Source organism: Oxalobacteraceae bacterium OTU3CAMAD1, assembly GCA_024123915.1.
In the GTDB taxonomy this organism is placed as follows: Bacteria; Pseudomonadota; Gammaproteobacteria; order Burkholderiales; family Burkholderiaceae_D; genus Rugamonas.
Window position 1 is genome coordinate 6504537 of sequence record CP099650.1, and the last position, 230686, is coordinate 6735222.

Below are 230686 nucleotides of genomic sequence, written 5' to 3' on the forward strand. Positions count from 1 at the left end.
GCGCCTCGGCCAGCGGCTTGCCCTGCTCCAGGGTCAGCATGGCCGCGAGGTCGTCCAGATTGGCGCGCACCGTGGCGGCCATTTTCTGAAGCACATCGGCCCGTTCATTGGCGGTGGTCATCGACCACGACACGAAAGCCGAGTGCGCGGCGTCGATGGCGCGGCGGGTGTCGGCCGCGCCGGACCAGGCGATCGTTCCGAGCGCGGCACCGGTGGCCGGATCGTCGACGCCGTTGACGGCGCCGTCGTCGGCGGCGACCCAGACGCCGCCGATGAAGTTGGTCTCACGCAGCCAACCCGAGGACTTGATATGTTCCAGCATCGCATAACCTTTCTGTGTTCAAGAGAATTAGTAGACTAGTCGTCTAGAAATCCGTCAAAAAAAAGCAAACTTCAAACCCACCGCGCGTTTGCGATACGCTAGCGCCGCCGCTTGGGGGTCGTACCCTGCGGGTACGACCCCGCCTGGCCTTGCGGGTTCAAAGCCGATTACCCAACAGGTAAATGCAAAATCTGCTTTGTGGTCCGCAGCGCGGACTCGAACGGGGTGGTGTCCCGCACGATCTTCACCATCACGCTGGCGCCCAGCCACAGCTGATACAGGCTGTGCGCCGTTTCCTCGACATCGCCGTCGATGGACAACGATCCCTCGGCCACGCCGGCCTCGATCGCGCCGGCCAACCTGCCGACGATGCCGGCCGTGCCGCGCTTCAACGACAACCGCATCGCCTCGGACAAGTCCGCCACTTCGGCACCCAGCTTGACGGCCAGGCACTTGCCCTGGCAATCGTAGAACGACTGCGAGTTCTGCCACGCCTGCCAGTAGTTCATCAGGCGCTGCGCCATCGTCAAACCGGACTGGCCGAGCGTCGCGTCCATGTCGGCCAAATAGTCCTCGAAATACGCTTCGAGCATCGCCTCGCCGAACGCGTCCTTCGAACCGAAGTAATGGTAGAAGGAACCCTTGGGCACCCCGGCCGTGGCGAGGATCTCGTTCAGGCCGACGGCCGAAAATCCCTTGCCCGCCATGATGCGCTGGCCGGTGGCTAGGATGTTCCCGCGAACATCGACGTTGTCGGAGGTGTTAGTTGTGCCCATGGACGCCACTATAGCACAACTAGACCAGTCGTCTACGGTTTTCTTGAGCGGTAACGTACGCAGGGATGAAAAGAACCATGATTCAATCGCCGAACACTCAAACAGGGCGGCGATATGACAAACGAATTGAAGGCAGGCGACAAAGTACAGTGGAACTCGCCCCAGGGCGTGGTGCACGGCAAGGTCAAAAAGAAGCTGACCTCCCCCACCCACATCAAGGGGCATGAGGTGGCGGCGTCGAAGGATCATCCCGAGTATCTGGTGGTCAGCGACAAGACCGGCGCCGAGGCGGCGCACAAGGCCGACGCGTTGAAAAAAATCTGAGCGCCGTGAACGGCGTGGAAGTCAGATACCGACCTGGTCGCGCAGCGCGCGCACGTCGCGCATCGGCGACAGGCCGAACACCCGGCTGTATTCGCGATTGAACTGGCTGGCGCTTTCATAGCCAACCTCGAAGGCGGCGCTGGCGGCGTCCAGGCCATCGGTCAGCATGCGGCGGCGCGCTTCCTGCAAGCGCAGCTGTTTCTGGTATTGCAGTGGACTCATCGACGTCAACCGGCGGAAATGGTAATGCAACGTCGACACCCCCATGCCGGCCACCGCCGCCAGGTTCTCCACCCGCAAAGCCTTGGTGAAGTTGGCGCGCACCCAGGCCACCGCCTTGGCGGTCCGGTGGCTGTGGTCGCCACTGGTGGCGATCGCGCGCAGCCGGCTTCCCGCCTGGCTTTGCAACACCCGGTAGATGATTTCCCGCTGTAGTAGTTCACCAAGAAAACGCGCGTCGCCGGGCGTGTGGAGCGCGTCGATCAGCCGGCCGAAGGCGCCAATGATGTCGGCGGTCGCCTCGCCTGTTTCCATACCGAACGAATCCGCTCCCGCACCGGCGACGGCGGGCTCGGTGTCGGCGATCACCTCGGCCACCAAGCGCATGTCCAGTCCCAGCCGCAGGCACATGTACGGCACCGCCTCGCTCGCCTCCATCACCTGGCTGGTGACCGGCAGCTCGATCGAGGTCAGCAAAAACCGCGAGCGGTCGTAAATGAAGGTGTTGGTCCCCAGGTGCACATGCTTGCTCCCCTGCACCACCAGCGCGATGCTGGGCGTGTAGGTGATCGGCAGCGGCTGCGTCGCGGCCGTGTGGCGGTACAGGGTCAGCTGGGGAATGATGGTGGGATTTTCCTTGGCCAATGCGAATGGCGCGCATTTGCGCGCGAGCGCGTCGCACAGCGTGTCGACCGATTTCTCCACTGATGAGCCAGATGACAAAGTGATCCTCCCTGTTTTCGTTTCGATGATACCGAGTGCGGGTGGCAACTGGCTAGCGGAACATGCTGGAACAGAGTATCAGGCAATTAATCTAGAGGAACGGGATACCGTTCAGCTTGGTGAACCGGTCACACTGGTCTGCGCGATCAGGCAATCACGCCCGAACGCGTTTCCGCCACCGACCACGGAGTTTGCGAATGAAAAGCCTTATCGGCCCCGACGTAACACGACGCACCTTTCTGGTCTCCAGTTCGACGGCCGTGGCCGCGACCATGGTGCCGGGCGCCGCGCACGGCGCGCCCGCCGCCGCTGCCGCAGCGCCGTCGATGACCACAACCTCGATCGAAGTGAACGGCAAAACGCACCGGCTGGAGCTCGACACGCGCGTCACCCTGCTCGACGCCCTGCGCGAGCATCTGCACCTGACCGGCACCAAGAAAGGCTGCGACCACGGCCAGTGCGGCGCCTGCACGGTGCTGGTCAACGGCCGCCGCGTCAATGCCTGCCTGACCCTGGCCGTGATGCACGACGGCGACCGGATCACCACCATCGAGGGCCTGGGGACGCCGGCCGAGCTGCACCCGATGCAGGCCGCCTTCGTCAAGCACGACGGCTTCCAGTGCGGCTACTGTACGCCCGGACAGATCTGCTCGGCCGTCGGCGCCCTGGATGAAATCAAACGCGGCGTGCCCAGCCATGCCAGCGCCAGCCTGACCAGCATCCCCGTCGTGACGGCGGACGAACTGCGCGAGCGCATGAGCGGCAATATCTGCCGCTGCGGCGCCTACTCCAACATCATCGAGGCGATCACCGAGGTCGCGGAGGGCAAGGCATGAGAGCGTTCACCTATCAGCGCGTGCGCACCCCCGCCGAGGCGGCCGAGGCGGCGGCACGCAACCCCGGCGCCCGCTTCATCGCCGGCGGCACCAACCTGCTCGACCTGATGAAGCTGGAAATCGAAACGCCGGCCCATCTGATAGACGTCAACGGCATCGGCCTGGACAAGATCGAGCCGACGCCCGAAGGCGGCCTGCGCGTCGGCGCGCTGGTGCGCAACACCGACCTGGCCGCCGACGCGACCGTGCGGCGCGACTACGCGGTGCTGTCGCGCGCATTGCTGGCCGGGGCCTCGGCGCAGCTGCGCAACAAGGCCACGACGGCCGGCAACCTGCTGCAGCGCACCCGCTGCCCCTACTTCTACGACACCAACCAGGCGTGCAACAAGCGCCAGCCGGGCAGCGGCTGCTCCGCCATCGGCGGCTATAGCCGGCAACTGGCCGTGGTCGGCGCCAGCGACGCTTGCATCGCCACCCATCCCAGCGACATGGCGGTCGGCATGCGCGCGCTCGACGCCGTCGTCGAGACGGTGCGGGCCGACGGCGCCGGCCGCCGGATTCCCATCGCCGACTTCTATCGGCCGCCGGGCGCCACACCCCACCTGGAGAACACGCTGCAACCAGGCGAATTGATTACGGCGGTGGTGCTGCCGGCCCCTGTCGGCGGACGCCACCACTATCAAAAGGTGCGCGACCGCGCCTCCTATGCGTTCGCGCTGGTGTCGGTGGCGGCGATCGTCCAACCCGACGGTAGCGGCCGCGTGGCGCTGGGCGGCGTGGCGCACCAGCCCTGGCGCAGCGCGGCCGGCGACGCCGCCCTGCCCCAGGGCGCGCGCGCCGTCATCGCGAGCCTGCTCGGCAAGGCCGCCCCCACCAAGGAGAACGCGTTCAAGGTCGCCCTGGCCGAACGCACGCTGCAATCGATCATCGCCGATGGCGGAAAGGCCAAGTCATGAAATTCGATAAACCCGCCACCACCAATCCCATCGACCAGTTGCGCGTGGTCGGCAAACCGGTCGACCGCGTCGAAGGCCTGCTCAAGGTCACCGGCACCGCCACCTACGCCTACGAGCAGCACGCGGCGGCGCCCGGCGCGGCCTACGGCTATGTGCTGGGCGCGGCCATCGCCAAAGGCCGCATCGACAGCATCGACACCGCCCGCGCCCAAGCCGCGCCAGGCGTGCTGGCGGTGGTCACCGCCGACAACGCCGGCAAGCTCGACAAGGGTGAGTTCTATGCCGACCGCGCACTGGCCGGTCCCGCCGTCGACCACTATCACCAGGCGGTCGCGCTGGTGGTGGCCGAGACCTTCGAACAGGCGCGGGCGGCGGCCAGCCTGATTAACGTGCGCTACACCCGCAGCGCCGGCGCCTTCGACCTGGAGGCCGCAAGGGACGGGGCACAGCCGCCGAAGCCGGGCAAGTTCCGGCCGCCGGCGCAAACGGGCATCGGCGATTTCGCCGGCGCCTACGCCGGCGCGGCCGTCAAGCTCGACGCCACCTACACCACGCCGGACCAGGCCCACGCGATGATGGAGCCGCACGCCACCATCGCCGCCTGGAGCGGCGACCAGCTGACGCTGTGGACCGCGATCCAGCAAGTCAACTGGGGCAGGCGCGACCTGGCCAAGACGCTGGGCATCGAGGTTGAAAACATCCGCCTGGTGTCGCCGTACATCGGCGGCGGCTTCGGCGGCAAGGGCACGATCTTGTGCGACGCCGTGCTGGCGTCGCTGGGCGCCCGCGCCGCCAAACGTCCGGTCAAGGTGGCACTGCAGCGTCCCCTCATGTTCAACAACGCCACCCACCGGCCGGCGACGATACAGCGCATCCGCATCGGCGCCACGGCGGCGGGCGACATCGTCGCCATCGGCCACGAGAGCTGGTCGGGCAACATCGCCGGCGGTCGCCCGGAGGCGGCCACCGCCCCCACCCGATTGCTGTACGCGGGCGCCAACCGCATGACGCAACTGAAACTGGCGCAGCTCGATCTGGCCGAAGGCAGCGCCATGCGCGCGCCGGGCGAGGCGCCGGGCATGATGGCGCTGGAAATCGCCATGGACGAACTGGCCGAAAAGCTGAAGCTCGACCCGATCGCATTCAGGGTCCGCAATGATACGCAGGTCGACCCGGAAGACCCGAAACGTCCGTTCTCGCAGCGCCAGCTGATCGCCTGCCTGAACACCGGCGCGGAGCGTTTCGGCTGGAGCCGGCGCCCTGAACGTCCGGCCAGCCGGCGCGACGGGCGCTGGCTGATCGGCTACGGCGTGGCCGCCGCCATCCGTGGCGCGCCGGTCATGACCTCGGGCGCGCGCGTGCGACTGGACAAGCGCGGCGTGGTGACGGTGGAAACCGACATGACCGATATCGGCACCGGCAGCTACACCATCATCGCGCAGACCGCCGCCGAGATGATGGGCGTGGCGCTGGACCAGGTGGTGGTGCGCCTGGGCGACTCGCGCTTTCCGGAGTCGGCCGGTTCCGGCGGCCAGTGGGGCGCGGCGTCGTCGACGGCCGGCGTTTACGCCGCCTGCGTCCAGCTGCGGGAGGCGGTGGCAAAGCAGCTCGGCTTCAACGTGGCCGACGCCACCTTCGCCCAGGGCCAGGTCAAATGGGGCGGGCGCAGCGTGGCCTTGCAGTCCGCCGCGCGCGAGCGCGAGCTGGTTGGGGAGGACAAGATGGAGTACGGCGACCTGGCCCAGCGCTTCGCGCAGCAGACCTTCGGCGCGCACTTCGCCGAAGTGGCGGTGGACGCGTACACCGGCGAGATCCGCATCCGGCGCATGCTGGCCGTATGCGCGGCGGGGCGCATCATCAATCCGAAGACGGCGCGCAGCCAGATCATCGGCGGCATGACGATGGGCGCCGGCGCCGCGCTGATGGAAGACATGGTGATCGACAAGCGTGTCGGCTACTTCGTCAACCATGATCTGGCCGGATACGAGGTGCCGGTGCACGCCGACATTCCGCACCTGGACGCCATCTTCCTCGACGAGGCCGACGCCACCGCCGGGCCGTTGAAGGCGAAGGGCGTGGGCGAACTGGGGATCAGCGGCGTGGCTGCGGCCATCGCCAACGCGGTGTACAACGCCACCGGAATACGGGTGCGGGAGTATCCGATCACACTGGATAAGTTGATCGGCAAGTTACCCAAGGTGGCGTAAAGCGACGGCGTGTAGCGTGACCACCGCCAGGGTTACACTCCGTCGGCGGCCCGGCCGCGCATCACCATGATGTCGCGCTTGGGCGACATTCCGTACAGGCGGCTGTACTCGCGGCTGAACTGGGACGGGCTTTCGTAGCCCACCTTGTAGGCCGCGCTGGCGGCATCCAGGTCCTCGTTCAGCATCAGGCGCTTCGCTTCGTTCAATCTGAGCCACTTCTGGTACTGCAAGGGACTCATGGCGGTCAACTGGCGAAAATGCTGGTGGAACGTGGTCGCGCTCATCTGCACCCGCGCCGCCAGATCCTCGACCCGCAGCGACTGCGTGAAATTCGTTTTCAGCCAGTCGATGGCCTTGGTGATGCGGTGCCCCTGGCTGTCCACCGCCGTGATCCGCCGCAGGCGCCCCGCCTGATCTCCCCGCAGCAACCGGTAGTAAATCTCGCGCTGTATCAACGGCGCGATCACCGGAATCGCGGCAGGGTCGTCCAGCAATGCCAGCAGCCGCTCGAGAGGCGCCAGGATATCCGCGGTCGCCATGCCAAGCCCCATGCCGGCGCCGGCGGCCGCCCCGTCCGGTGCCGGCAGCCCGCCCTGGGCGATCAGTTCCGCGAGCACCCGCATATCGAGCTTCAACGCCAGCCCCACGCATGGCTGCTCCGCGCTGGCCGTCAGCACCTCCGAGCCGGCCGGCAAGTCCAGCGACGTCACCAGCAGCCGCGAGCTGTCATACATGTATCCCTCGCCGCCGACCCACAGGCGCTTGGCCCCCTGCGCGACGAACACGATGCTCGGCTCGACCATGCACACGGTCGGCGGCGCGGCCTCGTCGCGCCTGAAAAAGCGCAGGTGCGGAATCGCCGTCTCGTAGTCGCCGCTGCCGCACAGCCGACCTTCAATGATGCGGGCCAGCGCCCGCTGATGCGCGCCGCGCGGCGCCGCCATGTCGTCTGTCGATCTCATTCCACTCACATCCTCCCTGCACGATTCTAGCTTCCCGGGCAGGCCGCTGACTACCAAAAGACCGCGCCGCCGCCGAATCAGGCAAGAAATCCGGCGGAACGGGCTACCGATCGAACGCCCAGACACGGAAAATGTCCATCTGTTCAAACGCACCAAGGAGTCTTCCCATGCAAGTACACGCCTACGGCGCCCACGCCGCCGACAAGCCGCTCGAAACGCTGGCCATCACCCGCCGCGCCCCGGGCGCCCACGATGTCCTGATCGACATCGCCTTTTGCGGCATCTGCCACTCCGACCTGCACCAGGTGCGCGCCGAATGGGCCGGCACGCAGTACCCGTGCGTACCGGGCCACGAGATCGTCGGCCGCGTGTCGGCCGTCGGCGCGCACGTCACCGGCCACCAGGTCGGCGACCTGGTCGGCGTCGGCTGCCTGGTCGACAGCTGCCAGCATTGCGCCGATTGCGACGACGGACTTGAAAATTATTGCGACGGCATGATCGGCACCTACAACTTTCCCACGCCGGACGCGCCGGGTTGGACCCTGGGCGGCTATTCGGAGAAAATCGTCGTGCACGAGCGCTTCGTGCTGAAGGTGCGCCATCCGGAGGAACAGCTGGCCGCCGTCGCGCCGCTGCTGTGCGCCGGCATCACCACCTACTCGCCGCTGCGCCACTGGAACGCCGGTCCCGGCAAGAAAATCGGCGTGGTCGGCATCGGTGGCCTGGGCCACATGGGCATCAAGCTGGCCCACGCGATGGGCGCCCACGTGGTGGCCTTCACCACCTCCGATTCGAAACGCGAAGCGGCGATCCAGCTGGGCGCCGACGAGGTGGTCGTCTCGAAAAACGCCGACGAGATGGCGGCCCACGCCAAGAGCTTCGACTTCATCCTCAACACGGTGGCGGCGCCGCACGACCTCGACGCCCTGCTGGTGCTGCTCAAGCGCGACGGCACCATGGCCCTGGTGGGCGCGCCGGCGACGCCACATCCATCGCCCAACGTCTTCAATCTGCTCATGAAGCGGCGCTCGATCGCCGGCTCGATGATCGGCGGCATCCCGGAAACCCAGGAGATGCTGGACTTCTGCGCCGAGCACGGCATCGTCGCCGACATCGAACTGGTGCGGGCCGACCAGATCAACGAATCCTACGAGCGCATGCTCAAGGGCGACGTGCGCTACCGTTTCGTGATCGACACCGCCACCTTGACGGTCTGACCCTTAAATCCCTCCCGAACGGGAGGTTGTCCCGCCAATATTTCAATCTTTCAAGCAATCTCGTGCGAACCGGAATATGATGGCGTGGCCTTCCCCCAACCGATGAGGAGTCCCCGCATGAGCACCGAGAATCACGCAGCCAAATGTCCGTTCAGCCAGGCCACCGGCGCCGGCACCGCCAACGCCGACTGGTGGCCCGACCAGCTGCGGCTGGACCTGCTGCTGCAGCACTCGACCAAGTCCGACCCGATGGGCGCGAACTTCGACTACGCCAGGGAGTTCAACAGTCTCGACCTCGCAGCCGTGAAGAAAGACCTGGCCGCGCTGATGACCGATTCGCAGGACTGGTGGCCGGCCGATTTCGGCCACTACGGCGGCCTGTTCATCCGCATGGCCTGGCACAGCGCCGGCACCTACCGCACCGGCGACGGCCGCGGCGGCGCGCGCCGGGGCCAGCAACGTTTCGCTCCACTCAACAGCTGGCCGGACAACGTCAGCCTGGACAAGGCGCGCCGCCTGATCTGGCCGATCAAGCAAAAATACGGCCGCAAGATCTCGTGGGCCGACCTGATGATTTTGACAGGCAACGTCGCGCTCGAAACGATGGGTTTCAAGACACTCGGTTTCGGCGGCGGCCGGGTCGACACGTGGGAACCGGACCAGGACGTCTACTGGGGCCGTGAGACCACCTGGCTGGCCGGCGACGTGCGCTACGCCCATGGCAGCGACGGCGTGGCCAAGGCCGGCGGCGTGCTGGTGACCGACGACGACGCCGACGGCGACGTCCACACCCGCAACCTGGAGAATCCGCTGGCCGCGGTGCAGATGGGCCTGATCTACGTGAACCCGGAAGGCCCGGACGGCAATCCCGATCCGGTGCTGGCGGCGCGCGACATCCGCGACACCTTCGCCCGCATGGCGATGAACGACGAGGAAACCGTGGCCCTGATCGCCGGCGGCCACAGCTTCGGCAAAACGCACGGCGCGGCCCCGGCCGACAACGTCGGCGCCGAACCGGAAGGCGCCGACATCGCCGCCCAGGGCTTCGGCTGGCACAACAAATTCGGCACCGGCAACGCCGGCGACACCATCACCAGCGGCCTGGAAGTGACCTGGACCAAGACGCCGGCGCAGTGGAGCAACGACTTCTTCGAGCACCTGTTCGGCTTTGAATGGGAACTGACCAAGAGCCCGGCCGGCGCCCACCAATGGGTCGCCAAGGGCGCCGAGGCGACCATTCCGCACGCGCACGACCCGTCGAAAAAACTGCTGCCGACGATGCTGACGACCGACCTGTCGCTGCGCTTCGATCCGGCCTACGAAAAAATCTCGCGCCGCTACCTGGCCAACCCGGCCGAATTCGCCGACGCCTTCGCGCGCGCGTGGTTCAAACTGACCCACCGCGACATGGGACCGAAGGCGCGCTACCTCGGCCCGGAAGTGCCGGCCGAAGACTTCATCTGGCAAGACCCGGTGCCGGCGGTCGACCATCCGCTGGTCGACGCGCAGGACATCGCCGCGCTCAAGGCGCAGATCCTGGCCTCGGGCCTGACGGTGTCGGAACTGGTTTCGACGGCGTGGGCGTCCGCCTCGACCTATCGCGGCTCGGACCTGCGCGGCGGCTCGAATGGCGCACGCGTGCGCCTGGCGCCGCAAAAGGATTGGCCGGTGAATCAGCCGGAGCAACTGGGCAAGGTGTTGGCGAAGCTGGAAGGCATCCAGGGCGCGTTCAACGCCGGCGGCAAGCGCGTATCGCTGGCCGATCTGATCGTGCTGGCCGGCGCGGCCGGTATCGAGCAAGCGGCCAAGCAGGCCGGCGCCTCGGTGTCGGTGCCGTTCACGCCGGGCCGCACCGACGCGACGCAGGAGCAGACCGACGCCGAATCGTTCGAAGCGATGGAGCCGTTCGCCGATGGTTTCCGTAGCTTCCAGAAGGAGCGCTATGCCGTGCCGGCCGAGGCGATGCTGGTCGACCGTGCGCAGTTGCTGACCTTGACCGTGCCGGAGCTGACCGCGTTGGTCGGCGGCCTGCGCGCGCTGGGCGCGAACGTGGCGTCGTCCAAACAGGGCGAGTTCACCACGCGCATCGGAACTTTGAGCAACGACTTCTTCGTCAACCTGCTCGACATGTCCACGGTGTGGGCGCCGACCTCGCGCGCGGCGGACGCTTTCGAAGGCCGCGACCGTAAAACCGGCGCCGTCAAATGGACCGCCAGCCGCGCCGACCTGGTGTTCGGCTCGAACGCGCAGTTGCGCGCCGTCGCCGAGGTATACGGCAGCGCCGACGGCCAGCAGCAGTTCATTGGCGACTTCGTGGCAGCATGGGCGAAGGTGATGAACCTGGGCACCGGCCTGGGCTAAGTTGAGGAGACACGTAGGGCGGATTAGGCGGAACGCCGTAATCCGCCATGCATGCGCCGTCGGCGGCTCATGGCGGATTACGCGCTGCGCGCTAATCCGCCCTGCGTAAATACGTAATCAACTTCCCGACAACTGACTCGCCAACGCCTCGCGCTCAAACGCCTCCACGACGAAATCGACAAAAGCCCGCGTCTTGGCCGGCAACTGCGTGCGGCTCGGATAGTACAGCGAGATCATCCCCGCATCGACATACCACTCCGGCAGCAAGCGCACCAGCGTACCCTGCCGCAGGGCCTCCAGCACGTCCGACATCGCCAGCACCGCCACGCCGACACCCATCACCGCCGCCGCGCACACGGCCTGCGGATCGCTCAGCACCGCCAGCGGGCGCAGTTCCAGCCCCGCCTCCTCCCCCGCCACATTACGCATGGTCCAGTCGCGCAAACGGCCGCTTTGCAAAAAGCGCATGCCGACCGCCTCGGCGCCGGCCAGCTCACTCGGGTGCGACGGCACGGCGCGTCCGGCCAACCACGACGGCGCGGCCACGGCCACCAGATGGGCAGGCGCCAGCGCGCGCGCCACCACGCCGGGATTGAGGTGAAAGCCGCCACCGATGGCGGCATCATAGCCCTCGCCGATCAGGTCGACCTGGCGGTTCTCCAGATGCCATTCCGGCCGTATGCCGGGATAGCGCGCCAGAAATGCCGGAAGCTGCGGCAGCACATAGCCGATGCCGAAGTTAGGCGCCAGGCTCACCTTCAGAATGCCGGTCGGCCGTTGCTGTTCGGTCGAGACGTCCGCCAGCGCCGCTTGCAAGCCGTCGAGATTGGCGCCTATGCCGGCGAGCAGCCGTTCGCCGGCCTCGGTCAGGTGCAAGCGCCGGGTGGAGCGCTGGAACAGGCGCGCGCCGAGGTTCTTTTCCAGCATGGCGACATTGCGGCTGACCGCCGCCGGCGTCAAGCCAAGCCGCCGCGCGGCCTCCGAAAAGCTGGCCGCTTCGGCCGCCCGCACAAAACATTCGAGATTGCTGAGAGTTTCCATGCATCGATCTTATACCAATACTTGAAAATATTTAAAGCTATTCCGCACTAATCAAAGGGTAATAAAAGGCGGATAGTAGATCCATCGACAAACCACTTCAAGGAAAACATCATGAACACCACCACCAACACCATCATCGCCAACCTGCCGTTGCAAGGCAAAGTCGCCATCGTCACCGGCGGTTCGCGCGGCATCGGCGCGGCCATCGTCAAACGCCTGGCCCGCGATGGCGCCAGGGTCGCCTTCAGCTACGCCGCCTCGCCGGACCGCGCAAGCCAGGTGGTCGCTGAAATCGAGGCGCTCGGCGGCCAGGCGCTGGCCATCCGCGCCGACCAGGCCAAGGCCGACGAGGTGTCGGCGATGGTCAAACAGGCGCACGCCCATTTCGGCCGTCTCGACATCCTGGTCAATTCGGCCGGGGTGTTCGTCACCGGCAAGGTGGACGATCCTGAGGCCGACCTGGCCGGCTTCGCGCGCCAGATCGACGTCAACGTCAAAGGTGTGGCCGCCGCCGTGCGCGCCGCCGTCCCGTTGATGGCCGATGGCGGCCGCGTGGTATCGATCGGCACCACGGGCGCCGACCGCATCGCCTTCCCCGGCGTGGCCGACTATGTCGCCTCGAAGGCGGCGGTGGCGGCCTACACCCGTGGCTGGGCGCGCGACCTCGGTGCGCGTAATATCACCGTCAACGTGATCCAGCCCGGCGCCATCGACACCGAGATGAATCCGGATAACGGCGACTTCGCCGAGACGCTGAAAAACATGGCCGCGCTGGGCCGCTATGGCCGGCCGGAGGAAATCGCCGCCGCCGTCGCCTTCCTGGCAGGCCCGGACGCCAGCTACATCACCGGCGCCACCCTGAACGTCGACGGCGGCCAGATCGCTTAAGGAGAGAACGTGAACACCAGCCTAACCAACGACCCGGTGCAAATCGCCGAAACCTTCTTCGCGCACTGGAGCGCCAACCGTATCGACGAGGCGCTGGCGATGTTGTCCGAGGACGTCCTGTACGACAACGTGCCCTTCCCCGACATCGTCGGCCGCGCCGGGGTCGAAGCGTTCCATCGCGGCTTCGGCATCGGCACCGACTTCCTGGTCGACTGGCAGGTGACGCATATCGCGGCGGCCGGCAACGTCGTCCTGAACGAGCGGATCGACATCTTCCGCCACAAGAACGGCGGCACCATTACCTTGCCGGTCATGGGCACGGTCACCGTTGAAAACGGCGAGATCACCGTTTGGCGCGATTACTTCGATCCGGCCGATTTCGATCGCCAGCTCAAACACGCCAAGGGGAGTAAGAACTGACGTTTATACAGGTGGCAGGCCTGGAAGAAGCTTGTCCAGCGTGACCGGATAATCCCTTACCCGCACGCCGGTGGCGTTGTAGACGGCGTTGGCGATCGCCGCGCCGACGCCGCACAGACCCAGTTCGCCGATCCCCTTGGCCTTCATCGGCGACGACAGCGGGTCGGTCTCGTCGAGGAAGATCACCTCCTGCTTCGGGATGTCGGCATGCACCGGCACCTCGTAGCCAGCCAGGTCGTGGTTGACGAAGAAGCCGGCGCGCTTGTCGACCACCAGCTCCTCCATCAGCGCCGAACCCACGCCCATCGTCATCGCGCCGATCACCTGGCTGCGCGCGGTCTTCGGATTGAGAATGCGGCCCGCCGCGCACACGGCCAACATGCGCCGCACGCGCACCTCGCCGGTGGCGGCGTCGACGCCCACCTCGACGAAATGCGCGCCGAACGTCGATTGCTGGAATTTCTTATCCAGGTCGCCGAACTCCATGCTGTCCTCCACGACGATCTCGCCGCTTTCCGCCGCCCGCCCCAAGGGTGCGGTGCGCGCGCCGACCCGCACCTGGCCGTCGGCGAACAGCGCCTCGCCGGCGCCCAGGCCCAGGCGCTGGACCACCGCCTCGCGCAGCTTGACGCAGGCCGCGTAGACGCCGGCCGTCGAGCAGTTGGCGCCGAACTGGCCGCCGGAACCCGACGACACCGGGAACGCCGAGTCGCCCAGGCGCACGCTCACCTTGTCCATGCCCACGCCCAGCATCTCCGCCGCCGTCTGGGCGATGATGGTGTAGCTGCCGGTGCCGATATCGGTCATGTCGGTTTCCACCGTCACGCGGCCGTCGCGGTCGAGCCGCACGCGCGCGCCGGACTTCAGCAACAGGTTGTTGCGGAAGGCGGCAGCCACGCCCACGCCGACCAGCCAGCGGCCGTCGCGCGTCTTGCCCGGCTGCGCCTGGCGATTCTTCCAGCCGAAGCGCTCGGCGCCGGTGCGCAGGCATTCGATCAGGCTGCGCTGCGAAAAGTGCCGGTCCTTCTTTTCCGGATCGACCTTGGTGTCGTTGATGATGCGGAAGCGCACCGGGTCGATCTTCAGCTTCTCGGCCATTTCATCCATCGCGATCTCCAGCGCCATCAGGCCGGGCGCCTCGCCCGGCGCGCGCATGGCGTTGGCTTCGGGCAGATCGAGCAACGCCATACGCGTGGCCATCAAGCGGTTGGCGCCGGCGTAAAGCAGGCGGGTTTGCTGGACCGCGTCCTCCGGACTGCCGCCGGGCAGGTTGCCGGTCCACGTCTCGTGGGCGATCGCGGTGATGGCGCCGTCGCGCGTGGCGCCGATGCGGATGCGCTGGATCGTCGAGGCCCGGTGCGTGGTGTTGTTGGCGATGAACGGGCGGCTCAACGCCACCTTGACCGGCCGCTTGGCGGCCCGCGCCCCCAGCGCGGCCAGCACGGCGTCCGAACGCAGGAACAACTTGCCGCCGAAGCCTCCGCCGATGAACGGCGACACCAGGCGCACCTTCTCCTTGGGTATGCCCAAGGTGGTGGCCAGGTCGGTGCGGGTCCAGTCGATCATCTGGTTCGAGGTCCACACGGTGAGCTGGTCGCCCTTCCACGCCGCGATCGACGCGTACGGCTCCATCATCGCGTGCGTGTTGCCGGGCGTGGTGTACTCGGCATCCAGCCGCACCGGCGCGTCGGCGTAAACGCCGGCGAAGTCGCCGATGGCCGGCGGGGCGTCCTTGGGCAAGGTGGCGGAGCCCCTGACGGCGGCCAGGTCGTATTTCCCCTTTTGCTCGGCATATTTGACCTTGACCAGCTGCGCGGCCGAGCGGGCCTGCTCGAAGCTCTCGGCCACCACCAGCCCGATGGCCTGGTGATAGTGCTCGATATTCGGCCCGCCCAGCAGCTTGGCGGTGTTGAAATTGCCCTTGCCTAGCTTGCCCGCCGATTCGGCGGTGACGATGGCGATCACGCCGGGCGCGCGGCGTGCCTCGGTCAGGTCCATCGACTCGATGCGGCCCTTGGCGATGGCCGCGCCGATGACGCAGCCGTAGGCGGCGTTGGGCGCGGCCTTGTGCTGCTCGTACGCGTAGGTGGCCGCGCCGGTGGTCTTGAGCGCGCCGTCGATGCGGTTGTGCGGGCGGCCGACGACCTTGAGCTGGTCGATCGGATTGGTAGTGGCGGCTTTATCGAATTTCATGGCATTACCCTTTCTTCGCGTCGGCCAGCATGGCGGCGAGCGTGCGTTGCACCAGCGGGATCTTGAAGGCGTTTTCCTCGGTCGTGCGCGCCCCTTGCAGCAGGCGTTCGGCGACAGCGCCGGCGCCGCGCGGCAGCAAGCGGTCGGCCTCCTCCACCCGCCACGGCTTGTGGGCGACGCCGCCGACTGCCACCCGCCCGCTGCCGTCGCGCTGGACCACCAGCGCCACCGACACCAGCGCGAACGCGTACGAGGCGCGGTCGCGCACCTTGTGGTACAGGTGCTGGCCACCGAGCGGTTTGGACAAGGTGACGGCGGTGATCAATTCACCCGGCAGCAGCGCCGTTTCGATGTGCGGCGTGGCGCCGGGCAGGCGATGGAAGTCGGCGATCGGAATCGTGCGCACGGCGCCGTCGGGCCGCACCGTCTCGACCTGCGCGTCGAGCAGGCGCATGGCGATGGCCATGTCGCTTGGATGGGTGGCGATGCAGGCGTCGCTGGCGCCGATGACGGCGTGCGCGCGGCTAAAGCCGCCGATGGCGGAACAGCCGCTGCCCGGCCGGCGCTTATTGCATGCCTGGTTGGTGTCGTAAAAGTAAGGGCAGCGGGTGCGCTGCAGCAGGTTGCCGGCGGTGGTGGCCTTGTTGCGCAGCTGCGCCGAGGCGCCCGCCAGCAAGGCGCGCGACAGCACGCCGTAGTCGCGCCGCACCGTCGCATCGGCCGCCAGTTCGGTGTTGCGCACCAGCGCGCCGATGCGCAGGCCGCCTTCGGCGGTCGGCTCGATCTTGTCCAGACCCAGGCCGTTGACATCGACCAGATGTGCCGGCGTTTCGATCTCGAGCTTCATCAGGTCCAGCAGATTGGTGCCGCCGGCGATGAAGCGGGCGCCTGGAACCGTGGCCGCCGCGACGGCTGCCTCCACCGGCGTTCCGGCGCGCTGATAGGTGAAGACCTTCATGCCGCACCTCCCACTTCGACGATGGCGTCGAGGATGTTGGCGTAGGCGCCGCAGCGGCAGATATTGCCGCTCATGCGTTCGCGGATTTCGTCGGCGCTGAACAGCGGACGCACGGTCAGCGACGGGCTGACATGGCTCGGGATGCCCTGCTTGATTTCATCGAGCACCGCGATGGCCGAACAGATTTGTCCCGGCGTGCAGTAGCCGCATTGGTAGCCATCATGCTTGATGAACGCCGCCTGCATCGGATGCAGCTTGTCCTGCTGGCCCACGCCTTCGATGGTGGTGACCTGCGCACCCTCGTGCATCACCGCCAGAGTGAGACAGGAGTTGATGCGGCGGCCGTCGACCATCACCGTGCAGGCGCCGCACTGACCGTGGTCGCAGCCCTTCTTGGTGCCGGTCAGGTGCAGGTGTTCGCGCAAGGCGTCGAGCAAGGTGGTGCGCGTATCCAGGTGCAGCGTGTGCGGCTTGTCGTTGACGCGCAACGATACCTTGGTAATGAAGGGGGCGTTGCTGAAATCCGTGGCCACGCGCTCCTGGGCATGCGCCAGTGGCACTGCCACCGCCGTCGCCGACACCGCGCCGGCGATCAGCAGCTCGCGCCGGGTTATCTTGATCTCGCTGGAATTGTCCATGGGGTTCCGATCTGTGTTCAGGTGAAAAAGCGTGGGGAAATACGGGCAGCGCTATTCGGCCAGCTCGATCTTTACTTTGATGTCGCCTGCGCGCTTGAACACGGCCAGACCGGTGTCGACGCGCCCCAGCGGGATCAGTCCCGGCGAGTAGGCGAAATCCTTGTAGTAGAAGGCCAGGTTGCCCCACGGCGCGTAATAGGCGATGGTTCCCACCGTCGGCGTGGCGCCGGCAGGCGCGCCGGCGGTGGACAGCTTGCGATCGAGGTAGACGATTTTCTCGGTGCCGGCATAGTCGCCAAGCGTCAGCGTGAGCGGCAACCTGGAGATGAAGTCGCGCGTGGTCGGGTTGTCCGCCAAGGTCGCGGCGATGACCTGCCCGTCCACGGTGATACGGATTTGTTGGGCGTGCGCGGGAGCGGCCGCCATAAGAGCCATCGCCATAGTCGTCAATGAAAAAAATAGTGTGTGCGGTCGCATCTGGGTCCTTGGATGGATTCTAGTGCCGAGGTGGCCGGCCGCCTATCAAAAGGACCGGCCGGCGCAGGATCGGGCAACAAAAGCGGCGGAACGAGCTATGTGGGCCGGCGCATCAGGCGGTCCCGCGTGGTTTGAGCCGGCCGCCGCCGCCAACGACGATCGAAGAAATCCCGAGCATGAGCGCGCCGCCGATCAAGGTGGCCGTGATCGACAGGTGGTCCAGCAGCACGCCGCCAAGCGCGGCGCCGAGCATGATGGCCAGCTGGATCGCCGCCACCAGCAGGCCGCCTCCGCTCTCCGGCTCGTCGGCGATGCCTTTGCTCAGCCAGGTCGACCACGCCACCGGAATCGCCGCGTTCAGCGCGCCCCAGGCGACCAGCGCGAGCGCCACCGCCCAGAACACATGGCCGACGGCCAGCAACGCCAGGGTGACGGCGCCCAGCGCCAGCGGCAGCCAGCGCAACAAGCCATACAGATGGCTGCCCAGCATGACCGTCGCGGCGTAGGTGCCGAGAAAACCGGCCGCGCCCAGCCCCAGCAACAGCATCGACAGCTGCGGCACCGTCACCCCGGTGTAGGTCTCCAGGAAAGGCCGCAGGTAGGTGAACGTGGCGAACGCCCCGGCGAACGACAGCATCACCCCGGCCATGCCGAACGCCACATTCGGGCGCTTCAGCAACCCGAGTACGTTGCCGACCGGATTGGCCGCCTGCGGCGGCATGGACGGCAAGCTGATCCACTGCCACACCAGGTTGGCGACGACGAACGGCGCCAACGCCCAGAACGTACCGCGCCAGCCGATGATGGCGCCGAAGTAGCTGCCGATGGGCGCGGCGAACGCCGCCGCGACGGCATTACCCGTGTACATCAAGCCGAGTGCCTTGGGAATTGACTCGGCTGGAACCAGACGCATCACCGTGGCCGTGGCCAGGGCCCAGAATCCGCCCACGGTGATGCCCAGCAGGGAGCGCGCCACCATCAGCACGGCGAAATTGGGCGCGCAGGCGATCAGCACCAGCGACGCGAGCATCACGCCGGTCAACGCCATGAGCACGTGGCGGCGGTCGAAGTGGCTGGCGACGGCCGGAATCAGCAGGCTGGTCACCACCGCGAACAGGCCCGAGATGGAGATCGCCTGCCCGGCCATGCCCTGCGTGGCGCCCAGGTCGCTGGCGATGGGCGTCAGCAGGCTGACGGGCATGAACTCGGATGCGATCAGCAGCGCCACGCACATGGCCATCGCGCCGACCGCGCTCCAGGCGGGTTGGCCGGTGAAAGACTGCTTGGGCAGGGAGTTGCTGGCGATATCCATAGTTCTTGTCTTTCGAATCCAATCGGGCATGGTAGCGGCATTGACGGGCCCGCACGCCATGCGGATTTGCTAGGGTTTATGCAGGAAAATCATCAATCGCAGCCATCCGGGCGGCGCGGTCCAACTGCTAGAATGCAAGATCACTCCACCCGGAAGCGACCCCATGGCCCGCGAAAACATCAACGACATTCTTGTGTTCCTCGAGGTGGCGCGCGAGCGCAGTTTCACGCGAGCGGCCGCCAAACTGGGCATGTCGCAGTCGGGGCTGAGCCATATCGTGCGCGGGCTGGAAGCGCGCATGGGCGTGCAACTTCTGGCGCGCACCACCCGCAGCGTCGCCCCGACCGAGGCCGGCGAGCGGCTGATGGAGACCGTGGCGCCGCGCTTCGCCGAGATCGAGGCGGAGATCGCCGCCATCAGCGACCTTGGCGGCAGCCCGGCGGGCTTGATCCGCATTACCGCCATCGATCACATCATCGACAGCGTGCTGTGGCCGCGCGTGGCCCACCTGCTGCCGCAATACCCCGACCTGCGCATCGAGATCAACTCCGACTACCGGATGCACGACATCGTGGCCGAGCGCTTCGACATCGGCGTGCGCTGGGGCGACCAGGTCGAGCAGGACATGATCGCCGTGCGCCTGACGGCCGACGCGCCGATGGCGATCGTGGGATCGCCGGACTACTTCAAGCGGCGCGCCATACCGACCTCCCCCCAGGAGCTGTTGCAGCACAACTGCATCACCTTGCGCCTGTCATCCAACGGCGGCGTGTACGCGTGGGAGCTGTGCGACGGCGACCGGCCCATCGAAGTGAAGGTCAGCGGCCAGGCCACCTTCAACAGCGTGTATCAAATGCTGAACGCGGCGGTGAGCGGTGTCGGCTTGGCGTTTGTGACGGCGGAATTCGCCGAACCATACGTTCGGGACGGGCGGCTGGTCAGCGTGATGAAGGAGTGGTGCCGCCCGTTCCCGGGTTTGCACGCCTACTATCTGTCGAGGCGCCATCCATCGCGCGCCTTCACCTTGGTCATCGACGCGCTGCGCTACCAAGGTTAAGTGAGCGACGGATCACGCATTGGCGGATTACGCTGCGCTAATCCGCCCTACGTGGATCCTCCTCTATTCAGCTACCAAGGATCAGCCACGGAGACACGTAGGGCGGATTAGGCGGAACGCCGTAATCGGCCATGTTCGCGCCGTCGGCGGCGCCCTATCTCAAATGCAGCGTGAAGAAGTTGCTCAGCTTATTAAAAGGAATCAGCTTGGTGCGGTCGTACAGATCCACGTGTCCCGCCCCCGGAATCATGACAATCTCCTTAGGCTCGGCCGCCAGCTTGTACGCCTCCTCGCTGAACTCACGCGAATGCGCCTGGTCGCCGGTGATGAACAACATCGGACGCGGCGAGATCGTCTCGATGTCGTTAAACGGATAGAAGTTCATGAACTTGACGTTGCTGCTCAACGTCGGATGCGTCGTCAACAGCGGCGACGAACCTTTAGGCGTAAACTCGCCACGCTTGGTGCGATAGAAGTCATAGAACTCGCGCTGGATCGGATGCGTATCGCTGTTGAGCACATGGGTGGTGCCGCCGGTGTAGCGCATCTCGCCGCCCTTGAATTCCACATAGCGCTGTTGCGCCGCCTCGGCGATGATCTGCTTCCTTTGCTCGACGCTCTGCGCGTGCCGCAGGCCGTTGCGGTTGACCGCGCCCATGTCATACATGCTGACGGTGGCAATCGCTTTCATGCGCGGATCGATCTTGGCCGCGCTGATGACGAAACTGCCGCTGCCGCACACACCCAGCACGCCGATCCGGTTGCTGTCGATGAACGGCTGCGTGCCGAGGAAATCGACGGCGGCGCTGAACGCCTCCGCGTACATCTCCGGCGACACCATGTTGCGCGGTTTGCCTTCGCTGTCGCCCCAGAAAGGTAAATCGACCGACAGCGTCACGAAGCCCAGCTCCGCCATCTTGGTCGCATACAGATTCGCGCTTTGCTCCTTGACCGCGCCCATGGGATGGCCAACGATAATGGCCGCGCTTTTGGCGTTGCGATGCAGGGTGCGCGGGATGAACAGATTGCCGCCGACCTTCATCTGATACTGGTCCCTGAAGGAGACCTTCTGCACGGTCACCTTGTCGCTGGTGTAGAAGTTATCGGCGCCGTTGGACATGTCCTGCGCCAGCGCCGCGCCGCCGATCACCGACGTCATCGCCAGCGCGGCCGCGCCGGCGCCGGTCAGCTTCACCATGTTGCGGCGGCTCAGATCGAGGCCTTCGTTTTCTTCGGTGCCGTGGTCGGTCGGGATGTCGATATCGTTCATGCCGTGCTCCTGTTTGAGTAATCGTCGATGAGATGACTTTAGTCTCAACCAGGGCCGGGATATAGACCGCGAACCCGAATGCCTTTATGCATGGCGCGCATGAATCGAGCGGAGGCTAATCCAGCGGCAGGTTCGCTTTCAAGTAAATCACTTCCCGGTCGCGAACAAATTCTTGTACGCCGAGGGTTGCGAACGCCAGTACTGTTTGGGCGCTTTGACCTGCGCGCCCAACGTGGCGGCGGCGTGCCATGGCCAGCGCGGGTCGTACAGGATGCCGCGCGCCAGCGCCACCAGGTCGGCGCTGCCGTCGCGGATCGCCGTCTCGGCCTGTTCCGGCGTGGTGATCATGCCAACGCCGATGACCGGCACCTCGACCTGGCGCTTGATCTCCTGCGCGAACGGCAACTGGTAGCCCGGCCCCACGTCGATCTTCTGCAGCGCCGACAAGCCGCCGCTCGACACGTGCACATAGGCGCTGCCGCGCGCGGCGAGCGCTTTGGAGAACGCAACGCTTTGCGCCAGGTCCCAGCCGCCTTCGACCCAGTCGGTGGCGGAGATGCGCACGCCGACCGGTTTATCCGCCGGGAAGGCGGCGCGCACGGCGTCGAACACCTCCAGCGGGAAGCGCATGCGGTTCTCCAGCGAGCCGCCGTATTGGTCGGTGCGCTGGTTGGACAGCGGGGACAGGAACTGGTGCAGCAGATAGCCGTGCGCGGCGTGCACCTCGACCATGTCCAGCCCCAGCCGGGCGGCGCGGCGCGCGGTCTGCGCGAACGCTTCGCGCACGCGCGCCAGGCCGGCGTCGTCCAGCGCCACGGGCGGGCGGTCCATGTCCGCATACGGCACTGCGGACGGCGCCTCGGTGGTCCAGCCGCCCGCGTCCGCCGCCAGTTGCCCGCCGCCGTCCCATGGCGCGGCGCAGGAAGCCTTTCGTCCCGCGTGGCCCAACTGGATGCCGACCGGCATGTCCGAATGCTTGCGGACCGCCTCGAGCACGCGGGCCAGTGCCTGCTCGTTGTCGTCGGTGTACAGGCCCAGGTCGGCGGGCGAGATGCGCGCCTCGGGCGAGACGGCGGTGGCTTCGAGAATCAGCAGACCGGCGCCGGACAGCGCCAGATTTCCTAAATGAATCAGATGCCAGTCGGTGGCGCTGCCCTGCTCCGCCGAATACTGGCACATCGGCGCGATGACGATGCGGTTGGGCAGCTCCAGCGGCCCGATTTTAAAGGAGGAAAAGAGTTTGCTCACGCCGTGCCCTTCGGTAGTGGAGAATCCAGCGATTATGTCATGGCTGAAAATTTCATCTCTCACGTTTCATCTCTTACTAAAGACCAGGGCGTGAGCGTTCACACGGAACGCATTAGAAACGATACCTCGCCGTTACGTTGTAGCTCAGCGGATCGCCAAAAGCGTTGCCGCTGTCCAAGGCGGAGATGCTTTGGTAGTAGCTGCGGTCGAACAGGTTGGTCACGCTCAAGCTCACATCGAGCTGTTTGGTGGCCTGCCAGCCGGCGTTCAGATCGACGATCGCGTAGCCGCTTTGCCGGATCGGCACATTGGTCCGGAAAATCCGGTTCTGCGCGCGCACGGCGGCGCCCACGCGCCAGGCGTTCAGATTGCCCGGCAGGCGGTAGCTGGTCGCTAAACGCAGCAACCTCGTCGGGCGCTCGGCGGCGAAGCGCGCGCCGACCTTGTTGCTGCCCTGGGCCTTGGAGTACCTGGCCGAGTTGAGGGTAACGCCGGCGCTGGCTTGCCAGTCCGGCGCCAGCTCGCCGGCCAGGGTCAACTCGACGCCCTCGCTTTGCACTTCCCCCGTCGATTCCGAGCAGGACAGCACGCCCGGCGAGCATTGCCCGACAGGCAAGGCGTTGGCCAGGTTCTTTTGCTTGATGCGGAACACGGCCGCCGAGGCATTGAGCGCGCCACCGAAGTATTCGCCCTTGACGCCGGCCTCCATGTTGATGCCGGTGACCGGGTCGAGCAGCACGCCGTCGCGGTCCACCGCGCTTTGTGGATTAAAGATGCTGGTCCAGCTGCCATACAGCGAATAGGTGCCGTTGACGTCGTAGACCAAGCCCACGTACGGCGTCTTTTCATTGTCGATCTTGTAGCCCGAGCGCGCGCCTGTGAAGGTGTTGTGCAAGGCGTAGTCGTACCAGTCCACGCGCGCGCCCAGCAGCAGCGACAAGGGATCGGCCAGGCTGAAGCGGGCGGTGGCGTAGACGGCCTGCTGCTTCAGCTTGACGGCCTGGCCGTAGTAGAAATCGTCCATCACGGGACGCTGCGGCGCACTGCTGTCCCAGTTGACCGGGTCGAACACATAGTCGTACGCCGGAACCGACTGCAAACCCTTGTCGGACGTGTGGCGGTTGCGGTAGTTGGCGCCGAAGACGATTTCGTGTCGGCGGCCCAGCAAGCTGAATGGGCCGGAGGCTTGCACGTCGTAGCTGCGCTGCTCGCGGTCGTAGATGAAGTTGTCGGCGGCGATGAAGCGGAACAGCTCGGTGCCACGGACACGGCCGATGCCGACCACCTCCGAATCCATATCGTCGGTCAGCGCCTGGCCGGCTAGCCTGGCCTTCCATCCGCCGCCCAGCTTGTGCTCGATCTCGGCGAAGACGCGGGTGTTGGTCTTGTCCCATGAGGTCCAGTCCGGCGCGTTGCTGGCCGAGCGGTCCAGCGGCAGGAAGGCGCCGGTTTGCGACGTCGGCAAGCCGTACCAGGTGGAGCCGTTGTTCTTTTCCTGGTTGTAGTGGAAACCGACGCTGAGCGTGGTGTCGCGTGACAGGTCGGCGTCGGCTGTGACGTAGGCCAGCTTGCGCTTGTGGCCGTAGTTGGAGATGAAGGTGTCGGTGTCCTGGTAGGCCAGCACGGCGCGGGCGCGCAAGGTGGCGGCGGCGTTCAGGGCGCCGCTGACGTCGGCCTCGCCGCGATAATCGTTGTAGCGGCCGACGCTGCCGGTGAGCGCGACGCGGGTGTCGGCGGTCGGACGCTTGCGCACGAAGTTGAGCGTGCCGGCCGGCGTGCCCGCGCCGATCGCCATGCCGGCCGAGCCGCGCAGCACTTCGATGCGGTCGTATATCGCCAGGGTGGCGAAGCCGAGCGTGTCGCTCTCGCTGGCCATGGTCAGGCCGTCCTCGGTGAAGTTGGAGATGGCGAAGCCGCGCGAATAAATGCTGGTGCGGTCGGTGCCGTTACGGTTGAGCGACAGACCGGGAGTGATATTGACGATCTGCTCGACCGATTGCAGGTTCAGGTCGTCCATCTGCTGGCGCGTAACGACGCTGATCGACTGGGGCGTCTCGCGCACCGACATGTCCAGGCGGGTGGCCGTGTTCATACTGCGGGTGGTATAGGAACCGGTGCCTTCGGTGGTGTCGCCCGGCCCGGCCTGCCCCGTGATCTGCACGGTCGGGATCGGCGCGGAATCGGCCGCGGCCGCGTCGGCGGCCTTGTCTTCCGCCAGTGCGTCATTGACGCCGAACACCGCTAGCGCCCCGGCAACCGCCATCGACATCATGCGTGGACGCCACACGGCGTCGACAGGCTGGGTCGACAGACTATCCGGAACACCAGCCTCTAACTTCTTTGATCGCATTACCACTCCCTTTGTATAACGGCGGATTGTTATCTGGCTGGGAGAGTGGTGCGCCTGGCTGATAGTTCTGATTGATATGTTTGATGCCTGCTCAATAAATGAGAATCATTCGCATTTTAGTGACTGATTGTCAGTAGCGCAAGCGGGAACCGTATCGGACGCCATGGGAAGGGGCAACAGGTTTGTAGAATCGTGCAATCGGAAAGCGGGGCCCCACTCTCCGATTCAATCGACGGCTTTCAGCCGACAGCGACGACGCTTAGGCCGCCTTAGCCGACGAGGCCGCGCGTGACTTGCGACGCTTCATCCAGCCGACCATGCCAAGACCGCCAAGCATCATGGCGTAGGTCGATGGCTCCGGCACCGCACTGACAGAGATATTGTCGACGGCTACATCAAAGTCCGTGAAGCCGTACATATAGCCGGGCATATACGTGGTGAAGACCAGCTCATCGACGCTCGACAGCACGTCGGCGAAGCTGCGGCCTGGCGGCAAGCCGGGACCGGCGGCATCGTCGGACGAGCCGTAGCCACCCCAGCCGGTCGGCAAAGCGGTCGACGTTGTATCACCGATAGTTACAGACAGGTGTTGCCAACCCTTGGTGTAGTCGATGGTGCCCAGATCGTACCAAACGCTAGTGTACGGCATGCCCTGCGGGGTGTTGCCGTAGTCGCGCAGTTCGACAACCATGTGACGCGACACTTCCTGGCCGAAGTAACGGATCGAGTTGGCGATCACGTCGAGGCCGATGGTGACGCTACCAAGTTTGCCGTAGTCGCCCAGGTAGGATTGGTTGGTGTTGTTGCTGAAGCCGATACCGAAGTTTTCCATCACGGTATGCAAAGCCGGCGCCCCGTTGCCCAGGTTGGGGTTGATGCCGGAACCGCCCGCGCCATTCAGCGGCTGCATGCCTTCCCACCCTTGCGCACCGTTGGAAAAATCGACGAACGAGGAGCTTGGCGCGGCCATCGCCAAGCCACCGGCCAGCGATAACGTCAATGCCATCATTGCTTTATTCAAAGTCATGAGTCTTCCTTTTATCAGACAGTTAGAGAGATAGCGCTAACACCACACCCGCTTTTCCGGCGGCTGGCGGTTGGCCGGACGCCGGGTTCGGAACACATCAGAATTAATGTTTTCTTAAGTGGGTGTGAGACCGATTCTGTGTTTGGCGACCTCCACTGTCAAAGCTTGCATGAAACTATTTTGTAAGGGAAATGTAACCAAGTTTCTGTGGAAATATGTGACATTCCGACAAGAAACTGTAACAAAAAGTTTCAGAAGACGATTAAAAGTAGCCAATTCCCTATGAGGAAGTATTTGCCGTGAAGGGCAAATTTGTCCGTTTGGAAAAACTAAAACCCGCGCGTTTAGTCGCCGCAAGTATGTCGTTGGAATGTTTCTATTTCGCTACAAACTGGTACGAGGCCACCGCTCAGCTGTTTTGGAGGATCAGGCAAGGGAGATGGACGATCCGATATTTTCGCGGCACGTCTATTTCCGCATACTGGCTCCATCGCACTTCAACCACAAGGAGCTCAAAATGAACAACGCAATCCACAACGCATCGAAAAAAGTCGTCCTCATCACCGGCGCCAGCAGCGGCATCGGCGAAGCCACCGCCAAGCATCTGGCGGCCCAGGGCATGCACGTGGTGCTGGGCGCGCGCCGCACCGAACGGCTGGAGGCGCTGGCCGTCGAGATCGCCGCGGCGGGCGGCTCGGCCAGCGTCTACACGCTCGATGTGACCAGCCAGGAAAGCATGCAGCGCTTCGTCGACGCCGCCGTCGACCGTCACGGCCGTGTCGATGTGATCATCAACAACGCGGGCGTGATGCCGCTGTCGAAACTGGAGGCGCTCAAGGTCGACGAGTGGAACCGGATGATCGACGTGAATATTCGCGGCGTGTTGCACGGCATCGCGGCAACCTTGCCGCTGATGCAGAAACAGCGCAGCGGCCAGATCATCAACCTGGCGTCGATCGGCGCCTACACGGTGAGCCCGACTGCGGCCGTGTACTGCGCCACCAAGTTCGCGGTGGCGGCGATTTCCGAGGGATTGCGGCAGGAGGTGGGCGGCGACATTCGCGTGACGGTGGTGTCGCCGGGCGTAGTGGAGTCCGAACTGGCCGATTCGATTTCCGACGCCGGCGGCCGCGAGGAAATGCGCGCCTTCCGCCAGATCTCGATCAAGCCGGAGGCGATCGCCCGCGCGATCCAGTTCGCCATCGACCAGCCGGCCGACGTCGACGTGAGCGAGATCATCGTCCGGCCTACGGCTAGCATGTTCTAAAGGCGGCTGCTACAGCTTCAGCTGGTTGACGAACCATCTGCCGGCGGGACCGGGCGGGAACTCCTTCATGTGCAGCGCGTGCATGGAGAAGCCCGACCCGATGGCGGGCTGGCCCTCAAGGCGGATCTCGACCAGCTTGCCGTCGCGCAGTTCCTCCTCCACCATGTGCAGCGGCATATAGCCCCAGCCCAGTCCCGCCCGCAGGAAGGCGTGCTTGGCGCCCAGGTCGCCGAGACGCCAGGTCTTGGCCGACATGACGCCGAAGTTACGTCCCGCCGTCAGACTGGAGCGGTCCGTCAGCACCAGCTGCACGTGTTCCGCAGCGGCGGCGCGGGGTATCGGCGTCGGCAACGCCGCCAGCGGATGACTGGGCGCGACCACGCCCACCGCCGCCACGCTGAGCAAAAATTCCGATGCGCAGCCGTCCGGGATATCCGGCAAGCTGCCAATGACCGCCACCTTGCAATTGCCGTCCAGCAGAGGCTGCAGCACGGCGCCCAAGGCTTCCACGTACAAGCGCAGCGGCGTGCCGGGAAAGGCCCGGTGAAACGCCTGCACGGCGGCCGTCAGCGTCGCTATCGGAAACATCACATCCACCGCCACCACCAGTTCCGGCTCCAGCCCCTCGGCCAGGGTGCGCGCCCGGGCCTTGAACGCATCCATGCTGTCGACCGCCTGCCGCGCCTGCGACAGCAGCGCCCTGCCCGCCTCCGTCAGTTGCGGATAGCGCCCGGTACGCTCGAACAGCGGGAAGCCGATCTGCTGCTCCAGATTGGCCAGGGTGGTGCTCACTACCGACTGCGCGCGGCGCAGCTTGCGGCCGGCGGCCGAAAAACTCCCCTCCTCCGCTGCGGCGATAAAGGTGCGCAACTGGTCCAGCGACATCGCATCAAGCATATATCTGTTCCTTGGATACTATACATCTAATTATATAGGCTTCTCAGATGGATCAGCGCTATCTATGATTCATTCCATGCACTGACAAACGTGTGCCGCAAACAAAACAAGGAGTCGTATATGAACCAGCCAACTCAACGCAATCTGATTCACCGCACTGCGGGCCACAGCCGTGGCGGCATCACGCGCCTGGTGAGCCCTGGCGACGTCGGCCAGCTGATCAAGCCTTTCGTCTTCCTCGACCTGTTCCATATGGAGGCTACGAGCGGCCACATGATGGGGATGCACCCGCACTCGGGCATCGCCACCGTCACCGTCGTCATGGACGGCGCCATCCAGTACCGCGAAACCACCGGCAGCGAAGGCCAGCTGGCGGCCGGCGGTGTCGAATGGATGAACGCCGGCGGCGGCGTGTGGCACGACGGCGGCCCGGTGGCCGGCGGCAGCGTGACCGGTTTCCAGCTGTGGCTCGCACTGCCGGCCGAAGATGAAAACGGTCCGGCACACAGCCAGTACCTGGCGCCTGAACAAGTGCAAAGCGTGGGTCCGGCGCGCGTGATCATCGGCAGTTACGGCGGCGCCGTCAGCGCCATCCGGCCACGCGCCTCGATCAATTATCTGCATGTGAAATTGAGCGACGGCGAGCGCTGGACCTACACGCCGCCCGCAGGCCATGACGTGGCCTGGGTGTCGGCCGCCAGCGGCGCGCTGCGCACCGGCCGCACCACGATCGGCAAGGAGGTCGCGGTGTTCGCCGAGGGGAACGAGGCGATTGATTTCGTCGCCGAAGGCGCCACCGAATTCGTCCTCGGTTCGGCCGTGAAGCACCCGTACGACCTGGTGACCGGCCACTACTCGGTGCACACCAGCGAGGCCGCGCTGGTCAAGGGCGAAAGCGAAATCCAACGTATCGGCGCGCAGCTGCGCTCCGCGAAACTGATGTAAGCAGTGCTGCAAAAACTAACTCACTTAAATTGAACCTCGAAAGGACATACCATGAACACCATCAATCCAAATACTTCCGTCATCCCTGTCATCGGCCGCGTACTGCTGGCGGCGATCTTCATCCTTAGCGGCATCGGCAAGCTGGCCGCGCCTGCCGCGACGATGGGTTACATCGCCTCGACCGGTTTGCCTTTCGCGCCACTGGCATTGGCGATCGCCATCGGCGTTGAACTGGGCGGCGGCTTATTGTTGGTCCTGGGTGTCAAGACGCGCCTTGTGGCGGCCGGGCTGGCGGTGTTTTCGATCGTCACCGGCCTGGCCTTCCACAACGCGGTGGGCGACCAGAATCAAATGATCCATCTGTTGAAGAACTTCGCGATGGCCGGTGGTTTGCTGCAAGTGGTGGCCTTCGGCGCCGGTGCGTACAGCTTCGATAACCGGGCGAAGGCGCTGGTCCCGGCGACTCGCTAAGCTTTGATAAACAACGCCTGCAACTCGCCATACGGCATCGCCTTGTCCACCAACGGACCGGCGCTGCCGGTGGCCAGAAAACCCTTCGCCATATCGGCGGCAACGGCCCACAAAGCCTGCGGTATGCCGGAACCGGCGCTCAAGCGGCGCACGCCCAGCTTATGCAATTCATCGGCGGACGGCACGCCCGGCCAATCCATCGCATTCACCGGCAAGCCTGCAGCGGCAACGACGGCCTTGATCTCGTCGACCTTACAAATACCCGGCACGAACAGACCATCCGCTCCAGCCGCCTTGTAGAGCGCGGCGCGCTTCAACACCTCCGCCACCCGCTCTCCTTCCGGCGCCAAACCTTTCAGATACACGTCGGTACGGGTGTTGATGAAGATATCCTTGCCCGATGCGGCAAGCAGCTTCTTGATCGCGACAATCTTCGCGGCAAGCGCCTCGGGCGTTCCGTGGCCATCTTCCAGATTGATGCCCGCCACACCGGCGTCGGCCAGCTTCATTACATTTTGCGCCACCACGTCGGCATCGTCGGAGTAGCCGTTTTCCAGATCGACCGACAACGGCACCGTGAGTACGCGCGCGATGTTGACGGCGACGGCGATGGCCACATCGGCGGGCATGTTGTCGCCGTCGGCGTAACCGGCGGCCCAGGCCACACCGGCGCTGGTGGTTGCGATGGCCGGCGCGCCAAGGCTCTCGAACAAACGCGCGCTGCCCGCATCCCAGGCGTTAGGCAGGTGCAGCAGCTTGCTACCGTCGTGCAGCTTCTTGAAATCGTCCATGGTCGCTCCCTTTAAAAAAGACTGGCTTGTAAGGTGGTCAGGCTGGAAAAACTGTCCTTCATCGGCAGCAGGATCGAGTCGGCGATCGGCTGCAATTGCTTGGTCAGATAATGATCGTAATCGATATTCGAGCGCATCGCCTCCAGCGGCTCCGGACCGCCGGTGGTCATCACGTAGCTGATCCAGCCGCCGTTCTGATACCGCAGCGGACGGCGGTGCGACTGATTGTATTCATCGGCCAGGCGCGCGGCGCGCACCTGCGGCGGCACGTTGACCTTGTACTCATCCAGCCGGTGGCGCAACCGCTTACGGTACACCAGCAGCTCGTCGAAATCGCCAGCCACCGTCTTGCGCGCGTAGTCGCGCACGAAGTCCTGGTACGGCTCGTCCTTGAAGATACGCAAGAACAGCCCTTTCTGGAACTGCTGCGCCAACGGCGTCCAGTCGCTGCGCGCTACTTCCAGGCCGCGATAGATCACCTCTTCCTCGCCCTTGGCGTTGACGGTCAGGCCGGCGTAGCGCTTCTTGCTGCCCATTTCCGTGCCGCGTATCGTCGGCATGAAAAACTTCTGAAAGTGCGTGTCGAACTCGATCTCCAGATGGCATTCCAGGCCATGCTTGTCCTTCAACATGGCGCGCCACCACGCGTTGATCTTGTTGGCCAACTGTTGGCCGATTTCCAGCGCGTCGGCGTTCTTGTACTCTTTTTTGAGCCAGATGAAGATCGAATCGGTGTCGCCGTAGATGACGTCATAGCCCTCCGCCTCGACCAGCTCGCGGGTCTGCTTCATCATCTGGTGTCCGCGCAGGGTGACCGAGGAGACCAGGCGCGGATTGAAGAAGCGGCATTCGGTCGCGCCCAGCACGCCGCAGAAGGAATTCATCAGCAGCTTGAGCGCCTGCGACAGCGGCTCGTTTTTGGCGCGCTTGGCGGCGTCGCGTTGCTTCCAGATTTGCGTGGTGATCTCGGGCAGGCAGTGCTTCTCGCGCGAGAAAACGGTGCCGTTGACGCCCTCCACAATCGTCGCCGGATCTTCGGCGATCTCGCCCTCGATCAGGCCGACCGGATCGACCAGGAAGGTGCGGATGATCGACGGGTACAGGCTTTTGTAGTCCAGCACCACCACCGAGTCGTATAGGCCGGGTTTGGAATCCATGACGAAGCCGCCGGGCGACGCGCCGCCCGAGATGTCGCCCACGTTCGGCGCCACATAGCCTTCGCGGTGCATGCGCGGCAAATAGTGGTGGCCGAAGGCGGCGATCGAGCCGCCCAGATGATCGGCCTGCAAACCCGTCACCGTCGCGCGCTCGATCATGAAGGCCAGCAGGTTGGCCTTGTCGAAAATGCGCGTGACCAGTTCGCAGTCCTTCAGGTTGTAGTGGGCCAGCGCCGGCTTGTCCTCCTGGAAGCGGCGCTCGATCTCCGCCATCTTGTCATAGACATCGCCGATGTCCTTGCCCTCGCCCAGCATCGCCTGCGAGACGTTCTCCAGACTAAAGGACGGGAACATCCACGACGCCGCTTTGAGCGCGTCGATGCCATCGAGGACGACGCGGCCGACCACCGGCGCGAACATGTATCCCTGCTTGCCGGGATGCTCGCGCCATTCGATGGTCTTGCCCTCCCGGCCCAGGGTCAGCGCGATTTTGTGCTTGTCGGCGTTCTTCTGCAGCACGCGCAGGTCGAACTGCACCACGTTCCAGCCCACCAGCACATCGGGGTCATGGAGCGCCATCCAGGCGTTGAGCCTTTCGATTAGCTGGCGCGGCGTGGCGCAGTATTCCAGATCGAAGTCGATCCCGTCCGGCGCCTCTGCGGGCGGCGCGCCTAGCATGTACACCTGGCGCTGGCCGCAGCCTTCGAGCGCGATCGAATACAGGTCCTCGTAGGCGCTGGTTTCTATATCGAGCGACACCATCTTGAGCTTGGGACGGTAGTCTGGGGCGGGTTTGAGTTTGCAGTCGCGGATGGTGGCGCCATCGGTGCGGCCTCCTTCGACCTGCACGCCGGCGGTGATGAAGCGCTCCATCAGATAGCGCTCGGGCGGGCGGATATCCGCCTCGTACATCTTGATGCCGTGGTCGCGCAAGGTGCGCTCCAGCGCCGTCAGTTGCTTGTAGCGGGACGAATAGACGCCGATGACCGGCTCCTGCTCGAAGGTCTTGAGCTTCAGCTCACGCAACTCGATGCCGTCCGCCTTGTCCAGCAGCGCCTCGATGGCCGAGCGCTCCCGCGCCTCGGCGAAGGCCACCGAGGTCTGCATCGTCAGCCGGATTTTCCTGGGGCCGTCGTCGGTCGCCAGCCAAAACTCGATCTCCGTCCCATTGGGCGCGTCGCGCCAATGGCGGGTCAGGATAAATCCTTGCTGTGAAGGTGGATCTGGGGGGGTAAGCATACTTAATTATACTGTATGCTCATACAGTCAACATTCGTTATTAGCGGCCTGAAACGGCGGATAAATTCTAGATCCACGTAGGGCGGATTAGGCGGAACGCCGTAATCGGCCATCGATGAGCCATCGGCGGCTCACCAATGGCCGATTACGCTGCGCTAATCCGCCCTACGTGTTTCCTCTGTTCGCAGATTCCGTAGTCCGTTTTAGCGGTAGGTTACGGCGCTGGGCCGCCCCGGTTCTTCAAGGTGCGAATAATTGTTCAGATAACTAAGACCGAATTCGCCCGGACGGTGCAGCAGCCGGGTGACGGCGCAATTGGCCACCTTCCACGTCATCTCCATCACCTGAAAATCCTGGAACCCCAGCACATGCTGCATCACCGTCGCGATCACGCCGCTGGAGGTGAAAACGATGGTGGTGCGCTTACTGTCCGGCTGATCGAGCCGCTCCAGCGCCGACACCACGCGCCGGCGGAAATCCGGCCAGGCTTCGGCGTATTGGTCATCGTGCCAGCCCGTCATCCAGCGCTGCATAGCGCCTCGGAACAGCTGTTCCGCCGCCCGCTGCGGATCGGCTGAACGGGACAGCAACTCCTGGAAGGTGGCGGGATCGGCAAACTCGGGGCAATGCCGCAGCATCACTTCATGATGATCCAGTTCGGCGAAGCCCGCGTCGGTGAGACACTCGGCACCTTCCACCTGCTGTCCGGTGAGCTGCGCCAGGCAGGCGTCGGCGGTCTGGTGGTGCCGCGCCATGCCGCCGGTGATCATCCGGTGAAACGGCTGCCCGCCTTGGGCGAACCACCTTCCCAGCAGGCGCGCCTGCTCGTAGCCCGTCTCCGACAGTTGATCGTAATTGGCGCTGCCGAAGGACGCTTGTCCGCTGCGCACCAGGTAAATTTGTCCCATATATTTTCAGATTCCTAGTTCAGGAGTACGTTCAACACCCCGCGTTGCCGCCGGCGGCGAGCGCGCGCACGGCCTTGGAGATATCGGCGCCGATGCGCACGACGGCACGGCGGTGGCCCGCCACCAGCGCGTCGTTGCCGGCGCCTACCTCCTCGTTGGCGACGCTGCGGCAGGTGAGCACCTTGGTGCCGCCCACCAGCCGCACGCTCCATACCGCGTCGATCAGCGCGTACTTGCCGGGCGCAGACTCGAAGCGCTGCACGTTGGTGCTGATGCGGTAGACCGGTGTACCGTCCGGTGACGGTGTGCGGAACACGTCAATGGTTCCCAGCTCGCCGGAAATCGCCAGCGACAGCGCCTGGCCGATCTCCGCGGCCGGCGGCGACGCCCAGCGGTCGTACTCCAGCAGATCGATACTGCCCGCGCCCGTCGTGACCACCATCTGGTTGCGCGCGACCTGCTGCGGCACCGTCACCGCCGGCACTTCGATGTAGTAGCCGGGGGCTGGCGTATCGGCCTTCTGCGCCACACCCATGCCATTACTGAGGCTGTAGAAATGCTCGGGCGGCGTGCTGGCGCAGCCGGCCAAGGAAAGCGCGAGCGCAAGCGCCGCCGCCGATATCGCCAGGGCCGAACGAGTAAGGCGGGTGCGTCGATTGATCATCTGCGTCATTTCTTCTCTCCCAATTTATCCTGCTTGCTGCCTTTGCCGCGCAATAGCGATTCCGGATGGCGTTCCAGATAATCGGACAAGGCGTTCAGCGATTGCATCGTCTGCGTCAGCTGCTGCAAGGCCTCGCGCAAATCGGACTGCACCGGCGAATCCTTCTGCAATATCTGGTCGGCGGTGGCGAAGGTCTTGCGCGCCGCGCCCAGCGTGTCCTTCATCTCCGGCACCACTTGCGCATCGAGTTGCTTGAGCAGGATATTGGCGCTCTTCAGCGTATCGCGCAGATTCACGCCGATCTCGTCGAACGGCACCTTATCCAGCTTGCGCGCGATGCTGGCGAGCTGCGTTTGCAGTTCGTCCAGGCTGTTCGGGACCGTCGGCAGCTCCACCGTCTCCTTGCTCAGGTCCAGTTTGACCGCCGCCGCGTTGGGGAAGAAGTCCAGCGCCACATACAACTGGCCGGTCAGCAGATTGCCGGTACGTAGCTGGCCGCGCAGGCCGCGCGCCACCATCCGCTCCAGCACCTGCGAGCCGGCGCTGTTGCGCTGATCCTCGTCGACGGTCTTCTGGAAGGCGCGGCCCAGGCGGGCCGGATACATATCCACCGTGACCGGCATGCGGAACGACTTCTTGACCGGATCGAACTCCACGCCCACCGAGCGCACCTCGCCCAGCACGATGCCGCGGAAATCGACGGTGGCGCCCTGCGACAGCCCGCGCAGCGACTGGTCGAAATACAGCACCGTGGTAATCGGCGCGCCATCGGGTTCGCGCAGGGCGCTGGCCTGGTCAGCCGCCAGCAGGAATTCGCTGCCGGTCGGCGCGGCGGTAACGGGCTTTTGCCCGTTCATGCTTTCGAAGGCGATGCCGCCGACCAGCAAGGCCGCCAGCGACTGCGTGTTGACCTTGAAACCGTTGGAATCGAGCCGTACGTCGACGCCGCTGGCATGCCACCAGCGCGTGCCCTTGCCGACGTACTGGTCGTAGGGCGACTTGACGAACACCTTCATGTTGATGCCGCGCCCCTTCGTCTCCAGATCGTAGGCGGCCACCTGCCCGACAGGGATGCGGCGATAGAAGATCGGCGAGCCGACGTCGATCGAACCGAGGGTTTCGCCGTGCAGCGTGAAATAGCTGCCCTTCTCGTCGAACGCCACTTGCGGCGCCTGTTCAAGGCCGGTGAATTCGCTCTTGGTCTCCTCCGACTTGCCGGCGTCGACGCCGATGTAGGAGCCTGACAGCAGGGTATTGAGTCCGGACACGCCGCTGGCACCGATGCGCGGGCGTACCACCCAGTAGCGGGTATCGATGGCGGTGAAGCGCGACGCCTCCTTGCTCATGTCGATGGTGACCAGCACCTTGGACAGATCGCGCGCCAGCGAGATCGATTTAACCAAGCCGATGTCCACGTCCTTGAACTTGACCTTGGTCTTGCCGGGTTCCAGGCCGTCGCCGCTACGGAAGCTCACCGTCACGGTGGGGCCGCGGTCGATGAACGATTTGACCACCAGGCCGGCGCCGATCAACGCCGCCAGCAGGGGAATCAGCCACACCAGCGAAGGCAGCCAGCGGCTGGCCTTCTCCACATGTGGCTCGTGCAGGGGCGGCTGGCCGCCTTCGTTTTCAGGCATGTTGTTCTCCATTTGAATCGGTTGCATCCCAAATCAGGCGCGGGTCGAACTGCATCGACGCCAGCATCGTCAGCACCACCACCGCGCAAAACGCCAGCGCGCCGGGTCCGGCGGTGATCACGGCCAACGTCTGGAAGCGCACCAGCGCCACCGTCAGCGTGATGACAAAAATATCGAGCATCGACCAGCGGCCGACGAACTCCACGATCCGGTACAGCACTGTGCGTTGCTGCGGTCGCCAGCGCGAGCGGGTCTGCGCCGTCAGCGCCAGCAACGACAGCGCGGCCAGTTTCAACACCGGCACCACGATACTGGCGACAAAAATGATGATCGCCAGCGCCTGCGAGCCGCTGTTCCAGAACAGCATGACGCCGCTGATGATCGTATCGTCCTCTTTGCCGAACAGCGAATCGGTGTACATCACCGGCAGCAGCATGGCCGGGATATACAGGATGGTGGCCGCCAGCAGAAAAGCCCAGGTGCGACCGACGCTGTCGGGGCGACGCCGATGCAGCGCCGCGCCGCAACGCTCGCAGCGTTGATGGCGCGCGCTGCGCGGCACCGACGCCACCAGGCCGCAGCTATGGCAGGCCTCGAGATGGGCGCCACCTGGCACCGCCTTGTATTGAAACTGACGTTGCGATGGCCGCGGACCGCCGGGACCCGGCAGATGCTCGCCGATATTCCACAGGTGTTTGGGATCGAAGGAGACCACGATGGCCAGCATCAAGGTCAGCACGCCGAAAGCGAACAAGCCCGGTTGCAGCAAAACCTGCGCGAGACTGGTCATCTTGACGATAGTGATCAGGATACCGATCATCAGCACCTCGGTCATGCCCCAGCGCCGCGCCGCGCCGATGGCGCGCAGCAGATGATCGAAGCCGGGAGGACGGCGGCCGGCGCGCAGCGCCATCGTCACGTAAAACAGCGCCCCCAGCTCCACCGCCGGCAGCAGCATCGTAAACAGGAACACCACCGCCGCGACCAGCTGCATCTGCTCGTGCCAAAGCACGCGGATGGAGCCCAACAAGGTCGCGCTGGTGCTATAGCCGCCGATTTGCAGTTCGACGATGGGAAAAAACTGCGCGATCAGGAAGGTGACGATGGCGCCGAGGGTGATGGCGGCCATGCGGTTCGGATCCGAATGGATGCCGCGATAGAGAACGGAGCCACAGCGCACGCAGCGCGCCTTTTCGCGCGGCCGTACGGGGCGGAACTGGTGCAGCACCCCGCAGTCATGGCAACTGATCAACTCGTATCGAAGCACAGGCTAGCCGTATGGACAATAATTTCCATATCATACGGCAATCTTGATTGCAGCAGCCGTGCGCTACACCACTTCCGGCTCCGGGGCCTTTATCGCTATGATTTGATGCTGGAATTAAGTTCCTGGAAGTCTTCCGTGCGGGCCAGTATCTGCCAGGTCGCCAGCAAGGCGGCCGGCGGCGCGATCAGCTTGCGGGCGTTCAGGTCGAGCCAGCCGCCGGTGCTGGTGATGCGCGCGGCCAGCTTGCCGTCCGGGCGTATCACGTCGCTGCGCAACTGCCAGCGGCTGCCGTCCGGCGCCAGTCCGGCCACGCCCAGGGTCACGGTGATCTCGTCGAGCAGCATGACCTCCTTGAAGTACGCGATTTCGTCCTTCATCACCACCGGGCCGATTTTAAGGCGCATCAACTCACTCATCGAAAAGCCATGCTCCGACAGGAACATCATGCGGACATCGCCCGCCTTGTCCATGAACGCCGTATTGCGCATATGGCTGTTGAAGTCCATATCGCCCCAACCCGCCATCAACTTCTTTTCAAACATGACAAATCTCCCTGTATCAACCCAGGAAGTCTAACAGGGTTGCCGCGACCACCTTGGTGGCCTTGCGCAGGTCCTCGAGGTTGAGGCGTTCGTCGGCCTTCTTGGCGTTCGACTCCGGCACGGTGCGCGGACCGGCGCCGTACAGCACCGCCGGGATACCGTGCTCGCCGTACAGGCGCGCGTCCGCGTACAAGGGCGTGCCCTGCGCCGGAATCAGCTCGCCGATGTAGGTCTGGGCGTTTTGCTGCAGGCTGGCGACCAGCTTTTCCGTTCCCGGCTGCTCGCGCAGCGCGTGCGACAGCAGCAGGCGCTTGATCTCCAGGCTGATGCCGGGAATGCCGCGCACGGCGTTTTCGATCATCGCGCGCACCTGCGCCTCGACCTGCTCCGGCTCCTCTTCCGGAATCATGCGGCGGTCCATCTTCAGCACCACCTTGCCCGGAACGACGTTGGTGTTGGTGCCGCCGTCAATGCGGCCCACCAGCATGGTGGGCGAGTCGATGCCGGCGATCTTGGACTTGATCTTCTTCAGCTCCGGCAGCTGGTCGTAAATGGCGTTGAGGATTTTCGTCGCCGCCTGCAGCGCATCGTGCCCGGTTTCCGGCATTGCGCCGTGGCCCGATTTGCCGTTGACGGTGATCTCCAGTTGCAGGCAGGCGTTGTGCGCGGTGACGATGTTGTAGCTGAAGCCCGCCGCGATGACGTAATCGGGCTTGGTCAGCTTTTGCTCCAGCAGCCATCCGGGGCCGAGCAGGCCGCCGAATTCCTCGTCATAAGTGAAATGCAGTTCCAGGCCGCCCTTGAGCGGAACGCCCAGCGCTTCCAGCGCGCGAGTGGCGAAGATGTAGGTGGCGAAGTCGCACTTGGAGACGGCGGCGGCGCGCCCGTAAATAAAGCCGTTTTCCACCACGCCGCCGTAGGGTGGATAGTTCCAGTTGTCGCCCGGCGGGACCACGTCGCCGTGGGCGTTGAGCGCCACGGTCGGACCGCCCGCTTGGTAAGGACGGCGCACGATCAGGTTGGTGATCGTCTCCATGCCGTAGTCGCGCACCACCTGCTGCGGCACCGCGTGCTTCTCGGCGCTCCAGCCGTAGGCCTTGACCAGATCGGCCACCATGTCCGCGTGCGGCGCGTTGTTGCCGGGCGGGGTGTCGGTCGGCACGCGCAACAACTGCTGCAAAACGCCGACCTCCTCGTCGAAATGGTCATCGATCCATTTGGCCAGTTGTTCCTTGGTGCCGCTCATAGTCGCTTCCTTTATTTTGCGCCGGCTTCGTACCAGGCGGCGATTTGCGCCCGTTCGGCATCGGTCATTTGGGTCAGGTTCGCCAACGGCATGGCTTTGAGCTGGACCGTCTGCTTATAGATTTTCTCGGCATTTTGATGGATTTCGGCCTCGTTCTCAAGCATTACCCCCAAAGGCGCTGCCGCGAAGCCGGGTTGCGTCGGCCGTTCGGCGTGGCAGGACGCGCAGCGATGCTCGATGATGGCCTTCACTTTGGCGAATTCCGCCGCCGGATCGGCCGCCGGCGCCACCGCCACAGGACGAGGCGGCGCGATCGCCACGGCCACGGCGGCCAGCAGCGCGACGCCGATCGCGGGATAGCGCCACTCGACGCGGCCCTTGTGGCGCAGATTGAAGAAATGGCGGATGAAAACGCCGGCCGCCATGATAAAGGCCAGCACCAGCCACGCGTGATCGTGACGATAAGTCATCGCGTAGTGGTTACTGATCATGATAAACAGCACCGGCAACGTGAAGTAGTTATTGTGGACGCTGCGCTGCTTGGCCTTCTGCCCGTGGACGGGATCGGGCATGCGGCCGGCCGACATGGCCTCGACCATCTTGCGCTGGCCAGGGATAATCAGCATCAGCACATTGCCGACCATGATGGTGCCTATCAGCGCGCCGACATGGATATAGGCGGCGCGCCCGCTCAGCACATGTGTGAGCCCAAACGCCGCCGCCACGATCAGCACAAACACCACGATGCCGAACCACAGGTCATGCTTGCCCAGCGGGGAGCGGCACAGCAAATCGTAGACCGTCCAGCCGACGACCAGAGTGCCGACGCCGATGCCGATCGCCTGCAGGCTGCTGATGTCGGCGACCGATTTATCGATCATCATCGCCTGGGCGTTGAAGTAGTAGGCGATGGTCAGCAACGCAATGCCGGACAGCCAGGTGGAATAGGCTTCCCATTTAAACCAGTGCAGTTCCTTCGGCAGTTCCGCCGGGGCGACCAGGTATTTTTGCGGGTTATAGAAGCCGCCGCCGTGCACCGCCCACAGTTCGCCCGAGACGCCCTTCTTTGCCAGTTCCGATCCCGGCGCGGGCGGGCGGATCGAGTTATCCAGCCAGACAAAGTAGAACGAGGCGCCGATCCAGGCGATGCCGGTGATGACGTGCAGCCAGCGGACGATCAGGTTCAGCCACTCAAGGCCGTACGGGATCAGATAGGCGAATAATTCCATGGATTCTTTCCGGTCAAGGATGTGGCTAATTTACAGAAGATAAACGGATTTGATACCGGCCACATGAAGATTGGAGTATATTAAACATATCGATTTCCGTATAACCCTCTCAATCAAGCATAGTTCATGGCCGCCCTGCCGCAACATCTGGACCTCCACCTGATCCGCATCCTCTACCTGCTGCTGGTGGAGAAAAACGTCTCCCGCGTCGCGCTCAAACTGAATCAACCGCAGCCGTCGATCTCCGCCTCGCTGCGCAAGCTGCGCGAGTTGACCGGCGATCCGCTGCTGGTACGCGGCGCACGCGGCATGGTACCCACCCAGCACGGCGAAAGCCTGCTGATCCCGGCCAAGCGCATCCTCGACGAGACCGAAAACCTGTTCCTCAAGAAGTCCCCCTTCGTCCCGCAGGAGGAGGCACGCACCTTCCACATCGCGGCGCCGGACTATCTGGACAGCCAGTTCCTGCCCAACCTGGTGGCGCTGCTGCGACGCGGTTCGCCCAATAGCCGGGTGAAAATCCATAGCCTGGGACCGGGCGTCGACTACGTGCGCCTGCTGTCGGACGGCGACATGGACCTGGTCATCGCCAACTGGGACGAGCCGCCCGAGCACCTGCACATGTCCAAACTGTTCGAGGACCCGATCATCTGCGTGATGCGCGCCGACTGCCCCTACGCCCTGCGCACCGCCAGCGACGCCATGACGCTCAGCGAGTACCTGGCCCTGCCCCACGTCGCGCCGACCCAGATCCTGCCCGGCTACCATGGGGTCATCGATGATTATCTCGAGCGCCAGGACCTGCAGCGCAACGTCGTCGTCGAATCGGCCTATTTCGGCCTGATCCCCTACATGCTGACCCAGACGGACCTGGTGCTGACCACCGGCCGCCAGTTCGTCCGCTACTACGAAAAACAGATGGCGCTGAAAACCTACACGGTGCCGGTTAAATTCCCGTCGATGCGCTTCTACCAGCTGTGGCACGAACGCGTGCACCAGGCGCCCGAGCACAAATGGCTGCGCGAGCAGGTCTCCGCCGCTGCCAAGGCGCTGATCCAGAAGTAAGCCGCGCGAGGTACGCCGTACGATATACATCTTACGGCATACCGCGTATATCGCGCGACCGCCGACGAGGTTATGATAAGGGTTCGATACCGGATACCACGCCATGACCACACTCTCCGATTTAAACAGCTGCGACGCCGCCACCTTCGTCGAGCATTTGCGCGGCATCTACGAGCACTCCCCCTGGATACCGCAGCGGGCGGCGGCGCTGCGGCCGTTCGCTAACGCCACGGCGCTCAAGCTTGCGTTACAGGACGTGGTCAGCGCCGCCACCCTGGACGAGCAACTGGGTTTGATCCGCGAACACCCGGAGCTGGCCGGCAAAGCGGCCGTCGCCGGCCAGCTGACCGCCGAATCGACCAGCGAACAGGCCAAATCCGGGCTGCACCTGTGCAGCGCCGAGGAATTCGCCACGCTGCACCGCCTCAACGCCGACTACAACGCCAAATTCGGCTTCCCGTTCATCCTGGCGGTCAAAGGCCCGGACGGACAGGGACTGACGCGGCGCCACATCATCGCCACCTTCACGCGTCGCTTGAAGAACCAGCGCGCCGACGAAATCGCCGAGTGCCTGCGCCAGATTAAACGCATCGCGGAAATCCGCCTGAACGACCTGCTGGGAGTGACCTTGGACTTCGGCCCGGCCATCATGCAGTGGTCGGAAGTCATCGGCGCCTGGAGCGACGCGGACGACAGCGGCGACGCCGACTTCGACCTGACCTGCGCCTACATGACGCCGGCCCACCGCCGCACCGCCGCGCAACTGGCGGAGTGGATGCGCGAAGGCGGCATGGAGGCGCATATCGACGATGTCGGCAATGTCGTCGGCGTCTACCGCTCCGACGTTCCGGGCGCGAAGACGCTGATGACCGGGTCGCACTACGACACCGTGCGCAATGGCGGCAAATACGACGGCCGGCTCGGCATCCTGCTGCCGATCGCCATTGTGCGCCATCTGCACCAGCGCGGCGAGAAGCTGCCGTATCACTTCGAGATCGTCGGTTTCGCCGAGGAGGAAGGGGTGCGCTTCAAGAGCACTTTCCTGGGCAGTAACGCGGTGACGGGCCGCTTCGACCTGTCGCTGCTGGATCAGACCGACGCCGATGGCATCGCCATGCGCGACGCGCTGCTGGCCGCCGGTCATGACGTGTCGCGCATTCCCGCGATCGCGCGCGATCCGGCGCAGTTGCTTGGTTTTGTTGAAGTGCATATCGAGCAGGGGCCGGTGCTGCTGGAGCGCGACCTGGCGCTGGGCGTGGTGACTGCCATCGCCGGCAGCTCGCGTTACCTGGTCGAGTTGACAGGACTCGCTAGCCACGCGGGCACCACGCCGATGACGATGCGTAAGGACGCGGCGGCAGCGGCGGCGGAGATCGTGCTGCTGGTGGAGCGGCGTTGCGGCCAGGGAGTGGCGCTGGTTGGAACGGTCGGGCAGTTGCAGGTGCCGGGTGGTTCGGTCAACGTGGTGCCAGGCGCGTGCAAGCTGTCGCTGGACATCCGCGCGGCCGACGATGCGGTGCGGCAGGCAGCCGTGAAGGATGTGCTGGATGGTATCGCGGAGATCTGCGCGCGGCGGCAAGTGGAATTCAGCTTGCAGCGGATAGTCGATGCGGCGGCGGCGCCGTGTGCGCCGCGTTTGATGGACCAGTTGGGGGCGGCGATCGAGCGGGCAGGTTTGCCGCGTTTTGATTTGCTGTCCGGTGCCGGGCACGATGCGATGGCGATGGCGGCGATCACGGATGTGGCCATGCTGTTCACGCGCTGCGGTAACGGTGGCATCAGCCATAATCCGCTGGAGACGATGACGGCAGATGATGCCGATATCGCGGCGCAGGTATTGTTGGATTTTTTGCGGAGCTACGGTTCCACGTAGGGCGGATTAGGCGGAACGCCGTAATCGGCCATGCATGCTTTGTCGGCGGCTCATGGATGGCCGATTACGCGCTTCGCGCTAATCCGCCCTACGTGTATCCGAGGTGGACCTGAGCCGCAGTTCCGACGCCACTTCCGCGATCACCGTGGCCCAGGCGCCGCCTAACGGTTGGCGGAACAACCGCATCGACGGATACCATGGCGTGTCGCTGCGTTCCGTCAGCCAGCGCCAGTCGCAGCGGTGATCCGGCAGCAGCAGCCAGCACGGCTTGCCCAGCGCGCCCGCCAGATGCGCCACGGCCGTATCGACACTGATCACCAGATCCAGATTGGCGATGACGCCGGCCGTATCGGCAAAATCCTGCAGGCGCGGCGCGATCGCTTGCAGCACCATCCCCGCCGGCGGCGTCAACGCCTCCGCCTCGCTATCCCCCTTTTGCAGGCTGACGAAATGCAGGGTTCCTTCGTGAGAGATATCGGCCAGCGGCGCTAGCGTGTGCAATGAAGGCAGCGAACGTTCGCCATCGTTCTCGAACTGCGGATTGCCTTTCCACGCCAGACCTACCCGCAATCCTTTTTGAGGCAGCATGCCGGCCCAGTAACGCACCGACTCCGGGTCGGGACTTATATACGGCGCAGAAGGGATGCTGGAGAAGTCAGTGCCGAACAACGCCGGCAGCCGCATTGGATGCGTCCAGAAATCCCAACCGCTGCCGGGCATCGCGCCCTGCTGGACGTAAACTTCATCGACACCCTCCAGCCCCGCCATCAGGCGTCGCAACGCCGGAGGGCATGCCACCGCGACGCGCACGGCCCCCGCACTCTTCAACATAGCGGCATAGCGGCTGAAATGGATCATGTCACCCTGCCCGGCCTCGGACACAATCACCACCGATTTGCCTGACAGCGCCTCGCCTTCCCATGGCGGACAATTGAACGGCTGCGCAAGGCTATCGAAGTGCCAGCGCGACTCCAGCAGCGGCCAGCCCTCGGCAAACCGACCTTGCCGCAGCAGGAGGTATGCGAGATTGAACTGCGCCTTCGGATAGTCCTCGTCCAGCTCCAGCGCGTGCCGGTAGCACGCCTCGGCCTCCTGTTCGCGCTTCACGCACGCCAGCAACACGCCCAGCTGATTCCACGCCGATGGCGATTCAGGCGAGATATCGAGCGCCATGCGCGCTGCAGCCTCCGACTCATCGAAGCGTTTGGCCTTCTGAAGAAGCACCCCGAGATTTTGATAAAGCTGGGCGTTATCAGGCAGCAGCGCGATGGCATGCAGATAGTGGAACTCGGCCTCCAGTAGCTCCCCGCGCAGCTCTTTGAGGTAGCCGAGATTGGCGCGCGCGCCCGCATGCTCCCGCTGCAGCGCTATCGCCTGCCAAAAGCACTCTTCGGCGCCGAGGGCGTCGCCGACGGCCATGCGCCGGTTGCCATCGAGGTAGGCTTGCTGTGGGTCTGTGTACATCGGGGAGGAAGCCTGTGCAAAAACAAAAGCATACCATCCCCGTGTTTGCGACCGCCTAGACGATCCGGGCGCGCTCCAGCATGGCGTGCAGCAGCACGTTGCAGCCAGCTTCCAGATGTTCGGACTTGGCGTCCTCGATCTCGTTGTGGCTGATGCCGTCCTTGCATGGCACGAAGATCATGCCCGACGGCGCCAGGCGCGCCGCATAGATCGCATCGTGGCCGGCGCCCGAGACGACGTCCATCGTCGAATATCCCAGTTTGGCGGTGGCGTTGCGCACCGCGTCCACGCAGTCCGGATGGAACGGGCATGGCGGATAGTAGGACACGCGCTCGATCGAAATCCCCAAGCCGCTTCCGGCGCGGGTCTTGTCGATAAAGGCCAGCATCTCCTCGTGCATGGTGTTGAGCAGTTCGTCGTTCACGTTGCGGAGGTCGATACTGAATTTGACTTCGCCCGGAATCACGTTGCGGCTGTTCGGGAACACCTGCACCATACCGACGGTGCCGCGACCGTACGGTGGATAGCGGTTGGCGATGGCCACCACTTCCTGCATGATGCGGGTCGACACCTGTAGGGCGTCCTTGCGCAGTCCCATCGGCGTAGGGCCCGCGTGCGCCTCCATGCCGCTGACCACGCAGTCGTACCACGAAAGGCCCATCACGGCCGGCACCACGCCGATCACCTTGTCGGCATCCTCCAGCACCGGACCTTGTTCTATATGAGTCTCGAAGTAGGCGCCGATCGGATGCTGGCCCGGCACCTGCTCGCCCTTGTAACCGATGCGCGCCAGTTCCTCGCCCACCGTCTTGCCCTCCGTGTCCTTGGCGGCGTAGGCCGTCTCCAGGCTGAAGGCGCCGCAGAACACGCCGGAGCCCATCATCACCGGAACGAAGCGCGAGCCTTCTTCGTTGGTCCAGAAGGCGACCTCGACCGGCGCCTCTGTCTTGATCTTCAAATCGTTCAAGGTGCGCACAACCTCGAGGCCGGCCAGCACGCCGTAATTGCCGTCGAACTTGCCGCCGGTGGGCTGGGTGTCGATATGGCTGCCGGTCATAATCGGCGGCAGCGCGTTGTTGGTGCCGTCGCGGCGCATGAAGACGTTGCCGATCTGGTCGATCGTGATCGACATGCCGGCATCCTTTGCCCAGCCGACCACCAGGTCGCGCCCCTGTTTGTCCAGGTCCGTCAACGCCAGGCGTTTGACGCCGCCCTTGGGCGTGGCGCCAATCTGGGCCAATTCCATCAGCGCCGCCCACAGACGGTCGCCATTGATGCGCATTTCACTCATAACCCTGCTCCTGTTTGATTAACGCGCCGACGTGGCTTTGAACGCGGGACGATCGATGTGGCGGCCGGCCCCCTCCACCGCCATCAGCACGCCGCGATGGAACACGACGTTACCTGCGGCCAGCGTGGTGCTGGGGATGCCACGCACGGTGCGGCCCTCGAAGACATTGAAGCCGCCCTTGGCGAACTGGGTCAGCGACGAAATCGTGCGGGTGCCTTCCGGGTCCCAGACGACGATGTCGGCGTCGGAGCCCACCGCGATCAGCCCTTTGCGCGGGTAGATATTGAAAATCTGCGCGGCGTTGGTCGACGTGACCTTGACGAATTCCGATGGCGTCAGCATCCCGCTGTTCACACCCGCGTCCCAGATCACCGACATGCGGTCCTCGACGCCGCCGCAGCCGTTCGGAATCTTGGTGAAGTCGTCCTTGCCGGCGGCCTTCTGCTCCGCGCAGAAGGTGCAGTGGTCGGTGGCGGTGGTGTGCAGGTTGCCGCCTTGCAGACCATGCCACAACGCGGCCTGGTGCTGCTTGCTGCGAAACGGTGGACTCATGACGTGGGCCGCCGCGTATTCCAGATCGTCGCTTTGATAGACGCTGTCGTCGATGATCAGATGGCCGGCCAGCGCCTCGCCATACACCCGCTGGCCGTTGGCGCGGGCGCGCGTGATCGCCTCCAGCGATTCGGCGCAGGACACGTGCACGATGTAGACCGGCGTGTTGAGCACATTGGCGATGGCGATGGCGCGGTTGGCCGCTTCCGCCTCCACCGCCGGAGGGCGCGACAACGGATGTGAACTCGGTCCGGTCAGGCCCTTCTTCAGCAAATCCTGCTGCAACTGATAAACCAGTTCGCCGTTCTCCGCGTGCACGGTCGGAATGGCGCCCAGCTCCAGCGAGCGGCGGAAGCTCTTCACCAGCGTTTCGTCGTCGGCCATGATGGCGTTCTTGTACGCCATGAAGTGCTTGAAGCTGTTGACGCCATGGTCGCGCACCAGGATTTCCATATCGCGGTGCACCGTCTCGTCCCACCAAGTGATCGCCACGTGGAAGGTGTAATCGCCGGCGGACTTCTGCGCCCAGCCGCGCCACTGGTGATAGGCTTCGATCAGGTTCTGCCCGGGCGCCGGGATCACGAAGTCGATGATGGTGGTGGTGCCACCGGCCAGGCCGGCGGCGGTGCCTGTATAAAAGTCATCCTGGGTGACGGTGCCCATGAAGGGCAGGTTCATATGGGTGTGCGGATCTATCCCGCCCGGCATCACATACTGCCCGGTGGCGTCGATCACGCGCGCCGATGCCGGCGCTTCCAGATTTTCGCCGACGGCGACGATTTTGTCGCCATAGCACAGCACATCGGCACGAAAGGCGCGGTCGGCGTTGACGACGGTACCGCCGCGGATGATAGTAGTCATTTACATCTCCTGAATCCTGTGAGTCTTATGAATCTTAGGGGTGGGCGGGCGCCCTCACCGCAGGCACCGTCTTCCCCTTCATCATAACCCCATACACGATTGCGGAGATCACGATTCCGACGAACCATGCGTAGGTATAAATGGTTTTGAAACCCACACCCACGTCGGGGAACGACGCCGGGAAGGCGGCGTTGAGGAAGCCCGGGATATTCGGCGCCACGCCCACCGCGAAGGCCACCAGCGCGGCCATGTTCCAGCCGTTGCCATACGAGTAGACGCCGTCCTCCCGATACAGCTCCGCCACATGCAGTTCGGTCTTGCGCACCATGTAGTAATCGATGATCAGGATGCCGGCGATGGGGCCGAGCAGCGCCGAATAGCCGATCAACCAGGTGAAGACGTAGCCCTGCGTCGATTCGAGTATCTTCCACGGCATCATGAGGATCGCGATGCCGGCGGTGATGTAGCCGCCGGTCTTGTAGGAGATCTGTTTGGGCGAGAGCGCCGAGAAATCATACGCCGGCCCGACCAGATTGGCCGCCAGGTTGACCGAGACGGTATCGATCAACAGGATCAGCAAAGCAACCAGCACCGCGATGCCGGTCATGCGGCTCGCCAGATCGACCGGGTCCCAGATCGCTTTACCATACAGGACGACGGTGGCCGAAGTGACGATCACCGCCATCGCCGCCAGCAGCCCCATAGGCACCGGCAGGCCGACCGATTGACCGATGACCTGGTCGCGTTGGGATTTGGCGAAGCGGGTGAAGTCGGGAATGTTCAACGCCAAAGTGGCCCAGAAGCCCACCATCGCCGTCAGCGAAGGCCAGAACACGGACCAGAACTGACCTTCCTTCTTGCCGCCGGCGACAAATTGCGAAGGCGCCGACAGCAGGTCGCCGAAGCCGCCGGCCTTGTTGTGCACCCATGCCAGCAGCACGAAGCAGATGGCGATCTTCAGCGGCGCGGTGTAGGTCTCAAGCTTGCGGATCGCGTCCATGCCGTGCACGATGTACCAGAACTGGATGGCCCAGAAAGCCATGAAGCAAAGCAGCTGCGCGCCATTGATGCCGAGGAAGCCGAGTTTGGCGCCGCCGATTTCGCCGCCCATCATCACGCCGAGCAGCGTGTAGATCATCGAGCCGCCGAACCAGGTCTGGATGCCGTACCAGCCGCAGGCGACGATGGCGCGCATCAGGGCCGGCAGACGTGCGCCGGAAGTGCCGAACGAGGCGCGTGCCAGCACCGCGTACGGGATGCCGTACTTGGTGCCGGCGTGGCCGATCAACAGCATCGGCAGTAAAACGATGGCGTTGGCGATGAACACCGTCAGCACGGCCTGGTAACCGGACATGCCTCCTTCGATCAAACTCGCCGACAGCGTGTACGCCGGAATGCACATCACCATGCCGACCCACAGCGCCGCAAAGTGATACCAGCGCCAGGTGCGCTGCGCTTCGGTGGTCGGCGCGAGGTCTTCGTTCCAGAGTTGCGTGCTGCCAGAGAGTTCTTTGCTCACGGGGCGTTCTCCAAGGGTTGATCGTATGCTCTTACCACTGCAAGTTCCGTACCTTGATGCCGGCACCTACCCGCACTGCGCTCCGCCGGGGTCGTACCCCTTGGGGTACGACCCCTTTTTGCCTGGGGGTGGGTGCCGCGTCCACTCACACCGTCTCGGCGACCTTCTCGGCGCGCGGGTTGCGCGGGTCCTGCGTCCAGTTCATGTAAGGCTTGCCGGTCTCCTGCGGCACCATCGTGATGCAGCCCTGCACCGGGCAGGTGATCTCGCACAGGTTGCAGCCGACGCACTCCTCCTTGATCACCTCATAGGTGCGCACGCCGGCGGCGTCGATCAGCTGCGCGATCGACTGGTGCGACGTATCCTCGCACGCCACGTAACAGCGGCCGCACTTGATGCAGTCGTCCTGGTTGATCTGCGCGATGACCTGATAGTTCATGTCCAGGTACTTCCAGTCGGTGGTGTTCGGCACCGCCTTGCCGACGAACTGGCTGACGCTCGTGTAGCCCTTCTCGTCCATCCAGCGCGACAGGCCGTCCTTCATCTCCTCGACGATGCGGAAGCCATGCAGCATGGCCGCAGTGCAGACTTGCACGCAGCCGGAACCGAGCGCCATGAATTCCGCCGCGTCGCGCCAGTTGCCGATGCCGCCGATGCCGGAGATCGGCAAGCCCTTGGTGGCCGGATCGCGCGCGATTTCGGCCACCATGTTCAGCGCGATCGGCTTGACGGCCGAGCCGCAGTAGCCGCCGTGCGTGCTGGCGCCACCGACGACGGGGAACGCCACCATCTGGTCCAGATCGAGGTGCGTGATCGAGTTGATGGTGTTGATCAGCGAGACAGCGTCGGCGCCGCCGGCCTTGGCGGCGCGTGCCGGCGCGCGCACGTCGGTGATGTTCGGCGTGAGCTTGACGATCACCGGCAGCTTGCTGTGCGTCTTGCACCAACGCGTGACCATCTCGACGTACTCGGGAACCTGGCCCACCGCCGCGCCCATGCCGCGCTCCGGCATGCCGTGTGGGCAGCCGAAATTCAGTTCAATGCCGTCGGCGCCGGTCGCTTCCACCAGCGGAAGGATATCTGCCCACAGCTTCTCCTCGCACGGCAGCATCAGCGAGACGATGATCACGCGGTCGGGCCAATCCTTTTTCACCTGCGTGATCTCGCGCAGGTTGATGTCCAGAGAGCGGTCAGTGATCAACTCGATGTTGTTGAAGCCGAGGACTTCGCGGTTCTTGCCGTAGTGCGCAGAGTAGCGCGACGAGACGTTGACGGCGGCAGGATCTTCGCCGAGCGTCTTCCACACCACGCCGCCCCATCCCGCCTCGAAGGCGCGCACCACGTTGTAGGCTTTGTCGGTCGGCGGCGCGGAGGCAAGCCAGAATGGATTGATCGACTTGATGCCGCAGAATTCTATGCTCAGGTCAGCCATTATGCAGCCTCCACTTTCGGTGCAGCGGTTATTGATGCCGTCATTGATTTCAGGTCCTCATGGATCGCGTGCGCCGCCAGCTTGCCATGCTGGACCGCCTGCACGGTCAGATCCTGGCCCGGCGCCACACAGTCGCCACCGGCGTAGATACCCGGCAGCACCGTGCGGAACCGATCGTCGACGTGGATTTTTTCGCCGTCGCGTTTCAGCGTTTTCGCCAGTGGATCACTGATGCCCGTTTCGTCCATGCTCTGGCCGATGGCCTTGAAGATGGCGTCGGCCGCGATCTCGAAGGTCTCTCCCGTGCCGCCGAAGCGGCCGTCGACCATGGCGGTTTTCTCGAAGCGCATGCCGCGCACGCGGCCCGCTTCGTCCAGCAGCACCTGCTGCGGTTGCGCCCAGGTGCGCATGCGCACCTGGTTTTCCTTGGCGATGTGCTGTTCGTGTTCGGTGGCGCTCATCGCCTCGAAGCCGCGCCGGTACACCAAGGTGACCTCCTCGGCGCCGAGGCGCTGGATTTGCACGGCCATGTCGATGGCGGTGTTGCCGGCACCGATGACGATGGCGCGCGCTGGCAGCGGCAACTGGCTCAAATCGTCCGCCTGGCGCAGCGCCGCGATGTAGTCGACGGCGGCCAGCAGTCCCGGAGCGTCCTCGCCGGTCAAACCAAGCTGCTTGCTGGCGCCGAGGCCCAGGCCGAGGAACACCGCGTCGTACTGCGTATGAAGGTCCTTCAGCTGCACGTTGCCGCCCAGGGTCTGGCCGTGACGGATCTCGATGCCACCTATCGCCAGCAGGAAGTCGACCTCCTTCTGCGCGAAATTATCGGTCAGCTTGTACTTGGCGATGCCGTATTCATTGAGGCCGCCCGATTTCTCGCGCGCCTCGAAGATCACCACGTCGTTGCCCAACATCGCCAAGCGGTGCGCGCACGACAGGCCCGCCGGACCGGCGCCGACGACGGCGATCTTCCTGCCGGTCGACGGGAAGCGTTTGAATGGATGCTCGTCGAGCGACATGTTGTCGATGGCGTAGCGCTGCAGCAGGCCGATTTTCACCGGCTGGCCTTCGGCGTCGTGATTGCGCACGCAGGCGTCTTCGCACAGGATCTCGGTCGGACACACGCGCGCGCAACTGCCGCCCAGAATATTCTGCTTGAGGATGCCGACCGCCGCGCCGTTGACGTTACCGTCGTGGATATTGCGGATGAAGCTCGCGACGTCGATGTCCGACGGACAGATGCGGGTGCACGGCGCGTCGTAGCAGTACAGGCAGCGCGAACTCTCGATCGCGGCCTTGCGCGCGTTGAGTGCCGGCGCGAGATCGGTGAAGTGTTCCGCCAGCGCCGCATTGGCTTCCTTCGGATGCGGCATGTATTTCAGGGATTCGATCATCATTCATTTTCCTGGCTAATGGCTCGGTAGCATCGGACACCCGGACGACGGATTCGTCCGACTACTTCATCTGAGGGAATGCAAATTCCGCGCCAGCACTGGCGGTGTTCGGCCAGCGTTGCATGACGGCCTTGTGGCGCGTGTAGAAGCGCACGCCTTCGGGACCATAGGCGTGATGGTCGCCGAACAGGCTGCGCTTCCAACCACCGAAACTGTTGAACGCCATCGGCACCGGCAGCGGCACGTTCACGCCCACCATGCCGACCTGGATCTGGCGCACGAACTCGCGCGCCACGCCGCCGTCGCGCGTATAGATCGCCACGCCGTTGCCATACTCGTTACGGTTGATCAGTTCCACCGCACTGCCCACATCGGGAGAGCGCAGCATGCACAGCACAGGTCCAAAAATCTCTTCCTTGTAGATCGTCATATCGGGCGTCACATGGTCGAACAAAGTACCGCCGATGAAGAAGCCGTTCTCGCGTCCCGGCACGATGTGATTGCGTCCGTCGACGACCAATTTGGCGCCCTGCTCCACGCCTTCTCCGATCAAGCGCTCTATGCGCTGCTTGGCCGCGCTTGAAACGACAGGTCCCATTTCGGCGTCGTGCTCCATACCGTCGCGCACTTTCAGTGCAGCCGTGCGCTTTGCCAGTGCGTCGACAATTTTGTCGCCAGCGTCGCCGACGGCGACCACCACCGAAATCGCCATGCAACGCTCGCCGGCCGAACCGTATGCGGCGCCCATCAAAGCGTCGACCGTCATCTCCATATCGGCGTCCGGCATCACCACCATATGGTTCTTGGCGCCGCCCAAAGCCTGCACGCGCTTGCCCGCGGCGCAGCCGCGCGCGTAGATGTATTCGGCGATCGGCGTGGAGCCGACAAAGCTCAATGCCTGCACCACCGGATGATCGAGCAGCGCGTCGACCGTCACCTTGTCGCCTTGAACGACGTTGAACACGCCGTCCGGCAGGCCCGCCTCCTTCAGCAGCTTGGCGTGCAGCAGCGACGGTGAAGGATCGCGTTCGGAAGGCTTGAGGATAAAGGTGTTACCGCAGGCGATAGCGACCGGGAACATCCACATCGGCACCATCACCGGGAAGTTGAACGGCGTGATGCCGGCCACCACGCCCAGCGCCTGGCGCATCGACCAGGCGTCGATACCGCGCGAAATCTGATCGGTAAACTCGCCTTTCAGCATCTGCGGAATGCCGACCGCGAATTCCACCATCTCGATGCCGCGCGCTACCTCGCCCTGCGCGTCGGCGAAGGTCTTGCCGTGTTCGCGCGTCAGCATCGCCGCGAATTCGTCGACGTGCTGCTGGCACAGCTGGAGATACTTGAACAGCACGCGGGCGCGCGTCAGCGGCGGCGTCGCCGACCACGCGGGGAAAGCCGCTTCCGCCGCGCGCACGGCGACGTCGACTTCTTCGACGGTGCCCAGCGCAACGCGTGCCACCGGTTCGCCCAGCGCCGGATTGAAGACGTCCGCATAGCGGCCGCTTTGGGTGTCGACTTTGGCGCCGTTGATAAAGTGGGTGATGGTGTCAAGGTTGCTCATGGTGTTCTTCTTTCGTTATATCGTCTTATGGTCAGCCCAGCAGGCCGTCCGCGTCTACATAGGGATAGCCCAGGGCGTGCGCCACCGCTGCATAGGTGACGTGGCCCTGGCATACATTCAAGCCGTTCTTCAGGTGGGCATTGGCCTTCAGCGCCTTTTGCCAGCCTTTGTCGGCCAGCGCCAGCGCGTGGCTGATGGTGGCGTTATTCAGTGCGAAGGTCGAGGTGCGGGCCACCGCGCCGGGCATGTTGGCCACGCAGTAGTGCACCACGTCGTCGACCACGAAAGTCGGGTCCTGGTGCGTGGTGGCGCGCGAGGTTTCGAAGCATCCGCCCTGGTCGATGGCGACGTCCACCACCACCGCGCCGGGTTTCATGCGCGAGATCATATTGCGCGTGACGAGCTTGGGCGCGGCCGCGCCGGGCACCAGCACGCCGCCGATGACCAGGTCCGCGTCCAGCACCGCCTGTTCTATGGAATGGGCGCTGGAAAACATCGTCGAGATGCGGTTGCCGTACACCAGATCGAGCTGGCGCAGGCGGTCGATATTCTTGTCGAGGACGGTGACGCGCGCGCCGATGCCGACCGCCATTTGCAAGGCGTTGGTGCCGACCACGCCCGCGCCGATGATGGCGATATGGCCGGGCGCCACGCCGGGCACGCCGCCCAGCAACAGGCCCATGCCGCCCTTGGATTTTTCCAGGTGCGCGGCGCCGGCCTGGATCGACATGCGCCCCGCCACCTCGCTCATCGGCGCCAGCAGCGGCAGGCCGCCGTTGTCGCCGGTGATGGTTTCGTAGGCGATGCAGACGGCGCCCGATGCGACCAGCGCCTTGGTTTGTTCGGCGTCGGGGGCCAGGTGCAGATAGGTGTAGAGTATCTGGTCCTTGCGCAGCATCGCGCATTCGTTCGGCTGCGGCTCCTTGACTTTGACGATCATGCCGGCGCGCGCGAAGATGTCCGGCGCGTTGTCGACGATTTCGGCGCCGGCGCCTTCATACATCGCGTCGGTCAGTCCGATGGCGGCGCCCGCGTCCTTTTGTACAAGGACTTGGTGGCCGCGCAGTACGAGTTCCTTCACGCTGGCCGGGGTAAGGCCAACGCGGGACTCCTGGTTCTTGATTTCTTTTGGAACGCCTACCAGCATGATGGTCTCCTTAATTCAAACCCGCACCGCATGACAGGGGTCTGACCCCTTGGGGTCAGACCCCGCCTTGCCGGGTTACGTCGTGGTTATTCCAGGTTTTTCAGCACCGTCGTCAACTTTCCAAACAATTCATCGATATGTTTTTTCTCCAGCACCAGCGGCGGCGACAGGGCGATGGTGTCGCCGGTCGTGCGTATCAGGATACCGTCGGCGAAGGCCTGCTTGAACGCGGTGAACGCGCGCACACCAGGCTTGCCGGGAATCGGCGCCAGTTCGATGCCGGCGATCAGGCCGATAGTGCGGATGTCGATCACGTGCGGCAGTCCCTTGAGCGAGTGCACTGCGTCGGCCCAGTACTCCGCCATGCCAGCCGCGTGTTCCAGGATGTTCTGCTCCTTGAACACCTCCAGGGTCGCCAGCGACGCCGCGCAAGCCACCGGGTGGCCCGAATAGGTGTAGCCGTGGAACAGCTCAATGCCCGCCGGCGCGTCCATGAAGGCGTCGTGGATGTGCCGTTTGCTGAACACAGCGCCCATTGGAATGACGCCGTTGGTCAGCCCTTTGGCGGTGGTCATCATGTCCGGCTCGACGTCGAAGTAGTCCGACGCGAACGGCGTCGTCAAACGTCCGAAGCCGGTGATCACCTCGTCGAAGATCAGCAGGATACCGTGCTTGGTGCACAACTCGCGCAGGCGCTTCAGGTAACCCTTCGGCGGTATCAGCACGCCGGTCGATCCGGCGACCGGTTCGACGATGACGGCGGCCACGGTGGAGGCGTCGTGCAGCGCGACGATGCGCTCCAGTTCATCGGCCAGTTCGGTGCCGTATTCCGGCTCGCCGCGCGTGTAGGCGTTCTTTTCGAGATTGTGCGTGTGCGGCAGGTGGTCGACGCCGGGCAGCATGACCGTGTACTGCTTGCGGTTGCCGGCGATGCCGCCGACCGAGATGCCGCCGAAGCCCACGCCGTGGTAGCCGCGTTCACGGCCGATCAGGCGCGTGCGCGAAGCCTCGCCGCGCGCCTTGTGGTACGCCAGCGCCATCTTCAGCGCGGTGTCCACGGCCTCCGAGCCGGAGTTGGTGTAGAAGACGTGGCCGAAGCGGTGGTTGGTGTAGTCCATCAGCTTTTCGGCCAGGTCGAAGGCGGCCGGGTGGCCCATCTGGAAGGTTGGCGCGAAATCCAACTGGCCGACCATCTCGCGCACGGCGGCGACGATCTTCGGCTGCGCGTGGCCGCACGGGACGCACCACAGGCCCGCCGTGCCATCGAGGATGCTGTTGCCGTCGACGTCCTTGTAGTACATGCCTTCGGCCGACACCAGCAGGCGCGGATGGGCTTTGAAGTCCCGGTTGTTCGTGAACGGCATCCAGAAGGACGCCATCGATTCTGGTCGTGATTCGTTCATGCATATCTCCTGTGACGCCAAGCGGATTTTTTGACGAACCGTAAAAAAATTTACCAGTTGGCAAAATGATGATGCAATAATAGACAGCGCTACAACTATGGCACAGATACACAAATATCAAAACTGTCCAACCGTATTGGTAGTAAAAACAGTACAGTTTTGCTTTATGCCGCCTTTGGAGTCAAGGATGGAACAAGCGTATCCTGCGATCGATCAATCCGCCAACGGGCCGTCCTCGCCGCCCGGCGCGGCCGGCTGGCCCGTCGTCGCCATAGAGCGCAGCGGCAAAGGCAGCCTTGTGGATCAGATCGTCTCGGCCATCAGCGCGATGGTGGGCGCGCGGGAGTTGCGCATCGGAACCAAAATGCCGTCCGTGCGGCAATTCGCCAAGTGTAATGGCGTCAGCACCTTTACAGTTGTGGAATCCTACGACCGCCTCGTCACCCTGGGGCTGCTGTCCTCGCGGCGCGGCTCCGGCTACTTCGTGGCGCGCCAGGACCTGCCAGCGGTGCTGCTGCCGCTGGCAGGCGAGGCCACGCCGACCGCCATCGACGCCCTCACCGCCCACCTGTACTCCGGCATGTCCGACGCGCTGGCCGTGGGCGCCGGCTGGCTGCCGCCCGAGTGGTACGGCGAGGACACCATCCTCGACGCCGTGCGTCACGCCATGCGCATCCCGGCCAACCGCCTGCGCGGCTACGGCCATCCGCTCGGCTTCCCGACCCTGCGCCAGCACCTTGCCGCCTGCCTGACCGAAGACCTGTTCCCGGTGGAGCCGGAGCAGATCCTGCTCACGCACGGCGCCACCCACGCCTTCGATCTGATCCTGCGCACGCTCACCCGGCCGGGCGACACCGTCTTCGTCGAGGACCCGGGCTACAGCAATCTGCTGTCGCTGATCCGCCACCACGGCTGCGTGGCGGTCGGCATCCCGCGCGGCGACCAGGGACTGGACTTCGAGGCGCTGGCCAAACAGGCGGCGCACACCCAGCCCAAACTCATGTTCGTCAACACGGTGCTGCAAAACCCGCTCGGCACCTCGCTCAGCGCGGCGCAGGCGCACCGCCTGCTGGGCCTCGCCGAACAATTCGACTTCTGGCTGGTGGAGGACGACATCTACCGCGAGCTGGCGCCGCGCGGCGAGGCTTCGCTGGCGGCGATGGACGGCCTGCGGCGCGTGATCCGCGTCGGCAGCTTCTCCAAGACCCTGTCGCCGGTGCTGCGGGTCGGCTCGATCTGCGCCTCGGCCTCGCTGCTGCCGGAACTGGTGCGGGTCAAGATGCTGGCCGGGCTGACCACCTCCGAAATCAACGAGCGCGCCGTCTACCACGCCATCAGCGCGCGGCCCTACAAACGCATGGTCGACAAATTGATCGCCCAGCTGGAGGCGGCCCGCGAACGCACCATCGACAGCCTGCGCGGCGCCGGCATGACGCCCTTGGCCAAGCCGCGCGGCGGCATGTTCGTCAGCGCCGGCTGGCAGCAGGCCCCGAGCGCCGACTGGAACGGCCAGGTCATCGCCGACCAGGCGCTCAAGGCCGGCATCCTGCTGTCGCCGTGCGACTTCTTCATGCTGCGCCAGCCGGAGACGATCTGGTTCCGCTTCAACGTGGCCTACACCGACCACCCGCAACTACTGACCTTCCTGAGACACATATGTCGACAGCCAAACTGACCGCAGCGCCACCGCCGAAGATCAAACGGCGCGTCCTGAACCGCGACAAGCTCGAAGCGGAAATCGCCGCCGAGGCGGTGCGGGTGTTCGCCGAATGCGGCTACGAGGGCACGTCGATCGCCACCGTGGCGGAAAACGCCGGCCTGTCGAAGCAGAACCTGATGTACTACTTCCCCACCAAGCAGTCGCTGTACCAGCGGGTGCTCGACGAGGTGCTGGACGAATGGCTCGAACGCATGGAGAACCTGGCCGCCGAGGACCAGGAGCCGCGCGAAGTGCTGCGCACCTATGTGCAGGCCAAGCTGAAGTTCTCGCGCGAGCAGCCGTGGGCATCGCGCGTGTACGCGATGGAGGTGATCAGCGGCGCGCAGCTGTACGGCGCGCAGATCCAGAGCCGGGTGGTGCCGCTGCTGCGCAAGGACATCGAGGTGTTCGAGAAATGGATCAGCGCCGGCAAGATCGCGCCGATCAATGCCACGCACCTGCTGTTCGCCATCTGGGCGATGACGCAGTCCTACGCCGACTTCTCGGCGCAGATGGCGCTGGTGTTGAACCGCAAGCAGCTGAACAAAAAAGACTTCGACGACGCCGAAAAAGTCATCGTCGACATGGTGCTGGCGGCGATCAGCGTGCCGGCGGCATAATTCTTCTCCGGCACGCACCCTTTATTATGTGATAATAAAATTATTACAATAATCTAGGGTGGAAATATGAAACGACTTTTGGCAGCTGCGGTGAGCAGCGTGTGTTTTATGGCATCCGCGAACGCGGCGATATTGACGTATGAATTCACGTCGACCGTTTCCACGATATTCCTGAGCGATTTCAACACAAACACCAGTACCTATGTGGATAGCTATGCGGCGCCGCGCTACACAGTACAGAAAGGCGACATTATCCGCGGATCGTTCACCATCAACACCGCCCCCACGCTGACCGGGTGCTTCGAATCCGGAGACAGCATCTGCGTGTACTTCGACCCCAATCTGCAAAGCCATGTCAGGGCGTCCATCAACGGCACCGAACTGCATCTGCCGTCGAGCGACGCCAACGACAATGTCGTCACTCAACGCTCACTGGATGGCCTGGGCTATAACCGGCTCAACATACAGAGCAGCACCTCGCCCTACCCGATATCAGAGACTTCCAACATCCAGTTTATGGCGGAGCCACAGTACGTCGCCGTGGTCGACGGCGCCATTCCGCTGGCGATGCTAAATCTCACCCCGAACATCTCCGCTGACTACGGATACAGCTTCAGCGATTACGCCACCGGACTGGGATATTCCTTCTACGGCGCGATGACCTCCCTCACCTACATCGGCAGCGCACCCGGAAACAACCCGCCGCTCGCCGTACCCGAGCCGGAAACCTACGGCATGCTGATCGCTGGCATGGCTTTGGTGGCATTCGCGGCACGCCGGCGCGCCAACAAACCGACCAGCCCGACACCGGCCAGCATCATCGCATAGGTGTCCGCTTCCGGCACGGGGTGGCGTGCGCGCCGCCCATCGATGCCACAGCGACAATCGCGGCGGGAGCGGCGGTTCTCAAAACGGAGGCCATTCCATAGAGTTCCGCTCCTAATTGAGACGAAAAAAAAATCAACGACGCCCGGAAGGCATCGTTGATCTTTTTGTGAACGGGGCCGCCCGGCCCCAATGTCTGAATTAAGCTTGCTTGCGGCGGCGCGCCATGAAGCCCAGCAGGCCCAGGCCGGCCATCATCATGGCGTAGGTTTCTGGTTCCGGCACGGCGCCGGCGAAGTTGTTGATGTGGATCTCTGCGCGCGAATCGAGGTTGTTGACGTAGACGCCGCCTTCGATGTTGGCGTTGTTGATCAGGTTGGACTTGACGGCCAGGATCGAACCACCGAACTCGGCGTTGATGGTCAGGTCGGTGGCGTCGTAGAAGTTCCAGATCACCTTTTTGCCGGCGTCGCGGGCGCTGCCGCCCAGGAAGTTATCGTTGATCACGGCCGAAGTGATGCCGCTGTTCATGTAGACCGAGGTGGCGCCGTTGAAATTGAAGCTGAACTCGTGCACCAGGTTCTGGTTGAACAGCGTGTTTTCGATGCTGGTCAGGTCGAACACCGCCACGCCCTGGCTGTTGACTTGGGCGTTGAAGGTGGCCTTGCCCGCATCGATGACAACGCTGCTGCCGGTCGACTTGTAGGTTTTCATTTGCTGGGACACAGCGGTCAGTACCTTGCCCATGTCGGTCGACGTAGCGGCGACCGAGTTGGTCTCCTGCAGGCTGCCGGCCGCGACGGAACTGAGCTTGCTCACGTTGACGTTGCCGCCGTTGGTGCTGCCCTGCACGTAGACGCTGCCATTGCCGTTGTAGCTGGTGTTGATCGAGTTGCCGTAAATCGCGCTGCTGCCGTTGTTGACGATGGAATTGTCGATGTTGCCGTAGACGACGGCGCCCTTGTCGGTCACCTGGGTGCCGCTCATGGCTGCCTCGCCAGCCGCGACGCCCACGCCCTTGACGGTCACGGCAGCGTAGTTGGATGCGCGGATGTCTTGCGGATGCATGCCGAGAACGGCGCCGTTGCCCTGCATCGAACCGGTCACATAGGTGCGGCCGTCGACGTGCGACGACGATTTCATGTTACCCAAGGTAACGACGTTGAACTGATCGAAAATCTCTTGCTGGTTCAGCGAACCGGCCTGTGCTGGACCGGCGAGGAGCGCGGCCATGGCCAACGCGCTGAGTGCGAAATAACGGGACATTAAATTTCCTTAGCTTAAGAATAAATGCCGCTATGGCGGCACACAGATTACCAATTAACAACTCCAATTGCACGCAGTATATCATGAATTATTGCCTTTAATACATATATTTTTGATTTTAAACAACAACTGGTAGTTGCTACGCGATGCATGCCTGATCTCCCGCAGCAACACCGGCGCGTAACCGTGCATGCCGCCCGCCCCGCGATCACGCCACCATTCGTCGCCGGGTGGCGCCGGTCAACCCGCCCAAACAGCAGTTGATCGCAATCCCCGCCGGCGCCTCCGCGCTTTTGCTACAGTGGCCACATCGCAACACACCATGGAGACAAAACATGCGCAAGCCCACCACCGATTCCCTGTCCACCCTGCTCGACGAAATCTTCACCACCTGCATGCACATGCTGCGCCGCGCGGCCCGCCTGATCGGCGCCATGCCGCCGGCCGCGCTGCTGGGCGTGGCGCTGGCGCTGGCGCTGATCCTGGCCATCCTGCCGATGGCGATCGTGCTGTTCGCCGCCTTCATGCTGGTCAAGCTCGCGGTGCTCGGCTGCGTCATGGCCAAGCGCCGCCATCGCCACCGCAAGGAGCGCCTGCAATGAAAAAATCGCGGCTGGCCAAGGCCGGCTACGACAACGCCAAAAGCCTGCTCGACATCGTGCGCGAAATCGGCGAGACGGCCGCCAGCCTGTGGTGGCGCTTCTTCGACTGGCTCGCGCAGGTCGAATGGCGCAAGCTGATCATCATCTGGCTGCTGCTGTTGATCCTCGGCCTGACGCCGTTCGGCCTGCCCAAGCAGACGGTCGGCTTCATCCTGCTGTCGCTGGGCCTGAAGGTGCTGGCCGGCGGCAAGCGCAAGGCCGAGCTGGAGGCGCGCGACGCCACCAGCCACGCCGACGAGGAAGGCCTGGAGCGGCGCCTGGTGGAGGCGCGCATGGCCGCGCTGCAGGCGCAGGTCGAGCCGCACTTTTTGTTCAACACCCTGGCGCTGATCGGCCAGCTGATCGAAACCGATCCGCCGCAGGCGGCGCGCATCCACCAGAACCTGATCGACTACCTGCGCGCCACCCTGCCCCAGATGCGCGCCAGGGGCGCCGGCACCCTGGGACGGCAGATCGAAATGTCGCGCGCCTACCTGGCCATCATGCAGGCGCGCATGCGCGCGCGGCTGGCCGTCTCGGTCGACGTGCCGGAGCACATGCTCAGCGCCACCTTCCCGGTGATGATGCTGCAAATCCTGATCGAGAACGCCATCAAGCACGGCCTGGAGCCGAAGATCGACGGCGGCCGCATCGACATCCGCGCCAACGTCGACGGCCAGATGCTGCAGGTCGACGTCATCGACGACGGCATCGGCTTCAACGTCCACGCTGGCGACGGCCTGGGGCTGGCGAACGTGCGCGAGCGCCTGCGCATCCTGTACGGCCAGCGCGCGCAGCTGGTGATCGAGGCGCCGCTGACCGGCGGCACGCGCGCCAGCATCCGCGTGCCGTACGCGCCCGATATTTTCTCCGACGGGGCCAAATGAATCTGCCAATGAATCCGCACACGCCCCCGCAAACGAACCCGCAGCGCCGCGCCACCGCGCTGATCGCCGACGACGAGGAGCCGATGCGCGAACAGCTGCGCGCCCGCCTGCGCGAAGCGTGGCCGGGACTGGACATCGTGGCCGAGGCGGCCAACGGCATCGAGGCCGTGGCACTGGCCGGCCAGCACCAGCCCGACATCGTCTTCCTCGACATCCGCATGCCCGGCCTGTCCGGCATCGAGGCGGCGCGCATGCTGTTCAACCGCTGCCACCTGGTGTTCGTGACGGCCTACGACCAGTATGCGATCGAGGCCTTCGAACAGGGCGCGCTCGACTACCTGCTCAAGCCGGCCGGCGGCGAACGGCTCAAAACCACCTGCGCGCGGCTGCAAACGCTGATCGGCCGGCAGCCGTCCAACATCGAGCGTCAACTGGGCGCGCTGCTGGCGGCCCAAGGCAAGCCGGTCCGGCCCGACCCGGCCAAGCCCCAATACCTGCGCTGGATACAGGCGGTGGTCGGCGCCAACCTGCGCATGATCAGCACGCGCGAGGTGCTGTTCTTCCGCGCCGACGAAAAATACACGCGCGTCCAGACCGAGCAGTCGGAAGTATTGATACGCAAGACACTCAAGGAGCTGGCAGACGAGCTGGACCCGGACGAGTTCTGGCGCATCCACCGCTCGACGCTGGTGCGGGTGGACGCCATCGAGGGCGTCACGCGCGACCTGCGCGGCCGGCAAATGGTCAAGATCAGGAACTTCTCCGAACAGTTGGAGGTCAGCCGGGGCAACACCCACCTCTTCCAGCAAATGTAATGCCCTCTGGGAAATTTACATTTCTACATGCAATAAGTATAATGGCGGGCTTTATTCCCGTTCAGAAAATAATCATGCAATTCCTTAAATATTCCGCAGCACTGGCGTCCTGCGTCCTGCTATTGTCCGCCTGCGGCGGTGGTGGCGGCGGTGGCGGTGGCGGTGGCGGCGGAGCGGCCGGCGCCGACCAAGGCTGGCTGACCTTCACGCCCAATCCCGTCAACGTCGCGGCCAACCAAGGCCAATCGACCTGGTTCACCATCAACGCCAAGTCGTCGCGCACCATCACCCAGGTCTTCAATATCGGCATCGTCGAGCCCTCGGGCATGGTGACCACCGACGTCTCGCTGTCGCCGGTGAGCCAATATGAATACAACGCCACGCTGCGTACCAGCCCGACAATGGGCGCGGGCAGCCATACCGGCAAGCTGGAGGTGCGCCTGTGCGAGGACGATCCAAAGGTCTGCAATAAACCGATCAGCGGCTCGCCATGGTTCATCCCGATGACCCTGACCGTCAACGCCGCCCCGGTGGTCACGCCGCCGGTGGTCACGCCGCCCGTCGTCACGCCACCCGTGGTGTTGCCGCCGGTGACGGCGCAGTTCAACCTGGCCTCGATCGACGTCAGCACCTATGAAGGCGAGCCGGTCACCGTCGCCCTGTCGGCCGGCATCAGCCGCTCGCTGCTCGGCGTCGCCAATGTCGGCGTGGTCGATAGCAAAGGCTTGCTCGCCGCCAGCACCAACGACGCCAGTTTCACCGACTCGCTGCATTTCAATGCCACGCTGCAGACCGCCACCGGTTTGTCCGTCGGCAAACACACCGGCACGCTGCAGGTGCGCGCCTGCGAGGACAGCCTCGCCGTTTGCGCCAAGCCCGTCAGTGGCTCGCCATGGTCGCTGCCGATCAGCGTCAACGTCGTTTCCCAGCTCAACCTGAAGGCGCTTTCGACCCTGCCGCAAGTGCCCGACTGGAGCACGCATCAGGGCAACGCCGCGCATACCGGCGCCATCAATGCCAGCTTCGATCCCGCAGTCTTCACCCGCCGCTTCACCGTCGGCACCACCGGCGCCTACCAGGGCGGCGTGGCGACCGAAGGGGCCAACAGCTTCGCGGTCGTCTCCCTCGCCGGCCAATGGATGGTGCAGGCGATCAGCGACGTCACCGGCAAGGAACTGTGGCGCGTCAGCCTGGGTACGCTATCGAACGCGAACCCGCCGGCGGCGGCCAACGGCAAAGTCTACGTGACATCGACCGGCCACCAGGATTCGTATCTGTGGATACTGGACCAGCGCGACGGTTCGCTGCTGGCCAAACGCGCCATGAGCTCGCAATGGGAACACTATCTGGCGCCGACCATCGCCAACGGCGCCGTCTATACCAACTATGGCTATTACGGCGGCATGGCCAAGTACAACGGCACCGACGCCACGCCGCAGTGGGAAGTCGGACTGCCGCAATTCGATAACTGGACGCCAGCGGTCGACAACAACTACGCCTACACCTACGTCAACGGCACATTCCATGCGCTCGACAACGGCAGCGGCGCCGTCGGCTACACCGTCGCCGATCCCAAGTACAGCTGGCACGGCTGGAGCGCCGACGGCTCGGTGGTGCTGGGCGCGGGCATGTTGTACGCCTACGACGGCGGCCGCGTTACCGCGTTGAACCTGACGTCGCGTGTCATCGCCTGGAGTGCGTCGGGCAACGGCGTGACGGCGCAACCGGCCCTGGGCGCCGGGGCGCTGTATGTGTTGAGCGCGAACGGCACGGTGCTGGAAGCGCGCAATCCGGCCAGCGGCGCGGTGCAGTGGATATCGAACGATCTCGGCGCGGCCTACCGCCAGGTCGTCGTCAGCAACAACCTGGCGTTTGTCAGCAACGACAGCACCACACTGGCGATCAATCTGAACACCCGCAAGACGGTGTGGACCTATCCACTGGGCGGGAAGTTATCGATCTCCAAGCGGGGCGTGTTGTACATCGTCTCGCCGCAAAAGCTGGCCGCTGTCAATCTGCAATAATCCCCAGGGGCGTTGCCACCGCCGGCCTCCCCGGCACCGGTGGCAACGCGCGGCGACGATGTGAATTGTGAGCATCGCCTGACCGCTATCAAGGTACACTTGCTTTTTCCGGTCTGTTCGCATCAGCACGGCGAACGGACCGCGCGGAAAACCGATCGAATCTGTTCCATCGACAGAACGGGGAGACAAGAATGTCCGGCATACCCAAGCAAACCCTCTGCACCATTGTACCCTGCATGCGCTACCGCGACGCGCCCGCCGCCATCGAATGGCTGTGCGACACCTTCGGCTTCGAACCACAACTGGTCGTCCCCAACGAGGACGGCACCATCGCCCATGCCCAGCTCTCGTTCGGCAGCAGCATGATCATGCTCGGTTCCGTGTTCGACACCGAGTACGGCCGGCTGATGAAACAACCGGCCGAAATCGGCCACTTCGTCACCCAAAGCACCTACCTGGTGGTCAACAACGCCGACCTGGTGTACGGCCGCGCGCTGGAAGCCGGCGCCAAAATCCTGTTGGATATCAAAGATGAAGATTACGGCGGCCGGGGCTTCACCTGCCGCGACCCGGAAGGCCATGTCTGGAGCATCGGCACCTACGATCCGCAAGGCTGAACGCCGCCCTCAGCCCCGCATTAGGGCGTCGATCAGTCCTCGGTCTGTGACCTGTGTGGCATGGATGCGAATAATGTCGCTGTACAGCGGCGGCATCGCCGCGCAGATGGCGTCCAGCTCCGCCTGCGCGATGGCCGGCACGACATACTGGAACTGCCTTGGATTGGTCGGCGGCAGCGGTCCTTCCATCGTCGAGCCGTAAGCACCGAGATTCATGAAGCTGATCGCGCCGGCGTCCGGCCCCCTGGCGAAAACCAGGGTACCGTCCTTCGGGTGGCCCAGATAGCGGCGCACCTCTTCCTGCCGTTCCGGCGCGGCGCCGGCCATCAGTTTGTAGCGCAGTTGCGCGTAGGCGCGCGTGGCCTCCATAAAGGCGCTGCGGATGCCCGATTGTGCCATCCTGCCCGGCATGCAAAGCAGCAGATTGCCGAACGAATCGAGCAGCGCGACGGCGTCGCCTTGACCACCGCCACCATGTTCGCAGTCGCGCGCCATCGCCTGCAGCAGGAACGGAGCCAGGCCGGCATCGGGCGTGAGTGGCGCGCAGCGGTAGGCCAGCGCATCCGGATAGACCTGCTTCAGCGCCCGTACGATGGCGTGATCGGACGCCAAGGCGGCGGGATCGAGCAGCTGTTCCCCTGGCGGATCGGTCTGGAACAAGCGCATCACCTCATCGGATGTTGCCTCGAACACCAGCGCGCACAAGGCCTGCGTCGGTTCGGAGATGGTCTTGCCGATGAAGAAGGACTTGGGCGTGGCGCCGGAGGCTGCCCGCGCGTACAGCGAGGAACCCAAAATCGCCGGATAGCTGAAGGTCGATGCGGCTTGCGCGCGCAGCGCCTCCGGCAGCGCGCCGAAGCCGGCGCTGACGTCGTGGTCGATGCCGGCTTCGCGGTCCGGCGCGGCAACCACCACATTAAAGCCGCCGGCCAGTATCGCGCCGCTGCACATGCAGCACGGGTCGAGCGAGGTGACGATGGTGATGTCCTGCGGCGGCGGCAGGTCGCGGCCCTTGGCGCGTTCGGCGTAGTACCAGTCGATCAACTGGCGCTCGCCGTGGGCGGTGGGATCGAAAATCAAACCCTGCTTGATGACGTTGTTGTGCAGCGACTGCAGCACGTTGCCATGCTGGTCCAGCATCAGGCCACCGACGCCGAAGGTGCCCTGCGTCTTGGCGGCGATGGCCTCGGCCGCCGCGATCGCGACGGCCGCCTGCACATCGATCGTCTTCTTGAGGGCCAAAACGATTACTTCTTCAGATCGGCGCGGCCGAAGCCGTTCGGCAGCTGGGCGGCAGCCGTGGTCTCGAAGATGTCGCCTTTCAGGTTGGTCAGCAGCACCGGCAGCTCGTCGCCGCCCAGTTCCAGGATCACCTGGCGGCAGGCGCCGCAAGGGGCAATCGGGCCGTCGGTCTCGCCGATGACGACCAGCTGGTCGAATTCTCCCGGCTTGTAGCCGTGCGCGAAGGCGCTGAAGAAGGCGGTGCGCTCGGCGCAGTTGCACAAGCCGTAGGCCGCGTTTTCCACGTTACAGCCGTGGAAAACCTTGCCGTCGTTGGTCAGCAGCGCCGCGCCGACCTTGAAGTTGGAGTACGGCGTGTACGCCTTCAGCCGCGCGGCGGCGGCTTCGGCGATCAGTTCTTGTTTGTTCATGTGGGTCCTCAGGTAGCTGGCTTTTAACCCGCACCGCGAGACGGGGGTCGTACCCCGAGGGGTACGACCCCCGCCTTGCTTTGCGGGTGTTACGGACGAATCGTGCGATAGACGACCGGGTTGGCCGCTGGAGCGGCGTCGCCGATCTGATAGGCCGCCTGGATCTCGCGTACCGCCTGCTCCGCCGCTTCCTGGGTGCGCGCGTGCACCATCGCCAGCGGCTGGCCGGCTTCGATCTTGTCGCCCAGGCCCGCGAGTTGCGTCAAACCGACGGCGAAGTCGATCGGATCGGCCGCGCGGCGACGTCCGCCGCCCAGGCTCACCACCGCCAGGCCGATGCCGCGGCAATCGGTGGTCGAGGCGTAGCCGGATGTCAGCGACGGCGCCGGAATGACGATAGGCGCCTTCTCCAGATGCTTGTCCGGATTTTCCATCAAGTCGGCCGGACCGCCCAGCGCCACCACCATGCGCGCGAAGCGCTCGGCGGCCGAACCGTTGTCCAGGCAAGCCTGCAACTTGGCGCGCGCTTCCGTTTCGTTGGCGGCCAGTTTGCCCAGCACCAGCATCTCGGCGCACAGCGCCATCGTCACTTCGTGCAGGCGTGCAGGGCGCGACACGCCCGTCAGGTAATCCATCGCACCGCGCACTTCCAGCGCGTTGCCGGCGTACGGCGCCAGCGATTCGTTCATGTCGGTCAGGATGGCCGAGGTCATCATGCCCGCGCCGTTACCGACCTTGACGATGCTGTCCGCCAGCTCGACCGACTTGTCGTAGGTCGGCATGAAGGCGCCGCTGCCGGCCTTGACGTCCATGACCAGCGCGTCCAGGCCGGCCGACAGCTTCTTCGACAGGATGGAGCCGGTGATCATCGCCACCGATTCCACGGTGGCGGTGACATCGCGCACGCCGTAGAAGATCTTGTCCGACGGCGCGAGCGACGACGTCTGGCCGATGATGGCGACGCCGACTTCCTTGACGACTTTGCGGAACAGGGTGTTGTCCGGGACCGTGGTGTAGCCGGGGATCGAATCGAACTTGTCCAGCGTGCCGCCGGTGTGGCCCAGGCCACGGCCGGAAATCATCGGCACGAAGCCGCCGCACGCGGCGATCATGGGGCCGAGCAGCAGCGAGACGACATCGCCGACGCCGCCGGTCGAATGCTTGTCGACCACGGGACCCGGCAGGTCCAGCGAGCGCCAGTCCAGCACTTCGCCGGAGTCGCGCATGGCCAGGGTGAAGGCCACGCGTTCGTCCATGGTCATGTCGTTGAAGAACACGGCCATGGCCAGCGCCGCGATCTGACCTTCGGTCACGCGATTGCTGGTGATGCCACCGACGAAGAACTGGATCTCTTCGGCGCTAAGGACGCCGCCGTCACGCTTTTTGCGTATGATCTCTTGAGGTAAAAACATGCGATTCTCCGCGTTGAATATTAGGTATTAAGAAGGATGCCGGCGGCTCACAAATGGCGGATTACGGCGTTCCGCCTAATCCGCCCTACGTGTATCCGCGATACGCGAACGGCGCGTGCCCACATCACGGAACCGCGATCCACGCATGGGACGCGGCCACGCTACGGAGACACGTAGGGCGGATTAGCGAAGCGTAATCCGCCATCCGCGCGCCGTCGGCGGCTCAATTAAACGCCGTAAGGTATCCAGACATTCTTGACTTGCGAGGCATGCGCCAGCACTGCGCGGCCGCCACTTTGGGCCGTACTATACCAGTCGCGCCCCTTGGCGCCGCCGACCCAGGTGCGCTTCAGCGAACCGGCAGACAGACGCTCCACCTCGGCGCAACCCTCGGCCGAACCGTCGTGACGCCACACCGCGTCGATATCCGAATGCGTCGCCAACGTACGCGCCAACTCGTCGGCCGAACCGGTGACGATATTGATCACGCCATCCGGCAGATCCGACGTATCGAGCACCTGGTACAAATCGGTGGCCGACAGCGGATGCGCTTCCGACGGCACCACCACCACGCGGTTACCCAGCGCGATCGCAGGCGCCACCAGCGAAATGAAGCCCAACAAAGGCGCCTCGTTCGGGCAGACGATGCCGATCACGCCAACCGGCTCGTGCAACGCCACGGTCACGCCGTGCATCGGCGGCTGGTGCGCCAGACCGTCGTACTTGTCGGCCCATGCCGCGTAGTAGAACAGACGCTCGATCGACGCTTGAACTTCCTTCTCGGCGTTCTTGGTGCCGGTCATCGCGGCGATACGCGCGGCGAATTCCTCGCCGCGCGCGGCCAGGTTCTCGGCGATGTAGTACAGCACCTGCGCGCGGTTGTGCGACGTCGCTTTCGCCCAGCCCCCCGCCTTGTGCGCCGCTTCCACCGCGTTGCGGATGTCCTTGCGACTGCCCTCGCCCACTTCGGCGATGAAGGCGCCGTCGGCGCCGTGCACCGGACGGCTATAGGCGCCGTCAGGGCGCGCCTGCTTGCCGCCGATGTACATTTTGGCGGTGCGGTCGATGGCGAATGCACCTGCGGCCGGCGATGCCGCCTTGGCCTTTTGCTTGGTTTCCACCAGCGGCGCCGCCGGACGCGCATCTTCGGACAGCGCGGTCATGTACTCGTACATGCCTTCGCGGCCGCCCTCGCGGCCGAAACCCGATTCGCGGTAGCCGCCAAAGCCGCAAGCGGCGTCGAACTGGTTGGCGGTGTTAATCCACACCACGCCGGCCTTGATCTGCGGCGCGACATCCAGCGCCAGCGAGATGTTCTCGGTCCACACGCAGGCGGCCAGGCCGTAGACAGTGTTGTTCGCCAGTTGCACGGCTTCCGGCGGAGTGCGGAAGCTCATCGCCACCAGCACGGGGCCGAAGATCTCGGCCTGCGCCACGGCGGCGGAGGTCGACGCACCGGTGATCAGGGTCGGCGGATACCACGAACCGTTGGCCGGGATCTCGCATGCAGGCTGGTACACGTCGCAACCTTCGGCACGGGCCGCTTCCACCAGGCCGGCGATACGTTGCTGCTGCACCGGATCGACCAGCGCGCCGATGTCGATCGACTTGTCCAGCGGCGAACCGAGGGTCAGCTTGTCCATGCGGGCGCGCAGCTTGGCGAGGAATTTGTCCTGCACCGATTCCTGCACCAGCAGGCGCGAACCGGCGCAGCAAACCTGCCCCTGGTTGAACCAGATCGAATCGACCAGGCCCTCGACGGCGGCGTCCAGATCGGCGTCGTCGAAGACGATGAACGGCGACTTGCCGCCCAGTTCCAGCGACAGCTTCTTGCCGCTGCCGGCGGTGGCCACGCGGATCAAACGACCTACTTCGGTCGAACCGGTGAAGGCGATCTTGTCGATGCCCGCATGGTTGACGATGGCCTCGCCCACGCGGCCATCGCCGGTGACGATGTTGACCACGCCGGCAGGCACGCCGGCCTGCACGCAGATCTCGGCGAACAGCATCGCCGTCAGCGACGTGAACTCGGCCGGTTTGAAGACGATGGTGTTACCGGCGGCCATGGCCGGGGCGATTTTCCACGACAGCATCAGCAGCGGGAAATTCCACGGCACGATCTGGCCGACCACGCCAACGGCGCGGTAGTCGGCGAATTCCTCGGCCTGCAGCTGCGCCCAGCCGGCGTGATAGTAGAAGTGGCGCGCGGCCAGCGGCAGGTCGACATCGCGCGTTTCGCGGATGGTCTTGCCGTTGTCCAGCGTCTCGAGCACCGCGAACAGGCGCGCATGCTTTTGCAGCAGGCGCGCCAGCGAGTACATCACCTTTGCGCGGCCGTGGCCACCCAATGCCTGCCAGCCCGGCTGCGCGCGGCGCGCCGCTTCGACGGCGCGATCGACGTCGGCGCCGGTCGCCTGCGTCAGGTCGGCCAGCTTGCCGGCATCGGCCGGATTGGTCGAGGCGAACAGTTCACCCGGCTCGCTCCACGCGTTGTCGATGAACAGACCGAAGGTGCGGCCGTGCTGCTCCAGCCACGCTTGCGCTTCTTTTTGGCTTTCGGGTGCTGGGCCGTATTCCATGGTATTCAGGATCTCTTTAATAGATGGCATGACGTGGTCCGTATTAAGGTTGTGCGTGGCGATGAGCGGCCGAGTAGTTCCCGGTCACGTAGTGCTCAAGCTGACGCTCGATGTCGGTCAGCAGGCTGGATGCGCCGATGCGGAACAGGTGCGGCTCCAGCCACTCGTTGCCCAGCTCCTCCTTCATCAGGGTCAGGTACTGCAGCGCGGCCTTGGCCGTGCCGACGCCGCCCGCAGGCTTGTAGCCGATCTTGAAACCGGTCTGCTCGTGGTAGTCGCGGATCGCGCGCACCATCGTCAGCGAGACGGGAATCGTCGCGTTGACCGGCTCCTTGCCGGTCGAGGTCTTGATGAAGTCCGCGCCGGCCATCATGCAGACCCACGACGCCTTGGCCACGTTTTCCAGGGTGACCAGTTCACCGGTCGCCAGGATGGCCTTGACGTGCGCTTCGCCGCAAGCCTGGCGGTAAGCCACCATCTCGTCGTACAGCGCCTGCCAGTTACCCGTCAACACATGCTGGCGGGTGATGACGATATCGATCTCGCTGGCGCCGGCGGCAACCGACAATTCGATCTCGCGCACCTTGGTTTCCATGCTGGTCAAGCCGGCCGGGAAGCCGGTCGACACGGCGGCGATCGGCAGGCGGCCTTGCAGCACCTGCACCGCCGGCTTGATCATCTCGTGGTACACGCAGACGGCGCCGGTGGCCAGCTTGACGTCCTGCAGGCCAAGGGCCTCGACCAGGTCCGCGCGGAGCGGACGCATGGCCTTCATGCACAGGCGCTCGACGCGGCCTGGGGTGTCGTCGCCGGACAAGGTGGTCAGGTCGATCAGGCCGATGGCCTTGACCAGCCACGCGGCCTGATATTCCTTCTTGACCGTGCGGCGGTTGGCCAGGCTGGCGGCGCGGCGGTCGGCCGCGCTCTTGTTGATGTGGATATGGTTGATCCAGCCCAGGTCCAGCGGGACCGCTTCGTTACGTTTGAAATCAGTAATTACGCTCATAACAGATTGCTTCCGTGGGAAAGTGGTTTCACGCCGAGGTGGTGGGCCAGGGTCTGGCCGATGTCGGAGAAGGTTTCGGAGATAGGCAGCTGTTGCGCCTTCACGCCCGGACCGAAGAAGATCATCGGAATATGCTCGCGGGTGTGGTCGGAGCCCGGCCAGGTCGGATCGCAGCCATGGTCGGCGGTGATCACCACCAGGTCGCCCTCTTTCAACTGGGCGATGAACTCGGGCAGGCGCGCGTCCATCTCGTGCAGCGCGTTCGAGTAGCCGGTGACGTCGCGGCGGTGGCCGAAGGCCTGGTCGAAGTCGACGAAGTTCACGAACGTCAGCGACTTGTCGCCTGCTTCCTTTTCCACCTTCATCAGCGCGTCGAACAGCGCCATGTTGTCCTTGCCCTTGACCAGGCGCGAGACACCCTGGGTGGCGAAGATGTCGCTGATCTTGCCGAGGGCGATGACTTCGCCGCCATCGTTCTTCACGTGGTCCAGCAAGGTGGGCGCCGGCGGCGCGACGGCGTAGTCGTGACGGTTGGTGGTACGGGTGTAGTTGCCGTTGGCGCCCGTGAACGGACGCGCGATCACGCGGCCGATGTTGTACGGCTCGACCAGTTTGAAGGCGATCTCGCACACTTCGTACAGGCGCTCCAGGCCGAACGACTCCTCGTGCGCGGCGATCTGCAGCACCGAGTCGGCCGAGGTGTAGATAATCAGCTTGCCAGTGGCGACATGTTCATCACCATGCTTGTTGATGATTTCCGTGCCGGAGGCGTGGCAGTCGCCCAGGAAGCCCGGCACGCCGGTCAGCTCCTGCAGCTTGCTGGTCAACTCGGCCGGGAACGACGGCACCGTCTTCGGGAAGTAGCCCCAGTCGAATTCCACCGGCACGCCGGCGATTTCCCAGTGGCCGGACTGCGTGTCCTTGCCGGTCGAGCGCTCGCGCGCGGCGCCGTAGGCGGCGGTGAAGCCGTCGCGCTGCGAGAAGCCCTCGGCCCATTCGCCGCTGGCGGCATGGGCGGCGGCGGCCAGGCCCAGTTTTTCCATCGTCGGCAGCGACATCGGCTTGCCGGTCTTGGCGGCCCAGGCGGCGATGTGGCCGAACGTGTTGGCGCCAACGTCGTTGTATTTGGCTGCGTCGGGCGTGGCGCCCAGACCGAAGGAGTCCAGCAGCAGGATAAATGCGCGTTTCATTGAGAGCTCCTAGAAAGCAAAAAGTGCGGATCTCAAAAGCGAAACCCGCACTGCAAATCTGGGGTCGTACCCAACGGGTACGACCCCGCACTACCGGGTTTATGCCTGCGGTGTTTTGGCCACGTTGGCCAGGAAGCCGAGGATGACTTCAATCAGCGACGTCGCGGCGATGGCCGCGTACTTCAAGGTCTGCTCGTGCGACAGCGGGAACGGCGACAGGCCTTCGGCCAGGTTGGTGATGGCGGACACGCCGACCACTTTCAGGCCGCAATGACGGGCCGAGACCACCTCCGGCACCACCGACATGCCGACGACGTCGGCGCCCAGCGTCTTGAAGGCGCGGATTTCGGCCGGGGTCTCGAAGTTCGGGCCGGCGTAGGCGATGTACACGCCTTCGTGCAAGGTGACCTTCTTCTCTTCGGCGGAAGCCTTCAGCAGCGCGCGCAGGTCGGCGTCGTAGGCGTTGGCCATGCTGAAGAAGCGCGGACCGAAACGCTCGTCGTTGGGACCCATCATCGGCGTGCCGGGCATGAAGTTGATATGGTCGGTCAGCGCGACCAGCGCGCCCGCGTCGACTTCGGTGCGCAGCGAACCGGCGGCGTTGGTCACGAACAGCATCTCGCAGCCCAGCAGCTTCATGGTGCGCACGGCGCTGGTCATCACGCCCAAGCCATAGCCCTCGTAGACGTGGCCACGGCCCTTCATGCACACCACCGCCACGCCGGACAAGGTGCCGATCACCAGTTCACCGGCGTGACCGTGCACGGTGCTGATCGGGAAGCCCGGCAGTTCGTTGAAGCTGATGGTGACCGCGTCGGTCATCTGCTCGGCCAGCACGCCCAGGCCGGAACCCAGGATCATGGCGACGCGCGGCTTGAAATCCGCAGGAATGCGCGCGCGGATGATTTCGGCGGCCTGGAATGGGGAATTATTAGACATGGTTATCCTCTGTTTTTATAGATGACGCGCTGCGGGCCGTGGGTTGGCCGATTGAAGTTTTACTGCGGATACTGACACTATGCATCATTCCCTATATGTATGGCAAATACCATTTTTCTTCCGGATTTATACATAAACCCTATAAATCGGCGGTATTATTCATGCGGATGAACTGAGCCGGCCCGGCCTGCCGCCGGCTCATTGACCGCTAACAAACAAATGTCTATTATAAAGGACAAATGTTTTAAGGCCGACCGTGAACGATATTTCTAAAAAAGAACAGCTCTACGAGCTGATCCGCGCCAACCCCTTCATCTCCCAGCAGGACCTGGCGGTCGGCCTGCGCCTGTCGCGCTCGGCCGTGGCCGGCCATATCGCCAGCCTGATCCGCGAGCGCCGGCTGCTGGGCCGCGCCTACGTGCTGCCCGACAAGCGCCCCGTGCTATGCATCGGCGCAGCCAACCTCGACCGCAAGCTGCGCAGCATCGCCGCCATGCAGCTGGGGACCTCCAACCCGGCCACCGCCGAGGAAGTCTACGGCGGCGTGGCCCGCAACATCGCCGAGAACCTGGCGCGCCTGAATTTGCCGACCGCGCTGCTGACCGCGCTGGGCGACGACGGCGCCGGCCGCGCGCTGCGCGAGCACGCGGAAAACGCCGGCATCGACATACGCGGCTCGCTGAACCTGGCCGACACCGCCACCGGCACCTACACCGCCATCCTCGACGAGCGCGGCGAAATGGTCGTGGCGCTGGCCGACATGGCGCTGTACGACCGCATGACACCGGACTTCCTGGCCAACCGGCTGCCGCAGCGCGCCGCCGCCTCGATGACGGTGGCGGACCTGAACCTGCCGGCCGACAGCGTCAGCGCGCTGCTCGATAGCGCCCGCGCCGACAACGTGCCGCTGATATTGGTGGCGGTGTCGCAGCCGAAGATGGCCCGCCTGCCGGCGGACCTGACCGGCCTGCGCCTGCTGATACTCAATCGCGGCGAACTTGAAACGATCGCCGACCGCGCGCTGCCGACCGAGGCCGACGTGCGCCTGGCCTGCCGCGCCGTGCTGGCGCGCGGCGCCAGGGATATCATCGTCACCTGCGGCGGCCAGGGCGTGTTCCACACCCGCGACGGCGAGCTGGTATGGCTGGCCGCGCAAGAGGTGGACGTGGTCGACGTCACCGGCGCCGGCGACGCCTTCTCGGCCGCCGTTTGCTGGTCGCTGTACCAGGGGAGCCAGGACCTGACGCTCGCCTGCCGCCGTGGCCTGAAGGTCGCCGCGATGACGCTGGAAAGCCACGACACCGTCTCGCCCATGCTGGCCGCCGATATCCTCGACGAGATCCAGGATTTTTATCCGACGCCGACCTCACCTATCCCGCCGATGCTTTCGAGCTTCGAGCCTCCCCTCTTCCCCCATAAGGACTGACCCATGCACCAATTCCTCCTGTTCTCGCCCGAAGTGGCCGCCGCCCGCGCCGCCGGCAAACCGATCGTCGCGCTGGAATCGACCATCATCTCGCACGGCATGCCGTATCCGCAAAACGTGCAGATGGCGCGCGAGGTCGAACAGATCATCCGCGACGGCGGCGCCGTGCCGGCCACCATCGCCGTCATGGACGGCAAAATCTGCATCGGCCTGTCGGAGGAGCAGCTTGAATTGCTGGGCACCTCGCCCGAAGCGATGAAGGTGAGCCGCCGCGACCTGGCCTACGTGCTGGCGCAATCGAAGCTGGGCGCCACCACCGTGGCGGCGACGATGATCTGCGCGGCGCTGGCGGGCATCCAGGTGTTCGTCACCGGTGGCATCGGCGGCGTGCACCGGGGCGCGGAAACCAGCTTCGATATTTCGGCCGACCTGCAGGAATTGGCCCGCACCTCGGTGGCGGTGGTGTGCGCCGGCGTCAAATCCATCCTCGACATCGGCCTGACCCTGGAATACCTGGAGACGCACGGCGTGCCGGTGGTCAGCGTCGGCCAGCGCGGCTTCCCCGCCTTCTTCACGCGCGAGAGCGGCTTCAACGCCGACTTCCGGCTCGACACCCCGGCCGAGCAGGCGGCCTTCATCCAGACCAAGTGGCAATTGGGTCTCGCGGGCGGCATCGTCGTCAGCAATCCCGTTCCGGAAGCGGAAGCGATGCCGAAGGCGGAGATCGACGACATCACCCTCCAGGCGCTGGGCGAGGCGGACGCGCAAGGCGTCGCCGGCAAGAACGTCACGCCGTTCCTGCTCGGCCGCATCAAGCAGCTGACCGAGGGCCGCAGCCTGGCCACCAACATCGCGCTGGTGAAGAACAATGCCCGCTGCGGCGCAGCGCTGGCCTGCGCCATGCAGTCGCATTAAACGAGACCCGCCCGAGACCACCGACACCAGGCCCGCCATGTCCATCGATCTGAAACAACTGAGGTACTTCCTGGCCGTCGCCGAGGAAAAGAGCTTTAGCCGCGCGGCCGAACGCCTGCACATCTCGCAGCCGCCACTGAGCCAGCAGATCATGAAACTGGAGAGCGAGCTCGGTGTCAAACTGTTCGCCCGCACCACCCGCACCTTCGAGCTGACGGTGGCCGGCAAGGCGCTCATGAGCGAAGCGTCCGAGCTGCTGGCGAAGATGCGCATGACGATCGACACCATCCGCCAGATCGACCGCGGCGAGGTGGGACGCCTGCGGGTGGGCATCGTCGGCTCGGCGATGTGGGGGCCGATCCCCAGTTTGCTGGAGGAGTTCCAGACCAAGTTCCCGCGCGTGACGTGGACCCTGCACGAGCTGGGGCCGACCTTGCAGTACGAGGCGCTGCGCGCCAAGCAGGTGGATGTCGGCTTCTGGCGCGAGCCCAAGCTCGACGAGGACGATCTGAAGCAGGACAACCTGCGCCAGGAGCTGTGCTTCCGCGAGGACGTGTGCGTGGCCATCAACGAGCACCACCCGCTGGCCAAGCAGGAGTCGATCGAGTTGATGGACATCGCCGACGAACCGATGCTGACCCTGGCGCTCGACAAGTCGTCGTTCCCGCGCTATCTGATCCAGTGCTGCGTGAAGGCCGGCTTCCAGCCGACGATTTTCCAGGAGGCGTCAGAGCCGCAAACCTTGCTGGCGATGGTCGGCGCGGGCCTTGGCGTGGCGCTGCTGCCCGAGACCACCAGCCGCATCGGCTGGCCGGGCGTGGTGTTCCTGCCAATCCGCAGCAATCCGCCGTCGGCCAATTTGTACATCACCTACACCACGCTGGACGACGCGCCGGTAGTGCGGGCGTTCCTGAACATCCTCAATCCTTCGAAGCCAAATTGATCGGGATCCACGTAGGGCGGATTAGGCGGAACGCCGTAATCGGCCATCGACGAGCCGTCGGCGGCGCTTGGCCGATTACGCGCTGCGCGCTAATCCGCCCTACGTGATTTAGAAGAAAGCCTAGTGCGTCACGCCGCCCGCCTCGCGCACATCGACGGTGTGCGCGAGCGTGGTGCGGATGGCGATGCGCAGGCCTTCGACCATGTCCTCCAGCTTCATGCTGGCGCAACCCGGATGCCGGGCCGCCTGCTGCGGCAGATACGGTATATGGATAAAACCGGCGCGCATCGTCGTGCCCCACTCGCTGGCCTGATGCATCAAACCATAGAACACATGGTTGCAGACAAAGGTGCCGGCGCTTTGCGACACCGACGACGGCAGGCCGGCATCGCGCAGCGCCTGCACGATCGCCTTGATCGGCAACGTGGAAAAGTAAGCGGCGGGACCGCCGGTGACGATGGGCTGGTCGACGATCTGGCGCATCTGGTTGTCCGCGATGGGCGCGTCGTCGATGTTGATGGCGATGCGCTCGATCGACAGATCGACGCGGCCGCCGGCCTGGCCGACCGCGATCACGATGCTCGGCTGCAGTTCCTCCACCGCCTGGTGCATCGCCTTCTTCGCCTGTCCGAACACGCATGGCAACTGGCGCGCATGCACGACAAAATCACCTTCATGCCAGCCCTGCAGGGCGCGTACCGCTTCCCAGGAAGGGTTGATCGTCTCCTGATTGAAGGGCTCGAAACCCGTCAACAATATGATCTTTTTCATCCGCTTAAACTCCACACTTCACTACCAGATCGCTACTCTAACCTAAATGATTGTCGTTTACATGTTCAGAAGAAAATACAGTAGTGCAATATTGGCAAGCAAAATCGGCAGTGCCGTCGCCACCTGGATTTTGACCACGGCGTTCTTGTCGGGCAGCTCCAGCAACGCCGCCGGAACGATGTTGAAGTTGGCCGCCATCGGCGTCATCAAGGTGCCGCAGTAGGCGCTGAACATGCCGATGGCCGCCATTACCGCGGGGTTAGCGTGGTACACGCCAACCAGCACCGGGATGCCGACGCCGCCGGCGATCACCGGGAAGGCGGCGAAGCCGTTGCCCATGATGATGGTAAACAGCGCCATGCCGATGCAGTACACCGCCACCGCCACCAGCTTCACATCCATGTTGATGTACGACGTGACCACATGCGCCACGGCCTTGCCCATGCCGGCCTCCGTGAACAACAGCCCGAGCACCGCCAGCATGTGCGGCAGCACCACCGCCCAGCCCAGATGGTCGACCAGCCGGCGCGACTCGCGCATCGCCTGCAGCGGCGTGGCCCGCGTCAGCCAGCACGCGGTGGCGACGGCGAACAGCGAACCGCAACCGAGGCTGACCAGGGTCGTGTTCTTCGGATCGAGCAGGAACAGGCCGTCGAATTTTACGTCCTTCAGCAAGGTCGAACCGATCATCGTCGTGATTGGAATGATCAGCGCCGGGATCAGCAGCTTGTGGCCAAGCCGCTGTGCGCTGTCGCGGCGTTGCTCGGGCGAGCGTTCGCCGTAGCGTCCCAGCGTGACGCCGCCGAAACCGGCGATCAGCGCCATCACCACCATCAGCGCGCCCGCCGCCACCGGCGACAGCCAGTCGCCGGCCAGATACACCACCGCGTACAAGGCCCAGAACAGCGCGCTGGAATAGCGCTTCGGATTATGCGGGTCGCGCAGCGCCATCACCGCGATCATCAACAGCATCGCGCCCAGCACCAGATAGAAGAAGTCGAGTTTAATCAGGGAGCCGGAAATCATGCCTGGCCACCCTTCGCGCTGTTCATCATCGCGCGGGCGATGTGGGCGTCGAGCCGGTGCAGCCGCCACGAGTGGATGATGAAGGCCGTCACCGCCGTCGGTATGCCCCACATCGCGATATGCAGCGGATCGACCTCGATGCCCTCGCCGCGCAGGATGGTTTGCATCAGCACGATGGCGCCGAAGGCCACGAACACGTCCTCGCCGAAGAACAGGCCGACGTTGTCGGTGGCGGCGGACATGGCGCGGATGCGGTGGCGCAGCGGGTCGGTCAGCGCCGGATAGCGGTTCTCGGCCGCGCCCTCGGCCATCGGCGCGATCAGCGGGCGCACCATGTTTGGATGGCCGCCGATGCTGGTCAGGCCGAAGGCGGCGCTGATTTCGCGGATCGCCAGATAAACGATCAGCAGGCGCCCGGTGGTGGCCGACTTGATGCGGGCGATGGACGCCTGCGCGTGTTCCTTGAGTCCATAACGTTCCAGCAGACCGATGGCCGCCAGCGGTAGCAGCAGGATCAGCGGCAGGTTGCGCGTCTTGATGAACGCGGCGCCAAGGACCGCGAGCAGATGTTCGACATCCATCGCTGCGGCGAAGCCGGTGACGGCGCAGGCGGCGATCACCACCAGCACCGGATGCGCGCGCAGCGCGAAACCGAGAATGATAACGGCCACGCCGAGCAGCGGCCAAAGATTAACTGTCTGATTCATTTCAACTCCCTGGATGTAAAAATCCCCGCGCACCTTGCGATGCGCGGGGATTCTCTCATGGCTTCGATTTAGAAGTTGACTTTAAAGGTCCCGCCCCAGGTTCGCGGCTCGTTCAACATGCCGGTCAGGTTGTCGAAGTCGATCGCGCCGACGATGACTTGGCGGTCGGTGATGTTGCGGCCGAACGCGGCCACTTCGTATTTGCCGTTGCCCCACTTGTAGCCGGCGCGCACGCCGCCCTCGGTCAGCTTCTTGGCCTTGTATTCAGGCGCCTGGTACAGGAAGAAGTTGTAGCTGCTGCGGAAGGCCCAGTCGGTCAGCGCGTAGAACTCGCCGTCGCCGATCGGGGTGCTGTACTTGAGCGTGAAGTTCACCTGCGTCTTCGGCGCGCGCGGCAGCGGGTTGCCGTCGATGCGCGAGGTGCCGGCGAACGGCCCGGCCGCGTTGGTCGGCGTGCAGCCGCTGGCGCCGGTCGGATTGTTCAGCACGTTGCCGCAGTACTGGACGTACAGGTTCGGGTCCTTGATCTCGGTGTCGTTGTAGCTGCCGCCGAGGGTCATGCTGAACTCGTCGCTCAGGTTGGCCTGGAAGTCCACTTCCACGCCCTGGCCGGTCACCTTGTCGGCGTTGATCAGCTGATTCATGTTGACCGAGCCGCTGCCGGCCGTCAGCTGGCGGTCCTTGACGCGGTACTGGAACACGCTGGCGCTCAGGCGCGCGCGCTTGTCGAACAGGTCCTGCTTGATACCGGCTTCGTACGACAGCGCTTTTTCGGCGCCGGCGAACGATGGACGGTCGCCCAGGCCGTTCAGGCGGCCCTGCATCGACGGCGCGCGATAACCGGTGGCGACGCGGGCGAACAGATTGGTCGCCTTGGTCAGCTCATAGGTGCCGCTCAGATCCCAGCTCACGTTGTGCGAGGTGCTGTCGATGTTGAACGGGCCGGAGACCACCGGCGGTTCCACGCGCGAGGCCGAGAATTCCTTCTTGTCGTTGGTGTAGCGCACACCGCCGCGCACTTTGAACTTGTCGGACACGGTGTAGTTCAGCGAGCCGAAAGCGGCCCACGATTTCGAATCCTGGAACTGCACCGCGTAGGCGGCGTTCTGCGGATTGCCCGGCGCGAAGCTGTTGAAGCTGATGCTGTCGATCTGGATCTTCTCGTTGAAGAAGAACAGGCCGCCGATCCATTGCAACGGGCCCTTGTAGTTCGACTCGGCGCGGAACTCCTGCGAGAACTGGCGGTGGTTAGGCAGCACGTCTGCCGTCTCGACCGGGAACGGAATGAAGCCGGGGCCCGAAGGCGGCGCGAACACGGCGCCGTAGCCGCCGTCGACGTCGGCGCGGCTATAGAACTTGAGCTTTTCGTAGCCGGTGATCGAGTGCAGCGTCAGATCGCCAACGTTGTATTTCAGGCGCATGCTGCCGCCCTTGGTTTCCAGGTCCTGGTTGTTGATGCCGTCGGTCGGATACGAACCGTAGTCGAAGCCGTCGACCAGCTCGTTCGTGCCCTTCTTGATGATGTTGGCGCGGAACAAGGTGGCGTTGCCGTGGTAGTTGCGTGCATGGACGTTGAACAGCGCGCTGAAGTCCTTGTTCGGTTGCACCAGCGCCTGCAGGCGGAACGCCTGGTCGCCGTAGCCTTCGAATTCCTGGGTGCCCTTGCCGGCGGTCGGGTTGGTGTTGGTCACGCGGTTGTCGCGGTGCTGGCTGGTGCCCGAGAAGCGCAGGGCCACGGTGTCGCTGACCGGCATGTTGAACATGCCCTCGACCGTCTTGGCCGAGAAATTGCCGATGCCCAGCTGCAGATAGCCTTCCTGTTTGAACACCGGCTTGGCGGAGTCGAACTTGATCACGCCGGCCGGCGAGTTACGGCCGAACAGCGTGCCTTGCGGCCCGCGCAGCACCTCGATCTGGTCGACGTCGAACACCGGGAAGCCCTTGAGCATGGCGTTTTCCATGACGATATCGTCCATCACCAGGCCGACCGGCTGCGAGGCGTTCAGGTCGAAGTCGGTGTTGCCCAGGCCACGGATATAGAAGCGCGGGAAGGTGCGGCCGTAGTCGGATTCGATGGCGACCGACGGCGAGCGGCCCGACAGCACGCGGATGTCGCCGGCGCCCGAGGTCAGCACGTCGAGCTTGTCGCCTTTGATGGTGGCGATCGACATCGGCACGTCCTTGATGTTTTCGGCGCGGCGCTGCGCGGTCACGATCACGGTTTCCAGCTGGCCCTTGGTGGTCGGCGCGGGGGGCGCAGCCGCAGCGTCTTGTCCCTCAGCGGCTGCCGGCTGGGCGTTGGCGCCAGCTTCGGTGGCCAGGGCCGCGTGCAGCGGGAAGGCGCTCGCCACGGCCAGGGCGATCAACGATCGCACTGCGAAACCACTACTGTTCTTGCTCATAAATGCTGCTCCCGGTTGTATTAGTTTGGATGGTATTTGTAGTTATCCCAATTATCGTAGCATGGAAAAAAATGACATAAACCCACTTTTTCCATGGTTGGATTCATATCTATTTTATATAAATGACTAAATAAAATCGAATTTTTCGTACATATGAAGCCTGATGCATAGTGACGGATTGCCTAAAAAATAGCCGCTCCCAGAGCGGAAAGGCGTTTAACTTGCACCTGGGAAGCTGCTTTGCGAATGGCGGGTGATCACCGGACGGGTTCGCCAGGCCGGCGGCGCGCCCCTTATCCAAACGGCAGGAAGTTTTTCCAATAGGACAAAAAGCAACAATATAAAAATATTTAATTTGGCGCCGACTGTTGCGGCAGTGCGACATGGGCGGCCGGGAGCGCCGGCGAGGCGACGCGACGGCGGATTGACAACCGCTGTCATTTAAACAAGCTTTCGCCGAGCCACGACGGCCAAGGCCGGCCAAGTCAGAGGTAAAGCTCTAAAAATCAGGGGTTTGCCGCCATAAAACGGCGCCGGATTATATGTTTCGTCCAATAAAAATATACAATATCGATCTTCCAGGAGCCTATTCATGAAACTTTCACAACTTAGTTTGACGGTTGCAGCCATCTGTATCGCTGCCAGCGCGTCCGCGGCGGATCCAAAACTGGCCATCGTGTATGACGCGGGCGGCAAGTTCGACAAATCGTTCAACCAGTCCGCTTTTGAAGGCGCCTCGCGCTTTAAGAAGGAAACCAACATCAATTTCACCGAGGTGCAAGCCTCCAGCGACACCCAGGCCGAACAAGTGCTGCGCGGCCTGGCGCGCAAGAACATGGACCTGATCGCGTCGATCGGCTTCGCCCAGCAGTCGGCGGTGCAGAAGGTCGCCAAGGAATTCCCGAAAGTGCGTTTCGTGCTGATCGACGGTGTGGCGCAAGGCGCCAACATCAACTCGATCACCTTCAAGGAAGAAGAAGGCTCGTACCTGGTCGGCGTGGCCGCCGCGATGGCGTCCAAATCCAAAAAGCTCGGCTTCATCGGCGGCGTCGACATCCCGCTGATCCGCACCTTCGCCTGCGGCTACACGCAGGGCGCGAAGGCGGTCGACAAAAAGGTCGAGGTCACCTCCAACATGGTCGGCACCACCGCCGACTCGTGGAACAATCCGGCCAAGGGCGGTGAGCTGGCCCGTTCGCAGTTCGACCGCGGCGTCGATGTGGTGTTCGCGGTGGCCGGCGGTTCGGGCCTGGGCACGCTGCAGACGGCCAAGGAAAAAGGCAAGCTGGCCATCGGCGTCGACTCCAACCAGAACCACTTGTATCCGGGTGCGATCCTGACCTCGATGGTCAAGCGCGTCGACAACGCCGTCTACGACTCGTTCATGCAGGTCAAGGCCGGCACCTGGAAGGCCGGCGTCAGCGCCAAGGGCATCAAGGAAGGCGGCGTCGATTGGGCGCTGGACGCCAACAACCGCAAGCTGATCACGCCGGAGATCGAGAAGCGCGTGCTGGGCGCGCGCAAGGACATCATCGACGGCAAGGTCAAGGTCTTCGATATCCGCTCGGGCGCGGCCTGCCCCGTCTGATACCAGTTTGAACACGAGCGCGCCGCCGGGGTTGTCCCCCGTGCGGCGCGTTTAACGTTTTAAGCGTTTACCGTTTTACGCATTACAGTTTATTTAACCGAACCGAAAACGACCCTATGCAGCCAGCAGTAGAATTTCGCGGCATCTCCAAGCATTTCGGAGCTGTCAAGGCGAACACGGACGTCAGCTTCGCCATCGCCAAGGGATCGATCCACGGCCTGGTGGGCGAGAACGGCGCCGGCAAATCGACCCTGATGAGTATCCTGTACGGCTACTACCGCGCCGACGGCGGGGAGATTTTGCTCGACGGCCAGGCGCGCCGCATCCACAACAGCCAGGAGGCGATCGCCCTCGGCATCGGCATGGTGCACCAGCACTTCATGCTGGTCGAGAACATGACGGTGCTCGACAACGTCATGCTGGGCAGCGAGGGCGGTTTCAAGCTTCAATCCAAGCGCGCCGCCGTCGAGGCCAAGCTGCGCGAGATCTGTGCGCGCTACCAGCTCGACGTCGATCCGCTGGCCACCATCCACGACCTGTCGGTGGGCGCGCAGCAGCGCGTCGAGATCCTCAAGCAGATCTACCGCAGCGCCAACATCCTGATCCTCGACGAGCCGACCGCCGTGCTGACGGCGCAGGAGACCGCGTCGCTGTTCGAGATCCTGCGCCTGTTCAAGGAACAGGGCAAAACCATCATCCTGATCACCCACAAGCTGCAGGAAATCCTCGACATCACCGACACCGTCACCGTGATGCGCGGCGGCCGCGTGATCGGCGCCGTGCCGACCGCCGGCACCACCAAGGAAGCCCTGGCCAACATGATGGTCGGCCGTCCGATCGAGAACAACCTGCCGCGCGCGCCGTACAACCCGGGAGCGCCGGTGCTGCGCGTCGAGAACCTGCAACTCAGCGACGACCAGCAGGTCAAGCTGCTGGCCGATATCGGCTTCACCCTGCGCGCCGGCGAGATCGTGGCGATTGCCGGCGTCTCCGGCAACGGCCAGAGCGAATTGATGGAGATCCTGTCGGGCATGCGCCTGCCGACCTCCGGCAAGCTCGAATTCCTCGGCAAGGACCTGCCTTACGCCGGCCGCTCCGACCCGGACGGCCTGCCGCGCACCTTCCGCGAACTGGGCATCGCCCACGTGCCGGAGGACCGCCTGCGCGACGGCGTCGTCAAGGCCTTCTCGGTCATGCACAACACCATCCTCGGTTACCAGGACAAGCTGAAAAACAAATGGGGCCTGCTCAACTTCAAGGCCATCGCGGCGCGCTGCGACGCGCTGATGAAAAGCTTCGACGTCCGTCCCGACAACCACGACCTGCGTATCGGCCTGCTCTCCGGCGGCAACCAGCAGAAAGTGGTGATCGCGCGCGAAGTGCTGGCGCAGCCCAAGCTGATGCTGGTGGGCCAGCCCACGCGCGGCGTCGACATCGGCACCATCGAGAGCATCCACAAACAGCTGCTGGCCCTGCGCGACTCCGGCGTGGCGATCCTGCTGGTGTCGGTGGAGCTGGAAGAGGTGCGCGCGCTGGCGGACCGCATCCTCGTCATGTGCGGCGGCCGCATCACCGGCGAACTGAAAATTGAAGAATTCGACACGACCCGTATCGGCTTGCTGATGGGCGGAATGCACAAATCATGAACAAAGACCTGCCACGCTGGGCGACCGCGTTTGCCCTGCCCCTTCTGAATCTGGTGTCCGCACTGCTGGTGACCGCGCTGGTGATCCACCTGCTCGGCGAAAGTCCTACCGAATCGCTGGCGATCCTGATCAACAGCGCCGTCGTCAATCCGGAGGGCTTGAGCTACACGCTGTTCTACGCCTCGACCTTCATCTTCACCGGCCTGGCCGTGTCGATCGCGATGGAGGCGGGCCTGTTCAACATCGGCGCCGAAGGCCAGATGTACTTTGCCGGCCTTGGCCTGACCTTGGCCATGCTGACCTTCGACAGCACCCTGCCGGCCCTGGTGCTGATCCCGGTCGGCATGATCGGCGCGGCGCTATTCGGCGCGCTGTGGGCCTTCGTGCCCGGCTACCTGCAGGCAAAGCGCGGCAGCCACGTGGTGGTCACCACCATCATGTTCAACTACATCGCCGCAGCGCTGATGAACACCGTGATCGTCAAACTGGTGCCGGCGGGCGAGCAGAATCCGGCCAGCCGCTCCTTCGCGGCCGCCGCCGAAATGCCGCGCCTGAACCAGTGGTTCCCGGTGCTGGGCGAGACGCCGCTTAACATCAGCTTCTTCCTGGCGATCATCGCGCTGGTGATCTACGGTGTTGTGGTATCGCGCTCCTCGTGGGGCTTCAAGCTGCGCGCCACGGGCCTGAACAAACATGCTGCCCACTACGCGGGCATCCGCATCAGCAAGATGATCATCATCGTCATGCTGATCTCGGGCGCGCTGGCCGGTCTCGGTTCGGTCAACTCCATCATGGGTTCGACCCACTACCTGTCGCTAAACTTCGTCGGCGGCGCGGGCTTCATCGGCATCGCCATCGCGCTGATGGGCCGCCAGCATCCGGTCGGCATCTTCCTGTCGGCGGTGCTGTTCGGCGCATTGACGCAGGGCGGCTTCGACCTGTCGCTGGAGAAGCAGAACATCCCGCCGGAGACGGTGATCCTGGTGCAGGGACTGATCATCCTGTTCTGCGGCGCGATGGAAAACCTGTACGCGCCGGTGATCGCCAAAATGCTCAAACTGAAGAAGTGAGGACACTATGACTTTTGACGACCTCCATATCGGCAGTATCCTGGTATCGACCGTGCGCAACGCGCCGGTGCTGATTTTCGCCGGCATGGCCGGCCTGTTCGCCGAGCGCTCGGGCGTGATCGACATCGGCCTCGAAGGCAAGATCCTGGCGTCGGCCTTCGTCTCGGCGGCCGTGGCCTTCACCACGCAGAACCCTTGGTACGGCGTCATGGCCGGCATCGTGGTGTCGATGCTGCTGGCCAGCCTGCAGGCCTACATCGCCATCACGCAGAAGGGCAACCAGCTGGTGGCGGGCATCGCCATCAACATCGCCATGAGCGGCCTGACCTTCGTCGTGGCGCAGTACATCTTCCAGCAGGGCGGCCGCACGCCGGACCTCGGGTCGGCGCGCCTGTTCGACGTGGTGCTGCCGGGGACGGCGGCGGTCGAAGGCATTCCCGTCATCGGCTGGGTGTACGCGCACCTGATCGGCGGCCATTCGGTGCTGGTGTATATGGCCTTCGCGCTGGTGCCGCTGGTGCACTGGATCGTTTATCACAGCCGCTTCGGCCTGCGCCTGCGCGCCTGCGGCGAGAACCCGCACGCGGCCGACGCGGCGGGCGTGAGCGTCGAGCGCCAGCGCTACATGGCGATGCTGATCGCCGGTTTCCTGTGCTCGTTCGCGGGCGCCTACCTGTCGATCGTGCAGAGCGGCTTCTTCCTGCGCGACATGTCGGCCGGCGCCGGCTATCTGGCGCTGACGGCCATGGTGTTCGGTAACTGGCGTCCGCTGTACACCTTCCTGGGCTGCCTGATGTTCGGCTTCTTCGGCGCGGTGCAAATCCAGATCGAAGGCGTGGAACTGCCGGGCATCGGCCGCCTGCCGGGCGCGATGATCCAGATGGTGCCGTACGTGTTGACCGTGATCGTGCTCGCCGGTTTGATGGCCAAGTCGGTGGCGCCGAAATCGCTCGGCATCCCGTTCGTCAAATCGCGCTAACGCGCACCGCTCCTCTAGCGGAACTCCCGCATATACACCAGCAGATCGGCGATCTGCTGGTCGTCGCCGATACCCCGGAAACGCCCTGGCCGGCTTGCGCGTAGGCGCCATTGGCAGTTTTATAATTGCTCCAATGGATAATGGATCTTATCGTAGCTGCTAACCATTTCCGCCAACAACTCCAACAGTCCTGCCAAGGGATGCTGTTCATCTTCCCCCATCACATCCAGTACGCGGTTCATCAATGCGACAGTGTGGTCATAGTCCGCTTCCGTTTTGATCGGTCTCAGCCCCGCGATGTGGTCGAAATCCTGCCATGCCGCAGCCAATGCAATGCCATCGATTTTATCAACGAGAATATTCATGGTTGTATCTTTCCCTGACGGTAACGCTTGCTCCACTTATCGTATTCGGCATGAGTCAACATGCTGCGAATGAAGACGAACCCCGTTGTGTAATTCACAGTGACGATCAACCGAAATTTGTTGCCCGCCAAGTTAAACACTGTAAAAGGCGCCACGTAATCAGCGCTGGGGAAATGGCCGCGCAACTCGCTAAAATTACGGAATGTCGCCGCTACCATTTCGTCCGCCCAATGCCGAACCGCGCTCGACGCCGACGGATGACGTGAGCAAAACTCTTTCAGTACTTTTCCGGATACGAGGCGCATCCGTCACTGTAGAACTTTAAACCTTTTACCGATTGAGGGCACTCAAAAAGTATGGTCGAGTCATCGGCTGAGATTGACGGATTAAGCTACGCTAATCCGCCCCACGAGGAACGGACGGATCGCATCCGGCGACGGAGAAGTGCATCCGCTCAGTGAACGATCCCGGACTCATGAACGCTTTGAACACCTTGTGCTCTTCGCTGACGCGGTACCCCGTCTCTTCCTCAACGTCGGCGTTAATGCGTACCTCGGGCTTGTCTGGCACGCTTAACTCACCTTGAATCCTTCCACTTCCTCGGGCCAAAGTACGACGTAAGTTTCGCCGCTCGTCTCGCGATACGCTATCTTCGCGGCCGTGAGATTATCTTCCATGCAGAACAATCTACGTATCTCGGAAAACAGGGTCTTGGGAGCGTCGGTCTGGATAAAAATATTCAGTTCCCCACATCCCATATCATGACCGTCGACGTCGTGCAGTTCCGACAGGTTTTGGCGCAAGAATTCTTCGACCGCGATGAACGTGTCGAAATCGCCCATCGAAGTGGCGCTCCACTGCAACACAAATTGATACTTCATTTTTCCTTTGAAGGTTGAGCGCCGAAACCACTCATATAGAGCAGCAGATCGGCGATCTGCCGGTCGTCACTGATGCCCCAGAAGCGCATGCTGGTTCCCGGTACCACGTCGTGTGGCGCGCGCAGGTAGGCGGCCAGCTTTTGCTCGGTCCAGACGATGCCTGATTTCTTCATCGCATCGGAATACTTGAAGTCCGGCGTGGCGGCGGCCTTGCGGCCGATGATGCCGTTCAACTGCGGGCCGTAGCCGGCCTGCGCGAAGCGGCCGACCTGATGGCACGAGGCGCACTTGCGGAACGCCGCCTGGCCGGCCTTGGCGTTGCCGACGTAACCGGCGGCGCCGGCGTGGCCGGAGCAAATGCAGCTGAATAGAATCGCCAGATAGAAATTATTCATACCGCCATTATGCGCGCTGTCGAATGACTACGGAGACACGTAGGGCGGATTAGCGAAGCGTAATCGGCCATGCATGCGTCGCGTCGGCGCATGCATGGCCGATTACGGCGTTCCGCCTAATCCGCCCTACGTGGAACAGTGGTCATATCCAGTTCGCGATCAAAATTTAGCGCAGCAGGTGCAGCGCGGCGTATTGCAGCAGCATGATGGTTTTGCCGACGGCGATTTCGCCGGAGGCCATCATCGCCATCGCCTGCTCCATCGTCAGCTCCAGCACTTCGATGTCCTCGCCCTCTTCCGCCACCCCGCCGCCAGCGCCGGGGCGCGAGGCCGGATCGTATTCGGCGACGAAGAAGTGCAGCCGCTCCGTGACAGACCCGGGACTCATGAACGCTTCGAACACCTTTTGCACTTTGCCGATGCGGTAACCCGTCTCCTCTTCTACCTCCGCCTTGATGCGCACCTCGGGCGTGGCCTGGTCCAACAGCCCGGCCGGCGCCTCGATCAAAAAGCCCGGATGCCCTTCGACAAACGCAGGAAAGCGGAACTGCCGCACCAGCACAACGGTGCGCCGCTCGCGGTTGTACAGCAGGATCGTGGCGCCATGGCCGCGATCGTAGGTTTCGCGCGACTGGCGCTGCCACGTGCCGTCGCTGCGGCGGTAGTCGAACGTGGTCTTCTTCAGCACGAACCAGTCGTCGGACAGGGTTTCGACTTTGTGGATGCGGATGCGGTCTTCAGGCATGGCGGCCTTCCTTTTTCTGATTGCGTATTTTTACGATATCATGCACTATCGTGCAATATCAAGATAATTCGTGCAAATCATGCTAACACGTCAACGCAAGGAACTCCTGCTGTCCCGCCTGAAACAGGATGGACAGATCGTCGCCAAATCGCTCAGCGAGGAGCTGGGGTTGTCGGAGGATACGATACGCCGCGACCTGCGAGAGCTGGCGGGGGAAGGCTTGCTGCAGCGGGTGCACGGCGGCGCCCTGCCGGTGGCGGCGCCGCTGCCCGCATCGCCGGCGATGGGCAACTTCGCCGAGCGCCAGCAAATCTCCAGCGACGCCAAGCCGGCCATCGCGCGCGCGGCGGCCGCCATGATCCAAGCAGGCCAGGTGGTGTTCATCGACGGCGGCACGACGTCGGTCCAGCTGGCGCGCCATTTGCCTGCCGATTTGAAGTGCACCGTCGTCACGCACAGTCCCAGCATCGCGGTCGAACTGACAGAGCATGCACTGATCGACGTGATCATGATCGGCGGCCGCCTGTTCAAGCATTCGATCGTCGCCATGGGGCCGGCCGCGCTGGACGCCATCGCGCAGATCCGCACCGACATCTACTTCATGGGTGTTTGCAGCCTGCACCCCGATCGAGGCATCAGCACTGGCGACTACGACGAGGCAGGCGTCAAACGCGCCATCGCGGCGGCGGCGCAAAAGACGGTGGTGCTGGCGTCGCCGGAAAAGCTGGACACCGCCTCACCGTTCCAGATCGCGCCGATGCAAAGCGTGGGCGCGATCATAGTCAACGCCGGCGTACCGGAAGCACTGCTGGCGCCCTACCGCCACATGGGCATCGAGGTGGTACTGGCCGGTTGACGGCTCAGGGCCAGATGGCTTTGAGCACGGCGGCCAAACGATAGCCGCCCCGGGTCAGCTGCGTCCTGGCGTCGGCCGACGTCGGCACCGGATAGTCGGCCGGCACCGACACCGGCCAGGTGTAGTAGACCGTCCCGGTGCTCTTGCTGGTCTGCTTGGACGCCGCCCCCGGGACCACGCCGTCATAAGCGCGCTTGGACACCGACAAAGCCTGTTCGGCCCACTGATAGGGCCAACCTGACGGATCGCCACTGTCGGCCGCCACCGCCGGATTGCCCGCGATGACCGCTTCCGCGAACTGCCGCGGCGAGCGCGCGTCGATGCGGCGGAAGGCGTAGTTCACCACTGTGCCATCCCAATACGAATGCAGCGGACGCGTGGCCCTCGGCGCGCGCGGCGGCCCGGGCGGCTCGACGTTCTCGGCGGCCGGCGGCGGAATCAGGCGTTCGCTACTCGCAGTCAGTTTGACGTCATCGAGCAGCAGGTTGCCGCCGCCTTGCGTGGCGAACGCTTCCCCGGCGTCGATCTGCTTCTGCCCCGCCGGCACGACGAAGCCGCCGTCCTTGCCGACATACGCTTCGCCCACGTGCAGCGGCTGCGAGATATCGCCCGTCAGGTGCGCCAGGATCAGCAACGCCTGGCGCGGCGTGAAGTTGCGCGGATTGCTGGTCTTGTCGCCCTTGCCCTGCAAAGTGGCGATGCACTGCTTGAGCGTCTGCACGATGTCGTCGTCGGCGGTGCCGACCGCGTGGTCGTGATACTCCGCCAGCTGGAACGGCACATTGGTGTAGTGGTACTCGGTGTGCCGGGGATTGGCCGCCACATAGGCCTCCATCTCGGCTGTCTGCGGACCGCAAAACGTCCCTTTGACGCAGTCGGCCCAGATGGCGATCTTTTCCAGGCTCTCGCCGGGCAGCAACAAGGCCTGAACGCGCTTTTCGGCGTTGCTGCCCTTGATCAGCTGATCGGCGATGGCGCCAACCGCGCGGTGACCGTCGTTGCCCCACGCCTGCGCATTAAAGGAAACGACAGCGCTTGAACAACCGAGCGCCGTCAACAACATTAGCTTCTTCATTCCGCTTTGCCTTTGACAGGTTTCGGATACTGCTTGTTGATGTCGAGGGCTTGCGCATACTGCGAGCCCCAGATCTGCTCCTGCGTCGCGGCCAGGCGCTGCGCCATTTTCTCGTTACGCATCACCACTTCCATATTACGCGACAAATCCATGTAGCCTCCGGACCAGTTGCTGGTGCCGACCCACGCGATCTGATTGTCGATCACCATGGTCTTGCTGTGGATGACGCGCGCGAACGGAATGAATCCGCCCGAGGCCACCGGTATCGTCACCACGCGAATCTCCACGTTCGGCAGCATCGCCAGGCTTTTCAGATAGGCTTGCGCCGGCTGTTCCATATTCCAGTTGGACACCATCAGTTTGATCTTCACGCCGCGATTGGCGGCGGCGCGCACCGCGTTGTCGATCACGGCGTAGTAAGGGCGAGTGCCCTTCGGCCCATAACTGAGGGGCGCGTAGTCCAGCAGCTGGATGCGCACTTCGCTTTTGGCGTCGGCCAGCAGCGCAGGCAGCCCGGATTCGGAATCGCCGATGCCGGCCGGGTTGTAGCGGTTCGGACTGGCCAGCAGGAAGGTCTCCTGGCGGTAGTTCGGCGCGGCGGTGATGGCGTTCAGCGCCGGCACCGCCGTGCCCTGCTCCGTCAGCGCCTGCGCGCGCCAGTCCTGGTTGAACACCGCCAGTACCTGGCCTGCGAGCTTGGGATCGGTGATGCGCAGTCCCGTCTCGTGGATATGCTCGAAGGCGCGCCAGTCGAAGTTCTGGCTACCGATAAAGGCGGTAGCGCCATCGACCACCATGTACTTGGCGTGGATGATGCCGTTGCCGGTCAGCTTGCTGAAATCGAGGATGCGCAGTTCCAGGTTCGGAATCGCCCGCAACTGGTCCAGGGTCGGCTTCTCCGACAGGCCCACGCCCTTTTGTTCCATCAGGAAGCGGATCTTGACGCCGCGCTTGCCGGCCGCCGCCAGGCGCTCGACGACCTTGTCGAACACGCTGCCCGGCTTGTTGACGGCGTAGAACTGGCCGATCACGATCTCGCTTTTGGCGTTATCGAACATCTCGCTCCACACCGTCGCCGGATCGCGCAGGTCGTCGCTGCGCAGCGACGTTTCGACAGGCGCCGTCTGCACCAGTTCAAAGCCGGGTATGGAAAACTCGGCGCGGGCCGGTGCGGTGGATGCCAGCAGCGCCGGCACGACAACGGAAAGTAAAATACGACGCATAGCGGCTACTCCAATGAATTTATTTAGTCTTGACTACCGCAGGCGCCTGATGCGCTGCTGCGTTTCGGCCTTGCCGGCGGGCTTGCCCGTCTCTTCGCGCTTGACCAGATAGGCGGTCAACGCATCGACAGCGAGGATGCCCGATTCGGCGCGGTTGGCGCCATTGGCGAACATCGGAAAAGCATCGCCGCCTTCGGCCAGGAAGTTATTCACCATCACACGATAGGACGACTCCCTCTGCAACGGCACACCGTTCAGCATCACGCTGTCCGCCACCACCTTGCTACCCTCGCCGCGCTTCGCATCCCACTGATAGGTGAAGCCGTCGGACACCTGCAGCAGCCCGCGCCACGAGTCGCGCCCGCCGATCCACTGCTGCTCCAGCAGCTCGTAGATCTGCCACCCTTTCAGGTTCATCGCCACCAGCTTGTTCCCGAACGGCAGCACCACCTGCGCCTGGCCGATGGTGACGCGCTTGTCCGCGCCGGTTTCCAGATCGCTGCGGATACCGCCGTCGTTCATGAAAGCGATCTGCACGCCGAACGGACGCCCCGCCGCCAGCACCGAGTCGGCCACCAGATCGCCCAATGGCGACTCGCCGTTGTCATCGAGGCCCCGCGCGACGCTGGGCACGGCCAGCGCCGCCACCGGACGCGCCAGTTGCGCCGCACTGCGCTCGCGCGCCTTCTTCAAATAAGCATCGAGCGCCGGAGCGGCAGGCCAGGTGCCGGGCACCATCACCTCCTGCGTGGCGCTGACGTCACGCAGCGTGTTGGTGCCGGTATCGACCCTCAGCTTGATGCGCGCCATCACATGGCCCGCCGAATCGGACTGCGTCACCAGACGTCCGTCCACCCGGCACAGGTAACCTTTGTGCGAATGGCCGCTGACCACCACGCGGATCGCCGGATCGAGGCGTTTAACGACATCGACCACCGCGCCTGTCAATTGACTGCAATCCTGCTGGTCGAACTTCTCGACGGTGGTGCCGCCCTGGTGCAGCAGCACGACGAATACGCCCACGCCCTGCTGGCGCAGCTCCGGCAGTTGGCGGTTGATCGCGTCCGCCTCGTCGATGAACTGGAGGCCGGCGATGCCGGAAGCGAGCGAGGTTTCGGCGGTCTCGCGCAGCACGGTGCCGATGAAGGCCACCTTGACACCATGCGCGGTCTCGATCTTGTAGGCCGGCAGGATCGGCTTGCGTGTGACCATGTCGATCACGTTGGCCGCCAGATAACTGAATTTCGCGCCGGCGTAGTCCGGGTCGAACTTGCAGGCCTTGTCGGCGCGCGGCGATTTGCAGCCGCCCTTCTGCTGGCGCAGCAGCTCGACGCGGCCGGCGTCGAATTCGTGATTGCCGACGGTGCTCGCGCGCAGTCCCAATAAATCCATCGCGGCCATGGTCGGCTCGTCGGCCCACATCGACGAGATGGCCGGGCTGGCGCCGATCAAATCGCCGGCGCCCACCAGCAGCAGTTCCGGGTCCCGCTTGCGCCAGGCCTGCAGCGCCGCGCCCAGCGTATCGATCCCGCCGGCCATCACCGTCCGTGGCTCTGGATTGCGCACGCTGTCCCACACGTATTTGCTCGGCTCGAGGTTGCCGTGGAAGTCATTCAACGTGACCAGTTGAACCTCGACGACGCCAGGCGGCAACCGCGGCCCGAAAGCGCAGCCGCTGGACAGGGCCGCGAGAGCGCCCGCCAGCACGGCGGCGACGACGGAACTCGATCGTTTAGTCATTGCGGATCAACTCGGAAATAATCAAATATTGTACAGCCCAAGCCGGCTGAAAAACGCCGCCGGCCCCGGCAAAAATAATACGTTACAAACCGTCCCGGAATAAAAAAACGGCTGATGTCGCCACCAGCCGTTTTTGGATCAGAGACTTGCTACGAACTTAGAATTCGTACTTCACAGTCGCCTGGATGGCCCACTGCGATTCGCCCTTGTTCTGACGCACTTCCAGGTCCTCGACCTTGTCGCGCACCTTGTAGACATAACGACCCTGTGCATCCAGACCGACGAAGTCGACGAAGCTGCGAGCCTGCGCGCCGCCCGCCTGGAACAGCACTTCGTTGGTACGACCCCAACGGCGGTTCAGCAGATTGCCGAAGTTGAAGATGTCGAAGCTGAAGACGGCTTTATGACCACGGATGAAGCTCGGGATCTCCTGTGCGATGCGCAGGTCGAAGCTGTTGGTCCAAGGCGAGAAGTCGGTGTTACGACCGACCACTTTGCCCTTCGAATTCCGCAGCACGCCATTGGCGTTCACGACCGACCAGAACTTCGTTTCGTTGGCGTTGCTGGTGGCGGTATCGCCCGCGAACACCACCTGGCCCGAACCCGGCGCCGATGGGATGTACATCAGATCGTTACCGGAAACCGAATCGCCGTTCAAGTCGTTGTTGAAGGTCCAGCTGTATGGCTTGCCCGAACGGCCTTCGTAGAACATACCGAAGGTGGTCTTGTAGGAGCCGAAGAAACGCTTCTGGAAGTTCAGCACGCCGCTGATGCGGTCTTTCACCAGATAGCTCGAGTTGGCCGACACTTCTTCGTTCGGGTTGAACACCGAACGGCCGCTGAAGGTCGAGTTCGAGGTCGACGAGGTCAGTGGCGACACTTCCTTCGCTTCGGTGTACGAGTACGCCAGCGACCAGCTGTAGCCACCCGACATCGGACGCGACAACGAGGCCGTGGCGACGTTGCTGTAGCCCTGCGAGGTGCCGGTGGCGACCAGGACGTTGCCGAACCTGTCGTTGCTGGCGGCCTTGCTGCGGAACTGGCCGCAGTTGGTGCCATTGACGGTGCCGGTCGAGATCGACGAACCGCTGGCGTTCCAGCAGTTCTGCGAGAACGCGGCGGCGTTGTAGTACAGCTCGCGGCCGTCGCTACCGATACGGGTAGGCGCGCCCAGGTTGTAGTTCTGGTAGTAGATACCGTCACGCACCTTGGTTTTCAGGAATTCAGCACCGAAGACCAGGCCGTACCATGGCAGTTCGTGGTCGAGGGCGATGTTCGCTTTCCATACCGAAGGCTGACGCAGGCCGGGGGCCAGCGCGTCGATCGGCGGTACCGGCGTCACCGTGGTCAAGCCTGGCGGCGCCACGCCGACGGCCGGCGTGAAGGTGCCATCGGCGGTAGGGCAAGCACCGGCGCTGGTGTTGCAGACGGTGGTGCGGGTCGCGACGCCGTTGTTCTGGAACGGGTTGGCCAGCCATACGGACGCTGCGGCGCCCTGGAACAGGCCGGCGCCGCCGCGCACCTGGGTCTGACGGGCGGTGTCGAACTTGTAGTTGAAGCCGGCGCGCGGCTGCCACAGTTTCTGGCCGTCGAAGGTGGTCGTGTTATCCAGACCGAAACCGCCAGTCTGGCGTCCGCCGACGGTGGCGCCAGGCGTAGCGCTGGCGATGACGGCCTGGGCGACTGCTGCATTGAGCGTTGGACGCTCAGGCACACTGGCGGCATCGACACGCAAACCGTAGCTGATGGTCAGACGCGGGTTGACGGTCCACACGTCCTGCAGGAACAGGCCGGTGTTCTTCATGGTGAAGTTGGCGGCGGCGTTGCCTTCCAGCGTGTTGCCCGGCGACGCGGTCAGCAAGGTGTAGGTGCTTGGACGACCGCGGCGGAAGTTTTCCAGGATGGCTTGTTCGACGGCGGCGGCATTCGCGGTGCCGCAGTTGATCGCGCCGAAGCTGTATTGGAAGGCGGCGGAGCTGTTGATGCAGCTGAACTGGTAGTTACCGTAGGTGTTTTGCAGGAACGCGTTAAAGATCTCGTTCTTGGCGTAATCGGCGCCGAACTTGATCTCGTGGTCGTTCAACGTCCAGTTGGCGCCACCGTACAGGTCCAGCGTCTTGGTGTTGAGGTTGTTGAACTGGCGGCTCGAATCGGTACCGAAGTTCAAGGTGCGCGAAGCTGGCAAGCCGGCCCCACCCTCCGGCAGCGCGCCGGTGAACGACAGGCTGATCGCGGGCAGCATCGAGGCGTTCTTAGGAACACTCTCGTAATCGCGCTGCGACGCCTTGAACTCGGTGGAGAAGTTCGGCGCCCAGTCCGAGGTCAGTTGCATGACCTTGGTTTCGATGTTCTTTTCCTGTGCATACCAAGCCGAGCTCAGCGACAGGCTGTTGCTGGCGATGCTAGGGAAAATCGGTTCCGATTGTTCGGTCTTCGAGTAACGCACCATCAGGCGGTGGTCGTCGGTGATGTTCCAGTCCAGCTTGACCAGCTTGTCTTCGACGTCAAGCTTGGTGCCGCCAGGGACTTGGGAGGTGCCGATGTCCATGCCGTACTGCTGGGCGATGTTCTGCGCCTGGGCGATGGCGTTCGGGGTGATGGCGACGTTGGTCATGCCGCCGCCCAGCGGGCCGAAGGCCGGCGCGCTGCGCGACGATTCCAGTTTCTCGTAGTTAGCGAAGAAGAACAGCTTGTCCTGGATGATCGGACCGCCGACAGTGAAGCCTTTGGTGGTTTCCTTGAACGGGGCTGGATCGAAGTACTCGCCGGTGGTCTGGTTGAAGCGCTCGCCGGCCAGCTTGTCGTTACGGAAGACGTAATAGACACTACCCTTGACGGTGTTGGTGCCGGACTTGGTCACCGCGTTGATGTTGCCGCCGGTGTAGCCCTTCTGGGTGACGTCGTAGTTGGCGACGTTGACCTGCACCGACTGGATCGCTTCGATCGAGATCGGCTGCTTGGAGGTCGGCGAACCGCTCGCTTCCAGGCCGAAGGTGTCGTTCACGGCCACGCCGTCGATGGTCAGCGAGTTGTAGCGCGAGTTCTGGCCGGCCACGGACATTTCGCCGCGGTCCTTGTCTGTCTGCGAGACGCGCGGATCGGCGCGGGCGTAGTCTTGCAGGTTGCGGTTGATCGAGCCCTGGATCGCCAGTTCGGTGGCGCTGATGCTGGTGCCGGCGCCCATATTAGTCTTGGAGAACTTCTCCGAACGGCCGCCCGCGGTACCGGCGATGGTCACGGTTTGCATCGCTGGGGTCGCGCCGAGCACGGCGTCCACGCTGGCGGTTTCGGCCAGCTGGGTGAATACGCCTTCGCGTTTTTCCGAGACGCCGTCTTTGGTGATGGTGATCGTGTACGGGCCGCCGGCGCGCAGGCCGCGCTGCACATAACGGCCTTCCGCGTCGGTGACCACGTTGTTGACGGTACCGGACTCGGTGTGGACGATGGTAACGGTCGCGCCCGCTGCTGGCTTGCCGTCGCCTGACGAGATGCGGCCGCCGATGGCCGACGTCGTGTTCTGTGCAAAGGCCGGTGCCGCCGCGAGCGCGATGGACAGGCTGAGCGCTATTTGCGTCAGCTTGAGCCGTTTATGATTGATCATTGTATAACCCCAAAAAAGACTAATAGTTATGTCGAAATCCCGCTGATGGCGGAACTCCTCTTTACGTTTGCTGCAACTGGTCGAGCCGCCCAAATCCCGACGTGCCAACGGCAGCGGGTGAGTGTAACGGCTTAATATGTCAGGGCTGTGACGTCCGTAGGTGACGCTTCCGCCTGGTTTGCCACTTATCTACTGAACTGTGAGAAAGCAATAATCTTGCTTTTTTGGATCATTTCATCCAACTATGCAGGATCGAAAAAAGCATGACAAATACGATTTATTTTAAGAATTCAGATGAAAAATATATAAATGAGGCTAAATTAACAGGCGACGGCAACTACCACGAGGAATAAGGCGGAATTATAAATCAGCCATTCTCACGTGAAATCTTTTCATTGGTATTAATGCAAAAAGCAACACCACTGGCGACGCTTATGTCGCATCGCGGCCACAAGCGTGAAAAAAATGTCGCGGCGCATGCCACAGAGAGGAATTTATGACAACAGTCGGATGCTGCTGTGCGGAAGGAAATTTTGTAACAAACAACAGAATGGTGTGGGTTGCGCACCACACCACCCTGCTGTTGAGCCAGCTTTACGCCGGTGACGCCAGCCGGGTTAGCGTGCCGCCTTGCTTTGCGCCGCAGCAATTTCAGCTTCAAACTTGCTGAACTTGCCGTCTAATCCCTTCAACAGCCGCTGCTTGTCGGCCTCGGCCAGGAAGGAATAACGAATGCTGTCGTATGACAGTTTTTTGACCTCAGCATAGGTCGGCTGATAACGGGCGGCATACAGCACGTATTCGCCGGACAGGTTATTACGCGAGACACCCGCATCGTCTGTCGACAGCACGAACGGCACGCCGTATTTGCGGTACAAGGTGACCGGGTGCGCTGCGCCCTTCACACCCAAAATAAAGTCGTTACTAGAGAGATTGACCTCGACCGGAATCTGCCGATCACGCATTTTTTTCATGATGCCCAGTGGATCGGTCTCGTGGGCGATGTCCATGCCATGGCCGATGCGGCTGGCGCCGGCGACGTCGATGGCGTCGCGGATGTGGAAGGTCAGGCCTTCCGGCTGCACCATGCCCAGCGCCAGCTCGCCGGCGTGCAGCGCCAGTTTCACCTTCGGATATTTCGTCTTCAGGAATTTGAACATCTGCATGTGCATCGCGTAGTCGCGCATCGCCACATGGACGCTTTCCTGGCCGACGATGTTCACGCCGACGATCATCGGGCTGGAGGACGCCAGTCTGAAGCTCGACACCATCTGCGAGAACACCTGCGACGGCGACAGGAAGCGCAGCGCGAACGGCTGGTAGCGCATCGTGAAGTCGGCGTCGTCGATGCCGGCGCCGGAGGTCTTGACGTTTTCCAGGTAGGCGGCGATCCAGCCCTGGAAGGCCTTGTCGTCCTCCAGTTTGGCGCTGTAGGCGGCCAGGTCGGCCTCGGTCACGCCGCCGGCGATGGCCTTCTCGTCGAAGGCCTTGTCCTGCGCGATCGGCGCGATCTCGTAGATGGTCTCGATGTAGCTCAGGTTTTCCTGGATGGCGCGCTGCTTGAGCGTCTTCAGGCCTTCGGCGGCATTGGTCGACGCCACCGGATTGAAATAGGCGAAGGTGTCGAAGAACTGGCGGTCCGGCGGCGACTGCACCGCGCCATGATTGTGGAAGTCCTTGTCCGACCATTTTTGCAGCAGGTTGGCCAGCACCGTATTGTTTTGCAGGACGTCCTGGCCGGACAGGCACGCGCGCTCGGCCAGCGGTTTGGCGCGCTCGCTGGCGACGTTTTCCTTGGCCGTGTCGATCATGAAGCTGGTCTTGTTGACGCAGTAGCCCTCTTTGTCCACCCACTCCAGATACTGCTCGGCGTAGATCGAGCCGGAATAGTGGTGGTGCAGATCGCCGCCCTTGGGCATCATCGTGAAGAACATCGACAGCTCGGCCAGTTTCGGCTCCTTGGCCGAGACCAGCGAGGCGAAATGCTTCTTGACGATGTCCTCGTTGCTGGCCGCGTGCACGCCTTGCGGCGTGGCGCAGAACACGGCGGCGGCGAGGGCGACTGCCTTCAGGCTGGCGATATTTTTTTGCATGTGGCTTCCAATGTGAATATAGTCAAGTCGAGGCGCGGGCGTGTACCTTGCGGCCGGCGGAATAGGTCGCCGCGATGGCGCGGTCGTCGCCCAGCAACGCCAGCGCGAACAGCAGTTCCTCCAGGCTTTCGACGCGGTCGGTGCGCCGCTGCAGCAGCGGCGTGGCCTGCGGGTCGACGACGATGAAGTCCGCCTCCGCGCCGGCGCTGAAATTGCCGATCGTGCCTTCAAGCTGCATGCTGCGCGCCGCGCCCAGCGTGGCCAGGTAGAACATCCGCAAAGCCGGCAGATAACTGCCGCCCAAGCGCGCTACTTTATAGGCTTCATTCATGGTTTGCAACATCGAGAACGACGTGCCGCCGCCGACATCCGTCGCCAGCGACAGCAGCACGCCCGCCTGGTCGGCCTGTTCGAAGTCGAACAAGCCGCTGCCGAGGAACAGGTTGGAGGTCGGGCAGATGGCGGCGGCGGACCGGGTTTCGGCCATGCGCTCACGGTCGCGCTCATCGAGCCAGATGCAGTGGCCGTACATCGCGCGCGGACGCATCATGCCGTAGTTGTCGTAGACATCGATGTAGCTGCGCGACTTGGGGAACAACTCGCGCACCCACGCGCATTCGGCTTCGTTCTCCGATACGTGGGTCTGGATGAAGGTGTCCGGATAGGCGCGCGCCAGTTCGCCGGCCAGGTGCAGCTGCTCCTCGGTGGAGGTGGGCGCGAAGCGCGGCGTGATGGCGTACAGCGAGCGGCCGTGGTTGTGCCAGCGCTGGATCAGCGCCTCGGTGTCGCGGGCGCTCGATTCGGCGGTGTCGCGCAGGTAGTCGGGGCAGTTCCGGTCCATCATCACCTTGCCGGCGACCATGCGGAGGCCGCGCTGCTCGCTGGCGGTGAAGAAAGCGTCCACCGATTGTGGATGCACGCTGCAATAGACCATGGCGGTGGTGGTGCCGCAACGTAGCAGCTCGTCGAGGAAGAAGTCAGCCACGCCGGCGGCGTGCGCGGGGTCGCCGAATTTGCTCTCGACCGGAAAGGTGTACGTCTCCAGCCAGGGCAGCAGGCCTTCCGCCGGCGAGGCGATCATGTCGGTCTGCGGGTAGTGGACGTGCGTGTCGATAAAGCCGGGCATCAGCAGCTTGCCGCTGTAGTCGTGCACTTCGGTTCCCGGCGGGAGCGTGGCGTGCAGCGTGGCGTAGTCGCCCGCCGCCTGGACTTTGCCGTCGGCGACGATCAGCAGGCCGTCTTCGTGCCAGTCGTGGGACTGGTCGCTGAAAGCGGGATCGGCGAGAAAGTGGAGCAAGCTGCCTCGGTAGGCTTGCAGGTTTGGGTTCGACATAGGTTCTTTCAAAAATTTCGTGGTTCCGCGTGGCGGTTGCATGGCGTGGTTCGACATACGTCCCATCAAATATTCGCGGGTCCACGTAGGGCGGATTAGGCGGGACGCCGTAATCGGCCATCGACGAGCCGATGGCGGCACATGCATGGCCGATTACGCTGCGCTAATCCGCCCTACGTGATTTAACGTTAGACTCTGCTGCGCTTCCCACACCATCAGCAGTTGGGCGCAGACCGAGGCGGCGATTGCGGCGGGCAGCTTGTTTGTGATGCCGGCCAGACCAATCGGGCAGACCATGGCGTCGATGCGGTCCTTCGGCAGGCCGCGCGCGGCCATCCTGCGTTCGAACTGCACGCGCTTGGTCTTGGAGCCGATCAGGCCAAACCAGCCGACATCCGCGCGGGCCAAAATCGCTTCGCTCAAGCGCTGGTCCAGCGCGTGGCTGTGGGTCATGACCAGGTAGCTGGCATCGGCCGGCGCGCCGGCGACGAGCGCTTCCGGCATGTCGGTCGCTTCGACCGTGACGTTGGCCGGTATCGTCGACGGAAACATGTCCTCCCGCTCGTCGACCCAGGTGACGGTACACGGCAGCTCTCCCAGCATGCGAACGATGGCCGCGCCGACATGGCCCGCGCCGAACAACAGCAAGTGCGCGCGCGGAGCGAGACATGGATCTGCGAGCCAGCGGCGGCCGGCAGCGTCTTTCAACACATGCGTGCCGCGCTTGCGGTCAACCGTTGGCGCGCCTTCGGCCTCCCCTGCGAGCGTCATGCCATCCGCATCCAGCAGCAGCGCGGCGGACGGGCCGTCGATGGCGCTCAGACGCCAGCTATCCTCGCGGCGGCGCGCGCTCAAACTTTCCAGCACGGACCGCAGTGAAACATCGACCAGTTCGAACGCAAGGTGTACCACGCCACCGCAGCACTGGCCCAGGGTCGGACCAAGCGCGTAACGCTCCAGCCGCGCCGCTCCGGCGCCGCCCAGCATCGCGCGCGCCGTCTCGACCGCGCACAGCTCCAGATGCCCGCCGCCGATGGTATCGACCTGGCCTTCCGCCGTGACCAGCATCTTTGCCCCCGGCTCGCGCGGGCCGGAGCCTTCGACGATGGCCACCGTCACCAGCACCGCCGGTTGCGTGATCCGCGCTGTCAGCCACTCGTTCACTTAGGCCGCCATTTCCACTGCGGACACCGCGCGCAGTATCTCTTCGCTGGTCGCGGGCGCGTTCAGCGGCGGGTTGACGCGATGGCCGCCGACGCTGGAAATCGCATCGCGGATCGCGAAGAACACCGAGAACGGCAGCAGCAGCGGCGGCTCGCCCACCGCCTTGGAGCGGTGGATGCTGTCCTCCACATTGCCGTTGTCATACAGCTTGACGCGGAAGTCCTCCGGGCAGTCCGACACGCCGGGAATCTTGTACGTCGATGGCGCGTGCGTCATCAGCTTGCCGGCCGGGTTCCACCACAACTGCTCGGTGGTCAGCCAGCCCATGCCCTGGATGAAGGCGCCCTCCACCTGGCCGATATCGATGGCCGGATTGAGCGAGCGGCCGGCGTCGTACAGCGCATCCGCGCGCAGCAGCTTCCATTCGCCCGTCAACGTATCGACCACCACCTCGGATACGGCGGCGCCGTAGGCGTAGTACGAGAACGGATGGCCGTTCATCGTCTTCGGATCCCAGTGCAGGCCCGGGGTGGCGTAGAAACCGTCGGACCACAGCTGCACCCGCGCCAGATACGCCTTCTGCACCAGCTCCGGGAACGGCACGGCATGGCCGTTGACGTGGACGGCGTTGTCGAAGAAGCGCACCGGCTGGCCGTCCTCGTCGCCATACAATTTGACGGCGTAGGCGGACAGGCGCTCGCGGATCTGGCGCGCGGCGTCCTGCGCCGCCTTGCCGTTCAAATCCGCGCCGGTCGATGCCGCCGTCGCCGAGGTGTTCGACACCTTGCTGGTGTCGGTCGCCGTCGCGCGCACGTGTTCCATGTCCAGGCCCAGTTCATGCGCCACCACCTGCATCACCTTGGTGTTGATGCCCTGCCCCATCTCGGTGCCGCCATGATTGACCAGCACCGAGCCGTCGACGTACACGTGCACCAGCGCGCCGGCCTGGTTCAAGTGGGTGACGTTGAAGGCGATGCCAAATTTGAGCGGCGTGAGCGCCAGCCCTTTCTTCAATACCGGGCTGCCGGCGTTGTAAGCGTCGATGGCCTTGCGGCGGGCGCGGTATTCGCTGGTTTGCTCCAGCTCCGCCGTCAGCGCCTCGATCACGTTGTCGACGATCTCCTGGCCGTATGGCGTGACATTGCGTTCGGTCTTACCGTAGAAGTTCAGGCGACGGATATCGAGCGCGTCGCGGCCAAGGTTGCGGGCGATTTCGTCGATGACGTATTCGATGGCGATGGCGCCCTGCGGCCCGCCGAAACCACGGAAGGCGGTGTTCGACTGCGTGTTGGTCTTGCCGCAGGCGGCGCGGATGTCGACGTCGGACAGATAATAGGTATTGTCGAAGTGGCAGACGGCCCGCGTGGCCACGGGGCCCGACAGGTCGGCCGAGTAGCCTGCGCGCAGGGTCATGTCCACTTTGGCGGCGAGGATCTTGCCGTTGTCGTCGTAGCCGACTTCATATTCATAGAAGAAGCAATGGCGCTTGCCGGTGACGAGCATGTCGTCGTCGCGGTCGGCGCGCAGTTTGACCGGCCGGCGCAGCTTGGCGGCGGCGATGCCGGCGGCGGCGGCCCACAGCGCCGATTGCGATTCCTTGCCGCCGAAGCCACCGCCCATGCGGCGGCACTCGACCTGCACCTTGTGCGAATGCACGCCGAGCGCATGGGCGACGACATGCTGCATCTCGCTCGGGTGCTGTGTCGAGCACTGCACCAGCATGCCGTTGTCTTCCTTCGGGATCGCGTAGGCGATCTGGCCTTCCAGGTAAAACTGCTCCTGGCCGCCGACGAACAACTGCCCCTTGACCACACGCGGCGCCGTGTCGAACGCGGTCTGGAATTGTCCGCGCTTGAGCTGCATCGGCGGCAGCACGTACGATTGTGCGGCCTTGGCCTCCTGCGGCGTAAAAATGGCCGGCAGTTCGTCGTAGTCGACGACGGCGCGGCGCGCGGCGCGGCGGGCGTTGTCGTGCGTGTCGGCGACGACGACGAAGATCGGCTGGCCGACGTACATCACCTCCTCCACGCAGAAGATCGGATCGTCGTGGATGATCGGGCCGCAGTCGTTGGTGCCGACGATGTCGCCGGCGGTGTAGACAGCCACCACGCCGGCCGAGGCGCGCACCGGCGCCAGATCGATCGCGGTGATGCGCGCGTGCGCCTTCGACGACAGGCCCAGCGCGGCGTGCAAAGTGCCTTGCAGCTCGGGGATGTCGTCGGTATAGGTGGCCTGGCCAAGCACGTGCAGCTCGGCCGATTCATGCGGTCGGGCGACGCCGACGGCTTTCCAAGCCTCGGCGGCGGCGGCCTTTGCGTCGTTCAACGCGGTGATCTCAAGTTCAGGAGCGGCTGGATGGTTCACGGTGGCTCCTTTCAGGCGCGGCAAGCGAAGGCGTTGACGGCATCGGCCGCGAGCGGCGCATCGGCGCGCGTTTCGAACCAGAAGCGGCGCAGCAGGTTTTGCGCGGTTTGCATGCGGTAGGAGCTGGAAGCGCGCATGTCCGACAGCGGCGCGAAGTCCTGCGCCAGCATGTCCATCGCCACGCGCAGATTGGCTTCGTTCCAGCGCAGGCCAATCAGCGAAGACTCGGCGCGCGGCGCGCGGCGTGGCGTTGCGGCCATGCCGCCGAAAGCGATGCGGGCGTCGACCACGACGTCGCCATCGAGCTTGAACGCGAAGGCGGCACACACGGCGGAGATATCCTGGTCGAAACGCTTGGCCAGTTTATAGGTGCGGAATTCGATGCCGGCGCGCGGCAGCGGCACGCGCACGGCGGCGACGAATTCGTCCGCCCGCATATCCTTTTTCTGATAATCGAGGTAGAACGCCTCCAGCGGCAGCACGCGTTGGCCGGAAGCGCTTTGGAGCGCCACTTCGCTGCCCAGCGCAATCATCCACGGCATCGAATCGCCGATCGGCGAGCCGTTGGCGACGTTGCCGCCCAATGTGCCCGCATTGCGGATCGGCAGAGAGGCAAAGCGCTGGCGCATTTCGCTTAGCTGCGACGGATACCGTTCCGCCAGCGCTTCATACGCGTCGTCGAGCGACAAGCCGGCGCCGATTTCCAGCATGCCGTCCTTTTCGCCGATGGTTTGCAGCGCGGTGACGTGGCCAAGGTAGATGATGTCGCCCAGCTCGCGCATCTGCTTGGTGACCCAGAGGCCGATGTCGGTGGAACCGGCCAGCAGCGTCGCCTTGGGATGGGCGCCGCGCAGCGCCACCAGTTCTTCCAGTGTGCGCGGCGCGTGGAAGCTCTGGCCATGGGCGGTATAGCTGGCGCCCGCGTCGCGCCGCAAGCCGCGCAATTGCTCCGCCAGGGCCTCGCGGTCGAAGCCCACCTTGGGCAGCTCCGTCATCCGGTGCGCGGCATCGATGATGGGACGGTAGCCGGTGCAGCGGCACAGGTTACCGGACAGGCAGTCGTCGATCTCCTTGCGCTGCGCGGGCCGGCCGTCCTTGTCCAGGTACATGCCCCACAGCGACATGACGAAACCGGGCGTACAGAAGCCGCATTGCGAGCCATGACATTCGACCATGGCCTGCTGCACCGGATGCAGCGCGCCGTCGGCCTGCTGCAAATCCTCGACGGTGAACAGCGCCTTGCCGTCCAGGGTGGGCGCGAACTGGATGCAGGAGTTCACGGACTTCATCTCCAGCTGGCCGCCGGCGTTCAAGCTGCCGATGACGACCGTGCATGCGCCGCAATCGCCCTCGGCGCAGCCTTCCTTGGTGCCGGTGCAATGCAGGTCCTCGCGCAGGTGCTGAAGCACGGTGCGCGTGGGGGCGGCGTTGGCGATCTCCTGGACCTTGCCGCGGAAGTAAAAACGAATCGGTTCGGACATCGTGGTCTCAATCTGCAAATGGGTGTGTGGCGTGCCAGTGATCGGCGATATCGATGCGGCGCGTGATCCAGACCTTGTCGTGCCCTTGCACGTAGTCGAGGAAGCGCGCCAGCGACGCCGCCCGCGCGGGCCGGCCGGCGATGCGACAGTGCAGGCCGATCGACAGCATCTTCGGCTGGTTCAGGCCATTCGGATCGCCCTCCGCGTACAGCACGTCGAAGGCGTCCTTCAGATAGTCGAAGAACTGCGTGCCGGAGTTGAAACCCTGCGCGGCGGCGAAACGCATGTCGTTGGTGTCCAACGTGTACGGCACGATCAGCTGCGGCGCTTTGGCGGCCTTGCCGTCGGCGTCCGTGTAGTCGACCTTTTGCCAGAACGGCAAGTCGTCGCCGTAGTGATCGGAATCGTAGCGGAAGCCGCCGTGCTCCATCACCAGCCGGCGCGTGTTGGGCGAATCGCGGCCCGTGTACCAGCCTTGCGGCGCGCTTCCCGTCAGTTCGCGGATGATATCGACCGCTTCCTTCATGTGCGCGCGCTCGGTGGCTTCGTCCATGTTCTGGTAGGTGATCCAGCGCAGGCCGTGGCAGGCGATTTCGTGACCCAGCGACTGGAACGCGGCCACCGCCTCGGGATGCCGCTTGAGCGCCATCGACACGCCGAACACCGTCAGCGGCAGCTTGCGCTCCTCGAACATGCGCAGCAGGCGCCACAAGCCGGCGCGCGAGCCGTACTCGTACAGCGACTCCATGCTCATGTGGCGATTGCTGAACGAGGCCGCGCCGATGATCTCGGAAAGGAATGTTTCCGACCCGGCATCACCGTGCAGCACGTTGTTTTCGCCGCCCTCCTCGTAGTTCAGCACGAACTGCAGGGCCACCCGGGCCTGGTTCGGCCATTGGGCGTGGGGCGGTTTCGGCCCGTAGCCGATCATGTCGCGCGGATAGTTGTCGTAAGTGGTCATGGGCGCCGGCAAGTCGATGGGGAATATATCTGTAATCATATATGCGTGGACGGCTATCGGTATATGATTTGTACAATAGATACTTATGACGTACACATATAGGACAACCATGGGCAAGCTCAGTACGCACGTTCTCGACATCACGCAGGGCAAGCCGGGGGCCGGCGTCAAGGTGGCGTTGTACGCCGTCGGCGCGCAGGGGCGCACGTTGATCAAAACCGACGTTACCAACGCCGATGGCCGCTGTTCGGCGCCGCTGCTGGAGGGCGAGACCATGAAAGCGGGCAAATATGAGCTGGTTTTCGGCGCCGGGGATTATTTCGCCGCGAAAGGGGTGGAGCTGCCAGAGCCGCGTTTCATCGACGAGGTGACGATCGCCTTTGGGGTAGCCGGCGCGGATCAGAATTATCACGTGCCGCTGGTGGTGTCGCCATGGGCGTATTCGACGTATCGCGGTAGCTGACGACAATTAAGTTCCCGTCTAAATCACGTAGGGCGGATTAGGCGGAACGCCGTAATCGGCCATTTATGAGCCGTCGACGACGCATGTATGGCCGATTACGCTGCGCTAATCCGCCCTACGTGTATGACTGACGGATCAAGGGCTAGGGGTCACCGCTTGTCCGCCGGCGGGAACTCCCCTAAGATGCGCACACCATGACCGAATCCCATTCCGCCCTCGAGGCGTCCTTCCTGCAACAGGCCGTTGAACTGCACCAGCAGGGCCGCCTCCAGCCAGCGCAGGCGCTGTACCGCCAGATACTCGATCTCAATCCCCGCCAGTTCGACGCGCTCCATCTGCTGGGCGTGATCGCCCGCCAGCAGGGCGACGCTGCGACCGCCATCGCGCTGATCTCGCAAGCAATCGACATCGACGGCCAACAGGCCAAGGCCCACGCCAACCTGGGCGCGGCGCTGCTCGACATCGGGCGCGCCGACGAAGCGCTGGCCAGCCACGAACGCGCCATCGCCCTGCTGCCCGACTACGCCATGGCCTGGAGTAATCGCGGCAACGCGTTGCGCAAACTTGGACACCTCGACGACGCGCTCCTCAGCTACCAGCGCGCGATCGAGATCCAACCGAATTACGCCGAGGCGCACTGCAACCGCGCCATCGTGCTGCAGGACCAGGCCCGCTATCTGGAGGCATTGGGCGCGGCGGAAGATGCGCTGAACATCAAAGACCGCTACGCCGACGCCTGGTTCGCGCGCGGTAACGCGCTGCATTGCCTGCGCCTGCTGCCGGACGCGGTGGAAAGCTTCGACCGCGCCATTCATCTGCGGCCGCAATGGGCGGAGGCGTACAGCGCGCAGGGTTCGAGCCTGTTCCGGCTGGGCGAATTCGAGGCGGCGCTGGACAGCTACGATCACGCGCTCAGACTGAAACCGGACCACGCGCTGGCGCAATACCATCGCGGCAACGCCCTACGCTCGCTCGGCCGCAACGACGAGGCGATCGCTGCCTACCGCGCCGCGCTGGCCCATGGCGATAATCCGGAAACCATCGCCTTCGCGCTGGCATCGCTCGGCGTGGGCGAGACGCCGGCCGTGCTGCCGGCCGAATATGTGCGCTCGCTGTTCGACCAATACGCCAATCACTTCGACGAGCATCTGGTGAAGGTACTTGATTATCAGACCCCGGCTTATCTGGACGCGATGCTCCGTCGCGTGGCGCCGGCGACCGGTCTTGACACCTTGGACATCGGCTGCGGCACCGGCCTGTGCGCCCCATATCTGAAGGCCTACTCGCGCCGCCTCGACGGCGTCGACCTGTCGCAGCAGATGCTGGACAAGGCGGCCGAACGCGACGCCTATGACGAATTGACCTGCGCGGACTTGCTCAGCTATTTGGACGGATACGACAGCCGCTGGGACCTGGCGGTCGCCGCCGACGTCTTCGTCTACATCGGCGACCTGAGGCCCGTATTTGAAAGCGTACGGCGCGCGTTGCGGCCCGGCGGACGATTCTGCTTCTCCGTCGAAGCCGGCGACGGCGCCGACTTCATCTTGCGCCCCACCAACCGCTACGCCCACACTCAGGGCTATCTGGAACGTCTGGCCGAGGCCACCGGCTTTGAAATCCTGGCGGCCGAACCCCTCGCCGCCCGACAGGAAAACGGCGCGACCATCTCCGGCCACGCTGTCATCCTGCGCTGCTCTAAGTAACCCCAATGTGCTTTGAGCGATACGCATGCCGTACTGCTTAGGGGTCGTACCCCTTGGGGTACGACCCCGTATGGCCGTGCGGGTTAGGCTGGCCGTGCGGGTCGCTCTTACTTGCTGTAGTCCATGATCAGCCGCGTCAACAGATACAGGCGCGGCGCGATGCTGTCGACTTCGATATATTCCTCCGGCGTGTGGATGCCGCCGCCGACGATGCCCAGCCCGTCGATGGTCGGCACGCCGGCCGCCGCTATCAGGCTCGAATCGGCCGCGCCGCCGCTGCCTTCCAACGTCAGCTTCTTGCCCAGCTCGCCGTAAATGGCCTGCGCGCGCGCCGCCATGCCGTCGGTTGCCGCGTTTTGCGGCATCGGCGGGAAGCCACGGCGCAGCTTCGCGCTTACCTGCGTATCCGGGATCAGCTTGTTGGCGGAGATGCGCGTCATGTCCTTCTCGACCCGGTCGAACTCCTCCGCCACCGCCACCCGTACATCGGCCTCGGCGTGCGCGGCGTCCGGTATGACGTTGCTGCGCTCGCCCGCCTTGATCACGGTGAAGTTGACCGTGGTCTGCTTGCCGGCGTCACCCAGTTTGCTCAGTTGCAGCACCTGGTGCGCCGCCTCCATGGCGGCGTTGCGGCCCGCGTCCGGCGCCACGCCGGCGTGCGCCGCCTTGCCCTTGACGTCGAGCTCGATGCCGCCGCTGCCCTTGCGCCAGATCACCAGGCCATCGGCCGGACGGCCAGGCTCCAGGTTGAAAGCGACATCGTGTTCGCGCGCCTGCTTGTTGATCAGCGCCAGCGTGCCCACCGAGCCGGTTTCCTCGTTGGTGTTGAGGATCAAGGTGACCCTGGCGTAGTCGTCGAATTTGGCGTCGCGCAGCAGCTTCATCGCATACAACGCCATGACGATGCCGCCCTTGTCGTCCATGATGCCGGGACCGTAGGCCCGCTTGCCGTCGACGCGGAACGGCCGCGCCGCCGCCGTGCCGTCGCCGAACACGGTGTCCATATGCGCCACCAGCAGGATGCGGCCCTTGCCCTTGCCGGTCCAGGTGGCGACGATATTGCTCGACTTGGCGGGCAACGCCGGCAGTACTTCGATGCGCGCGCCGAGCTTTTTCAATTCCTCCTGCGCGATGGCGCCGACCTTGTCCAGCCCCGCTTCGTTGTAGGTGCCCGAATCGATATTGACCAGCCGTTCGAGCAGCGCCAAGGCCTCCGGCTTGGCCTTTTCGGCCTGCGTCAATAAGTCCTGGTTCAGCGGCGCGGCTTGTGCCGCCGCGCCGCCCAACCCCAACATCAAGCCAAGCAAAACAAAGTTCTTACGCATGATCGACGACCTTTATCGTTGTATGGAGGTAGCTCCATAGTAACGCCTCGTCAACAATCATGCACCTCAACCACGCGGGCCCAGCACTTGGCTGAACTGCTGCCTCTCTTCGGCCGAGGCGCCCGGGCGCTTGACGGCCGTGGTCAATGCCGCACGCAGGTTGGGCGTGAGCTCCACATCGCCGCTGGTCACCGAGCTCAGTGTTTCCCGGACCAAGTCGCCGGAGGCGCCCTTCGACAGCTGCGCGATGGCGATGTTGGAAGCCTCCCCGGGTGAGCTGAGGCGGTAGAGCTTCTGCACGGCCAGCGCCCGCACGATGTCGCTGCCCTGGCCCTCCGCCAACTGGTTCAAGAGCGGGACGGCATCGGCGCGCAGATTGGCGGCATCGCCGTTTTTCTGCTCCGCGAGCGTGCCGATGAAATTGAGCCGCGCGACGGCGGTTCGATCATCGGTTCGCGCGCCGGCCTTCAAATCGGCCAGCGCCCGCACGATCACGTCTTGCGGCGCCTGGCCCGGCAGGTTGAAGTAAGTCTCGTACATCTCCCCGAACTTGCTTTCGCTCTTGCTCTCCCAGATCGCATTCGCCTCGTGCAATACGATGCTCCGGCCATCCGACGACCCGACCAGCAGCGAGCGGATCATGTCGCGCTCCATGGCCTGATCGGCCGGCATGTTGTGATAAAACTGTTCCACGGCTTTGCCGACGGCGGGGTCGCTTTCGATCGAAGCCAGCAGCCGGGCCTGGAGTTCCTCGACCTCCGTCGACGACAGGTTATCGCGCTTCAGTATCTTGTCGACGAAGCCCCGCAGACTTGCTCCCGCCTCATCCGCAGTGTATGGCTTGACGACGTCAGCACCGGCGGAGTCGGAACCGGACTCACCCCGGACGCCGCCCTCCCCGGCGGGCAAGGCCGCTGGCGCGGCGGAGACCATCGGCGCACGCGCCAATAGCACATTAAAACCGTCGGCATGCGGCGCTGCGGCCTTGTCCACCCGAGGCTCGCTGCGGGAAACGAAGTAGCTCCCCGCCGCGATCAAGAGACAGCCGCCGATGACCACCGCCACAACGACGCGGGGCGAGGAAAAATGTAGTTTGAAAGGCATTGTGGCGACGTCCTTAAATCTTGTCGTACTGGCAGCTGCTGCCACGCCATTCGGGCAGGTAGCCCTCGATGGTGTAGGCGCCGCCCACATAGGTGCAACGCCAGCTCGGGCCGCCCATCCAGTCGGACCGCCAGCCGGCGGGGCAGCTCGACCGCAGTGTCAGATAATTTTCCGCACCGAGCACGCGCATTTTGCCCCGGCGCTCGCTGAAGTTGATGACTGCGCGGCCTTTCCAGCCCACCTTCGGGCTGCAGGTGACGGTTTCACTGCGAATATTGCAGGCCGACCAGGAATGGTTGGCCGAAGCGTTGATCTCCATGCCACCGATCTTGGTCGGAATGGCCCATTTGGCGCCAATGTTAAAACCGGTTGTCCGGCACTGGGAATGGCCGGTGGTCAATGCCACGGAACCGCAGCTACCGCCCCGATCGCTGAAACAATAGTGCCAACTTGAACCGTCCAGGTAGTAACCGTGCTGGTCCTTGCCAATCCAGCCCCAGAACTGCGTGTTGAGCTGTTGTGCACCGGCCAGGCCGCTGTAGGCGGCCATCAAAACAAACAAAAAAGTAATCTTTATGGATTTCATCATGGGTTCCCGAGTGAGGTTTGCACTGCGATGCGTGACGATGGGTGTATTGGGGTTTAAGAAATTTTTTCTAATGAACAACCACGGAAAGCTTACAAATCTTTTGTTACGGCATCGTTACGGCATGAAACTAGTCCAACTTGCACCTAGCTCATCCATGCCTTAAAATTCCAAGCTGATAACGCTCTGGTCCTGCAGCCGCTGCACGGCAACCAGTTTTCCAGACTCTTTACGGTGACTATTGGATACCGTGCCCTTATGGGTGCAACTTCTTGCACTCGCCCTCCTGATCTTGTGCTCGGCCTTTTTCGCCATGGCCGAAACCGCCCTGATGGCGGCCAACCGCTATCGCCTGCGCCACGAGGCCAAGCGCGGCAGCCGCGCCGCGATCACCACCCTGTGGCTGCTCGACCGCACCGATAAGCTGCTGTCGCTGATCCTGATCGCCAACACCTTGGTCAACGCCATGGCCACCGCGCTGGTGACGTCGATCGCCATCGAATACTTCGGCCACGACGACAACGTCATCATCATCTCGACCGGCGTGGTGGCGTTCCTGCTGATCGTGTTCGCCGAAATCTCGCCCAAGATGATCGGCGCCACCTATCCCGAGCGCATCGCGCTGCCCACCAGCGTCGTGCTGCGGCCGCTGATGGCGCTGTTCAAGCCGGTACTGTGGTTCGTCAACCTGTTCGTCGCCCAGGTGCTGCGGCTGTTCCGCACCAAGGCGGTCGCCCATCTGCAGGACGAGCGCGTGTCGCCCGAGGAGCTGCGCTCGATCGTGCTCGAGGGCGGAAACTTCATCCCGCAAAAGCACAAGAGCATCCTGCTCAACCTGTTCGATCTGGAAACCATCGTCGTCGAGGACATCATGACGCCGCGCTCGCAGATCGAGGCGCTGGACCTGGAACAGTCGGTCGAGGAGATCAAGCGCGAACTGACCACCTGCTACCACAACAAGCTGCCCGTCTACGAGGGCGAGATCAACCGCATCGTCGGCATCCTGCATGTGCGCAAGGCGGTGGCGCTGCTGAACCAGGAAGAAGAATTGACGGTCGAGCACTTCCGCGAGCTGCTGACCACGCCCTACTTCATCCCGCAGGACACCGGCGTCTTCACGCAGTTGCAGTACTTCCAGGAGCGCAAGGAGCGCCTGGGCATCATCGTCGACGAGTACGGCGAGGTGCAGGGCCTGGTGACCCTGGACGACATCATCGAGGAAATGATCGGTGAATTCACGACATCGATGCCGGGCGACGCCCGCGCCGACAGCTTCGCCTGGAACGAGCAGGGCGAGTGCCTGCTGGAGGGTGCCACGGCCCTACGCGACGTCAACAAACGCCTGGGCCTGAACTTCCCGCTCGACGGCCCCAAAACGCTGAACGGCATGCTGCTGGAATTGTTGCAAGAAATTCCAGAAGCGCCGATCAGTATCAAAATAGGCAACTGCATCATCGAGGTGATCCAGGCCCATGATCAATCCATCAAAGTCGTCAAATTGATACGTCCGGGCACGAAACGCGGTTAAACGCGGTGTCTGATTGCTAAGCCCACGTGGCGAACGCAACACCCGGGCGTACAATCGTTTCTTGGCAGCGACAAATAGACGACAAGGCTTTACAAAATTAGTGCTCAAGAGCATGATTCTTTGACCGCCCGTCCCCTATCAAGATAGATGCTTCTATGGCAGCAGTCCTACCCAACGCCCCGCCAGGCGCCCCGATGCCGGGGTTGGCGCGCGCATTGCTGCAAGCCGGACGGCTCTCCGCCATGCAAGCCGAGGCGCTGCAAAAAAAATCCGTGCTCGACAAACTGGCCTTCATCGACGTGCTACTCTCGAGCGGCGTGATCGACGCCCGCGCCCTCGCCGCCTTCTGCGCCGAAACGTTCGCCTACCCGCTGATGGATGTGACCGCGCTCAACCTCGACGCGCTGCCGGCCAAGGCCATCGACAATAAACTGATGCAGGCCCAGCGCGTCATCGCCCTGGCCAAGCGCGGCAACAAGATGTCGGTCGCCATTTCCGATCCGACCAATCTGCAGGCGCTCGACCAGATCAAGTTCCAGACCGAGTCCACGGTCGAGCCCGTCATCGTGCCGCACGACGCGCTGTTGCAGCTGCTCGCCCGGCTCAACAAGACCAGCGAACAAAGCATTTCGGAACTGGCCGGCGACGAAGCGGACATCCAGTTCGCCGAAGAGGAAAGCGCGGCGGCGGCGGTGGCGGCGGCCGAGTCGGCCCCCAACGACGTCGAGGACGCGCCGGTGGTGCGCTTCCTCAACAAGATGCTGATGGACGCGGTCAACATGGGCGCGTCGGACTTGCACTTCGAACCGTTCGAGAAATTCTACCGGGTGCGCTTCCGCGTCGACGGCGTGCTGATGGAGCACGCCCAGCCGCCGATCTCGATCAAAGAAAAGCTGGTCTCGCGCATCAAGGTGCTCGCCAAGCTCGACATCTCGGAAAAGCGCGTGCCGCAGGACGGGCGCATGCGCCTGATCGTCTCGCCCACCAAGACCATCGACCTGCGCATCTCGACCCTGCCGACCTTGTTCGGCGAGAAGACCGTCATGCGTATCCTCGACGCCACGCAGGCGCAAATGGGCATCGACGCGCTCGGCTACGATCCGGACCAGAAGGACATCCTGCTCGAGGCCATCCAGCGCCCGTACGGCATGGTGCTGGTGACCGGGCCGACCGGCTCGGGCAAGACGGTGTCGCTGTACACCTGCCTGAACGTCATCAACAAGCCCGGCATCAACATCTCCACCGCCGAGGACCCGGCCGAGATCAACCTGCCGGGCGTGAACCAGGTCAACGTCAACGACAAGGCCGGGTTGACGTTCCCGGTGGCGTTGAAGTCGTTCCTGCGCCAGGACCCGGACATCATCATGGTCGGCGAGATCCGCGACCTGGAAACGGCCGACATCGCCATCAAGGCGGCACAGACCGGGCACATGGTGTTCTCGACCCTGCACACCAACGACGCGCCGTCGACCCTGACGCGGCTGATGAACATGGGCGTGGCGCCGTTCAATATCGCCTCGTCGGTGATTTTGATCACGGCGCAGCGGCTGGCGCGGCGCCTGTGCAACTGCAAGCAGCCGGTCGATATCTCGCACGACCTGCTGCTCAAGGCCGGCTTCAAGGAGCATGAACTGGACGGCAGCTGGAAGCCCTACGGCCCGGTGGGCTGCGAGCGCTGCAATGGCGGCGGCTACAAGGGCCGGGTCGGCATCTACCAGATCATGCCGATCACGCCGGCCATCGAAAGCATCATCCTCGCGCACGGCAACTCGATGGAAATCGCCGCCAAATCCGAAGAGGAAGGCGTGAAGTCGCTGCGCCAGTCGGGGCTGGTGAAGGTTAGGAACGGCCTGACCAGCCTGGAAGAAGTGCTCGGCTGTACCAACGAATAAGCGCTAAAAAAAGGACAACGATCATGGCGACTTCGGGCAACGCGGGCAACCAGGTCAAGGAAATGATCTTCGCCTGGGAGGGCAAGGACAAGACCGGCAAGACGGTGCGCGGCGAGATGCGCGCCGGCGGCGAAGCCGTGGTCAACGTCACCCTGCGCCGCCAGGGCATCATGGTCACCAAGGTCAAGAAAAAGGCCTACCGTAGCGGCAAGCGCATCACCGACAAGGACATCTCGCTGTTCACGCGCCAGCTGGCGACGATGATGAAGGCCGGCGTACCGCTGCTGCAATCGTTCGACATCGTCGGCAAGGGCCACGCCAACCCGTCGGTGTCCAAGCTGGTGATGGACCTGCGCGCCGACATCGAAACCGGCACCAGCCTGAACCAGGCTTTCCGCAAATTCCCGCTGTACTTCGATCCGCTGTTCTGCAACCTGGTCGGCGCCGGCGAACAGGCCGGCATCCTGGAGGACCTGCTGACCCGGCTGGCGATCTACAAGGAAAAAACGCTGGCCATGAAGGCCAAGATCAAATCGGCGCTGATGTATCCGGTGTCGATCCTCGCGGTGGCGTTCATCGTCACGGCGGTGATTATGATCTGGGTGGTGCCGGCGTTTAAGGAGGTGTTCGCCAGCTTCGGCGCCAACCTGCCGGCGCCAACCCTGTTCGTCATGGCGCTGTCGGAGTTCTTCGTGACCTGGTGGCACGTGATCTTCTTTACCATCGGCATGGGGATCTATTTGTTCTTCCGCGCTTGGCAACGCTCGCTGCAAATGCAGCGCTTCATGGACAAGCTGCTGCTCAAGCTGCCGGTGTTTGGCGATGTGATCCGCAAAGCCACGATCGCCCGCTGGACGCGCACCCTGGCGACGATGTTCGCCGCCGGCGTGCCGCTGGTCGAATCGCTCGACTCGGTCGGCGGCGCGGCCGGCAACGCGGTGTACCTGGACGCCACGCGCAAGATCCAGAACGAGGTCAGCACCGGCACCAGCCTGACGGTGGCGATGCAGAACGTCGAGGTGTTCCCCAACATGGTCACGCAGATGGTCGCCATCGGCGAGGAATCGGGCTCGCTCGACGCCATGCTGGGCAAGGTGGCCGATTTCTATGAAGAGGAAGTGGACGAGGCAGTGGCATCGCTGTCGAGCTTGATGGAGCCGGCGATCATGGTGATCCTGGGCGTGCTGATCGGCGGGCTGGTGGTGGCGATGTATTTGCCGATATTCAAGTTGGGGTCGGTGGTGTAGGGGAATGTGCGAACAAGCGGACGCAAGAGTACATGCATGCACGGTTACGCTGCGACACGGGACGCAGAAATTACGTGGAGACACGTAGGGCGGATTAGGCGGAACGCCGTAATCGGCCATCGATGAGCCGTTGGCGGCGCATACATGGCCGATTACGCTTCGCTAATCCGCCCACGTGTCTCTCAGGTTTTACCGGGTTTACCGGCACCGGTTAGCCACGCGATTCCGTGCGGCCCAGCCAGGCCGCGAATCGTTGCCGCCAGCGCCCTCCCCGCTTGCCATGCGGCGGATAGCACACCTTGCCCGGGACCTTTAGTATCACTTCCGTCCCGCGCTCGGGCAGACTCAACACCTCCACGCCGCCGCCCATGCGCTCAGCCCGCTCACGCATGCCGCTCAGGCCGCGATAGCCCGCCTCGGGCGCTAGCACCGCATCGATCCCCTTGCCGTCATCCCGCACGAACAGCGAAAAGTACTCGCAGCCATACACCAGCTCCAACTCGATACGGCCCGCCTGCGCATGCTGAAACGCGTTGAACATGGCCTCGCGCCCGATCCGAAAAATCTCCTCGCCGAACTCGCCATCCAGCGGCAGCGCCTTGCCGGTGACGATCATCCTGAACGGCGTCTTGAAATTGTCCCGCAGCGAGTGCCCGACTTGCGCGAACGCTTGGCTGACGTTGTCTCCGTAGACCATCGGCGTGCGCAGCGCCAGCACCTGATGACGGCCGTCGGCCAACACCTCGTCGGCCTGGTCAAGGATGGCTTCGATCGTGTCGCGCTCGGCGCTGCCGCCGGGCAGCCGCTGGCCGACGCTTTGCACCCGCAGCAGCACGCCCTGCACGCTTTGCAGCAGCGTGTCGTGCAGCTCGAAGGCGACGCGCTCGCGCTCCTCCAGTTGCTTGAGCCGGGATTCGTAGCGGCGCGCGATGTTGCGCAGGCAAATCCGGAAGAACACGCCCAGCAGCAAGCATTCCAGGATCAACCCCAACATCACAAATAAAGGTGTCTGTATGAACAACAGCAAAAACGGCTCCGTGCGGCGTGGGTTGCAATATAAGTTTCGATATCCGGTCCCCGCACATTGCCATCATTTCAATATCCTTCCCATATCCCCAACGAGGGAGGCAGCGCGCCGGCCGTCCGGCGCCGCAAGCCCTGAAAAACGCCCCGCAATGTTGCTGTGATGCTTTAATATGGGCCTGTGACCACCTACCCGCCCGCCCAGGGCCGATGACTCCGTATGCTCGACTCGATGCCGCAATCGCCGCTGCTGTTCGCCCCCGCCGCCGACCTGGCCATCAGCTTGATCGCCGGCCTGTTCGGCCTGCTGATCGGCAGCTTCCTCAACGTCGTCATCCACCGCCTGCCGAAGATGATGCAGCGCGAGTCGGACAACTATTGCGCCGTCGAGGCCGGCAAGCCGGAGATCCACATCGAGCGCTACAACCTGATGGTGCCGCGCTCGGCCTGTCCGCATTGCCACCACCAGATCACCGCGATGGAGAACATTCCGGTCGTTAGCTATCTGGCCTTGCGCGGCAAATGCAGCAACTGCAAGGCGCCGATCTCGCCGCGCTATCCGGCCATCGAGCTGCTGACCGGCGTGCTGTCGGCGCTGGTGGTGTGGAAGCTCGGCACCGGCTGGCAGGGCCTGGGCGGCCTGTTCTTCCTGTATTTCCTGGTCGCGCTGACCTTCATCGACGCCGATACCCAGTTGCTGCCCGACGACCTGACCTATCCGCTGATCTGGGCCGGCCTGCTGATTAACATCAACGGCACTTACGTGTCGCTGCACGATGCGGTGGTGGGCGCGGCGGCCGGCTATCTGGCGCTGTGGACCATTTATTGGGTGTATAAACTGGTGCGTGGCCGCGAGGGCATGGGCTATGGCGACTTCAAACTGCTGGCCGCGCTGGGCGCGTGGATGGGCTGGGCGACCTTGCCCGCTATCGTGCTGATGGCCTCGCTGGTCGGGGCGGTGGTGGGCATCGCACTGATGGTGGCGAACCGGCGCGGCTTCGATTACCAGATTCCGTTCGGGCCGTATCTGGCCGCCGCCGGCCTGATCACCTTCCTGTACCGGGAGCCGCTGACCGCCTTCACCCGCGTCGTCTATCCTTACTATTAAAAGCAAAGCCACAGCATGACTACTGCGCCCTTCTCCATCGGCCTGACCGGCGGCATCGGCAGCGGCAAGACCACGGTGGCCAATATGTTCGCCGAGCGCGGCGCCAGCATCGTCGACACCGACGTCATCGCCCACAGCCTGACCGCGCCCGGCGGCCCGGCCATGCCGGCCATCATCGCCGAATTCGGCCCGGAGTTCGCCGACGGAACCGGCGCGCTCGACCGCGCACGCATGCGCCAGCTGGTATTCGCCGACGCCGGCGCCAAGGCGCGCCTGGAAGCCATCCTCCATCCCCGCATCCGCGACGCCGCGCTGGCCGCCGGCGCTGCCGCGACCGGCAGCTATGTCATCTACGCGGTGCCGCTCCTGGTCGAGTCCGGCACTTGGCTGTCCCGGGTGGCGCGCGTGCTGGTGATCGACTGCCGCGAGGAAGTGCAAATTGCACGCGTGATGGCGCGTAACAATTTGCCGGAATCGCAAGTGCTGGCCATTATGGCGGCCCAGGCGAGCCGCGCGCAGCGGCTGGCCGCCGCCGATGACATTATCGAAAATAACGACGGAATCGCCGCCTTGGGGCCCCAAATCGACCGTTTACACGCCCTCTACATGAAAATTCGCTAGCATTTTCAAAAAGAAGGGTAACAATACCTCTGCAACGTTTGTATTTTTGCTTGGCTTGCTTCAGAATCACGTGAATTCACCGCAGGTCCACAAATAGAGGGATGTTATTTTGATTGTCTACGAATATCCTTTCAACGAGCGCATCCGCACGTTGTTGCGATTAGAGGATCTGTACGAGAAATTCAAATTCTTTGTGCATCAGGAACATCCGATGCAGCATCACGTCGCCCTGTCGACGATCTTCGATATGCTGGAAGTGGCCGGCCGCGCCGACCTGAAGTCCGACCTGCTGCAAGAACTGGAGCGCCAGCGTCAAAGCCTGCTGGGCTACCGCATGAATCCCAATGTCCAGACCGAAACCCTGGACGCCATCCTCGCCGAGCTCGACGGTGTGAGCAGCGCGCTGGTCGCTGCCCAGGGCAAGACCGGCCAGAACGTGCGCGACAACGAGTGGCTGATGAGCATCCGCGGCCGCACCATCATTCCCGGCGGCGCTTGCGAATTCGATCTGCCGTCGTACTACGCGTGGCAAAAGCGGCCGGCCGAGCAGCGTTTCAACGACATCGTCAACTGGTTCGCGCCGCTGGCGCCGTTGTTCGACGCGCTGGCCTTGGTGCTGCGCCTGCTGCGCGACTCCGGCGGCCCGGTCAAGATGATCGCCGTCGCCGGCAGTTATCAGCAAATGTTGCAGGGCAAGGTCTACCAGATGCTGCGTTTGACGCTGGATGAATCGATGGGCGCGATCCCCGAAATCTCCGCCAACAAGTACATGCTGTGGGTGCGCTTTACCACCCAGGGCGGCGACCTGAAACCCAAGGCGCTGGAAGATGATGTACCATTCGAGCTCACACTCTGTAACTTCTAAAGAATTATCATGGCCACCGTAGTTGACTGCCCTACCTGCTCCGCCAAAGTGGAGTGGAAGGAAGAGAATAAGTATCGCCCGTTCTGTTCGGAACGCTGCAAACAGATCGATCTCGGCGCCTGGGCCGAGGAAAAGTACGCCATCCCCGCCGCGCCGCCCAAAGATCCGCTCGAAGAAGAATAAGCCGAGTCGTTATACGCGATGAGCTCGGGTTCCATGTAGGGCGGATTAGCGTAGCGTAATCCGCCATGCATGCGCGGTCGGCGGCTCAACGATGGCGGATTACGGCGTTCCGCCTAATCCGCCCTACGTGGAACGCGGGTCTGCTTGCTTCACCTTCACGGCCCTGCCGATGTACAGGATCGGACCGGTCGGAAGGCCGGTCGGCGAGCCGGCCTCCGGCTCCAGCGTGATTTCAAACAGCTGCCCGGCCTCGACCTGCGGCAGCTTGCCCAGCGCTACCTTCAGCGGCTGGTTCGGCGTCACCAATCCCAGCGATTCCGGCTTGCTCCAGGTTTTCCCTTTGGTCCAGAACTGCAGCGATTTCTGGCTAGGCAACGGCGTGCCTTCCAGCGGCGTCAAGGTCAGCTGGTTGTTCAGGCTCGCCTGCACCACGTAGCCGGCGTTGCGTTCCTGTGGCGACACCAGCACCACCATGTAGGCGGGCTGCGCCGGCTCGGGACGCACCAGCACGATGCTGGCCAGCACGAAGGAGACGACCATCGCCAGCCCCGCGAGCGAGCGCCAAAGCCGCAGATCGTCCCACCAGCGGCGCCATCCGCCAGCATCGGTCACCGCCTGCGGGCGCAGATTGCCGACGATGCGCGGCCACAGCTTGGTGGACGGCTCGACCGGCTCGGCCAGCGCCGTCAACGGCAGCAGGCGGCGCTCCCACGCGTCCACTTCGGCGCGCAGCAGCGGTTCGTCCTGCATGCGGCGCTCCACTTGCAGGCGCGCCGCCAGCGGCAAGGTGCCCAGCACATACTCGCCGGCCAGCTGCTGCAATTCCTCCAGTGATTCGTTCATCCCATGCACTCCCGCAATGCGGCCAGGCCGCGCTTGAGCCAGGCCTTGACCGTGCCCAGCGGCGCGTTCAGCCGCGTCGCGATTTCGCTGTGGCTGCAGCCGTCGACATAGGCGCAGACGATGCTGTTGCGCTTGGCGCTATCGAGATGGCCGAGGCAATCGTTCAAGCGGCCCATGCTGGCTTGCAGTTCAAATTGTTCGGCCACGGTGTCGGTCCGGTCTTCCTGCAAGGCGTCGAGCGTGTCGGCCTCGGCATACACTTCCCGCTCGCGCGAGCGCAGCGTGTTGAGCGCCTGGTGGCGCACGACGGTGAAAATCCAGCCGCGCGCGGCGCCCCGTTGCGGGTCGAAGCTGGCGGCCTTTTGCCAGATGCTGACGAAGGCGTCGTGCAGCACGTCCTCGGCCACGTCGCGCCGGCGCACGATGCGCAGCGCCACGCCCAGCAAATGGCGGCCGTCCTGTTCGTACAGGCGCTGCAAGGCACGCTGGTCGCCTTTGGCACAGGCGTGCAGCGCGGCGTCGTAGTCAAAACCGTCCGGGGCGTTCGGCATCAGCAATCAAGGAAAAAGGTTGGGCGCGGCCCGGCGGTGATCTGCTGAGTGTCGACCGATTATAGCCGATCACATCCGCGCAACCGCCGGCCGTGCAACGGAATTACGCGGCTTTCCAGAAGATGTAGTCGGCCTGGTACTTCACGGTTTCCTTGGCGCCCAGGTTAGCGGCGGCGCAAGCGCTGGCCGGCGCCACGCCGCCCTTGGTGGCGACGCGCTGGATGTAGGTGACGCCGGTCATGGCGCCGCTGCCCATGGCCGGATTGGCTTTGACCAACTGCGATGGAATATTGCCGGCGCCGGCCGGGGCGACCGCGACCTGGGTGGCGGTGACCTTGGAGCCGTCGTTGTTCTGCCACGTGGCAGGCGGGCCGAAGTATTTGCCGACGCTCATGCCGCTGCGATCGCTCAGGACGGCGTCGGGGCCGACGAAGGTCCATTCGAACTGGCCGGCGGCGTCCTTCTTGGCCTTGCACTCATAGGTGATATCGCCGGCGCCGACGGTTTCCATGGCGACCTTGTTCCCTGTTGGTACTTGCACGGCGGCAGGCAAAGCCTGTTGGTCGAAGGTCGGGCCGCTGGCGCAAGCGGACAGCAGGACGGCGGCGGCGAGGATGGCGGCGGATTGTTGGATTTGCATGTCAGGCTCCTGAGTAGTAGTGAGAACCAGCGGGATTTTCCCGTTGATAGCAGTACTACACGCCAGCGCTGAGTTTGGATGCAGCCAGATGCAAATATATTTTGTGGCTATGGAGATTGAGCCGAGCCGCCGACGGCGCATGCATGGCGGATTACGCTTCGCTAATCCGCCCTACGTGGTTCCGTGGTGAGTTTGCGTTGTGGTGCAAGGATGAGTTAAGACGAAACCCGTTCGGCGCGGACCACGTCCAGCCATTCGAGCAGCGGTATCGTCGCCGGCAGCAGCGGTTCGACGCCGACCGTGCCCTGCCACGCGAAGGCCTGGCCTTCGAGGCTTTGCGGCTCGCCTTCCCAATCCCTGCTGATGTAGAAATGCAGCCGCACATGCGCGTGCGGATACACATATTCGACGCCGCACCATTCCTCGGCGCTGTTGATCGTCAGGCCCAGCTCTTCGACGAACTCGCGCTTGAGCGCTTGCAGTATCGTTTCGCCGGGATCGACTTTACCGCCCGGGAATTCCCAGTAGCCGTCGTACGGCTTGCCGGCCGGACGCTGACCCAGCAGCACATCGCCATTCGGCTTCATCAGGATGCCGACGGCGACGTCGACCGGTTTGATCTTCGCTTCCGCGCCGCTCATGCCTGGCCGCCCTGCGGCAGCTTGCCGGCGTAGTCCTTGGCGAACTGCCACGCCACCCGGCCCGAACGCGAACCGCGCTGCAAGGCCCAGCGCAAGGCGTCGGCGCGCGCCGCTTCGATCTGCGCCTCGGTGCAGCCCAGCGACGACAGCCAGTGGCCGACGATGGCCAGGTAATCATCCTGCTTGAACGGGTAGAACGACAGCCACAGGCCGAAGCGCTCCGACAGCGAGATCTTCTCCTCCACCGTTTCGCCGGGATGCAGGTCGCCGTCCTCGTCGTGCTTGTAGCTGGTATTGTCCGACATCCGCTCCGGCATCAGGTGGCGCCGGTTGGAGGTGGCGTATATCAGCACATTGTCCGACTGCGCCGAGATGCTGCCGTCCAGCGCCACCTTCAGCGCCTTGTAACCGCTCTCGCCCTCTTCGAACGACAGGTCGTCGCAGAAAATGATGAAGCGCTCCGGCCGTCCGGCGACGATGTCGACGATGTCAGGCAGCTCGGCCAGGTCGGCCTTGTCCACTTCGATCAGGCGCAGGCCGTCCTTGCCGAACTGGTTCAGGCAAGCCTTGATCAGCGACGATTTGCCGGTGCCGCGCGCGCCCGTGAGCAGCACGTTGTTGGCCGGCCGCCCCTGCACGAACTGGCGGGTGTTCTGCTCGATCTGCTCTTTCTGCGGGCCGATATGCTGCAGGTCGTCCAGCGCGATCTGCGACACGTGCGCCACCGCTTGCAGGTAGCTGGCGCCTCCGCCGCTGCGCTTGCGCCAGCGGAAGGCGAAGCCCAGCTTCCAGTCGGGTTCACGCGGCGCCTGCGGCAGCACCGCTTCCACGCGCGCCAGCAAGGCCTCGGCGCGCACCAGGAATTGTTCGAGGGGCGTCGCCATCTTAGGAACGGTAGTCGGCGTTGATGCTCACGTAGTCGTGCGACAGGTCGCAGGTGTAGACAGTGGCCGCCGCCGCGCCGCGCGCCAGCTTGACGCGCACCGTGATCTCGCTTTGCTTCATCACGCGCTGGCCGTCTTCTTCCTTGTAGTCGGGATTGCGGCCGCCATTCTTGGCCACCAGGACGTCGTCCAGATACAGATTCAGCTTGCTCACGTCGAGCTCCACGCCGGCGTAGCCGATGGCGCACAGGATGCGGCCCAGATTCGGATCGGAGGCGAAGAACGCGGTCTTGACCAGCGGCGAGTGGCCGATCGAGTAGGCGATCTTGCGGCACTCTTCGACGCTCTCGCCCTCTTCCACCGTGATGGTGATGAATTTTGTCGCGCCTTCGCCGTCGCGCACGATGGCCTGCGCCAGGAACAGCGACAGCTCGCCCACGGCCTTCGCAAGTTCGGCGTATTCCGGCGAGTCGACCGAGTTCACTTCCAGGGTGCCGGCGCCGGTGGCGATCAGCATGAAGGAGTCGTTGGTCGAGGTGTCGCCGTCGATGGTGATGCAGTTGAAGCTTTGGTCGGCGACCTGCTTGACCAGCACGTCGAGCACCGGCTGCGCGACCTTGGCGTCCAGCGCCAGGTAGCCCAGCATGGTGGCCATGTTCGGCTTGATCATGCCGGCGCCCTTGCTGATGCCGCTCATGGTGACCGTGTGGCCGCCAATGGTGACCGTGCGCGAGCCGGCCTTCGGCTGGGTGTCGGTGGTCATGATGGCTTCGGCCGCGTTGTACCAGTTGTCGGCCTTCAGGCCGGCAATCGCTTGCGGCAGGCCGGCGATCACTTTCGCGGCCGGCAGCGGCTCGAGGATCACGCCGGTCGAAAACGGCAGGATCTGCGACGCCTCGCAGCCCAGTTGCGCGGCCAGCGCGGCGCAGGTCTCGTTGGCCAGCGACAGGCCCAGTTCGCCGGTGCCGGCGTTGGCGTTGCCGGTGTTGATCAGCAGCGCGGCGATCGGCTTGCCGCTCTCTTTGGCGGCGGCCAGGTGGGCCTTGGCGATCTGCACGGGCGCGGCGCAGAAGCGGTTGAGCGTGAACACGCCCGCCACGGTGGCCGTCGGCGCGACCTTCAATACCAGCACGTCCTTGCGGTTCGGCTTCTTGATGCCGGCTTCGGCGAAACCGATTTCGACGCCGGCGACAGGCTTGAGGGCGGAGGCAAGGGGCAGAGGGGAATTGACGGCCATATATGTGATCTCGTGGGTGGAAGATTGGAAACTGGGAGCCGCTATTGTAATACCTGACGGGCAAAACGTCGCATTGCCATCCGCGCCCCCGGCCGCACCCAATGCTCTGCAAGCATTCGTAACTATTGGTTGTCGCTAACGCGATTGCCACCAACAGTGGCGAAATTGCTAAATATGCGTAAAAACCATCTTAACATTGCAATACAAGCCTATGAATCCACACGGTTTTTGCGCAAAAACCACATCTTTTTAGCACGGTCGTCCATTTTGTTACTTTTGATTTCATGCATTCAGGAAATTAGTTTAACTTGAGCAACGAATGCCGCAGCCCCGCATTGTCATACACAAACTGAACAAAAAATCGACTTAGACCGAGGATTTTGAATACATGAAAAAGCAACTGTTAGTAGCAGCCGTCCTGTCCGCGCTCACGGCTACGGCCGCCACCCAGGCTCGCGCCGGCGTATTGGACGACGGCAACCTGACCATCAGCGGCTTCGGCACGCTGGGTGTCGCCAAGAGCAACACCGACGACGCGCAATTCGCCCGCTACAACCAGGCCGAAGGCGTCGGCGACAAGGCCCGCATCGGCCTCGATACCAACCTGGGTCTGCAAGCGACCTACAAAATGAACGACTGGCTGTCCGGCACCGTGCAGGTACTGACCCGCAAGACCACCAGCGACAGCTACTCCACCGACCTGACCTGGGGCTTCCTGAAGGCGCGCGTCAACGATGAAGTGAGCGTGCGCGTGGGCCGCATCGTCATGCCGATCTTCCTGATCTCCGACTACCAGAACGTCGGCTACGCCAACACCATGATGCGTCCACCGATCGAGATGTACGGCCAGGAGCCGATGGAAAACGCCGACGGCGCCGACATCAACTACCAGCGCGCCTTCGGCGACTTCAACTTCACCGGCCAGGCCTTCGTCGGCCGCAGCCGCGGCAAACTGTTCGTGCCGACCGGCGCCGGCTCGGTGGCCAACTACCGTGCCCCCGCCGCCGGCATTAGCCTGGGCGGCGAGTACGGTCCGTTCACGGTGCGCATCGGCCACGCCCGCGCCGACTTGAAGATCAAGGATCTGGCGCCGATCAACAGCCTGGGCGCGACGCTGCGCCAGGTCGGCTTCGCGCAGCTCGCGAGCGACATCAATCTGACCGACGGCAAAAAGATCGCCTTCACGTCGCTGGGCGCGACCATGGACTGGAACAATATCCTGGTGCAAACCGAATACGCGCAGCGCCGCGCCAAGGACCCGGTCTACATCCCGGACACCAACGCCTGGTACTTCATGACCGGCTACCGCCTGGGCAAATTCCTGCCGTACTACTCGCACGCTGCCACCAAGGACGCCGGCAGCTCGGTGAACCTGCCGGCCAACTTCCCGCGCGCGGGCGTGCTGTCGTCGACCGTGCGCAGCACCTTGACGTCGGCCGAGCAGACCTCCGACTTGATCGGCGTGCGCTGGGACTTCGCCAAATCGCTGGCGCTCAAGGTGCAGGTGGACCGCGTCAAGCCCAAGACCAAATCGGGCATGCTGATCTTCGCGCCGGCCGCCGGCTACCGCAACAGCGTCACCGTCGTCGGCGCCTCGCTCGACTTCGTATTCTGATTGGAGAGCGCACATGAAAAAAATCGTTATCTCGCTCGCCCTGTCCGCAGTGGCCATGGCCTCCTTCGCCCTGTCGGCGTCGGCGGAAACCGTCGTCATCGTCAGCCAGAAAAATCCAGCCACCCGCATGTTCTCGGAACAGGCGTCGCAGTTCTTCCTTGGTAAATCGACGTTGTTTACGCCGATCGACCAGGCCGAGGGTTCGCCGATCCGCGCCGACTTCTATCGCAAGGTCGCCGACAAGGACGCAGCGCAGGTCAAGGCGCTGTGGTCCAAGCTGGTCTTCACCGGCAAGGGCACGCCGCCGAAGGAATACGCCGGCAACGCCGAAGTGAAAAAGGCGGTTGCCGCCGACCCCAAGGCAATCGGTTATATTGACAAGTCGGCAGTGGACGATACCGTCAAGGTGATTCTGACGTTGCCTTAATCCTCAACCCTCATGCCGGGACGGCGGACCGCTGCCCCGGCATGATGAAGCGACCTTTGTGAGCCGACTATTGTGAGCCTCTCGCTGCGCGCCAAATTCTTGCTGCTTAGTGCCGTGATCCAGGCGCTGGTGGTCGGCCTGCTGATATGGAATAGCATCCGGCTGATGAACCATGCGGTCGGCACCAACGCCGAGCGGGTCGCGCAGGAATATGCGGTCACGCTCAACCTCTCCCTCAGCCCCTACGCCACGCGCGGCCGCCTGCCGGAACTGAGCGGCTATCTGGCCGAAATGCTGGCCGATCCCGAAGACAGCCTGCTGCGCTATCTGCTGATACTCGACGAGAACGAACAACCGATCATCGAAGTGGGCAAGCGCAATGAGCCGCTGCCCGCGATCCTCAAACAAGGCGGCGGCACCAGCTTCAAGGGCGTCCACACCGTCATCAACGACGCGACCTTGCATGCGCGTTCGCCGCTGCTGCTGCAAGGTAGCCGCATCGGCAGCATCAACTTCGGCCTCACCACGGAAGATCTGAAACACGCGCGCGACAAGGTCATGCTGCAGGGCGGCGTGATCTCGCTGGCCGGCCTGGCCTTCGGGCTGCTGCTGTTCTACGCCTTCACCCACGGCATCGGCCGCCGGCTGCGCGCGCTGATGGGGCAATCCGCGCAAATGGAACTGGGCGACTACAGCAAGGCGCTGGCGGTTGACGGCGACGACGAAATCGCCGCCTTCGCGCGCGCGCTCAACACGATGAGCGCGGCGCTGCGCGAACGCATCGCGCAGCTGGAGCATTCGGAGCTGCGCCTGTCGGAAGCCAAGCGCGATCTGAAAGACCTGAACGTCTCGCTGGAGAGCCGCGTGACCGAGCGCTCGGCCGCGCTGGAACGCGCCAACGCCGACTTGAGCGCCGCCTTGTCCACCTTGCAGCGCACGCAGGTCGAGCTGCTGGCGTCGGAGAAAATGGCCTCGCTCGGATCGCTGGTGGCGGGCATCGCGCACGAACTCAATACGCCGATCGGCAACAGCCTGCTGGCATCGACCTCGCTGCGCGACCGCGTCGAGGATTTCGAAAGCCATGTCGCGGCCGGCGCGCTGCGCCGCTCGGAGTTGATTGTGCATCTGGAGGAGGTGCGCACCGCCAGCCAGCTGATATCGAACTCGCTGCACAAGGCGGCGGAGCTGATCTCATCGTTCAAGCAGATCGCGGTCGACCAGACCAACGACCAGCGCCGCGAGTTCGACCTGCAGGAGGCGGTGCGCGACACCATCGCCACCTATACGCCGCGTTTGCGCCGGGCCGGGTGCGAGGTGGTGCTGGAGATACAGGAAGGACTGCGCTTCGACTCGTACCCGGGCGGGCTGTATCAGGTCCTGAATAATTTGATGAACAACGCACTCAATCACGCGTTCGAGGCCGGCCGGAGCGGGACCATCACCGTGCACGCGGAAGCGGCTGCGGACGGCATGGTGGCGCTGACGTTCAGCGACGACGGCGTCGGCATGACGGACGAAGTATTGCGGCGGGTGTTCGATCCGTTTTTCACCACGCGCATGGGACAGGGCGGGACGGGTTTGGGTATGCACATCGTGTACAACATCGTCAACGCGGCGCTGGGTGGGCGCATCACGGTATCGTCGGCGCCGGGAGCGGGAACGTCGGTGCGGATGCTGTTGCCGCGTTCCGCGCCGCAGCGGGACGCAAGCCGCTAACGCACGCAAAAATCTGAAACACGTAGGGCGGATTAGGCGGAACGCCGTAATCGGCCATGCATGCGCCGCCGGAACGCATACATGGCCGATTACGCTGCGCTAATCCGCCCTACGTGTATCCTAAAAAAAACCGGAGCGCTCGGCTCCGGTTTTTGTTTTTACGCCAGCTTGCCGTGGCAGGCTTTGTACTTCTTGCCGCTGCCGCATGGGCAGGGGTCGTTGCGTCCGACCTTCAGGCCCAGCTCCATCAACTGCTCGCCGCTCAGGCCTTGCAGCTCCGGCGGCAGGCCGCCCAGATTCGACGCCGCCTGTGGCGCCAACAACTCTTCCGGCGCCGCGTTCGGGTTGAAGTCCGCGTGCTGGTAGCTCACGTTCTCCACGTGCGATTGCTGCATCGCCGCTTCGGCCGCGTCGATCTCTTCGCGCGACTGGATCCGTACCGTCATGATCAACTTGACCACTTCGTTCTTGATCATCTCCAGCATCTGGCCGAACAGCTCAAACGCTTCGCGCTTGTATTCCTGCTTCGGATTCTTCTGCGCATAACCGCGCAGGTGGATACCCTGGCGCAGGTGATCCAGCGCGGCCAGGTGCTCGCGCCAGTGGCTGTCGACGCTTTGCAGCATGACGTTGCGCTCGAAGCCGCCGAACGATTCCTTGCCGACGATATCGATCTTGGCCTGGTACACCGCGTCGGCCGCAGCCAGCACGCGTTCCAGGATGTCTTCGTCGTTCAGGTTCTGCTCGGACTCCAGCATCGCCGTCAGCGGCACGTCGATCTGCCATTCCGACGCCAGCGCCGCTTCCAGGCCCTTGACGTTCCACTGCTCCTCGACCGATTCGGCCGGCACGTATTCGCGTACCAGGTCGGTGAAGGCGCCGTGGCGCAGCGATTCGATCAGTTCCGAGATATCGGTGGTTTCCAGCAGTTCGTTACGCTGCTGGTAAATGACTTTACGCTGGTCGTTGGCGACGTCGTCGTACTCGAGCAGCTGCTTACGGATGTCGAAGTTGCGCGCCTCGACCTTGCGCTGCGCCGATTCGATCGAACGCGAGACGATGCCCGCTTCAATCGGTTCGCCTTCCGGCATCTTCAAACGGTCCATGATGGCGCGCACGCGGTCGCCCGCGAAGATGCGCAGCAGCTGGTCGTCGAGCGACAGGAAGAAACGCGACATGCCCGGGTCACCCTGGCGCGCGGCGCGGCCGCGCAGCTGGTTGTCGACGCGGCGCGATTCGTGGCGTTCGGTGCCGACGATATGCAGACCGCCGGCGGCGACCACCTGCTCGTGCAAGGCTTGCCAGCCGTCGCGCATCGCCTTCGCTTGCGCCGCTTTGTCGGCGTCGCTCAGGTCCGGATTGGCTTCGATGAACTGGATCTGCTTCTCGACGTTACCACCGAGGACAATGTCGGTACCGCGACCGGCCATGTTGGTGGCGATGGTGATCGCTTTCGGGCTACCCGCCTGCGCGATGATTTCCGCTTCGCGGGCGTGCTGCTTGGCGTTCAGGACGTTGTGCGGCAGGCCGCCCTTGGTCAGGATGCCCGACAACAGCTCCGAGTTTTCGATCGAGGTGGTACCGACCAGCACCGGTTGGCCGCGATCGTAGCATTCGCGGATTTCCAGCATCATGGCGTTGTACTTCTCGGCCGCCGATTTATAGACCTGGTCCTGGCGGTCCTTGCGCTGCGAAGGACGGTTCGGTGGAATGACGACGGTTTCGAGGCCGTAGATTTCCTGGAACTCGTACGCTTCGGTATCGGCGGTACCGGTCATGCCGGCCAGCTTGGCGTACATGCGGAAGTAGTTCTGGAAGGTGATCGAGGCCAGGGTCTGGTTCTCGTTCTGGATCTTGACGCCCTCTTTCGCCTCGACCGCCTGGTGCAGGCCGTCGGACCAGCGGCGACCCGTCATCAGGCGGCCGGTGAATTCATCGACGATGACGACTTCATTGTTCTGCACTACGTAGTGCTGATCCTTGAAGTACAGCGCGTGCGCGCGCAGCGCCGCGTACAGGTGGTGCACCAGCGTGATGTTGGCGGAGTCGTACAGCGACGCGCCTTCCGGCAGCAGACCCATTTTGGTCAGGATCGCTTCGGCTTTTTCGTGGCCGGCTTCGGTCAGCAGCACCGAGTGGGCTTTTTCGTCCTTGACGTAATCACCCGGCACTTCGACCGTGCCCTTGCCGTCCGAGGTCTCTTCACCGATCTGGCGCGTGAGCAACGGCGGCAGCTCGTTGATCTTGTGGTACAGGTCCGTGTGGTTCTCGGCCTGGCCGGAGATGATCAGCGGGGTGCGGGCTTCGTCGATCAGGATCGAGTCGACTTCATCGACGATGCCGAAGTTGAGCGCGCGCTGGACGCGGTCGCCGGCCTCGAACACCATGTTGTCGCGCAGGTAGTCGAAACCGAATTCGTTGTTGGTGCCGTAGGTAATGTCCGACGCATAGGCAGACTGCTTGGTGGAGTGCTCCATCTGCGACAGGTTGATACCGGTGGTCAAACCGAGCCAGGCGTACAGCTTGCCCATGGTCTCGGCGTCGCGCTGGGCCAGATAGTCGTTGACGGTGACGATGTGCACGCCCTTGCCCGACAGCGCGTTCAGGTAGGCCGGCAGAGTCGCGGTCAGGGTTTTACCCTCGCCCGTGCCCATTTCGGCGATCTTGCCGAAGTGCAGGACCATACCGCCAAGCAATTGAACGTCGAAATGGCGCATCTTGAAGACGCGCTTGCTCGCTTCGCGGCAGACGGCGAACGCCTCGGGCAACAGCGCGTCGAGCGTCTCGCCATTGGCGATGCGCGCCTTGAAGGCGGGCGTCTTCGCTTGCAGCTCGGCATCCGACAGTTTTTCCATCGCCGGCTCGAGCGCATTGATCTCGCGTACCGTTTTTTGGTATTGCTTGAGCAGGCGCGTGTTGCGGCTGCCGAAAATCTGGGTCAGTAATGACATGCTTGAATTCTTGAAAAAACGCCGTTAAAAAAAGCTCTGTAGGTGAAAAACGCCTTACCGCACGGAGTTCGACTATGGCAAAAGACGGTGATTTTATCATGCGTCCGTGCCAAGGTTGGGTTATTGGCCTATATAACAATACCCCAAGCGTAAACAATGTCACTCAATCAATCAAATTTCCCCGTGGCGACGCCATGGCAAAGCGGGCTGATGACGGGAAACCGGCGTCGTGCTATGGTTCGCCGCATGCGATTTAATTCCTCCAACGTATCGATCAACCGCCGCAACCCGGTCGGGGCGACCGACTTCCTGCGCCGCGACGACAAGCTGGCGGCCATGATGCCGGCTATCGAGCGCATGGCGGCGCTGCAAAAAGATTGTGCAACGGCCTTGCCCGCGATGTTCAAGTATTGCGAAATCCTGGCTTTCGACGACGGCCAGCTGACCTTGTCGCTGCCGAACGCCTCGCTGGCGGCCAAGCTCAAGCAGCAAATTCCCAAGCTGCAGGAGACGCTGGCGCGGCGCGGCTGGCAGGTAAACGGCGTCAAGCTGCGGGTGCAGATGACCAAGCCGGCCGAGATCAAGGAGCAGATGCGGGCGCTGTCGCTGCCGGAGGCGGCCGTAACGGCCTTCGACGCGCTGGGCGATACGCTGGAAGATACACCGCAGAACGCCACCTTGATCGCCGCGTTAAAGGCGATGGTGGCGCGCCGCCGACCGGCTTAAAAACCCGCACGGCGGCATGCCTGGGGTCGTACCCTGCGGGTACGACCCCGCCGTTCCCGGGTTAAATCGGCGTTAAGTTAGCGCCCACTCACGCGCCATCTGGCGCAGATACGACGGCGGAGCCGATTCATTGGTCTCGAACGAGACGATTTCATACGCGTCCGGATGCTTGAGCAGTTCCAGCAACAGCTGGTTGTTCAGCGCGTGGCCCGATTTGTGCGCCTCATAACTGGCGAGCAGCGGATGCCCGACCAGATACAGATCACCGATCGCGTCCAAAATCTTATGACGCACAAACTCGTCGTCATAGCGCAAGCCGTCGGAATTGAGGATGCGGTACTCATCCATCACGATGGCGTTCTCCAACGACCCGCCGCGCGCCAGGCCGATGCCGCGCAACATCTCCACGTCCTGCATGAAGCCGAAGGTGCGCGCGCGCGCCACGTCGTGCACATAGGAGACGTCGCCGAAGTCGACATTGGCGCGCTGCTGCGTGCCGTCGACCGCCGGATGGTTGAATTCGATGAAGAAGTCCAGCTTGAAGCCGTCGTGCGGGGTCAGGCGCGCCCATTTTTCCTTGTCGCCCTTGCCTTCTCGCACTTCCACCGGTTTCAGCACACGGATGAATTTCTTCGCGACCGGCTGCTCGAGTACGCCAGCTTGCTGCAGCAGAAACACGAACGACGACGCCGAGCCGTCCATGATGGGGATTTCCTCGGCGCTGACCTCGATATACAGGTTGTCGATGCCGAGGCCGGCGCAGGCCGACATCAGGTGCTCGACGGTCGAGACCCGGGCGCCGTCCTTGACCAGTACCGACGCCATGCGGGTGTCGCCGACGGCCATGGCGCTGGCGGGGAATTCCACGACAGGCGACAGGTCGACGCGGCGGAAAACGATGCCCGTATCGGGCTCGGCCGGACGCAGGGTCAGCTCGACCTTGGTGCCGGAGTGCAGGCCCACACCCGTGGTGCGGACCAGTTCTTTGATGGTGCGTTGTTTTAACATGGTCCGATTATAACGAAGTTGAGATCGCCGCGCTGCGGCCAGCGTTTCCTCGGATCAAGGATGCTCGGCCTCGACATGCACCGCCTCGCGCCGCACCAGATAGATGCCGCTGGCGATGATGATGCCGGCGCCGAGCAAGGTATAGCCGTCGGGCAGCGTCTGCCACAGCAGCCAATCGATCGCCACGCCCCAGGCCAGCGCCGAGTATTCGAACGGCGCTACCACCGACGCCTTGCCGGTGCTGAAGGCCTTGGTGATAGCAAGCTGGCCGAAGAAGCCCGACAGCGCCAGCGCCACCAGCACCCAGCTGTCCTCGGCGCGCACCGGCACCCAGTCGCGGTACGACAGCGCCACGGCGCCGGCGGCCATCATGGTCAGCAGCCAGAACATCATCGACTCGGTGCTATCGGTGCGCGCCAGCACGCGGGCGGCGATGGCCGACATCGCGTAGCAGGCGGCCGCGGCCAGCACGGCCAGGCCGCCGATGGTCAGGAAGCCGGTGCCTTCCGGGCGCAGCACGACCAGCACGCCGATCAGGCCGACAACGATGGCGACACACTGCCCCGGGCCGACCTTCTCCTTCAACACGAACACCGACAGCGCGGTGATCAGCGACGGCGCGATGAAAAAGATCGAATACGCCTCGGCCAGCGACAGGGACTTCAGGCCGAAGGCGAAAGTGGTCAGCATGGCGATGCCAAGCACGGCGCGGAAAATCTGCATCGACCAGCGGACCGCGAAGATGCCACGGAAGGCGCCGCGATAAATGATATAGCCGCACAGCAGCGGCAGCGAGCTCAGCGCGCGCAAAGCGGTCACCTGCATGGCGGGATAGTGGGCGGACAGCAGCTTCATGGCCGTGTCCATGAACGAGAACATGGCCACGGCGATCAACATCGCGTAGATGCTGTGCAAATTTTCTTTACGAGAAATGGGAGTGGAAACGGAAGACAGAAGAAGCTCCTTGCTACGGGCCCGCTCGGGCCACTGGGAACGTCATCATGGCGACGTCCGGAGCCAGGATCACAGGCGGCACGAATGGTCATCGGCCGCGCGATCGATACCGATTATAGCAAGTTGACAATTGCTTTGCAGTAGGTAGAACACCGGGGGTCAGGTTCGCTTGCTATTGGCAGCGCGCATAAAATCAACGAACGCGCGCAGCTTGCCCGGCATGTGCGTGCGATGCGGATAGTAGAGATGAAAGGCATCGTCCACTTCGGTGTGCCGCCTCAGTATCTGCCGTAGCATGCCGTTTTCCAGCTCTTGCTTCGCAAAATCTTCGAGGATGAAAGCGATGCCCTGGCCTTGAACTGCGGCATCCAGGACGGATCTCATTTCGTCATAAATCAAACGCCCTTGAACGTCGATTTGAACCGTTTGACCGCGATCTTGGAACTTCCACTCATAGAATCTGCCGGCGACGGAATAACGCTGGCGTATGCAGTCGTGCTTCAGCAATTCATCGATGGTTTCCGGTTCACGCCGCTCGCGGAAGTAATCCGGGGCGGCCACCACTATCCTTTTTTGTACCGGCCCCAGCTGCACGGCGACCATGTCGCTTTGCAGTTTTTTTCCCATGCGTATTCCGATATCGAAACCGGCGCTGACGATATCGCTCAGTTGATTATCCAGCGATATCTCGACATCGATCAGCGGAAATTGCTCAAGGAACGCTGCCAGGTGCGGCTCAATCAAGATGCGATATGCGACGTATGAGGAATTGACGCGCAACATACCCGACGGTTGATCCGTCGCGAGCAAGGCTTGCGACAGCGAGCTTTTGATCTGCTCAAGCGCGGGAGCTAATGCCGCATTCAATGACGCCCCGGCCTCGGTCAAACTGACGCTGCGTGTCGTGCGATTGAACAGCCGCACATTCAGCTGCGCTTCCACATTTTTGATGGTGCGCGACACCGCCGTCGGCGTGACGCCCATTTCCGCAGCGGCGCGAGCGAAATTCAAATGCCTGGCGGCAGACTCGAAGGTCAATAGACCGGGCAGATGCACCGGCGGCGAAGGCAGCGCGCCTTCCATGCCCTCGGCGCGGGCCGCAGGCTCGATTATGACTTTTTTGCTCATACCATATGTTCGTTTATGACTATTCACATCATTATCGCCTATCTCCATACTGGTGAAATCAAATAGCTTCTTCGCCGCTATTCAACCCATCTATGAAGAACCGAACAATGAGCAAAATTTTCGAGCCTTTAACCCTGCGCGGCGTCACCCTGCGTAACCGCTTCGCCCTCAGCCCGATGTGCCAGTACACGGCTACCGATGGCTATGCCGGCGATTACCACGCCGTCCACTACGGCCGCTTCGCCCTCGGCGGCTTCGGCCTGCTGATGGTCGAGGCCACGGCGGTCTCGCCCGAAGGACGGATCTCGCATGGCGACCTCGGCCTGTGGGATGACGCCCATATTGAAGGTCTCTCGCGCATCGCCGCGTTTGCCAAATCCTATGGCGCCACACCCGGAATCCAGATCGCCCATGCCGGCCCAAAGGCCAGCATCCAGAGAGCCTTCGAAGGCAACGGTCCGCTGGACGACGACGACGCGGCACGCGGTGAACATGCTTGGGAAGTGGTGTCGCCAAGCGCGCGCGCGGTCGCCAAGGGCTGGCTGACGCCCACCGCGTTGGATGCGAACGGCATCGCCAAGGTACGTTCGGATTTCATCGCTGCGGCACGACGCGCCCTGCGCGCGGGTTTCGAGGTACTGGAACTGCACTACGCGCACGGCTTCTTGCTCAACGCTTTCCTGTCGCCGCTGACCAACGACCGTACCGATGAATATGGCGGCAGCTTCGAGAACCGCATCCGCCTGCCGCTGGAGATCGCCCGCGAGGTACGCGAGGTCTGGCCGAAGGACAAGCCGCTGTTTGTGCGCTTGTCGGCGGTCGATGGCAGCAGCAACGGTTGGACCATCCACGACAGTGTCGCTTTCGCGGCGGCCTTGAAGGCGGTCGGCGTCGACGTCATCGATTGCTCGGCCGGTGGCTTCGGCGTCTACGAATACCCCAGCGGCTATGGCTTCCAGGTACCGTTCGCCGCGCAGATTCGCCGCGAGGCAAACATCGGCACCATGGCGGTGGGAATGATTAACGATCCGTTGCAGGCTGAATCAGTCATCGCCTCCGGCCAGGCCGACCTGGTGGCGCTTGGCCATGCGGCTTTGCGCGATCCGCATTTCCCATTGCATGCACAGCGGATATTGGAGGCTGTCAGCCCGGACGCGGCGTATGCCGACTGGAATATCCAAGCCGGCTGGTGGCTCGGCCACCGCGAAAGCAAACTTCTGCAGTTGGGGCCATGGGCCCCGACGTTGGACACCGCCAAGAATCGCGGCAGGGATTGACTCCCATCCTGCCGGCCAGAGCGGCCGGCGTTTACAACGACTCGCCTCACAACCAGGAGTAAAAACATGAACAAACCTACCTACGTGCAAGACTATCAAGCCATCGTCGAGGTCCTGAACAAGTACAACGAAGGCTGCAAACAGGCCAGGAGCAGCATCATGAAGCCAGCCTTCAACGAGAAGGCCACAATGTTTGGCGTCGATGCCGACGGCAAGCTGACCGGTGGCCCGATCCAAACCTTGTTCGACGGCATCGACACCGCGTTCCGCCCTTCGCCTGAAGCCCAAGGGGCGATCGTCAATGTCGACATCGTCGGCACCGCCGCGAGCGCGCGCATCGACACCAACGACGTCTCGGGCTTTTGCTTCACGGATTTCTTCAACTTGCTGAAGGTCGACGGCAAGTGGACCGTGGTCAGCAAGATCTACCACACCCACGTCGCGCCTTAACGCCAGGTCTTCCTCTACACGCACGGCAGAACCTTGCTTCCGCAATGTCTGCCGTTTTTTTCAGCCGATGAATCATCTCTTCCCTTTAAAGAGAACTAAATGAAAACAACTTTTATCAAAGCCTTGTTCTTCGCGGCAATCATTGCTGGCGCGGGCCTGACTGCCCAGGCACAGGCTGCCAACGGTCAACCCATGAGCAAACCTATTTACGTGCAAGAATACAAAGCCATCGTCGAGGTGCTGAACAAGTACAACGACGGCTGCAAACAGGCAAAGAGCAGCATCATGAAGCCGGCCTTCAGCGAGCAGGCGACCATCTTCGGCGTCGATGCCAAGGGCAAACTGATGGGCGGTCCGATCCAGGGGCTGTTCGACGCCATCGACAAACCGCCATTCCGCCCTTCACCCGAAGCCCAGGGTGTCATCGTCAGCATCGACATCGTCGGCATCGCCGCCAGCGCGCGCGTCGACACCGACGATGTCTCCGGTTTCTCCTTCACCGACTTCTTCCACCTGCTGAAGGTCGACGGCAAGTGGACCGTGGTCAGCAAGATCTACCACACCCACGTCGCGCCCTGAGCTCTTGACCGGGCTCGTCTAAAAAATTCTCGTAGGGCTGTCGAATTCGTCGGCCCTCGTTCGTCGTCATCATGAAATACCTTTTATCATGCGGTATCACCATGGAGGCGTCATGAACAAACAAGTGATCTTCAACCTCGCGGTCAAGGACCTCGACAAGTCCAAAGCGTTCTTTTCCGCTCTGGGCTTTGGCTTCAAGCCAGAATTTAGCAGCGAGCAAGCGGCCTACATGGTCATCGTGGACGACAGCATTCATGCCATGCTCATGACCGAAACCTTCTTCCAGTCCTTGATCGACAAACCCCTCGCGCAAGCCAGGGAAGCCAATGAAGTCATCATCTGCCTGAGCTGCGAGAGCCGCGACGAGGTGGACAGCCTGATCGCCAAAGCGGTCGCCGCCGGCGGGCGCACGCCGCACCCGCCGGAGGATCACGGCTTTATGTACGACCAGGGCTTCGAGGATCTGGACGGCCACCTGTGGAACCTCGTGTGGACGGCGCCCCAGGCCTGACCGAGCTATTTCTCCTTGCCGCCGACGCCGCCCAGCGACTCGGCCACTGCCTTGTCCACGGCCGGCGCGGCGGGTGGTTGCTCCGGCGCATGGCCCGTCTTGCGCGCCTGTTCCGACTGCTGATCGGTGCTGACCTCCTCGGCCACCTGGTCGTCGGCCGGCAGCAGAGTATCTGATCGTTGCTGAGTTTTCATCGCTCGCTCCTTCAAAAATAGATAGACCAATGGCGGACGCCAAGGTTGCTCGGACGCTCCCGCCCCGCTTCAGAATTTTCTGAAAAAATTATAGCGCCGACGCCTACGCGCATGCGGCACGCTTGGCGCTGGCGAGCGCGCTCTGCCCGTCATATGCTGGCCTGACTCAGGGAGACAGAAGATGGCCATCGAAACGATCGACGAAGCATTCCAACCCACCGCCAAATCCACGACCGAAGGCTATGTCCACGCCGACGACCCGGCGCACGCGCACCAGCACGCGCACCCGCACGGCTGGCGCCGCTGGCTGTACGCGACCAATCACAAGGACATCGGCACGCTCTACCTGTGGTTCTCGCTGGCAATGCTGATGGCCGGCGGCCTGCTGGCGATGCTGATCCGGGTCGAGTTGTTCCAGCCCGGCCTGCAGTATTTTTATCCGGAGTTCTACAACCAGATGGTCACCCTGCACGGCTTGGTGATGATCTTCGGCGCCATCATGCCGGCCTTCGTCGGCTTCGCCAACTGGATGATCCCGTTGCAGGTCGGCGCCTCCGACATGGCTTTTGCGCGCATGAACAATTTCTCGTTCTGGCTGCTGCCACCGGCCGCGCTGTTGCTGATCGGCTCGTTCTTCAGCGCCGGCGGCGCCACCGCCGCCGGCTGGACCATGTACCCGCCGCTGTCGACTCAAATGGGCGTGGGCATGGACATGGCGATCTTCGCCATCCACCTGATGGGCATCTCGTCCATCATGGGCGCGATCAACATCATCACCACCATCCTCAACCTGCGGGCCAAGGGCATGACCTTAATGCGCATGCCGATGTTCTGCTGGACCTGGCTCATCACCGCCTATCTGCTGATCGCCGTGATGCCGGTGCTGGCCGCCGCCATCACCATGATCCTGACCGACCGCCACTTCGGCACCACCTTCTTCAACGCGGCCGGCGGCGGCGATCCCGTCATGTACCAGCACATCTTCTGGTTCTTCGGCCACCCGGAGGTCTACATTTTGATATTGCCCGCGTTCGGGATGATCTCGGAGATCATCCCGGCGTTCTCGCGCAAGCGGCTGTTCGGATACGCCTCGATGGTGTACGCGGCCGGTTCGATCGCCATCATCTCCTTCATCGTGTGGGCGCACCATATGTTCGCCACCGGCATGCCGATCACCGGCCAGTTGTTTTTCATGTACGCAACCATGCTGGTGGCCGTGCCCACCGGCGTCAAGGTCTTCAACTGGATCGCCACGATGTGGCGCGGCGCGATGACGTTCGAGGCGCCGATGCTGTTCGCGGTGGGCTTCCTGTGGGTGTTCACGATCGGCGGCTTCTCCGGCCTGATCCTGGCGGTGGCGCCGATCGACATCCAGGTCCACGACACTTACTATGTCGTCGCCCACTTCCACTACGTGCTGGTGGCCGGCTCGCTGTTCGCGCTGTTTGCCGGATACTACTATTGGGTGCCGAAGTGGACGGGCTACATGTTCAACGAAAAGCGTGCCGCCTTCCACTTCTGGAACTCGCTCATCTGGGTCAACGTCACCTTCTTCCCGATGCACTTCCTGGGACTGGCCGGCATGCCGCGCCGTTACGCCGACTATTCGACCCAGTTCACCGACTACAACCAGCTGGCCACGGTGGGCGCGTTGCTGTTCGGGCTGACGCAGGTATACTTCCTGTTCGCCATCGTGCTGCCGACCATACGCGGCGGCAAGCCCGCCCCGGCCAAGCCGTGGGAAGGCGCCGATGGGCTGGAGTGGACGGTGCCGAGTCCGGCGCCCTTCCACACCTTCGAAAAACCGCCTGCCGTGATCTGAGCCGGAGCGAACGATGCCACGTGATGTGCCTTCGGAACGACGGAGCTGGCTGGTGCGGCGGCGCTCGGTGCTGCAGCGGCCGCAGTTGACCGTGCTGTTCGCCACGCTGTGCTGCCCCACTCTGGGCGTCGCGGCCGGCTTTGCGTACCTGGGCTACTGGCACATGCTGGCGTATGCGCTGCTTGAGATGGCCGCGCTGGCCGCCTGCCTGTGGTACTACGGACGCCACCTCGACGACTACGACCGGATCGAAATCTCGGAAAGTGCCATTGTTGTTGAACAGCGCAGGGGCCATCGGTGCAGCTATCGCCATCTCGACCTGTGGAGCGCCCGGCTGCTATCGCCGGTACGTGATGGCGACCCGATACGCATCAACGACAAACGGGATAGCATCGTTGTCCTCGGGCGTTTTCTCGCGGAGGAGGAGCGCCGCCACCTCGCCAATGAACTAGGTCAATGGCTGCGCCGCGCAGACTCCTGAACTCTCGCAATATTGCCATAAGTCAATTTTCGACAAGCTTGCCGGTGACATGATGAAGGTCCCCTCTCAAGGAGCCTATCATGTCGACATGCCAGCACTGCGGTATCGAAAATTCACCCATCCATTCACTCTGTACAACCTGCGGAACCTCGCCCCCAAAACCAGCCTCCGGCACGGAAGCGGAACTATCGGCGCTGTGGCGTATCCGTTTCGATTTGATTGAAAAAGCCGGCGGGCCAACGCGACCGCACTTCAAGCAGCTCAGCTTCGGCGAGCGCTTTCGACTCGCGTTCAATCTGTGGGCCTTGCTTTTTGGGCCGTTCTACTACTTAGCCAAAGGCATGTGGCGCAAAGCGATCGTCGCCGCATTTATCGGCCTGCCGTTGATGATTTTAATTAACGTTGCTGCGCCCGACGGAGAGCTCGATCCCTTGAAGATGTGCGTGAACACGCTCATCAATGTTTGGTTCACTTTGCATGCCAACATCAACTACTACAAGAAGATAGTATTGGATGACAACGGCTGGTGGTAGCGTCGCACGAAGCGAGCGCTTTCTAAATCACGTAGGGCGGATTAGCGAAGCGTAATCCGCCAATGCGTGCGTTTCGACGGCTCGTAGATTGGCGGATTACGGCGTTCCGCCTAATCCGCCCTACGTGGATCTGCGGTGTTTCCATTGTCCGGGCCACAGTGGCGGTTAACCCGGCAGCAGCATCACCAGCTTCAAATCGTGGCGTTTGGCCAGATGCAATGTCACCTGATTGAAGCTCAGCGCTTGCCCGGCTTCTGTCCGGAAACTCCGCAACCCGCCCTCCCTGCCCACCACGTCCTGCAGGCGCCACAACTCCCGGAATTCGGCGCTGTCACGTGCCACGTCGGCGATCAGCTCCCTCACCGCCGGTTGCTCGGCGTGCTTGCCGATGTCGGCGCGGAACTCGGCCACCAGCCGCCGTGCACGCTCCGGCCAATCGACGATCAACCCGCGCGCCACCACCGACTGGAACATGAAGCGCAACAGGTTCGGCGACGGTCCATCGAGCCAGCCGGCAAACAACCGCGCAGCCGCGTCATTCCACGCCACCGCGTCCCAGCGCAGATCGAGAATATAGGCCGGCGCATCCACGGCAGCCACGATCGCGTCCAGCGCCACCTCGGCAGGAGCGCCATCCGCCTCGCCATGCGGATCGAGCCGCTCGGCCAGACTGAACAAATAGACGCGCTCGGCCCCGCTCAACTGCAGCACCTCTGCCAGCCGCGCCAGCATCTTGCCCGACGCCGACACCGGCCTCCCCTGCTCCAGCCACGTCAGCCACGTCGGGCTGACCTCGCACAGCTGCGCCAACTCCTCGCGCCGCAACCCTGGCGTGCGCCGCCGCCCCCCACCGGGCAGACCGACGCTGGCCGGCGTGGTGCGCTCCCGATGGGCGCGGATAAAATCGCCTAACTTGTTTTGCATGGTGGTTTTTATACCAGGATAAGTGCTTGTCTTGTTACAGGATATAAACCCGCCTATTCTGCCCTGACCCGCCCAATTCAGGAGAAATAAAATGCAACAGCAAGCCGTCGTCGCCCAACAATTCGGCCAAACAGCCAGCGCCTACCTGACCAGCACTGTCCATTCGCAGGGCGCCGACCTTGCCGCGCTGCGCGAACTGGCCGCCGGCCTGGGCAAACCCGTGGTGCTCGATCTCGGCTGCGGCGCCGGCCACGCCAGCTTCGCCGTCGCCCCGGTCGCGCGCTCCGTCACCGCATTCGACCTGGCGAATGAAATGCTCGCCGTGGTGACCGGCGCGGCGCAGGAACGCGGCCTGCACAACATCGTCACCGAACAAGGCAACGTCGCCAGCCTGCCGTTCGCCGACGCCTCGTTCTGCATGATCGTCACGCGCTTCTCGGCGCACCACTGGCTCGACCTGCCGGCCGCACTGCGCGAAGTCAAGCGCGTGCTCAAGCCCAACGGCCAGCTGGTCGTCATCGACATCACCGCGCCCGAAGTGCCGCTGCACGACACAACTCTGCAGGCGGTAGAACTGCTGCGCGACGGCTCGCATGTGCGCGACTACCGCCCGTCCGAGTGGACCGCGACGCTGCAAGCGGCAGGCTTCCTGCCGGAGCGCGCCGGCGACTGGAAGCTGCAAATGGTATTCGATGAATGGACCGCTCGCATGCGCACGCCGCCCGAGCGGGTGGCGGCGATCCGCAGCCTGTTCGCCAGCGCGCCGGAGGAAACGTTGAAATACTTCGAGGTTCAACCCGACGGCTCGTTCACCATCGATTCGACGCTGTTCAAGGCCACACATAAGCACAGCGACATCTACTAAACCAACAGACGTAAAAAAAGGCGCCGTCTCCGGCGCCTCTTTCACTGCATCAACTCAAGCCGGCTTACGCCTGGCCCAGCAGAGTCTCGGCGTTCGACACTTCGAACTTGCCGCCTTGTTCCACGTTCAGCTGCTTGACGACGCCGTCTTCGACCAGCATCGAATAGCGCTGCGAGCGCGTGCCCATGCCGTGCTTGCTGAAGTCGGCGTCCAGGCCCAGCGCCTTGCTGTAGGCGGCGTTGCCGTCGGCCATCATGCGGACGGTGCCGGTGGCTTTCTGGTCGCGGCCCCAAGCGCCCATGACGAAGGCGTCATTGACCGAGATGCACCAGATTTCATCGACGCCCTTGGCCTTCAGGTCGGCTGCGTGCTTGACGTAGCCTGGCACGTGCTGTGCCGAGCAGGTCGGGGTGTAGGCGCCTGGCAGGCCGAAGATCGCGATCTTCTTGCCCTTGACCAAATCTTGCACGTTGAACGTGTTCGGGCCGAGCGAGCAGCCTTCGGTTTCGGTCTCGACGAATTCGGACAGGGTGCCTTCCGGCAGGGTATCGCCAATCTTGATGGTCATGTGTGACTCCTTTTGTTGGGGTAGTGAACGTAAAAAAGCCGCGACAAGCGCGGCTTTTCCCGGCATAGAACGCACAGTATGCCTGAACCCAGGCCATCCTGCACAATCGTGCCGGATGGCCTAATCGACTCTCGGTGAGCAGTGACTCTTAGTCGGCCTGCTTGCGCAGGAAGGCTGGAATGTCGTAGGTCTCCATACCGTTCTTCTCCATCGCGCGCACTTGCTCGGAGGCCGACTCGCGACGCCATACCGCCGGCGCCTTCATGCCGTCGAAGGCCGGGGCGCCACCGCCGCCCATGCCGCCGGTCGCACCCATCGACACGCCGGCCGACGCCGCGCCGCCCATAGCGCCCGAAGGCATCATCGGGCTGTTGTGGGTACCGGTGCGCAGCAGTTGCTGCGGCACCAGCTGCACGTGCTTCTTGCCCTTGCCCAGACCAGTGGCCACCACGGTGACGCGGATCTCGTCGCCCATGGTGTCGTCGTAAGCGATACCCTGTGCGATCGAAGCGTCCGGCGCCGCGAACGCGCGCACGGCGGCCATGACTTCCTTGATCTCCTTACCTTTCAGGCCACGGCTTGCAGTCACGTTGACCAGCACACCGCGCGCGCCCGACAGGTCGACGCCGTCCAGCAGCGGCGAAGCCACCGCCTGTTCGGCCGCGATGCGCGCGCGGTCGATGCCCGACGCGGTCGCGGTGCCCATCATGGCTTTGCCCTGCTCGCCCATGATGGTTTTCACGTCGTTGAAGTCGACGTTGATGTGGCCCGGCACGTTGATGATCTCGGCGATACCGGCGACGGCGTTGTTCAGCACATCGTCGGCGTGCTGCAGCCACTCGATCAGCGATTCATCTTCGTAGATTTCTTCGAGCTTCTCGTTCAGGATCACGATCAGCGAGTCGACGTGTTCCGACAGCTGCTCCAGGCCTTCATCCGCGATGTCCATGCACTTCTGACCTTCGTGCGAGAACGGCTTCGACACCACCGCCACGGTCAGCGCGCCGAGCGACTTGGCCACTTCGGCCACGATCGGTGCGGCGCCGGTGCCGGTGCCGCCGCCCATGCCGGCGGCGATGAACACCATGTGCGCACCGCGCAGCGCGTCTTCGATACGCTGGCGCGATTCCTCGGCCAGCTTGCGGCCGACGTCCGGCTTCATACCCGCACCCAGGCCGGTCTCGCCGATCTGGATGACGTTGTGTGCGCGCGAGGTGGACAGCGCCTGCGCGTCGGTGTTTGCGGCGATGAACTCCACGCCGGACATGCCTTTAACGATCATGTGTTGAACTGCATTGCCACCTGCTCCGCCGACGCCGACGACCTTGATGACGGTGCCCAAAGCTGCGTTATCGACCATATCAAACTCCATGATGTGCTCCCTATCAGAATGCGGTTTCCAAGCGCCAGTCCTCATATTTGTAGGAGAACTGGGGATTGAAAACTGCTGTTTCAATTTAAAAAAAGTTTAGTGAAAAAACCACCCGTATTTTGCTTCGTGCTTTGCTGCGTATCTTTTACTCGTGCTGCCTTAAAAATTACCTAAGAACCATTCCTTCATGCGCTGCCACACCGCCTTCACCGACCCATCCTGCCGCGTGACGATGTGACCACGCAGGTACTGCTTTTTCGCTTCCAACAACAGGCCAAGCACGGTCGCGTAGCGCGGGCTGCGCACCACGTCGGCCAACTGGCCACGATAGTCCGGCGTGCCAAGGCGCGCCGGCTTGAGGAATATGTCTTCCGCCATTTCGACCATGCCCGGCATGATCGCGGTGCCGCCGGTCAGCACAATGCCCGACGAGAGCACGCCCTCGTAGCCGGATTCGCGCACCACCTGGTGCACCATCGCGAACAGCTCCTCGACGCGCGGCTCGATCACCGCCGCCAGCGCCTGGCGCGACAGGTTGCGCGGACCACGGTCGCCCAGTCCCGGCACCTCCAGGCTCTCGCCCGGATCGGCCAGCACCTGTTTGGCCACGCCGTAGCGGATCTTGATTTCTTCGGCTTCCGAGGTCGGCGTGCGCAGCGCCATCGCGATGTCGTTGGTAATCTGGTCGCCAGCGATCGGGATCACGGCGGTATGACGGATCGCGCCGTCGGAAAACACCGCCACGTCGGTGGTGCCGCCGCCGATATCGATCAGCACAACACCCAGTTCCTTTTCGTCCGGCGTCAGCACCGCGTCGGCCGAAGCCATCGGCTGCAAAATCAGGTCCGACACTTCCAGTCCGCAGCGGCGCACGCACTTGACGATGTTCTGCACCGCCGACACGGCGCCGGTGACGATATGGACTTTCACTTCAAGGCGGATGCCGCTCATGCCGATCGGTTCGCGCACATCTTCCTGGCTGTCGACGATGAACTCCTGCGGCACCGTATGCAGCAGCTGCTGGTCTGTCGGGATGTTAACCGCCTTTGCCGTTTCGATGACGCGCGCCACGTCGGTCGCCGTCACTTCCTTTTCCTTGATTGCCACCATGCCGCTCGAATTGAAGCTGCGGATATGGCTGCCCGCGATGCCGGCATAGACATTGCGGATCTTGCAGTCGGCCATCAGCTCCGCTTCTTCGAGCGCGCGCTGGATCGATTCGACGGTCGCTTCGATGTTGACCACCACGCCCTTCTTCAGGCCTTTCGATTCGTGCTGACCCAGCCCGATCACCTCGTGGCGTCCATCGCCCATCACCTCGGCCACCACGGCCACCACTTTCGAGGTGCCGATGTCGAGGCCGACGATCAGGTTTTTAGCGTCTTTTGTCATGTCTGTTGCTACCTAGTGTTGGGGTTTAACGCTTATCGTTTTTTTTGCTGCCGCTTTTGGCTTGGTGCCCTCTTTCGGGATCTTCAATCCCGCCGCGCTCAGGGCCAAGCCGTTCTGGTACCGCATATCTATCGTCTCTATATCGGGCAAGTGCTCCACCAGTTGCGGATAAATCCCCGTCAGCCGGTCCACCCTTTCCTTCAACGTGGTGCTGGTCTGCTCGCGGCCCAGCGCCACGCTCATGCCGTTATCGAGCCGCACCGTCCATGCATAGCGGCTCGACAGCGACAGCGCTTGTGGCACCAGCTTGAGCGGCGCGAACCAGCCGCGCAGCTCCGCGTAACGCGACATCACTTCCTTCTCGCTGCCATCGGGCCCGTCGAACGCCGGCAGCTCGTGGTCCTCTTCCGCCTCGGCCAGGTTGGCGGTGAACACATCGCCCTTGACCGACAGCAGCCGACCATCCTCGCCCCACGTACCCAGCGCCTCATGCTCCTCCAGCGCCACGATCAACTGGTCCGGCCACTCGCGGCGCACCGTCGCGCGGCGTACCCAGGGCACCGATTCAAAGGCCAGACGCACCGCGTCCAGGTTGGTCGTGAAGAAGTTGCCCTTTAAGCGGCCCAGCGCGTTGTTCCGCAGGGTCAGGTGGTTCACATGCTGTAACTCGTCATGCCCGATGCTCTCGATACGAATCGTGCGCAGGTTGAACGCCGGGCGCTGCGCCACCCACCACACGCCGGCGGCGATGCATGCCAACAGCACCAGGGCGAAAATGCCGTTGGCGGTTGCATTCAAGGCTTTAGCGTCTTGCCACATCTGATACTTACCCCTTCATCTTCAAACGCGCCGTGCGCAAAATCTCCACGCACAGGTCTTCATAGCTGATGCCCGTCGCGCGCGCCGCCATCGGCACCAGTGAGTGCGTCGTCATGCCGGGCGAGGTGTTCACCTCCAGCAGGAACGGTTTCTGATCGCGCTCGCGCAGCAGCACATCGACCCGCCCCCAGCCTTCGCAACCCAGCGCGCGGTACGCCTGGACGGCGATGCGCTGCATCTCGGCGGCCAGCGCGTCCGGCAGCACCGCCGGGCAAACGTATTTGACGTCGTCGGTGAAGTACTTGTTCTGGTAATCGTAGTTACCGGCCGGCGCGATGATCTCGACGATCGGCAGCGGGCGCGCGTCGGCGCCGCCGCCCAGCATCGCAACCGTAAACTCGCGACCTGTGACGAATTCCTCCGCCAACACCGAGTCGTCCAGAGCGGCGGCGATATCGTAGGCGGCCTTGAATTCTTCAGCGGCGTTGACCTTGGTGATGCCGATGGTCGAGCCCTCGTGCGGCGGCTTGACGATCAGCGGCAGGCCCAGATCGGCGGCGGTCTTGTCCAAATCCGATGTCGCGTCGAGCACCGCGTAGTTCGGCGTCGGCAGGCCGGCGGCCAGCCACACGATCTTGGTGGTGATCTTGTCCATGCCCACCGAGCTGGCCATCACGCCGCTACCGGTATAGGGAATGCCCAACAGCTCCAGCGCGCCCTGCAGGCTGCCGTCTTCGCCGTAGCGGCCGTGCAGCGCGATGAACACGCGGTCGAATTTTTCTGCCGCCAGTTCGGCCAGCGAACGTTCGGCCGTGTCGAAAGGATGGGCGTCGACGCCCTTGCTTTGCAACGCGGCCAGCACGCCCGTGCCGGACATCAGGGACACTTCGCGCTCGGCCGAGCGGCCGCCGAACAGCACGCCGACCTTGCCGAAAGTTTTTACATCGATAGGAGTAAGCTGGTTCACGATCAGACCTTTGGATAATTAGTCAGTTTCGCCGGGACGCCGCTGATCGAGCCTGCGCCCATGGTCATGACGACGTCGCCGTCGCGCACCACGTTCATGATGGTTTCCGGCATATCGCCGATTGCCTCTACAAAAATCGGTTCCGTCTTGCCGCGTGCGCGCAGGGCATGCGCCAACGCGCGGCCATCGGCCGCCACGATAGGCGCCTCGCCTGCGGCGTACACTTCGGCCAGCACCAGCACGTCGGGCGTGCCCAATACCTTGACGAAGTCCTCGAACAGGTCGCGCGTGCGGCTGAAACGGTGCGGCTGGAACGCCAGCACCAGGCGGCGGCCCGGATAGGCGGCGCGCGCGGCGCCGGTGGTCACTTCCATCTCCAGCGGATGGTGGCCGAAGTCGTCCACCAGCGTAAAGGTGCCGCCGCCGGGAATCGCGACTTCACCGTATTTGGTGAAGCGGCGGCCGACACCGGCGAAACCGGCCAGGCCGGCCTGGGTTGCGCTGTCCTCGATGCCGATCTCGCGGGCAATGGCGATCGCCGAGCAGGCGTTCTGCACGTTGTGCATGCCGGGCTGGTTCAGCACCACGTCCAGATCCGGATAACCTTCCTGGATCACGGTGAAGTGCATCTCCACCCCGACGGCGCGCGCGTTCACGGCGCGTACTTCGGCGTCCTCGTGGAAGCCGTAGGTGGTCACCGGCTTGGTCACGTGCGGAATGATCGAGCGCACATTGGCGTCGTCGATGCACAGCATGGCGCGGCCGTAGAAGGGCAGGCGGTGCGTGAAGTGGACGAAGGCCTGCTTGAGCTTTTCGAAATCGTGCTCGTAGGTTTCCATGTGATCGGCGTCGATGTTCGTGATCACTTCGATCATGGGCGTCAGGTTCAGGAACGACGCATCCGATTCGTCGGCTTCCGCCACCAGATACTCGCCGCTGCCCAGTTTCGCGTTGGCGCCGGCGGAAGTCAGCCGGCCGCCGATGACGAAGGTCGGGTCCAGGCCGCCCTGCGCCAGCACCGACGCCACCAGGCTGGTGGTGGTGGTCTTGCCATGCGTGCCGGCGATGGCGATGCCGCGTTTAAGGCGCATCAATTCGCCCAGCATCACCGCGCGCGGAACGATAGGAATCTTGCGGCTGCGCGCCGCGACGATTTCAGGATTGTCCTGTTGTACAGCGGTCGAGGTCACGACGGCGTCGGCGTCGCCGATGTTTTCGGTCGCGTGACCCTGGAACACTTTCGCGCCCATGTCCGCCAGGCGCTGGGTGACAGCGTTGCTGCCCAGGTCCGAGCCGGAGACGGTGTAGCCGAGCGTGAGCAGCACTTCGGCGATGCCGCTCATGCCGCTGCCGCCGATGCCGACGAAGTGTATGTTCTGTACTTTATGCTTCACTGCTTAACCTTTTACCTTTGCAGATTGTTCCAATGCTTGAGCGATCGATTCGTTCGAATCGCGTTTGCCGACCTTGTGCGCCGCCGTCGCCATCGTCAGGCAGGCGTTGCGGGTCAGCGTTTCCAGCAGCGTCGCCACACTTTGCGCGCTCATTTCCGTCTGCGGCATGTGGATCGCCGCGTTCTGTTTGGCCATCCACTGCGCGTTGTCGCGCTGGTGGCTGGTTGTCGACGCCACCAGCGGCACCAGCACGCTGGCCACGCCGGCGGCGGTCAGTTCCGACACGGTGATAGCGCCGGCGCGGCAGACCACCACGTCGGCGGCGCTGTAGGCGGCGGCCATGTCGTCGATGAAATCGACCACGTTGGCCTGCACGCCGGCCTGCGCGTACGACGCGCGCAGCGCATCGATGTTCTTCTTGCCCGACTGGTGCGTCACCAGCGGACGCTGGTCGGCCGGGATCAGCGCCAGCGCCGCCGGCAGATTGTCGTTGAGCGCCTTCGCCCCCAGGCTGCCGCCCACGACCAGTATCCGCAGCGGACCTTCACGTCCGGCGAAACGCTGCGCCGGCGCCGGCATGTCCAGAATCTCCTTGCGCACCGGATTGCCGGTGACGACGGCCTTGTCGGCGGCCTTGCCGAAATCGGCCGGGAAACCGAAGCACACGCGGTCCGCGAACGGCACCAGCGTCTTGTTCGACAACAGCAGCGCGGCGTCGGCGTTGACCAGCACCAGCGGCACGCCGCCCATGCGCGCCATCAGGCCGCCCGGCACCGTCACGTACCCGCCCATGCCCAGCACCACGTCCGGCTTGCGGCTGCCGATGTAGCCACGGCAGGCGATGAACGCCTTAACCATCTTCAGCGCGCCGCCGAGCGAGTGCTTCAAGCCCTTGCCGCGCATGCCGGTGAAGTCGATGCTGTCCATCGGGATGCCGTGTTTCGGCACCAGTTCCTGCTCCATGCCGGCGGAGGTGCCCAGCCAGGTCACGTCCCAGCCGCGCGCGCGCATCGTCTGCGCGATCGCCAGGCCGGGGAAAATGTGGCCGCCGGTGCCGGCCGCCATGATCATCAATTTCTTCGTAGTCCGCGTCATAATCTGCCACCGCGCATCAGAACCCGGTTCTCGTAGTCGATCCGGAGCAGGATCGCGAGTCCGACGCAATTAATCACAACACCCGTGCCGCCATAGCTCATCAGCGGCAAGGTCAGGCCCTTGGTCGGCAGCAGGCCAAGGTTCACGCCCATGTTAATAAACGTCTGCACGCCGATCCAGATGCCGATGCCCTTGGCGGTCAGGCCGGCGAAGGTCTGGTCGATGGCGATCGCCTGGCGACCGATATCAAAGGCACGCTTGACGATCCAGTAGAAACAGCCGATCACCGCCAGCACGCCCACCAGGCCCAGTTCCTCGCCGATCACCGCCATCAGGAAATCGGTGTGCGCCTCCGGCAGGTAGTGCAGCTTCTCGACGCTGCCGCCCAGGCCAACGCCGAAGATCTCGCCGCGTCCGAAGGCGATCAACGAGTGGGTCAGCTGGTAAGCCTTGTTCAAGGCATTGTCCTCTTCCCACGGATTCAGGTAGGCGAAGTAACGCTCGCGGCGGAACTTCGACAACGCAATGATCGAACCGAAGATCCCCACCAGCATGACGCCGATGCCACCGAACCAGATGGCGTTGATCCCGCCCAGGAACAGGATGCCCATGGCGATGCAGACGATCACGCCGAAGGCGCCCAGGTCCGGCTCCAGCAGCAGCAACAGGCCGACGAAGCCGACCGCCGCCGCCATCGGCATGAAGCCCTTGGTCAGCTTGTGCATGTATTCCTGCTTGCGCACCGTGTAGTCGGCGGCGTACAGCACGGCGACGACCTTCATCAATTCCGACGGCTGGATCTTGATCACCACCAGCGACAACCAGCGGCGGCTGCCGTTGACGACCGAACCGAGGCCCGGAATCAGCACCATCACCAGCAGCACCAGAGTGGCGATGAACAGGTATGGCGCCGCCTTCTGCAACGTCGATATGCGGGTACGGAACACGAACAGGCCGATGATCAGCGAGACCACGACGAACATCGCCTGGCGCTGCAGGAAGTAAGTGTTCTGCCAGCGGGTGTAGTTGGCGAACTTGGGCGAGTCGGGCAGCGAGATCGAAGCCGAATACACCATCACCATCCCCAGCAGCATCAGCAACAGGGTGACCCAGACCAGCGGCTGGTCGTACTCCATCATCTTCGATTGCCGCGCGCGGCTGTCCATCGACGTAACCGCCGATTTCGCGCCAAAACGGAACGGCATCTGGAGCGCCATCAGATCTCCTGTCCGTTGTCGAGGGCGATATCGCGCACGGTGTCGATAAACACCTGGGCGCGATGCGCGTAGTTCTTGAACATGTCCATGCTGGCGCAGGCCGGCGACAGCAGCACGGCGTCGCCGCCCTTGGCCATTTCGCTGGCGCGCTTGACGGCCGATGGCAGGTCGGTGCCGCAATCAATCAGCTCATAGTTCAACTGCGCTGAAGGCGCCAGCGCGGCGCGCAGCAGCGGCGCGTCGCGGCCGATCAGCAGCACGGCGCGCGCGTAGCGCGACACGGGTTCGGCCAGCGGTGCGAAGTCCTGGCCCTTGCCGTCGCCGCCCATGATCACCAACAGGCGCTGGTCGGCGCCGGTGAACGCCTTGCCCAGGCCATTGAGCGCGGCCACGGTGGCGCCGACGTTGGTGCCCTTGCTGTCGTCGTAGTATTCGATGTCGTTGATCGCGCCGACCAGTTCCACGCGGTGCGGCTGGCCGCGATACTCGCGCAGGCCGTGCAGCAGCGGCGCCAAAGGCAGGTCGATGGCGCGGCACAGCGCCAGCGCGGCCAGCGCGTTGGCGGCGTTGTGCACGCCGCGAATCTGCAGCGCGTCGGCCGGCATCAGGTTCTTGACCATGCATTCGACCGGTGGTGGCGGCGGATCGCTCTTCTTGCGTTTTTTCGGCTCGGCTTCTTCTTCCGATGGAATCGCCGTCGCCAACCACAACACACCACGCTCGTTGTTCAGGCCAAAATCGTCGCGCACGGTCGGCGCGTCGGTACCGAAGGTGACGTTCTGGCCGGTGGCGCTGGCCATGCGCATGACGGTGGCGTCCTCCCGATTGAGCACGCGCACGGTGTCCGCCGCGAACACGCGATGCTTGGCGGCGGCGTAGGACGGCATGTCGCCGTGCCAGTCCAGATGGTCCTGGGTCACGTTCAGCACCGTGGCGGCATCCGCCTCCAGGGTGAAGGTGGTTTGCAGCTGGAAGCTGGACAACTCCAGCACCCAAATCTCCGGCAAGGCGTCTTCGTCCATCACCTGGCGCAGCACGTCCAGTGCCGCCGGGCTGATATTGCCGGCCACACGCACGCTCTTGCCCGCGCGCTCGCACAGTTGGCCGACCAGAGTGGTGACGGTGGTTTTGCCGTTGGTGCCGGTGATGGCGATGATCTTCGGCGCGTAGGCGCGTTCCTTCTCCAGCGATTCCAGCGCCTGCGCGAACAGTTCGATCTCGCCCCACACCGGAATATTTGCCGAGGAAGCGGCAGGGCCGATTTCGGCCAGCTCGCGGTAAGGCGCCAGGCCGGGGCTGACGGCGACAAAGTCCACGCCTTCCAGCAGCGAGGCACTGAATGAGCCAGACCCGGGACCGGGGACGAATTCGACGTCGGCGATCGCTTCCTTCAGTGCCGGCAAACGCTCCGGCGACTCACGGGTATCGGCAACGCGCACGCGCGCGCCGCTGCGGGCGAGCCACAGCGCCATCGCCAGGCCCGATTCTCCGAGCCCCAGTACCAGTGCGTTTTTGCCTTCGTAAATCATCAGCGCAGTTTCAAAGTAGAGAGCCCAACCAGCACCAGCATCATCGTGATAATCCAGAAGCGCACGACGACCTGAGTCTCTTTCCAGCCTTTTTGTTCAAAGTGATGGTGCAAGGGCGCCATCAGGAACACGCGGCGGCCGACGCCGAAACGCTTCTTGGTGTACTTGAACCAGCCCACCTGCATAATCACCGACACCGTCTCGGCGACGAAAATACCGCCCATGATGAACAACACGATTTCCTGGCGCACGATCACGGCGATGGTGCCCAGCGCGCCGCCCAAGGCCAGCGCGCCGACGTCGCCCATGAACACTTGAGCCGGGTGCGTGTTAAACCACAGGAAGGCCAGACCCGCGCCGGCTAGCGCGCCGCAGAAGATAATCAGTTCGCCCGCGCCGGGAATGTGCGGGATGAACAGATACTTCGAGTACGTCGCGCTACCGGTCAGGTAAGCGAACAGGCCGAGCGCCGAACCGACCATAATCGTCGGCATGATCGCCAGGCCGTCCAGGCCATCAGTGAAGTTAACGGCGTTGCTGGTCCCGACGATGACACAATATGTCAACGCGATGAAACCCCACACGCCCAGCGGATAGCTGATGGTCTTGAAGAACGGGACGATCAAGTCGGCCTTCGGCGGCAAATCCATCGAAAAGCCCGACTGCACCCAGGCGAAGAACAGCTCAAAGACCTTGCCGGCGTTGGGCGCCGATACCGAGAACGCCAGGTACAGCGCGGCGGCCAGGCCGACCAGCGACTGCCAGAAGTATTTTTCCGCCGAGCGCATGCCCTCCGGGTCCTGGCGCACCACCTTGCGGTAGTCGTCGACCCAGCCGACCGCGCCGAAGCCCAAGGTGACGACCAGCACAGGCCAGATCAAACGATTCGACAGGTCGCACCACAGCAGCGTCGATACGCCGATTGCGATCAGGATCAACAAGCCGCCCATGGTCGGCGTGCCGTGTTTTTTCAGGTGGGTCTGCGGACCGTCGGTGCGCACGGCCTGGCCGTACTTCATTGCGGTCAGCATGCGGATCACGGCCGGACCGGCGCACAGGCCGATCAACAAGGCGGTGGCGGCGGCGAACACCGCGCGGAAGGTGATGAAGTTGAAGACCCGCAGGGGGCCGATCTCGTCCTGGAAAAACTGTGCGAGCCAGAGCAGCATGATTAGTGACTTTCCTTGTTAGCTTGTTGCGATCCAATCAAATGCTGCACGACCCGTTCCATTTTCATGAAGCGGGAGCCCTTGATTAATACGGTTGCATTCGGTGCGACGGCTGCCTCCACGGCAGCGAGCAAGTCGCCGAACTGTTCAAAATGGCGAATGGCGCCCCCCTTCATGTGGGATGCCAGTTCGCCGGTGGCCAGCACCTGTTCGATGCCTTTACTGTGCGCGTAAGCGCCTATCTCTTCGTGGAACTCGCGGCCTTGCATGCCGACTTCGCCCATATCGCCCAGCACCAGCACACGCGGCGCGGCCGCTTTCGACAACACGTCGATGGCTGCGCGCACCGAATCCGGATTGGCGTTGTAGGTGTCGTCGATGACGACGGCGCCGTTCGCGGCGGCCTTCTTTTGCAGGCGGCCGCTGACGGGCGCGAAGGTGTCGAGTCCCAGCTTGATCTTTTCCAGCGCGATGCCGGCGGCATACGTGCATGCCACGGCGGCCAGCGCGTTGCGCACATTGTGTTCGCCCGCCGCTTGCAGGTTGACGAAGAACTGTTCCGGCTCGACGCCATCGGACAAACGGATGGTGATGAACATCTCGCTGCCGAAATCGCCGGCACGGAAGGTGCAGCTCACTTCAGCGTCCTTGGTCAGGCCGAAGCGGATCATGCGGCGTCCGGCCGACAGTTCTTCCCAGATCGGCGTGAACTCGTCGCCATGCGGGAACACCGCCACGCCGTTGGCGTGCAGGCCGGCCAGCACGGCGCCGTTCTCGCGCGCCACCGCTTCCACCGTGTGCATGAACTCCTGGTGTTCGCGCTGGGCGTTGTTGACCATGGCGATGGTCGGCTCGGCGATGGCGACCAGGCGGCCGATCTCGCCCGGATGGTTCATGCCCATCTCGATGACGGCCGACTGCTGCTTCGCTTCCATGCGGAAGAGCGTCAGCGGCACGCCGATTTCGTTATTCAGGTTGCCGCGCGTGGCCAGACGGCCTTCCTCGCCGTGGGCGGCGGCCAGGATCGCTGCGATCATTTCCTTGACCGTGGTCTTGCCGTTGCTGCCGGTTACGCCGATGACCGGCATGGAGAACTGGCGGCGCCAGTAATTAGCGATCTGTCCCAATGCGACCAGCGTATTAGGTACAACCAAAGCCGGCAGAGACCAACCTTCAGGAACTTCCTCGACTACGACGGCGGCGACGCCCTTCTCCGCGACCTGCGCGAGGAAGTTGTGGGCGTCGAATACTTCGCCGCGCAAGGCGACGAACAAAGAACCTGCGGATACATTGCGGCTGTCGGTAGACACGCCCGCAAATACAACTTCACCCGAACCGGCGGAGGTATTCACCAGCCACGCGCCCGGGAGGGAAGGCAGAATCTGTGCGAGTGCTGCACGCATCAATTCGTCCTCATCATGGTTAAACGGGCCGACAACGCCAACTGGGCGTGGTCGACATCGGAGAATGGCAGTTTCTTGCCCTTGATTTCCTGGTACGGCTCATGGCCTTTGCCAGCCAGCAGAATCACATCCGGCTTGGCGGCGTGCTTGATCGCCGACAGGATCGCGGCGGCGCGGTCGTCCAGGGTTTGCACCGTCGATGCCGGATTGTTCCGGTCCATGCCGGCGACGATCTGCTCGATGATCGAATGCGGGTCTTCGCTGCGCGGGTTGTCGCTGGTGACCAGCACGTGGTCGGCCATCTGCGCGATCTTGCCCATTTGCGGACGTTTGCCCGGATCGCGGTCGCCGCCGCAGCCGAACACGCACCACAGTTGGCCGCCACGGTCGCTCGCCACGGCGCGCAGCGCCGCCAGGGTTTTTTCCAGCGCGTCCGGGGTGTGTGCGTAGTCGATGACGATCATCGGCGCGTCCTGCCCGCCGACTTGCTGCATGCGGCCAGGGGCCGGCACCAACGCCTCGACGGCCTCGATGGCGGCGCGCAGACCCAGTCCCTTGGCCAGCATCGCGCCCATCACGCCCAGCGCATTGCTGATGTTGAAGTGGCCGACCAGCTTCGTTTTGATCAACGCCACGCCCAGCGCCGACTCCAGATGGAACTCGGTGCCGGCGCTGCGGGTGCTGCGGAACTGGCTGGCGCGCAGCATCAGCACGCCATCGATGTCCGGCTGCGTGGCGGCGTCGCGCAAGGTATAGCCGATCAGCGGGATAGTCCCGGCCAGCGGCGCCTTCGTTTTCAGATGCGCGATCAGGCGCAGGCCCATTGGATCGTCCAGGTTGACGACGGCCGTCTTCAGGCCGGGCCAGTCGAACAGTTTGGTCTTGGCCGCTTCATACGCCGCCATGTCGCCATGGTAGTCCAGGTGATCGCGGGTCAGGTTGGTGAACAGCGCGACGTCGAAATGCATGCCCGCCAGGCGGTCCTGTTCCAGACCGATCGACGACGCTTCGATCGCCAGCGACTTCGCGCCCTGGTCACGCAGGTCGGCCAAGGTGCGCGCCAACAGCACCGCGTCCGGCGTCGTATAGCCGGTGACGTCATATTCGACTTCCCCGCGCGCGCGGAACACACCCACGCCCAAGGTGCCGATGACGGCGGCCGGTTCGGCGCCGCGCGACAGGGCCTGCCCCAGCCACACCGCGCTGGAGGTCTTGCCGTTGGTGCCGGTGACGGCAACGGTGAACATCCCCGTATCGGGCTGCTGGTAGAACGCGTGGGCGATCAGGCCCGCATGCTGTTTCAGGTTATCGACCGTGATATACGGCACGCTCCAGCTGTCGTTCCAGGTGAAGCCGGCGGGGTCCACCACGATCAGCGCGGCGCCCTGCTCGATGGCGCTGTCGATGAAGCCACGGCCGTCGACGGCGTTGGCCGCGTCGGCTGCGAAAGCAAAAAACACATCGCCCAGCTTGATGCGGCGCGAATCCGACGCCAGCTGCGCGGTGGGCGCCAGCTTGCGGATCGCTGCCGCGATGGCCATGAAATCGGCCGACGGGTCGAAGTTAAAAGTCGTCACATGTTCTCCTGTGCTGCTGACTCAGGAATGATGATATGGGTCAGGTCCGAATCCGGCGCCACGTTCTTGGCGCGCAGGGCCTGCGCCGCCAGGGCCGAAAACACCGGGCCGGCGACGTCGCCACCGTATTTGAGCGGGCCGCTTGGTTCGTCGATCATGACGGCGATAATGAAGCGCGGGTCCGACATCGGCGCCATGCCGACGAAGTTGCCGATGTATTTGGTGTGCGAGTAGCGGCCGCCGATGAATTTTTGCGCGGTACCGGTCTTGCCGCCCACGCGGTAGCCCGGCACCTGGGCCTTGACGGCGGAGCCGCCCGGCAGCGTGACCATTTCCAGCATCTCGCGCATTTCTGCGGCGGTTTTTGGGCTGATGACCTGGGTGCCGTGCGGCGCCTCGTGCAGCTTCTGGAACGACAGCGGAATGATGTCGCCGTCGCGCGCCAGCACCAGGTAGGCGCGCGCCAGCTGGATCAGCGACACCGACATACCCTGTCCGAAGCTCATGTTCGCGTGCTCGATCGGGCGCCACGATTTGTACGGGCGCACGCGGCCCGCCACCGCGCCGGGGAAGCCCCACTTGGGCTGCTGGCCGAAACCGAGCTTGGTGAACATCTCCCACAGGTCTTGGGGCGCCATCGACATGGCGATCTTGGTGGTGCCGATGTTGGACGATTTCTGGATGATGCCCTGCACGTCGATCATGTGGTGCGCGTGGGTGTCGTGGATCACGCGGTCGCCGATGACCATCGCGCCGTTGCCGGTGTCGAACATGGTGTGCGGCGTTATCTTCTTGGCTTCCAGCGCCATGACGACCGGGAACGGCTTCATCGACGATCCCGGCTCGAAGGTGTCGGTCATCACGCGGTTGCGCAGCTGTTCGCCGGTCAGCTTGGAGCGGTCGTTCGGGTTATAGGTCGGATAGTTGGCCAGCGCCAGCACCTCGCCGGTATGCACGTCCAGCACCACGGCGGCGCCGGCCTTGGCCTTGAACTTGTCGACCGCGTCCTTGATCTGGGTGAAGGCGATGTACTGGATCTTGCTGTCGATCGACAGGGTCAGGTCCTTGCCGTCGTGCGGCTCGCGGATCGATTCGATGTCCTCGACGATGTGGCCCAGGCGGTCCTTGATCACGCGGCGGCTGCCCGGCTGGCCGACCAGGGTTTTCTGCTGCGCCAGTTCCATCGACTCCTGGCCCACATCCTCGACGTTGGTGAAGCCCACCACGTGGGTCGTCACTTCGCCCTGCGGGTAGAAGCGCTTGTATTCTTTACGGGTCTGCACGCCCTCGATGCCCAGCTTGACGATCTTGTCGGCCACGTCCTGCTCGACCTGGCGCTTCAAGTAGACGAAGCCACGGTCGGAATCGAGTTTTTTCTGCAGCTCGGCGTTGGTCATGCCGAGCAGTTGCGCCAGTTGTTTGAGCTTGTCGGCCGGCGCGTTCTGCACGTCGTCCGGGATCGCCCAGATGGCCTTGACCGGCACCGACGACGCCAGCACCTGGCCATCGCGGTCGGTGATCTTGCCGCGCGTGGCCGGCAGGTCCAGCGTGCGCGCGTAGCGGATCTCGCCCTGCTTTTGCAGGAACTGGGTCGACAGGCCTTGCAGCCATGCGGCGCGGGCGGCCAGCGCGAAGAAAGCGAAGAACAGCACGAACAGCACCACGCGCGAACGCCATACCGGCAGACGCACCGCCAGTACGGGGTTCTTCGAGAACGGCACGCCCTTGGAGCGCGCCACCCGCGAGGTGTTCACGTTGGAGCCTCGGCTCATTTCGATCCTTCCGGCGTCAGGTACTGCGTGCGCGCGGCGGTCAGCGGCGTCATGGTCAGGTCGCGGCGCGCGATCTCCTCGATGCGCGCGTGCTTGCCCAGGGTCGACTGGTCAAGCTGCAGCTGCGCCCACTCGATATCGAGCTGGCGCGCCTTCGACTGCGAGCGTTCCAGTTCGATGAACAGGTGGCGCGCCTGGTACTGCGCGTTGACGAGCGACAGGCCGCAGCCCACCAGCAGCGCCGTCAGCACCAAGTTGATCTTGCCGCTCATGCCGCCTCCGCCGGAATAGGCAGGCGGCGCGCCACCCGCATCACCGCCGAACGGGAACGCGGGTTGGCGTCGACTTCGGCGTCGGACGGCTTCATCTTGGACAGCAGCTTGAGCTCCGGCTGCGGCAGGTCGACCGCGCGGATCGGCAGGCGCCGGTCCGGCTGTTCGACATTGGCCTTGGACGCGAAGAAGCGCTTGACCATGCGGTCCTCCAGCGAATGGAAGCTGATGATCGCGATGATGCCGCCCGGCGCCAGACTGGCGTAGGCCTGGTTCAAACCGACTTCGAGGTCTTCAAGCTCTTTATTGATGAAAATCCGGATAGCCTGAAATGTGCGGGTTGCCGGATCCTTGCCCTTCTCCCGAGTCTTGACCGCGCCTGCCACGATGCCGGCAAGCTGTCGTGTGGTTGAAATTGGTTCGATTGCCCGGCGAGCAACAATCGCCTTTGCAATCTGAAAAGCAAACCGTTCTTCCCCATATTCTTTGATCACCTTTTCCAGTGTCTGTTCGGTTTCTGTGGCAAGCCACGCCGCCGCCGACATGCCGCGCGTGGTATCCATGCGCATGTCGAGCGGACCATCGTTACGGAAGCTGAAGCCGCGCGCGGCGTCGTCCACCTGCGGCGACGAGATGCCCAGGTCGAGCAGGATGCCGTCGACCTTGTCGACGCCACGTTCGGCCAGCGCCTGCGTCATCGTGGCGAAGCTGTCGTGGACGATGGTGAAGCGCGGATCGTCGATTTGTTCGGCGGTGGCGATGGCCTGCAGGTCCTTGTCGAAGGCGATCAGGCGCGCGTTGGCGCCCAGCTTCGACAGGATCAGGCGCGAATGGCCGCCGCGGCCGAAGGTGCCGTCGACGTAGACGCCGTCGGCGCGCGCGCCGTCCAGCGCGAGGGCGTCGACCGCTTCGTCCAGCAGCACCGTGCGATGCTGAAATTCAGGCACCGATGTGAATGTCATCACGGGACCTTAGAAAGAGAAATTGGCGAGTACATCGGGGGTGCCGGCTTCAATCGCCTGCTGCTCTTTTTCCGCCTGCTTGGCGGCATCCCAGATTTCGAAGTGGGAGCCCATGCCCATCATCATGACTTCGCGCTCCAGGCCGACGGCGGCCCGCAGTTCCGGCGAAATCAGGATGCGGCCGGCCGTGTCCATTTCGACGTCGGTGGCGTAACCGAGGAATATCCGTTGCCACGCGCGGGCCTGCATCGGCCACTGGGCAATCTGTTGACGGTGCTGTTCCCACACCGGGCGGGGGAACAACATGACGCAGCCATCGGGGTGGCGGGTCAGGGTGAGGCGGCCTTCGCATTGGATCGAGAGCGCGTCACGATGCTTGGCGGGGATAGACATCCTGCCTTTTGCATCGAGATTGATTGCGGACGCGCCTTGAAACACGGGATTACCTTTTGACCTCAGTATGGTTAGCGGAGCATGAACGGCGGCTTCCCGGTTTCATCTCCCCCGCCGCTAAGTCAGGAGAAATTTCCCACAAAAAGACACTTTTTCACACAGATGCCCACTTTAGAGGATGGGAGAATAGCGGTCAAGCGCTTTCAGGCAAACGAAACAGGGATTTTAGTAATGAAATTAAGGACTTAGCGCAATTCCTTGAAGCCAGCTAGAAATAAAATAACTCGACAAATTAAGTACTTATCGTGGAATGTGAATGTGCTACCTCATCTGCACACATGTGTATGCATGCACTAAAGCGGTGAAAATGAATTCTCAAAATAATTGAAATATTTATATATAGTTGCAAAGCGCCAACATTGACGTATCATATTGACAACTGGTCAATAGATCGGCAAATGGCGTTCAAAGTGGCGTGATTTGATAGGGGAACGGTCGGATGTCGCGCCAGCAGCGCGATGACGGGGAGTATGAAACCTTTTAATAACTGCAACTTCGATTTTGCTAGTCAGCAACGGCACGGAAGCGAATGTATTTTCGACAAGCAATTTGTCTATACAAATTTCAGACTGCCGCACTGCACCAAAACCGTCATTATACGCCTGCGCCGGGGTGCAATTCCAGCGCGAATTCACGTAGAAACTGTCAACTTCCGTAACAAAAGCACAATTTGTGTTACCTACGGATCAGCTCGCCCACCCCTTGGAGCGATCCACGGCGCGCGCCCACCCCGCCATCAACGCGCCGCGCCGGTCGGCGCCCATGACGGGATCGAAGCGGCGCTCGCAGGTCCACTGGGCGGCGACCTCCTCGCGGGTCTGCCAGAAGCCCACCGCCAGGCCGGCCAGGTGGGCCGCGCCCAGCGCCGTGGTCTCGGTCACGCGCGGACGCACCACCGGCACGCCCAGCAAATCGGCCTGGAACTGCATCAGCAGGTCGTTGCGGGCGGCGCCGCCGTCGGCCCGCACCTCGGTCAGCGGAATATCGCGGCTCGACGCCGCCACATCCTTCTGCATGGCGGCCATCAGCTCCGCGCTTTGATAGGCGATCGCCTCCAGCGCGGCGCGGGCGATGTGGGCGCGGTTGCTGCCCCGGCTCAGCCCCACCAGCGCGCCGCGCGCGTACGGGTCCCAGTGCGGCGCCCCCAGGCCGACGAAGGCCGGCACCATGAACACGCCGCCGCTGTCGGGCACACTGGCGGCCAGCGGCTCGACGTCGGACGATTTCTCGATGATGCCAAGGCCGTCGCGCAGCCACTGCACGGTGGCGCCGCCCATGAAGACACTGCCCTCCATGAGGTATTCGGTGGCGCCGTCGACCCGCCAGCCGACGGTGGTCAGCAGGCGGTTGTGCGACACCACCGGGTGCTCGCCCAGGTGCATCAGCATGAAGCACCCGGTGCCATAGGTGTTCTTGACCATGCCCGGCGTGTGGCAGGCCTGGCCGAAGGTGGCGGCCTGCTGGTCGCCGGCGATGCCGGCCACCGCGATCGGCGCGCCGAACAACGAGGCCTTGGTCATGCCGATTTCCTCGCTGGACGACACGACCTGCGGCAGCATCGACTCCGGAATGTCGAACAACTGCAGCAAGTCCTGGTCCCAGCGCAGCAGGTGGATATTGAACAGCAAGGTGCGCGAGGCGTTGCCGACGTCCGTCACATGGCGCCCGGTCAGCTTGTACACCAGCCAGCTGTCGACGGTGCCGAACGCCAGGCCGCCCTGGCGCGCCCGGTCGCGCGCGCCGGGCACGTGGTCGAGCAGCCATTTCAGTTTGGTGGCGGAGAAATAGGAATCCAGTTCGAGGCCGGTGATGTCGGCGATGCGTCCCGCCTTGCCGTCGGCGCGCAGCGCGTCGCAGGTGTCGGCGGTGCGGCGGTCCTGCCAGACGATGGCCGGCGCGATCGGCTCGCCCGTCTTGCGGTCCCACACCAGGGTGGTCTCGCGCTGGTTGGCGATGCCGATGGCGAGGACCTGGCGGCTATCGACTTGATTGTCGCGCAGGACCTGGCGGGCGACGGCCAGCTGGCTGTTCCAGATGTCGTCGGGATCGTGCTCGACCCAGCCGGGCTGCGGGAAATGCTGGGGATATTCGGCCGCCGCGCTGCCGCATATCTGTCCCTGATGGTCGAACAGGATGGCGCGCGAACTGGTGGTGCCTTGATCCAAGGCCAGTATGTATTTTTTCATCGGCAGGTCCCCAGGTCGACGCGGTATGCGCGTCGGTCCCGCGGCAGCCGCGAATCTATATATGTGTAAGTTGAAGCAAGCCGATAGGCCGGATTTTGTTACGGCACGGGCGAACCCGCGCTATGACAGCCATTCCTCTAGGCGCTGGATTACTCCAGCGCTCAAGCTTCCTACCCGCACGCTCCGCGAGCAGCATCATCGCGTGCCTATTTGGAATTGCACCAGGTGGAGGTTACCGCGTTTCACCGTAACTTAATACGCTCGTCTCTGTGGCCCTATTCCTCGCCTTATACCTTGGGCTTGCGCTTGCGGCTTTCAGCGGACGGCCGTTAACCGTCACCCCGCTCTATGGAGTCCGGACCTTCCTCCCGCCAGGCATTACGCGCTGGCCAGCGGCTGTCTGGCTTGCTTCAGGCGGTATTGTACCAGACCCCAACCCGCAAGCATTTGCAAGATGCGGCGGCCGCGGGCCATGGGGTCGGACCCGACTGGGTCCGACCCCGCCTGGCCGTGCGGGTTGGCCGCACGCCGATTCTATAATTTGATGTCGCCATTAGAAAAGCGCCGCCCACTACCCGGCCGTAGAATCATGCTACCTATACCCCCTTGAGGCGAGAACATGACGCACCCAACCCGCACCGGCGGCCAGATCCTGGTCGACGCCCTGAAGATCCACGGCGTCGACACCGCTTTCGGCGTACCCGGCGAAAGCTACCTGGACGTGCTCGACGCGCTGCACGACTCCGACATCCGCTTCATCATCAACCGCCAGGAGGGCGGCGCCGCCTTCATGGCCGACGCCTACGGCAAGATGACGGGCAAGCCGGGCATCTGCTTCGTCACGCGCGGCCCGGGCGCGACCAACGCCTCGATCGGCGTGCACACCGCCTACCAGGACTCGACGCCGATGATCCTTTTCATCGGCCAGGTCGGCAACGACTTCATCGACCGCGAGGCCTTCCAGGAGATTGACTACCGCCGCATGTACGGCCAAATGGCCAAATGGGTGGCGCAGATCGACCGCGCCGAGCGCATTCCCGAATACCTCGCGCGCGCCTTCCAGGTCGCCACCAGCGGCCGTCCCGGCCCGGTGGTGCTGGCGCTGCCGGAGGACATGCTGATCGATACGGCCGAGGTCGCCGATACGCGCGCCTACCAGGCGGTGCAAGCCTCGCCGTCGGCCGCGCAGATCGACGTGCTGCGCGCCATGCTCGCCAGCGCCAAAAAGCCGCTGGTCCTGCTGGGCGGCGGCGGCTGGAACGCGCAAGCCTGCGCCGACCTGCAGCGCTTCGCGGAGGCCAACGAGCTGCCGGTGAGCTGCGCGTTCCGCTTCCAGGATTTGCTCGACAACGCCCATCCTAATTATGTCGGCGATGTCGGCATCGGCATCAATCCCAAGCTGGCGGCGCGCGTGCGCGAGGCCGACGTCATCCTCGCCATCGGCCCGCGCCTGGGCGAGATGACCACCGGCGGCTACGCGCTGATTTCCGCGCCGGTGCCGGCGCAGCGCCTGATCCACGTCCACGCGGACGCCGTGGAACTCGGCAGCGTCTACCAGGCGGAATTGATGATCAACAGCGGCATGCCGCAGATCGCGGCCATGCTGGCGGCGATGGCGCCGGTCGATGCCGGCGCGTGGCGCGCCTCAGTGGCCGAAGCGAAGGCCGATCTGGCGGCATGGCAGCAGCAACCGGCGATTTTCCAGGACGGCAAAGCGCCGCTGGACTTGTGGCAGGTGGTGCAGCAGATCGACAAGATCGCGCCGCACGACACCATCATCACCAACGGCGCCGGCAACTACGCCACCTGGGCGCACCGCTTCCACAGCTACGGCGGCATGCGCACGCAATTGGCGCCGACCAGCGGCGCGATGGGCTACAGCGTGCCGGCCGGCGTCGCCGCCAAGATCATCGACCCGAAGCGCACGGTGATCACCTTCGCCGGCGACGGCGAATACATGATGAACGGCCAGGAGCTGGCCACGGCGGTGCAGTACAAGGCGGGGGTGGTCATCATCGTCTTCAACAACGGCATGTTCGGCACCATCCGCATGCACCAGGAGCGCGACTATCCGGGACGGGTATCGGGCACGGAGCTGCACAATCCCGATTTCGCCGCGCTGGCGGTGGCGTATGGCGCGCATGGGGAAGTGGTCGACAAGACGGCGGACTTCGGCCCGGCGCTGGAGCGCGCGCTGGCGCACGCCAACAGCCGCAACCTGCCGTCGCTGATCGAGCTGCGCTACGACGGCAACCTGATCACGCCCGGCGCCACGCTGGAAACGATCCGCAAAAACGCCGAAGCGGCCAAAAAAGCGTAATTCGCTGGCGGACCGGCTCAAACCGTATGCGTTTAGCGATACGCGTGGGTCGCCGCTTAGGGGTCGTACCCGATGGGTACGACCCCGCACGGGGGTGCGGGTTAGCTAACGATCAAGACGGCGCCTGGTTCGACGGCGCCTCTTCCACCTTCTCTTTATCCTTCTTCGCCTGCGGGCAAACCTTGCACGTGCCGGCCTTGCGTCCGAAGTCGGTCACCAGCGGCAGCCGCATCGGCACCGCCTCGTCGCCGCAATAACCGCCATCGAGCACCAGGGTCCTGCCGCCGTCGGCGATCTTGCCGCTGATCGTGCGCTCTTCCTCATCGGGCGGGCGCACGGTGAAATACATCTGCCGCCCACGCGGATCGATATTGACGTCGCTGGCCACCACCGGCCAGCTCAAGCCGCCCGCCGTGTACTCGTACAGCACCGTATCGACCTCGGCGAAACGCTGCAAGGTGATGCGCTGGCCGCCGAATTCGCCGCTCTCGGCGTTGATGCACAAATCGGAAAACACCACCATGCCGTAACGCGGCAGGCCGGCGTTGGCGGGCGGCTTGCGCGCCGCCTTGGGCGCGGCCAGCACGGCGCACGAGGCGATCAGCATGGCGCCGGCGAATACGGCGCGTCGTTTCATCATCATGGTCGTCGTCATCAATAAAACCGCTTTCAGAAAAGAACAACGGCTGCACCAGGCAGCCGTTGTTGATACTAACTCTGAATGAACAGATTAGAAGCTGTGTTTCACGCCGATGTTGAAGGCTTTGTCGCCGGTGCCAACTTCGGTGTTGTTGCCAACGGTGTAAGCTGCGCCGTTTTTGTTTTTGATTTTAGCGTACGCCAGGTAAGCGCTGGTGCGCTTCGACAGGTTGTACGAGTAGCCAACGCCCCACTGGCTTGCATCGTTGTTAGCGACTTCTTTGTCGTTTTTACGGATGTACGAAGCCATCACCACGCCGTTACCGGCTGGAACGGTTACGCCGACCAGTGCGTCAGCGCTGTCTTGCGACGCGACTGGAGCAACGGTGTAGCCGAATGGGTTGGTAGCGTTAGCCAGAGGCGCGCTGTTCTGGCCCTTGTCTTGACCGTAGGCTGCGAAAACTTTAACAACTTTGAAGTCGTAGTTAGCGGCAACCAGGGTGTTGTGGCCGATACCGTTGGTTTTAACAGCAGCGGTGTCGTTGTTACGGTTGTTGTAAGCGACAGCAACGTTCAGAGGACCGTTGGTGTAGCCAACCGACGCGCCCAGTTGACGCTGTGCGCCGGAGTCGTCAGCAACTTCACCCAGGCTGTACGAAGCAGCAGCCGAGAAACCGTAGATCGATGGGGTCTTGTACACAACGCCGTTGTCGGCGCGGGTCATGTTACCAGCGACTGGGAACAGGTTTTTAGCGGTACCAGCGTAGCCCATTGCGAACGGGTCAGCCACGTCGCGCAGCGTTTCGTAGTAAGGGGTGTACTGACGACCGATGGTCAGGGTACCGGCGGTCTTCGAGCTCAGACCAACGTAGGCTTCGCGGTTGAACAGGCGGTTGTTGCCGTTGTCCAGGGTGCCGTCGTCGATTTTAACGCCAGCTTCCAGTTTGAAGATCGCGCTCAGACCGCTGCCCAGGTCTTCGGTGCCTTTGAAGCCGATACGCGAAGCCGAAGCCACGCCGCTCTGTACCGCAGTCTTGTTACCAGCAGCACCGCCACGCTCGGAGGTCAGGCCGGCATCGACGATACCGTACATGGTGACATTCGATTGCGCCATAGCTACGTTGCTCAGGGCGCCCAGGATGGCGATGGAGATCAGGGATTTTTTCATTACGTGTTTCCTTCAGTTGTGTTGCTGTAAAAAGGTATAGCTAGTAGTGCGGCTAAATACGGTGCTTATCGGCGTCACCAGCAGGCGCCGTATGTGCGTGAGGGCAAACTCCCCAGCTGCCACTGTGCGGTCCCATCAGGCGGAACGCGCTCACTTAAGTTGCGGCCGATTTAATCGACGCTTGCAGGTTCGCGGCGCGCAAACGCACCGGAGGCGGCACTATACTGATGCTTGACGACTCCATCAAGTGCAAAAACGTTCATCTTGCAACGTCCTTATCCTTGTCAGATTTTCAAAACACCCGTATTTTAACGCATCGCAATATTTCATGCCGAGCAAGCGAACTAGCCCAGTTTTCCGCACGATGAACTTCATGCAGCAACCCGTTTTGCGGGTCGCCCTAGTGACAAATGCAAGATCAATGCATGCGTACTACATCGTTGTCGGACCAAGTAAAAATAGCCACTTTGCTATTTCTGGCGCTATTTTATACTGAAGCCCCCGCAGGAACCTTCGCACTCAATGGTAATAAGCTAACAACCAGAGGGAATGTTTGGCGTGGAAATACAGCAAAATAGCCACCAAACCAACAATGATCATAGTGTTACAGGAGTAAACTAGTCATAAATTCTGTCCGCAGGGCAACTATTGCAGTGCATCAGGAATTTGTAAGAAATTGCTACGTGTTGCACATAAACGACACATCGCGCACCAATCCGACACATTGTTGCCCCAAAGAAGGGAGATGGCGCTTGCGCCAGCGCCCTTCCATGCATGAGTAAAACTCATAGCATGCGCTCAGATCCATGTCCTTAGGCGCGGCGGCGCGCAGGCACCGGCAGGCGCGCGGCCGGCACTTCGCGGCTGCCGCCGGGCACCGCGCGCAGCGCCGGCCGGTCCGCCGACGCCGGTTCCAGCCGGAACACCGCCACCAGGGCGGCCAACGCGCCGGCCTGTTGCTGCATGCTGTGGGAGGCGGCCGTGGCCTCCTCCACCAGCGCCGCGTTTTGCTGCGTCACCGCATCCATCTCGGCGATGGCCGCGTTGACCTGCTCGATGCCGGCGCGCTGCTCCTGGCCGGCCGAGGTGATCTCGCTCATGATATCGGTCACGCGGCGCACGCTGACAACCACCTCCTCCATCGTCGCGCCGGCCTGCTCGACCAGCCTGCTGCCGGCCTCGACCTGGTCGACCGAATCGCTGATCAATTCCTTGATTTCCTTGGCCGCGGCCGCCGAGCGCTGGGCCAGGTTGCGCACCTCGGACGCCACCACCGCGAAGCCGCGCCCCTGCTCGCCGGCCCGGGCCGCCTCGACGGCGGCGTTCAGCGCCAGGATATTGGTCTGGAAGGCGATGCCGTCGATCACGCCGATGATGTCGACGATCTTGCGCGACGACTGATTAATAGAGCCCATCGTATCGACCACCCGCGACACCACGGCGCCGCCCTTTTGCGCCACGGCCGACGCGCTCAGCGCCAGCTCGTTGGCTTCGCTGGCGCTGGCCGCGTTCTGCTGTACGGTGCCGGTCAGCTCCTCCATCGAGGCGGCCGTCTCCTCCAGCGAGCTGGCCTGCTGCTCGGTGCGCGACGACAGGTCGACGTTGCCGGCGGCGATCTGGCCGGACGCGGTGGCGATGGTGTCGGTGCCGGCGCGCACCTGGCCGACGATATCGGCCAGGCTGTCGCGCATCGACTTCATCGCGAACAGCAGGCTGTCGCGGTCGTTCGGATGGGTGTGCACCTCGACCGTCAGCTGGCCGGCGGCGATCTGGCCGGCGATCCGCACCGCGTAGTCGGGCTCCCCGCCGAGGCGCTTGACCAGCCAGTTGGTGATCGACATCGCGCCCAGGGCGCCCAGCACCACGCTGCCGGCCAGCAGGGCGATGATCCACAGGCGGGCCGACGCGTAAGTGGCGTCGCCGCGACTGGCGGCATCGATGCCGCCGTCGCCGTACAGCTTGACGAGCTTGTCGATCTGGCCGCGCAGCGACACGATCAGCTTGTTCGACTCGCCGCGGATCAGCGCCTTGGCGGCGGCGTCGTCGCCGGCGCGCATGGCCGCGCGGATCTTGCCGTCCTCCACCATATAACGGTCCCACATCGACAGGAAGCCGTCATACAACTGCCTCTCCTCCGGGGTGGAGATCAGCTTGGCGTAATCGGCCTGCATCTTGCCCAGGTCCACCAGATCGTTGGCGATCACCTTGTCGTACTTGTCCATCTCGCTCGGTTCGCTGGAGATGATGTACTGGAACTCGCGGGTGCGCACGCGCGCCACCTGCGCCTTGAGATCCTGCACCACGCGCATGGCCGGCATCCAGCGCGACGACAGTTCCGACGCGGTGGCGTTGACTTGCGCCAGCTTGGCGATCGAGAACATGCCGACCACGGCGGTCAGCAGCAGCACGGCAGCGAACGCCATGCCCAATTTGGTGGCCAATTTGAGGCCTTGTAGCCATTTCATAGTGTGATTCCTTAAAAGAGGTCGTTCACGCGGGCGGGGTTCGGCGCATCTAAACGAGACGGCAACGGCAGCCGCACCAGCGTTAGCAAGAAGGTAACTAAGCTGTAATTTCCATAAGGCAATATGCTACTTCATTGCAACATTTCCTGCTTGAAACGTTAACCCCGCATCGGCCCTGGCGCCGGCAATCCGCCGGACACCGCATGTTTCCTAGGAAAACCGAGCAAATGTTCGTCAAAATCGATGCCAAACAATCGGTTGCACATTATCAATTCCACCAACATTCGCACGGACGCTACGTAGTTTCCACATGGACATATTTGTTATAAGGCTGCACCGCAACAGATTATTTCGTATGAACGATTGCTCAATGTTTCAGCAAAAACACCATTTCTCATAGGTGAAAGGGTCGACAGTTACGTAAAACCCCAGGCTTGCTTAGCAATATTTCCTAAAGTTAATATCCGGGCCGTTATTTCCAAACGGAAATTGATATAGGACGAATTGCATGCCGGCCACACACGCACAACCGCAAAACATCATCGTCGCCCAGCGCGATTTCCCTTGGGCGGAAGATCTGAAACTGATCGTCGACATCGTCACGCGCCACTTCAGCGATTTCAACGGCAACGGCTTCTATCCCCATCCGGACGAAGTACGGCTGCAGCGGGAGCTGCGCGCCGTGCCGGCGCTGAACCAGCTGAGCGGGATGATCCGCCGCTTCAAGGCGCGCGGCATGGCCATTACCAACCTGGGCCTGGGCGCGCTCGGCGAGGCCCAGCGCAACGCCGTGCTGTACGCGATCGCGCTGTGCCAGGGCTTTCCGACCTCGACCGACCAGCGCACCCGCCGCGTCGCCTGGGACGTGCGCGCCCGCGCCGGCAGCGAGCAGCAATCGCGCTTTGTGACCTTCTCCGAGCGCGTCGGCGGGGCCGACATGCATACCGACTCTTCGTTTTATCCGATGCCTGAAGAGCAGTTTCTGTTGTACGTGGTCGCGGCCGCGCGCTGCAACGGCGGCGAATCGCTGTTGATCGATGTCGAAGACGTCCACGCCGAGCTGCAGCGCAGTGAAGAGGGCCGCACCGCCTACGCGCTGCTCAGCGAGACGCCGCTGCCGTTTCGCGTGCCGTCGGTGTACGCGGCCACTGACGAACAGGTCGAATACCACATGGCGCCGGTGTTCCACCGGCCGGCCGGGCTGGACGGCGCGCTGGCCATGCGCTGGCGCTACGATTCCATCCTCAAAGGCCTGGCCGCGCGGCCGGAACTGCGCACCGACGCACTGGTCGCCGCGCTGGAACTGGTCAACGAAATCGTCGAGCGGCGCGCTCCGCGCTTCCATCGGCAGTTGCCGGACGATACACTGCTGTGGGCGGACAACCAGCGTACACTGCACGGCCGCGCCAAATACAGCGATCCGGATCGGCATTTGATCCGCATCCGCATTTCCAACACGCCCAACGCGGACCGTATCGGCCCGTCCGGCATCTCGGCAGATTAAGCATGCTCGCAGCCATCATTCCCGTTTTCCTGATTATTTTGCTGGGCGTGGCGATCCGTCGCTACGAATGGCTGCCGGACGCCTTCTTCCCGTCGATCGAGAAGTTTTCATACAACATCTGCTTCCCGGCGCTGCTGTTCGCCGGCACGGCCCGCTTGAGCTTCCGCTCCGGCGAGCTCGGCGAACTGGCGCTGGCCACCTTGTTGCCGACGGCGCTGATCGTCGTCGCCGCCGTGCTGGCGCTGCTGGCGGCGCGCGCCCTGCCCGACGCGGCGCGCTCGTCGGTGGTCCAGGGCGCGATGCGGCCCAACACCTATTTCGGCATCGCCGTCTCGAGCATGTTTTTCGCCCCGCCGACGGCCTCGCTGGTGATGCTGTCGCTGGCGCTGTGCCTGCCGGTGGTGAACATCATCTCGGTCGTCGCGCTGTCGTGGTGGAGCGGCGTGCCGACCGACTTCGGCAAGATCCTCAAGGCGCTGGCGGGTAATCCCATCATCCTGTCGACGTTGGCCGGCGTGGCGTTCAGCTTGTCGGGCCTGGAGATGCCGCCGCCGTTGATGAACACGCTCGACATCCTGGGACGGGCGGCCTTGTGCCTGGGCTTGATCTGCGTCGGCAGCGGGCTGGTGTTTTCGTTGCAAGGCTTGCGGCCGCTGGCGTTGGGGTTCACGTCGCTGCTCAAGCTGGTCGCCATGCCGCTGATCGCCGCCAAGGTGTGTTTGATGTTTGCCGTGTCGGCGCCGGTGGCGCTGGCGGCATGCTTTTACTGCGCGCTGCCGACCGCGCCCAACGCCTATATCATGGCCAAGCAGATGGGCGGGGACACGAGGTTGATGGCGTCGCTGATCACGCTGCAAACGCTGCTGGCCGCGCTGACCGTTCCGCTGAGCCGGCATTTCATGCAGTGGATGGCGTAGCGATGGATGAGGCGCGGGCGGAATCTGGCGGATTACGCGCTGCGCGCTAATCCGCCCTACGTGTTTTAGATCATGCGCAGGTCGACGTTATAAGGTAGAGCGTGAGGACACCAGTTCCACGTAGGGCGGATTAGCCGGAACGGCGTAATCCGCCATCGATGAGCCGCCGACGTCCCCGCCATCATCGCGAGGCCGCGCGTTTTAGATAGCGCATCAACGATCCAAGCACCGGCAGCTTTTCGTACAACTCCTCGGCCGCGTCCCAATAATCTCGGTGCAGCACGACCTTGCCCTCGCCGTCGAACCGCACATGCGTGGCGCCGCGTATCACCTGCGGCTGCTCCGGCCAGCGCACAAACCGGAACTGCATCTCCCACGTCAAAAACGCCTGGTCGCCCCGCCCCATATGCTCGACGACGACAAAACGCGGCTCGCGCAAACGCACGAACATATGCTCGAACACCTTGATGATGGCCGCGTGTCCCCGGATCTCATTGAACGGGTCCTTGAACACCGCGTCGGCCGCATACACATCGGCGATCCCCGACACCGTCCCCGGCGTCAGCGTCTCGTAAAACACAATCAAGCGATGCAAAGCCGCCGGCATCTCGTTCATAAGCGCGTCACCCTGGCGATCAGCCAAAAATACAATCGATACGGCAGCAGCCGCGCGAAGCGCAGCGTGTTGGTGAACTTCCTCGGAAAATGAATATGGAAAGCACCCCGCTCCATCCCCCTAACCAGTTCACGCGCCGCGTCGGCCGGCTGCATCAATCCCGGCATGGGGAAATCGTTCCCCTTGGTCAGCGGCGTGTCGACGAAGCCCGGATTGATCAGATACACACCGATGCCCTTCGGATGCAGGTCGAAATACAGCGACTCGGCCAGGTTGATCAGCGCCGCCTTGGTCGGCCCGTAGACCAGCGCCTTCGGCAAGCCACTGTATCCGGCCACCGAACTGACGATGCCGATGCCGCCGCTGCCCTGCCTGATCAGCATCGGCAGCACCGGCGCCAGGCAATTGAACACGCCGCGCAGATTCAAATCGATCAGCTGATTCGCCTTCTCCAGATCAAAGCTGTCGGCGCGCATTTCGTTATATCCGCCGGCCACCAGCAGCACCAGATCGATGCGCGGCCAACTGGCCAGGATATCGTCGCGCGCCCGCGCCACGCTGGCGTGGTTGGTGACATCCAGCGCCAGCGCCAACGTCCTTGGCTGGGCATCGGCGTCGGCCGCCGCCAGATCCTCCAGCGCTTCCTGCCTTCGCGCCGACAGCGCCACGTGCGCGCCCTTCTCCAGCAGCAGCCGGGCGGTGGCGGCGCCGATGCCGGTCGAGGCGCCGACAATCCAGACGTATTGATCGGCCCAGTCCAGGATGAGGCTATTCATCGCCATCAGCGCACCTGCCCGTCGCGGCGGTTGAACACCACCGTCAGGCTGCCGAGGCCAAAATTGAACTTGCTCATCTGCGCGCGATTGAGCATCACGCGGTCGTCGATCAGATACATCCAGTCGTCGAAGTCGACGTTATAGACCTTGTCGCCGACCGGCAGCGCCAGCACGTATTGCAAACGCATCGCGTTGCCCGACACCTCCACCTTCGCCTCGCCCACGACGTCCGGTGCGGTGCCGATGTAACGGCCCTCGGAGGTTTTGCGCAAGGTCCAGACGCGCCGCTGTTTGGTGCCGTCGGAGTAGACGAATTCCTCGTCGAGCGTGCCGACATCGCCGTTCCAGCTGCAGCGCATCAGCACCGTGAAGCGCTTCTCCACCGTGCCGGCGCGGTTCTGGAACATGCCGTGCACGTCAAGCGTGCCGTTGAAGTAGCGCTGGATATCGAGCTTGGGCGTCTCCTGCGCGTAGTGCTCCGGCTGCACCGGCAGCGAGCAGCCGTTCAGCAGGAACGCACAGGCGATTGCCGCGGCGGCGCAAAGGCGGGTTATTTTCATTGTGTGGTCTCCAGTTCAGCAATCGCGTAACGGCGCGCGCCATAACAGCGCGGCCGCGATCAGTTTTAAACAGCAAGGCAGCAGTGCATAGGCGAACGACAGCGCGCCCAGGCCCTGCCCCGTGCCGGGCATGTAGCCCAGCCACTCGAGCACGGGCAAGGCGACGCCGGCCGCCAGCGCCAGTGTCATTTGAACGCCCCAGTTCCACACGCCGAAATAGGCGGCCTCGCGCCGGCCGCTGTCGCCGGCGCTGGCGATGACGCCTGCCAGCAGCGCCGGCGGCAGCGCCAGATCGGCGCCAAGCGCCAGGCCGGAGATGGCGCAGATGACGCCGAAGGACACGGCGTCGCCAGGCCCCAGCCAATACGCCCAGACGAAGACGGCGGCCGTCAGCAGCATGCTGGCGACCCAGGCCCGGGCCTCGCCGAGGCGCCGCGCAGCCACCGGCCACGCCGCCATCGACGCGGCCGCGCTGGCAAAGTACAGCAGCAGGAACAGGCCGGCGTTGGAACCGAGCTTCAGGCGGTCCTCGGCGAAGAACAGGAACAGCGTGGCGGGAATCGAGGCGGCGACGCCGTTCACCATCAGCACCAGGAACAACGCGCGGAAGCGGTACTGCCTGAACGGCGCGGACAGTTCGGCAAAGCGCAGGGGAACCGCCGGCGCCACGTCGTTGACGGCGCGGGGCGGCTGGGGAGCCTTGTACAGCAGGCATACGGCGCCCGCCAATAACGTCGCGGCGAAGGCATAGCTCAATGCATCGTAGTTGAAGACTGCGGGCAGCACGGCGGCCGTCATCACGCCGAGCAGACCGCAGCTCTCGCGCACGGCCGCCAGTTTCGAGCGCTCGCCCGGCAGCTGGGTCAGCGCGGCGCCCCAGCTTTGATGGGCGATGGTGGCGAGGCTGAAGCCCGTGTACACCAGCATCAGCGACAACAGGAACCAGCACAGCGCCGGCACGCCGGTCAACGACGGTGGATGAAACAGCATGGCGTAGCCCACGATCAGCAGCGGCAGCGCGATCAGCACAGAGCGCCGGTAGGCGCCGCCCGCCCGGGTGATCCACCAGCCAAGCAGCGGATCGATAAACGCGGCGACCGTGCGCGCCGCCAGCAGCGCGGCGCCAATGACGGCCAGGGTCAACGCGCCGCGCTGGGCGTAAAACTGCGGCACATACACATAGATGGGCAGCGCCAGCATCGCCAGCGGCAGGCCGAACACACCGTAATACAGCATCGCCACCAACGACAGCGATGGTGATGGTGATGGCGCGCGCGTGGCATCCCCTCCGGCGACAGCGGCAACGGCGGCAGGGGCGGCGGGTGTGCAATCGGGATTCACGATTTGGGCGCGGCGTCGCGCAGCAGCGCCTCGCGCAGATTGGGCGCGGTGGTGGCGGAATCGAGCCAGATGCCGAAGAAGGCCTGCGCGAACGCCGGATCGGCCACCGTCGCCAGCGGCTTGCCGTCGCGGTAGAAGCGCACGCCCTCACCCGGCAGGAACAGGCCGCTCAAGCGGCTGCCCTCCTTCACGTCCGGGAAAATGGCCTGCATCTTTGCCAGCCACGCGGCACGCTGCGCCGCGCTGCCCGCGCCTATCTTTTCCATCTGCGCGGCGCTGGCCTCGGCGATCCTGCGGCCGTCGAGCGCACGCGCGTAGCGCAGATCCAGCACGTAGGGCGCGGCTTCCTTTGCCGCCGGCCGGTATCCCTTGGGGCCTACCCACAATTCGGCGGTGTAGATCGACAGCCCGAAATAGGTGAACACGCCCTGCCCCGCCAGCCGCGCGGCGCCCAGCTCACGCTCGACGTGGGCCGGCGCCTCCGCCGCCCGGGCGGACGGCCCGCCCGCCAGCATCAGCGCACACAGCGCCGCCAAGGCGAACCGCCAGGCCCGCGACGTCGCGCGCACCCTCAATCCTTCACCAGCGTGAACTGCATCACGTCGGTGTTGCCGGCGCGGAAAGCGCCCTCGCAATAGGCCAGGTAGAATTCCCACGTCAGCATGAAGCGCTGGTCGAAGCCCTGCGCTTCCACCTCCGCGCGCCGGGCCAGGAAGCTGGCGCGCCACTGCCGCAGCGTGTCGGCGTAGTCGATGCCGAAGCAGAATTCGTCGACCACCCGCAAACCGTGCATGCCGGCCTGGCGCCGGAACTCCGACGGCGACGGCAGCATCCCGCCGGGGAATATGTACTGCTGAATGAAGTCGGTCCCCTTGCGATAGCGCTCGAACAAGCCGTCGTCGATGGTGATGGTCTGGATGCAGGCGCGCCCGCCCTGCTTCAGATTGCGTGCCACGCAGGCGAAGTAGCTGGGCCAATAGCTCTCGCCAACCGCCTCGAACATCTCGATCGATGCGATGGCGTCGAACTGGCCGTCGCAATCGCGGTAGTCGCACAGCCGCAGGTCGGCCGACGCGGCCAGTCCCGCCCTGGCCAGCCGCTGCTTAGCATAGCCCAGCTGCTCGGTCGACAAGGTCAGGCCGGTGACGTGCGCCTGCGCCTCGCGCGCGGCCGTCTCGGCGAAACCGCCCCACCCGCAACCGATTTCCAGCACGCGCGCGCCCTGTCCCAGGTTCAAGGCGCCGACGATGCGGCGGTACTTGGCCAACTGCGCGGCGGCCAGGTCGCCGCCGTCGCCGTCGCGGAAGATCGCGCTCGAATAGGTCATCGTCGGGTCCAACCACAACTGATAGAAGGCGTTGCCGATGTCGTAGTGGGCGTGGATGTTCTTGCGGCTGCCGGCGCGCGAATTGCGGTTCATCAGATGCTTGAGGCGGTACAGCAGGCTGCCCCACCAGCTGCCGTAGACCAGTTGCTCGAATTCGTCGCGGTTGCGTATCAACAGTTCGATCAAGCCGCTCAGGTTATCGGTCTTCCAGTCGCCGTCGATGAAGGCCTCGGCAAAGCCGATATCGCCGGAACGCATGGCGGCGCCGCACAGATTCCAGTTCTTCAGTTCCAGCGCGATCGGAAAGGAGCCGTCGCCGAACACCTCGAAGCCGCCGTCGGGCCGCTGCAGCAACAGCGCACCGTGCTTCAGGCGCCGCAGCATCTTGAGGATCACGCTGGCGGCGGCCGGCGTCTTCCCTCCATGCGCGGGGACATGAATGGACAACGGCGCGGACAACGGCGCGGACAATGGCGCGGACAGCGGCGCGGCCGCAGTGGCGAGGGATTCTGTACTCATCGTGATACTTTCTGTTGAGGCGGTAGTGGTTTTGAAAAGAATGGCACGCGCTTGAGCCAAAGCCTGGCGGCCTGCCAATGGATGCGGACGATCACACCGATGGTCATCAGCGGATACGTGAAGAAGGCGCGCGCCGTATTGCGGTTGTCCAGCGGTCCTGCGCGGCCGGACAGGCTGGTTTCGATCAACGGCCCCACGCCGTCGTCGTGATCGATGCAGGCCAGCGTTTGTTCGCGGCCGGCGTGCGGCCCTTCGGCGCGCCGGCCCCGGAAAAAGCGGAAGCGGTAGCCGCCCCGCACCTCGCAAAACGGCGAGACGTGAAAGATCTTGCGCGCCGCCAGTTCCTCGCCGGCGCCGATGGCGCCGCCGTTCTCCAACAGATAGCAATGGCGCTCGCCGAAGGTGTTGCGCACGTCGGCGACAATGGCGCGCAGCGAGCCATCGGCGCGATGGCAGAACCAGAACGAGACGGGATTGAACACGTAGCCCAGCACGCGCGGCATGGTTTGCAGCCAGACCTCGCCGTCGGCATCGTGCACGCCCTCCGCCGCCAGCAGTCCATCGAGCCACTGCAGCAAGGGCTGGCGGCCGTCGCCATGGTCGGCGTCGTGGAACGACAGCAGATTGAAGCGGTTGCGCGCAAACAGGCGGCAGCCGAAATCCTGTTGTCCCAACGTCCGCAATGGCAGCCGGATGAAGTACATCCCGTATTGAAAACCATGCCGCACCGGCCGCAAACGCTGATGCCGCACCTGGCCGAAGCAAAGCTGCGGCGCGGCCGAAGGTGCTGAAAGGTCAGGCGGCATGGGCCACCTGCGCGCGTGCGGCAATGGCCGACGCCACGGCCAGCCCCGATTTGAGGCCATCTTCATGGAAGCCGTAGCCGGTCCAGGCGCCGGCGAACCACACGCGGTTGCGGCCCTGTATGTGCGGCAGGCGCTGTTGCGCGTCGACCGCCGCCGCGTCGAACACCGGATGGGCGTAGTCGAATTCGCGCAGCACCTTGCGCGGGTCGGGCGGCGCCAGGGGATTGAGCGAGACGATCACCGGCTGCTCGAACGGCAACGGCTGCAGTTTGTTCAGCAGGTAGTGCACGCACACGCGCGCCGGCGGGTTGCCAAGGTCGCCGCCATCGCCGCTGCCCTGGTAGTTCCACGCCGACCAGGCCTTGCGGTTCTCCGGCAGGCAGCTGGTATCGGTGTGCAGCACGGCGCGGTTGGCCTGGTAGCCCACCGCCGACAGCACGCCGCGCTCCTCGTCGCTGGCGTCGGTCAGCAGCGCCAGCGACTGGTCGCTGTGGGTGGCCAGCACGACCTCATCAAAATGCGCATCGAACTGCGCCGAGCGCAGCGCCACACCGTGCGCGGTGCGCGCGACCGCCGTCACCGGCGTATTCAGATGCCGCCCAGGGATGCCGGCCAGCAGGCGCTGGACATACTGGCGCGAACCGCCGCGCACCGTGCGCCATTGCGGCCGGTCGTTCACTTGCAGCAGGCCGTGGTTGTGGCAGAACTGGACAAAGCTGGCCAGCGGGAAGGCAAGCATCTGCTCTGACGGGCACGACCAGATGCACGCCGCCATCGGCAACAGATACCAGTTGCAAAACTGTGCGCTGTAACCCTGCGCATCAAGGTATGATCCAAGAGAAATTTGCGGCGTCGACCGCGGTGCTTGCGCCAGCGCCGTCGCGGCTTTATTAAACCGCAGGATGTCGCGCAGCATGCGCAGGAACGCCGGACGCAACAAGTTGCTTCGCTGACAAAATACCTGGTCAAGATTCCCGCCGGCCCATTCCAGCAGACGGCCGCCGACCGGTAGCTTGATGGAAAAACCCATGTCGCTGGCGGCCGTGTCGACCGCCAGTTCGGCGAACAGCGCGGTCAGTTGGGGGTAGGTATGGTGATTGAAAACAAGGAAACCAGTGTCGACACCGTGGGTTTCGCCACCGAAAGTCACATCCACGGTATTACTGTGACCGCCAAAGTGCGCGCCGGCCTCGTACAGCACGACCTCATGACCACCCTGAACCAGCCGATAGGCGCAGGAGAGACCGGAAATTCCGCTGCCAACAACAGCTATTTTCATTATTTTCCACCGTTACAAAATATTTTGTCCAGGACAATTCATGGGCAAAGGCGATAATCTGTTAATTAGTTCTCAATGTCAACTGCATGTCGTGGACAAGGTCTTTAGTACTGCTTATACGCACCAAAATGAGCTTTGGATGTGGAAACTTTTGGGCGCAAAACGAAGGTAAAATGCAGGTCGCGCCGGATCAGAACCGCTTCCAGCGCCGTGCACCCCGACCCTGTGCCAACACTCGCGACTGTCGAACAACGGCAGCCGCTTAAGATTCTCTAATGACAACTACTGTTTCTTCACAACCAGTTCCTAGCACGATCAGCGACGTCGAGCGAGACACCGGCGTTGCCAAGGAAACCCTGCGGGTTTGGGAACGTCGCTACGACTTCCCCCAGCCCCTGCGCGACCCCAACGGCGAGCGCGTCTACCCGATCGAACAGGTGCAAAAACTGCGTCTGGTCAAGCGCTTGATCGACCTCGGCTTCCGTCCCGGCAAGGTGATCCAGTTCAGCGCGGAGGAATTGCAGACGCTGACCGGCCAGGCCACCGGCGGCGCCAACGGCCCGTCGCTGCCCCCGCCCGAACTGCAGCGCTATCTCGACTTGTGCAAAACCCATCAAATGGAAGCGCTGCGCCGGCAACTGTCGCAAGCCTTGCTGATGATGGGCTTGAAGAGTTTCGTCATCGACCTGGTGGCGCCGCTGACCACCCTGGTCGGCGACGCCTGGGCCAGCGGCCAGTTGGCCACGTTCGAGGAACACTTGTATACCGAGTCGCTGACGGTGGTGATGCGCAGCGCCATCTTCGCCATGCCGCAGGCGGCCGCCAGCAACCTGGGCGCGCCGCGCATCATGCTGACCACCCTGCCGCAGGAGCGACACGGGCTGGGCCTGCTGATGGCCGAGGCCATGTGCGTGGCAGAAGGGGCGCATTGCATCTCGCTGGGCGTGCAAACGCCGCTGCTCGACATCGTCGAAGCGGCGCGGGTGCAGCGGGTCGACATCATCGCGCTATCGTTCTCGGTGGCGATGAATCCGCGCCAGGCGCTCGACGGCCTGGCCGAGCTGCATACCCGCCTCAACGGCAGCGTCGAACTGTGGGCCGGCGGCGGCAACGCCGCGCTCAAACGGCGCCGTCCGCCCTATGTGCGCGTGTTCGCGCTGTCCGACATCAGCGCCGCCATCACCGAATGGCGCATGCGCAACGCCAACGTCGCGACCGGCTGAAAAAGTTGTCATTCCGGTAGCGGCCCACGGCCGCCCGGCCGCGCTCTGGTAAAATAGCCGCATTTCCCCGTGTCCGGCGCTGCCGGACATCAGCTTGAAGCGCCCCCAACCACATATCCATGTTTAGTTTCTTCAAGAAAAAACCTGTCGCCCCCGAGGCGCCAGAGGTCCAGATCCCCGCGCCGGCGCCAGTTGCCAGCCAGGCTCGCAAGCCGATTTCCAGCCCTGTTTCCACTCCCGCTCCGCCTGCCATCGTCGACAGCTATGTCCAGGATGCGCTGATGCCGATCGAGGAACCGGCGCAGAAGCAGTCGTGGATGACGCGGCTGAAGGCCGGCCTGTCCAAAACCTCCAATAACCTGTCGCTGCTGTTTGTCGGCGCCAAGATCGACGACGACCTGTACGACGAGCTCGAGGCGGCGCTGCTGATGTCCGACGCCGGCGTCGACGCCACCGAATACCTGCTCGACGCCCTGCGGCAAAAGGTCAAGGACGACAAGCTGCTCGACGCCGCCGCCGTCAAGACCGCGCTCAAGCAGCTGATGGTCGAATTGCTGACACCGCTCCAGCGTCCATTCGAGCTGGGCCGCCATCAACCGATGGTCATGATGATCGCCGGCGTCAACGGCGCCGGCAAGACCACCACCATCGGCAAGCTGGCCAAGCACATGCAATCGAACGGCCAATCGGTGCTGCTGGCCGCCGGCGACACCTTCCGCGCCGCCGCCCGCGAGCAATTGATGGTCTGGGGCCAGCGCAACAACATCACCGTCATCTCGCAAGCGTCGGGCGACCCGGCCGCCGTCTCGTTCGACGCCGTGCAGTCCGGCAAGGCGCGCGGCTTGGACGTGGTCATGATCGACACCGCAGGCCGCCTGCCGACCCAATTGCATCTGATGGAAGAGTTGAAAAAGGTGCAGCGCGTCATCGGCAAGGGCATGGACGGCGCACCGCACGAAACGCTGCTGGTTATCGACGGCAATACCGGGCAAAATGCGTTGGCGCAAGTGAAAGCTTTCGACGACGCCCTGAAGCTGACCGGCCTGGTGATCACCAAACTGGACGGCACCGCCAAGGGCGGCGTGCTGGCGGCGATCGCCCGCGTGCGTCCGGTGCCGGTGTATTTCATCGGCATCGGCGAAAAAATCGAGGACCTGCAGCCGTTCGTGGCCGCCGAGTTCGTCGACGCTTTGCTGCCGTAGTTGCTGCCCACATAATTGCTCGGATAACCCCCATTACATGATCGAATTCCGGAACGTCTCGAAACAATACTCCCCCGACGCGATGGCGCTGCGCGACATCTCGCTCACGGTAGAAAAAGGCGAACTGGTGTTTCTTGCCGGCCCCTCGGGCGCCGGCAAATCCACGCTGCTGAAGATGATCGCCGCCATCGAGCGGCCCACGTCCGGCCACGTCATCGTCAACGGCCAGGACATCGCCCGCATCAAGCCGGCCGCAGTGCCGTTTCTGCGACGTAATCTCGGTCTGATTTTCCAGCAACAACGCCTGCTCAACGACCGCACCATCCTCGCCAACGTCATGTTGCCGCTGCTGGTGACGGGCGCCTCGCACCACCAGGCCGAGCAACGCGCCCGCGCCGCGCTCGACAAGGTCGGCCTGGCCGACCGCGCCAGCTCCCATCCGCTGGCCCTGTCCGGCGGCGAGCAGCAGCGCGTGTCGATCGCGCGCGCCATCGTCAACCGGCCGCAAGTGATCCTGGCCGACGAACCGACCGCCAACCTCGACCGTGCCAGCGCCAACAAGGTGCTCGACGCGCTCAAGGCCTTCCATTCGGTCGGCGTCACCTGCCTCATTTCCAGCCACGACGAGCAAATGCTCGACGCGGCCGCCCGCGTCATCCATCTTAACCAGGGTCAACTGGAGGTGGCGGCATGACGTACTGGTTCCGCCAACACCGTTACGCGCTGTCCGCCGCGCTGGTCCATCTGCGCCGCTCGCCAGGCAGTTTCCTGTTCAACATCATCGTGGTGGCGATCGCGCTGGCCCTGCCGTTCACCGGCGTGACCCTGCTCGACAACGTTCGCCCCATGTCCGAGCAATTGTCGGTCGATCCGGAAATCAGCGTCTTCGTCAAACAGGAAACGCCGCGCGACCAGGCCGAGGCGCTGGCGGTGCAACTGCGCCAGACCTTGCCGGATAAACAAGCCAAGATCATCTTCACCTCGCGTGAAAAAGCGCTCGAAGGCATGAAGGAAAAGAGCGGCCTGGCCGACGTGCTGACCACCCTGGGCGAAAACCCGTTGCCGGACAGCTATGTGCTCAAGCTGGACGCCTTCCGTCTGGCGCAGTCCGGCGGCGACGTCGACCAGCTGGCCGAGCAAATCCGCGCCCTGCCGGGCGTCGACACGGTGCAGGTCGACTCGGCCTGGGTAAAACGGCTGGCCGCGCTGCTGAATATCTTGCATCTGGGATTGCTGTTGCTGGCGGTCACCCTCGGCACGGTGGTGGTGGCCGTCATTTTCAACACCATCCGCCTTCAGGTGATGACGCAGCGGGAAGAAATCCTGGTATCCAAGCTGATCGGCGCGACCGACAGTTTCATCCACCGGCCTTTCTATTACACGGGCGCGCTGCTGGGCCTGTGCGCCGGCGGCCTGGCGCTGGGCGCCGTGGCGCTGGCGCTGCGCCCGTTGAACACCGCGATTGCAGAATTCGCAAGATTGTACGCATCCGAATTCCAGCTCACGCCGCTGCAACCCGTGATGATGGCCTGCCTGCTGGCCCTCTCGGCCGGCCTCGGCCTGATCGCCGCGCTGCTGTCGGTGCAGCGCCACCTGTCCCGCCTGAATTAATTGCTGAGTTAATTCTGTCCGCCTTTCCGTGCGCTCGCGCACGGAAACGGTCGTCGCACCCGCCTACCATGTAATCATCTCCCCGAACCACCATTAAGTCAGGCCTAAGCTCCGTGGCGCATGCTTGATTTATCAAAAGCCATTATTCATACCAACCCGATAGTATTTTCACTATCGTGGCGATAAAAATAAGGTGATTGGCACTCAACCGAGGAGAGTGCTAATATATGAAAACTGCAGAGTTCATAACACTCCGCAGAAATGGTAATTAAGCAATATTTTCTGTCTTTGTGGCCCTCGGGCACTACAAGACTTGGCAATTTTCGAGCGAAGGAATGAAAATGACTATGATGTCCGCACCTGCCGCGTTGGTCCCCACCAACAAGGGCGCTTTAGGACTCGGGTTCACTGGCAACCTGGGGAACCTGGACGCCTACATTTCCGCCGTCAATCGCCTGCCGATGCTGACGCACGACGATGAAATCTCGCTGGCCAAGCGCCTTAAGGACAACAATGACCTGGGCGCCGCGCAGGAGCTAGTGTTGTCGCACCTGCGTCTGGTGGTGTCGATCGCCCGTGGCTATCTGGGCTATGGCCTGCCGCACGCCGACCTGATTCAGGAAGGCAATATCGGCCTGATGAAAGCCGTCAAGCGTTTCGACCCGGACCAGGGCGTACGCCTGGTGTCGTACGCGATGCACTGGATCAAAGCCGAGATGCACGAGTACATCCTGAAAAACTGGCGCTTGGTCAAAGTGGCGACGACGAAGGCACAGCGCAAGCTGTTCTTCAACCTGCGCAGCCACAAGACCGGCCTGGACGCGATGAGCCCGGCGCAGATCGACAACCTGGCCAAGCTGCTGGATGTCAAACGCGAAGAAGTGATCGAGATGGAAACCCGTCTGAGCGGTCGCGACATCGCGCTGGAATCGCCGAACGACGACGAAGACGACAAGTTCGCCCCGATCGCCTACCTGTCGTCCGAGCAGAGCGAGCCGACCCGCGTGCTGGAAGCGGAACAGGTCACCCGTCTGCAATCGGAAGGTCTGGAGCAGGCGCTGGGCAAGCTGGATCCACGTTCGCGCCGCATCGTCGAAGCGCGCTGGCTGGCCAACGACGACGGCTCCGGCGCCACCCTGCACACGCTGGCGGACGAGTTCGGCGTCTCGGCAGAGCGCATCCGCCAGATTGAATCGGCCGCGCTGAAGAAAATGAAAGGCTCGCTGGCCGCCTACGTGTAGGGGCAGCAGCAACCGTTCAACCCGCACTGCGGCGAACAGGGGTCGTACCCGAAAGGGTACGACCCCGAACTTTTTGGGGTTGCCTCGCGGCTCACTCGGCGGCCAACCCCTTGGCCAACAACTCCGCCACCAACTGATTCATATCAACACCGCGCTCCGTGGCTTGCGCGTTCAGCTGCGCCACCAGCTCACTGTTCAACTTCACCGCGAACGGCACCAAACCGGCCGCCTGATCGAGCCGGCGCTGCTCGCGCTTGTCGACCACCTCGGCCACTTTGCCAAAGGTCGCCGCGCTCGGCCCGGCCATCTTGCCCATCAATTTTTTGGCATCACTCTTCGCCAGGCCAGTTTTTTTCATGTCTTTAATCCAAAAATAATTCAGAGCAGACATTCTACGCAGCTTATCCACCCCGCGTGGCCTTTATTGAGCAAACCGTGGCGGCATGCGGTTCGTGCGCCGCCAAAATGATACTTTTGCTAAGCTAACGGCCACGTTGCATTCAAGAGGTCGCATATGATCAAGACAATACTGCGGCAGCTGATCGTTCTGCCCTTGCTAATAGGCGTCATGGCCATGCTGTACGCCTGCGGCACCGCCAACAGCCGCGCCACGGCCGGCGCCGCCGCCAACAAACCGTTCAACACCACTTACGTGCTGCAACAAGGCGCCAGCGCCGTCATCACCCCGGCCGCCACCCAGGGCATCGCCGGCGGCGCCACCGCACCCACCGTCAAGCTCGAGCGCGTCAACGACAGTCGCTGCCGCGTCGGCGCCGTCTGCGTCTGGGCCGGCTACATCAGCTACAGCTTCACCCTGACCAAGGCGGATGGCACGACCAGCAACTTCGTGCTGTCGGACAGCATGCCCAACGGCAAAACAAGCGTGACCCAGGACGGCCTGACTTTCGCCCTGGCCGGCGTCGAACCGCAAGCGGTCCCCGCCAAAAATGAACCGGCGCCGGATTATCGGGTAAGCTTGAGAGTGAGCAACACGCCACCCTCAGACCCGACACCGCGCCCCTCATGACACCTCAAACCCGTCCCGCCCGCACCGTCCTCCTCTACTCGATTATCGTCACCCTGGTCCTGCCGTCCGCGGCATGGACCAAAACCCCGGTCGCCACCGGCACGGGGGGCGCCGTCGCCACGATCAGCGAGCCGGCATCGAAAGCCGCACTGACCATCCTCAACCAGGGCGGCAACGCCATCGACGCCGCCGTCGCGGCCGCCGCCACGCTGGGCGTGACCGATCCGTTCAGTTGCGGCATCGGCGGTGGCGGCTTCATGGTGATCTACCTGGCCAGGGACAAGCGCGTCATCACCATCGACCACCGCGAGACGGCGCCGGCCGGCTTCACGCCCACGGTGTTCCAGGAAAACGGCACGCCGATGAAATTCGAAACGGTGCGCGACAGCGGCATGTCGGTCGGCGTGCCGGGCACGGTGCGCGGCTGGCACGAGGCGCTGGACCGCTACGGCTCGATGTCGTTCAAGCAGGTGCTGGCGCCGGCCATCGCGGTCGCCAGCAACGGCTTCGAGATCAGCGAGAATTTCTCGCGCATGGCGGGGGACAACAAAGCCAAGTTCGGCATGTTCCCCGCCACCGCCGCGCTGTACCTGAAAAACGGCGAGGCCATTGCGGCCGGCGGCACCCTGCGCAATCCCGATCTGGCCAAGGCCTATCGCGAACTGGCCGCAGGCGGCGTCAAGGCTTTCTACTCGGGCAAAATGGCGCGCGCCGTGGTCGACGCGGTCAACCGGCCGGCCTCCGCGCCGGGTGTGCGGGTCCGGGGAGGGAATATGACTTTGGCCGATCTGGCCAACTACGAAGCGCGCCTGCGGCAGCCGGTGCACAGCACCTATCGCGGCTACGACATCTACGGCATGCCGCTGCCCGGTTCGGGCGGCATCGCCATCGCCGAAGCGCTCAACATTCTTGAAGGCTACGACCTGAAGGCTATGCCGCGCGCCCAGGCCGAACACCTGTATCTGGAGGCGAGCCGCTTGGCCTTCGCCGACCGCAACGCCTACCTGGCCGACCCTGAGTATGTCGACGCGCCGGTTGCCGGTTTGCTGAGCAAGGACTACGCCGCGCTGCGCCGCCAGCAGATCGATGTCGCCCAGGCGCGCAGGCCGGCGATGGCCGGCGATCCGTATGCCTTCCAAACCGACCAGAGTGTGCCGCTGCGTCCCGCCACCGCCATCAAAATGCTGAAGGAAAGCGCGCACACCACGCACCTGACGGTGTCGGACAAGGACGGCAATATCGTTGCCTACACCTACACCATCGAGGACTGGGGCGGCAGCGGCATCGTGGTGCCGGGCTACGGCTTCCTGCTCAATAACGAGATGACCGACTTCGATTTCTCCGGCCCGCGTCCCAACGTGCCGGAGGGGGGCAAGCGGCCGCGTAGCAGCATGTCGCCGACCTTGGCCTTCAAGAACGGCAAGCCGGCGTTCTCCATCGGCAGTCCGGGCGGCGCGACCATCATCACCACCGTGCTGCAGACCATCGTCAACCACGTCGACTTTGGGATGACGATGCCGGACGCGTTGAACGCGCCTCGCCTGTCCGAGCGCAACGGCGAAGCGACCGATGTGGAGCCTGGCTTCCCGGGCGGCGCGCAGGCGGCGGCGCTGGAAAGGAGCGGCCAGCGCTGGAGCGCAACGCCGGAGGAAATCGGCGCCGCCAACGCGCTGGTGTTCAACCCGGACGGGACCGTCACCGCCGTCAGCGAAGGCCGCCGCCACGGCGTCGGCAGCGCGCTGGTGCAGAAAAAACCACACTAAGCCCGGATTAATTTTTTCACCACATGATGACGTCTCCCCCACCCCACATAAATCGGAGACGTGATGAACAAATGGCTGCGCGCGAATAAAGGCTTTCTGATGTTCCTGATGCTGTTCGGGATCTTCCGTACCGCCGTCGCAGACTGGAATCCGATCCCGTCCGCATCGATGCGCCCCAACCTGCTCGAGGGCGACGTCGTCTTCGTCAACCGCCTGGCCTACAACGTCAAGGTGCCGCTGACCGACATCGTGCTCGGCGAAACGGGCGAACCCAAGCGTGGCGACATCGTCACCTTCTCCTCGCCCAAGAACGGCACGCGCCTGATCAAGCGCATCATCGCCCTGCCCGGCGACCGCGTCGAGATGCGCAACGAGCGCCTGGTCATCAACGGACAGCCGGCCGACTACGCGCCGATCGGCACCGCCACCGAAACCCTGGCCGGCATCGGCGACACCGAAGCCGTGCGCCTGGGCGAATCGCTGGGCGGCGATAGCCGCAGCCACGCGATCCAGATCCTGCCGCAGGTGATGGCGCGGCGCGACTTCGCCGCCGTCACCGTGCCACCCGGCCAGTACATGATGTTGGGCGATAACCGCGACAACAGCGAGGACTCGCGCTACATCGGCCTGGTGCCGCGCGCGCTGCTGATCGGCCGCGCCGAGCGCGTGCTGGCCTCGGCCGACATCAAGGGCAACTGGCTGCCGCGCACCGAACGGTTCGGCATGAGCCTGTACAAGGCGCCGTAATCCGCCATCGATCATCGATGTTATGATGGATATCAACTTCTTAACATTGTAGCCCGCCGTGGCCGCGAAGACCTCATGATCGAATTCCAGGGCCTGTCCAAAACCTACGGCGGCTTCGACGCCGTCAAACCGCTGTCGATGACCGTGCGGCGCGGCGAAGTGTTCGGCTTCCTCGGTCCCAACGGCGCCGGCAAGACCACCACCATCCGCATGATGATGGGCATCCTGGTGCCCACCGGCGGCAAGGTGCTCATCGACGGCCTCGATTGCCACGCCGAGGCGACCGAAGTCAAACGCCGCGTGGGCTACCTGCCCGACACGCCGATCTTCTACGACTATCTGCGCGGGCGCGAGATCCTGCAATTCGTCGGCGAGATGCATGGCTATTCGCGCGCCGAGGCGGCCGAACGCGCCGCGCGCCTGATCGACGAATTCGGCCTGCGGGAAGCCGGCGAGGACTACGCCGTCAACTACTCGCTGGGCATGAAGAAGCGCCTCGGCCTGGCCTGCGCGCTGATCCACGAGCCGGCGGTGCTGATACTCGATGAACCGATCAACGGCCTCGATCCGCGCGCCTCGCGCGAAGTGCAGGAGCGATTGCTGGCGGCGGCCGCGCAAGGCGTCACCATCTTCGTCTCCACCCACCTGCTGGACATGGCCGAGAAGCTGTGCGACCGGGTCGGCATCATCCATCGCGGCGAGCTGGCGGCCACCGGCACGCTAGACGAGATCCGCGCCAAGGCCGCCACCAGCGGTTCGCTCGAAGACGTCTTCCTGAAGATCACCGACGAAGCCGGCGCAGAGACTCCACAATGATGCGGCAACCGACGGCATCGCGCGCCATCTGGCTGATGGCGAAAATGCGCCTGACGCGCCAGGCCAACCAGATCATGGCCAGCGCCATGTTCAACCGGTTCAAAAAGAAAAACGCGCGAGACGGCATCGCCGCCAAGCGCGGCAACATGTGGATACTGACGCTGGTGGTGGCGTTGCTCTTCTCCTTCTCGTTCGGCAGCCTGGCGCGCACGGTGATCGTCAACATGCAGTGCCGGCTGGTCGAGTCCAGCGCGTGCCAGAGCGTGGACAAACAGGGGCGGCGGCATGTGGACGTCGAGATCGCGGCCGCCGAACTGCACGCCGCGCCGTTCGATCCCACGCTGCTCAACGGGCTGACGATGGAGCTGACGATCCTGTTCGCGGTCGCCGTGCTGCTACCGCTGGGCAGCAAGGAAATGGCGCAGCCGGACTGGGATCTCGAATGGCTGGTGACCTTGCCGATCAAGCGCTCCACGCTGTTGTGGGGCAGGCTGCTCGAACGCAGCGCCAGCAACAGCGCCGGCATCGTCGCCCTCACAGCGCCGTACCTGATGATCGCTTGGTACTCCGGCTTCAGGTGGACGGCGCTGCCCATCGCGCTGCTGGCGACCGCGCTACTGCTGCCGCTGGCGGCGCTGCTGCACACCTTGGCCGACACCGGCCTGCGCATGTGGCTTCCGGCATCGCAGCTGCGCAATCTGCAGGCGGTGGCGTCGCTGTTCAATATGCCGTTGATCTATCTGGTCATGGCGCTTGGCATGCCGCGCGCCGACGGCTTCGCGATGGAATGGGCGGCCGGATTCCCATCCTGGATGATCTGGACGCCGCCGGGCGTGGCGCTGCAAGCGATACAGGCGCAGACGTTGGCGCAGTTCGCGTCCGCCGCCGCGCTGCTGGCGGCGCAATTGCTCGTGCTGTTATGGAGCGGCGTGGCGCTGATGCGCTATCAGCTGCGCAACGGCGTGGTCGGCTCGAGCTCGCGCGAGAGCACGCGCGGCAAAGCAGTCGCCGCCAAGGCGCCAGCCGGCGCGCTGTCCGGGATCGGATCGCTGCTATCGACGATCCAGCGCCGCGAACTGCGTCTATTGAGCCGCGACCGCAACTTCCTGGTTCAAACGCTGCTGCTGCCGGTCATCATCGTCGGCAGCCAGGTGGTGTTCAACGGCACGCTGAACAGCATGGGGGAACTGGGCCAGCACCATACCGTGGCCGCCGCCATCGCGTTCGGCATCGGCGTCTATGTGCTGATGCTGTCGGCCTTCCAGACGCTGAACAACGAAGGCCATGTCCTCTGGCTGCTGTACACCGTGCCGCGCTCGATGGAGAGCGTGTTGAAGGAAAAGGCCAAGCTGTGGGGCGTGCTGGCGATGACCTATCCGCTGATCGTGCTTGGCTTCACCGCCATGCATACCGACGTGTGGGACTGGCGCGCGCTGGTGCTGGCGCTAACGGTACTCGCAGGGATTCCGATCTACTCGATGATCGCGGTCTCGCTCGGCGTCTTCGCCTGCGACCCGACGGCGGTGGAAGTGCGCACCCGCGTGCGGCCCACCTACGCATATCTGTACATGCTGCTGGCGAGCTTTTACACCTGGTCGATCTACAGCGACAACTGGGCGCAGAAGCTGATCACGATGGTGCTCACCGCGTCCTTCGCGCTGGCCCTGTGGCAGAAGGCGCGTGACGCCCTGCCCTACCTGCTCGACCCGGCCGCCGCGCCGCCGGCGCGCGTATCCACGTCGGACGGCTTGATCGCCGCCACCGCCTTCTTCATCATGCAGGGCATCCTGGTGCTGGTGCTCGCGGACGATGCCAAGGCGCCCGGCCTGGACGTCATCACGCTGACCTTCGGCCTGTCCGGCCTGGTGGTGTATGCCCTGGTGCGGCTGATTTACTGGCGCAGCAAAACGGCGAACGTGCCGGTGATATGGCACGGCATACGGCTGGGGGCATCGCTGCGGGACGCGGCCGTCGCCATCGCCGTCAGTTGTGCCGTCGCTTTCGGCTATCTGTATGCGTTGAAGCATTCGTCGCTGGCGGGACTGCTGCCGTCGTTGCCGCCTGCTCCTGACACGCGCCTCTGGCTGTTCGCGCTCACCGTGCTGGCGGCACCGCTGTGCGAGGAGTTCATCTTCCGTGGGTTGATTTTCGGCGGACTGCGGCGCTCGATGCCGGCTGCGCAGGCGATCGTCATCAGCGCCGCCGTTTTCGCGGCGGTGCACCCGGCGCTGTCGCTGTTGCCGGTGTTCGTGGTGGGATTGTGTACGGCCTGGGTGTATGAGCGCAGCAAGACGCTGCTCGCGCCAATGCTGGTGCACGCGGCCTACAACGCCGCGATGGTGACCGCGCAAATTTGAACTGACCGTGAAAACACGTAGGGCGGATTAGGCGAAGCCGTAATCCGCCATGCATGCGCCGCCGACGACCCTTGCATGGCGGATTACGCTGCGCTAATCCGCCCTACGTGTTTCCGAATCCTTCATGCGATGATTGTCAATCCTTGTAACGTGGGCCTACCGCAGCAAACCCGCCGCCCTGATAAACGGTCGCCAGATCATCTGCCGCCGGATACACGCCGGTGTCGGGGAACTTGTCGGAGAACTGCACCGAGCTATCCTTCGGCACGAAGCCCAGGTGGGCTGCCTTGCTGTTGTCCCACCAGCTGGCCGGATTGGCCGAAGCGCCGAACAAAATCGTATGGCCTACGCGCGGCGTGAACAGCGAGCAGCGCAACGCCTCTTCCAGATCGTCGTAGCTCAACCAGGTCACCAGCATGCGCGGGTTGGCCGGCTCTGGGAACGACGAACCGATACGCAGGCACACCGTCTCCAGGCCGGTGCGGTCGTAGTAGTAGCGCGACAGCGACTCGCCGAAGCACTTGCTGACGCCATAGAAGCTGTCCGGGCGGGTCGGGCTGTCGGCGTCGATGTAATCGGTCCACTTGTAGTAGCCGATGGTGTGGTTCGAGCTGGCGAAGATGATCCGCTTGGTGCCCTGCTTGTGGGCCGCCTCGTACAGGTTGTAGGTGCCGAGGATGTTGGCCTGCATGATGTTTTCAAACGTGTTCTCGGTCGAGATGCCGCCGAAGTGCAGTACCGCCTCCACGCCTTCCAGCAGCTTCATGACAGCTGCCTTGTCGGCCAGGTCGCACTGGATGATTTCCTCGCCTTCGCGCGCTTCGCCCATGTCGGCGATATCGGACAGCACCACCACATCGGCCCACGGCTTGATGCGGTCGCGCAGAACTTTACCCAGGCCGCCGGCGGCGCCGGTCAGCAGCAATCGTTTGAATGGCTTACTCATTGTTGGTTGTCTCTCGTTCGGTTTTTATTGAAGGATGATCGTTGAGCGTAAAGCGCCGAGTGTAAAACGCGCGTCAGGTCACCGGCGCCGGGTTGAACAGCACAAGCGCGTTATGCAGCTTCCACTTCTCGGCCCAGGTTTCGCGGCCGCTGGCCACATCGAGTATCAGCTGGAACATCTCCCAGCCGACATCGGCGATGGTGGCCTCGCCGCTGGCGATGCGGCCGGCGTTGATGTCCATCAGATCGTGCCAGCGGTTGGCCAGGTCGTTGCGGGTGGCGACCTTGATCACCGGGACTTCCGCCAGGCCGTACGGGGTGCCGCGGCCGGTGGTGAAGATATGGACGTTCATGCCGGCTGCCAGCTGCAAGGTGCCGCAAATGAAATCGCTGGCCGGCGTGGCGGCGTAGATCAGGCCTTTTTGCGTCAGCTTCTCGCCCGGCGACAGCACGCCTGAAATGGCGCTGCTGCCGGATTTGACGATCGAGCCCATGGCCTTCTCGACGATGTTCGACAGCCCGCCCTTCTTGTTGCCAGGCGTGGTGTTGGCGCTGCGGTCAACGCCGCCGCGCTGCAGGTAATTGTCGTACCAGGCCATTTCGCGGATCATGGCGTCGGCCACTTCCGGCGTCGCCGCGCGCGACGTCAATTGGTCGATACCGTCGCGTACCTCGGTCGTTTCGGAGAACATCACGGTGGCGCCGGCGCGCACCAGCAGATCGGTGGCGAAACCGACGGCAGGATTGGCGGTCACGCCGGAGAAGGCGTCGCTGCCGCCGCACTGCACGCCGACCACCAGCTCGGAGGCCGGCACGGTTTCGCGCTGGCGCTTGTTCAAGTTGACCAGGTTGGCCTCGGCCTGCTTCATGATCGAGTCGATCATCGACATGAAGCCGACGTGCTGCGCGTCCTGCAGGCACACCAGCGCCGGCTCGGTGCCGCCGCCGTTCTGGATCGGGATCGAACCCTTGGGGAACAAACGGGTCGGCTGCAGCTTCTCGCAACCGAGGCTGACGACCATGGCCTGTCCGCCGAAGTTCGGATTGAGCGTGATGTTGCGCAGCGTGCGGATCGGGATCATCGCGCCCGGCGCGTCGATCGCCACGCCGCAGCCATAGGTATGCTCCAGGCCCACCACGTCGTCGACGTTCGGATACTTGGGCAGCAGCTCTTCCTTGATGCGCTTGACGGCAAATTCCACCACGCCCGATACGCATTGCACGGTGGTGGTGATGGCCAGGATGTTACGGGTGCCGACGCTGCCGTCCGGATTGCGGAAGCCCTGGAAGGTGTAGCCCTCCAGCGGTTCGGCCGGCGGCTGCAAACGGGTCGAAATCGGCAGGTTCACGAGTTCGCGCGCGTCCGGCATCTGCACATTCTGCTCGTTGAGCCAACTGCCGGCCGGCAGGTCGTCGGCGGCGAAGCCGATGGTGACGTTGTAGCGGATCACCGCCTCGCCCTTGGCGACGTTGCGCAGCGCGACCTTGTGGCCTTGCGGGACCGCCTCCAACAGGGTCAAGCCGTCGTCGAACACGGCGCCTGCGGGCAGGCCGCCGTCGTTGACAACAATGGCGACGTTGTCGTTGTCGTGCATGAGGATGTAGCGCGGCGTGGCGGCGCTAGTCGGTGGCATCATTCTGGCTTCCTTTCCGGGAGTCTCTGCCCGGCTAACGTTGTTTTTTGGTAGCATAAATTGGTCAGACCAATTTGATTATTGGCCGGCCATCGTTCTGTGTGTATCCGGGGCGCCACAACCTTACAGCCCTGATTCTACCGTGTTTTTAGAGGTTCTTCATCTGGAAAACACGGTCGGAAAGCGGTTACCTGACGAATTTAGTATGACAGCTAAAAATAAATTTGGCTAGTCCACGTTGCCCTTTTGGTCAGACCACCTTAGAATGGCCTGACCAGATGGCAATATCAAAAACGCCACGACCATAACATTAAGAGACAAGAACGATGCTGAAGAGAACTTTAGCGGCCAACGACGGCACCACTCCGGAGACGCGCTTATACCGTCTCGTGGCCGACCGTATCCAGGAACTGATCCGCGACGAACACATCTCCCCCGGCGAGCGCCTGCCGTCGGAACGCGACCTTGCCACCAAGCTCAGTGTCAGCCGCGCCTCGCTGCGCGAAGCGCTCATCGCGCTGGAACTGGGCGGCGTGATCGAGGTACGTGGCGGCTCCGGCGTCTACGTCAGCGAGCGCCCCACTCCGGCCGATCTGCCCGAAGCCGGCCCCGGTCCGTTCGAAGTGCTGTCCGCGCGCCGCCTGATCGAATCGGAAATCGCCGCCATCGCCGCCCGCGTCGCCACCGACAGCGCCATTGACGCCATCCTCAAGGCGGTCGTCGAGATGGAGCAGAACCACTCCAATTATTCAAGCAACGAAGCGGCCGACCGCAACTTCCATATCGCTATCGCGCGCGCCACCGGCAACAGCGCGCTGGTGGGATCCCTCGATTACCTGTGGGACCAGCGCGGCCGCCTGTGGCACAAGCTAAAGGAACACTTCCAGACCGAGGAACTGCGCCAGGAAACGCTGAAGGACCACCGCCGCATCCTGGAGGCGATCGCCGCCCACGATCCGGCGGCGGCGCGCAAGGCGATGCGCGCCCACCTGGAACGCGTCACACGCACCTTCTCGCGGGGCTGATGTTCAACCGAGCATTCACCGATTTGCAGTACCAGCAGTAAAGCAGGAGCGGCCTTGATGCTGCCCGCTAAAAAAAGTAATCAAGTTATTGACCGTTTGCGACCCCGGACTGTGCCCGCACAGCGACCCTCGTCTCAACGGCACGGAGTACGCGAGGTGCTCCACTCACGTTCATTGCTGTCGCGGCAAAGCGTATAACTTTATTCAAAAAGACGAAGGAGACTAGAATGATCAAGCCCGAGCACCCGGTCCAAAACCGATCCGCACAACCACGGCTGCTGTTGTCGGCCATTACCCTGGCCGTGCTGACGCTCGCCAACCAGACCGCCGCGCTGGCGCAGGAAGCCGAGGCGCCGATGCAGCGCGTCGAAGTTACCGGTTCGAGCATCAAGCGCCTGGCCACCGAGGCGTCGCTGCCGGTCAGCACCGTCAAGGCCGAAGACCTGGTCAAGCAGGGCATGACCACGCTGGCCGACCTGATGATGTCGCTGCCGCAATCGGCGTCGCTGGCGCCGTCCAACGCCGGCTCGGGCACCAACATCAACCTGCGCGGCCTGGGCGTGAACCGCACCCTGGTGCTGTTGAACGGCCGCCGCCTGGCCAACGAGGCGATCGCCGACGGCTACGCCAATCTGGACGTGATTCCAATGAGCGCGATCGCGCGCGTCGAGATCCTGCGCGACGGCGCCTCGTCGATCTACGGCTCCGACGCCATCGGCGGCGTGGTCAACTTCATCACCCGCACCCAGTACGAGGGTCTGGAAGCGACCGTGCAGCACGTGGAAGTGGGCCGTCGCGGCGGCGGGGAAGAGGAACGCGGCACCCTTACCTGGGGTAAGGGCAACCTGGAACGCGACGGCTGGAGTGTCTGGGGCACGGTCGACGCGCACAAGCGCTCGGCCCTGGCCGCGAGCGACCGCGCCAGTCTGAGTTCGCCGGAGCTGCTGACCAGCATCGGCCGCTCGCCATCGCTGGGCACCGGCGGCAACGCCACCCCGGCCAACTTCACCACCGCCACCAACCGCACCGCGCGCAATCCGTACGCCGCCACCGGCTGCACGGCGCCGTACTCGCTGCCGGGCCGCTCCAACACCTGCGTGCTGGACGCGAACGCCTACGGCAACGCGCTGTACGAAAACCAGCAGGTGACGTTCTACGCCCGCGCCTCGAAGAAGCTCGGCGAAGACCACGTGGTCTCGATCGACTACTCGCGCGGCGAGGAGCACATCATCGGCACCCGCAATCCGACCAACGCGCTGGCGGTCAACGGCGTCCAGCCGCAACTGCCGTCGACCAGCAAATGGTATCCGGGTAACAGCGGCGGCGTGCCGGCGATGTCGGGCCTGAACGGCGCCACCCTGATCCCCACTTGGGCCGTCGCCGACTACGGCGCCGCCGCCACCAAGGACGTGCAGCTGAACCAGCGCGTGGCGCTCACCGCCGAAGGCACCATCAAAGGCTGGGACTACAAGACCGGCCTGGTGATCGGTATCTCGAACCGCGACAACTACTACGACAACGGCTACTTCACCGGCCAGGGACTGCTCGACGGTCTGCGCAACGGCAAGCTCAATCCATTCGGCCTGCAGGACGCCGAAGGCCGCGCCTACCTCGAAAGCATCAACGTCGACGGCCAGAAGAACCGCGAATCGAAGAGCACCTACAAGGGTGTCGACTTCACCGCCAGCCGCGCCGTGATGGAACTGGGCGGCGGCGACCTGGCGCTTGCCGTCGGCACCAGCTTCAGCCGCGACACCAACGAGGACACGCGCCTCGACATCGTCCGCCAGGTCACCTACGCCAACGCCAGCCCGTCGCATGGCGAGGGTGGCCGCAACGTCGCCGCGCTGTTCGCGGAACTGGATATGCCGTTCACCAAAAAACTGAATGTCAACGTCGCCGTGCGCGACGACCATTTCAGCGACTTTGGTAACACCATCAATCCGAAGGTCAGCTTCCGTTACGAGGCGACCAAGCAGCTGATGTTCCGGGGCTCGGCCAACACCGGCTTCCGCGCGCCCACCCTGTTCGACCGTTATGGCTACCGCCTGCCGGGCGCCACCGGCCTGACCTCGGCGCGCTGGGACGATCCGGTGCTGTGCCCGGGCGGCCGTCCAGGCGTGGCCGGCACCGGCACCGCGCTGCCGGGCTACGTTTCCGCAGCCGTCTGCAACGTTCAGTTGCCGAAGCAAACCGGCAGCAACGCCGACGTCCAGCCGGAAAAATCGAAGGGCTTCACCTTCGGCACCGTGTTCGAGCCGACCGCCACCTCGATGGTGTCGATCGACTACTGGAACATCAAGATGACCGACATGCTGGCGAACTTGCCGGAGCAGGTCTACTTCCTCGATCCGGTCAAGTACGCGTCCTACTTCGTGCGCAATGCCGACGGCACGATCAACTACATCCAGAACACCATCATGAACCTGGGTGGCCAGAAGGCGGCCGGTATCGACGTCTCGGCATCGTATGCTTTCCCGCGCAGCTCCTTCGGCGACTTCAAGGTATCGATCGACGGCACCTACCTGACGCAGTTCGACAATCAGCTCGACAACGGCAGCCCGTACGTGTCGAACGTCGGCCGCTTCGGCCTGGCCTCCAACGGCACCACCAGCAGCTTCCCGATCATCACCTATCGCTGGAAGCACGTGGCAAAGTTGAACTGGGCGCTGGGCAGCTGGAACAGCACCCTGACCCAGAACTACAATTCGAAGTACGAAGACCAGAACCTGGTGGCGCAGCAGTACTGGCGGGACATCAACTCGTACAAGAACTGGCAGTGGACGACCACCTATACGGGCTTCAAAAACCTGTCGCTTACCGCCGGCATCACCAATCTGTTCGATTCCAAACCGCCGGTCACCAACAGCAGCCAGTATAGCAACGGTTATCTGAGCAGCGCCGCCAGCCCGATCGGCCGCGCCTTCAACTTCCGCGCCACCTACAAGTTCTATTAATAGAATCTGATGATGTCGATGGATGCTTGATCAACGGCGCCGGCCCGCAGCGATTGCGGCCGGCGCCTTTTTATTTTCGAGAAGCCCATGAAACTCCCGATCAGCTTTTTCGCCGCCGTCGCGCTGTCGATGTGCGCCTACGCCGCCCAAGCCGCCGATCCCGCGCCGCCTCCACCGGCGGCCAAGCCGGTGCGCTTTATCCTCGTCGGCGACTCGACGATGGCCAGCAACAGCGGCTACGGCGACGCCTTCTGCGCCCGCGTGCAACGTTCGAACACCTGCATCAACTTGGCCCGGGGTGGCCGCAGCTCCGGCAGCTTCCGCGCCGAGGGCCGCTGGGACGAGGTCGAGGGACTGCTGCGCGGCAGCGCCGCCTACCGCGCCACCTATGTGCTGATCCAGTTCGGCCACAACGACCAGCCGGGAAAACCCGGCCGCTCGACCGATCTCAAAACCGAATTCCCCGTCAATATGACCCGCTACGCGCAGGAAGTGAAGGCGCTCGGCGGCGTCCCCGTGCTGGTCACGCCGCTGACGCGCCGCACCTTCAAGGACAACGTCCTGGAAAACACGCTGCAACCCTGGGCCGACGTGATCCGCGCCACCGCCGCCGCCCAGCGCGTGCCGCTGCTGGACCTGAATGCCGACAGCTACGCCACCGTGCAGGCGATGGGCCAGGACGAAGCCGACACGCTGGCGATGGCGCCGCGTCCTGAGAAAACCGCCGAAACCACACCGGCGCCGGCCGCCGGCAAGGTGGAAGTCGCGGGCGCCGCCAAATCCGCTTTCGACCGCACCCACGTCGGACCGAAAGGCGCCGCGCTTTTCTCGACCATGGTGGTCGAAGAGATGAAGCGCGCCGTGCCGGATAGCGTGGGCATGTTCAAGCGCGAGGGCGAGCAGTGAAGCTGTCGCCTTCCGTTTTTGCCGTCGCCGCGTTGATGGTCGCCGCCAGTGCCGGGGCGGCGCAGGGCAATTCCAGCACCCGCCCCCAACTGAGCGCGGCGCAAGCCAAACAATTCGCTTACGGCGAGGTGCTCAAGTACGTCGGCGCCGCCGGCAAGGAGAGCGTTGATCCCTGGGACCCGCTGACCGACCCGCTGGCCAGGGGCGCCGCGTTCACGCCCGACTACATCGTCGATCATGCCGCGAAGGCGGACGGCGTCAAAACCTTCAACACCATCCAGCAGGCCGTCAACCGCGCGGTGCTCGACAGCGCCGCGCATCCGGCCAAGCGCCTGTACATGCTGGTCAAACCCGGCACCTATCATGAGCTGGTGTACGTTCCCGCCAACACCGCGCCGCTGACGATGTATGGCGACGGCAAGATCCCCGCCGCCACCAAAGTCACCGCCAAACTGGACGCCTCGGTGACAGGGGCCGCCTACGCCGCGCAATACGGCGCCCAGTTCGCCCAGGCGGCGCCGGGCGTGCAGGCGATGTACGCAACGATCAAGGACCGCGCCGTCATCGGCACCTTCGGCACCGCCACCGTCTGGGTGCAAAACAATGGCTTCCAGGCGCGCAACCTCACGTTCGAGAACGGCTACAACAAGGACATCGGCAACGCGCGTGCCGAATCGCTCCCCAACGTCAACAACGTGCACCATCAGGCATTGGCGCTGCAGGTGGACGGCTCGGACAAGGCGCAGTTCGAGAACATCCGCCTGATCGGCTTCCAGGACACGCTGTACCTCAAGTCGCCGCGCATCGGCAGTACCTCGCGCAGCTTCTTCAACAAGTCCTACATCGAAGGCGACGTCGATTTCATTTTCGGGGACAGCACCGCCTACTTCCACCAAACGGAAATCAAATCGATCGGCGATCGCGGCCTGTCGTATGTCGCGGCGCCGGACACGCATTTGAAAACCAAATACGGCTTCGTCTTCGACAACTGCCGCTTCACGCACGACGGCTCGGCCAACGCGCGACGAGGGACGTTCTACCTGCTGCGCCAGTGGTTCCACAGCGCCCGCTGCACGCCCTATGCCCCGGTGCCGGTCGAAGGTTACGCTTGCCTGCTGGGCGACACCAACGGCTACCAGGCGCCGACCGGCACCATCGCCCGCGTCTCGCTGGAGGCGGTCGGCAAAATGGTCGTGCTCAATTCCCGCATCGGCGCCCATATCAACCGCTTCAAGCCGTGGTCGGACTGGAACAAGCAAGGCGGCCTGCCTTACCGCCCGGTGCAATACAGCTCGGACGACTACTGGAACAATTTGATCAAGGCCGGCATCGACCCGGTCAAGGATCTGGGCTACCCCGCAAAACCTACTCCCGCCGATATCTTCATCGGTGAATTCAACAATCAGGACGAATAAGGAATACAGCATGTCTATCAATACCCAGCGCCGCAGTTTGATGAAAGCCCTGCCGGCCGCCGGCCTGTCGCTTGGCCTCCCCGTTACCGCCAATGCCGCCACCGCGCCCGATCCATGGCTGCAGGCGCAGGCGATCGTCGACCACGTCTCCAAGCCGCTCAAGTTCCGCAAGCAGGATTTCGACATCACCGCCTACGGCGCCAAGACCTGCAAGCTGTCCAAGGTCAAGGCCTGGATCTCGTTCGAGGAGCAGGACACCATCGACACGCCGGTGGCCGGATCGCCGGACTGCTACGCCGCCATCCGCGACGCCATCAAGGCCTGCAGCGACGCCGGCGGCGGCCGCGTGGTCATCCCGGCCGGCGACTGGTACTGCGCCGGCCCGATCGTGCTGCTGTCGAACGTGAACGTGCACTTGAGCGCCAAGGCGCACGTCTACTTCAGCCACAAACCGGAGGACTACGCCAAGTACGGCGACATCGATTGCGGCAAGCATGGCAAGCTGTCGATCTCGCGCTGGCAGAGCAACGACGTGCTCAATTACTCGCCGATGGTGTACGCCTACAACCAGCACAACATCGCGCTGACCGGCGACGACTGGACCAGCACCCTGGACGGCCAGGGCGGCGTGCCGTTCAACGACGAAGGCGACTGCTGGTGGACCTGGAAGGGCAAGCAGAAAACCATCAACTCGATCGGCCAGGGCACTACGCCCAACTTCAAGGCCGGCAAAATGTCGGAGAACACCGAAAACCCGCTCAACGCCATGTCGCTGGCGACGGTCGCGCCCAAGCTGACCGAGGCCGAACGCCTGCTGATCCAGGGCGAAGGCCAGCGCTGGCGCGCCGACGCGCAATATCTGCCGGCGTTGTCGGAAGCGGGCGTGCCGCTGTCGAAGCGCGTGTTCGGCATCGGCCACTATCTGCGTCCGCCGATGATCCAGCTGATCGGCTGCACCAACGTGCTGCTGCAGGGGTATCACGTGACGCGCACGCCATTCTGGATGCACCACCCGGTCCACTGCCGCAATATCGTCATCCGCAATGTGCACTGCGAAAGCCATGGTCCGAACAGCGACGGCTTCGATCCGGAGGCGTGCGACCACGTGCTGGTCGAGGGCTGCACCTTCGACACCGGCGACGACTGCATCGCCATCAAGGCCGGCAAGGATCTGGATACGCAATTCGGCCCGTCGCAGAATATCGTGATCCAGAACTGCATCATGCATAGCGGCCATGGCGCCGTGACCCTGGGCAGCGAGATGGCCGGCGGCATCCAGAACGTGTTCGCGCAAAAGCTGGTGTTCGAAAACGCCAACTGGAAGACCAATCCGCTCAACACCGCGATCCGCATGAAGACCAATATGAATCGCGGCGGCTACCTGCGCAATTTCTACGTGCGCGATTGCACGATACCGAACGGCGTGCAGCTGTCGCCGTCGTTCTACGCATCGCTGCCAGGGTCGCCGATCCAGTCGAAGACCGTGGCCACGGCGGCCGGCGCCATCGTCACCTTCGATTGCGACTACACGCCGATCAGCGACAACGTGCGTACGCGCCCCCCGGTGGTGTCGAACATCCATATTTCGAACATCAAGGTCGGCAACGTCACCAAGGATGGCAAGACGGCGTCGTGCTTCCAGGCGATCGTGATTCTCGGACCGGTGGCGTCGGATTACAACGGTCCTGGGCCGATGCCGCCGGTGGTGCCGGTCACGGACGTGACGATCACCGACTGCGATTTCGGCGTTCCGGTCAACACCGCGCAGCCATGGTTCCTCTACAACGTCAAAGGCCTGACCTTGAAGAACGTCACCATCGGCGGCAAGGTGCACAACACCACGCTGAACGCCTGAGGGTAGCCATGGCGATCGACCGGCGCGATGTGCTAAGGGGGCTGCCGGCGCTGCTGGCCGCCATGACGCTTTCGGTTGGCTGGGCGCCCGCCCTGGCGGAGGAACCGGCACCGCTGGCGTTACCCGCCAACGGTGCGCGCGACGTCAACCCGGATACCCATCTGGTGCTGCGTTTCGCGCAGCCGCCGGCGCTCGGCAAGTCCGGCCGCATCCGCATTTACGATGCGGCGGACGACCGGCTTGTCGATACGCTGGACCTGGGCGTTCCGGCCGGTCCGACCGAGCGCACCAAGCTGCCTGCCGCGCCTTATCTGGCAACGCCCTACCCTTATCAGGACGGACCGCGCCGCACGAATGCCAACACCAGGGCCGGCACACCCTCGGCCGGCGCCGAACCAACGCCGGACAACTACCAGCTCACCATCATCGGGGGCTTCACGGACGGCTTCCACTTCCATCCTGTGATCGTCAGGGGGAACACCGCAACCATCTACCCGCATCACAATCTGCTTGAATACGGCAAGCGCTATTACGTGCGGATCGATCCGGGCGTGATCGTTGGCTTCAAAGGCATCAGCGGAAAGAAGGCGTGGAGTTTTAGCACCAAGGCCAAGCCGCCCCGCGCGGACATCGAGCGCGTGACGGTCAACGCCGATGGCACCGGCGATTTCAATACCGTGCAGGGGGCGCTGGACTTCGTTCCAGACCATCCAGCGAGGCGCACCACGATCTTCGTGCACAACGGCGACTACGAGGAGATCGTCTACTTCCGGCGCAAGTCGAACCTGACGATCGAAGGCGAGCATCGCGACAAGGTGCGGGTCCACTATGCCAACAACGAGGTATTCAATCCGCATCCCGCCAATATCAGCACCAACGAGGCGCCGGGGACTTTTCCGTCGCGTCGCGCGGCCTTCGCCGCCGACAACGTCAAAGGCGTTCATCTGAAAAACATGACGCTGCAGACGACATTGGAGGGGCAGGCGGAAGGATTGCTGATCACGGGCGAGGAAAACATCATCAGCGATGTCACCGTCATCGGCTCCGGCGACGCGTTGCAAGTCAACGGCAGCACCTATCTTGAGGGCGTGAAGATCGTCGGCCACGGCGATACCATTCTGGGACGCGGACCTGCGTTTTTCCGGCGCTGCGAGATCGAATCGCGCGGGCCGTTTATGTGGATACGCAATACGTCCGCCAACCACGGAAATGTGTTTGTCGAATGCCGCTTCAGCGCCCTTGGCGATGGGCAGCCGCACCTCGCGCGCTCGCCGGTCAACAAGGGCAAGAGCTATCCGCACGCGGAGGCGGTGCTGATCAACGCCACGTTGAGCGGCGTCAGTCCGCAGGGCTGGGGCGAGATAGGTGGCGACGCTTCCAACGTGCGCTTCTGGGAGTACAACAGCCGCAATGTGGATGGCACGCCGATCGATGTGAGCAAGCGCCATCCGGCCTCGCGCCAGCTGACGAGGGAGCGGGATGCGGAGCTGATCAAAAACCACAGCACGCCGTCGTGGGTGTTGGGCGGCTGGGCGCCGCGCTAGGCCGTTGGCGGAACTTGGCGGATTACGCTACGCTAATCTGCCCTACGTGACTCCGCGTGGTTAATGCGTCGACTATTTAGTAGCCGTGCAGAACCGTACCGACACACTGCAAGGTTGGTGTGTAACATCAAGCTAGTTTTTCAACTTTGTTTGATGGACACATGGAGGATTATATGAAAATCGGAATCATTGGTGCAGGTAATATTGGCAGCGCCCTTGCCATGCAGCTGACCAAGCTTGGTCACTCGGTACACATCGCCAACTCGCGCGGGCCAGAAACGCTGAACGACGTGGCGCAAAAAACCGGAGCGAAGCCTGTTACGATCCAGGATGCTGCCAGTTATGGCGAGCTTCTCGTGGTCACCATTCCTCTGAAAAACATTCCTGATTTACCGAAGGACCTGTTCACGGGTGTTGCGGCCGACGTGCCGATTATTGACACGAGTAACTATTACCCTATCCTTCGCGACGGCCGCATACCGGAGCTGGAAACCGGTGATCTCACCGAAAGCGAATGGGTGCAGCAGCACTTGGGCCGTAAAGTCGTGAAGGTGTTTAACAATATTCACGCCGAACACATTCCAACCAAGGGTCTGCCCAAAGGCACGGCCGGCCGTGTTGCACTGCCGGTCGCCAGCGACGACGCCGCAGCGAAGCAAAAAGTCATGGCGTTGGTCGAGGAACTGGGCTTTGACGCCGTCGATGACGGCAGCCTGCACGAGTCGTGGCGTCAGCAACCGGGTACGCCGGCTTACGGCGCCGATCTGAGCGCCGACAAACTGACTGAGCTTTTCAACAAGCTGGGGCCAAAACGCACCGAAGCGCAACACGCCGAGTACCTGGCCAATCACGCCAAGCTGGAACGTGAGATGGCTGCAAAGGGCTCGAACTAAAGTAACTTGGCGCAGTGCTCTCACCGCGGATTGAAAAAGGGCAGACGCTGCAAGGCGTCTGCCCTCTTATCATGATGCGAACGGCGTTTCCGCCAGCCCTTTGACGCCGGGCCGCAGCAGCAACACCGCCCCGCCCCACTCCGCGTCCTCCGGCTTGCCGGAAGGGATGGAGGTGACGATCATCGTGTCCAGATCCTTGCCGCCGAAGGAGCACATCGACGGCTTCTTCATCGGCACCTCGAGACGGCGATCGAGCTTGCCGTCCGGGGTGAAGCGCAGCAGGCAGCCGCCGTCGTTGCCGGCGACCCAGTAACAACCGTCGGCGTCGACCGCCGCGCCGTCCGGACGACCGACTTCCTTCGTCAAATCGGCGAACACGCGCTGGTTCGACGGCACGCCGTCGGCGATGTCGTAGTCGAACGCCCACACCATGCGCCGCAGCGGATGCGAGTCCGACAGGTACATGGTGCGACCGTCCGCCGAAAACGCGGTGCCGTTCTGCGTCAGCAGCTCCACCACCAGCGGCGCCGAAATACCATGCGCCGTATCGTAGCGGAACAGTTTGCCGACCGGACGATTGGCCGACATGTCCATGAACATGGTGCCGGCGACAAAACGCCCCTGACGGTCGCAGCGACCGTCGTTGAAGCGCTTGCCCTCGCCGAGCGCCCCCGACTCGACCGACGGTGTCGCCAGCCTTGTCGCGACGGCGGCAGGACCGTCGCCCAGATCGAGCTTGAACACGCCCGTCTCCATGCCGGCGATCAGGCCGCCACCGGCCCTGGTCGCGACACAGCCGGCCATTTCATCCAGGGTCCAGAAACGCGTGGCGCCGGACGCGAGGTCCAAACGCCAGACGCGCTTGGCGGGGATATCGGTCCAGTAAAAGGCCGATTCCGCCGCATTCCACGTCGGGCTTTCGCCCACCGCGCATTGGATGTCGCTTACGCGTTCCATACCAGGTCACCGTTGACGATGCGCGGCAGCTTTTGCGGATTTTCGTCAGCCAGCGATTCCGGCAGCAGGTAGGAAGGCACGTCCTGGTAGCAAACAGGGCGCAGGAAGCGGTCGATGGCGCCGGCGCCAACCGACGTCGAACGGCTGTCCGAGGTCGATGGGAACGGGCCGCCGTGCACCATGGCGTGCGAAACTTCCACGCCGGTGCCGAAGCCGTTGAACAGGATGCGGCCCACTTTGCGTTCCAGCACCGGCATCAGGCGCGCGGCCAGTTGACGGTCGTCGGCGGTGGCGTGGACGGCGGCGGTCAGCTGACCTTCGACGTGTTCGGCCACGGCCAGCAGTTCGGCTTCGTCATTGGCGACAACCAGCAGCGAGGTTGGTCCGAAGATTTCGCCTTCCAGCGCTGGATTGCTCAGGAAGGTTTTAGCGTCGACTTGGTACAGGAAGGCTTGCGCGGCGCATGGCGCTTCGGTGGTCAGGCCGGCGGCCTCTTGCGAAACACCTTCGATGCCGGCCAGGCCCTTGACGCCGTTGACGTAGGCTTTGTGGATGCCCGGGGTCAGCATGGTGGCGGCAGGCTTGGCGCCCAGCGAGCCGGCGGCGGCGGCGACGAACGCTTGCAGCTTGTCGCTTTTCAGGCCGATCAGCAGGCCCGGGTTGGTGCAGAACTGGCCGGCGCCCATCGTCAGCGAGTCGGCGAAGGCTTGCGGCAATTTGGCGTTGTCCAGCGCGCCCGGCAGCAGGAACACAGGGTTGATCGAGCTCATTTCGGCGTACACAGGGATCGGTTCCTTGCGTTCGGCGGCGGTTTTCATCAGGGCGATGCCGCCGGCGCGCGAGCCGGTGAAGCCGACCGCCTTGATGGCCGGGTGGCTCACCAAAGCCTGGCCGATGGTCTGGCCGGAGCCGATCAGCATCGAGAACACGCCTTCCGGCATGCCGCATTCTTCAGCTGCCTTGGCAACGGCTTTGCCGACCAGTTCCGAGGTGCCCAGGTGGGCCGAGTGGGCTTTGACGATGACCGGGCAGCCGGCGGCCAGTGCCGAGGCGGTGTCGCCGCCCGCCACCGAGAACGCCAGCGGGAAGTTCGAGGCGCCGAACACGGCGACCGGGCCCAGGCCGATCTTGCGCAGACGCAAGTCGCTGCGCGGCGGAGTGCGTTCCGGCAGCGCGCTGTCCAGCGTGGCCGACTGGAAGCGGCCGTCGCGCACGACTTTGGCGAACAGACGCAGTTGATTGCAAGTACGACCGCGCTCGCCTTCCAGGCGAGCCTGCGGCAGGCCGGTTTCCGTCATCGCGCGCTCGATCAGCGTCGGACCCAGATCCATGATGCGGTCGGCGATGGTTTCGAGGAACTTGGCGCGCGCTTCCAGGCCGGTGGCGCGGTAGACGTCGAAGGCCGCATCGGCCAGTTCGCAGGCGCGCGCCAGGTCGGCGGCGCCGGCCAGGCCGAACGCCGGTTCGATTTCGACGTTACGCGATGGATCGATCGCCTTCATCGTGCCTTCTTTACCCACAACGGCGCTGCGGCCAATGATCATTTCGCCAGCTACTTGCATATCGACTCCTTAGATGTGTGAAAAGCGCGGACCAGCCGCGCTTTATGTTGTATGACGTTCTATGACGACAGCTTACCGGATTATTGCGCGCCTTGCTTGCGAATCAGCTTGTCGAGCATGTCGCATTCTTCGGCGGTCAGGTCGGTCAGCGGTGCGCGCACCGGACCGGCGTCATGGCCGACCAGGCGGGCGCCGGCCTTGACGATACTGACGGCGTAACCGGCCTTGCGGTTGCGGATCTCCAGGTACGGCAGGAAGAACTCGTCCAGCATGCGGTTTTGTTCGGCATGGTTGTCCGAGGCGACCGCGTGGTAGAAGTCCATCGCCAGCTTCGGCATGAAGTTGAACACCGCCGACGAGTATACCGGAGTACCGAGCGCCTTGTAGGCCGCCGCGTACACTTCGGCCGTTGGCAGGCCGCCCAGGTAGCTGAAACGGTCGCCCATCTTGCGCCAGATCGAGACCATCAGTTCGATGTCGCCGACGCCGTCCTTGAAGCCGATCAGGTTAGGGCAACGGTCGGCCAGCTTGGCCAGCGAATCGGCGGTCAGGCGGCAGTTGGCGCGGTTGTAGACGACTACGCCCAGGCTGGTGGCCTTGCAGACTTCGGCGACGTGTTCGATCAGGCCGTCCTGCGACGCTTCGGTCAGGTAGTGCGGCAGCAGCAGCAGGCCCTTGGCGCCAACGCGCTCGGCTTCCTTGGCGTAGGCGGCGGCGACGCGGGTCGGGCCGCCGACACCGGCCAGGATAGGCACTTGGCCGGCGCAGGTGTCGACGGCGGTCTTGATGATGTCGGTGTATTCGTTCGGGGTCAGCGAGAAGAACTCGCCGGTGCCGCCGGCGGCGAACAGCGCGGTCGCGCCGTACGGGGCCAGCCATTCCAGGCGCTCGATATAGGTCGATTTACGGAAGTTGCCTTCGGCATCGAAGTCGGTGATCGGGAACGACAGCAGGCCAGAGGAAAGGATTTTTTTCAGGTCATTCGGTTGCATAAGGTCTCCAATAATCGACGTCTATTGTGTGAAGGGGAAGTTCGACGGGCTTCCCGTCGCGTGTTGTATGACATCGTACAACCATATGCGGACGGGAGCAAGCGATTTAGCGAAAACTCGCCGATCGCCGGCACAAGCGTTGCTGTTCGAGGCGCCGGGCCGGTCGAAACCCTCGGCCGCCGCCCCGCCTTTGCGCGTATCAGCCGTTTTTGGCGGCGATATCCTCTTGCGCGCGGCGCAGGCGCTCGCGGCTGTTGCTCAGGTGGGTGCGCATGGCGGCGCGGGCCGCCTCGGCGTCCTTGCGCAGGATGGCGTTATAAATATCGTCATGTTCGCGGTTGACGCGCTCCTGGTACACCACCGGATCATCGTGCGCCAGCGAGGCCGAATCGACGCGCGTGCGCGGGATGATGGTGTTGCCCAGGTCGCTCAAGATATCGACGAAATACCGGTTGCCGGTGGCCTGCGCGATCAGCAGATGGAATTTGACGTCCGACTCGACCGAGCCGGGACGGGTTTGCGATTCCTGAATGCGCTTGAGCACCACGCCCATTTCCTGCACCTGCTCTTCGCTGCGGCGGCTCGCCGCCAGCCACGCGGCCTCGGTTTCGAGGCTGATACGCAGTTCCAGGATGGCCAGCACGTCGCCCAGGGTGCGGATCGTGTCGGACGAGATGCGCAGGTTGGCCGGCTGCGGCTCGAGCACGAAGGTGCCGATGCCGTGGCGGGTCTGCACCAGCCCGGCCGCCTGCAGGTGGGAGATGGCCTCGCGCACCACGGTGCGGCTGACGCCGTGCATTTCCATGATCACCGATTCGGTCGGCAGTTTCTCGCCCGGTTTCAGGGTGCCGGCCTGGATGCTGTGGGTGAAGCTCTCCACCACGCCTTGGGCGAGGTTGCGGTGCTTCTTCTTGGGCATGGGCGCCGGCGCTGCGGGCGATGGGACTGCGGTTTGATTCATGGCTGATGGCTTGTTGTATGACGACTATTCGGCATTATCGCCTATGAGGGTCGCGCGATGTGCATATTGCCAGAGTTTCGACAAAAATGATTGCTTACACATCGTTTTTGCTACAGGACGGCGAACCGTGTATCCGTCACGGTTACACGTAGGGCGGATTAGCGCAGCGTAATCGGCCATGGTTGAGCCGCCGGCGGCGCATGCATGGCCGATTACGGCGTTCCGCCTAATCCGCCCTACACCAATAGGGCCGCGCTCATCGACGCGGCCTCCTTCGCCGATTCGGCCAGCATCTGCTCCAGCGCGGCGTTGTCGTCGATGAAGCCTTCCAGGCCGGCGTGCTCCTGCGTCGGCGAAAACGGCGAGGCCACCGGCGCCAGGCGCTTGGCGATCAGCAAGGTGTCGCGCAGGCCCAGCGGCGGCGGCGTCAACGTCGCCCCGCGCAGCGAGACGATGGCCAGGCTCACCGGCTCGGGGATCGCCATCTTCCTCATCATCTCGCGGGTGATGATTTCGTGCGCGGCGCCCATCCAGTCGGCCGGATCGTCCAGCAGGCCGGGAATCTCGTCGGCGCGCGACAGCAGATAAAAGCCGCCCGCCTCGTGCACGATGCCGGCGAACATCGCCGTGTCGGCGTCGGTGGCGGTCAGCTTGCGGGCGATCACATGGGACAGCGCGGCCACGTGGGCCGTGTGGCGCCACAGCTGCTCGGCCTTGGCGCGCAGGCCGGCGTCGCGGATGCGGCTGCCGAACTGGCGCACGACCATCGCCGCCGCCATCGTGTACAGGTGGCGGTAGCCCACCCGCGCCACGGCCGACCGCACGCTGGTGACGGGCACGCCGCTGCGGTTGAACACCACCGCGTTGGCCAGCGCCACGGTGCGCGCCGCCAGCAGCGGCTCGGCCAGCACCTTGCGGATCACGTCGTCGGTGTCGCAATCGGGATCGGCCAGCGTCAGTTGCAGCCGCAACGCGGCGTTGACGCTGGTAGGAAAGACCAACTCGCCGCGTGAGGCTTGCGTAACAATCTGCGAGATGTCTTTTAGTTTTTCCATAGCAAGATTATAGCGTTAAAGGCCACGCCGCTTTGTAACAACTTGTGCGCCGGCGCCCGCTTTGAGGAACATCGCGTCCAGCATGGCCAACAAGCTGACCAGCGCCACCAGCAGAAACGCCAGCCGGTATTCGATCGCCGGCCAGTCGGCGATGCCCAGCCGCTGTGCACCCCAATGGCCCAGGCGCACCCCGCCCGCCCCCATCGCAATGCCCAGGCCCACAGCCACCTGGAACGAGGTGCTGAACAAGGTGTTGGCGGCCGCCATGCGCTGCTGCGGCACGTCGGCAAAGGCCAAGGTGTTCAGCGCGCTGAACTGCATCGAACGGGTCAGCCCGCCGACGAACAGCACGGCGGCGATCAGCCACACCGGCGTGGCCGGCGACAGCAGCGCGCACGCCGCCAGCGAGGCGACGTTGGCCAGGCCGTTCACCAGCAGCACCGGCTTGAAGCCGAAGCGCCGCAGGATGGGCGTGGTGGCCGGCTTCATCATCAGGTTGCCGGCGAAGACGGCCACCACCAGCAAGCCGGACTGGAAGGCGTCCAGGCCGAAGCCGAGCTGGAACATCAGCGGCAGCAGGAAGGGCACGGCGCCGATCGCCATGCGGAACAGCGAGCCGCCGACCAAGGTGATGGCGAACGTCGGGATGGCGAACGTGCCCAGGTCGATCAACGGATGGGCGGCGCGGCGCAGGTGCCAGACCATCGCGGCCAGCATGACGGCGCCGGCGGCCATGCACGATACCGCCTCGAACCAGTCCGGATCGGCGCCGCCGACCGACTCGGCGCCCCACGTCAGCAACAGCACGCCGCCCGCGCTGAGCACGAAGCCGGGCCAGTCGAAGGGCCGCCGCGTCTCCGCGCGCTGCTCGGGAATCAGCCACAGCGCCAGCGCCAGCGCGATCAGCCCGAGCGGAAGATTGAGATAGAAGATCCAGCGCCACGACAGGTAGCTGGCGATGAAGCCGCCCACCGGCGGCCCCAGCACCGGGGCCACCAGCGCCGGCCAGGTCAGGGTGGCGATCACGCCGATCAGCTTTTCCTTGGGGGTGGTCTTGAGCACCAACAGGCGGCCGACCGGCACCATCATCGCCCCGCCCATGCCTTGCAGCACACGCAGCCAGACGAATTCGGTCAGGCTGTCGGCCATCCCGCACAGCACGGAGGCAAGCGTGAAGATCGTCAGCGCCGCCGCGAACACGCGACGCGCGCCCAGCCGCTCGGCCACCCAGCCGCTGATCGGGATGAACACGCCCAGAGTCAGCAGATAGGCGCTGACGCCGATGTTCAGCGCCAGCGGCGCCACGCCGAACGATTTGGCGATGTCCGGCAGCGCGGTGGTGATGATGGTGCCGTCGAGGTTCTCCATGAAGAAGGCGCCGGCCACCAGCAGCGCGATCCATTTACTGGCGGCCGGCGGGGCGGATGGCTGGAGGGCGTCGGCGCTCATCTGCCGGCCCTGGGCAGTACCTGTCGAAAAAGCATCGTGTCCGCTTGCGTTGTTTGCGATACGCAAATTATACGCACCGCCCCACTAGCGATCCGCAAGCCTCGTTGCGGCTCCGCAATTGTCCTGTCCGGCACGACAACTGTGTTTGGATAGCCACGCCCCGAGCACAATCCGCCAAAAAAACCCTTCTTTTAATGACAACTGTACGTGGCGCAAGGCATGTTGCTCTACACTAGGCAATAACACGACCGAGCAAACGGTCGGTTTTTATCACCATCTATAAAAATACCGGAGACAAGAATATGAAACGCACCGCCGCATCCGCAGCATGCCTGTCCGCCCTCGCCTTCCTCGGCATGGGCAACGCCCTCGCGCAATCGAACGTCACCCTCTACGGCACCCTCGATGTCGGCGTCGACCGCATCGAAAAAGGCGAAGGCAACGTCCAGGGCACGCTGTTCGGCTTGCGCGGCACCACGCCGATCCCGAACTCGATCGCCTCGCCGAAAAGCACCTCGGTGCGGGTCAGCCCGTCGCACACGCGCCAGAGTAACTTCGGCATCCGTGGCGTCGAGGACCTGGGCGGCGGCTATCGCGGCATCTTCACGCTTGAAGGCGGCCTCACGCTCGACAACGGCGGCGTCGCCAACGATGGCCGCCTGTTCGGCCGCCAGGCCTATGTCGGCCTGACCACGCCGGTCGGCGAGGTCAAGATCGGCCGCCAGGCCAGCCCGATGCTGATCTCCTATTATCTGGTCACGCCGGAAGCGATCGGCAGCACCGACCTGTTCAGCGCCGGCCTGGCCGTCAACACCTTGCAAACCTTCCAGGACAACCAGGTCAGCTACGCCGTCAAGCAGGGTCCTTGGACGGCGATCGCGTCGTTCTCGACCAACGCCGGCGTCGGTAGCGGCGTCAGCGCCGCGCGCTCCTTCCCCACCGCCACCACGCCGGTGGCCAGCGCCAGCACCGGACAGATCGTCGGCGGCCTGACCGCCGGCGCCGAGACCACCGACGACCGCGGCCGCGCCGTCGGCGCCATGCTGGCCTGGCGCGGCGAGAGCCTGACCGCGCTCGCCTCCTACCACCGCAACGACTTCGGCGGCGTACCGCTGGGCGTGGTCTCGGGCACCACGCTGGTGCCGCTGTACACCATCGAAAACTACCGCGCCTACATGGCCTCGTTCAAGTACATTTTCGCCGGCACCGGCACCACCGTCGCCTTGGTCGGCCACCAGGGCAAGTTCAACCTGGGCGGCAACACCGATCCGACCGTCAACACCTGGGGCGCGACGATCAAGCAGGCCATCGGCCAGGTCGACGTCAGCGCGCACCTGCTCGACACGCGCTTCACCAACTACACGCGCGGACGCGAGCGCGGCCTGATGTTCGGGCTGGACTACAACTTCTCCAAGCGCACCGCGCTGTACACCCGTGTCGGCGGCGTCAAGGACAAACGCGGCAACATCGTCCGTGGCGCCATCACCCCGCTGCCGATCGCCGGCGGTCCGGGCGCGCTGTTGCTGCCGTTGGGCTCGCAGGAAGTGCCGCTGTTCGCCGGCGCCGGCCAGAACCTCGACGCCAAGACCACCATCGTCAGCCTCGGCATACGCCACGCGTTCTAAACGGCAAGTCAAACCCGGTACGCATTCGCCTCCACGCGTGCGTTACCACTTAGGGGTCGTACCCGGTCGGGTACGACCCCGTATGGCCGTGCGGGTTCCGTGACGTTTAACGCAAAAAAGCGGAGCACCGCCGGTACGGTGCTCCGCTTCAACTGCGGGTACAACTCATTATCGGGGCGCTTGCGCCCCGAAATCTTTACAGGTGCGCGGCGATCTGCGGCAGCAGGTCGTCGAAGGTACGGCCGTTGCCGTTTTCGCCGATCGCGTGCATCTTCCACTCACCGTTGTGACGGTACACCTTGGCCATGATCTGCGCCGAGTGCGGACCCTGCACGGACAAATTGAACCGCGCCACTTCCTTGCCGTTGGACGCGTCCAGCAGGCGGCAGTACGCGTTCTCGACCTGGGCGAAGGTCTGGCCGGTGAAGCTGTTGACCGTGAACACCAGGCTCTTGACGGTCGGCGGCACGGCGTTCAGATCGACGTTGATCTGCTCGTCGTCGCCGTCGCCGGCGCCGGTGCGGTTGTCGCCCGTGTGGACGACGCTGCCGTCCTTGCTCTTCAACTGGCGGAACCAGATCACGTCCACCGGACGCTGGCCTTCATCGAACATGACGACGGAAGCGTCCAGGTCGACCGCCTCGGTCTTGGCGCCGAAGCCCAGGAAACCCTTGCTCTTGATGGCATCCCAGCCCAGGCCCATGGTGACCTTGCCCAGGGTGCCGCCGCCTTCTTTTTCCAGAGAAATCTTCTGGCCCTTGCTCAAATTGACTGACATTGTGTGCTCCTTAGTTGGTTTGGTTGGCGATCATGGATTACTGCGACCCGGGGCGCTGGGCCCAAGCCCGGAACGCCGCGCCGTTGCGCGAGCACACCAGGATCTTTCCGGTTCCGGAAAAGCGCAGCACCATGCCTTCGCCGCTGGTCTGGCTATTGACCAGATTGCTTAAAAAGCCGCTGTTGCCGCCGGTGGTGACAGAGATTTCATAGCGCAGCCTGTTATCCCACGCCACCACATGCGAATTGTCGATGACCACATCGTTGCCGGGCGTGACATCGAGTTCCGAGATCGAGCCGAAGCCCGATACCGCCACCTGGCCGCTGCCGCCGGTCTCGGTGATGAAGAAGCCACCGCTCTGGGCGAACAGCGCGTTGCCCAGGCTTTGCGTGCGCACCTTCAGTTCCACGTTGGAGGTAGCGGCGACAAAGGCGCCGTCGCTCAACATGTACTGCACCTGGCCGACGTCGAGCACCTGCATGGCGCCCGGCAGGGTGGGCGCCAGCAGGCAATCGCCGCCGCCGCGCACCGCTTCGATGTGTTGCTGGAAGAAGGACTCACCGTTGGCGAAGCGACGCATGATGGCCGCACCGATACCGCCGGTGATCTTGCCCTTCAAGTCGAGCGTCGCTTCCATCATCACCATCGCATCCGATTCGCAGTAGATCTTCTCTCCCTGCGCCAGTGATACGTGCAGAAACGGGTCGACATCACCGGTGACCGAAAATTTTGGCATGACTGAGTCCTTTCAATTAAAACACTACTTTACAACAATTAAACGCCGACGCCGAACGATGCGGCGAGCGGGCCGAGACCGCCTTTGAAGCCCTGGCCGACGGCCTTGAACTTCCAATCGGTACCGTTACGATACACCTCGCCGAACACCATCGCCGATTCGGTCGAACCGTCTTCGGACAGGTCGTAGCGGGCGATTTCGGCGTTGCCGCTGGCGTTGACGGTGCGGATGTAAGCCTTCTGCACCATGCCGAAGTTTTGCTTGCGGGCGTCGCCGTCGTGGATCGTCACGCAGATGGCGATGCGCTCGACATCGGCCGGCACCTTGGTCAGGTCGATGGTGACGGTTTCGTCGTCGCCGTCGCCGGCGCCGGTGCGGTTGTCGCCCGAGTGGGTGACCGAGCCGTCGGACGATTTCAGGTTGTTATAGAAGATGAAGTCGTTGTCGGCGCGGACCTTGCCGTCGACCTTCAACAGGAAGGCCGAGCCGTCCAGGTCGAAGGCGCTGCCGTCGGTGGCGCGCGCGTCCCAGCCGAGGCCGACGACGATTTGCGACAGGCCCGGGGCTTCCTTGCTCAGATTAACGTTACCGCCTTTTTGCAGACTGATTGCCATAATGTGATACTCCTTAAAGAAACCGGACTTGGGTACTGCAGGCGGCGGATCGTGTCCGTATTTAACGACCCGCCGTGTTCTGTTGCTTGAAACTTTAAGCTTGTTTGACTACACCTTCGTTACTTACGCGGCGATCGCTCCAGCCGCTTCCTTGCGACGGTGACGCACCGACGACCAGACCGAGGCGGCAATGAAGGCCACGCCAATCAGACCGGTGAACAGTTCCGGCACGTGGAACTTCATACTTGCCAGCATGATCGCGGCCAGGATACCGATCGCATAGTGCGCGCCGTGCTCCAGGAAGACGAACTGGTCGAGCGTGCCCTTCTTGACCAGGTACACGGTCATCGAGCGGACGAACATCGCGCCGATGGCCAGGCCCAGCATGATGATCACGACGTCGGTAGTGATGGCGAACGCGCCGATCACGCCGTCGAAGCTGAACGAAGCATCGAGCACTTCCAGATACAGGAAACCACCGATACCGCCCTTCTTGACCATGTCGCCGACATCGCTGCCGCCCGACTCTTCCTTCTCCAGCAGGCCGCTGATCGCGTCCACGCCGACGTACACCAGGATGCCCCACAGGCCGGAAATCAGCACAACCAGTTTCTGCGCCTCGGTCACCAGGCCCATACAGGCCATCAGCACGCCCAGCGAAATCATCACCGAGATCGACGAGACCTTGCCCAGCGAGCCGAGCTTCTTCTCGAAGTTACCCAGCCAGTGCACTTCCTTGTCCTCGTCCAGCAGGAAGTTCAGGAACACCAGCAGCAGGAACATGCCGCCGAATGCCGCCACTTCCGCGTGGTGGTTGGTCAGGTGCATCGAATACGTCTTCGGATCGTTCAGCGCCAACGTCCACACATCCATGATGCCGATGTCGGCCGCGACAGCGACGATAACCAGCGGGAACAGCAAACGCATACCGAACACGGCGATGATGATGCCCAGGCCCAGGAACAGCTTTTGCCAGAACTCGTCCCAATCCTTCAGCACGGAGGCGTTGACCACCGCGTTATCGAACGACAGCGACACTTCCATCGCCGCCAGAATCAGCGCGACGCCGAAAGCGGACAAGGCGCCAGGCCATCCGTTCAGCGTGTATCCCCACCAGCCGGCCGCCGCAAGGCAGATGAAGCTGACCAGGAAGGAAATTCTAAAGTGCTTCATTGATTTTTTCCCCAGTTATAAGTTGATGTAGCGCAGTGTATAGGCGCGCGGACAATTTAAAAATAGAAGATAATTGAAGTATTACTTCGCAAAAACAGAAGATCGACACAATGAAGACCAGTGGATTGAATTTCCGCCACCTGTATTTTTTCTGGATGGTGGCCAAGGAGGGCGGCGTCACGCGCGCCGCCGAGCGGCTGGGGCTGGCGGTGCAGACCATCAGCATGCAGCTGGCGTCGCTCGAACAATCGGTCGGCAAGCAATTGCTCGAGCCGCAGGGACGGCGCCTGGTGCCGACCGAGGCCGGCCGGCTCGCGCTCAGCTATTGCGACCAGATCTTCCTGCTGGGCGAGCAACTGCAGGACGCCCTCGACGAGGCCGAGGCCGGCAAGATGAGGTTGACCGTAGGCATTTCCGACTCGCTGCCCAAGCTGATCGCCTTCCGCCTGCTGCAGGCCACCCAGGAAATGGGCAAGCAGGTGCGGCTGGTGTGCATGGAGGCCGAGTTCGAGGATCTGCTGGCCGACTTGGCGCTGGGCAAGCTCGACGTGGTGCTGACGGACCGCACGGTGCACGCCGGCGGCAGCCTCAAGGTGTTCAGCCACCTGCTGGGCGAAAGCGACATGAAGCTGTTCGGCGTGCCGCGTCTGGCGGAAAAATACCGGCCGGGCTTCCCCGCCAGCCTGAACCACGCGCCGCTGCTCGTTCCCACGCGCAACAACGCGCTGCGCGGGCGCATCGACGCCTGGCTGGTGCAGCACGAGGTGCGGCCAGAAATCGTCGGCGAGTTCGAGGACAACGCCATGCTCAACACCTTCGGCCGCAACGGCATGGGCTTGTTCTTCGCCACGTCGGCGCTGGCGCACGATATCGAGGAGCAATTCGGCGCCGTGCTGGTCGGCGACGCGCCGGAGCTGCGCGAGCATTTCTACGCCATCTCCAACGCCCGCAAGATCAAGCATCCGGCGGTCGAAGCGATCCTGTCGGCGGTGCACGGCGGACCGTTCGCGGTGGCAAGCTGACAGGGGTTATCAAATCGGTTACAGTTTAGCGATCACTGATCGCTACGGAGGACGCCATGTTGAAGGGAACTTGTCTATGCGGCGGCATCGCCTACCTGGCGGACGGGCCGGTGTCCCACGCCAGCCACTGCTACTGCACCATGTGCCAAAAGCAGCACGGCGCGGCATCCGGCACCTACGCCAACGTGGACACCGCCGGCTTCGTCTTCGAGCGCGGCGCTGACCTCGTGACGGAATATGCCTCGTCCGACCACGGCCGGCGCGGCTTCTGCCGCGTGTGCGGCTCCACCTTGTTCTGGCGCAGCACGCAAAGCCCGGACCGCATCGCCCTCACCCTGGGCACGATGGAGCCGGAATACGACGGCCCGGTGGAGCGCGAACTGCACACCGACACCAAGCCGCGCTGGCTGCCGACACGGTGAGTCTCCCGATCATCAGCCTGAAAAAATTAAGGCACATCGCTGGCGGCCTTGCAGGTTCTTTCGTCCGTCGCAATAACGACGTGGGCGGCCAATGGGCGCTTGGATTGCTGTACCGCGACGCGCCGCAGGACCAGCGCGTGCAACTGAACCTGCTTGAACACACCACAATTCCATCCACCAACATTGCGCGGCAGGTCGCCCGAAATTACGGGGAATTCCTGCGGCGCGCAGCGATCAAAAAGGACGTGCCGTTGGAGGAGCTGGCCGAAGCCAAGGTCGAGTTGAGCTTCGACGCCGATCTGCACATACCCGGCGAGGGATGGGTGGTTGTCGGCGACGTCTTCCTCTGCACGGTCACGCTGACATTGAAAGACAGCAGGATAGCCTCCACACAACGTATGGGCCGTTGCTTGCGATATGAAAAAGGCCAGTTCGGCGGACGCAAACCGGGCAACGATTCGATAATCGAATCGCTGCGGAGCGGCTTCTGATCGGCGCCGCTGTTTTTTATATCCCGTCACTTTTCAATGTTTGCTAAAATTGCACTTCCAATAACTCTGCGTCCGGTCTTCTGTGCTCACTGGAATCAATCATTTGACCCTTGGCGTCACCGACCTGGCACGAAGTCTTGATTTTTACACCCGTCTGCTAAATTTCCGATTGGCCGCGACCTGGAATGCCGGCGCCTATCTGGCGCTGGGAGAGCTTTGGATATGCCTGTCGCTTGACGAGGACGCGTCCAAAGAGAATCGCGCCGGCTACACACACTACGCTTTCTCGATTCAACAATCCGACTTCGACAGGTTTCGGCAACGTCTTCAAGCCGAAGGGGTTGAGGAATGGAAACTCAATCGTAGCGAGGGCGATTCTTTCTACTTTCTTGATCCCGATGGCCACAAACTTGAAGTCCACGTTGGATCGTTGAATTCAAGACTGGCGCAGTGCCGCCAGCGTCCTTACGCAGACATGAGATTCTTCGAAGAATGAATATTAGACAGGCCACCCTCCTCGACATTCCGGCGATGTCGGCTATTCGCTTGAGCGTCAAGGAAAACACGCTATCCGACCCGAGCCGGGTGACCGTACAGATGTATCGGGATTATCTGGAACTGCTGGGGCGCGGCTGGGTCGCGGAGGTTGACGGCGAGGTGGTCGGGTTTTCCTACGCCGACAAGAACGACGCGTCGATCTGGGCCTTGTTTGTCTCGAAGGATTTTGAAGGCAGAGGAATCGCCAAGCGCCTGCTACAGGTCGCGGTGGACTGGCTGTTCGCCCTGGGCCACGAAAGCGTTCATTTAAGCACGTCGAAAGATACACGGGCCGACAGATTTTATACGGGCCAAGGATGGACCCGAACCTTGCTGAACGATCGAGATGCCGGGTTCCGCCTCACGCGGGAGACGACGACATTCTCACGTAGCTAATGTCAGTGCCGTTGTATTGCCTGTTCGCCATGCCGGTAACGGTGAATCCGCTTCGTTCATAAAACTGTCGCGCGTTCAGATTCGACTCCGCCACATGCAGCGACAGTCCTCCCGGCGCGCGTGCCACCGCTGCGTTGAGCAAGGCATGGCCGACGCCTCGTCCGCGCGCCTCGCTGTGCACGAATAACGCCCGCAATTGCTCGTCGAACATGGCGGCGAATCCCTTCACTCCGCCATCGTCGCAGACGATGACATCGGACTCGCGAAATGCCGCCAGGATGACGGCATCCTCCTCCAGCGGAATGATGTCGATGACTTTGCCTTCATATACCAGCTCGTCACGCTTGGCATCGACGTAAATTCGACAGACATCAGCAAGATCCGCCTCCTTGAATGGTCTTATCGGACGCACCAAGGAGGCGCTGGCATCCAGTTCAGACACTGTCAGCCTTCTTTAATTTTTGCTGTAACTGATAATAAACCGCAAAACCGATCATCGGAACCAGCGCGAAGAGCGCTCCGACACCGATGAAGATCCAACCGACGGCCACTCCGCCTAACCCGCAGAACAGGATCAAAAACAAAATGTCCGGGCTACAAAGGACGAAGAGTCCCAATTTCTCACGATATCCAACAGCCTTCTGAGTAATCTCTTTCACTACAAACCTCTGCGATGTAATTAGTAAGCCAGATAATGATACTGCGAAATCCGGAGCGACTGGCACAACCCGGTCAAGTTGACCCCATCGCCGTTTGAGTTTTTCATGGCCGGAGAGCCTCGATCATTTTTTACTGAAGGAAGCCTGGCCGAAGTGAGCACTAGTTTTTCAGCAGCAGCTTGCCGTAGGTGGTATCCGTCCGCTTCCCTTTGGCGTCCGGGTCCACGGCGAAGCGGCAGCTTTGAACAAACTCCGCGGCGGCATTCAGCACTTCCGGCGGCAGCCCCGTTGCCTCCGCCTTCACGTTCCAGGGCGTCCCGTCACTTTTCACCAGCATGCGCAGCAGGATGCCGTTGGCATCGCTGGGAGATTTGTCCAGACTTTTGAATGTCTGGAACTGTTCGGACGCTGGGCAGCTCCCCTCCACCATCGACGGGTGCAGCGTCGATTCGCCGTTTAACCGCCACACGAATTGGGTCGGCTTGGCGGGGCCTTCCGCCTCCGGCTTCGGGAACACGCAACGGGACAGTCCGATCAAGGAGGCCTTATCCAGAATACCCCAGCCAGAACTTTTCTCGATCTTCGCTGACACGGGCCTGCCATCCAATCCCACGACAAAACTCAATGTGGTCGTGCCTTCGAGCTCATAGCGACGCGCTTCCTGCGGCCATTCTGGCTTGGCGCAACTAGCGGTCGTTGCGGCTTCACTTCGCACCGACACCAGAAGCAGCGCCGCCGCCGTGAGCAAAAACTGCTTCCATTTTCCCGTGATGCGCATACCGTCTCCGATTTATCAAGTTATATGTACCTACGATAAGAATAGCATCTTGCTCAATTGGAAAGTACGCGGATTCTCACAGGTGGCCTGATTTCCGGCCTGGCCGCCGGCCCGATTTTCGATTGATAAACGGCAATTTGCGCCCCATCCCCGCACAGTCGTTTAAGATGCATGTTTTAACTACGTCACTGCCGCTCGGCCCCTATGCAAAACGTTATGCTTGTCGTGCTCGCCCTATTCCTGGTCGCGCTCAATGGATTCTTTGTGGCGGCCGAATTCGGCATCGTCACGCTGCGCAAGACGCGCGTTCGCGCCATCGCCAAGACCCAGGGACTACGCGGACGCATCCTCGGCAAAGTACACGGCCAGCTCGACGCCTACCTGTCGGCCTGCCAACTCGGTATCACCCTCGCCTCGCTCGGTCTCGGCTGGGTCGGCGAACCGGCCTTCGCCAGTTTGCTCGAGCCCTTCCTGGCCGCCATCGGCATCGACTCGCCCAAGCTGGTCCACAGCATCGCCTTCATCTTCGCCTTCGGCGTGATCTCGTTCCTGCACATCGTCGTCGGCGAGCTGGCGCCCAAGTCGCTCGCGATCCGCATGCCGGAAGTGGTCGGCCTGTGGTGCGCGCCGTTGCTGTACGCCTTCTATTGGGCCATGTATCCGTTTATCTGGGTGCTCAACGGCAGCGCCAACATGGTGCTGCGCCTGGCCGGCCTGGCCGGCAAGGGCGGCCACGACAGCCACTATTCGGTCGAGGAACTGAAAATGATCCTGCGCACCAGCCAGCCTGGTGAGAAGTACAACAAGGACGAACGCAACATCCTGGCCCACTCCCTCGATTTCAGCGATCTGGCCGTGTCGGACCTGATGCGCCCGATCAACGAGGTGATCAGCCTGCACGCGGGGCGCTCGCTGGCCGACAACCTGCAAACCATGCTGCGCAACCGCTTCAGCCGCTATCCGTACTACGACAAGGATGGCGAGACGGTGCTAGGCGTGGTGCACCTGAAGGATTTGTTCTTTGCTCAGCAATCGGGCAAGCCGATCACCGACCTGATGCCCTTCCTGCGGCCGGTGGAGACGATTTCGGCGCGCACGCCGGCGCTGGAGCAGTTCCGCCGCTTCCGCGATGGCGCCCCGCACTTCGCGCTGATCGGTGAAAAGGGCAAGCGCCCGCTGGGCTTCATTACGCTCGACAACCTGCTCGGCGCAATGGTCGGCGAGATTCACGACGAGTTCCGTCTCAACGAGAACGACTGGCTCAAGCAGCCTGACGGCACCTTGATCGGCAAGGCCAGCCTGCCGATCTTCTCGCTCGAACGCACCCTGGGCATCGATATCGAGAACGAGGAACTGGGGATGGACGAGGTGGAGTCGGTCGGCGGCCTGATCATGCTGAAGCTGGGCGACATCCCGAAACAGGGCCAGCGCATCAGCTTCCGCCATTTCGATATCGTCGCCAAGAAGATGAACGGGCCGCGCATCCTGCTGGTGAAGGTCATTCCGAAGGATGACACCGAGGACAATGCCGACCTGGATTAAGGGTTGGGTGGGCTTGGCGGGATGAGCGGGCTGGGGTATGCAGGATCGGTTACTGTTTGACTCTGACTGGCAGACGTATCACTCACGCCCGCCTTCCTCTCGGCGCCCTGCTGAAGCTCCGCGCTGAACCGGTATCCAAGCAAAAGCGCGCCGAGCACGAAAATCGACACTAGATTGACTATCAGATTGCCCGAAACGTCGCGCACCCAACCAATAATAGTTCGTTTTTCGCGCAGGGTTCCGCTGATTGCCGCCAGTTTTTCCTGAAGGTCCACATTGCCGGATTCGATTCTCCGGTACAGCACACCCTTGCGAGTGGTGGCCTCAATACTTTCAACAAGCTCTTCGACACCCGCACTGATGAAAAATCTCATCAGAGTCTCGCCACGGGCCCTATATACGGCGATGGATGTATCCAACGAAGCGATGACATGAAAGCTGTCCAGTTCTTCCCTCGTAAGCTCGCGCCCACCAAAGGACTTACAGAACTCAATCTTTTGCTGTTTGTAGATGATGTATGCAAACACCCCGATCGCGTCGCTCGGGTCCGCAGTCAATCGCTGATATACGGAACTGTAGGTCACGGCCGCAAACCCTATTTTTCAGAATCAGCCGTCATCAGAGCGGTGCGGAATGCCTCGTTCAGCTTTTCGCGGGAAATTCCAATCTCACGCAGCACTTTCGCGGCTACCGGCGAGGCAGGAACGCGGGGCAAATCAGCCGATGCGAGAGGCGCAGTGGAATAGCGCGCGATCCGAGCATTAATCGCCGCCACGTCGGCATGGGAAAATATAGGTTTCGCGCTCATATTGTCCACCTCGTTAGAACAATTAAACCGCCATCGAACGTCTGCGAACAAAAATTATATACCCACGATATCGAGTACACAGTTCAAACCAGGCGCGCTCGCATTGAGGTAAAACAAACCGGCTCTGGTAGCAATCGGCACGCCGCAGGACATTGTCAGTGACACGATCCACTGTTAATCTTGAAGGCATTGAATCTGCCGGAGAACTCGTGAAAACCTACCATGGAAGCTGCCATTGTGGCGCCGTGCGCTTTGAAGCGGACATCGATCTAAGCCAGGGAACCTTGCGCTGCAATTGCTCGATCTGCACCAAGGTACGGTTCTGGCCGGCCATCATCCAGCCAACAGCGTTTCGGCTTCTTTCCGGCGAAGCAGACCTTACCATCTATCAGTTCCTGACCAAGCGGGACAAGCACCTGTTTTGCCGTCACTGCGGCGTTCGCTCGTTTGGCATCGGCAGCTCGCCGCGCTGGGGCGAATTCTATGCCGTCAATGTGACCTGCCTCGACGATGTCACGCCCGAAGAGCTGATCAACGCGCCGATCACCTATCTGGACGGCCGCAACGACAACTGGGAAACGCCGCCGGACGAAGTGCGGCACTTGTAGCCACCGCGCGAAAAACCGGCCGCATCAAACCGGCTGGCCGGTCCAGTTCTTCAGCAAGCCCAGTCCCACCGCCAGCAACGTCGGCCCGATGAACAGCCCGACGAACCCGAACGCCAGCACCCCGCCCATCACGCCCAGCAGCACCAGCACGAACGGCAGGCTGCTGCCCCGGCTGATCAGCAATGGCTTGACGACGTTGTCCACGCCGCTGATCAGGAACACGCCCCACACCAGCATGAACACGCCCCAGGCCACGCTGCCCTCGTTGAACAGCCACAGCGCCGCCCCGCCCCAGATCAGCGGCGGCCCCACAGGTATTAGCGAGAACAGGAAGGTTGCCACCGACAGCAGCGCCACGGCCGGCACGCCGGCGATCAGGAAGCCGATCGCCGCCACCACCGATTGCGCCAGCGCCGTGCCCAGCAGCCCGTACATGACGCCGCGCACGGTGCGGCTGACGGTGTCGGACACAGACAGGCTCTGCTCCGCGCCGATCAGTTTGTTCATCGCGTTCGACAGCGTGATGATGATGTTCTGGCCATCCCGGTACAGGAAGAAGCTCACGAACACGGCCAGGCTGACCTGGGCCACGCCGCTGCCCAGCACCATGCCGCCGCCCAGCAGGAAGTGGCGCGCCGGCTCCAGCATGCCCTTGGCGGTGTTGACCAGCTCGTCGCGGCTGCCCAGCAGCTTGCGCAGATAGGTGTCGATGATGTCGCCGACGATGGGAATATCCTTGAGCCATGCCGGCGGCGACAGGGCGCCCGTATCAAGGTCGCCCTTGAAGTGGTCGTAGAATTCGGAGGCGTTGTCGGCGATGTTCCAGGTGACAAGGGTCAGCGGCACGACGATCAGCAGGGTCAGGCCCACGCTCATGATGATGGCGGCCAGCCAGCGCCGCCCCTTGACGCGGTCGAGCAGGCGCAGATACAGCGGCCAGCTGGAGATGGCGATGGCGCAGGCGAACAGGATCGCGGCCAGGAACGGCCGCAGCACGAACAGGCAGCCGATCACCAGCAGGATGATGGCGGCGAGCCGGGTAAAAGGCTGGAAGCGCTGGCCCACGGGGTCCCCGCTCATAACAACAGTTGTTTGATATCGTGGACGATCGGCGCCGGACCCTGGTTATGGCGCACCAGCAGGCGCACCTTGCCGTTGCGGTCGAAGATATAGCTGGCGGCCGTGTGGTCGATCGAATAGCTGCCCGGCGTCTTGCCCTCCACCTTGGAATAGAACACCTTGAATTCCTTGGCGGTGGCGGCGGTCTGCTCGGGCGTGCCGTACAGGCCGACGAAGCGCTTGTCGAACGCCGGCACGTACTCCGACAACAACTCTTTCGTATCGCGCTCGGGATCGACGGTGACGAACAACACCTGCACCTGCCCGGCCTGCGGGCCCAGCTCCTTCATCACGGCCGACATCTCCGCCATCGTGGTCGGGCACACGTCCGGGCACTGGGTGAAGCCGAAGAACATCACCACCACCTTGCCCTTGTAGTCGGCCAGGGTGCGCGGCTTGCCGGTGTGGTCGGTCAGCGCGAAGTCGCGCGCGAAGGCGGCGCCGGTGATGTCGACGCTTTTGAACGTCGGCGCCGGCGCGGTTTTCTCGCCGCAGCCGGCCAACATCATGGAGACGGCCAGCAGGCCCAGGGCGAGGATTTTTTTCATAGTTTGATGTAGTGGTCCACCAGCAGCGCCGCGAACAGCAGCGACAAATAGATGATCGACCAGGTAAACGCCTTGCGGGCCACCAGGTCGGTGTAGTGACGGTAGATTTTCCACGCGTGGTGCAGGAACACGGCGTTGAGGATGACGGCCGACACCAGGTAAATCAGCCCGCTCATGTGCACCGCGAACGGCAGCAAGGTAGTGGCGGCCAGCGCGATCGAATACAGCCAGACGTGGAACTGCGTGAACTGCATGCCGTGCGTGACCGGCAGCATCGGCAGCCCGGATTTGGCGTAGTCGTCGCGGCGGTACAGCGCCAGCGCCCAGAAATGCGGCGGCGTCCAGACGAAGATGATCAGCACCAGCAGCCACGCTTCCATCGGCACCTCGTTGGCGATGGCGGCCCAGCCCAGCGCCGGCGGCATCGCGCCCGACAGCCCGCCGATGACGATGTTCTGCGGCGTCGACGGCTTCAAAATCATCGTGTAGATGATGGCGTAGCCGATGAAGGTGACAAAGGTCAGCCACATCGTCAACGGATTGACCATGGTGTACAGAATCCACATGCCGGCGCCGCCGATCACCGTGGCGAACACCACCGTCTGCATGACGGTGATGTCGCCCAGCGCCATCGGACGGCGCGCGGTGCGGGCCATGCGGGCGTCGATCTCGCGCTCGGCCAGGCAGTTGACGGCGAAGGCGGCGCCCGTCAGCAGCCAGATGCCGATGGTGGCCGCGACCACCACGCGCCAGTCCGGCAGTCCCTCGGTGGCGAGAAACATGCCGATGACGGCGCAAAACACCGCCATCTGGGTGACGCGCGGCTTGGTCAGCGCCCAATATTGCGAGGCGCGGCTGGGTGGTTTGGAAATGGCGGTGTGAGTGGTCATCAGGTGTGCTTATCGTTGCCTGACCGGCAAGATCTGCGGAAAAGCCGAGCCTGAAGCTGCTTTTTTGGCAAGATCGTACTGGTACTTAGCCTTGTAGTTTAACATGGTAAGCAGCAGGACCAGCATGGCCGCCCCGGCGTTATGCAGCACGGCGATGGTCAACGGGAAGCTCAGGTAAATGGTGGCCACGCCGCTGGCGATCTGCACCGCCAGCATGATGGCCATGCCGCGCGCCGTCTTGTGCAGCGCCGGGTGGTCCCACGCGCGCCAGGCCGTGTAGCCGGCCACCAGCGCGACGATGAAGCCCATGTTGCGGTGCACCCAATGGATCGCGGTCAGCGCCGAGAACGGCAGATAGTGGCCGGCGGCGGTCTTGCCCAGCTCGCGCCACAGGGTGAAGCCGTGCTCGAAGTCCATCTCCGGCACCAGCTTGCCGCCGCACAGCGGGAAATCGGTGCAGGCCAGGGTCGCGTAGTTGGTGCTGACCCAGCCGCCCAGCGCGATCTGCACCAGCAGGATCAGCGCCGAGACGGCGGCCAGCGCGCGGATGTTGCGCATCGCCGGCGGCGACGCCGTCACCGTGCGCACCGGCGAGATCAGCTGGTTCTGGCGGCCGCCGTACCACACCAGCAGCGCCAGCAGCCCCATGCCCAGCAGTAGGTGGATGGTGACGATCACCGGTTGCAGCTTCAACGTGACGGTCCAGGCGCCGAATGCGCCCTGCAGGCAGACGAAGAAAAACAGGAAGGTCGGCATGGCCGGCGCGTACTCGATGCGGGTGCGCTTGGATTTAATCCAGCGGTACCACGCCTGCGACATCATCGCCACGATCAGCACGCCGATCGCCATCGCCAGGTAGCGGTGGATCATTTCGATCCAAGCCTTGACCACGGTGACCGGGCCGGTCGGGCGCAGGGTTTCCTCGGCAACGATCTGGGCGTGCGCCAGGAAGGGGTTGGCGGCGCCGTAGCAACCCGGCCAGTCCGGACAGCCCAGGCCGGAATCGGTCAGGCGGGTGAAGGCGCCGAACACGATCAGGTCGAACGTCAGGAACACGCTGACCCACACCAGCTTGCGGTACTTGCTGGCGTCGGACGAGGTGTAGACCAGCGACAGCGGCAGCAGCGCGACCAGCAACGCCGTGACCGCCATTTGGATCAGGGTCATGTGCATGATGGCTATCCGATCGCGGAGGCTTTAAGCAGCTTGGCGAGATCCTTGTGGACCTTGCGCACTTTCTCGGTGTCGCTGGAAACGGCGCCTTTCGGGAAGCGCATCATCAGGTTGCCCAACGGGTCGATCAGGTAGACGTGGTCGGAGACCTTGTCGGCCGGCGCCGCTTTATCCAGCGGCAGCCACTTGTCGACCACGGCGGCGGGCGCGCGCAGCATGCGGGTGCCGTCGTTGACGCGCATCAGCACCGTATCGAGCGGCTCGCTGTCGGTGATCATCCACACGCGCTCGACGCGCTCCATGGCCTTGCCCTGCATGGTGCGCAGCTGGCGCATCGCGAACAGCTGGTCCTGGCATTCCTGCAGACACTCGGACGGGCCGACCTTGAGCATGATCCACTTGCCCTTGTAATCGTCCAGCGTGGCCGGCTTGCCGTCCAGCGTGGTGCTGGCCATCGGCGGGATCGGATACAGGCGCGGATCGATCAAGGTGCCGTAGTTGGTCACGCCGCCCTGGGGCTTGACCACGTAATACATGAAATACGAAGCGATCAGCGGCGCGGCGCACACGGCCAGCACGGCCATCAGCTTCCAGCGGCCACGGGAGGTTTGATTATTTGGCGGGTTTTGCACGTCTGAATCCGTTCACAACAAAGAAGACAACGGCCATCGCCGCCAGCGCGTACCACTGGAAGGCATAGCCCTGATGTTTTTCGACGCTCATCGCCGGCAGCGCCCAATCGCGCGCCATGCGGGTGTCGTCGCCGCCCGGCTTGGCCGGCGCGGTCTGCTGCAGCACGAACGGCTGCATCGTCAAGCCGCTCTGCTCGGCCACCTGCAACGGGCCGGCGTTCTGCACGATCGCGTTCGGCGCCAGCGGCGGCGCCGTACCCAACTGCATCACGCGATCCGGGTGCAAGCGCGCCACGCCTTCCAGCGTGACCTCGCCCGTGGGAGTTGTGTAGGCCGGCAGCTTGTCGTGCTGCGCCGAATCGCGCGGCAGCCAGCCGCGCTGGACCAGCACATGCATGCCCGACCCGGCGATTTTAAACGGCATCAGCACGTAAAAGCCGGAGCGGCCCTGGTAGGGGCGGTTATCCAGATACAGCGGCCAGTCGGCGACGAATTGGCCGGTCGCGGTCACGCGGCGGAATTCGACGGCGCCGGCGTCGAGCGCCTTTCCGTCGAGCACCAGCGGCCCGGCCAAGTTACCTTGAGCAAGTTTATCCTGTGCGGAGATTTTTTGCGCGGCGCGGCGTTCCTGCCAGTTCCCTGCCTGAATGCCGAGCGTCACCAGCAGCGCGGTCGCCGCGAACGGGATCAATTTAAAGCGGAAGCGAATAGGCATTACAATGGAGTCTCAATCATTTCACCGCCCGGTCCTGTCATGAAAATTGCTGTCGCCATCGCGTTCATCCTGATACTGGGCAGCCTGGGATCGGCCTTCTTCTTCCTGATGCGCGACAAGGGCAAAAACAACAACACCGTCAACGCGCTCGCGCTGCGGGTGGGCCTGTCGATCGCCCTGTTCCTGCTGATACTGCTCGCCTACAAGCTCGGCTACATCCAACCCACCGGCATCCGTACCTGAACTCCCGGAATTGCACTTAAAAAAATAGCCGCAGCGGGCGTTCCCGTCTGCGGCTTTTTTCGCCGCGACGAACCCGTCGCGGCATTATAACGCTGCGCCCTTACAGCCAGTACACGACAACGTACAAACCGAGCCAGACCACGTCGACAAAGTGCCAGTACCAGGCCGCGCCTTCGAACGCGAAGTGGTTGTCCGGCGTGAAGTGTCCTTTTAGTACGCGGTACAGCACCACCGACAGCATGATCGCGCCCATCGTGACGTGGAAGCCGTGGAAGCCGGTCAGCATGAAGAAGGTCGAGCCGTAGATGCCCGAGGTCAGCTTGAGGTTCAGTTCCGAGTACGCGTGCATGTATTCGTAGGCCTGGAAGCCCATGAAGATGGCGCCCAGCAGCACCGTGGCGAACAGCCAGATCGCGGTCTGCGCGCGGTGGCCGGCGCGCAGCGCGTGGTGCGAAATCGTCAACGTCAGGCCCGAGGTCAGCAGCAGCGCGGTGTTGATCGTCGGAATCGGGAACGGGCCCA

207 protein-coding genes, 1 other RNA gene and 1 pseudogene (2 of these 209 only partly in view) are annotated in these 230686 nt (G+C 63.5%); 79 read left to right on the forward strand and 130 right to left on the reverse strand.

The window, feature by feature from the left end:
• Window positions 1–322, reverse strand: the 5' portion of a protein-coding gene (locus NHH88_27725; protein ID USX13403.1) for an NAD-dependent succinate-semialdehyde dehydrogenase. Its footprint begins 1136 nt before the window's first position; 322 of the gene's 1458 nt are visible here — the first part of the coding sequence; its start codon is at window positions 320–322; its stop codon lies off the left edge, out of view.
• A gap of 167 nt (window positions 323–489) precedes the next feature.
• Window positions 490–1098: a TetR/AcrR family transcriptional regulator gene (locus NHH88_27730; GenBank protein ID USX13404.1), complete on the reverse strand. Its 609-nt coding sequence runs from the start codon at window positions 1096–1098 to the stop codon at window positions 490–492.
• 114 nt (window positions 1099–1212) lie between these two features.
• On the opposite strand from NHH88_27730, the gene NHH88_27735 reads away from it, so the two are divergent.
• A complete protein-coding gene (locus NHH88_27735; GenBank protein ID USX13405.1) occupies window positions 1213–1422 on the forward strand; it encodes a DUF2945 domain-containing protein in 210 nt (69 codons plus the stop codon).
• A gap of 21 nt (window positions 1423–1443) precedes the next feature.
• Here the strand turns inward: NHH88_27735 and NHH88_27740 are convergent, their stop codons facing one another.
• On the reverse strand, window positions 1444–2346 hold the full coding sequence (locus tag NHH88_27740) for an AraC family transcriptional regulator (protein USX13406.1): 903 nt from the start codon (window positions 2344–2346) through the stop codon (window positions 1444–1446).
• A 215-nt stretch (window positions 2347–2561) separates the two neighbouring features.
• Between NHH88_27740 and paoA (NHH88_27745) the strand changes: the two genes are divergently transcribed.
• From paoA (NHH88_27745) to NHH88_27755, 3 genes are read left to right on the forward strand one after another with little or no spacing between them, the layout of a single operon-like run.
• The gene (gene paoA / locus NHH88_27745; GenBank protein ID USX13407.1) at window positions 2562–3200 is read left to right on the forward strand and encodes an aldehyde dehydrogenase iron-sulfur subunit; all 639 of its coding nucleotides are present in this window, start codon (window positions 2562–2564) and stop codon (window positions 3198–3200) included.
• Complete coding sequence (locus NHH88_27750) at window positions 3197–4156, forward strand: xanthine dehydrogenase family protein subunit M (GenBank protein ID USX13408.1); 960 nt, start codon at window positions 3197–3199, stop codon at window positions 4154–4156. The genes paoA (NHH88_27745) and NHH88_27750 overlap by 4 nt, the downstream gene beginning before the upstream one ends.
• Window positions 4153–6363, forward strand: coding sequence for a xanthine dehydrogenase family protein molybdopterin-binding subunit (locus tag NHH88_27755; GenBank protein USX13409.1), 2211 nt, complete (start codon window positions 4153–4155; stop codon window positions 6361–6363). Before NHH88_27750 ends, NHH88_27755 begins: the two co-directional genes overlap by 4 nt.
• A 32-nt stretch (window positions 6364–6395) precedes the next feature.
• Here the strand turns inward: NHH88_27755 and NHH88_27760 are convergent, their stop codons facing one another.
• A complete protein-coding gene (locus NHH88_27760; protein USX13410.1) occupies window positions 6396–7325 on the reverse strand; it encodes an AraC family transcriptional regulator in 930 nt (309 codons plus the stop codon).
• 167 nt (window positions 7326–7492) lie between these two features.
• On the opposite strand from NHH88_27760, the gene NHH88_27765 reads away from it, so the two are divergent.
• A complete protein-coding gene (locus NHH88_27765; GenBank protein USX13411.1) occupies window positions 7493–8542 on the forward strand; it encodes an NAD(P)-dependent alcohol dehydrogenase in 1050 nt (349 codons plus the stop codon).
• 117 nt (window positions 8543–8659) lie between these two features.
• On the forward strand, window positions 8660–10903 hold the full coding sequence (katG, locus tag NHH88_27770) for a catalase/peroxidase HPI (protein ID USX13412.1): 2244 nt from the start codon (window positions 8660–8662) through the stop codon (window positions 10901–10903).
• Between the two features lie 117 nt (window positions 10904–11020).
• On the opposite strand, the gene NHH88_27775 is transcribed toward katG, so the two are convergent.
• Window positions 11021–11944 (reverse strand): LysR substrate-binding domain-containing protein, encoded by a 924-nt coding sequence (locus NHH88_27775; GenBank protein USX13413.1) that lies wholly within the window; start codon window positions 11942–11944, stop codon window positions 11021–11023.
• A 111-nt stretch (window positions 11945–12055) separates the two neighbouring features.
• Here NHH88_27775 and NHH88_27780 point away from each other — a divergent pair, with 111 nt between their 5' ends.
• Both NHH88_27780 and NHH88_27785 read left to right on the forward strand, forming a co-directional pair.
• Window positions 12056–12832, forward strand: coding sequence for a 3-oxoacyl-ACP reductase FabG (locus tag NHH88_27780; GenBank protein USX13414.1), 777 nt, complete (start codon window positions 12056–12058; stop codon window positions 12830–12832).
• A gap of 9 nt (window positions 12833–12841) precedes the next feature.
• Window positions 12842–13252, forward strand: coding sequence for a nuclear transport factor 2 family protein (locus tag NHH88_27785; protein ID USX13415.1), 411 nt, complete (start codon window positions 12842–12844; stop codon window positions 13250–13252).
• 3 nt (window positions 13253–13255) lie between these two features.
• Here the strand turns inward: NHH88_27785 and NHH88_27790 are convergent, their stop codons facing one another.
• From NHH88_27790 to NHH88_27810, 5 genes are all read right to left on the reverse strand, one after another.
• Window positions 13256–15445, reverse strand: coding sequence for a xanthine dehydrogenase family protein molybdopterin-binding subunit (locus tag NHH88_27790; GenBank protein ID USX13416.1), 2190 nt, complete (start codon window positions 15443–15445; stop codon window positions 13256–13258).
• Window positions 15446–15449: 4 nt separating this feature from the next.
• Complete coding sequence (locus tag NHH88_27795) at window positions 15450–16403, reverse strand: xanthine dehydrogenase family protein subunit M (protein ID USX13417.1); 954 nt, start codon at window positions 16401–16403, stop codon at window positions 15450–15452.
• On the reverse strand, window positions 16400–17041 hold the full coding sequence (gene paoA / locus NHH88_27800; GenBank protein ID USX13418.1) for an aldehyde dehydrogenase iron-sulfur subunit: 642 nt from the start codon (window positions 17039–17041) through the stop codon (window positions 16400–16402). The genes NHH88_27795 and paoA (NHH88_27800) overlap by 4 nt, the downstream gene beginning before the upstream one ends.
• A 51-nt stretch (window positions 17042–17092) precedes the next feature.
• On the reverse strand, window positions 17093–17467 hold the full coding sequence (locus NHH88_27805) for a cyclophilin-like fold protein (GenBank protein ID USX13419.1): 375 nt from the start codon (window positions 17465–17467) through the stop codon (window positions 17093–17095).
• A gap of 163 nt (window positions 17468–17630) precedes the next feature.
• Window positions 17631–18830, reverse strand: a complete 1200-nt coding sequence (locus tag NHH88_27810) for an MFS transporter (protein ID USX13420.1) — start codon at window positions 18828–18830, stop codon at window positions 17631–17633.
• A gap of 163 nt (window positions 18831–18993) precedes the next feature.
• On the opposite strand from NHH88_27810, the gene NHH88_27815 reads away from it, so the two are divergent.
• Window positions 18994–19887, forward strand: a complete 894-nt coding sequence (locus tag NHH88_27815; protein ID USX13421.1) for a LysR family transcriptional regulator — start codon at window positions 18994–18996, stop codon at window positions 19885–19887.
• Window positions 19888–20041: 154 nt separating this feature from the next.
• On the opposite strand, the gene NHH88_27820 is transcribed toward NHH88_27815, so the two are convergent.
• The 4 genes from NHH88_27820 to NHH88_27835 form a co-directional block, all read right to left on the reverse strand.
• Entirely contained in the window at window positions 20042–21046 is a 1005-nt protein-coding gene (locus NHH88_27820) for an alpha/beta hydrolase (GenBank protein USX17454.1), read from the reverse strand.
• A gap of 258 nt (window positions 21047–21304) precedes the next feature.
• Window positions 21305–22405 carry an NADH:flavin oxidoreductase/NADH oxidase gene (locus NHH88_27825; GenBank protein USX13422.1) on the reverse strand — a complete coding sequence of 367 codons (1101 nt, stop codon included), beginning with the start codon at window positions 22403–22405 and terminating at the stop codon, window positions 21305–21307.
• A gap of 112 nt (window positions 22406–22517) precedes the next feature.
• Window positions 22518–24755, reverse strand: a complete 2238-nt coding sequence (locus NHH88_27830) for a TonB-dependent siderophore receptor (GenBank protein ID USX13423.1) — start codon at window positions 24753–24755, stop codon at window positions 22518–22520.
• Between the two features lie 259 nt (window positions 24756–25014).
• Window positions 25015–25782 carry a PEPxxWA-CTERM sorting domain-containing protein gene (locus tag NHH88_27835; protein USX13424.1) on the reverse strand — a complete coding sequence of 256 codons (768 nt, stop codon included), beginning with the start codon at window positions 25780–25782 and terminating at the stop codon, window positions 25015–25017.
• A gap of 517 nt (window positions 25783–26299) precedes the next feature.
• Here NHH88_27835 and NHH88_27840 point away from each other — a divergent pair.
• On the forward strand, window positions 26300–27049 hold the full coding sequence (locus NHH88_27840; protein ID USX13425.1) for an SDR family oxidoreductase: 750 nt from the start codon (window positions 26300–26302) through the stop codon (window positions 27047–27049).
• A 9-nt stretch (window positions 27050–27058) separates the two neighbouring features.
• On the opposite strand, the gene NHH88_27845 is transcribed toward NHH88_27840, so the two are convergent.
• The gene (locus NHH88_27845) at window positions 27059–27946 is read right to left on the reverse strand and encodes a LysR family transcriptional regulator (GenBank protein USX13426.1); all 888 of its coding nucleotides are present in this window, start codon (window positions 27944–27946) and stop codon (window positions 27059–27061) included.
• Between the two features lie 120 nt (window positions 27947–28066).
• Between NHH88_27845 and NHH88_27850 the strand changes: the two genes are divergently transcribed.
• On the forward strand, window positions 28067–28891 hold the full coding sequence (locus NHH88_27850) for a pirin family protein (protein USX13427.1): 825 nt from the start codon (window positions 28067–28069) through the stop codon (window positions 28889–28891).
• 51 nt (window positions 28892–28942) lie between these two features.
• Window positions 28943–29362, forward strand: a complete 420-nt coding sequence (locus NHH88_27855) for a DoxX family protein (protein ID USX13428.1) — start codon at window positions 28943–28945, stop codon at window positions 29360–29362.
• Here NHH88_27855 and NHH88_27860 read toward each other — a convergent pair.
• The 9 genes from NHH88_27860 to NHH88_27900 form a co-directional block, all read right to left on the reverse strand.
• On the reverse strand, window positions 29359–30153 hold the full coding sequence (locus tag NHH88_27860) for an isocitrate lyase/phosphoenolpyruvate mutase family protein (GenBank protein USX13429.1): 795 nt from the start codon (window positions 30151–30153) through the stop codon (window positions 29359–29361). The two genes, NHH88_27855 and NHH88_27860, sit on opposite strands and share 4 nt — an antisense overlap.
• 11 nt (window positions 30154–30164) lie before the next feature.
• Window positions 30165–32549 carry a DNA polymerase II gene (locus tag NHH88_27865; GenBank protein ID USX13430.1) on the reverse strand — a complete coding sequence of 795 codons (2385 nt, stop codon included), beginning with the start codon at window positions 32547–32549 and terminating at the stop codon, window positions 30165–30167.
• A gap of 203 nt (window positions 32550–32752) precedes the next feature.
• Entirely contained in the window at window positions 32753–33457 is a 705-nt protein-coding gene (locus NHH88_27870) for a phosphoglycerate mutase family protein (protein ID USX13431.1), read from the reverse strand.
• 31 nt (window positions 33458–33488) lie between these two features.
• A complete protein-coding gene (locus NHH88_27875) occupies window positions 33489–34121 on the reverse strand; it encodes a PqiC family protein (GenBank protein ID USX13432.1) in 633 nt (210 codons plus the stop codon).
• A 5-nt stretch (window positions 34122–34126) separates the two neighbouring features.
• A complete protein-coding gene (locus tag NHH88_27880; GenBank protein ID USX13433.1) occupies window positions 34127–35758 on the reverse strand; it encodes an MlaD family protein in 1632 nt (543 codons plus the stop codon).
• On the reverse strand, window positions 35751–37025 hold the full coding sequence (locus tag NHH88_27885; protein ID USX13434.1) for a paraquat-inducible protein A: 1275 nt from the start codon (window positions 37023–37025) through the stop codon (window positions 35751–35753). The genes NHH88_27880 and NHH88_27885 overlap by 8 nt, the downstream gene beginning before the upstream one ends.
• 95 nt (window positions 37026–37120) lie before the next feature.
• Complete coding sequence (locus NHH88_27890; GenBank protein USX13435.1) at window positions 37121–37567, reverse strand: thioesterase family protein; 447 nt, start codon at window positions 37565–37567, stop codon at window positions 37121–37123.
• Window positions 37568–37583: 16 nt separating this feature from the next.
• Complete coding sequence (locus tag NHH88_27895; GenBank protein ID USX13436.1) at window positions 37584–38813, reverse strand: ArgE/DapE family deacylase; 1230 nt, start codon at window positions 38811–38813, stop codon at window positions 37584–37586.
• Between the two features lie 11 nt (window positions 38814–38824).
• A complete protein-coding gene (locus NHH88_27900) occupies window positions 38825–40042 on the reverse strand; it encodes a urate hydroxylase PuuD (GenBank protein USX13437.1) in 1218 nt (405 codons plus the stop codon).
• Between the two features lie 126 nt (window positions 40043–40168).
• Here NHH88_27900 and NHH88_27905 point away from each other — a divergent pair, with 126 nt between their 5' ends.
• Complete coding sequence (locus tag NHH88_27905) at window positions 40169–41107, forward strand: LysR substrate-binding domain-containing protein (protein ID USX13438.1); 939 nt, start codon at window positions 40169–40171, stop codon at window positions 41105–41107.
• Window positions 41108–41210: 103 nt separating this feature from the next.
• Window positions 41211–42980 carry an allantoate amidohydrolase gene (locus NHH88_27910; protein USX13439.1) on the forward strand — a complete coding sequence of 590 codons (1770 nt, stop codon included), beginning with the start codon at window positions 41211–41213 and terminating at the stop codon, window positions 42978–42980.
• Window positions 42981–43058: 78 nt separating this feature from the next.
• Here the strand turns inward: NHH88_27910 and NHH88_27915 are convergent, their stop codons facing one another.
• The 9 genes from NHH88_27915 to NHH88_27955 all read right to left on the reverse strand — a co-directional run bounded on the left by NHH88_27915 (window position 43059) and on the right by NHH88_27955 (window position 55607).
• The gene (locus NHH88_27915; protein USX13440.1) at window positions 43059–44444 is read right to left on the reverse strand and encodes a tetratricopeptide repeat-containing glycosyltransferase family protein; all 1386 of its coding nucleotides are present in this window, start codon (window positions 44442–44444) and stop codon (window positions 43059–43061) included.
• A 55-nt stretch (window positions 44445–44499) separates the two neighbouring features.
• Window positions 44500–45735, reverse strand: coding sequence for a Zn-dependent hydrolase (locus NHH88_27920; protein USX13441.1), 1236 nt, complete (start codon window positions 45733–45735; stop codon window positions 44500–44502).
• Window positions 45736–45753: 18 nt separating this feature from the next.
• A complete protein-coding gene (gene hydA / locus NHH88_27925; protein USX13442.1) occupies window positions 45754–47148 on the reverse strand; it encodes a dihydropyrimidinase in 1395 nt (464 codons plus the stop codon).
• Between the two features lie 34 nt (window positions 47149–47182).
• Entirely contained in the window at window positions 47183–48667 is a 1485-nt protein-coding gene (locus NHH88_27930) for an NCS1 family nucleobase:cation symporter-1 (protein ID USX13443.1), read from the reverse strand.
• Window positions 48668–48812: 145 nt separating this feature from the next.
• Window positions 48813–50099, reverse strand: a complete 1287-nt coding sequence (preA, locus tag NHH88_27935) for an NAD-dependent dihydropyrimidine dehydrogenase subunit PreA (GenBank protein USX13444.1) — start codon at window positions 50097–50099, stop codon at window positions 48813–48815.
• Window positions 50099–51496, reverse strand: coding sequence for an NAD(P)-dependent oxidoreductase (locus NHH88_27940; protein ID USX13445.1), 1398 nt, complete (start codon window positions 51494–51496; stop codon window positions 50099–50101). Before NHH88_27940 ends, preA begins: the two co-directional genes overlap by 1 nt.
• Window positions 51497–51554: 58 nt before the next feature.
• Window positions 51555–53057, reverse strand: coding sequence for a CoA-acylating methylmalonate-semialdehyde dehydrogenase (locus NHH88_27945; protein ID USX13446.1), 1503 nt, complete (start codon window positions 53055–53057; stop codon window positions 51555–51557).
• A 31-nt stretch (window positions 53058–53088) separates the two neighbouring features.
• On the reverse strand, window positions 53089–54204 hold the full coding sequence (gene ald / locus NHH88_27950; GenBank protein USX13447.1) for an alanine dehydrogenase: 1116 nt from the start codon (window positions 54202–54204) through the stop codon (window positions 53089–53091).
• Between the two features lie 86 nt (window positions 54205–54290).
• The gene (locus NHH88_27955; protein USX13448.1) at window positions 54291–55607 is read right to left on the reverse strand and encodes an aspartate aminotransferase family protein; all 1317 of its coding nucleotides are present in this window, start codon (window positions 55605–55607) and stop codon (window positions 54291–54293) included.
• 187 nt (window positions 55608–55794) lie between these two features.
• On the opposite strand from NHH88_27955, the gene NHH88_27960 reads away from it, so the two are divergent.
• Together NHH88_27960 and NHH88_27965 are read left to right on the forward strand one after the other, a co-directional pair.
• A complete protein-coding gene (locus NHH88_27960; GenBank protein ID USX13449.1) occupies window positions 55795–57282 on the forward strand; it encodes a PLP-dependent aminotransferase family protein in 1488 nt (495 codons plus the stop codon).
• Complete coding sequence (locus tag NHH88_27965; protein ID USX13450.1) at window positions 57264–57926, forward strand: TetR/AcrR family transcriptional regulator; 663 nt, start codon at window positions 57264–57266, stop codon at window positions 57924–57926. Before NHH88_27960 ends, NHH88_27965 begins: the two co-directional genes overlap by 19 nt.
• Before the next feature lie 1026 nt (window positions 57927–58952).
• On the opposite strand, the gene NHH88_27970 is transcribed toward NHH88_27965, so the two are convergent.
• Complete coding sequence (locus NHH88_27970; protein USX13451.1) at window positions 58953–60017, reverse strand: choice-of-anchor A family protein; 1065 nt, start codon at window positions 60015–60017, stop codon at window positions 58953–58955.
• 335 nt (window positions 60018–60352) lie between these two features.
• Between NHH88_27970 and NHH88_27975 the strand changes: the two genes are divergently transcribed.
• The 5 genes from NHH88_27975 to NHH88_27995 all read left to right on the forward strand — a co-directional run bounded on the left by NHH88_27975 (window position 60353) and on the right by NHH88_27995 (window position 65001).
• Window positions 60353–60619, forward strand: a complete 267-nt coding sequence (locus tag NHH88_27975) for a hypothetical protein (GenBank protein USX13452.1) — start codon at window positions 60353–60355, stop codon at window positions 60617–60619.
• Window positions 60616–61545 (forward strand): histidine kinase, encoded by a 930-nt coding sequence (locus tag NHH88_27980; protein ID USX13453.1) that lies wholly within the window; start codon window positions 60616–60618, stop codon window positions 61543–61545. The genes NHH88_27975 and NHH88_27980 overlap by 4 nt, the downstream gene beginning before the upstream one ends.
• Window positions 61542–62360 carry a LytTR family DNA-binding domain-containing protein gene (locus tag NHH88_27985; GenBank protein USX13454.1) on the forward strand — a complete coding sequence of 273 codons (819 nt, stop codon included), beginning with the start codon at window positions 61542–61544 and terminating at the stop codon, window positions 62358–62360. Before NHH88_27980 ends, NHH88_27985 begins: the two co-directional genes overlap by 4 nt.
• A 74-nt stretch (window positions 62361–62434) precedes the next feature.
• Window positions 62435–64384, forward strand: a complete 1950-nt coding sequence (locus tag NHH88_27990; protein USX13455.1) for a PQQ-binding-like beta-propeller repeat protein — start codon at window positions 62435–62437, stop codon at window positions 64382–64384.
• Between the two features lie 191 nt (window positions 64385–64575).
• The gene (locus tag NHH88_27995; protein ID USX13456.1) at window positions 64576–65001 is read left to right on the forward strand and encodes a VOC family protein; all 426 of its coding nucleotides are present in this window, start codon (window positions 64576–64578) and stop codon (window positions 64999–65001) included.
• Window positions 65002–65010: 9 nt separating this feature from the next.
• Here NHH88_27995 and NHH88_28000 read toward each other — a convergent pair whose 3' ends face one another.
• The 7 genes from NHH88_28000 to xapA form a co-directional block, all read right to left on the reverse strand.
• On the reverse strand, window positions 65011–66243 hold the full coding sequence (locus tag NHH88_28000; GenBank protein ID USX13457.1) for a nucleoside deaminase: 1233 nt from the start codon (window positions 66241–66243) through the stop codon (window positions 65011–65013).
• 5 nt (window positions 66244–66248) lie between these two features.
• A complete protein-coding gene (locus tag NHH88_28005; GenBank protein USX13458.1) occupies window positions 66249–66653 on the reverse strand; it encodes a cytidine deaminase in 405 nt (134 codons plus the stop codon).
• A gap of 89 nt (window positions 66654–66742) precedes the next feature.
• On the reverse strand, window positions 66743–68065 hold the full coding sequence (deoA, locus tag NHH88_28010; GenBank protein USX13459.1) for a thymidine phosphorylase: 1323 nt from the start codon (window positions 68063–68065) through the stop codon (window positions 66743–66745).
• A gap of 227 nt (window positions 68066–68292) precedes the next feature.
• A complete protein-coding gene (locus NHH88_28015) occupies window positions 68293–70644 on the reverse strand; it encodes an aldehyde dehydrogenase family protein (protein ID USX17455.1) in 2352 nt (783 codons plus the stop codon).
• Window positions 70645–70687: 43 nt separating this feature from the next.
• Window positions 70688–71650: a deoxyribose-phosphate aldolase gene (gene deoC / locus NHH88_28020; GenBank protein USX13460.1), complete on the reverse strand. Its 963-nt coding sequence runs from the start codon at window positions 71648–71650 to the stop codon at window positions 70688–70690.
• On the reverse strand, window positions 71647–72840 hold the full coding sequence (locus tag NHH88_28025) for a phosphopentomutase (protein ID USX13461.1): 1194 nt from the start codon (window positions 72838–72840) through the stop codon (window positions 71647–71649). Before NHH88_28025 ends, deoC begins: the two co-directional genes overlap by 4 nt.
• A gap of 99 nt (window positions 72841–72939) precedes the next feature.
• Window positions 72940–73779, reverse strand: a complete 840-nt coding sequence (xapA, locus tag NHH88_28030; protein ID USX13462.1) for a xanthosine phosphorylase — start codon at window positions 73777–73779, stop codon at window positions 72940–72942.
• Between the two features lie 256 nt (window positions 73780–74035).
• Here xapA and NHH88_28035 point away from each other — a divergent pair, with 256 nt between their 5' ends.
• Genes NHH88_28035 through NHH88_28045 form a run of 3 tightly spaced genes read left to right on the forward strand, consistent with a single transcriptional unit; the run spans window position 74036 to window position 77063 of the window.
• Window positions 74036–75205: a winged helix-turn-helix transcriptional regulator gene (locus NHH88_28035; protein ID USX13463.1), complete on the forward strand. Its 1170-nt coding sequence runs from the start codon at window positions 74036–74038 to the stop codon at window positions 75203–75205.
• Window positions 75206–75208: 3 nt separating this feature from the next.
• Complete coding sequence (locus tag NHH88_28040; GenBank protein ID USX13464.1) at window positions 75209–76120, forward strand: pseudouridine-5'-phosphate glycosidase; 912 nt, start codon at window positions 75209–75211, stop codon at window positions 76118–76120.
• A gap of 37 nt (window positions 76121–76157) precedes the next feature.
• Window positions 76158–77063, forward strand: coding sequence for a LysR family transcriptional regulator (locus tag NHH88_28045; protein ID USX13465.1), 906 nt, complete (start codon window positions 76158–76160; stop codon window positions 77061–77063).
• A gap of 120 nt (window positions 77064–77183) precedes the next feature.
• On the opposite strand, the gene pcp is transcribed toward NHH88_28045, so the two are convergent.
• The 4 genes from pcp to NHH88_28065 all read right to left on the reverse strand — a co-directional run bounded on the left by pcp (window position 77184) and on the right by NHH88_28065 (window position 81969).
• Window positions 77184–77834, reverse strand: a complete 651-nt coding sequence (gene pcp, locus NHH88_28050) for a pyroglutamyl-peptidase I (protein USX13466.1) — start codon at window positions 77832–77834, stop codon at window positions 77184–77186.
• 57 nt (window positions 77835–77891) lie between these two features.
• A complete protein-coding gene (locus NHH88_28055; protein USX13467.1) occupies window positions 77892–78860 on the reverse strand; it encodes a DUF979 domain-containing protein in 969 nt (322 codons plus the stop codon).
• Window positions 78857–79567 carry a DUF969 domain-containing protein gene (locus tag NHH88_28060; GenBank protein USX13468.1) on the reverse strand — a complete coding sequence of 237 codons (711 nt, stop codon included), beginning with the start codon at window positions 79565–79567 and terminating at the stop codon, window positions 78857–78859. Before NHH88_28060 ends, NHH88_28055 begins: the two co-directional genes overlap by 4 nt.
• 68 nt (window positions 79568–79635) lie before the next feature.
• On the reverse strand, window positions 79636–81969 hold the full coding sequence (locus NHH88_28065; protein USX13469.1) for a TonB-dependent receptor: 2334 nt from the start codon (window positions 81967–81969) through the stop codon (window positions 79636–79638).
• Window positions 81970–82561: 592 nt separating this feature from the next.
• Here NHH88_28065 and NHH88_28070 point away from each other — a divergent pair.
• The 4 genes from NHH88_28070 (at window position 82562) to NHH88_28085 (ending at window position 87252) form a co-directional block, all read left to right on the forward strand.
• Window positions 82562–83557 (forward strand): BMP family ABC transporter substrate-binding protein, encoded by a 996-nt coding sequence (locus NHH88_28070; GenBank protein ID USX13470.1) that lies wholly within the window; start codon window positions 82562–82564, stop codon window positions 83555–83557.
• Window positions 83558–83673: 116 nt separating this feature from the next.
• Window positions 83674–85203, forward strand: coding sequence for an ABC transporter ATP-binding protein (locus NHH88_28075; protein ID USX13471.1), 1530 nt, complete (start codon window positions 83674–83676; stop codon window positions 85201–85203).
• Window positions 85197–86273 carry an ABC transporter permease gene (locus NHH88_28080; GenBank protein USX17456.1) on the forward strand — a complete coding sequence of 359 codons (1077 nt, stop codon included), beginning with the start codon at window positions 85197–85199 and terminating at the stop codon, window positions 86271–86273. The genes NHH88_28075 and NHH88_28080 overlap by 7 nt, the downstream gene beginning before the upstream one ends.
• 7 nt (window positions 86274–86280) lie before the next feature.
• Window positions 86281–87252 (forward strand): ABC transporter permease, encoded by a 972-nt coding sequence (locus NHH88_28085; protein USX13472.1) that lies wholly within the window; start codon window positions 86281–86283, stop codon window positions 87250–87252.
• A 119-nt stretch (window positions 87253–87371) separates the two neighbouring features.
• On the opposite strand, the gene NHH88_28090 is transcribed toward NHH88_28085, so the two are convergent.
• The 5 genes and pseudogenes from NHH88_28090 to NHH88_28110 form a co-directional block, all read right to left on the reverse strand.
• The gene (locus NHH88_28090; GenBank protein USX13473.1) at window positions 87372–87617 is read right to left on the reverse strand and encodes a hypothetical protein; all 246 of its coding nucleotides are present in this window, start codon (window positions 87615–87617) and stop codon (window positions 87372–87374) included.
• Between the two features lie 435 nt (window positions 87618–88052).
• A pseudogene (locus NHH88_28095) lies at window positions 88053–88175 on the reverse strand (GDP-mannose pyrophosphatase).
• 14 nt (window positions 88176–88189) lie between these two features.
• The gene (locus NHH88_28100) at window positions 88190–88498 is read right to left on the reverse strand and encodes a hypothetical protein (GenBank protein USX13474.1); all 309 of its coding nucleotides are present in this window, start codon (window positions 88496–88498) and stop codon (window positions 88190–88192) included.
• The gene (locus tag NHH88_28105; GenBank protein USX13475.1) at window positions 88495–88893 is read right to left on the reverse strand and encodes a c-type cytochrome; all 399 of its coding nucleotides are present in this window, start codon (window positions 88891–88893) and stop codon (window positions 88495–88497) included. The genes NHH88_28100 and NHH88_28105 overlap by 4 nt, the downstream gene beginning before the upstream one ends.
• A gap of 166 nt (window positions 88894–89059) precedes the next feature.
• Entirely contained in the window at window positions 89060–89638 is a 579-nt protein-coding gene (locus tag NHH88_28110; protein USX13476.1) for an NUDIX domain-containing protein, read from the reverse strand.
• A gap of 79 nt (window positions 89639–89717) precedes the next feature.
• Between NHH88_28110 and NHH88_28115 the strand changes: the two genes are divergently transcribed.
• On the forward strand, window positions 89718–90494 hold the full coding sequence (locus tag NHH88_28115) for a DeoR/GlpR family DNA-binding transcription regulator (GenBank protein ID USX13477.1): 777 nt from the start codon (window positions 89718–89720) through the stop codon (window positions 90492–90494).
• Between the two features lie 4 nt (window positions 90495–90498).
• Here NHH88_28115 and NHH88_28120 read toward each other — a convergent pair whose 3' ends face one another.
• From NHH88_28120 to puuE, 10 genes are all read right to left on the reverse strand, one after another.
• Window positions 90499–91569, reverse strand: coding sequence for a S1/P1 nuclease (locus tag NHH88_28120; protein ID USX13478.1), 1071 nt, complete (start codon window positions 91567–91569; stop codon window positions 90499–90501).
• The gene (locus tag NHH88_28125; GenBank protein USX13479.1) at window positions 91566–92792 is read right to left on the reverse strand and encodes a phospholipase D-like domain-containing protein; all 1227 of its coding nucleotides are present in this window, start codon (window positions 92790–92792) and stop codon (window positions 91566–91568) included. The genes NHH88_28120 and NHH88_28125 overlap by 4 nt, the downstream gene beginning before the upstream one ends.
• 33 nt (window positions 92793–92825) lie before the next feature.
• Entirely contained in the window at window positions 92826–94532 is a 1707-nt protein-coding gene (locus tag NHH88_28130; GenBank protein ID USX13480.1) for a bifunctional metallophosphatase/5'-nucleotidase, read from the reverse strand.
• 157 nt (window positions 94533–94689) lie between these two features.
• Window positions 94690–98133: a TonB-dependent receptor gene (locus NHH88_28135; GenBank protein ID USX13481.1), complete on the reverse strand. Its 3444-nt coding sequence runs from the start codon at window positions 98131–98133 to the stop codon at window positions 94690–94692.
• Window positions 98134–98750: 617 nt separating this feature from the next.
• A complete protein-coding gene (locus NHH88_28140) occupies window positions 98751–100226 on the reverse strand; it encodes an adenosine deaminase (GenBank protein ID USX13482.1) in 1476 nt (491 codons plus the stop codon).
• A gap of 22 nt (window positions 100227–100248) precedes the next feature.
• Window positions 100249–101559, reverse strand: a complete 1311-nt coding sequence (gene guaD, locus NHH88_28145) for a guanine deaminase (protein ID USX13483.1) — start codon at window positions 101557–101559, stop codon at window positions 100249–100251.
• A 153-nt stretch (window positions 101560–101712) separates the two neighbouring features.
• Window positions 101713–102723, reverse strand: a complete 1011-nt coding sequence (gene xdhC / locus NHH88_28150) for a xanthine dehydrogenase accessory protein XdhC (GenBank protein USX13484.1) — start codon at window positions 102721–102723, stop codon at window positions 101713–101715.
• On the reverse strand, window positions 102724–105057 hold the full coding sequence (gene xdhB / locus NHH88_28155) for a xanthine dehydrogenase molybdopterin binding subunit (GenBank protein USX17457.1): 2334 nt from the start codon (window positions 105055–105057) through the stop codon (window positions 102724–102726).
• Between the two features lie 41 nt (window positions 105058–105098).
• Window positions 105099–106568, reverse strand: a complete 1470-nt coding sequence (gene xdhA, locus NHH88_28160) for a xanthine dehydrogenase small subunit (protein USX13485.1) — start codon at window positions 106566–106568, stop codon at window positions 105099–105101.
• A 7-nt stretch (window positions 106569–106575) separates the two neighbouring features.
• Window positions 106576–107529, reverse strand: a complete 954-nt coding sequence (gene puuE / locus NHH88_28165) for an allantoinase PuuE (protein ID USX13486.1) — start codon at window positions 107527–107529, stop codon at window positions 106576–106578.
• 109 nt (window positions 107530–107638) lie between these two features.
• Between puuE and uraH the strand changes: the two genes are divergently transcribed.
• Window positions 107639–107992, forward strand: a complete 354-nt coding sequence (uraH, locus tag NHH88_28170; protein USX13487.1) for a hydroxyisourate hydrolase — start codon at window positions 107639–107641, stop codon at window positions 107990–107992.
• 194 nt (window positions 107993–108186) lie between these two features.
• The gene (locus NHH88_28175; GenBank protein ID USX13488.1) at window positions 108187–109695 is read left to right on the forward strand and encodes a tetratricopeptide repeat protein; all 1509 of its coding nucleotides are present in this window, start codon (window positions 108187–108189) and stop codon (window positions 109693–109695) included.
• A 107-nt stretch (window positions 109696–109802) separates the two neighbouring features.
• Here the strand turns inward: NHH88_28175 and NHH88_28180 are convergent, their stop codons facing one another.
• The 3 genes from NHH88_28180 to NHH88_28190 all read right to left on the reverse strand — a co-directional run bounded on the left by NHH88_28180 (window position 109803) and on the right by NHH88_28190 (window position 112713).
• Complete coding sequence (locus NHH88_28180; GenBank protein ID USX17458.1) at window positions 109803–110990, reverse strand: glutamate carboxypeptidase; 1188 nt, start codon at window positions 110988–110990, stop codon at window positions 109803–109805.
• 96 nt (window positions 110991–111086) lie between these two features.
• Window positions 111087–112124, reverse strand: a complete 1038-nt coding sequence (locus NHH88_28185) for a hypothetical protein (protein USX13489.1) — start codon at window positions 112122–112124, stop codon at window positions 111087–111089.
• A gap of 13 nt (window positions 112125–112137) precedes the next feature.
• A complete protein-coding gene (locus NHH88_28190; GenBank protein USX13490.1) occupies window positions 112138–112713 on the reverse strand; it encodes a hypothetical protein in 576 nt (191 codons plus the stop codon).
• Between the two features lie 238 nt (window positions 112714–112951).
• Between NHH88_28190 and NHH88_28195 the strand changes: the two genes are divergently transcribed.
• The 3 genes from NHH88_28195 (at window position 112952) to NHH88_28205 (ending at window position 117377) form a co-directional block, all read left to right on the forward strand.
• Window positions 112952–114238: an HlyC/CorC family transporter gene (locus NHH88_28195; protein ID USX13491.1), complete on the forward strand. Its 1287-nt coding sequence runs from the start codon at window positions 112952–112954 to the stop codon at window positions 114236–114238.
• 155 nt (window positions 114239–114393) lie between these two features.
• A complete protein-coding gene (pilB, locus tag NHH88_28200) occupies window positions 114394–116130 on the forward strand; it encodes a type IV-A pilus assembly ATPase PilB (protein ID USX13492.1) in 1737 nt (578 codons plus the stop codon).
• Between the two features lie 23 nt (window positions 116131–116153).
• Window positions 116154–117377, forward strand: coding sequence for a type II secretion system F family protein (locus NHH88_28205; protein ID USX13493.1), 1224 nt, complete (start codon window positions 116154–116156; stop codon window positions 117375–117377).
• Window positions 117378–117588: 211 nt separating this feature from the next.
• On the opposite strand, the gene NHH88_28210 is transcribed toward NHH88_28205, so the two are convergent.
• Window positions 117589–118404: a histidine kinase gene (locus NHH88_28210; GenBank protein ID USX13494.1), complete on the reverse strand. Its 816-nt coding sequence runs from the start codon at window positions 118402–118404 to the stop codon at window positions 117589–117591.
• 228 nt (window positions 118405–118632) lie between these two features.
• Between NHH88_28210 and NHH88_28215 the strand changes: the two genes are divergently transcribed.
• The 4 genes from NHH88_28215 to yacG all read left to right on the forward strand — a co-directional run bounded on the left by NHH88_28215 (window position 118633) and on the right by yacG (window position 121177).
• On the forward strand, window positions 118633–119508 hold the full coding sequence (locus NHH88_28215) for an A24 family peptidase (protein USX17459.1): 876 nt from the start codon (window positions 118633–118635) through the stop codon (window positions 119506–119508).
• Between the two features lie 15 nt (window positions 119509–119523).
• Entirely contained in the window at window positions 119524–120129 is a 606-nt protein-coding gene (gene coaE, locus NHH88_28220; protein USX13495.1) for a dephospho-CoA kinase, read from the forward strand.
• A 109-nt stretch (window positions 120130–120238) separates the two neighbouring features.
• Window positions 120239–120994 carry a cell division protein ZapD gene (zapD, locus tag NHH88_28225; protein USX13496.1) on the forward strand — a complete coding sequence of 252 codons (756 nt, stop codon included), beginning with the start codon at window positions 120239–120241 and terminating at the stop codon, window positions 120992–120994.
• A gap of 9 nt (window positions 120995–121003) precedes the next feature.
• Window positions 121004–121177, forward strand: coding sequence for a DNA gyrase inhibitor YacG (gene yacG / locus NHH88_28230; GenBank protein ID USX13497.1), 174 nt, complete (start codon window positions 121004–121006; stop codon window positions 121175–121177).
• Between the two features lie 123 nt (window positions 121178–121300).
• Here the strand turns inward: yacG and NHH88_28235 are convergent, their stop codons facing one another.
• The 6 genes from NHH88_28235 to argJ form a co-directional block, all read right to left on the reverse strand.
• Window positions 121301–122020 carry an anti-sigma factor gene (locus tag NHH88_28235; GenBank protein USX13498.1) on the reverse strand — a complete coding sequence of 240 codons (720 nt, stop codon included), beginning with the start codon at window positions 122018–122020 and terminating at the stop codon, window positions 121301–121303.
• Window positions 122017–122571: a sigma-70 family RNA polymerase sigma factor gene (locus tag NHH88_28240; GenBank protein USX13499.1), complete on the reverse strand. Its 555-nt coding sequence runs from the start codon at window positions 122569–122571 to the stop codon at window positions 122017–122019. Before NHH88_28240 ends, NHH88_28235 begins: the two co-directional genes overlap by 4 nt.
• 103 nt (window positions 122572–122674) lie before the next feature.
• On the reverse strand, window positions 122675–123211 hold the full coding sequence (locus NHH88_28245; GenBank protein USX13500.1) for a DUF3455 domain-containing protein: 537 nt from the start codon (window positions 123209–123211) through the stop codon (window positions 122675–122677).
• A gap of 215 nt (window positions 123212–123426) precedes the next feature.
• Window positions 123427–123798 carry an NUDIX domain-containing protein gene (locus tag NHH88_28250; protein ID USX17460.1) on the reverse strand — a complete coding sequence of 124 codons (372 nt, stop codon included), beginning with the start codon at window positions 123796–123798 and terminating at the stop codon, window positions 123427–123429.
• 50 nt (window positions 123799–123848) lie between these two features.
• The gene (locus NHH88_28255) at window positions 123849–124736 is read right to left on the reverse strand and encodes an ATP-binding protein (GenBank protein ID USX13501.1); all 888 of its coding nucleotides are present in this window, start codon (window positions 124734–124736) and stop codon (window positions 123849–123851) included.
• Between the two features lies 1 nt (window position 124737).
• A complete protein-coding gene (argJ, locus tag NHH88_28260; GenBank protein USX13502.1) occupies window positions 124738–125973 on the reverse strand; it encodes a bifunctional glutamate N-acetyltransferase/amino-acid acetyltransferase ArgJ in 1236 nt (411 codons plus the stop codon).
• A 388-nt stretch (window positions 125974–126361) separates the two neighbouring features.
• On the opposite strand from argJ, the gene NHH88_28265 reads away from it, so the two are divergent.
• The 3 genes from NHH88_28265 to NHH88_28275 all read left to right on the forward strand — a co-directional run bounded on the left by NHH88_28265 (window position 126362) and on the right by NHH88_28275 (window position 129731).
• Entirely contained in the window at window positions 126362–127588 is a 1227-nt protein-coding gene (locus tag NHH88_28265) for a porin (GenBank protein USX13503.1), read from the forward strand.
• A gap of 13 nt (window positions 127589–127601) precedes the next feature.
• Window positions 127602–128015 carry a hypothetical protein gene (locus NHH88_28270; GenBank protein ID USX13504.1) on the forward strand — a complete coding sequence of 138 codons (414 nt, stop codon included), beginning with the start codon at window positions 127602–127604 and terminating at the stop codon, window positions 128013–128015.
• A gap of 72 nt (window positions 128016–128087) precedes the next feature.
• Window positions 128088–129731, forward strand: coding sequence for an ATP-binding protein (locus NHH88_28275; GenBank protein ID USX13505.1), 1644 nt, complete (start codon window positions 128088–128090; stop codon window positions 129729–129731).
• A 158-nt stretch (window positions 129732–129889) separates the two neighbouring features.
• Here NHH88_28275 and secA read toward each other — a convergent pair whose 3' ends face one another.
• Window positions 129890–132682, reverse strand: coding sequence for a preprotein translocase subunit SecA (gene secA, locus NHH88_28280; protein ID USX13506.1), 2793 nt, complete (start codon window positions 132680–132682; stop codon window positions 129890–129892).
• Window positions 132683–132928: 246 nt separating this feature from the next.
• Here secA and NHH88_28285 point away from each other — a divergent pair, with 246 nt between their 5' ends.
• Window positions 132929–133408: a DciA family protein gene (locus tag NHH88_28285; GenBank protein USX13507.1), complete on the forward strand. Its 480-nt coding sequence runs from the start codon at window positions 132929–132931 to the stop codon at window positions 133406–133408.
• 72 nt (window positions 133409–133480) lie between these two features.
• On the opposite strand, the gene lpxC is transcribed toward NHH88_28285, so the two are convergent.
• From lpxC to NHH88_28300, 3 genes are all read right to left on the reverse strand, one after another.
• Entirely contained in the window at window positions 133481–134416 is a 936-nt protein-coding gene (gene lpxC / locus NHH88_28290) for a UDP-3-O-acyl-N-acetylglucosamine deacetylase (GenBank protein USX13508.1), read from the reverse strand.
• A gap of 54 nt (window positions 134417–134470) precedes the next feature.
• Window positions 134471–135313: a DMT family transporter gene (locus tag NHH88_28295; GenBank protein USX17461.1), complete on the reverse strand. Its 843-nt coding sequence runs from the start codon at window positions 135311–135313 to the stop codon at window positions 134471–134473.
• A 216-nt stretch (window positions 135314–135529) separates the two neighbouring features.
• Window positions 135530–136498 carry a LysR family transcriptional regulator gene (locus NHH88_28300; protein USX13509.1) on the reverse strand — a complete coding sequence of 323 codons (969 nt, stop codon included), beginning with the start codon at window positions 136496–136498 and terminating at the stop codon, window positions 135530–135532.
• A 107-nt stretch (window positions 136499–136605) separates the two neighbouring features.
• On the opposite strand from NHH88_28300, the gene NHH88_28305 reads away from it, so the two are divergent.
• The 4 genes from NHH88_28305 to NHH88_28320 all read left to right on the forward strand — a co-directional run bounded on the left by NHH88_28305 (window position 136606) and on the right by NHH88_28320 (window position 139315).
• Window positions 136606–137775 (forward strand): NADH:flavin oxidoreductase/NADH oxidase, encoded by a 1170-nt coding sequence (locus NHH88_28305; GenBank protein USX13510.1) that lies wholly within the window; start codon window positions 136606–136608, stop codon window positions 137773–137775.
• A 66-nt stretch (window positions 137776–137841) separates the two neighbouring features.
• The gene (locus tag NHH88_28310) at window positions 137842–138225 is read left to right on the forward strand and encodes a nuclear transport factor 2 family protein (GenBank protein ID USX13511.1); all 384 of its coding nucleotides are present in this window, start codon (window positions 137842–137844) and stop codon (window positions 138223–138225) included.
• A gap of 99 nt (window positions 138226–138324) precedes the next feature.
• The gene (locus NHH88_28315) at window positions 138325–138804 is read left to right on the forward strand and encodes a nuclear transport factor 2 family protein (GenBank protein ID USX13512.1); all 480 of its coding nucleotides are present in this window, start codon (window positions 138325–138327) and stop codon (window positions 138802–138804) included.
• 112 nt (window positions 138805–138916) lie between these two features.
• Window positions 138917–139315 carry a glyoxalase/bleomycin resistance/extradiol dioxygenase family protein gene (locus tag NHH88_28320; GenBank protein ID USX13513.1) on the forward strand — a complete coding sequence of 133 codons (399 nt, stop codon included), beginning with the start codon at window positions 138917–138919 and terminating at the stop codon, window positions 139313–139315.
• A 5-nt stretch (window positions 139316–139320) separates the two neighbouring features.
• Here the strand turns inward: NHH88_28320 and NHH88_28325 are convergent, their stop codons facing one another.
• Entirely contained in the window at window positions 139321–139509 is a 189-nt protein-coding gene (locus tag NHH88_28325) for a hypothetical protein (protein USX13514.1), read from the reverse strand.
• 181 nt (window positions 139510–139690) lie between these two features.
• Between NHH88_28325 and ctaD the strand changes: the two genes are divergently transcribed.
• From ctaD to NHH88_28340, 3 genes are all read left to right on the forward strand, one after another.
• A complete protein-coding gene (ctaD, locus tag NHH88_28330; GenBank protein ID USX13515.1) occupies window positions 139691–141331 on the forward strand; it encodes a cytochrome c oxidase subunit I in 1641 nt (546 codons plus the stop codon).
• 13 nt (window positions 141332–141344) lie between these two features.
• On the forward strand, window positions 141345–141812 hold the full coding sequence (locus tag NHH88_28335; protein USX13516.1) for a DUF2244 domain-containing protein: 468 nt from the start codon (window positions 141345–141347) through the stop codon (window positions 141810–141812).
• A gap of 80 nt (window positions 141813–141892) precedes the next feature.
• Complete coding sequence (locus tag NHH88_28340) at window positions 141893–142345, forward strand: DUF2628 domain-containing protein (GenBank protein USX13517.1); 453 nt, start codon at window positions 141893–141895, stop codon at window positions 142343–142345.
• A gap of 165 nt (window positions 142346–142510) precedes the next feature.
• Here the strand turns inward: NHH88_28340 and NHH88_28345 are convergent, their stop codons facing one another.
• Window positions 142511–143269, reverse strand: coding sequence for a helix-turn-helix transcriptional regulator (locus NHH88_28345; protein ID USX13518.1), 759 nt, complete (start codon window positions 143267–143269; stop codon window positions 142511–142513).
• Between the two features lie 91 nt (window positions 143270–143360).
• Between NHH88_28345 and NHH88_28350 the strand changes: the two genes are divergently transcribed.
• Window positions 143361–144134: a methyltransferase domain-containing protein gene (locus NHH88_28350; GenBank protein USX13519.1), complete on the forward strand. Its 774-nt coding sequence runs from the start codon at window positions 143361–143363 to the stop codon at window positions 144132–144134.
• 64 nt (window positions 144135–144198) lie between these two features.
• On the opposite strand, the gene NHH88_28355 is transcribed toward NHH88_28350, so the two are convergent.
• From NHH88_28355 to rnpB, 18 genes are all read right to left on the reverse strand, one after another.
• The gene (locus tag NHH88_28355) at window positions 144199–144702 is read right to left on the reverse strand and encodes a peroxiredoxin (protein USX13520.1); all 504 of its coding nucleotides are present in this window, start codon (window positions 144700–144702) and stop codon (window positions 144199–144201) included.
• Between the two features lie 148 nt (window positions 144703–144850).
• Window positions 144851–146074 (reverse strand): cell division protein FtsZ, encoded by a 1224-nt coding sequence (ftsZ, locus tag NHH88_28360; protein ID USX13521.1) that lies wholly within the window; start codon window positions 146072–146074, stop codon window positions 144851–144853.
• A gap of 159 nt (window positions 146075–146233) precedes the next feature.
• Window positions 146234–147466: a cell division protein FtsA gene (gene ftsA, locus NHH88_28365; protein ID USX13522.1), complete on the reverse strand. Its 1233-nt coding sequence runs from the start codon at window positions 147464–147466 to the stop codon at window positions 146234–146236.
• A 12-nt stretch (window positions 147467–147478) separates the two neighbouring features.
• Window positions 147479–148285 carry a cell division protein FtsQ/DivIB gene (locus tag NHH88_28370; GenBank protein USX13523.1) on the reverse strand — a complete coding sequence of 269 codons (807 nt, stop codon included), beginning with the start codon at window positions 148283–148285 and terminating at the stop codon, window positions 147479–147481.
• Window positions 148286–148292: 7 nt separating this feature from the next.
• A complete protein-coding gene (locus tag NHH88_28375; protein ID USX13524.1) occupies window positions 148293–149252 on the reverse strand; it encodes a D-alanine--D-alanine ligase in 960 nt (319 codons plus the stop codon).
• Window positions 149253–149254: 2 nt separating this feature from the next.
• Window positions 149255–150646, reverse strand: a complete 1392-nt coding sequence (murC, locus tag NHH88_28380) for a UDP-N-acetylmuramate--L-alanine ligase (GenBank protein ID USX13525.1) — start codon at window positions 150644–150646, stop codon at window positions 149255–149257.
• A 3-nt stretch (window positions 150647–150649) separates the two neighbouring features.
• Window positions 150650–151741 (reverse strand): undecaprenyldiphospho-muramoylpentapeptide beta-N-acetylglucosaminyltransferase, encoded by a 1092-nt coding sequence (gene murG / locus NHH88_28385; protein ID USX13526.1) that lies wholly within the window; start codon window positions 151739–151741, stop codon window positions 150650–150652.
• Window positions 151738–152958 (reverse strand): putative lipid II flippase FtsW, encoded by a 1221-nt coding sequence (gene ftsW / locus NHH88_28390; protein ID USX13527.1) that lies wholly within the window; start codon window positions 152956–152958, stop codon window positions 151738–151740. Before ftsW ends, murG begins: the two co-directional genes overlap by 4 nt.
• Window positions 152958–154487, reverse strand: coding sequence for a UDP-N-acetylmuramoyl-L-alanine--D-glutamate ligase (gene murD / locus NHH88_28395; GenBank protein USX13528.1), 1530 nt, complete (start codon window positions 154485–154487; stop codon window positions 152958–152960). Before murD ends, ftsW begins: the two co-directional genes overlap by 1 nt.
• On the reverse strand, window positions 154487–155656 hold the full coding sequence (mraY, locus tag NHH88_28400) for a phospho-N-acetylmuramoyl-pentapeptide-transferase (GenBank protein USX13529.1): 1170 nt from the start codon (window positions 155654–155656) through the stop codon (window positions 154487–154489). Before mraY ends, murD begins: the two co-directional genes overlap by 1 nt.
• 2 nt (window positions 155657–155658) lie before the next feature.
• Window positions 155659–157059 (reverse strand): UDP-N-acetylmuramoyl-tripeptide--D-alanyl-D-alanine ligase, encoded by a 1401-nt coding sequence (gene murF / locus NHH88_28405; protein USX13530.1) that lies wholly within the window; start codon window positions 157057–157059, stop codon window positions 155659–155661.
• Window positions 157059–158600: a UDP-N-acetylmuramoyl-L-alanyl-D-glutamate--2,6-diaminopimelate ligase gene (locus NHH88_28410; GenBank protein USX17462.1), complete on the reverse strand. Its 1542-nt coding sequence runs from the start codon at window positions 158598–158600 to the stop codon at window positions 157059–157061. Before NHH88_28410 ends, murF begins: the two co-directional genes overlap by 1 nt.
• A gap of 32 nt (window positions 158601–158632) precedes the next feature.
• Window positions 158633–160408 carry a penicillin-binding protein 2 gene (locus NHH88_28415; protein ID USX13531.1) on the reverse strand — a complete coding sequence of 592 codons (1776 nt, stop codon included), beginning with the start codon at window positions 160406–160408 and terminating at the stop codon, window positions 158633–158635.
• Window positions 160405–160680: a cell division protein FtsL gene (gene ftsL / locus NHH88_28420; GenBank protein USX13532.1), complete on the reverse strand. Its 276-nt coding sequence runs from the start codon at window positions 160678–160680 to the stop codon at window positions 160405–160407. Before ftsL ends, NHH88_28415 begins: the two co-directional genes overlap by 4 nt.
• Window positions 160677–161642: a 16S rRNA (cytosine(1402)-N(4))-methyltransferase RsmH gene (rsmH, locus tag NHH88_28425; protein USX13533.1), complete on the reverse strand. Its 966-nt coding sequence runs from the start codon at window positions 161640–161642 to the stop codon at window positions 160677–160679. Before rsmH ends, ftsL begins: the two co-directional genes overlap by 4 nt.
• A gap of 9 nt (window positions 161643–161651) precedes the next feature.
• On the reverse strand, window positions 161652–162080 hold the full coding sequence (mraZ, locus tag NHH88_28430; GenBank protein ID USX13534.1) for a division/cell wall cluster transcriptional repressor MraZ: 429 nt from the start codon (window positions 162078–162080) through the stop codon (window positions 161652–161654).
• A 701-nt stretch (window positions 162081–162781) separates the two neighbouring features.
• On the reverse strand, window positions 162782–164281 hold the full coding sequence (gene glpK / locus NHH88_28435; GenBank protein USX13535.1) for a glycerol kinase GlpK: 1500 nt from the start codon (window positions 164279–164281) through the stop codon (window positions 162782–162784).
• Window positions 164282–164349: 68 nt separating this feature from the next.
• Window positions 164350–164693: RNase P RNA component class A (gene rnpB / locus NHH88_28440), an RNA gene on the reverse strand.
• A 207-nt stretch (window positions 164694–164900) separates the two neighbouring features.
• On the opposite strand from rnpB, the gene NHH88_28445 reads away from it, so the two are divergent.
• Window positions 164901–166601: a thiamine pyrophosphate-binding protein gene (locus tag NHH88_28445; protein ID USX13536.1), complete on the forward strand. Its 1701-nt coding sequence runs from the start codon at window positions 164901–164903 to the stop codon at window positions 166599–166601.
• A gap of 112 nt (window positions 166602–166713) precedes the next feature.
• On the opposite strand, the gene NHH88_28450 is transcribed toward NHH88_28445, so the two are convergent.
• The 3 genes from NHH88_28450 to NHH88_28460 form a co-directional block, all read right to left on the reverse strand.
• Window positions 166714–167244, reverse strand: coding sequence for a hypothetical protein (locus tag NHH88_28450; protein USX13537.1), 531 nt, complete (start codon window positions 167242–167244; stop codon window positions 166714–166716).
• An 87-nt stretch (window positions 167245–167331) separates the two neighbouring features.
• A complete protein-coding gene (locus tag NHH88_28455) occupies window positions 167332–168408 on the reverse strand; it encodes a porin (protein USX13538.1) in 1077 nt (358 codons plus the stop codon).
• A gap of 812 nt (window positions 168409–169220) precedes the next feature.
• On the reverse strand, window positions 169221–170873 hold the full coding sequence (locus NHH88_28460; GenBank protein ID USX13539.1) for a methyl-accepting chemotaxis protein: 1653 nt from the start codon (window positions 170871–170873) through the stop codon (window positions 169221–169223).
• Window positions 170874–171381: 508 nt separating this feature from the next.
• On the opposite strand from NHH88_28460, the gene NHH88_28465 reads away from it, so the two are divergent.
• Complete coding sequence (locus NHH88_28465) at window positions 171382–172377, forward strand: TauD/TfdA family dioxygenase (GenBank protein ID USX13540.1); 996 nt, start codon at window positions 171382–171384, stop codon at window positions 172375–172377.
• Window positions 172378–172379: 2 nt separating this feature from the next.
• Complete coding sequence (locus NHH88_28470; GenBank protein USX13541.1) at window positions 172380–173294, forward strand: AEC family transporter; 915 nt, start codon at window positions 172380–172382, stop codon at window positions 173292–173294.
• Window positions 173295–173475: 181 nt separating this feature from the next.
• On the opposite strand, the gene NHH88_28475 is transcribed toward NHH88_28470, so the two are convergent.
• Genes NHH88_28475 through NHH88_28510 form a run of 8 tightly spaced genes read right to left on the reverse strand, consistent with a single transcriptional unit; the run spans window position 173476 to window position 180518 of the window.
• The gene (locus tag NHH88_28475) at window positions 173476–173910 is read right to left on the reverse strand and encodes a nuclear transport factor 2 family protein (protein USX13542.1); all 435 of its coding nucleotides are present in this window, start codon (window positions 173908–173910) and stop codon (window positions 173476–173478) included.
• Window positions 173907–174686, reverse strand: a complete 780-nt coding sequence (locus tag NHH88_28480) for an SDR family NAD(P)-dependent oxidoreductase (protein USX13543.1) — start codon at window positions 174684–174686, stop codon at window positions 173907–173909. Before NHH88_28480 ends, NHH88_28475 begins: the two co-directional genes overlap by 4 nt.
• A 5-nt stretch (window positions 174687–174691) precedes the next feature.
• Entirely contained in the window at window positions 174692–175246 is a 555-nt protein-coding gene (locus tag NHH88_28485) for a DUF3833 domain-containing protein (GenBank protein USX13544.1), read from the reverse strand.
• Window positions 175247–175261: 15 nt separating this feature from the next.
• Window positions 175262–176587, reverse strand: coding sequence for an MFS transporter (locus tag NHH88_28490; GenBank protein USX13545.1), 1326 nt, complete (start codon window positions 176585–176587; stop codon window positions 175262–175264).
• Complete coding sequence (locus NHH88_28495) at window positions 176584–177156, reverse strand: chalcone isomerase family protein (protein ID USX13546.1); 573 nt, start codon at window positions 177154–177156, stop codon at window positions 176584–176586. The genes NHH88_28490 and NHH88_28495 overlap by 4 nt, the downstream gene beginning before the upstream one ends.
• 2 nt (window positions 177157–177158) lie before the next feature.
• Complete coding sequence (locus NHH88_28500; GenBank protein USX13547.1) at window positions 177159–178433, reverse strand: cyclopropane-fatty-acyl-phospholipid synthase family protein; 1275 nt, start codon at window positions 178431–178433, stop codon at window positions 177159–177161.
• Window positions 178430–179239 carry a DUF1365 domain-containing protein gene (locus tag NHH88_28505; protein ID USX13548.1) on the reverse strand — a complete coding sequence of 270 codons (810 nt, stop codon included), beginning with the start codon at window positions 179237–179239 and terminating at the stop codon, window positions 178430–178432. Before NHH88_28505 ends, NHH88_28500 begins: the two co-directional genes overlap by 4 nt.
• On the reverse strand, window positions 179229–180518 hold the full coding sequence (locus NHH88_28510) for an FAD-dependent oxidoreductase (protein USX13549.1): 1290 nt from the start codon (window positions 180516–180518) through the stop codon (window positions 179229–179231). Before NHH88_28510 ends, NHH88_28505 begins: the two co-directional genes overlap by 11 nt.
• 275 nt (window positions 180519–180793) lie before the next feature.
• Between NHH88_28510 and NHH88_28515 the strand changes: the two genes are divergently transcribed.
• The 5 genes from NHH88_28515 to rpoH all read left to right on the forward strand — a co-directional run bounded on the left by NHH88_28515 (window position 180794) and on the right by rpoH (window position 185795).
• Window positions 180794–181741: a MerR family transcriptional regulator gene (locus tag NHH88_28515; protein ID USX13550.1), complete on the forward strand. Its 948-nt coding sequence runs from the start codon at window positions 180794–180796 to the stop codon at window positions 181739–181741.
• A 119-nt stretch (window positions 181742–181860) separates the two neighbouring features.
• Window positions 181861–182943 (forward strand): signal recognition particle-docking protein FtsY, encoded by a 1083-nt coding sequence (gene ftsY, locus NHH88_28520; GenBank protein ID USX13551.1) that lies wholly within the window; start codon window positions 181861–181863, stop codon window positions 182941–182943.
• A gap of 37 nt (window positions 182944–182980) precedes the next feature.
• On the forward strand, window positions 182981–183637 hold the full coding sequence (locus NHH88_28525; protein ID USX13552.1) for an ATP-binding cassette domain-containing protein: 657 nt from the start codon (window positions 182981–182983) through the stop codon (window positions 183635–183637).
• Window positions 183634–184554, forward strand: a complete 921-nt coding sequence (gene ftsX / locus NHH88_28530) for a permease-like cell division protein FtsX (protein ID USX13553.1) — start codon at window positions 183634–183636, stop codon at window positions 184552–184554. The genes NHH88_28525 and ftsX overlap by 4 nt, the downstream gene beginning before the upstream one ends.
• Window positions 184555–184901: 347 nt before the next feature.
• The gene (rpoH, locus tag NHH88_28535; protein USX17463.1) at window positions 184902–185795 is read left to right on the forward strand and encodes an RNA polymerase sigma factor RpoH; all 894 of its coding nucleotides are present in this window, start codon (window positions 184902–184904) and stop codon (window positions 185793–185795) included.
• A gap of 91 nt (window positions 185796–185886) precedes the next feature.
• Here the strand turns inward: rpoH and NHH88_28540 are convergent, their stop codons facing one another.
• Window positions 185887–186153, reverse strand: coding sequence for a hypothetical protein (locus NHH88_28540; protein ID USX17464.1), 267 nt, complete (start codon window positions 186151–186153; stop codon window positions 185887–185889).
• Window positions 186154–186309: 156 nt separating this feature from the next.
• On the opposite strand from NHH88_28540, the gene NHH88_28545 reads away from it, so the two are divergent.
• The 5 genes from NHH88_28545 to NHH88_28565 all read left to right on the forward strand — a co-directional run bounded on the left by NHH88_28545 (window position 186310) and on the right by NHH88_28565 (window position 192505).
• Window positions 186310–186822 (forward strand): hypothetical protein, encoded by a 513-nt coding sequence (locus NHH88_28545; GenBank protein USX13554.1) that lies wholly within the window; start codon window positions 186310–186312, stop codon window positions 186820–186822.
• Entirely contained in the window at window positions 186819–188585 is a 1767-nt protein-coding gene (ggt, locus tag NHH88_28550; GenBank protein ID USX13555.1) for a gamma-glutamyltransferase, read from the forward strand. Before NHH88_28545 ends, ggt begins: the two co-directional genes overlap by 4 nt.
• Window positions 188586–188648: 63 nt before the next feature.
• Window positions 188649–189332 carry a signal peptidase I gene (lepB, locus tag NHH88_28555; GenBank protein USX13556.1) on the forward strand — a complete coding sequence of 228 codons (684 nt, stop codon included), beginning with the start codon at window positions 188649–188651 and terminating at the stop codon, window positions 189330–189332.
• Window positions 189333–189407: 75 nt separating this feature from the next.
• Window positions 189408–190148: an ABC transporter ATP-binding protein gene (locus NHH88_28560; protein USX13557.1), complete on the forward strand. Its 741-nt coding sequence runs from the start codon at window positions 189408–189410 to the stop codon at window positions 190146–190148.
• The gene (locus NHH88_28565; GenBank protein ID USX13558.1) at window positions 190145–192505 is read left to right on the forward strand and encodes a CPBP family intramembrane metalloprotease; all 2361 of its coding nucleotides are present in this window, start codon (window positions 190145–190147) and stop codon (window positions 192503–192505) included. The genes NHH88_28560 and NHH88_28565 overlap by 4 nt, the downstream gene beginning before the upstream one ends.
• Window positions 192506–192641: 136 nt before the next feature.
• Here the strand turns inward: NHH88_28565 and NHH88_28570 are convergent, their stop codons facing one another.
• Window positions 192642–193451, reverse strand: coding sequence for an NAD(P)-dependent oxidoreductase (locus NHH88_28570; GenBank protein ID USX13559.1), 810 nt, complete (start codon window positions 193449–193451; stop codon window positions 192642–192644).
• Between the two features lie 73 nt (window positions 193452–193524).
• The gene (gene garD, locus NHH88_28575) at window positions 193525–195087 is read right to left on the reverse strand and encodes a galactarate dehydratase (GenBank protein USX13560.1); all 1563 of its coding nucleotides are present in this window, start codon (window positions 195085–195087) and stop codon (window positions 193525–193527) included.
• 323 nt (window positions 195088–195410) lie between these two features.
• Here garD and NHH88_28580 point away from each other — a divergent pair, with 323 nt between their 5' ends.
• The 7 genes from NHH88_28580 to NHH88_28610 all read left to right on the forward strand — a co-directional run bounded on the left by NHH88_28580 (window position 195411) and on the right by NHH88_28610 (window position 205679).
• The gene (locus tag NHH88_28580; GenBank protein ID USX13561.1) at window positions 195411–196109 is read left to right on the forward strand and encodes a FadR family transcriptional regulator; all 699 of its coding nucleotides are present in this window, start codon (window positions 195411–195413) and stop codon (window positions 196107–196109) included.
• 227 nt (window positions 196110–196336) lie between these two features.
• Window positions 196337–199066 carry a TonB-dependent receptor gene (locus tag NHH88_28585; GenBank protein USX13562.1) on the forward strand — a complete coding sequence of 910 codons (2730 nt, stop codon included), beginning with the start codon at window positions 196337–196339 and terminating at the stop codon, window positions 199064–199066.
• A gap of 87 nt (window positions 199067–199153) precedes the next feature.
• Window positions 199154–199972 (forward strand): rhamnogalacturonan acetylesterase, encoded by an 819-nt coding sequence (locus tag NHH88_28590; GenBank protein USX13563.1) that lies wholly within the window; start codon window positions 199154–199156, stop codon window positions 199970–199972.
• On the forward strand, window positions 199969–201387 hold the full coding sequence (locus NHH88_28595; GenBank protein USX13564.1) for a pectinesterase family protein: 1419 nt from the start codon (window positions 199969–199971) through the stop codon (window positions 201385–201387). The genes NHH88_28590 and NHH88_28595 overlap by 4 nt, the downstream gene beginning before the upstream one ends.
• A gap of 10 nt (window positions 201388–201397) precedes the next feature.
• The gene (locus NHH88_28600; protein USX13565.1) at window positions 201398–203242 is read left to right on the forward strand and encodes a glycoside hydrolase family 28 protein; all 1845 of its coding nucleotides are present in this window, start codon (window positions 201398–201400) and stop codon (window positions 203240–203242) included.
• An 8-nt stretch (window positions 203243–203250) separates the two neighbouring features.
• Window positions 203251–204786 carry a pectinesterase family protein gene (locus tag NHH88_28605; protein ID USX13566.1) on the forward strand — a complete coding sequence of 512 codons (1536 nt, stop codon included), beginning with the start codon at window positions 203251–203253 and terminating at the stop codon, window positions 204784–204786.
• A gap of 173 nt (window positions 204787–204959) precedes the next feature.
• Window positions 204960–205679: an NAD(P)-binding domain-containing protein gene (locus NHH88_28610; GenBank protein ID USX13567.1), complete on the forward strand. Its 720-nt coding sequence runs from the start codon at window positions 204960–204962 to the stop codon at window positions 205677–205679.
• A 69-nt stretch (window positions 205680–205748) separates the two neighbouring features.
• Here NHH88_28610 and NHH88_28615 read toward each other — a convergent pair whose 3' ends face one another.
• From NHH88_28615 to NHH88_28640, 6 genes are all read right to left on the reverse strand, one after another.
• The gene (locus NHH88_28615; protein USX13568.1) at window positions 205749–206636 is read right to left on the reverse strand and encodes an SMP-30/gluconolactonase/LRE family protein; all 888 of its coding nucleotides are present in this window, start codon (window positions 206634–206636) and stop codon (window positions 205749–205751) included.
• Complete coding sequence (locus tag NHH88_28620) at window positions 206624–208198, reverse strand: aldehyde dehydrogenase (NADP(+)) (protein USX13569.1); 1575 nt, start codon at window positions 208196–208198, stop codon at window positions 206624–206626. Before NHH88_28620 ends, NHH88_28615 begins: the two co-directional genes overlap by 13 nt.
• An 80-nt stretch (window positions 208199–208278) precedes the next feature.
• Window positions 208279–209190, reverse strand: coding sequence for a 5-dehydro-4-deoxyglucarate dehydratase (kdgD, locus tag NHH88_28625; protein USX13570.1), 912 nt, complete (start codon window positions 209188–209190; stop codon window positions 208279–208281).
• Window positions 209191–209389: 199 nt separating this feature from the next.
• Window positions 209390–210151, reverse strand: a complete 762-nt coding sequence (locus NHH88_28630; GenBank protein ID USX13571.1) for a FadR family transcriptional regulator — start codon at window positions 210149–210151, stop codon at window positions 209390–209392.
• Window positions 210152–210387: 236 nt separating this feature from the next.
• Window positions 210388–211206 carry an HDOD domain-containing protein gene (locus NHH88_28635; protein ID USX13572.1) on the reverse strand — a complete coding sequence of 273 codons (819 nt, stop codon included), beginning with the start codon at window positions 211204–211206 and terminating at the stop codon, window positions 210388–210390.
• Between the two features lie 15 nt (window positions 211207–211221).
• Window positions 211222–212655 (reverse strand): DHA2 family efflux MFS transporter permease subunit, encoded by a 1434-nt coding sequence (locus NHH88_28640; GenBank protein ID USX13573.1) that lies wholly within the window; start codon window positions 212653–212655, stop codon window positions 211222–211224.
• 302 nt (window positions 212656–212957) lie between these two features.
• Here NHH88_28640 and NHH88_28645 point away from each other — a divergent pair, with 302 nt between their 5' ends.
• Window positions 212958–214280, forward strand: coding sequence for a porin (locus NHH88_28645; protein USX13574.1), 1323 nt, complete (start codon window positions 212958–212960; stop codon window positions 214278–214280).
• 196 nt (window positions 214281–214476) lie between these two features.
• Here NHH88_28645 and NHH88_28650 read toward each other — a convergent pair whose 3' ends face one another.
• The 4 genes from NHH88_28650 to NHH88_28665 all read right to left on the reverse strand — a co-directional run bounded on the left by NHH88_28650 (window position 214477) and on the right by NHH88_28665 (window position 217581).
• A complete protein-coding gene (locus NHH88_28650) occupies window positions 214477–215058 on the reverse strand; it encodes a TerD family protein (GenBank protein USX13575.1) in 582 nt (193 codons plus the stop codon).
• Window positions 215059–215095: 37 nt separating this feature from the next.
• Complete coding sequence (locus NHH88_28655) at window positions 215096–215794, reverse strand: TIGR00266 family protein (GenBank protein ID USX13576.1); 699 nt, start codon at window positions 215792–215794, stop codon at window positions 215096–215098.
• 38 nt (window positions 215795–215832) lie between these two features.
• Window positions 215833–216408, reverse strand: a complete 576-nt coding sequence (locus NHH88_28660) for a TerD family protein (GenBank protein USX13577.1) — start codon at window positions 216406–216408, stop codon at window positions 215833–215835.
• A 123-nt stretch (window positions 216409–216531) separates the two neighbouring features.
• A complete protein-coding gene (locus tag NHH88_28665) occupies window positions 216532–217581 on the reverse strand; it encodes a DUF475 domain-containing protein (protein USX13578.1) in 1050 nt (349 codons plus the stop codon).
• A 110-nt stretch (window positions 217582–217691) separates the two neighbouring features.
• Here NHH88_28665 and nhaR point away from each other — a divergent pair, with 110 nt between their 5' ends.
• The 5 genes from nhaR (at window position 217692) to NHH88_28690 (ending at window position 220449) form a co-directional block, all read left to right on the forward strand.
• Window positions 217692–218603 carry a transcriptional activator NhaR gene (nhaR, locus tag NHH88_28670; protein USX13579.1) on the forward strand — a complete coding sequence of 304 codons (912 nt, stop codon included), beginning with the start codon at window positions 217692–217694 and terminating at the stop codon, window positions 218601–218603.
• A gap of 56 nt (window positions 218604–218659) precedes the next feature.
• The gene (locus tag NHH88_28675; protein USX13580.1) at window positions 218660–219025 is read left to right on the forward strand and encodes a GFA family protein; all 366 of its coding nucleotides are present in this window, start codon (window positions 218660–218662) and stop codon (window positions 219023–219025) included.
• Entirely contained in the window at window positions 219022–219516 is a 495-nt protein-coding gene (locus NHH88_28680; GenBank protein ID USX13581.1) for a hypothetical protein, read from the forward strand. Before NHH88_28675 ends, NHH88_28680 begins: the two co-directional genes overlap by 4 nt.
• Before the next feature lie 82 nt (window positions 219517–219598).
• Window positions 219599–220012, forward strand: coding sequence for a fosfomycin resistance glutathione transferase (fos, locus tag NHH88_28685; GenBank protein USX13582.1), 414 nt, complete (start codon window positions 219599–219601; stop codon window positions 220010–220012).
• A complete protein-coding gene (locus tag NHH88_28690) occupies window positions 220009–220449 on the forward strand; it encodes a GNAT family N-acetyltransferase (protein ID USX13583.1) in 441 nt (146 codons plus the stop codon). Before fos ends, NHH88_28690 begins: the two co-directional genes overlap by 4 nt.
• Here NHH88_28690 and NHH88_28695 read toward each other — a convergent pair.
• The 3 genes from NHH88_28695 to NHH88_28705 form a co-directional block, all read right to left on the reverse strand.
• On the reverse strand, window positions 220415–220891 hold the full coding sequence (locus NHH88_28695; protein USX13584.1) for a GNAT family N-acetyltransferase: 477 nt from the start codon (window positions 220889–220891) through the stop codon (window positions 220415–220417). The genes NHH88_28690 and NHH88_28695 overlap by 35 nt on opposite strands.
• The gene (locus tag NHH88_28700) at window positions 220884–221108 is read right to left on the reverse strand and encodes a hypothetical protein (protein USX13585.1); all 225 of its coding nucleotides are present in this window, start codon (window positions 221106–221108) and stop codon (window positions 220884–220886) included. The genes NHH88_28695 and NHH88_28700 overlap by 8 nt, the downstream gene beginning before the upstream one ends.
• Before the next feature lie 160 nt (window positions 221109–221268).
• Window positions 221269–221886 carry an energy transducer TonB gene (locus NHH88_28705; protein USX13586.1) on the reverse strand — a complete coding sequence of 206 codons (618 nt, stop codon included), beginning with the start codon at window positions 221884–221886 and terminating at the stop codon, window positions 221269–221271.
• 204 nt (window positions 221887–222090) lie between these two features.
• On the opposite strand from NHH88_28705, the gene NHH88_28710 reads away from it, so the two are divergent.
• Entirely contained in the window at window positions 222091–223428 is a 1338-nt protein-coding gene (locus tag NHH88_28710) for a hemolysin family protein (protein ID USX13587.1), read from the forward strand.
• On the opposite strand, the gene NHH88_28715 is transcribed toward NHH88_28710, so the two are convergent.
• Both NHH88_28715 and NHH88_28720 read right to left on the reverse strand, forming a co-directional pair.
• Complete coding sequence (locus NHH88_28715; GenBank protein ID USX13588.1) at window positions 223425–224012, reverse strand: hypothetical protein; 588 nt, start codon at window positions 224010–224012, stop codon at window positions 223425–223427. The two genes, NHH88_28710 and NHH88_28715, sit on opposite strands and share 4 nt — an antisense overlap.
• Before the next feature lie 11 nt (window positions 224013–224023).
• A complete protein-coding gene (locus tag NHH88_28720) occupies window positions 224024–224236 on the reverse strand; it encodes a hypothetical protein (GenBank protein ID USX13589.1) in 213 nt (70 codons plus the stop codon).
• 209 nt (window positions 224237–224445) lie between these two features.
• On the opposite strand from NHH88_28720, the gene NHH88_28725 reads away from it, so the two are divergent.
• A complete protein-coding gene (locus tag NHH88_28725; GenBank protein ID USX13590.1) occupies window positions 224446–224844 on the forward strand; it encodes a GFA family protein in 399 nt (132 codons plus the stop codon).
• Between the two features lie 24 nt (window positions 224845–224868).
• Here NHH88_28725 and NHH88_28730 read toward each other — a convergent pair whose 3' ends face one another.
• Genes NHH88_28730 through NHH88_28755 form a run of 6 tightly spaced genes read right to left on the reverse strand, consistent with a single transcriptional unit; the run spans window position 224869 to window position 229921 of the window.
• Window positions 224869–225924: an AI-2E family transporter gene (locus NHH88_28730; GenBank protein ID USX13591.1), complete on the reverse strand. Its 1056-nt coding sequence runs from the start codon at window positions 225922–225924 to the stop codon at window positions 224869–224871.
• Window positions 225921–226511: an SCO family protein gene (locus tag NHH88_28735; protein ID USX13592.1), complete on the reverse strand. Its 591-nt coding sequence runs from the start codon at window positions 226509–226511 to the stop codon at window positions 225921–225923. The genes NHH88_28730 and NHH88_28735 overlap by 4 nt, the downstream gene beginning before the upstream one ends.
• Window positions 226508–227401, reverse strand: a complete 894-nt coding sequence (cyoE, locus tag NHH88_28740) for a heme o synthase (protein USX13593.1) — start codon at window positions 227399–227401, stop codon at window positions 226508–226510. Before cyoE ends, NHH88_28735 begins: the two co-directional genes overlap by 4 nt.
• Before the next feature lie 9 nt (window positions 227402–227410).
• Entirely contained in the window at window positions 227411–228574 is a 1164-nt protein-coding gene (locus NHH88_28745) for a COX15/CtaA family protein (GenBank protein ID USX13594.1), read from the reverse strand.
• A 5-nt stretch (window positions 228575–228579) separates the two neighbouring features.
• Window positions 228580–229158, reverse strand: coding sequence for a cytochrome C oxidase subunit I (locus NHH88_28750; protein ID USX17465.1), 579 nt, complete (start codon window positions 229156–229158; stop codon window positions 228580–228582).
• A 28-nt stretch (window positions 229159–229186) separates the two neighbouring features.
• The gene (locus tag NHH88_28755; GenBank protein USX13595.1) at window positions 229187–229921 is read right to left on the reverse strand and encodes an SURF1 family protein; all 735 of its coding nucleotides are present in this window, start codon (window positions 229919–229921) and stop codon (window positions 229187–229189) included.
• A 39-nt stretch (window positions 229922–229960) separates the two neighbouring features.
• On the opposite strand from NHH88_28755, the gene NHH88_28760 reads away from it, so the two are divergent.
• A complete protein-coding gene (locus NHH88_28760; protein ID USX13596.1) occupies window positions 229961–230164 on the forward strand; it encodes a twin transmembrane helix small protein in 204 nt (67 codons plus the stop codon).
• A gap of 100 nt (window positions 230165–230264) precedes the next feature.
• On the opposite strand, the gene NHH88_28765 is transcribed toward NHH88_28760, so the two are convergent.
• On the reverse strand, window positions 230265–230686 hold the 3' portion of the coding sequence (locus NHH88_28765) for a cytochrome c oxidase subunit 3 (GenBank protein ID USX13597.1). 463 nt of this gene lie beyond the right edge of the window; 422 of the gene's 885 nt are visible here — the last part of the coding sequence; its start codon lies beyond the right edge, outside the window; it ends in the stop codon at window positions 230265–230267.

Excerpts from the sequence above, each read along its gene's own strand:
- NHH88_27730 (USX13404.1), bottom strand. The coding sequence starts at position 1,098 with ATGGGCACAACTAACACCTCCGACAACGTCGATGTTCGCGGGAACATC.
- NHH88_27735 (USX13405.1), top strand. The coding sequence starts at position 1,213 with ATGACAAACGAATTGAAGGCAGGCGACAAAGTACAGTGGAACTCGCCC.
- paoA (USX13407.1), top strand. The coding sequence starts at position 2,562 with ATGAAAAGCCTTATCGGCCCCGACGTAACACGACGCACCTTTCTGGTC.
- NHH88_27750 (USX13408.1), top strand. The coding sequence starts at position 3,197 with ATGAGAGCGTTCACCTATCAGCGCGTGCGCACCCCCGCCGAGGCGGCC.
- NHH88_27755 (USX13409.1), top strand. The coding sequence starts at position 4,153 with ATGAAATTCGATAAACCCGCCACCACCAATCCCATCGACCAGTTGCGC.
- NHH88_27760 (USX13410.1), bottom strand. The coding sequence starts at position 7,325 with ATGAGATCGACAGACGACATGGCGGCGCCGCGCGGCGCGCATCAGCGG.
- NHH88_27765 (USX13411.1), top strand. The coding sequence starts at position 7,493 with ATGCAAGTACACGCCTACGGCGCCCACGCCGCCGACAAGCCGCTCGAA.
- katG (USX13412.1), top strand. The coding sequence starts at position 8,660 with ATGAGCACCGAGAATCACGCAGCCAAATGTCCGTTCAGCCAGGCCACC.
- NHH88_27775 (USX13413.1), bottom strand. The coding sequence starts at position 11,944 with ATGGAAACTCTCAGCAATCTCGAATGTTTTGTGCGGGCGGCCGAAGCG.
- NHH88_27780 (USX13414.1), top strand. The coding sequence starts at position 12,056 with ATGAACACCACCACCAACACCATCATCGCCAACCTGCCGTTGCAAGGC.
- NHH88_27790 (USX13416.1), bottom strand. The coding sequence starts at position 15,445 with ATGAAATTCGATAAAGCCGCCACTACCAATCCGATCGACCAGCTCAAG.
- NHH88_27795 (USX13417.1), bottom strand. The coding sequence starts at position 16,403 with ATGAAGGTCTTCACCTATCAGCGCGCCGGAACGCCGGTGGAGGCAGCC.
- paoA (USX13418.1), bottom strand. The coding sequence starts at position 17,041 with ATGGACAATTCCAGCGAGATCAAGATAACCCGGCGCGAGCTGCTGATC.
- NHH88_27805 (USX13419.1), bottom strand. The coding sequence starts at position 17,467 with ATGGCGGCCGCTCCCGCGCACGCCCAACAAATCCGTATCACCGTGGAC.
- NHH88_27810 (USX13420.1), bottom strand. The coding sequence starts at position 18,830 with ATGGATATCGCCAGCAACTCCCTGCCCAAGCAGTCTTTCACCGGCCAA.
- NHH88_27815 (USX13421.1), top strand. The coding sequence starts at position 18,994 with ATGGCCCGCGAAAACATCAACGACATTCTTGTGTTCCTCGAGGTGGCG.
- NHH88_27820 (USX17454.1), bottom strand. The coding sequence starts at position 21,046 with ATGACGTCGGTGATCGGCGGCGCGGCGCTGGCGCAGGACATGTCCAAC.
- NHH88_27830 (USX13423.1), bottom strand. The coding sequence starts at position 24,755 with ATGCGATCAAAGAAGTTAGAGGCTGGTGTTCCGGATAGTCTGTCGACC.
- NHH88_27835 (USX13424.1), bottom strand. The coding sequence starts at position 25,782 with ATGACTTTGAATAAAGCAATGATGGCATTGACGTTATCGCTGGCCGGT.
- NHH88_27840 (USX13425.1), top strand. The coding sequence starts at position 26,300 with ATGAACAACGCAATCCACAACGCATCGAAAAAAGTCGTCCTCATCACC.
- NHH88_27845 (USX13426.1), bottom strand. The coding sequence starts at position 27,946 with ATGCTTGATGCGATGTCGCTGGACCAGTTGCGCACCTTTATCGCCGCA.
- NHH88_27850 (USX13427.1), top strand. The coding sequence starts at position 28,067 with ATGAACCAGCCAACTCAACGCAATCTGATTCACCGCACTGCGGGCCAC.
- NHH88_27855 (USX13428.1), top strand. The coding sequence starts at position 28,943 with ATGAACACCATCAATCCAAATACTTCCGTCATCCCTGTCATCGGCCGC.
- NHH88_27860 (USX13429.1), bottom strand. The coding sequence starts at position 30,153 with ATGGACGATTTCAAGAAGCTGCACGACGGTAGCAAGCTGCTGCACCTG.
- NHH88_27865 (USX13430.1), bottom strand. The coding sequence starts at position 32,549 with ATGCTTACCCCCCCAGATCCACCTTCACAGCAAGGATTTATCCTGACC.
- NHH88_27870 (USX13431.1), bottom strand. The coding sequence starts at position 33,457 with ATGGGACAAATTTACCTGGTGCGCAGCGGACAAGCGTCCTTCGGCAGC.
- NHH88_27875 (USX13432.1), bottom strand. The coding sequence starts at position 34,121 with ATGATCAATCGACGCACCCGCCTTACTCGTTCGGCCCTGGCGATATCG.
- NHH88_27880 (USX13433.1), bottom strand. The coding sequence starts at position 35,758 with ATGCCTGAAAACGAAGGCGGCCAGCCGCCCCTGCACGAGCCACATGTG.
- NHH88_27890 (USX13435.1), bottom strand. The coding sequence starts at position 37,567 with ATGTTTGAAAAGAAGTTGATGGCGGGTTGGGGCGATATGGACTTCAAC.
- NHH88_27895 (USX13436.1), bottom strand. The coding sequence starts at position 38,813 with ATGAGCGGCACCAAGGAACAACTGGCCAAATGGATCGATGACCATTTC.
- NHH88_27900 (USX13437.1), bottom strand. The coding sequence starts at position 40,042 with ATGGAATTATTCGCCTATCTGATCCCGTACGGCCTTGAGTGGCTGAAC.
- NHH88_27905 (USX13438.1), top strand. The coding sequence starts at position 40,169 with ATGGCCGCCCTGCCGCAACATCTGGACCTCCACCTGATCCGCATCCTC.
- NHH88_27910 (USX13439.1), top strand. The coding sequence starts at position 41,211 with ATGACCACACTCTCCGATTTAAACAGCTGCGACGCCGCCACCTTCGTC.
- NHH88_27915 (USX13440.1), bottom strand. The coding sequence starts at position 44,444 with ATGTACACAGACCCACAGCAAGCCTACCTCGATGGCAACCGGCGCATG.
- NHH88_27920 (USX13441.1), bottom strand. The coding sequence starts at position 45,735 with ATGAGTGAAATGCGCATCAATGGCGACCGTCTGTGGGCGGCGCTGATG.
- hydA (USX13442.1), bottom strand. The coding sequence starts at position 47,148 with ATGACTACTATCATCCGCGGCGGTACCGTCGTCAACGCCGACCGCGCC.
- preA (USX13444.1), bottom strand. The coding sequence starts at position 50,099 with ATGGCTGACCTGAGCATAGAATTCTGCGGCATCAAGTCGATCAATCCA.
- NHH88_27940 (USX13445.1), bottom strand. The coding sequence starts at position 51,496 with ATGATGATCGAATCCCTGAAATACATGCCGCATCCGAAGGAAGCCAAT.
- NHH88_27945 (USX13446.1), bottom strand. The coding sequence starts at position 53,057 with ATGAGCAACCTTGACACCATCACCCACTTTATCAACGGCGCCAAAGTC.
- ald (USX13447.1), bottom strand. The coding sequence starts at position 54,204 with ATGCTGGTAGGCGTTCCAAAAGAAATCAAGAACCAGGAGTCCCGCGTT.
- NHH88_27955 (USX13448.1), bottom strand. The coding sequence starts at position 55,607 with ATGAACGAATCACGACCAGAATCGATGGCGTCCTTCTGGATGCCGTTC.
- NHH88_27960 (USX13449.1), top strand. The coding sequence starts at position 55,795 with ATGGAACAAGCGTATCCTGCGATCGATCAATCCGCCAACGGGCCGTCC.
- NHH88_27965 (USX13450.1), top strand. The coding sequence starts at position 57,264 with ATGTCGACAGCCAAACTGACCGCAGCGCCACCGCCGAAGATCAAACGG.
- NHH88_27970 (USX13451.1), bottom strand. The coding sequence starts at position 60,017 with ATGTCCCGTTATTTCGCACTCAGCGCGTTGGCCATGGCCGCGCTCCTC.
- NHH88_27975 (USX13452.1), top strand. The coding sequence starts at position 60,353 with ATGCGCAAGCCCACCACCGATTCCCTGTCCACCCTGCTCGACGAAATC.
- NHH88_27980 (USX13453.1), top strand. The coding sequence starts at position 60,616 with ATGAAAAAATCGCGGCTGGCCAAGGCCGGCTACGACAACGCCAAAAGC.
- NHH88_27985 (USX13454.1), top strand. The coding sequence starts at position 61,542 with ATGAATCTGCCAATGAATCCGCACACGCCCCCGCAAACGAACCCGCAG.
- NHH88_27990 (USX13455.1), top strand. The coding sequence starts at position 62,435 with ATGCAATTCCTTAAATATTCCGCAGCACTGGCGTCCTGCGTCCTGCTA.
- NHH88_27995 (USX13456.1), top strand. The coding sequence starts at position 64,576 with ATGTCCGGCATACCCAAGCAAACCCTCTGCACCATTGTACCCTGCATG.
- NHH88_28005 (USX13458.1), bottom strand. The coding sequence starts at position 66,653 with ATGAACAAACAAGAACTGATCGCCGAAGCCGCCGCCGCGCGGCTGAAG.
- deoA (USX13459.1), bottom strand. The coding sequence starts at position 68,065 with ATGTTTTTACCTCAAGAGATCATACGCAAAAAGCGTGACGGCGGCGTC.
- NHH88_28015 (USX17455.1), bottom strand. The coding sequence starts at position 70,644 with ATGGAATACGGCCCAGCACCCGAAAGCCAAAAAGAAGCGCAAGCGTGG.
- deoC (USX13460.1), bottom strand. The coding sequence starts at position 71,650 with ATGAGCGTAATTACTGATTTCAAACGTAACGAAGCGGTCCCGCTGGAC.
- NHH88_28025 (USX13461.1), bottom strand. The coding sequence starts at position 72,840 with ATGAAACGCGCATTTATCCTGCTGCTGGACTCCTTCGGTCTGGGCGCC.
- xapA (USX13462.1), bottom strand. The coding sequence starts at position 73,779 with ATGTCTAATAATTCCCCATTCCAGGCCGCCGAAATCATCCGCGCGCGC.
- NHH88_28040 (USX13464.1), top strand. The coding sequence starts at position 75,209 with ATGCACCAATTCCTCCTGTTCTCGCCCGAAGTGGCCGCCGCCCGCGCC.
- NHH88_28045 (USX13465.1), top strand. The coding sequence starts at position 76,158 with ATGTCCATCGATCTGAAACAACTGAGGTACTTCCTGGCCGTCGCCGAG.
- pcp (USX13466.1), bottom strand. The coding sequence starts at position 77,834 with ATGAAAAAGATCATATTGTTGACGGGTTTCGAGCCCTTCAATCAGGAG.
- NHH88_28055 (USX13467.1), bottom strand. The coding sequence starts at position 78,860 with ATGATTTCCGGCTCCCTGATTAAACTCGACTTCTTCTATCTGGTGCTG.
- NHH88_28060 (USX13468.1), bottom strand. The coding sequence starts at position 79,567 with ATGAATCAGACAGTTAATCTTTGGCCGCTGCTCGGCGTGGCCGTTATC.
- NHH88_28065 (USX13469.1), bottom strand. The coding sequence starts at position 81,969 with ATGAGCAAGAACAGTAGTGGTTTCGCAGTGCGATCGTTGATCGCCCTG.
- NHH88_28070 (USX13470.1), top strand. The coding sequence starts at position 82,562 with ATGAAACTTTCACAACTTAGTTTGACGGTTGCAGCCATCTGTATCGCT.
- NHH88_28075 (USX13471.1), top strand. The coding sequence starts at position 83,674 with ATGCAGCCAGCAGTAGAATTTCGCGGCATCTCCAAGCATTTCGGAGCT.
- NHH88_28085 (USX13472.1), top strand. The coding sequence starts at position 86,281 with ATGACTTTTGACGACCTCCATATCGGCAGTATCCTGGTATCGACCGTG.
- NHH88_28090 (USX13473.1), bottom strand. The coding sequence starts at position 87,617 with ATGAATATTCTCGTTGATAAAATCGATGGCATTGCATTGGCTGCGGCA.
- NHH88_28100 (USX13474.1), bottom strand. The coding sequence starts at position 88,498 with ATGAAGTATCAATTTGTGTTGCAGTGGAGCGCCACTTCGATGGGCGAT.
- NHH88_28105 (USX13475.1), bottom strand. The coding sequence starts at position 88,893 with ATGAATAATTTCTATCTGGCGATTCTATTCAGCTGCATTTGCTCCGGC.
- NHH88_28110 (USX13476.1), bottom strand. The coding sequence starts at position 89,638 with ATGCCTGAAGACCGCATCCGCATCCACAAAGTCGAAACCCTGTCCGAC.
- NHH88_28115 (USX13477.1), top strand. The coding sequence starts at position 89,718 with ATGCTAACACGTCAACGCAAGGAACTCCTGCTGTCCCGCCTGAAACAG.
- NHH88_28120 (USX13478.1), bottom strand. The coding sequence starts at position 91,569 with ATGAAGAAGCTAATGTTGTTGACGGCGCTCGGTTGTTCAAGCGCTGTC.
- NHH88_28125 (USX13479.1), bottom strand. The coding sequence starts at position 92,792 with ATGCGTCGTATTTTACTTTCCGTTGTCGTGCCGGCGCTGCTGGCATCC.
- NHH88_28130 (USX13480.1), bottom strand. The coding sequence starts at position 94,532 with ATGACTAAACGATCGAGTTCCGTCGTCGCCGCCGTGCTGGCGGGCGCT.
- NHH88_28135 (USX13481.1), bottom strand. The coding sequence starts at position 98,133 with ATGATCAATCATAAACGGCTCAAGCTGACGCAAATAGCGCTCAGCCTG.
- NHH88_28140 (USX13482.1), bottom strand. The coding sequence starts at position 100,226 with ATGCAAAAAAATATCGCCAGCCTGAAGGCAGTCGCCCTCGCCGCCGCC.
- guaD (USX13483.1), bottom strand. The coding sequence starts at position 101,559 with ATGTCGAACCCAAACCTGCAAGCCTACCGAGGCAGCTTGCTCCACTTT.
- xdhA (USX13485.1), bottom strand. The coding sequence starts at position 106,568 with ATGTCCGAACCGATTCGTTTTTACTTCCGCGGCAAGGTCCAGGAGATC.
- puuE (USX13486.1), bottom strand. The coding sequence starts at position 107,529 with ATGACCACTTACGACAACTATCCGCGCGACATGATCGGCTACGGGCCG.
- uraH (USX13487.1), top strand. The coding sequence starts at position 107,639 with ATGGGCAAGCTCAGTACGCACGTTCTCGACATCACGCAGGGCAAGCCG.
- NHH88_28175 (USX13488.1), top strand. The coding sequence starts at position 108,187 with ATGACCGAATCCCATTCCGCCCTCGAGGCGTCCTTCCTGCAACAGGCC.
- NHH88_28180 (USX17458.1), bottom strand. The coding sequence starts at position 110,990 with ATGTTGGGGTTGGGCGGCGCGGCGGCACAAGCCGCGCCGCTGAACCAG.
- NHH88_28185 (USX13489.1), bottom strand. The coding sequence starts at position 112,124 with ATGCCTTTCAAACTACATTTTTCCTCGCCCCGCGTCGTTGTGGCGGTG.
- NHH88_28190 (USX13490.1), bottom strand. The coding sequence starts at position 112,713 with ATGATGAAATCCATAAAGATTACTTTTTTGTTTGTTTTGATGGCCGCC.
- pilB (USX13492.1), top strand. The coding sequence starts at position 114,394 with ATGGCAGCAGTCCTACCCAACGCCCCGCCAGGCGCCCCGATGCCGGGG.
- NHH88_28205 (USX13493.1), top strand. The coding sequence starts at position 116,154 with ATGGCGACTTCGGGCAACGCGGGCAACCAGGTCAAGGAAATGATCTTC.
- NHH88_28215 (USX17459.1), top strand. The coding sequence starts at position 118,633 with ATGCCGCAATCGCCGCTGCTGTTCGCCCCCGCCGCCGACCTGGCCATC.
- coaE (USX13495.1), top strand. The coding sequence starts at position 119,524 with ATGACTACTGCGCCCTTCTCCATCGGCCTGACCGGCGGCATCGGCAGC.
- yacG (USX13497.1), top strand. The coding sequence starts at position 121,004 with ATGGCCACCGTAGTTGACTGCCCTACCTGCTCCGCCAAAGTGGAGTGG.
- NHH88_28235 (USX13498.1), bottom strand. The coding sequence starts at position 122,020 with ATGAACGAATCACTGGAGGAATTGCAGCAGCTGGCCGGCGAGTATGTG.
- NHH88_28240 (USX13499.1), bottom strand. The coding sequence starts at position 122,571 with ATGCCGAACGCCCCGGACGGTTTTGACTACGACGCCGCGCTGCACGCC.
- NHH88_28245 (USX13500.1), bottom strand. The coding sequence starts at position 123,211 with ATGCAAATCCAACAATCCGCCGCCATCCTCGCCGCCGCCGTCCTGCTG.
- NHH88_28250 (USX17460.1), bottom strand. The coding sequence starts at position 123,798 with ATGAAGCCGAATGGCGATGTGCTGCTGGGTCAGCGTCCGGCCGGCAAG.
- NHH88_28255 (USX13501.1), bottom strand. The coding sequence starts at position 124,736 with ATGGCGACGCCCCTCGAACAATTCCTGGTGCGCGCCGAGGCCTTGCTG.
- argJ (USX13502.1), bottom strand. The coding sequence starts at position 125,973 with ATGGCCGTCAATTCCCCTCTGCCCCTTGCCTCCGCCCTCAAGCCTGTC.
- NHH88_28265 (USX13503.1), top strand. The coding sequence starts at position 126,362 with ATGAAAAAGCAACTGTTAGTAGCAGCCGTCCTGTCCGCGCTCACGGCT.
- NHH88_28270 (USX13504.1), top strand. The coding sequence starts at position 127,602 with ATGAAAAAAATCGTTATCTCGCTCGCCCTGTCCGCAGTGGCCATGGCC.
- secA (USX13506.1), bottom strand. The coding sequence starts at position 132,682 with ATGTCATTACTGACCCAGATTTTCGGCAGCCGCAACACGCGCCTGCTC.
- NHH88_28285 (USX13507.1), top strand. The coding sequence starts at position 132,929 with ATGCGATTTAATTCCTCCAACGTATCGATCAACCGCCGCAACCCGGTC.
- lpxC (USX13508.1), bottom strand. The coding sequence starts at position 134,416 with ATGTTAAAACAACGCACCATCAAAGAACTGGTCCGCACCACGGGTGTG.
- NHH88_28295 (USX17461.1), bottom strand. The coding sequence starts at position 135,313 with ATGTTGATCGCCGTGGCCATGTTCTCGTTCATGGACACGGCCATGAAG.
- NHH88_28300 (USX13509.1), bottom strand. The coding sequence starts at position 136,498 with ATGAGCAAAAAAGTCATAATCGAGCCTGCGGCCCGCGCCGAGGGCATG.
- NHH88_28305 (USX13510.1), top strand. The coding sequence starts at position 136,606 with ATGAGCAAAATTTTCGAGCCTTTAACCCTGCGCGGCGTCACCCTGCGT.
- NHH88_28310 (USX13511.1), top strand. The coding sequence starts at position 137,842 with ATGAACAAACCTACCTACGTGCAAGACTATCAAGCCATCGTCGAGGTC.
- NHH88_28315 (USX13512.1), top strand. The coding sequence starts at position 138,325 with ATGAAAACAACTTTTATCAAAGCCTTGTTCTTCGCGGCAATCATTGCT.
- NHH88_28320 (USX13513.1), top strand. The coding sequence starts at position 138,917 with ATGAACAAACAAGTGATCTTCAACCTCGCGGTCAAGGACCTCGACAAG.
- NHH88_28325 (USX13514.1), bottom strand. The coding sequence starts at position 139,509 with ATGAAAACTCAGCAACGATCAGATACTCTGCTGCCGGCCGACGACCAG.
- ctaD (USX13515.1), top strand. The coding sequence starts at position 139,691 with ATGGCCATCGAAACGATCGACGAAGCATTCCAACCCACCGCCAAATCC.
- NHH88_28335 (USX13516.1), top strand. The coding sequence starts at position 141,345 with ATGCCACGTGATGTGCCTTCGGAACGACGGAGCTGGCTGGTGCGGCGG.
- NHH88_28340 (USX13517.1), top strand. The coding sequence starts at position 141,893 with ATGTCGACATGCCAGCACTGCGGTATCGAAAATTCACCCATCCATTCA.
- NHH88_28345 (USX13518.1), bottom strand. The coding sequence starts at position 143,269 with ATGCAAAACAAGTTAGGCGATTTTATCCGCGCCCATCGGGAGCGCACC.
- NHH88_28350 (USX13519.1), top strand. The coding sequence starts at position 143,361 with ATGCAACAGCAAGCCGTCGTCGCCCAACAATTCGGCCAAACAGCCAGC.
- NHH88_28355 (USX13520.1), bottom strand. The coding sequence starts at position 144,702 with ATGACCATCAAGATTGGCGATACCCTGCCGGAAGGCACCCTGTCCGAA.
- ftsZ (USX13521.1), bottom strand. The coding sequence starts at position 146,074 with ATGGAGTTTGATATGGTCGATAACGCAGCTTTGGGCACCGTCATCAAG.
- ftsA (USX13522.1), bottom strand. The coding sequence starts at position 147,466 with ATGACAAAAGACGCTAAAAACCTGATCGTCGGCCTCGACATCGGCACC.
- NHH88_28370 (USX13523.1), bottom strand. The coding sequence starts at position 148,285 with ATGTGGCAAGACGCTAAAGCCTTGAATGCAACCGCCAACGGCATTTTC.
- murG (USX13526.1), bottom strand. The coding sequence starts at position 151,741 with ATGACGCGGACTACGAAGAAATTGATGATCATGGCGGCCGGCACCGGC.
- ftsW (USX13527.1), bottom strand. The coding sequence starts at position 152,958 with ATGGCGCTCCAGATGCCGTTCCGTTTTGGCGCGAAATCGGCGGTTACG.
- murD (USX13528.1), bottom strand. The coding sequence starts at position 154,487 with ATGATTTACGAAGGCAAAAACGCACTGGTACTGGGGCTCGGAGAATCG.
- mraY (USX13529.1), bottom strand. The coding sequence starts at position 155,656 with ATGCTGCTCTGGCTCGCACAGTTTTTCCAGGACGAGATCGGCCCCCTG.
- murF (USX13530.1), bottom strand. The coding sequence starts at position 157,059 with ATGCGTGCAGCACTCGCACAGATTCTGCCTTCCCTCCCGGGCGCGTGG.
- NHH88_28410 (USX17462.1), bottom strand. The coding sequence starts at position 158,600 with ATGGCCATCGCGGCAGCGATCCGCAAGCTGGCGCCCACCGCGCAGCTG.
- NHH88_28415 (USX13531.1), bottom strand. The coding sequence starts at position 160,408 with ATGAGCCGAGGCTCCAACGTGAACACCTCGCGGGTGGCGCGCTCCAAG.
- ftsL (USX13532.1), bottom strand. The coding sequence starts at position 160,680 with ATGAGCGGCAAGATCAACTTGGTGCTGACGGCGCTGCTGGTGGGCTGC.
- rsmH (USX13533.1), bottom strand. The coding sequence starts at position 161,642 with ATGACATTCACATCGGTGCCTGAATTTCAGCATCGCACGGTGCTGCTG.
- glpK (USX13535.1), bottom strand. The coding sequence starts at position 164,281 with ATGAAAAAATACATACTGGCCTTGGATCAAGGCACCACCAGTTCGCGC.
- NHH88_28445 (USX13536.1), top strand. The coding sequence starts at position 164,901 with ATGACGCACCCAACCCGCACCGGCGGCCAGATCCTGGTCGACGCCCTG.
- NHH88_28450 (USX13537.1), bottom strand. The coding sequence starts at position 167,244 with ATGATGATGAAACGACGCGCCGTATTCGCCGGCGCCATGCTGATCGCC.
- NHH88_28455 (USX13538.1), bottom strand. The coding sequence starts at position 168,408 with ATGAAAAAATCCCTGATCTCCATCGCCATCCTGGGCGCCCTGAGCAAC.
- NHH88_28460 (USX13539.1), bottom strand. The coding sequence starts at position 170,873 with ATGAAATGGCTACAAGGCCTCAAATTGGCCACCAAATTGGGCATGGCG.
- NHH88_28465 (USX13540.1), top strand. The coding sequence starts at position 171,382 with ATGCCGGCCACACACGCACAACCGCAAAACATCATCGTCGCCCAGCGC.
- NHH88_28470 (USX13541.1), top strand. The coding sequence starts at position 172,380 with ATGCTCGCAGCCATCATTCCCGTTTTCCTGATTATTTTGCTGGGCGTG.
- NHH88_28475 (USX13542.1), bottom strand. The coding sequence starts at position 173,910 with ATGAACGAGATGCCGGCGGCTTTGCATCGCTTGATTGTGTTTTACGAG.
- NHH88_28480 (USX13543.1), bottom strand. The coding sequence starts at position 174,686 with ATGAATAGCCTCATCCTGGACTGGGCCGATCAATACGTCTGGATTGTC.
- NHH88_28485 (USX13544.1), bottom strand. The coding sequence starts at position 175,246 with ATGAAAATAACCCGCCTTTGCGCCGCCGCGGCAATCGCCTGTGCGTTC.
- NHH88_28500 (USX13547.1), bottom strand. The coding sequence starts at position 178,433 with ATGAGTACAGAATCCCTCGCCACTGCGGCCGCGCCGCTGTCCGCGCCA.
- NHH88_28505 (USX13548.1), bottom strand. The coding sequence starts at position 179,239 with ATGCCGCCTGACCTTTCAGCACCTTCGGCCGCGCCGCAGCTTTGCTTC.
- NHH88_28510 (USX13549.1), bottom strand. The coding sequence starts at position 180,518 with ATGAAAATAGCTGTTGTTGGCAGCGGAATTTCCGGTCTCTCCTGCGCC.
- NHH88_28515 (USX13550.1), top strand. The coding sequence starts at position 180,794 with ATGACAACTACTGTTTCTTCACAACCAGTTCCTAGCACGATCAGCGAC.
- ftsY (USX13551.1), top strand. The coding sequence starts at position 181,861 with ATGTTTAGTTTCTTCAAGAAAAAACCTGTCGCCCCCGAGGCGCCAGAG.
- NHH88_28525 (USX13552.1), top strand. The coding sequence starts at position 182,981 with ATGATCGAATTCCGGAACGTCTCGAAACAATACTCCCCCGACGCGATG.
- ftsX (USX13553.1), top strand. The coding sequence starts at position 183,634 with ATGACGTACTGGTTCCGCCAACACCGTTACGCGCTGTCCGCCGCGCTG.
- rpoH (USX17463.1), top strand. The coding sequence starts at position 184,902 with ATGATGTCCGCACCTGCCGCGTTGGTCCCCACCAACAAGGGCGCTTTA.
- NHH88_28540 (USX17464.1), bottom strand. The coding sequence starts at position 186,153 with ATGAAAAAAACTGGCCTGGCGAAGAGTGATGCCAAAAAATTGATGGGC.
- NHH88_28545 (USX13554.1), top strand. The coding sequence starts at position 186,310 with ATGATCAAGACAATACTGCGGCAGCTGATCGTTCTGCCCTTGCTAATA.
- ggt (USX13555.1), top strand. The coding sequence starts at position 186,819 with ATGACACCTCAAACCCGTCCCGCCCGCACCGTCCTCCTCTACTCGATT.
- lepB (USX13556.1), top strand. The coding sequence starts at position 188,649 with ATGAACAAATGGCTGCGCGCGAATAAAGGCTTTCTGATGTTCCTGATG.
- NHH88_28560 (USX13557.1), top strand. The coding sequence starts at position 189,408 with ATGATCGAATTCCAGGGCCTGTCCAAAACCTACGGCGGCTTCGACGCC.
- NHH88_28565 (USX13558.1), top strand. The coding sequence starts at position 190,145 with ATGATGCGGCAACCGACGGCATCGCGCGCCATCTGGCTGATGGCGAAA.
- NHH88_28570 (USX13559.1), bottom strand. The coding sequence starts at position 193,451 with ATGAGTAAGCCATTCAAACGATTGCTGCTGACCGGCGCCGCCGGCGGC.
- garD (USX13560.1), bottom strand. The coding sequence starts at position 195,087 with ATGATGCCACCGACTAGCGCCGCCACGCCGCGCTACATCCTCATGCAC.
- NHH88_28580 (USX13561.1), top strand. The coding sequence starts at position 195,411 with ATGCTGAAGAGAACTTTAGCGGCCAACGACGGCACCACTCCGGAGACG.
- NHH88_28585 (USX13562.1), top strand. The coding sequence starts at position 196,337 with ATGATCAAGCCCGAGCACCCGGTCCAAAACCGATCCGCACAACCACGG.
- NHH88_28590 (USX13563.1), top strand. The coding sequence starts at position 199,154 with ATGAAACTCCCGATCAGCTTTTTCGCCGCCGTCGCGCTGTCGATGTGC.
- NHH88_28600 (USX13565.1), top strand. The coding sequence starts at position 201,398 with ATGTCTATCAATACCCAGCGCCGCAGTTTGATGAAAGCCCTGCCGGCC.
- NHH88_28605 (USX13566.1), top strand. The coding sequence starts at position 203,251 with ATGGCGATCGACCGGCGCGATGTGCTAAGGGGGCTGCCGGCGCTGCTG.
- NHH88_28610 (USX13567.1), top strand. The coding sequence starts at position 204,960 with ATGAAAATCGGAATCATTGGTGCAGGTAATATTGGCAGCGCCCTTGCC.
- NHH88_28615 (USX13568.1), bottom strand. The coding sequence starts at position 206,636 with ATGGAACGCGTAAGCGACATCCAATGCGCGGTGGGCGAAAGCCCGACG.
- NHH88_28620 (USX13569.1), bottom strand. The coding sequence starts at position 208,198 with ATGCAAGTAGCTGGCGAAATGATCATTGGCCGCAGCGCCGTTGTGGGT.
- kdgD (USX13570.1), bottom strand. The coding sequence starts at position 209,190 with ATGCAACCGAATGACCTGAAAAAAATCCTTTCCTCTGGCCTGCTGTCG.
- NHH88_28630 (USX13571.1), bottom strand. The coding sequence starts at position 210,151 with ATGAATCAAACCGCAGTCCCATCGCCCGCAGCGCCGGCGCCCATGCCC.
- NHH88_28635 (USX13572.1), bottom strand. The coding sequence starts at position 211,206 with ATGGAAAAACTAAAAGACATCTCGCAGATTGTTACGCAAGCCTCACGC.
- NHH88_28640 (USX13573.1), bottom strand. The coding sequence starts at position 212,655 with ATGAGCGCCGACGCCCTCCAGCCATCCGCCCCGCCGGCCGCCAGTAAA.
- NHH88_28645 (USX13574.1), top strand. The coding sequence starts at position 212,958 with ATGAAACGCACCGCCGCATCCGCAGCATGCCTGTCCGCCCTCGCCTTC.
- NHH88_28650 (USX13575.1), bottom strand. The coding sequence starts at position 215,058 with ATGTCAGTCAATTTGAGCAAGGGCCAGAAGATTTCTCTGGAAAAAGAA.
- NHH88_28655 (USX13576.1), bottom strand. The coding sequence starts at position 215,794 with ATGCCAAAATTTTCGGTCACCGGTGATGTCGACCCGTTTCTGCACGTA.
- NHH88_28660 (USX13577.1), bottom strand. The coding sequence starts at position 216,408 with ATGGCAATCAGTCTGCAAAAAGGCGGTAACGTTAATCTGAGCAAGGAA.
- NHH88_28665 (USX13578.1), bottom strand. The coding sequence starts at position 217,581 with ATGAAGCACTTTAGAATTTCCTTCCTGGTCAGCTTCATCTGCCTTGCG.
- nhaR (USX13579.1), top strand. The coding sequence starts at position 217,692 with ATGAAGACCAGTGGATTGAATTTCCGCCACCTGTATTTTTTCTGGATG.
- NHH88_28675 (USX13580.1), top strand. The coding sequence starts at position 218,660 with ATGTTGAAGGGAACTTGTCTATGCGGCGGCATCGCCTACCTGGCGGAC.
- NHH88_28690 (USX13583.1), top strand. The coding sequence starts at position 220,009 with ATGAATATTAGACAGGCCACCCTCCTCGACATTCCGGCGATGTCGGCT.
- NHH88_28705 (USX13586.1), bottom strand. The coding sequence starts at position 221,886 with ATGCGCATCACGGGAAAATGGAAGCAGTTTTTGCTCACGGCGGCGGCG.
- NHH88_28710 (USX13587.1), top strand. The coding sequence starts at position 222,091 with ATGCAAAACGTTATGCTTGTCGTGCTCGCCCTATTCCTGGTCGCGCTC.
- NHH88_28720 (USX13589.1), bottom strand. The coding sequence starts at position 224,236 with ATGAGCGCGAAACCTATATTTTCCCATGCCGACGTGGCGGCGATTAAT.
- NHH88_28730 (USX13591.1), bottom strand. The coding sequence starts at position 225,924 with ATGAGCGGGGACCCCGTGGGCCAGCGCTTCCAGCCTTTTACCCGGCTC.
- NHH88_28735 (USX13592.1), bottom strand. The coding sequence starts at position 226,511 with ATGAAAAAAATCCTCGCCCTGGGCCTGCTGGCCGTCTCCATGATGTTG.
- cyoE (USX13593.1), bottom strand. The coding sequence starts at position 227,401 with ATGACCACTCACACCGCCATTTCCAAACCACCCAGCCGCGCCTCGCAA.
- NHH88_28745 (USX13594.1), bottom strand. The coding sequence starts at position 228,574 with ATGCACATGACCCTGATCCAAATGGCGGTCACGGCGTTGCTGGTCGCG.
- NHH88_28750 (USX17465.1), bottom strand. The coding sequence starts at position 229,158 with ATGGCCGTGCTGGCCGTGTGCGCCGCGCCGCTGATCGCTTCGTATTTC.
- NHH88_28755 (USX13595.1), bottom strand. The coding sequence starts at position 229,921 with ATGCCTATTCGCTTCCGCTTTAAATTGATCCCGTTCGCGGCGACCGCG.
- NHH88_28760 (USX13596.1), top strand. The coding sequence starts at position 229,961 with ATGAAAATTGCTGTCGCCATCGCGTTCATCCTGATACTGGGCAGCCTG.